The sequence below is a fragment of the Allobosea sp. WAO genome (assembly GCF_001509835.1).
Classification (GTDB): domain Bacteria; phylum Pseudomonadota; class Alphaproteobacteria; order Rhizobiales; family Beijerinckiaceae; genus Allobosea.
Map to the genome: position 1 here is coordinate 565,982 of NZ_JXTJ01000008.1, position 205,729 is coordinate 771,710.

Below are 205,729 nucleotides of genomic sequence, written 5' to 3' on the forward strand. Positions count from 1 at the left end.
GCGCCTCGCCATCGCCCGCGCCATCCTGAAGGACGCGCCGATCCTGCTGCTAGACGAGGCGACGAGCGCGCTCGACACCCACTCCGAGCGAGTCGTCCAGCAGGCGCTGACGCAGCTGATGAAGGGTCGCACCACCCTGGTCATCGCGCACCGGCTCTCGACCGTGCGCGATGCCGACCGGATCGTCGTGCTCGATGAGGGCCGGATCGTCGAAACCGGCGACCATGACGCGCTGATCGCCCGCGAGGGCGCCTATGCCAGGCTCTACCGGCTGCAATTCGCCGAGGGCTGAGGCGTTCGGGGCGTGTCGAGGCCCCGAACGAATACCTGTCAGGGCTGCTCGCGCACCAGCGCATCGGTTGCCGCGGTGAATCCGCGGAACGAAATCGGCAGCGTCACCTCGCGCTTTGCCGCGTCCAGATAGCGCAGCTGGCCGGCTTCGCTCAGCGCGCGCCAGCGCTTGAAGGCATCGTCGCTTAAGTTCGCCTCGCCGAAGCAGCCGGCCGGCGTGCAGCGCTGGAACAGGGCTAGCGCGTCCTCCTTGTCGCCGCCGCTGACCCGCACGCCGGCATTGTTACCGAGCGTGAGATTGGGCGGCACCTGCACGACCAGCTTGTAGGGCTCGCCCTTGACCGGGCGGCCGACGGCGACGAGGGCGACAGGCCCGCGCTGGCCCTGCTGCTCGACAGTCTGGACGATCTCGCAGACGCGATTCGTGCCGACACCCTGCTGGCAGCGCAGCACCCAGTCGCCATAGGTCGCGGTGGTGTTGTCGGGCTGGGAGACCCCGCCCGCGGCGGGAGCGGCAGGCGCCGCCGGGGCCGGCTGCGCCGGGCGCTGCGTCTGTGCAAAGGCCGGTCCTGCCAGCGCCAGCGAGGAGAGCAGCGCGAAGAGCGTCGGTTTGATCAGCATGGCGGGCCCGGTTCGATTGGACGACAATGACGCGAGTTGAATGTCATGTAGGCGCCGGAGGCAAGGGGCGCGGCCATCGCGCTCAAGCCTTGCCATGGTCCTTGATGGCGTCGACCAGCCCCTTCGGCAGCGCGATCTCGTCGACGATGGGCGTGCGGCCAGGGATATGGACGCCGTGGGCGGCGAGCCGCTCGACCTGCAAGGCCAGCCGTGCCGGCAGGTCGGGCGCCAGCAAGGTGGGGCTCAAGGCGATGACGAACAAGCCGACGCCGGGCGAATCGGTGCCATCGGCGAAGGAGGGGGCGTCGAGCGACCAGTTCGCACCGGTCAGCCCGGCGGCAAGGACCTCGACGATCAGCGCGATATTGGCGCCGCGCGCCCCGCCGAAGGCGAGAAGCGCGCCCTTGATCGCCTGGCGGGCGTCGGTCGTCGGCTCGCCGTCGGCATTGACGGCCCAGCCGGCAGGAATCGCCTCCTCCATCTCCGCCGCGCGCCGCACCTTGACGAAGGCGGTCGCGCTCGAAGCCTGATCGATGACCAGCGGCGGTGCGTCGCTCACCGGCGCAGCAAATGCCATGGGGTTGGTGCCATAGACAGGCTTGCGGCCGGATCCTGCCGTCATCAGGGCGGGGCCATTGCTGACCGCCAGCGCGACGAGACCGGCATCGGCGAGCCGCCGCACGTAGTAGCCGAGCTCGCCCGCCGTGTAGCTGTTGTGCTGCATGAAGACGGCCAAACCATGGAGGCCGGCGCGCTGGCGCAGGGCATCGAAGGCCCGGTCGAAGCCGAGCTGGGCGATGCCTCCCCTGCCGTCGACGTGGATGGCCGCTGGGACGGGAAACGCGATCTCGGGCTCGGCCTGGCCTATGATACGGCCGGCCGCGAAACCGTCGAGATAGTCCGGGAGGTGCGCGAAGCCGACGGAGGCGCGGCCGCAAAGCTCGGCAGCGACGGTCGCGTTCGCGAGCGATCTCGCCGCAGCCTCGGCCGCGCCCGCAGCAATGGCAGCCTCGAACGCGAATTCTCGCGCGTCGTCAGGGGTGTAACGCACAATGCTGGAAATCTGGATCACTCCTGCATCGCGCGATTTAAACAGGGGTCGGTGCCCTGGGCGCCGGCGCCTCAGGGGCGCCAGCCGACTTCTTGCGCCGGTGCGTTCTCGCGCTCCTCCTCGGCGCGGGCGGATTCGACCACGGCGAGCACGGCGCGCAGCGCCGCCTCCACCCCCTCGCCGGACGCCGATGAGAGCACGATCGGCGTGCGCTTGCAGGCGCGCTTCAGGCGGGCGAGCTGTTCCTTCAGCATTTCAGGCGTCAGCGCGTCGACCTTGGAGAGCGCCACGATCTCCGGCTTCTCTGCTAGCCCCTCACCATAGGCGGCGAGCTCGTTGCGCACAGTCTTGTAGGCCTTGCCGGCGTGCTCGCTCGTGCCCTCGACAAGGTGCAGCAGTACCCGGCAGCGCTCGACATGCCCGAGGAATCGATCGCCGAGGCCATGGCCTTCATGCGCGCCCTCGATCAGGCCCGGAATATCGGCCAGCACCATTTCGCGTCCGTCGACCCGCACCACGCCGAGGCCGGGATGCAGCGTCGTGAACGGATAATCGGCGATCTTCGGCTTGGCGGCCGTGACCGTCGCCAGGAATGTCGACTTGCCGGCATTGGGCAGGCCGATCAGCCCGGCATCGGCGATCAGCTTCAGCCGGAGCCAGACCCAGCGCTCTTCGCCGTCGAGCCCGGGATTGGCGTGGCGCGGCGCCTGGTTGGTCGAGGTCTTGAAATAGGCATTGCCGAAGCCGCCATTGCCGCCCTTGCAGAGCACGAAGCGCTGGCCCGGCTCGGTCATGTCGGCGATCAGCGTCTCGCCATCTTCATCGAGGATCTGCGTTCCCGGCGGCACTTTCAGCACGATCGGCGCGCCATTGGCACCATGGCGATCCTTGCCCATGCCGTGCTCGCCGATCTTGGCCTTGAAATGCTGCTGGAAGCGGAAGTCGATCAGCGTGTTCAGGCCCTGGACGCATTCGATCACGACGTCGCCGCCGCGTCCGCCATCGCCGCCATTGGGGCCGCCGAACTCGATGAACTTCTCGCGCCGGAACGAGACGCAGCCGGCGCCGCCGTTACCGGCTTTCACATAGATCTTGGCTTGGTCGAGGAATTTCATGCTGGCTTAGGTAGTCTGATGCGCCTGGGAGAGCAATGCACGGGACGAAAAGAGGGCCCACCTTTCGGCGGGCCCCTGGTCGATGTCAGGCGAGGCAGGCTTCCTCGTCCGGGATTCCCTCCGGCGGGGCGGGGGTCCAGCCCGAGGCGCCCCAGCTCTTCAGCGCCGCCCAGGTCGAGCGGTCGAGCCGGAACTGCTCGCAGGGGAAGAGGCCGCCGCGCGCCGGGAGTGCCTTGAGGAAGGAACCCTCCTGACGGAAGCCACTCTTCTCCAGCACTCGACGCGAGGCTGGGTTGATGACACGCGTATCGGCCTCGATCGCCTCGATCTCGACCAGCGAGAACAGCGTATCGATCAGCGCCTGCACCGCCTCGGTCGCCAGCCCCTTGTTCCAGTGCGGCGTGCCGAGCCAGTAGCCGATGAAGGGGCGCCCGCTCGCCTGCGGATGCGCGCCGATCATGCCGATCAACTCATTGGGCCGGTCGCGGGGCGTGACGGCCAGCACGAGGTGCTCGCCGAGCGCATTGCCCTTGCGCATCGCGAAGATGAAGGGCTCGACCGCACCGGACGGATAGGGGTGCGGGATCGAGGCCGTCATTTCCGCCACGGCCTTGGCGCCGGCGAGCCGCAGGATCGCGGAGGCGTCGGCCATACGCGGCCAGCGCAGCCACAGACGCCGCGTCTCGAGCCGGAAGACGTCGTCTCTTGTCAGTTCAGGGAACATCGGGTCTCTCCGTCGGCGCAACGAGAAAGGGGGAGATGGGCTTTGGTCCCATCTCCCCCGGCTTGTTGACCTTCGGGAAACCCGTGACGGGTTTTTGCCCCTTCTCGATCATCCGGTTCGATGGAACCGGCGGATCGAGAAAGTTCCCTATCCGCCGTTTACTCTGCGGCCTCTTGGGCCGGAATTACGTTGACGAAAGCTCGGCCGAGTTTCGTCGTGAATCGCACGCGGCCGTTCGCCGTGGCAAAAAGGGTATGATCCTTGCCAAGGCCAACGTTCACGCCGGGATGCCATTTGGTCCCGCGCTGACGCACGATGATGTTGCCGGCCACGACGGCCTGGTCGCCAAAACGCTTCACGCCGAGACGCTTGCTTTCGGAGTCGCGACCATTGCGCGACGAACCGCCTGCTTTTTTGTGAGCCATAACGCCCTACCTCGAAAACTCTTCAGTCCATGTAACCCGAATCGGCGGCAAAGGCCACCGGTTTCGGAAACGAAGCCCGTGAGAACCTGACAGCGAGGGTCAGTAGTCCTCACCGGAAGCGAGCTCGGCCTGGTCGGCCTTGGCCCGCGGCGGCTTGCCGGCGAGCAGCTCCTTGGCCTGCACGACCCACTCCTCGCGGGTGGCGCGGCCACGCAGCTTCAGCTCTTCGTCCCACTTGGCGACGTCGGCCTCGGCCCACGACGCGATGTCGTTCCACGAGGTGATGCCAGCGGCGCGCAGCTTCTTCTCGATGGTCGGGCCGACGCCCGAGATCAGCGAGAGGTTCGAGGCGTCGAGCGCCTCGGCCTTGGCGGCAGGCTTGGCCTTGCCCTTGACGGCCGGGCTGGCGGCCTTGAGCGCGACGGGGGCGGCTTCGCCCTTCTTCATCTCCGGCTTCTTGCCGCCGGTGAGGATGTCGGTGATGCGCACCACGGTCAGCTCGGCGCGGAAGCCGCGCTTGCGCTTCGAATTCTGGCGGCGGCGCTTCTTGAAGGCGATGACCTTCTCGCCGCGGGTCTGCTCGACGATCTCGCCGGCGACGGTGATGTCGCTCAGGAAGGGCGCGCCGATCGTCGACTTCTCGCCATCCGTCAGCATCAGCACGGAGCCGAAGGCGACGGTATCGCCCGGGTTGCCCTCGAGCTTGGCGATCGTAATGCGGTCATTGGCGGCGACGCGGAATTGCTTGCCGCCGGTCTTGATGACTGCGAACATCATTGTTCTCCATGTTCGGCCCCGCCCTGTCACTGGCCTCGCGGCGCATGCAGGGCGACTTTTTGGCAGTCGTTGCGTTTTGGGTTTGCTCTTCTGGGCTTGCGTTGCCGGCTCCTTGAAGAACCCGGCACCACGCTCGCGCAAAAGAGATCAGGCGCGGGTTTCCCCACGCCGGACGAGGCTCTCTAGGCGGGCAGGGCGCCTGCGTCAAGGAAAACCCTGCCGGCGCGCTCCCTGCCGATGAGTTGAAACTTCTGCTCAAGGAGGCTTGTGCGGCGCGGGGCTGGTGTGTAACAAGCACCCCGCTTCGACATGAGCACCGCGGACAGGTGGCAGAGTGGTTGAATGCACCGCACTCGAAATGCGGCATACCTGCAAGGGTATCGGGGGTTCAAATCCCTCCCTGTCCGCCAGCGCTCCAGGCAAATGATTGATAGCCAGGGGTTGCTTCTATGGCTTTCATCAGCGCCATCATTCCGACCCGCATTCCTTGGCGATATGCTTGAGTGCGCTGCGGAGCATCGATGCGGGTGATTGGACTGCTGCTCTCAGAGAATTGCTCCTGCCTATGAGCGGGCGGCGACATTCGGCCCTTCGATATATGGCAGCTCTCACGTCCGCTCATGGAGTCTTGCCGGGCTAGGGGCTGCCAGTCGATCACCCTCAGGCAGCCCGGCCTTGCGAAGGCCCTGATAGAAGGTGGTCTCCGCGAATCGCAGATACGCAGGTTCGAAGGACCATGCATGCGCATCTAACCAAGCGAACGATACGTTGGGCTCTATCTTGCGCGCATCTGCCAGCGATGCTTCCGCTTGGGCCTTATCTCCCACTTGCGCATAGGCAGCAGCCAAAGCGAGGTGAACAACGATAAGGGTTGGTGCCGTCACGCGGGAACGGAGGCTGTAGTCGATCGATTCCCGCCAGCGACCGAGCAAGAGGTGCGCTCGGCCGAGGGCGCTGTAGAGTATTCCGATATTTGGATCGCGGGGCGATCGGCGGAGACCTTTCTCTAAGTATTCGATGCTGCTCTGTGGATCACCGAGTGCCGTACGGCAGTTTGCAATGTTAATCAGATAAAGTGAGGAGCTGCCGTCCAGCGAATGTGCGAGTTCACACGCGGAGAGAGCCTCGCGCCAACGATGTACCACTGCAAACAGGATGCAGCGGGCCGAATGAGCCATCGCGGCCTGGGGCTTTTGCGAGAGTCCGGCGTCCAGAAGCTTATGAGCTTCATTGACCCGAAGCTTCAACTCCTCAGTCGATAGGGAATAGCGCTCTACATTGAAAAGGCGGCCGGCGATGACGCATCCCAAGCCAATGTTCGCATCCGGGTTGGTGGGCTCGATCGCCAAAGCGGCGCGATAATATGGCTCTGCAGCATCGAATGCCGCTTTAGACCGGTCGCCCAAGAAGGCTTTTCCCCAGCCCTGAAGGACCAAGTCCATGACGCCGGGCTCGCCGCCGCGCGCCTCGACTGCGCGTGAGCGCTCAGCGTAGATGGCTCCAGCTATAGAATTGGCGATCCGGCTGATTACTTCATCTTGAACTCCGAACGGATCGCTTGCATCTCCATCAAAACGTTCCGACCACTGTTGTTCACCATTTGCGCCGTTTACAAGTCGAGCATTTATTCGGAATCGCTGCCCGGAGCGTTGAATGCTGCCCTGTAGAATGTACTGCGTCGAAAGTTCCCTTGAGACCCGCCTCGCATCGACGCTTGCTCCCTTATAGGTAAAGGCTGAACTGCGTCCGACTACGAACAGATTGGGAATATGGAGTGCTATGTCAGTCGTCAGGCTATCAACCAGGCCATCGCAAAAATACTCTTGCGATCGATCTCCCGATAGATTGTCAAATGGCATAATGGCAATCGAGAGCGGGTTGATGTCGCCTTCAAAGCCATGAACATCGTGGGTTCGTTTTGTATAATACGATAATTCTCTGATAGAGAATATTCGTATCGGACTAGAAATATTCTTAAGATTGTGTTCGCCCAGGTCGTTGAAATTAATATTTAATTTTCCTGCCACTTCGGCATGAGCCTTCGAAGACAGGACGATGCCGCATGGCGCTGCAAAAGCCTCAAGGCGAGCCGCAATATTTACGCCGTCTCCAAATATATCTCCGTTTTCCTCCACGAGAACGTCTCCGATATTGATGCCGATGCGCAACTGAAGCGAGTTGCCGACCAGGGCATTCTGAATCGCGACCGCGCACCGGACTGCACCAAGTGGACTGGCAAACTCCGCGAGAAAACCGTCCCCCATTGTCTTGAAGAGCCGCCCTTCGTGCGCGTCGAGGGCCGGTTGTATGATGTCGTGACGAAGGGTCCGAACGGCAGCGAACGCGCCATCTTCGTCTCGGCCCATCATCGCCGAATAACCCACCAGATCGGCGGCCAAGATGGCGGCAAGCCGGCGCGCAACACTGCTCGTCTCAGCTGTCAAAAGAAATACCCCTTGGGTTTCGAGGGGGCGGGGACGCGCGTCGAGCCTGGAGCTTCCTCAAACGTCCAATCTTTGCCTGAGCAAAGCAAGAGACAGGTTGGCTAATTCTACCAGGGTCCGGACTCGCAACCATTGGCCGACGGTCGCAGCGATGTAGGCGGCCGCAAGGAAGTTGATTGAGCGCGGCGACGAGCATTCCCGGTGAGGCCGCGTCAGCTCGCCCTGCGTCGCGACAGGCAGCCAGCAGGCCGAATGCCTGCCTCATCGTCGCCCGGTCCTCGCCCATGATCGCGTCGGTGATCCCGCGTAGGTTTCGCAGGCGCACCTTCCTGGGGGATGCACGCGCGATCTGCGGATGATTGCCTGGGGGGCAGGATCCGTGCGTGTTCCGCGCGTTGGGTGTGGCGCCGCCGGCAAGCATCGGATCTCAAACATCGGCGCTTCATGCGGTAAGAATTAGGTCGATTGCCTGCGCCTGGCTAGCAACCTAGCGTAATGTTCTGATCCGATATCGCGGGAATCAAAGGGCTTATTCAATACAAGCTACGGGAGGGCGCGACATGGCGGCGATGCTGGAAGCGCGAATGCGTGCCGAGAAAGATGTATTTAGTCGGACGGCAATTCACATTAGCGTAGCTCGCAGATCGGCATTTAATAAGATAGCAAAATTGATCTTAAAAAAGAACTATGATTCCGCTAGAGAGAGCATAATTGACGAGTGCAGATCTGAAATATACGGATTCGTGCCACCTTCTGCCCCACCAAAGCGTAGTCATTGCATGGCACGTCTTGGCGGTTGAATCGCGAGGACTCCCTGTCCGCCATAAGCCTCGAAGCCATCGAGATTTTCGGTAATCGCCGGGTTCTCTATAATGGGCCGAGGCTGATTGCGTCCTCTCCCGGCCGCGCGCTGACACCCGGCGAATGCGCCGACTTCGCCGGTTTGCCGAACGATTGAGCGTTTCCCGCTCAACCCGACAACTTGGCGATCATCCAGGCGGCGAGCCGTGGACGCGGCGGCGCCGGCTCGTCCGCGACAAACGGCCCGTGGACCTCGTAGACGTACTCCTCTCGCAAGATTTGCCCGATAGCCAGGCGGTCCAGGACCGATTGCAGAGAGAGCTTGCGGCGCGAAGGCGTCGCGCTCGTCATGCTGGCCTCGTGAAGGGCGTAGTGATCGAGAACGTTCATTCTGCGCTCCCCGTTCGCTCTGCGGCCTTGCTCGGCCGATGGAGCCGCATTGGGAGCGGTTCGAGGGCGCAACGTCTGTGAGACAGGTCACGCAGGAGGAGGGCGGCTCGAGACCGATTCGATATCCCGAATTTGATTTGCCTCAAGGGCGCTTGCGGCCCAGGGTCTAAGCTCTCCTATCGCTTCGGGGGGAGGCCGCTATCCATGACGCTCAAGGAATGGCTGGATCGACTCGCGAAATTGGAGCGTGAGCAACTCGGTCACTATCGCGAGGGGCGCGCAAGAGAGGGGGACGCCGTCGGCGTGGTCATCTGCCAGCTGATCAGCGAGGGGCGTCTGCACGGTTTCTGCGTGCCCGATGGAAGGCCTCCGCTGAACAAGGCTGGCGAATCCGGCAGCTCCCACCTGTAGATCGCCCGTGGGCTGGCTCAGGGCCGACGATGTACCGACCTATTGTCCCCAGGGACAGGTTTCGACCGCGGCCAATGCGTTAGTATCGGTATCGAGCCGGAGCTAGCCCGATTGAGGTCGTGCCGCTCAGCATGCGGAGCGACCGTCGGGGATGCGTTTTGGAGTTCGCGCCATGACCAGCAGAACCGTGACCACAGCGGCAATTCTCGTTCTCGGCAGCATGGTCTGGCTGTGGGCCGCAAGTCACCCGGCTCAGGCCTGCAACAAGACGGCCGGGTGCGTGATGGATACGTTTGAGGAAAACTACGACATGATGCGCGACGGGCGCATGACCGAGGCGATGGCTGCCGGACGCGCCAATGTCGAGGCCTTCCGGAGGTTGCGCGAGGCCGAGGAAGCCATGGCGACCTTGCCGGCCCGGAGAACGGTGACGGCGCCGCGATAGAGCATCGGGCCGAAAGCCGAGGCCGTGCTTCGGGAGAAGCCGGCGCTCTGACAAGGAGATGGATTGCCGCCTTGCGCCTTGATGCGGGGGCGGGCCCCGAAGGCGCCGCGCCAGGGAGAAGCACATGGATCTGCGGATTGCGCTGGCTTGCTTCCTCGCCTGTGGTCTGGTTTCCCGGCCGCTTGCGCAGACCCCGCCGCCTCAGGCCGCGCCCCCGGCGGCCGCGCCGGCTACGCCGTCTGCGGCGCAGGCCGCGCAAACGTTGAGCAGCGCCGAGCTCGAGGCGCTCGTCGCGCCGATCGCGCTCTATCCCGACACGCTGCTGGCGCAGGTTTTGATGGCTTCGACTTATCCGCTCGAGGTCGTGCAGGCCGATCGCTGGGTCACCGGCAACAAGAAGCTCAAGGGGGACGCGCTTAAGGCCGCCGCCGAGCAGCAGCCTTGGGACGCCAGCGTCAAATCATTGGTCGCCACGCCTTCCGTGCTCGAGATGATGAGCAAGAACCTCGATTGGACGCAGAAGCTCGGCGATGCGGTTCTCGCCCAGCAGCCGGACGTGATGGATGGCGTCCAGCGGATGCGGACGCGGGCTTATGATGCCAAGAAGCTGTCCTCCGGCTCTCAGCAGAAGATCACGGTGCGGCAGGACAGCGGCAAGCAGACGATCCTGATCGAGCCGACGCAGCCCGACACGCTCTACGTTCCCTATTACGACCCGGCCGTGGCCTATGGCTCATGGCCCTATCCGGCCTATCCGCCCTACTACTTCCCGGCACCGGGATATATCGCCACCGGCGTGCTCGCGACCGGCCTCGCCTTTGGAACCGCGTACGCGCTCGGGCGCTGGAGCACCGGAAATTACTGGGGCGGCAACGTCAACTGGGGCAACAACAATATCAATATCGACCGCAACCGCGTGACGCACTGGGAGCACAATCCCCAGCATCGCCATGGCGTCCAGTACCGCAACAATGCAGTTCAACAGAAATTCACTGGCGGCAACAACCTCCGGGCCGGTAGCGAAGGCCGGATGGATTTTCGCGGCCGCGGTGGCGATCAGGTGCTGCGCCCCGAAGGCGGCCGCGGCGATCTTGGCGCCGGAGCCCGCCCTGACCAGCGTCCGGGCGATCGCGCCAATGCTGCGAACCGGCCGGACCGCGGTCCCGGCGACCGGGCAGGCGCGGGCAATCGACCGGGCGGGCCCGGCCGTGACGCACGTCCAGGCGGCGATGGCCGAGGGCAGGGCGCGCGCGCCGCGACGCAGCCCCGGCGGCCGGATGCGGGTGCGCGGCGCCCTGCGCCGGGCCGCGACAGTGCTTTCGGCAATGTGCAGCAGGGACGGGCTGCGAATCTGCAGTCGCAGCGCGGGCAGGCGAGTCTGGCGCATGCGCGCGGCGGCGGCGGTCCTCGGGCGATGCATGCCGGCGGACCCGGTATGGGGCGTGGCGCGGCCATGAATCGCGGTGGTGGCATGGGCCGGGGAGCTGCGATGAGCCGGGGCGGCGGGATGAGCCGTGGCGGCATGGGCGGCGGCCGCGGTGGAGGCAGGGGCGGTGGTCGGCGCTCCGACATCCGCCTCAAGCACGACGTCGTGCTGCTCGGCCATCTCGACAATGGACTCGGTCTTTACAGTTTCGCCTATGGCGGCTCGGAGAAGCGCTATGTCGGCGTGATCGCGCAGGAGGTCCTTGGCGTCGCACCCTGGGCGGTGAGCCAAGGCGCCGATGGCTATCTCCGCGTCGACTACCGGCAGATCGGCGTGCCGTTCCAGAGCTTCGCCGCGTGGCGCGCTTCAGCCACGCCCTCGCTCGTGCCGGTCGGCGATGCGGACTGAGAAGGGGTCTCGTCGCCAGCTTCGTTCAACTCCCGGGATCGGTTTCATGACAAAGCCATGGCAAGCGCTGCGTCGGCTCGCTCTCCTGTTCACGGCGGGGGCGGCTCTGCTCGTCTCGCCGGTGACGGCCGCGCATGCCCAGCAGCCTTTCAATACGCCGGCCGAGGCCGCGGCGGCCCTGGTCGAAGCGGTGCGTGCCCGGGACGTCGCGCGCTTGCGGACCATTCTCGGCGCTCCGGCACGCGCGATCCTCAGCTCCGGCGATACAGTCGCCGACGCGGCCGATCGCGAGCGCTTCGTCGTCGCCTATGACAACCGCCATTCGCTGAGCGAGAAGGGCGATACCGCCACCTTGCTGGTCGGGCAGGACGAGTTTCCCTTCCCGATCCCGATCGTTCGCAGCGGCGGCCGCTGGAAGTTCGATTCGGAGGCCGGGAGCAGGGAGATCACCGCCCGCCGCATCGGCCGCAACGAGCTCGCCGCCATGCAGGCCGTTCTCGCCTTCTACGACGCGCAGCAGGATTACGCGGCGAAGGATCGGACCGGGAAGGGGGCGGGTCTCTACGCGAGCCGGATCGTCAGCCGGACGGGCATGCGCGATGGGCTGTACTGGCCGAGCACTGCCGGCGAGGAGCAGAGCCCGTTGGGTGAACTCGCGGCCGAAGCGGCAGGCGAGGGCTACCGCGCCGGCGAGGAACGCCGGCCCTATCACGGCTATTACTTCAAGATCCTGACACGGCAGGGCTCCGCGGCGCCGGGAGGGCGGATCGACTATGTCGCCGGCGGGCGGATGATCGGCGGCTTCGCCATCTTGGCCTATCCGGCGGAGTATGGCAGGTCCGGCGTAATGAGCTTCATGCTCAACCATTCAAGCACGGTCTACCAGAAGGACCTCGGCCCCCGGACCGCCCGCATCGCGGCCCGGATAGGCAGCTTCAATCCCGACAGCGGCTGGGAGAAGGTCTCGCCCGGCCAATAGCAGCAGTGGTGGCCTTTCGGATGCTTCGAGCCCGCATTCATCTCCCTCCGGCTCGTGATGCCCGTTCGGGAGGCAAGACCCGGAAATTGCCGGGGCTGCGGCGATGAGAGTCAGAGATCTGCTTCCTGCCAGCCTTGTGGGCTACCGGCTGGAAAGCTTGCGCTTCGATGTGACAGCCGGCCTCGCCGTCGCCGCCGTCGCCATTCCCAGCGCCATCGCTTATCCCGCCATCGCCGGCCTGCCGGCCGAGGTCGGCCTCTATGCCAGCATCCTGCCGCTGGTCGGCTACGCGCTGTTCGGCCCCTCGCGCAAGCTGATGGTCGGCCCGGATGCCGCGACCATGACCGTGCTGGCCGCGGCGTTGGCGACCCTGCCTCTCGACAATCCGGCCGATCGTGTCGCCGCTGCAGCGGCGCTGGCCCTGATGGTCGGCGTGCTCTGCGTCCTGGCGGGCAGGCTGAGCCTCGGTGTCGTCGCGTCCTTCCTGTCGCGCCCGATCCTGATCGGCTTCATCAGCGGCATCTCGATCTCGATCCTGATCGGCCAGATCGGACGGCTGACCGGTGTCCGCATCGAGGGCGAAGGACTGGTCCAGCCGCTGCTCGAAATCATCCGCAAGGCCGGTCAGATCCATTGGCCGTCGCTCGGCTTCGGTGCCGCGATGTTCGGCCTGCTCGTGCTGCTCGCGCGGCTACGCTTCCCGATTCCTGGGCCGCTCGTCGTGGTCGTGCTGGCGGGCATCGCCTCCGCGCTGTTCGATCTCGAGGGCCGCGGCATGAAGGTGATCGGCAGCCTGCCGAGCACGATGCCGAGCTTGTCCTTGCCCGATGTCTCGCGTTTGCCGGTGAAGGAGCTGCTGCTGGGTGCCGGCGCGGTCTGGCTGGTCAGCGTCAGCTCCGGCCTCGTCGCGGCTCGCAGCTTCGGGGCGCGTGACAAGTTCGACGTCGACGCCGACCGCGAGCTGACCGGACTCGGATACGGGAACATTTTTTCGGGCCTGTTCAGCGGCTTTCCCGTGACGGTCTCGGACTCGCGCACGGCGATCAACATCTCTGCCGGTGCCCGCTCGCAGATCTCGGGGCTCGTTGCCGCCTTCGCGCTGACGGCGCTGTTGCTCTATCTCAACGACGCGCTGCGCCTCCTGCCCAATCCGGCGCTGGGCGCCATCCTCGCCTTCGCCGCCCTGAACCTGATCGATCTCCACGGTCTTCGCGAAATCTGGCGCGTCAGCCGCACCGAGTTCGTCTTCGCCCTGATCAGCATGTGGGGTGCGATCAGCCTCGGCGTGCTCAGCGGTGTCGTCATCGCCATCGCCGGCACTTTGCTGCATGTCCTGCTCAAGGAAATGCGTCCGCGCGTTGCCCTGCTCGGGCGGATCGGCGGGCGGCCCGGCTTCTACAAGCTCCACCGCAGCGAGCGCGCCGCACCGGTGCCCGGCATGGTGATCTTCCTCGTGCAGGGCAGCATCCTGTTCTTCAATACGGACTTCCTGCGCGACCGTTTCGAGAGCGTCGCGCAGGCGGCCCCGCCGGGCACGCACTGGTTCCTGGTCGATGCCAGCGCCGTCGCGCAGATCGATACGACGGCGGTCGCCATGCTGCAGAAGCTGCGGGCCGATCTGTCGCAACTTGGCCTGACGCTGGTTCTCGCCGAACTCCACCGCGAGCCCTGGGAGATCCTGCAGCGTGCAGGCTTCTTCGAGGGGCCGGAGGCCACAATGGTCTTTGACGATGTCGAGGACGCGGTCAGCGCGCTCGCCGGCCGCGAGCCCGGCACTGCGGCGCAACCCGCCCCGGCCGGCATTGGCAGCGAAGGGCCGGCAGGCGAGGGGCGCGCCGGGGCCGTCTAGGCCGGCTCGGTTCGCCTGTATTCGCGGACCAGGATGTCGCCGCTGATGATCAGGACCCAGAGCGGAAAGACCAGGAAGGCCCCGTCGACGACATGGCTGCCGAGCAGGAGGAAGGCGGCTGCGGCGTAGCCGCAGAACGCCGTCCAGCGCGCCGCAATTTCGGTGCGTAGCACGATGGTCGAGGCGGTCAGCAGGAAGACGCCGGCGACTTTCAGCGCGTAGACGCTGACGAGGAAATAGGAGAAGGACCGCGCCAGGGTGAAGGTCACCGACCCCGCGAGTTCGCGCGGCAGCACCGCATGAGTGGTCAGGATCGCGCCGATGGCGGCAGCTGCGGTGAACAGCATGCCGACGAAGAGCAGGCCGCTGCCGAGGAAGACCGTCGCGAATAGGGGATGCTCCTGCGTACCGAGCCGGTCGCGCAGAACGCCCATGAACCAGAGAAAGGCGATGCCGGCGAAGGGGATGAGGTGAAGCGCGAGCTCGACCTTCCAGGCCTGGGCGCCGAGCCAGTCGCCGGGGTCGCGCGGATGCAGGCGCAATGTCTGGAGCACCAGCATGATCGCCGAGAGGAGCAGGACGGAGAACAGGATGCCGGCGACCGCCGCGGCGCGCGGCGCCTTCAGCCCGGCAGGTGCGTGATGGGCGGGCGACACCATGCTCGACCCCGTTTCACTGTGAATGCGGCGGCCGCGCGGGGCTGTCGGGCTAAGGATCGGCGAAGCGCAGCAGCCCAAGCCGCTCGGCGCAGGTTACAAGCTCGACCACCGAACGGATCTGCAGCTTCTCCATCACCTTGTGGCGATGCGCCTTCACCGTCCGCTCGGTGGTGCCGAGCACGAAGGCGACCTGCTTGTTCATCTTCCCGCGGATGACGAGATCGAAGACCTCGCGCTCGCGTCGCGTCAGCAGGAGCAGTCTCTGCCTCGCGGCGCGTACCCGGCCTTCCTGCTCGCTGGCGAGGCGATGCCGGGCGATGGCGCGGTCGATCGCGACGATCAGCTCCTCCGAGGCCACCGGCTTCGTGAAGAAGTCCTCGGCTCCGGCCTTGATCGCTCTGACGCCGGTGCGCACGTCGCTCGGGCCGGAAAGGCAGATCACCGGGAGGTTCGAGCCGGCCCTGTTCAGCCGGTCGAACAGGACGGGTACATCAGTGTCCGGCTTCTCCACGTCGACGACGATGCAGCTTGCGCTGTCGCCGTCCGGTATCTGGCTGAGGATCTCGTCGGTGCTGCCATAGGCCTTGGTACGGTAGCCGCAGGCCCGCAACAGGTCGTCGATCCCTGCCTGGGCGGATAAATCTCCTTCAACGATATGCACGAGATCTGACATGGCTTTCCCCCGATTTCCTGCCAGGCGGGCAGCCGCTCCGCCGGTCACCTCGGAATGCGCGCGGCCTCAGGGTGGCTTCAACGAGTCCTGGCCGCAGCGTTGATACCTAGTTGCTATGCCGCCCTCCGGGCCGAGATAGCGGTTGAGTGTCCCGCCCTCCGCCAGCGCGAACACCGCGCGGGCGCTATCGGATGAGACAGTGGTGCTGCAGCTCAGGTTCAGCACCTGCCGCGCGCCCTGCGCAGTCATGCGGACGATCCGGCAAGTGGCGAGCGGCGTCGCCAGGCGCTGGCCGGCAATGATGAAGGCCGGCGCGAAGGCGGCTGCAGGCCGCCGGAACGCTATTGCCGCGCCCTTCGAGATGAAGACGCTGGAGCAGGTGCCCCCTTCCTCGAGCCAGGCGCCCTGGAAGGCGGCGGCCTGCGCCCGCACCTCCGAGAGAGGCAAGCTGAACGTGGCTGAGGCCACGGACGCGACAAGGAGCGTCAGGCGGCAGATTGGCGCGGTCATCCAGCCTCCATCGCTAGGGCAGGCGCGGTCGAGCAGGGGGCGCCGGAAGCCGGCGCGCTCAGTCGATCCGGGATGGCAGGACGCGTGTCGGTGAATGATCGCCGGCAACTATTGCAACCTGAACGGGTTGCTGCGTCGCGCCGCCGCCATGCTGCTGCGCTTAACTTCTTGCAGCAGTGCAGGCCGCAAAGGCCGTTCCGGGAAGTAGGTTACGGTTGGCTACGTTGGGCTGGGTCGTCAACCGGCCCGGCTGCCGGCGCCGCTGCGTGCTGCTGCGCGTCCCAGGCGGATAGCTGCGTTCGCACCGGGAAGCCGGCCTGGATTGCACCGCGGGTCAGGATCGCGCGATCCCTCGCGTTGAAGTTGCGCCGATCGAGCTCGCCGTCGAAGTCGGCGAAGAAGCCGGGGCGCAACTTGAGGAATTCGGCGCGGGCCTGCGCAGCCTCATGGCCCATGCCGCTCCGGGCGAAGATCAGCGCGGCCACGAAGTGGTAGATCGAAAAGCGCTGCAGATTGGCGCGCTTGATCAGGTCGATGGCGCGCGCATCCTCGCCCTGCATATAGCCGGCAAGGGCGAGAAGCCCGGTATAATAGCTTGAATGGCCGGGATTCTTGGCCATCGCCTCTTCGATCAGGCTGGCGCCGCGCGCCCAGTTGCCGGATTGCGCGACCCAGGCGCCGAACTCGCCGAGCAACTCTGTGTCGTTGGGATTGAGTGCCCGCGCCTGCGTGCCGATGCGCAACGCCTCGGCAGCCTCGCCGCTGAAGTAGAGCACCGTCATCAGCGCCTGCAGCGCCCTGACATTCTCCGGCGCGAGCCTAGCCGCCCGCTCGGCGGCGCCCCGAGCCCGGACCATCGGCGTCGGTTGGCCGCCGCGGCGATTCAGTTTGAAGCGTTCTTCGTCGAGATAGAGATAGGACAGCATCGCCCAGCTGGTCGCATGCTGCGGATAGCGCTCCGTGACCTGTTCGAGGCACTCGCGCGCCTGCGCATGCTCGGTGGCGTCGATCACGGTGCGGTAATGGTAGAAGCGGTAGGAGCAGTCCTGCGGCAGGCTCGCCAGCCCCTGTTTTCCCGGCCGCACAAGCAGCGGATTGGTGAAGATGACCCCGTAGGGCTGCGCGACAGCGGTCGCGACATTCGCGGCGATCGTCGTTTCGATCTCGACGATCGGCTTGTCGCGCGGATCGGCATCATAGGTCCCGGCCCACAGGACGATCGCGCTGTCGCCCTCCAGCACGCGTGCCGATACACGCAGCTTGCCATCGGACAGGCGGATGCCGCCCTCCAGCAAATAGCGACTGCCGGGAAGGCGCGGAGTCTCTCGGGCGGTGGTGTCAGCCGACGGACCTTCTGGCGTTTCGCGCGTGCGGACCGTGAGCTCCTTGAAGCGGGCGAGCTGCGCCAGCAGCTCCTCGGAGAGACCGGCGGCGTAATAGTTGACCTCCGGTTGGCCCGACAGGTTGGCGAAGGGCTTGAGCGTCAAGGAGGGGCCCTCGGGCACGGATGGCGCCCTCGCGGAGGTCACAGGCTGCGGCGGGGTCACAAGCAAGGCGAGGTAACCCGCCGCGAGCATTGCCAGCGCGAGCAGCGAGCCGACGAGCCAGGGCGGGCTCTGCCTGATCAGGGCGGCGGTGGCGCTGCCACGCTGGTCGCTGCGCGGCGGCGCAGCAGGCTGGGCGTCAGCCCCATGCTCTTGCCGCCAGTGGAAGCAAGGAACATATCCGCCCTTCGGGATCTCGATCACGACAGGGGCGGAGCTTCCCGCCAGCAGATAGTAGCGCTCCAGCGCACGCCGCAGCCGCCCGGCTTCGATGCGCACGACCGGGTCGTTCTGGATGTCGAAATTGGAGTCTCGCCCGAAAACCTCGATCGCCACCGAATAGGCTTTGATCCGGTCTGCCCGGCCGGCCAGCGTCTCGTTGACCACATAGATCAGGAACTGGCGCACTCGCGCTGGCACGCTGAATTCCGCACTGGCGAGAATACGGTCGAGCTGCGCGCGGATTTCCTCCTGCGGCGGGGGCGGCCCCGGCGGCGCAGTATTGTCGTCGTCACAGTTCCTGGGCCGTTGCTGCTCCACGGAATAGGCTCCCCCGAGCCGGACATCCGATTAGTAAAGGCAAGGCGAGACGGTATTTCTGTGTAACCTCCCGTTATTTACTCCCAACGCGGCCGGCAGGCCACATAATTATGGCCTTTCACGGGGGCTCGATCCTATGGATACGGGCGTTCTGGCTGCCATCAGGCGTCTGCCGAAACACAAAAAGGTGATCGAGGAGCTGGTGCTCGGCAGCGAGAGCTTCCGCAATATCTGCGGAGACCTCGCCGAGGCGGAGCTGGCGCTGCGGCGCTGGGAGGCCTCGGAAGCGCCCGGGGCCGCTGCCCGACGTGACGAATACAGGCATCTGATCGACGGGCTCGAGGCCGAGCTCCGGCAAGCGATACACGAGCGTCAGGCCCGGCATTCCGGCCGGCATGGCGGCTAGGGCATCGGACCGAAAGAAGGGCTGTGGCTTTCGGATGCATCCGATGCTTCGATGGAGGGGATGAGACGCCACTGCGCCTCGATCGGACGCATGGCGCTCAGGAAGCAGACTGGTGTTCCTCAGGGTGGAGAGTTCCGATGTCGAAGCATGCAAGCTGGATCCTCGCAATCTCGTTGGCCATCGGTGCTGCGGGCTGCGCCACGACCCCCACGGTAACGAGCGAGACCGTGATCGTGGCCGGCGTGGGCGCGGTCGAGGTCGAGCGGATTGATGTCGAGGTCGTCACCATCAATCCGGCGACGCGCATCGTCGTCGTTCGCCAGGGACAATATGCGTGGCGGGTGATGGTCCCCGAGATCTTCGGCGATCTGAATGCAATCCGCCCGGGCGACAGGCTGCAGATCCGGCGCGTCGAAGGCGCGCTGCTCGGCGCCCGGCGCGCGAAGCGGGGCGCCCGGCCCGAGATCGTCTATACCGAGGAGGTCAGCGCGCCGCGCTTCCAGAACCTGCCCGACAGGTTCGTCGAACGCTCGCTCACCCTCACCGCGAAGTTCGAGAGCTTTGATCCGGCCACCGGCATTGTGAACTATGTCGGTCCCGCGGGCCCACGGACCCACAGGGTGGTCGATCCCGATATCGCGAACGACCTGCGGCGCCTGCGGCGCGGCGACATGGTCGATCTGACCTTCGCCGAGGCCATTCACGTCGTCAGGCTCTGAACAGGCCGGAGCTCCTCCGCAGGTCGCCCGCATGGCGATCTGCGGCGGAACCCGACGCAGGAGTTGCGCACCATGTCGACCGCAAGTTCCAAACCACAGACGGCTACGCTCGCCGATGAGAGCTTCATGTCCGCCGACGATCTCCGCTCCTACATGGCGGATCTCGAAATGGCCAAGGCGTCGAAGCTGCTGGGCGCCATGGACAAGGCCGAGGAGGCCCGCAAGAAGCTTGTCGCGACCTTGCAGGAAGAAATCGCCGTCACGCCGGAGAAGATCGCCGAGATCAAGCACAGCCTGGCGAACAAGACCCGAGCCGCCGCCGAGCGTGGCGAGAAGGAGGTGCTCGTCATGCGCTTCCCGAGTGCACTCTGCACGGATCGCGGACGGGCGATCAACAATGCCGAGGCGGATTGGCCGACCACGCTGACCGGGCGGCCGCGCCAGGCCTACGAGTTCTGGAAGGAGCATCTTCAGCCGGCGAAGTACAAGCTGCGCGCCATGATCGTCGAGTGGCCGGGGGGGCTACCGGGCGACGTGGCGTTCTTTCTGAGCTGGTCCTAGCGCTCGGAGCACGACGATGAAGGCGGATTCGACCAAGCCCATGAAGCGCAAGCAGTATGAGCGCGAACTGCGCGAGCTGCACGGCGAACTGGTGAAGCTTCAGGAATGGGCGAAACATGCCGGCGGCAAGGTCTGCATCGTTTTCGAGGGGCGCGATGGCGCCGGCAAGGGCGGCGTGATCAAGGCGATCACCGAGCGGGTCAGTCCGCGCGTCTTCCGCGTCGTCGCGCTGCCGCCCCCGACCGAGCGCGAGCGCTCGCAGATGTATGTCCAGCGCTACCTGCCGCATCTGCCTGCTGCAGGCGAGATCGTTATCTTCGATCGCAGCTGGTACAACAGGGCCGGGGTCGAGCGGGTCATGGGCTTCTGCACAGAGGATCAGGCCAAGGGCTTCCTTCAGATCGTTCCCAGCGTCGAGAAGGCCATCGTCGAGTCCGGCGCCATCCTGCTGAAGTACTGGCTCGAGGTCGGCCAGGAAGAGCAGACGCGCCGCATGGAAGAGCGCATCAACGACCCCAGGAAGATCTGGAAGCTCTCCCCGATGGATCTGAAATCGTACTCGCGCTGGTACGAGTACTCACGCGCCCGTGACGAGATGTTCCATGCCAGCGATACGGCCTGGGCGCCGTGGTACGCCGTCCATTCGGATGACAAGCGCAAGGCGAGGCTGGCCATCATCTCGCACATATTGAGCTCTGTCCCCTACGAGGCGTTGCCGCGGGAGAAGATCAAGCTGCCCAAGCGGCAGAAGCCGCATGGCTATGAGGAGGTCAACTTCGCCCGCAACTGGATAGGCTAGTCGCGGGGCACACCTTCAGAATATGGTCGTGCTGGGCGGCGAGCTGCATCCGGCCGGGGCGACCCGCGAAAACCGCATGCGGCACTGGCTTGCTCTGGAGCGTCTTAATGGCCGATGGCGTTCACCCACTTGCGCCGCATCATTTGCCGGGCTTCATCACGCCGCCCGGCGAAACCGATACACTTCTGGTCGTCACTGGCTTCATCCTGCTCCTGGCGGTGCTGGGGGTCGGCCTGATCTTCCTGCGCCTGCACACGCTGCCGGAACGCATGGCGCATAAATCCCAGAAGCTGCAGTTCGAGATCGTCGCCGTCCTCGGCCTGCTCGCGCTGTTCACCCATGTGCATCTGTTCTGGGTCGCGGGCCTGCTGCTGGCCCTGATCGATCTTCCCGATTTCACCGGGCTGTTCGGCCGAATGGCGCACGCGCTCGAGCGCATCGCCGGAGTGAAGCGGCCGGCGGGTGAGACGGAGTTCGACGAGACTTCGCCGCCGGACACCGCTCATGCCACGAGCGTGAGTCACGCGCCGGCCCGGAAGGAGCCCGGCCATGCTTGAACTGCTGGTCTGCTCGCTCCTCACCATTGTCCCCGATTACCTCTACCGGCGCTTCCGGCAGGGCAAGCGCCTCGGCAAGGAAATCACCTTCTACTCGGTCTGGTTCGAGCTGCGCTGGGGCATCACGACCTGCCTCATGCTGACAATCGCCCTGATCACGGTGATCTTCTACAATCACCCGACGACGACCAGCGCCTCGGTGATGTTCCGGACCGTTCCGATCGTACCGGAGATCAACGGTCGCGTCGCGGAGGTGAACATCGCCATCAGCGGCAATGTCACCAAGGGCGATCCGATCTTCCGGCTCGATAGCAGCCGGCAGGAAGCGGCGGTCGCGACCGCGAGGAACAAGATCGCCGAAGTCGAGGCCGCGATCGTCGTCGCCAGGGCCGACCTGCTCACCGACGAAAGCAAGATTCTCGAGGCGAGGAGCGCTCATCAGCAGGCGCTCGACGAGCTCGAGACCAAGCAGGAACTGCGGCGGCGCAATGACGACATCGTCGCGCGGCGCGAGATCGAGCGGCTCGAGAACCTGGTCGCCGGACGCGAGGCTGCGGTGTCCGCTGCCGTCGCCTCGAAAGGCAGCGCGGAGACGCGGATCTCGACCCTGCTGCCGGCCGAGAAGGCGAGCGCCGAGGCGGCGCTGGTGCAGGCGCAGGCCGATCTCGATCGCACGGTCGTGCGCGCCGGGGTCACCGGCCGCGTCGAGCAGTTCACGCTGCGCGTCGGCGATGTCGTCAATCCGCTGCTGCGGCCGGCCGGCGTGCTGATCCCGCAGGAGGCGGGCAGGACGACCTTGCAGGCCGGCTTCTCGCAGCTCGAAGCGCAGGTCATCAAGGTCGGCATGGTTGCGGAGGCGACCTGCCTCTCCAAGCCCTGGGTGATCATCCCGATGGTCGTCACCAACGTGCAGGACTTCATCGCCGCCGGCCAGTTCCGCAGTGGCGAGGTCCTGCTCGACGTGCAGCAGGTTTCGAAGCCGGGTACGCTTCTGGCCTTCCTCGAACCGCTCTATCCCGGCGGGCTCGACGGCGTCACCCCGGGCAGCACCTGCATCGCCAACGCCTATTCCAGCAACCATGAGCTGATCGCCTCCGGCAAGCTCTCGACCAGTCGCAAGATCATCCTCCACGGCGTCGACGCGGTCGGTCTTGTCCACGCGCTGCTGTTGCGCATCCAGGCGCTGGTCCTGCCGATCCAGACGCTCGTGTTCAGCGGGCATTAGGGCAGGCGCGACACTCGCGCCCGTATCGCGGTCCTGGCCGGTATCGGCAAAGCCGATGCCGGCTCTCGACGCGCCCGGCCGGGGCATGCGAAGCTCGCTTTCAGGGAGCAGCTGGGGTGCTCCTCTCTCATTCTGGCTCGCCGCATGCGTCGTCGCTCCCTTTTGGTTGCCCTGGCAACATGCGGGCTCGCGCTCCGCGGTCGTCCGACTTGGGCGGCGGCGCCTGCCAGACTGGTCTCGGTGATCACCGCATTGCCGCTCGACCATCCGTTGGTGCGTTCAAGGATGGGCGAGCTTCGCGGCTTGCTGGCCGAGCGTGGCTGGGTCGAGGGAGGCAATCTACGCGCGATCTGGCGGTTTTCCGGCGCCAGCGAGGACGATCTGGCGCGCGCCGTCGGGGAGACGCTCCGTGACAGGCCCGACGTGATCATCGTCGGCTCCAGCACCGAGGCTGAGGCGGTTCTTGCCGAAACCCGGCGTACCCCCGTTCTGTTCAGCACGGCTTCCGACCCTATTGGTAGCGGCTTCGTGCGTTCGCTCGAGCGCCCAGAGGGCAACGCCACCGGCTTCAGCAACAACGCCCCCGCAATGTCGGCCAAATGGGTCGAGCTGCTGGTCGAGATTGCCCCTGAAACCCACCGGATCGGCGTCGTCTTCAACCCGCGTACCACGCCGGCCGCCGGCGAGACCTATCTCGCCACCCTGAACGCCAGCATCGTGGAGCAGGAGCTCGAACTTGGGATGCTGCCGGTGGCCGAGCCGGCTGCGATCGAGCGCGCGATTGCCGGCTTCGCCGCACATGGTGCGGGGGGAGGGCTGGTTTTCTTGCCTGACAGCTTCACCTTTCGCCATGCTGGCCGATGTGCGGAGGCCGCCGCCCGCGCACGCCTGCCGGCGATCTATCCGTTCGACACCTTCACGCAACAGGGCGGGCTGATGTCGTACACTGGCGCCCGCGAAGGCACGGCCGAGCTCATGGCATCCTATGTCGACCTGATCCTGCGCGGCGCGAATGTCGCGGAGCTCCCGGTGCAGTTCTCACGCAGCTTCGAGCTGGTCATCAACGAAAAGGCTGCTGCGGCGCTCGGACTCGGCCTGCCGCCTTCGCTGCGGATCCGTGCGCAGCGGATCGTCTCGTGACGCAGCACGACACCGCGCCGCTGAAGACTGCCAAGCCGCCGCATGGCGCACTCGGTCGCAAATATGCGCTCTTCATGGGCGTTGCGATCTGCCTGGCGCTCGGACTCAGCACCGCCGTCTCGACCTTCTTCGCCTTCTCGGACCAGCGGGCGCTCGTCGTCCGCGTGCAGCAGGAGCAGGCCCGGGCGGCGGCGCAAAGGATCGGCGCCTTCGTGGCCGACATCATGCATCAGCTCGACTGGGTCTCGCAAAGCGGAGCCGGCGGCAATTCGGCAGAGGAGCGCCGGCTCGAAGGCTTGCGCCTGCTGCGACAGGTGCCCGCGATTCTCGAACTGCGCCAGATCGATCCGGCCGGGCGCGAGCAGCTCGCGCTTTCACGCATCGAGCGCGACCGGGTCGGCAGCGGTGTCGACTGGTCGGCCGATCCCGGCTTCAAAGCGGCGCTCGCGCAGGGCGGCTTCCATGGCGACATCCAGTTCCGGCGCGGTTCCGAGCCCTATATCGAGCTGTTCAGGCGCGGCGCGGCGCCGCCGCATTGGGTGGCGCGGGCGACGGTCAACCTCGTCTTCATCCGCGAGCTGGTCTCCCGGCTAAAAGTTGGAGAGGCCGGCCGCGCCTATATCGTCACAGAGGCCGGGCAACTGATCGCCCACCCCGATCTGCGCTTCGTGCTCCGCAATACCAACCTCGCCAGCCTGATCGGCGCACATCGGGCGGCGGGTGAGCCTGGGGGCGGCCTCTCGATGACCGACATCGAAGGACGCCGTGTCCTTTCGGTGATGGCAGCAGTCCCGGAACTCGACTGGAATGTCGTGGTCGACCTGCCGGAGAGCGAGGCCTTCGCCCCGATCCACGCCTCGATCCTGCGCTCGCTGATGCTACTGGCCGTGGCGCTTCTCGGCGCTATCCTGGCCGCCATCGCGCTAAGCCGGAAACTGGTGGCGCCGATCAGGGCTCTCGGCGAGGGCGCAGCGCGGATCGGCCGGGGACAGTTGCACGAGCGGATCGACATCCGCACGGGAGACGAGCTGCAGGAGCTCGGCGAACAGTTCAACCAGATGGCCAAGAATCTGGAAGAAGGTCGCGCCATGCTGGAGGACAAGGTCGTCGCCCGCACCGCGGCTCTGAAGACGGCTCTGGAACTGGCTTCAGCCGGCCAGAGGGCTGCCGAGGAGGCCACCCGCGCAAAGTCCCGTTTCCTGGCCGTGGTCGGCCACGATATCCGTACGCCGCTCTCGGGCGTGCTCGGCGTTCTCGAACTCCTCGACCGCAGCCGCCTGAGCCAGCGCGATCGGCGTCTCGTCGCCATGGCCGCGACCTTGGGCGAGGCACTGGTCGATCTCGCCAATGCGACGCTCGACCTGTCGCGGCTGGAGGCCGGCACTGAAGGCCTCGACTTGCGAGATTTCGACCTAGGCGTGCTGCTCGAGGCCGTCGATGCCCTGATGCGTTCCCCGGCGGAGCAGAAGGGGCTCGCGCTGAAGCTGCGGGGCCCACTGCCCGATCCTCCGCGTCTTCACGGCGACCCCGGCAAGATCCAGCGCATTCTGATCAATCTCTTGCGCAACGCGATCAGCTTCACCGAGCACGGCGAAATCGAGTTCGGCGCCGGGCTTGAGCCTGCCTCGGCCGGAGACGGTATCTGGTTGACGCTCATGGTACGCGACACCGGCATCGGCATCGACCGGGCGATGCAGGACCGGATCTTCCGCGACTTCGTGCAGGTCGATCCCGACACGGGCCGGCGCAATGGCGGTGTCGGGTTGGGGCTGGCGATCTGCAGCAAACTGGCGGAGCTGATGGGCGGCGCGATCTCAGTCGCCAGCACCAAGGGGGAGGGCAGCACCTTTTCCGTCAGGCTGCCCTTGGCCGCGGCCAAGGGGGAGACGCGGTCACCCGACCGCGCGCCAGCGCCGCTTCAGCGGGTCCTCGTGGTCGATGACGACCCGGTGACGCGCGAGGTTGCCCGGGTCATGGTCGGCAAGGCCGGTCACAAGGTGCAGGCCGTGGCTTCCGGCGAGGCGGCGCTTGCAAGGTTGCGCAAGAGCGCCTTCGACCTCGTCCTACTCGACATGCACATGGCCGGCATGGACGGCATCGAGACAGCACTGTCGATCCGGGCATTGCCGGCAGCTTCGCAGCCTCGGATCATCGCGCTGACGGCCGATGTTTCCCCGGAGACCATGCGGCGGATGCGCGCCGCAGCGCTGACGACGATCCTGTCGAAGCCGATTACCTCGGCGGCCTTGCTGCAGGCCATCGGGCGGGGAGGCGGCCGCAGCGGCGAGGGGCCGCCCGTGGCGCTTTCGGCCGAGCTGCCCGTCGACATCGCATTTTTCCGCACCCAGAGCAGCCTGATCGGCGAGGAACGCACGCGGCAGCTGGTCCAACTCTTCGCGACCGTGTCGGAGAAGATCATCACCGGTCTGCGCGCGGCCCTGCAGGATTCGGACAGGGGGGAGCTGCGACGACTGGCTCATCAGCTCGCGAGCTCAGCCGGCGCCGTCGGCTTCGGGCGCGTCTTCGTCCTGGCGGGTAGGTTGGAGCGTGAGGCGCTGGTCGCCGAGTTCGAGGCACTTGCACTTGCGGTCGAGCTGCTCGGCCAAGCCACCAGCGACGCCTTCGAAGCCCTTGCTGCTCTCGATGACGATGCGCCTGTCCTGGCGGAGGCTCAGATATCGCGCTCGACCGGCAGCCCGAGCCTGTAGCCGATGCCGCTGACCGTCATGATGATGCCGGGATGTCCGGCATCGCTGAGCTTGCGCCGGAGCCGGGCGACCAGCGCATCGACGCTGCGCGCGTCGACATCGGTGTAGCGGTTGCTGACCACCTCGATCAGATAGTCGCGGGTCAGGGCATGCTCCGTGCTTTCGACAAGAGCGGCGAGCAGGTCGAACTCGCCGCGCGTCAGGCGGATAGGCTCTCCGGTCAGCGTCGCGAGCTCGCGACGCAGCAGATCCATGATGAACGGGCCGAAGGTTGCGGTCGTGCTGCGGCGGGCCGTGTCGCGCTCGATCCTGCGTCGCCGCAGCACCGAGCGGGTCCGGGCGAGAAGGTCGCGCAGGTCGACGGGCTTGCTGACATAGTGATCGCCCGCGAGTTCGAGCCCGACGATCCGGTCGACATCGGCATCGCGCTGCGTCACGAAGATGATGCCGGCATCCGAAAACGTCTGGAGTTCTCTGGCGAGTTCGAAGCCGTCTCCGTCCGGCAGCACGACATCGATGAAGATCAGCTCCGGCTTGAAATTGCGGACCGCCCGCTTGGCCTGGGCGATCGTCTCTGCTTCCTGGATCTGAAAACCCTGATCGCTGAAATAGCCTGCGATGACCGCACGGGTGACGGGGTCGTCCTCGACGATGACCAGCCGTTCTCCCGATGTCGCGTCCATCAGCCCCGCAATCCCCGGCCGGCGACCGCCTCCATGGCAGGTCTCGTGCTCTGGCCCGGCGGACGATTCAACAGGGATCGATCTAATTCAAGCGATTGCAGCGGCAATTGTTGACGGCTGTTCACCAGGCCGCCGCTTCGGTGTCGGTTCTAGCAGGGCGTCTCGACGACCCGCAGCTTTGGCCGGCGTAGGCGCTCCCGCCGGAGCGCGGCGATGGTCGCGGCATTCGCGCAGTACTGCTGATAGGTCAATTCTGCTTCGTCGCGGTCGAGTTTGCGGCGGCAGTGCTGGGTCATCGTGCAGCTCGCGCAGACGACCGCCATGTCGCGCATCACGGCCGGTTGCAGACGGGTCAGGCGCTCGGCGTCGAGCCCTGCGGCGGCGAGAAGCCGTGGCAGGAGCTCGTTCTCGGACGCATCGCGCGAGGCGAGATTGTAGAGATCGGCCTGGGCGACCGCGACGTCGCTGGCCAGCTCGCGCAGGCCGTCGCAGCTGAGCGCATCGAGCTCACGACGGGCGAAATGGCGCTGGCGCCAGCGCTGGGCGAGTTCGGAAAGATGCATGGTTTCCTCCTCTTGGAACCCAGCATCCACCAGCTGACGGTGCGGAACATTGTTCTGGCTCAAATCCAGGAATGATCGCGCCATCGGTTTCCGGGCCGTCGGCGCAGGTGCCACGCGCTTCTTTGCATTTGCACTCGATCAAAGAAGGGCGGCGCCATGCAGGGTAGGACGTGATCGGGAACAGTCAGTTTTTCGGAGCTTTCGATGCAGGGCGCGCACTACGCGGACGAGCGGCTTCCGCGCTACACGAGCTACCCGACCGCCCCGCATTTCAACGCCGGGGTCGACGCCGAAACCTATGCCAGCTGGCTGAAGGCGCTGCCGGCGGGAACGACGACCTCGCTCTATCTGCACGTGCCGTTCTGTCGCTCGATGTGCTGGTATTGCGGCTGCCACACCACGGTCGCGCTGCGCGACGGCCCGATCGTCGACTATCTCGCCGTGCTGCGCAGCGAGATTGCGCTGGTCGCAGCGCAGCGTTCGGCGCCGCTCGACATCCGTCACATCCATTTCGGCGGCGGCACGCCGACGATCATCGAGCCTGAGGAGTTCGTCGGGCTCGTCGCGCTGCTGCGCGAGCATTATGCCGTGCACCCTCAGGCCGAGATCGCCGTCGAGATCGATCCGCGCCGGCTCGGGGCTGGCATGACGGCGGCGCTCGCCGCGGCGGGCGTCAACCGTGCCAGCCTCGGCGTGCAGAGCTTCGATCCGGCCGTGCAGAAGGCGATCAACCGCATCCAGGGCGTCGAGCAGACGGCGAGTGTCGTTACGGGTCTGCGTCGCGCCGGCATCGAGGAGGTCAGCTTCGATCTGATCTACGGGCTGCCGAAGCAGACGCTGCAGTCCTGCCGCGACACCGTCGAGCAATGCCTCGCCATGCGGCCGGACCGGTTCTCGATCTTTGGCTATGCCCATGTCCCGGAGTTCAAGAAGCATCAGCGCCGTATCGCGGTCGAAGACCTGCCGGATGGCCAGGCGCGGCATGAGCAGGCCGAGGCGATGGCGCAGCAGCTCGTCGCCGCCGGCTATGTCCGCATCGGCCTCGACCACTTCGCCCGCCCGACCGATGCGATGGCGCAGGCTCTGGCGCAGGGCCGGCTGCATCGCAATTTCCAGGGCTACACCACCGATCGCTGCGAGGCGCTGATCGGCTTCGGCGCCTCGGCGATCGGGCGCCTGCCGCAGGGCTTCGTCCAGAACGAGGTGGTGATCGGGCGCTATGCCGAGCGCGTCGCCGACGGCACGCTGCCGACCGGCAAGGGCTATCGGCTGACCGCCGAGGACCGACTGCGGGCGGCGTTGATCGAGCGGGTGATGTGCGACCTCGCAGTCGATATCGACGCGGTTTGCGATCGGCACCCGGTCGACCGTGGTGTCCTGGCTCCGTCGCTCGCCAAGCTCGAGGACCTGTCGCGCGATGGCCTGATCCGCTTCGATGGCAGCCATGTGCTGTTGCCCGAGGACGCGCGCCTGTTCGTGCGCAAGGTCGCCTCGGCCTTCGACGCGCATCTCGACCAATCGCAGCGCCAGTTCAGCCGCGCGGTCTGAGCTGCCGGGAGCATGCTGCGCTTGCTCGGAACCACTTCGTCATCCCGGAGCGCCGCCGCTTCGCGGCAGCCGGGATGACGGGGCGTTCCGCACGGAGCGGAAAAGCTATTCGCCAGCTGTGGCGGGCATTTCTCCCTGCCAGGCGAGGGGCGCGATCTGGTCGAGCCCGAGGCCGAGCAGGCCGATGGCGCGCAGGGCGATCTGGTCGATGATCGCGGCGATGTCAGGCGGCCGCAGATAGAAGGCCGGGACCGGCGGCGCGACGATGGCGCCATATTCGGTGACCTGCGCCATGGCGCGCAGATGGCCGAGATGCAGCGGGCTCTCCCTTGCGATCAGGACCAGGCGGCGGCGCTCCTTGAGCTGCACATCGGCGGCGCGCACCAGCAAATTGCCGAGCTGGCCATAGGCGATGGCGCAGAGCGTATGCATCGAGCAGGGCGCGACGATCATCCCCGCCACCGGGAAGGAGCCGCTCGCGATCGAGGCGCCGATATCGCAATGGTCGTGATGGACGTTCGCGCGCGCGAGCGCCCGTGCCAGGGCGTCGGGACCGACCTCGGCGGCGAGCGTCCGCTCGGCCGCGCGCGAGACCACGAGATGGGTCTCGACCCGGCCGGAGGCCGCGAGCCGCTCGAGCACGCGCAGCCCGATCGCCGCGCCGGATGCGCCGCTCAGCCCGACGATGACGCGCAGCGGGCGGCTCGATACGGTGGGGGCCGTCGGCAAGGCGGCGGCGGGTGGAAGCTGATTCATGGTGCGGCTCCGGGAGGAGTTGCGAGGCCGAACGAGGGCCAGAGCGCGTCGATGCGGGCGCTGACCTCAGGATCCATCGCCATCGGGGCGCCCCATTCGCGCTCGGTCTCGGGCGGTAGCTTGTTGGTGGCGTCGATGCCGAGCTTGCCGCCGAGGCCGGGCTTGGGAGAGGCGAAGTCGAGATAGTCGATCGGCGTGTCGGCGATCGTCACGAGGTCGCGGCTGGCGTCCGAGCGGGTCGCGACCGCCCACATCACCTCAGCCCAGTCGCGCGGGTTGATGTCGGCGTCGACCATGATGATCAGTTTGGTGTAGCTGAACTGCGGCAGCATCGACCACAGGCCGAGCATCAGCCGGCGCGCCTGGCCGGGATAGCGCTTGGCCATGGCGACGACCGCGATCCGGTAGGAGCAGGCCTCCGGCGGCAGCCAGAAATCGACCACCTCCGGGAACTGGCGCTGCAGCAAAGGCAGAAACAGTGTGTTCAGCGCCTCGCCGATGCGCGAGGGCTCGTCGGGCGCGCGTCCGGTGAAGGTCGAGAGATAGAGCGGCGCCCGGCGCATCGTCACCGCCGTGACTCGCATCACCGGGAAGGGCTCGACCGCATTGTAGTAGCCGGTATGGTCGCCGAACGGGCCTTCCGGGGCGGTTTCGTCGGGCGAGACCAGCCCCTCGATGACGATCTCGGCTGCAGCCGGCACCGCGAGCGGCACGCTGACGCAATTCGTCAGCGCCGGCCGCTCGCCGCGCAGCAGGCCGGAGAAGCGCATTTCGGAGACCGTCTCCGGCAGCGGCAGCACGGCCGAGAGGATCGTCGCCGGGTCGGCGCCGATCACCACCGCGACCGGCATGTCGCGACCGAGCTTTCGCCATTGCGCATGATGGCGGGCGCCGCCGCGATGGGCGAGCCAGCGCAGGATGGCGCGGTCCTTGCCCAGCACCTGCATGCGATAGACCCCGAGATTGCACTCGTCCTCGGGCGTGGGCTCGGGGGGCGCGGTGATGACCAGCGGCCAGGTGATCAGCGGCGCGGGCTCCCCTGGCCAGCAGGTCTGGACGGGCAGCGCCGTCAGGTCGATGTCGTAGCCGCGAAACACCTGCTCCTGCACGGGCGCCCGGTTCTCGCCGCGCGGGCGCATGGAAAGTGCCGCGCGCGCCAGCGGCAGCGCCTTCCAGGCTTCGGCGAGGCCCCGGGGCGGGCGCGGCTCGCGCAGTTCGGCGAGGGTTCGCCCGAGGGCAGGCAACTGCCCGGGCGTGCGGCCGAGCCCCCAGGCGACGCGCTCGACCGTGCCGAACAGATTGGTCAACAGCGGGATCGGCGAAACCGTGCCGTCCGGCCGTACCGGGCGCTCGAACAGCAGCGCCGGTCCTTCCTGCGCGATGACGCGGCGATGGATCTCGGTGATCTCGTGCACGACGCTGACCGGCTCGGCGATCCGCCGCAGCTGACCGGCATCGTCGAGATGGGCGAGGAAGGCGCTGAGGTCGCGAAAGCGCGGCAGTTCACGGATGGGCAAGGGCAGGGGCTCCGGTTGCCGCACCATGCTCCCGCGCATTCCTCCTCGTCTTTGCGGTGGCGCAACGACCTGACGGGTCTTTGCGGCGATTTTGCGGGCAGGAGGAGATCGATGCCGAACAGCGCGACGCCGAATGCAGCACCACCTGGACCTCTGGTCCTGCCGCCCTGGCTCACCCACGCCATGGCACCGCTGCCGCTTGGGCCGCTGCAGCCGCTGCTGGCCTTGACGCTGTCGCGCATCGGTCGCCTCCACCCCGATCTCTACGGCCGCCTCGGCGAGCACGCCGAGAAGCGCTTCGGCATCGAGCCGACGGATCTGCCCTTCGCCTTCGTGCTGGAGCCGCGGCCGGAACGCCCGCAGGCGCGTGCCGTCCGCCGGCTGCCGGCGGGACTCGACGTGCGGATTCGCGGCCCGCTATCCGGGCTGATCGGCATGGCCGAGGGCCGGCTCGACGGCGATGCGCTGTTCTTCTCGCGGACCCTGTCGATCGAGGGCGACATGGAGGCGACGCTCGCTCTGCGCAACGCGCTCGACGACGCCCGGCTCGATTTCGGCACGCTCCTGCTCGGCTGCCTCGGTCCGCTCGGGACCCGCGCCGCCGCGTTCCTGCGCCGGCAGACCGGACAGGCCCGGCCTGCGCAGGCCGCACCCGGAGGCTCGTCTTGGAACTGATCTGCCCCGCCGGCACGCCGGCGAGCCTCGAGGCTGCCGTGGAGGCCGGCGCCGATGCGGTCTATTGCGGCTTCCGCGACGAGACCAACGCCCGCAACTTCCCCGGCCTGAATTTTTCGCGGGACGAATTGCGAAGGGGCATCGCCTTCGCGCATCGCCATGGCGTCAAGGTGCTGGTCGCGATCAACACTTTCGCGCGCGCCGGGGCCTTCCAGCTCTGGCAGTCCGCGATCGACGATGCCGTTGCCGCCGGCGCGGATGCCCTGATCCTCGCCGATCTCGCGACGCTCGCCTATGCCGCGCGCCGCCATCCCGGCCAGCGCCTGCATGTCTCGGTGCAGGCGGCCGCGGCCAATCCCGACGCGATCCGCTTCTACGTCGAGCGCTTCGGGGCGCAACGCGTGGTCCTGCCGCGCGTGCTCGGCGTGATGGAGATCGCCTCGATCGTACGTGAGACCGCTTGCGAAACCGAGGTCTTCGTCTTCGGCGGCCTTTGCGTAATGGAGGAGGGGCGCTGCTCGCTCTCCTCCTACGCCACCGGAAAATCCCCGAACATGCAGGGTGTCTGCTCGCCGGCTGGCGATGTCGCCTATGCGCAGCAGGGTGGACGCATCGTCTCCAAGCTCGGCGGCTTCACCATCAACGCCTTCGAGAAGGACGAGCCTGCCGGCTACCCGACCCTGTGCAAGGGCCGCTTCGTCACGCCGAAGAGCACCGGCTACATCTTCGAGGAACCGGTCAGCCTCGACGCCGGCGTGCTGCTGCCGGCACTGCGCGATGCCGGCGTGACGGCGTTCAAGATCGAGGGCCGCCAGCGCGGGCGGGCCTATATCGCCGGGGTCGTCCGCTCCTTCCGCGACATTCTCGCGGCCCTCGATCAGGGCCGCAGCGCGCCGGTGACGGGGCTCGCCGCCATGTCGGAAGGTCAGGCCAACACGGTCGGCGCCTATCGCAAGGCCTGGCGCTAGAGCATCCGACCGAAAAGTGGAACGCACTTTTCGGGAAAATCGGATGCTTCGACAAAGAGATAGCCCCTTGGCATATCAAGGAAACTGCCGATGCAACTGACCCTCGGCCCCGTGCTCTACCACTGGTCACCGGAGCGCTGGCGCGACTTCTATTATCGCATCGCCGACGAGGCGCCGGTCGAGACGGTGGTCGTCGGCGAGGTCGTCTGCTCCAAGCGCGCGCCGTTCAAGCAGGATCTTCTCCCCGATGTAATCGAGCGGCTCGAGGCGGCCGGCAAGCAGGTTCTGCCGGCCTCGCTGATCCTGGTCTCGCTGCCGCGCGAGCGCCGCCAGAGCCGTGAGCTGATGCAGGCCGAGGACGCTATGGTCGAGATCAACGACCTGACCTGCCTCGCCTCGCTGAACGGCCAGCCCTTCGCCGTCGGCCCCTTCGTCAATGTCTATAATGAAGGCGCCGCGAGCTTCCTGGCGGAGTGCGGCGCGAGCCGTATCTGCCTGCCGCCGGAGCTGCCGCTGCCGGCCATCGCGACGATCGCCGCCGCCCTGCCACAGCTGGCGATCGAGGTCTTCGCCTTCGGCAAGGTGCCGCTGGCGATCTCGGCACGCTGCTACCATGCCCGCGCCCATAAGCTGACCAAGGATAATTGCCGCTTCGTGTGCGAGGTCGATCCCGACGGGATGCCGGTCAAGACGCTGGACGGCGCCGGCTTCCTCTCGGTGAACGGCGTGCAGACGCTCTCGCATGGCTGCGCCAGCCTGCTGCGCGACATCCCGGCATTGCGCGAGGCCGGCGTCGCCTCGCTGCGGCTTTCGCCGCAGGGCTGCGACATGGTCGCGGTCGCCAGGTTGTTTCGCGATGTCGCCGATGGGCGCCTCGATGCCGGGGAGGGCGAGCAGCGGCTCGGCGAGCTCTATTCCGAGGTGCCGTTCGCCAACGGCTTCCTGCATGCGGTTCCCGGGCATCTTCGGGTCGGGACGGGCGTCTGAATCGCTGGCGGGCGCGGAAAAAGGAGGCGGGCATGAACGGCGGCCAAGGCGGAGTAGCGCGTCCCGGCTTCGAGCCGGCCAGCCGAACGACGCCGGCGAGCGAGCTGATCGGCCGCCTGCGCCGGGTGCTGCGGCCGGAGGACCTCGACTGCGCCTGCCGCGAGCGGCTCGACGGCGCGCTCGAGCGCTTCGACCAGCTCGAACGCCGGCGCGAATCCCGCCGGCAGTTTGCCAAGGCGCGCGATCACAAGGAGCGGATCGCCGCGCTGCTCGGCTTCCTGTCCGATCTCGACTCGCTGACCGAGGCGGAGAGCGACCGCAGCGTCTTCGAGGAGATGGCTCTGCTCTTCGCAGAGATCGGTCGCAGCGCCCAGGCAGGCGCGGCGGCGCTGCGCGAGCTTTAGATCGCGCTTCAGGTTTCTGGCCCAAGCGATTCCACAAATGATGAATTCCCGCTCCTTGCGCGGAATTTGGGCGCGTATGCGCTGTTCCCGATCAGGCCGGGCCGCAATCCGTTCCATCTTTGACTTTTCGCAAAGTCGCGTGCGCTGCCGCAGTTAATGTTGCGGTGCAGCGAGGGGCTGACGAACCCGCTGCGCTGAAGGAGAGAGAAGATGTTCAAGATGATTCTGGCCGGCGCGTTGATGACCCTGGCTGCCGCCGGCGCGAATGCGGCGGAAGTCGAGGTCAAGATGCTCAACAAGGGCGCTGCCGGGGCCATGGTGTTCGAGCCGGCGCTGATCAAGATCGCGCCCGGCGACACGGTGAAATTCCTGCCGACCGACAAGAGCCACAATGCCGAGAGTATCCCCGAGATGATGCCGGCTGGCGCCACGCCCTTCATCGGCAAGCTGAACGAGCAGGTCGACATCACCTTCAAGGAGCCCGGCGTCTACGGCATCAAGTGCAAGCCGCATTACAGCATGGGCATGGTCGCGCTGGTCGTCGTCGGCGAGCCGACCAATCTGGAGCCGGCCGCGGCGGCCAAGCATCCCGGCAAGGCCAAGACGGTCTTCGCCGATCTGGTGGCCAAGGCGAAGTGAGCCGGCCGCGCGAATGCGCTGCCGTCCATCATCGAACGCGTGAACAGAAGGCGCGGCTGGCCGGCCGCGCCTATTGCCGTCGGGAGAACCATCATGGCGCCCATTCCGCGACTGCGCTCCTATGAGGGGCCGGCTCTGCTCTCTTATGGTTTCCGGCCGTTTTTTCTGCTCGCGGCCTTGCAGGCCGGTCTGACGATCCTGGTCTGGCTGCCTTTCGTCACCGGACATCTCGCCATTCCGACGGCCTTCGGGCCGATCGACTGGCACATCCATGAAATGCTGTTCGGCTATCAGGCCGCGGCGATCGGTGGCTTCCTCCTGACCGCGATCCCGAACTGGACCGGCCGGCTCCCGGTCCAGGGCACGCCGCTGCTCGTCCTCGTCCTCGCCTGGCTCGCCGGGCGCATCGCCGTCTCGGCCTCGGCCTTTATCGGCTGGCGCCTCGCCATGGCGGTCGATGCACTCTTCCTGCTGCTGCTGGCCGCCGCCGCGGCGCGCGAGATTCTGGCCGGCCGCAATTGGCGCAATCTCAAGGTCGTCGTGCTGGTCGGGCTACTGCTCGCCGCCAATCTTTCCTTCCATCTCGAAGCCGGGCTAACCGGGGGCGCAGAAATCTCCCGCCGGCTCGCCATCGCGGTCGTGCTGATGCTGGTCGTGCTGATCGCCGGGCGGATCGTGCCGAGCTTCACGCGCAACTGGCTGGCGCCGCGCGGCGCGGGGCGACTGCCTGTGCCTTTCGCAGGCTTCGATAAGCTGGTGCTCGCCGCCAGCGCCATCGCCCTGGCGCTCTGGGTCGCGCTGCCGGACGCTTCGGCGAGCGGTTTTGCGCTCGGGCTCGCGGCCTTGCTCAATCTGGCCCGGCTGGCGCGCTGGGCCGGCGACCGCTGCTGGCGGAACCCGCTGCTGATCATCCTCCATGTCGGCTATCTATTCGTGCCGGTCGGCTTCGCGCTGACCGCCGCCGCGAGCTTCGGCCTCACCGGTACCGGCGCCGGTCTTCACGCCTGGACCGCCGGCGCCTTCGGCACGATGACGCTCGCGGTGATGTCGCGGGCCAGCCTTGGCCATACCGGCCGGCCGCTCGTCGCGACGGCGGCGACCCAGGCCTGCTATGTGCTCGTCGTCATCGGCACGGTCGCGCGGATCTGCTCGGCGCTCGGCCATGGCCCGGCGGCGCTGCTGCATGTTGCGGCGCTGTCCTGGTCACTGGCATTCCTGGTGTTCGCGCTGGCCTATTGGCAGGTGCTGACCGGCGCCCGGCTCGGCCCGAAGGCGCCGTCCGTCGCACAGCAGGCGTGATCCAGATCCCTGCGAATAGCGCGCCGCTCCGGCGGCGCGCTATTCGGCGTTCTCGGCCAGACGGGTCAGGGCAGGTGCATCGCAGACCACCAGCCTCTGGCGTCCGCCCTCGACCAACCCTTGTGTTTCCCAGGCGCTGAGAATGCGCGAGACCGTGTGCAGCGTCGTGCCCGTCATCTCGGCGATGTCGCGGCGTGAGATCGGGAAGTCGACGCGCATGCCAGTCTCGACACGCATGCCGGCCTGCTCGACCAGCCGCAGCACCGCATGGGCGACGCGGCGCTCGACCTCCTCGGTCGACATCTCGCGGATGCGGGTATGGGCCTCGTCGAGGCGCTGGCCGATGGTGCGGATCGCGCTCATCGCGAGCTGCGGATTGTTCTCGACGAAACCGTCCCAGGATTCGGTCGGCCAGCTCGCGACCAGGCTGTCGACCGCTGCCGTTGCGGTGCCGGGATAATCGGGGCGGCCGAGCGCGCGGGTGAAGCCGAACAGATCGCCGGGATGGACGACGCGCACGATGATCTGCTGCCCGTCGCGGGTGACCTGCGTGACCTTCAGCCGGCCGTGCAGCAGGAGATAGAAGGCCTTGGCCGGGTCGCCCTGCTCGAAGACTGCATCGCCCTGTGGGACACGGCGTGCATTCGCCTGCGCCGTCATGCGGTCGAGCTGCTCGTCGCCCATCGCCGCGAACAGCGGAATGCTGCGCAGGACGCTGCGGTCCATTCCCACGATATCGTCTTTCCGTTTGGCGAGGCGGAGGTGCCGCCCGCGAGGAAGCCTCCGGACCCGGTCGGCGGCGCCGGATTTGAGCGCAACCATCGGCGGCATTCAAGCCCGCGCTAAGCCGCCAGCGCGATCCGCAGCCCAGCGAGCGCGCACAATAGCGCCGCATAGCCGATCAGTGCGCCGGCGAGCGCCCGACTCTCCTGCTGCAGCCGCATGAAGCCGATCACGAGGAGCGCCGCCTTGATCAGGCTCAAGACGGCGATGGCCAATCCACGCGGCAGCGGCGCAAGCAGCATGCTGGCGATGAGGCCGAGCCCGGTCGCCAGAAGCAGGGCGCCGAGCACGAGGGGGAGCGGGAGGTCGCGAGGGGAGGACATCTCACCCCAGATAGATGACGGGCAGGATCAGGAGCCAGACGAGGTCGATCGCGTGCCAGATGACGGCAATCGTCCCGGTCCGGCGCGGCGTCGGTCGCCAGGCGATGGCGAGCATGATCACCGCGACGAAGAGCACATGGGCGAGATGGAAGCCGGTGATCAGGAAATAGAGCTCGACGAGACGGCTCTCCACGGCCGCGATGGTGGGGATCTCATGGCTGTAGGCGACGAGCTTGAGCACGACGAAGCCGAAGCCGCCGAGCGCGGCGGCTACGAGGTTCCAGCGCGGCGGCGAGCCCAAGGCGGCGCGGGCGGCGAAGAAGCCGCTGGTCAGCAGCACCGCCGTGGCGGCGCCGGCGAGCGGCAGGTCGAGCGCGCCATGCAGTCTTGCCAGCGCTGGCGGGTCGAGCAGCCCGAGGATCAGGAAGGAGACGAGAAACGCGCCGAAGACGGCAAGCTCGCTCCAGACTAGGATCCAGAGCAAGAGCTCCATGCCGCCTTCGCTGGTCGGCTGGCCCGCGGCGAGGCGGGCCGGCGGAGTATGTGCGTTCATGCCGGCAGCAGCCGGCGCAGTCCGGCGGGAACCCGATCCTGCCAGCGCTGCTCCTTGACCAGCCGGAAGCCGAGATTGTCCGGCGGGGTGCCGACCGAACAGCCACCGCTCTTAGGATTACGGATGAACGAGGTCATCACGGCGCGGTGCTGGCCCTCGACCACATAGGCTCCGCAATTCTTGGTCTCGCCGGTCAGGCGGCCTCCAGCATCGAGCGTGACGCGCCGCAGGCAGCTCTGGGTCCATTCCCAGACATTGCCCGCCATGTCGTGGACACCATGCTCGTTGGCGCCGAAGCTGCCGATCGGCCGCGGCACGGCGTCGCTTGCCGCCTTGCGGGCCGCCTCGCGGTCGTAGTCGGCGAGCCAGCGCCGGGCGGGATTGGTGTTCTCCGGGTCGAAACCGCGCGCATCGTCGATGAAGCGCGTGCCGGCGGCGTGCGCCCATTCCCGGTCGGTCGGCAGGCGCCAAGCCATTCCGGTCTCGTGCGACAGCCAGCTGGCGTAGTCGCTGGCATCGCCATGGCTGACGCCGGTCGCCGGCAAGTCGCCGCGCGCGTTCCTGGCATCGAGCGGCTTGCAGGCGCCGGCCGCGACGCAGCGTGTGTAGTCGGCCACCGTGACCTGATAGCGCATGATCACCAGCGGCTTGTCGATCTGGACGGAGACGCGTGGCGCGTCGACCGGCCGCCCGGCGCGCAGATACTCGCCGTCGAGGCGGTGCGTCATCGTCATCGGCGGCACGATGGCGGTCTGAGGCAGCGGTATCAGCGACGGCGCGGTGCGCGGCTGGGCCGCGAACAGAAGAGCGGCTGCGCCAGCCATGAACAGGAGCCCGAGCGAGGTCGTCAGCGCGGGAAGTCCCATACGCAGCGTCGTGGCCATCTTCGGCTCCTGTCGTGGAAGGCATAGGCCTCCCCGCCGGAGCGGGGAGGCGGTGGCCGGTCAGATGCCGACCGGCGCGACGATCTGCTTCATCAGATCGTCATTCCACTCACCCTCGACCTTGAAATGTCCGGCGGCGCCGAGCTCGAAGGCCTCGATCAGGTTGTGGTTGACGTAGGCGTAGATGCCCGGCTGCAGGAAGGTGTAGAGCGCGGCTCCCGCGCAGCCGCCGGGGATGAACCAGGTCTCGAGGTCCCGCTCCGGCGGGTTGCGGAACTTGCCGGTCGCCCAGACATAGTCGCCATGGCCGCCGATCAGATGCGGGCGGGTGTCGCGATTGGCCTGCGAGTGGACGATCAGCACGGTCTCGCCGACCTTGGCGGTCAGGGCTGCCTTGCCGGTGAGGGCACCGACCTTGCCGTTGAAGACGACATGGGTCGGGGTCAGGGTGCGCATCGCCTTGACGACGTCGTCATGCGACTCGCCGACGCTGGCATAGCGCTTGAAGTTGCCCTTCTCGTCGCGCGGCACATAGAAGTCCTGCTCGCCGACATAGTAGACCTTGTCGTACTTCAGCGCCTTGCCCTGATGGTCCTTCAGCCCGTCGCGCGGCAGCACCATGATGGCGCCGTTCATGCCGGCGGTGACGTGCCAGGGCACCATGCCCGGAGGGGCGCAGTGGTAGACGAAGACGCCCGGCCGGGTGGCCTTCCAGCGCAGCACGACCTTCTCGCCAGGGTTGACCTCGGTCAGCCCACCGCCGCCGAGCGCACCTGTCGACGAATGGAAGTCGATATTGTGCATCAACTCGTTGGTTTCGGCGTTGATCAGCGTCAGCTCGACATAGTCGCCCTCGTGGACGACCATCAGCGGGCCGGGGACGGTGCCGTTGAAGGTGAAGGCGAAGGTCTCGGTGCCGGCGTCGTCGAGGACGATCTTCTTCTCGTGGATCGTCATCTGGAATTCGACGAGCTTCGGACCGCCGGTGGCGATCTGTTCGTGCGCGTGCACGAACGGAGGATCGACCAGCTTCGGCTTGACGCGCGGCAGCTTGGCCACATCGGTGGCGCTCGCCTTGGTCATCACGCCCTGGGCCTGCGCCGGTGCGGAAGTCGCCGCCTGGACGATCGCCCCGGTGGCAGCTGCTCCCGCCAGAATGCTGCGGCGGGTCAGTTTGAGCTCTTCGCCCATGGCTTGTCTCCTTGCAACGACCGGACATCGACCGGTCATGAAGACTTTAGGGCCAGGGCAAAATCGCTCTTTGTTGCAGCACAACATTTTTGACGATCATGCTTGAGCCGCATGATCTCTGCGTCATTCGGCGGCGATCATCGCCGGTTCCCAGGCCGGCTCGTAGGTCAGTGCCACGTCGACAGAGGTGATCCCGTTGATCGCGCCGGCTGCGGCCGCTACGGCCTCCTTGAGGAAGCCGGCCAGCGGGCAGCCGCGGGTGGTCGTCGTCATGGTGATGGCGACGGCGCCTTCGGGTGTCGCTGTGATGTCGTAGATCAGGCCGAGATCGACGACGCTGCGGTCCATTTCAGGGTCGAGCACGTCACGCAGCGCGATCTCGACCAGACGTTCCAGCGGGGCGCTCATCAGTGCGCGCTCCCGCCGCCATGGCGGACGAGCAGGCGATAGGTCGCGCCGGCCTCGTCGAAATTGCCGGCCCATTCATGCTCGCGCTTCGCCAGCTCCGGGAACAGGAAGACCGGCTCGCGCGCCAGCAGGGCGAACAGCACGTCGCCAGCCTGCAGATCCTCCAGCGCTTCCAGAATCCGCACCATCGGCTCCGGCGGATCAAGATCGCGCAGGTCGAGCTCCTCGATCGGAGGGCCCCAGGATATGGCAGAGGGGCTGCTGCCGATGGCGAGGCCCTCGCTGGCGTCCTGCGCGATCGCGACCGGCGAGAAGGTGACCTCCCAGTCGCCGTTGCCGAGGGCGCGGTCGCTCGCGGCGAAGCCGCGATTGGCCATCACGGAGAACAGCGGCACTGGCCGGAACGGCGCGATCAGACGCAGCGACTGGCCGGGCTCCAGCGTGCTGACCGCGTCCATGATCGCCTGAAACGGCTCCTCGCCGGCCCGCAGCACCGGCCTGACGTCAAGCTCGCGGACTTGCAGCGGTTCGGTTGTCGACATGGGGTTGTCTCCTTTCCTCGGCGCGTGCCAGCAGCAGCCGCGGACATTCATGGAAGGGCGGCCGTTGCTCGGCCTTGATTTCGGACAAGCGCCGCACCCTCATCAGCTCGCCGGCGATGCCGGCGGTGCCGAACAGGGCGGGCAGCATGGCATATTGGAAGGCGGTGGCGACACCGGCGGCGAGCGCGACGGTCCCGAGCGCGACGCCGGCATAATAGAGAGTGAACCACAGCCCGGCGCGGGGCATGGCGACGAGGTCGCCGACCCGCGGCGCCGGCCCGCGCCCGAGCCGTGGCGCATAGGTTTCGAGCCAGGTCATGAACGAGACGATCTTCATGAGCTGGGCCAGCGTCAGTCCGCCGAGCCAGCCGAAGGCAAGGAGGAAGGTGAGGGACGCCAGCCAGGCGTCGGGTGCACCGGCGGCGGTAGCGACTGGCAGCAGCGGCAGCCCGATGCCGAGCGCGGCGAAGGCCGGAATACTCGCCAGCATGTTGATCTCAAGCGCTTTCCGCCGGCGCGCGCGGTAGAGGGCAAGGATGTCGCGGCCGTAGAAGGCGCCGGCCAGCGCCAGCGCTGCGAGCGGCGCCACGCTGAAGCCGGCCCCGATTTCGAGCCCAGTGAGCGGAGCGAGCAGCCCGGCGAGCGCAAGGCCGAGCCCGAGACTGCCGAAGATCAGCACGAGTCGAACCTGACCGGCCGGCGGCTCCGGCGCCATCATAAACATGACGAGGAGCCGGTAGCTGACGCCGAAGGCGATCAGGCCGAGCCAGCCGCCGAAGCCGAGCAGGGCATGGAAGGGCAGGCCGTCCGGCAGGAGCGCGATCTCCCCAAGCCAGCCGCCGCTGCCGGAGAGGATCGCGGCGAAGGTCGCGCCGCTCAGCACCGTTGCGAGCAGGCAGGCGAGGCCGACCAGAACGAAGCGCGCGAACAGCGTCACCGGCCTTGCGCTCAGCAGCGTTGCGACCAGCATCAGCCCGAGCAACAGGAAGCCGGCGAGCAGGGTGACGGCGGCGAGCGGCATCAGCGCGACCGGCCAGTCGATCCAGCCGGCGAGGCTGGCGAAACCGGTGCAGAGCAGAAGGAGCCCAGACAGAAGCGCGAGCAGCGCCGGCAGGGCGAGGCCTGGAAAGGCGAGGGGGCGCGCGACCAGCACGGGAACGAACTGGAGCAGCGCGCCCGCCATGGCGAGGCTGAGCCAGCCTATCGCCACGACATGGACGACAATGAGGGTCGCCGGCTCGAGGAGCCCGGCGCCGGGATAGCCGACGCCGGCAATGATGAGAGCCTCGGCCGCCAGCAGGAAAGCGAGCGCGGCCGCGAAATAGCTCATCGTCCAGCGGGACAGAGACGCCATCGGCATGGCCGGGTCTCCCGAGCGAGGCAGGAACATCGGACCGGGCAGGGCCTGCACTTCGGCCGGGCCCGATGCCTAGACAAGGAGAAGGATCGCCAGCCGGCCTCCAGTCGGACGGAGGGCGACCTGGCGGATTTCAGTGGCCGCAGGTGCAGGCATGGCCTTCGTCATGCCCGCCGCAATCGGCGCCATTGGCCTCGCCTCGGCCGATCTCGACCTGCCAGATCTCCGGCCCCTGCACGATGTACGTCCAGCTATAGGTGCCGGGATAGCGCGCCTCGATCTGCCGGCGCAGTGGCGCGGGATCATGGTCGTTGACGATGCTGAAGCTCTCGCCGGGCGGCAGGCGCTCGAGGATCCCGAAGATTGTCGCATGGCGAACGACCGGCGGGATCATGCGGACGTCGAGAGGTTCGAGCGGCATTGTCGTCATGGTGTCGGCTCCGGTAACGCCCCGGAAAATGCGGGGCCCTGACGAGCCTAGCGGCGTTGCGCCTGCGGCAATTTGTCGAATCTCAAAGAGCGCGCAGGCAGCCGCCTCATTGTTCGAGAAACAGCATGGTGGCGATGGCGAGCGACATCAGCACCGCAGCAGTGACGCCACCCTTCTGCAGCACGCCCATGCGGTAGAGCAGCAGCGCCATCACGATGATGGCGGGCGTGGCAACGGCAAGGCCCATCTGGGCATCGGTCATGGCGGGGCTCCTCAGGTTGCCAGCGCGCGGTAGATCGCCGGCAGGGCGGTCGGAAGGCGCTCCAGCTTCGAGACCACGGCATGGCCGTTGCGCCCGAACAGATAGGGGATGTAGGCGCGCGACTCGCGGTCGACCGTGACTGCAAAAACGCAGATGCCGGCGCGGCGCGCCTCGATCACCGCCATGCGGGTGTCCTCCATGGCAAAGCGTCCCTCGTAATGGTCGATGTCGTTAGGCTTGCCGTCGGTCAGCACCAGCAGCAGCTTGCGGCGGTCGGGGCGGGCCTTGAGACCGGCCGCAGCATGGCGGATCGCCGCGCCGATCCTCGTGTAGTAGCCCGGCTTCAGCGCCGCGATGCGTGCCTCGACCGCCGGCCCCATCGCCTCGTCGAAGCGCTTCAGCGTCTCGATCCGCACCCAGTCCCGGCGGCGCGAGGTGAAGGTCAGGATCTCGTGCCTGTCGCCGCAGGCGGCGAGGCCATGTGCGAAGACGGTGAGCGCCTGCTTCTCGACATCGAGCACGCGCAGATCGTCGAACCAGGAATCGGTCGAGAGCGAGACGTCCATCAGCGTCGTGACTGCAAGATCATGCGCCTGCGGCCGGCTCGCGATATGGATGCGGTCGCTCCCGGGGCCGCCGGCGGCGAGGTCGGCCTGGCGGCGCACCACCGCGTCGAGATCGAGGTCGGGGCCGTCGATCTGGCCGCGCTGCGGCTCGCGCAGGGGACGCAACGCCTCGAACTGGCGGCGCACCTGCCGCACCAGCGCCTGCGTCGCGGGATCGGGCGCCGGCGCGGCGACTTCCCGCCCGGCAATGGCCGACAGCACGCGGCAATAGTCCTCGCGATAGCTGCCGCTGCGAAAATCCCATTCCGGATAGGTTACGGGGCCGGCCAACGCCGTCTCGTCCATCGCCTCCGGCGGCAGGTCGAGGTCGAAGCGGAAGCGTGAGGCCGGGCGGCCCTTGCGCTCGCTCAGCACCATGTCGTCGAGCTCGTCGGCCGCCTCGGGATCGTGTTCGTCGCTGTCGTCGGAAGGGCGGTCGACCGCGACCATCTCCGACATCGCCAGGATCTTCTCGAAACGGTTCAGGATGAAGGGGCTGCGCTCGCTCCAGGCTTCCGCGGTCTCGTCGCGGCTGGCGGCATAGGTCTTCATCTCCTCCGCGGCGGCAGGCTGCGCGCCCGGAAGCGGCCTGTCCTCGTCATTGCGACGCGAGCGCGCGAGCTTGCTGGCGCAGGCGAGCGGCCAGAGCGGAACGTCGAGCGCCGGCAGATAGCCGGGCGGCGCCTTCGCTGGCCAGTCACCGGCCCGGATCGGCAGCTCTTCGCCACGCAGTTGCGCCGTTATCAGCGCTTCGACCCTGGCTTCGGTTGCCGGCAAGCCGGCCCGCCTGCGGGTTTCCAGAGTCGCCGTGGCGAGCCGCCGATAGGTCGGAGCGAGTCCCGGGAACGTCGCCAGGACATCGCCGACCAGCCGCTTGGCCGTGGCAATCAGGGCGAGATCGCGATGCAGCGGGTCGGTTTGCGCGATCGGCTGCGGCGTCATCCGCGCCATGCAGGCGGTTAGCCAGACATAGAGGTCGCGGTTGAGGGCGGCTTCGGGGAAGATCGCGATCTCAGCCGGCAATTGCAGGCTGTCGGCGGCGCGCAGCGCCTGCGACAGGCGTTCTTCGCCGAGGCCGACGCGCTGGCGCAGATTGAGCCGGTGGGTCGCGGCGCGCTCGCGGGCGGGGACGATCCTGACGCCGGATTCGCCGCCGAAACCACGGAAGCAGACGGCGAGCGCCGGCGCCATCGCGGCCAGGCTCACCGCCGCCTGCGGGTGATGCGCCAAGCTGCCGGTGTCGCCTACCAGCTTGTGCCAGAAGCGCCCGACGGTTTCCTCGAGCTCGAGGAAGTCCAGCATGGCGCGCTCCTAGCCGAGGACCGCGCGGGCGACCTCGACGAGGCCAGCACGCACTTCGGGCTCGTCGGTCAGCGGCTCGATGATCGCCGCCATCACCGCCTCCTGCCGCGGCAGGCCGGCTGCGATCAGGCTCGCGGCATAGACGATCAAGCGGGTCGAGACGCCTTCCTCGATGTCCTGACCCTTCAGGCCGCGCAGCCGTCGGGCGAGATCGACGAGCGGCGCGACCGCGCTTTCGTCGAGCCCGCTTTCCTGCGCCACCACGCCGATCTCCTTGTTGCGTGGCAGGAAGTCGAAGCTGATCGAGACGAAGCGCTGCCGGGTCGACGGCTTCAGGTTCTTCAGAAGGTTCTGGTAGCCGGGGTTGTAGGAGACCGCGAGCATGAAGGCGGGTGGCGCGCTCAGCAGCTCGCCGGTGCGCTCCAGCGGCAGGATGCGCCGGTCGTCGGTCAACGGGTGCAATACGACGGCGACGTCCTTGCGGGCCTCGACGATCTCGTCGAGATAGCAGAGCCCGCCCTCGCGCACGGCGCGGGTCAGCGGCCCGTCGACCCAGACGGTCTCGCCGCCCTTGAGCAGATGCCGGCCGGTCAGGTCGGCTGCCGACAGATCGTCATGGCAGGCCACGGTGAAGAGCGGCAGGCCGAGGCTCGCCGCCATATGGCCGATGAAGCGGGTCTTGCCGGAGCCGGTCGGCCCCTTGAGCAAGAGCGGCAGCCGCTTCTCCCAGGCCTTCTCGAACAGGGCGCGCTCATTGCCGGAGGCGCTGTAGGCGGGAATGTCGAAGCCGTCGGCGGGTGGAGCGGCGAGGGGCGGGGGCGAGATCATGTTCATCGTCTGAAGTCCCTGGGAAACATGCGGTGGAGGCCCGCCGGCCTGGGCCGGCGGGCCTCAGCGTCATTCCGCCGGCTGGGCGAGGCCCAGCGCCTGCGGCTCGCGCTCGCGGCCGGGCACCAGCACGGCCCAGGCGAACATCAGCGCGGCGATCACCACCAAGACCCCGGAGCCGAGCCGGACCCAGTAGAACAGGCCGAGCTGGTCCTGGACCTCCATGAAGGACTGGCCGAGGACGCGCTGGAGATGGGTCTGCACCACGCCGGCGAAGGTCAGGGCGAAGGTCATCACCATCATCGCCGGCACCATCAGCCAGAAGCTGACGATCGAGAGCCACTGGTTGTACGGCGCCCGGTTCTTCAGCTCGGGAATGGCATAGGCCATCACCGCGAGGTTCAGCATCACATAGGCCCCGAAGAAGGCGAGGTGGCCATGGGCGGCGGTGAGCTGCGTGCCGTGGGTGTAGTAGTTGGTGAAGGACAGCGTGTTCAGGAAGCCCCAGATACCGGCGCCGATGAAGGCCATCACCGAGCAGCCGATCGACCAGAGCAGCGCCGCGCGGTTGGGATGATTGCGGCCGGCCTTCCAGGTCATGTGGACGGTGAACATCACCATCGTGAAGAAGGGGGCGACCTCCAACGTCGAGAACAGCGAGCCGATCCACTGCCAGTATCCGGGCGCGCCGATCCAGTAATAGTGGTGGCCGGTGCCGAGGATGCCGGAGAACAGCGCGAGGCCGACAATGACGTAGAGCCACTTCTCGACGACCTCGCGGTCGACGCCGTTGAGCTTGATCATCAGGAAGGCCAGAACAGAGGCCATGATCAGCTCCCAGACGCCTTCCACCCAGAGATGGATGACGTACCACCAGTACATCTTGTCGAGGGCGAGATTGATCGGGTTGTAGAAGGCGAACAGGAAGAAGATCGCCAGGCCCCACAGGCCGAAGAGCAGGATGTTGGTGACGGTGGTCTTGCGGCCCTTCAGTGAGGTCATGGTGATGTTGAACAGGAAGATCAGCACCACCACGACGATGCCGACCTTGATCGCGAAGGGTTGCTCGAGGAACTCGCGGCCTTCATGGATGCGGAAGAGATAGCCGACCACCGCGACCGCCGCCGCGATGAAGAACAGCCAGAACTGAATGACGGCGAGCTTCGTGCTGTAGAGCTCGGTCTGCGCTTCCTCGGGCAGGAGGTAATAGGTCGCGCCCATGAAGCCGAGCAGCAGCCAGACCACCAGCGCGTTGGTGTGGATCATGCGCACGATGCTGAAGGGCAGGAGCTCGGACAGCGTATTGGGCAGGACATAGATCAGCCCGGCGAGGGTTCCGAACGCCACCTGCGCGACGAACAGCGCCAATGCTCCGTAGAAGTAGAGCATCGCGACGCTTTGGGTCTTGTATCTCGTTGTGTTGTAGCCACTCATGGCTCTCTCCTGTCGCGCTGTCTCAACCGGCATCGTTGGGCGGCCACTTCTGGGTCTTGATCCGGCTCGTCCATTCCAGGAAATCGGCGAGATCGTTCAGCTCCTGATCGGTCAGGTTGAACTGCGGCATCTGGCGCCGGCCCTCGATTCCGGTCGGCTGCGCCGCCATCCAGGCCTTCAGGCTCTCGCGTGCGCCGGCATGGTCCTTGTCGCCGCCATAGCGCTTCCAGACATTGCCGAGCTCCGGCGCGAAATAGGCGCCTTCGCCGAGCAGCGTGTGGCAGTTGATGCAGGAGTTGCGCTCCCAGACATGCTTGCCGCGTGCGACCGCCTGGGTCAGCGTCGATTCATCGGTCGATTGCGTCCGGATGAACCAGTGGCTGTGGGCCGTAAGGCCGACGAAGATGGCGAAGAAGAAGATCGAACCGCCATAGAAGACGTTTCGCGCCCCCGCCTTTGTCAGACGTTCGGCCATGCATTTCCCCTTCCGCTGAATAGCCGTTGCGGCGGCTGACCGGCGATGGCCGGTGCCGCGCTCCCCGTCCCGTCGCGGAAGGGAGCGGCCTAGCGATAGCGGGTCGCTTGCGGGGCTTGTTTGCGCATTGGCAAACAGGAAGCGCACGGCGGCTAGCTGAAGCTCATGCAGCTTCGTCGCCGGGGCACCTGCGCCGGAACCTCGCGCGCGGTGGCCCGTTGGTCCCGAGAGGAGACAAAAGCATGGCCAATCAGAGGACACCTTCGTTGACGGACGCGCCGGCGGCTTACCGGACGGCCCAGCGGCCGGGGCAGTCCGGCGCGCCAGAGCAGAGGCGCAACGGGCCGAGCCCGCTGTCCCAGCATCCGACCGGGCCTCACGCGCCTTTCGAGGAGCATGAAAGCGACGGCGCGGCGGCGATCAAGCACGGGCGGCAGGGCGAGGCACCGCAGCCCGGCGGTTCGAGTAGGCGAGGATAGTCAGGACCGCGCGTCCGGCCGCGTCACGGTTCGTTCAAAAGGTTCGTTCGCACTCGGAACCATCTCGCCTGCCCGGCGTTGACCCAGACCTGCAGCAGCAAGCCAAGGAGGACGACATGGCCGATGTCGGCAATGCGCAGCGGGAGATCCGTAAGATCGCCTACCGGCTCTGGATGGAAGAAGGGCAACCCGAAGGCCGCGACCGCGAGCACTGGGAGAGGGCCAAGGAGATCTGGAATTTCCGCCATCGCAACGATGAGGCAGACGCCTCGGAGCGGCAGATGGAGGCCTCGGGCGGCAGCCGTGCGGCGCCGAACGACGCTACGCCCCGGCGCGCAGCTCACTAACGGGCCGCAAGGGCGGCCCGCTCAGGTGGTCGCAGGTCCTGAGGTTGTGCGCTTTCACGCGCTACATCGACCTCAGGAGGCGTTGGGCATGCGCGGCAGCAGGAACGCCAGCAGGCCGACGGCAGGCAGCCATGAGCAGAGCTTGAAGACCGCGACGATGCCGATCTGGTCGGCCAGCGCGCCTATCCCGGCCGCCGCGATGCCGCCGAGGCCGAAGGCGAGCCCGTAGAACAGCCCGCCGACCAGGCCGACGCGGTGCGGCACGAGATCGATCGCGTAGATCAGGATCGCCGAGAAGGCGCTGGCCATGATCAGGCTGATCAGGATGCTGAGCACGCCCGTCCAGAACAGGTCGGCATAGGGCAGCAGCAGGGCGAAGGGCAGCGAACCCAGGATCGAGATCCAGATCACCCGGTCGCGGCCGATCCGGTCGCCGATCATGCCGCCGACGATCACCCCCACCGCGCCGACGACGAGATAGAGGAACAGCATGATCTGTGAGAGCTGCAGGCTGATCCCGAAACGCTCGATCAGGTAGAAGGTGTAGTAGGAGGTGAAGCCCGCCGTGTAGGCGTTCTTCGAGAACAGGATGATGATCAGCACGGTCATCGCCAGCGCGATATGGGCGCGTGGCAGCCGCTCGGCCGTCGGCTCGGCCGCCTTGTCCTTGCTCGCCGCCGCCTGGTCGCGGCGCATCGCGGCATAGCGCGCGCCCGTCCAGGCCATCAGCACCATGGCGGACAGTGCGACCACCGAAAACCAGGCGAGGCTCTGCTGCCCACGCGGTACGACGATGGCTGCCGCCAGCAGCGGGCCGATGGCGTAGCCGGTGTGGCCGCCGATCTGGAAGACGCCCTGGGCGAAGCCCTGCTGGCCGGCGGCGGCATGGCGGGCCATCCGCGTCGCTTCCGGGTGGAAGACCGCAGATCCCAAGCCGACCAGACCCGCCGAGACCAGTACCATTTCGTAGCTGACCGCGAAGGAGAGCCCGAGCAGGCCGAGCAGGGTCGAGCCCATGCCGGCGACCATCGCATAGGGCCAGGGGCGGCGGTCCGTAACGTACCCGAGCAGCGGTTGGAGAAGCGACGAGGTCACCTGGAAGGCCAGGGTGATCAGGCCGATCCGCGCGAAGTCGAGCTGATACGCCTCCTTGATCAGCGGGTAGAGCGCCGGGATCATCGACTGGATCAGGTCGTTGAGCAGATGCGCCATGCTGAGCGCCGCCAGCATCGGCATCAGCGGGCGGGCGGCGCGGGCGTTCAGCGGGATCGAGGTCATGGCGCAGGCTTGGGCGCAGGCAGTCGCTACGTCAATTGGCGGGCGCTGCACCCGGCGCATGGCGTCCATGGCGCCAAAGCCGAAATCGTGCCGCGAGGTCCATTTTTATCGGCTGGGCTGCGTCGCCGGTGCCAGCTTGGCCTCAGGCTTCGCCTCCTCGTCGGCCTTCAGCCGGCTCTCGCGCAGGGCATTGGCGCTTTCCAGGATCGGATAGCCGATCGACGCCGCATGGCCATGGATGCGCTTGAGGTCGCGGATGATGTCGAGATGGATCGCGCTGGTCTCGATCGATTCCGGCCGGCCGCTGCGCAGGCGCTCGAAATGGCTTTCCGTGGCATGGCGCTCGGCATCGCGCATTGGTGCCTTCTCGGCGAAGAGCTGGCGTGCCAGCGCGACGTCGCGGGTGGCGAAGACGTTGAGCGCGAGGCGCAGACCAGAGGCGACGCGCTGGTGGAAGTCGCGGATCTCGGCGAGGCCTTCGGGCGAGAAGGCGTAGCGCTTGCGGATCTTCTTCTCGCCGAGCTCGCGCAGGTTCTTGTCGATGATGTCGCCGATATGCTCGAGATTGGTGATCAGGGTGATGATCTCGAGCAGCCGGCGGCTCTCGGCCTCGCTGAGCTCGTTGCGCGAAACCTTCACCAGATAGAGCTTGATCGATTCATGGATGGCGTCGACGCCGTCATCCGCCTCGGCGATGGCGCGCGAGAGCTTCAGCTCGTCCTTCTCGATCATCTGCATGGTGTCGTGCAGCATCGCCTCGACGCGATCGCCGAGGCTTAGCGCCTCGCGCATCGCACCGGCGAGGGCCTCGGTCGGGCTGTCGAGCACGCTCGGGTCGAGATGGCGCGGCTTGACGACCGCGTCGACCGACTTCTGGCCCGGCATGAGCTTGCCGACCAGCGCCGAGATCGGTCCGACGAAGGGCAGGAAGATCAGCGCGCCGATCAGGTTGAGGCCGACATGGAACTCGATGGCGAGGCGGGCATCGGGGCCGGGCAGCGCATTCAGCCAGGCCGAGAGCGGCTTGGCGAAGGGCAGCAGCACCGCGACGAGGATCAGCCGCGTCAGGAGATTGCCGATGGCGGCGCGGCGCTGCGCTGCCGGCGCGCCGATCTGGTCGAGCACGGGGATCAGCGCATTGCCGAGATTGGCGCCGAGCACGAGCGCGATCGCCGTCGCCGGCGGGAACAGGCCAGAAGCTGCGAAGGTCGCGATCAGCAGGATGACGGCGATGCTCGAATGGGTCAGCCAGGTCGCAGCGACGGCGACCAGAACGGCGAGCAGCGGCTCTCCGGCGAGCGCGCCGAGGACGGTGCGGAAGGTCGGCGACTGCGCCAGCGGCGCGGCGGCCGCGTTGAGTTCGATCAGCGAGAGCAGGATCAGCCCGATGCCGACCAGCACGCGCCCGATATTGCGGGCGCGGTCCATCGCCTCATGACCGAGATAGAGCGCGACGCCGACCGCAAGGCACAAGCCCCAGACCCAGCCGAGATCCATCGAGATCACGAAGGCGGCGAGCGCCGTGCCGAGATTGGCGCCGAGCAGCACCGCCAGCGCCATGGCGGGCACGATCAGGTCGCGCCCGGCGAAGGAGGAGACGAGCAGGGTCGTCGCCGTCGAGCTCTGCAGCACCATGGTCACCGCGATGCCGCTGCCGAAGGCCGCGAAACGGTTGCGCGTGAAGCTCTGCAGCGCCTGCCGCAGCGAGACGCCGAAGGCGCGCATCGCCCCCGTTCGCACCAGCCGCACCGCCCAGATCAGCAGCGCGACACCGCCGGCAAGGTGGATGAGAATGGTGGTGGCGTTGTCGCTCGCGTTCATCGTGCCGAGGGTCTTTCCGAGGTTCTATCGACTCAAGGCCGCAGCATAGCTCGGATTCCTGAGTTTTTCATTAGCCAGCTTATCGGCTATGCCAGCGAAACATGCTGATATTGCGGCAGAAATCGCCGATTGGAGAAATCTGCTTTTGGCGCCTTTTCGCTCAGGCGGGCGGGATCAGAGTGACCCCCGAATTCGCGAAACCGAGCTGCACTGGGGTGCCCGGCTCGAGCATCGCATGGGCGCCGTAGCGGACGACGAAAAGCTCTCCGAGCTCGGTCGCGACCATGATGTCCTGATGATTGCCGAGATAGGTGCATTTGCGCACCGTACCGGGCAGGGCGGTGCCGGTCGCAGCGCCATCGATCAGCAGGCTCTCGGGGCGGATCGCAATCCTGGCCGGGCCGGCCGCAAGGCCGCGCGCCGGCAGCGAAAGCGTCGCCGGTCCGAGTGTGACCGTCGCCATCTCGCCGGAGACCGAGCCGATCACCGCATCGAGCAGGTTGGCGTCGCCGATGAAATCGGCGACGAAGGCGTCGACGGGCTGCTCGTACAGCTCGCGCGGCGCGCCTTCCTGGGCGATGCGGGCGTTCGACATCACGATGATCCTGTCGGAGACGGCGAGCGCCTCCTCCTGGTCATGGGTGACATAGGCGACGGTCAGGTTGAGGTTCTGCTGCAGCTCGCGGATTTCCTCGCGCACCCGCCGGCGCAGCTTGGCATCGAGATTGGACAGCGGCTCGTCGAAGAGCAGCACCTGCGGCTCCAGCACCAGCGCGCGGGCAACGGCGACGCGCTGCTGCTGGCCGCCGGACAGCTCCGAGGGAAAGCGCTTCTCGAAGCCCTTGAGGCCGACCAGCGCCAGCTTCTCCAGGGCCATGTCGCGCGCGGTCTCCTTGGAGAGACCCTTCACGGTCGGGCCATAGGCGGCGTTCTCCAGCACGCTCATATGGGGAAAGAGCGCATAGGACTGGAACACCATGCTGACGTCGCGGTCGGCGGCCGAAAGCTTGGTGACGTCCTTGCCGCCGATCATGATCTGGCCTTCGCTGGCGATCTCTAGCCCGGCGATCATGCGCAGCGTTGTCGTCTTGCCGCAGCCGGAGGGGCCGAGCAGGGTGACGAGCTTGCCGGCCTCAATCGCGAAGCTGACATTGTCGACGGCCGTCACCGCGCCATAGCGCATGCTGACATTGCGGAACTCGACGGAGGCGGGGCCGGCCTTGGGCATGGCTTATCCTTGTTTGATCGGCTCGGCGGCAGAGGAGGCGAGGGCGGGCGTGCCCCGCCGGCCGAGCTTGCGCTCGCCGACGCCGAGCTGGATCAGGCTGATCCCGATCGCCATCACCACGATCAGGACCGAGGAATAGGCGATGGCGAGGCCGAACTCGCCGGCCTCTACGCGGCCGACGATGTAGGCGGTGGCGAGGTTGTACTCGGCCGAGACCAGGAAGATCACCGCGCTGACTGTCGTCATGCTGCGCACGAAGCTGTAGACCAGCGCCGCGACCAGGGCAGGGCGCAGGAGCGGCAGTACCACCCGCCAGAGCGTGGTGAAGCTGCGCGCGCTGAGCGTTGTCGAGGCCTCGTCCAGGCTCTTGTCGATCTGCGACAGCCCGGCGATGCCCGAGCGCACGCCGACCGGCATGTTGCGGAAGACGAAGGCGATGACGAGGATCAGGCCGGTGCCGGTGATCTCGACCGGCGGCACGTTGAAGGCGAGGATGTAGGCGACGCCAAGCACCGTGCCGGGGATGGCGAAGCTCAGCATGGTCGCGAATTCCAGCGCGCCACGGCCTGCAAAGCGCTGGCGCGTCAGGAGGTAGGCGGTGAGCAGGCCGATCAGCGCGGTCAGCGGCGCCGAGATCGCGGCGAGCTTCAGCGTGGTGAAGAAGGACGGCCAGGCCGAGCCGTCGAAATAGAGGCCGCGGCTGAAATCGATCGAGAAGCCGGTGATGTAGTGCTGCAGCGTCGGGGTGTAGTCGCGCCCCATCGTCTTAACGAAGCCGCCCATCAGGATGACGACGTAGATCACCGCTGTCAGCGCCACCCAGGGTCCGATGACCAGGGCCGAGATCCAGGTGATCCGGCGTGGCAGCGGGGTCGGCAGGCCGGAATCGCCCTTGCCGGTAACCGTCGTATAGGACTTGCTGCCGAGCCAGCGCTGCTGGGCCCAGAAGGCGGCGAGGGTGAAGCCGAGAAGCACGATGGCGAGAACCGCAGCCTGACCCTGGTTATGCGCGGCGCCGACCACGGCGAAGAAGATCTTGGTCGAAAGCACCTCGAAATTGCCGCCGAGCACCAGCGGATTGCCGAAATCGGCCATGCTCTCGACGAAGCCGAGCAGGAAGGCGTTGGCGAGGCCGGGCCGCAGCAGCGGCCAGGTCACGGTCCGGAATGTCGTCCAGCGCTTGGCGCCGAGCGTCTGCGAGGCCTCCTCCAGGCTGGGGCTGATGCCCTGCACGACGCCGATCAGCACCAGGAAGGCGATCGGCGCGAAGGCCAGCACCTGCGCCAGCAGCACGCCCGGCAGGCCGTAGATCCAGCGCGAGCGCGGCACGCCGAACCATTCGAACAGCAGGGTCGAGAACAGGCCGGAGCGGCCGAAGAGCAGGATCAGCGCCAGACCGATTACGAAGGGCGGCGTGATGATCGGCAACACTGTCAGCAGGCGCATGGCGCGCTTGCCGGGCATGCCGGTGCGCAGGATCAGGAGCGCGCAGGCAAGGCCGAGCAGGGTGGTTATCACGCCGGTCAGCACGGCGAGGATCAGCGTGTTCCAGGCGACGCCGCAATTGGTGTTGGCGGTGAGGCAGCCCAGCCCCCAGATCGAGGGGCTGAGGAAGCGCTCGACGAAGTCGCCGAGCGCCAGCCCACCATCGGAATCGACCAGCGCGCTACGCAGGATCGTCGCCACCGGCAGGAAGATGAACAGGCCGATCAGCATGATGACGATGCCGATCGAGGAGGTCGTGAAGACGTCGCCGCGGCAGACGCCGCGATAGGCCAGGCCGTGGCAGAGCAGCAGCAGCAGCGAGAGCACGGTCAGGAAGGCGCCGAAGCCCATGCCGGGCTGCGCCGCGCCGGCACCGCCGAGCAGCGCCGCGAGCCAGGGAATTCCCTGGCCCTTGAGCGTGATGGCGAAGCCTTGTGCGAAGAAGAAGACGAGCCCGGCGAGCCCGGTCCAGATCAGGGTAGAGCCTGTCGCGGTGCCGGGTTGCCGATTGCTCAGCAGCGTCGCCACCACCAGCGCGATGCCGACCGGCAGCAGCCAGGGGGCGCTGCCGGAGAGAGCCAGCGCCAACGCGGTGCCGGCCTTGCCGAAGGGGTAGCCGGCAAGCCAGCCGAACCCGGTCAGGCTCATCCCGTCCGGCAGATACCAGGGGATGAGCGCATAACCGAGCCAGCCGACCAGCAGCGCGAGCCGGGTCGCGGGACGCATCGTCTTGTTCTCGCTTTCGTCAGTACCGGGTCACTTCGGCAGCGCCTTGATTTCCTTATCCCACTTGGTCAGCAGGCGGACGCGCTCGGCCGAGGAGCCGTATTTGACGAAATCGTAGTTGATCAGCTTCATCTCCTCCATCTTCGGGGCCTGGGTCGGCACCGGAGCGTTCTTGTTGGAGGGAACCTGATAGGATTTGGCCGGCGCACCGAGAGCCTGCGCGGCCGGGGTCAGCGCCCAGTCGTAGAACTTCTTGGCGTTGTCGAGATTGCGCGCACCCTTGACGATCGACATCGAGCCGATCTCGTAGCCCGTGCCCTCGCATGGCGCGACCGGCTTGATCGGGTCGCCCTGGACGGCGAACACCACCGCATCGTGGATGAAGACGATGCCGACCGCGGTCTCGCCGAGGCTCGCCGCCTTGGCCGGCGCCGCGCCCGACTTGGTGTACTGGCTGATGTTCTTGTGCAGGGCCTTCAGATAGTCGAAGCCCTTCTCCTCGCCCATCAGCTGCACGACGGTCGCGAGCAGCGTGTAGGCCGTGCCCGAGGAGTTCGGATCGGCGACCTGGACGTCGTCCTTCAGCTTGGCATTCAGCAGGTCGGCCCAGCATTTCGGCTCGGCCAAGCCCTTGGCCTTGATCTGCTGCGTGTTGAACCCGAAGCCCAGCGCGCCGGCATAGATGCCGACCGTGCGCTTCTTGGCGGCGTTCCACTGCGAGAGCGCCCAGGGATGCAGGTCCTTGTTGACCGGTGATTCGTATTCGAGAGTCAGGCCCTCCTCGGCGGCCTGGAGATGCGGGTCGCCCGTGCCGCCCCACCAGATGTCGCCGCGCGGATTCGAGGCCTCCGCCTTGACCTGCGCATAGACCTCGCCGGCCGATTTGCGGGTCATCGCGACCTTGATGCCGGTTTCCTTCTCGAAGGCACCGCTCATCGCGCGGCACCATTCCTCCTGGACGCCGCAATACATCACCAGCGAGCCCTGCGCGCTGGCCGGTGTCGCCGCGAGCAGCGCGCCGCCGGCGAGTGTCGCCAGGAGCCCCGCCCGGAGCCAGTTGGATTTCTGCATGTCGTCCTCCCCGATGGTTGGTTTTTGTTCTTTTGTTCTTGCAGCGATACTGATGGTTCGCCCGAAAAGATCAATGACCCTTGTGTCGGCAAACGATCCCCGTGATCCGTTCCAGCTCGGCTGAGAGGCCGGGCGTGCAGCAGAGGATCGGGTTGCCGGTGCGGATGCCGTCGCCGGCGAAGAAGTCGTTGAGATCGGCACCGGCCTCGGCGGCTATCGCCATGGCGGCCGCGACGTCCCAGGCATTGATGTGGTGCTCGGCATAGCCGTCGGTCCGGCCGACGGCGACATGGCAGATCCCCAGCGTGCCGGAGCCGACGCGCCTGACCGATGCACCCGCGGCCAGCGTCCCCTGCACGGTGGCGAGATAGTCCGCATGTGGAATTCGCGTCGACCAGCCGATCTCGATGCAGGAATGGGCGATGTCGGCCTGGCCGGAGACCTTGATCGGCTCGCCGTTCAGGGTCGCACCGCGGCCGCGCCGGCCGACATAAACCTCGTCCAGCGCCGGGGCGCTGACGATGCCGATCTCGGGCGCGCCGTCCAGCAGGAGGCCGATCGAAATGCACCAGTTGCGGTCGCCATGCGCGAAATTGGCGGTGCCGTCGATCGGATCGATGATCCAGACCGCGTCCGCCGCCTCGCCGCCACCTTCTTCGCCGATCACGGCATCGCTGGGGAAGAGCACCGTCAGCCGTTCGCGCAGGAAGGCCTCGACCGCACCGTCGGCGACGGTGAGCCAGTCCTGCGCGCCCTTCATGGTGATGCCGAGGCTTTCGCGCTTGTTGAAATAATCCAGCGCCAGGCGGCTGGCCTCGGCGACGAGGCCGAGGACGGCGAACTGGCGCAAATCGAGATCGGCAGGCGACATGATCAGATCGCCTCCAGCGAGACGCTGATCGGCTTGCCGGTGCGGCGCGACTCGGTCGCGGCATCTGCCAGGATCTGGGCCTTGAGCCCGTCCTGCCCGGAAGGAGCCGGCTGGCGCCGGTCGCGCACAGCGGCGATGAAGGCGTCGAGCTCGGCGCGGTAGGCGCCGGCATAGCGCTCGAGGAAGAAGTTCTGCACCGGGTCGGCTCGGAAGCCGGCGCCGGTCGCGATCTCGACCGTGGTCTCGTGGATGTTGCCGGCGCGCAGCATGCCTTGCGAGCCATGCACTTCGATGCGCTGGTCGTAGCCGTAAGTTGCCCGGCGCGAGTTCGAGATCTGGGCGATCTTGCCGCTCGCGGTGCGCATCAGCACGGCGGCGGTGTCGACGTCCCCGGCCGCGCCGATAGCGGGGTCCACCAGGGCCGAGCCGAGCGCGAAGACCTCGACCGGTTCCTCGGCCAGCAGGAAGCGCGCCATGTCGAAATCATGGATCATCATGTCGCGGAACAGGCCGCCCGAGCGCTTCACATAGTCCACCGGCGGCGGGGAGGGGTCGCGCGAGATCACGCTGACGATCTCGATCGCGCCGGCCTCACCCATGCGCAGGCGCTTTTCCAGCGCGGCGAAGTTGGGATCGAAGCGACGGTTGAAGCCGATCATCAGCGGCTTGCCGGATTTCGCGACGACGTCGAGGCAGCGGCGGATGCGGGCGGCGTCGAGATCGACCGGCTTCTCGCAGAACACCGCCTTGCCGGCCGAGACCGCTGCCTCGATCAGATCGGCATGGGTGTCGGTCGGCGTGCAGATCAGCACAGCGTCGATCGAGGAATCGGAGAGGATCGCCTCGGCACTGGCGACCTTGGCGCCAGAAGCGGCGCCGAGCGAGGCAGCGGCGTCATGCGAGGCATCGGCCAGCGCGACCAGGGTGGCATCGCCGCGCGCCGCGACATTCAGCCCGTGAATCCGGCCGATCCTGCCGGCGCCCAAAAGACCAAAACGCATCGTGATCCTGTTTCCCGTCGTCGAGTTGCGGCGGCGCTAGTCGTGCGCGCCGAGAATGGTCTGGTCGAAGTCGATATTGGCGCCGGTCATCAGCCCCGACTCCGCCGAGGCGAGATAGGCGACGGCCTTGGCGACCTCGCGCGGATCGATCAGCCGGCCGAAGGGCTGGCCGGCGGCGGCCTTGTCGAGCCAGCCATCCTCAGCGCCATGGCGCAGGCGCATGATCGCGTCCTCGCCCGGCGTCGACATCCAGCCGATATTGAGGCCGTTGACGCGAATCTTGTCGGCGAGCAGCCCGTAGGCGGCGTTTCTCGTCAGCGTCGCGAGCGCGCCCTTCGAGACGCTGTAGGCGGCGAGGAAGGGCTGGCCGCCATGAGCCGACATCGACTGGATGTTGACGATGGCGCCTCGCGTCTTCTCGCGCCGCATCAGCGTCGCCGCGTCCTGGATCAGGAAGAACGGGGCGGTCAGGTTGACCGCCATGATGCGCTCGTAGAGCTCGGGCGTGGTGTCGAGTATCGTGCCGCGGTCGGTGTCGCCTGCGGCGTTGATCAGGATATCGAGCCGCCCGAAGGCCTTGTCGGCCGCCGGAACGATCGTCTGGACGGCGGCGAGATCGGCGAGGTCGACACTGTGGAAGCGGGCATCGCAGCCGCCGGAGCGCAGGCTTTGCGCCACGGCTTCGCCGCGCTCGCGATTGCGGCCGGTGAGGATCAGGCCGGCGGCGCCGCGGTCCGCGAGTTCGCGTGCGATCGCTTCGCCAAGGCCTTGAGTCGCGCCAGTGACGACAGCCACCTTGCCGGCCAGATTGCGGCTGAAATCCCGTGCTTCCGACAACTGGCGCCTGCTCCCCAAATCCGAAATTTCGGCACAGATTTTTTGTTCTGCTTGACTAGTGGAACAAATATTTCAATCTTCGCCCCCGCAAGTCAAGGCCGCCGCAGAGCCGGCCGGACGCGATTGGAGCCCCATGTCCGCAGAGCTTCAGCAGGGAACGCCAAGGCCGGATTTCGAGGGTTTCGTCGCATTGCTGCGCGAGCGCGCCCCGCTCCTGCCACGGCGGCTGCGCCAGGTCGCCGACCATGCTCTGGCGCATCCAGATGACATGGCGTTGAACACCGCTTCGCAGATCGCGCAGAAGGCCGGTGTGCAACCCTCGACCCTGGTCCGCTTCGCACAGGCGCTCGGCTATTCCGGCTTCAGCGAGTTGCAGCAGGTCTTCCGCTCCCGGCTGCGCCAGCAGCTCCCCGACCACCGTGAACGACTCGCCGCCCTCCGCAACGGGGGCGCTGCCGGGGCCGACATGGCTTCGGTCCTGCTCGACGGCTTCATCCATGCCAGCGAGGCCTCGCTGGAGCGGCTGCGCTCCGGCCTGCGCCCCGACGACATAGAGACCGCGACGGACATGCTCGCCGAGGCCCGGACCATCGTCCTCGTCGGCGCTCGCCGCATGTTCCCGGTGGTCGCCTATCTCGCCTATGCCTTCGGCAAGCTCGGTATCCGCGCCGTGCTCGTCGACAACATCGCCTCTCTGGGAGCCGAGCAGGCGGGGATGGCGCGCCCGGGTGATGTGATGGTCGCGGTGAGCTGCGCGCCCTACACGCCGGCGACGATCGAAATGGCGGCGGTGGCCAAGGCTGCCGGCGTCCCGGTGATCGTCCTGACCGACAACGCGCTCAGCCCGCTGGCGGCGCATTGCGACCTCTGCCTCGAAGTCAGCGAGGCCGATTATGGTGCCTTCCGCTCGATGGCCGCGACCTTCGCGCTCGCGATGACGCTCGCCGTCGGCACTGCCGAGAAAGTCCGCGACGATGCCTGAACCCGTGCTCGATCTCATCAGCATCGGCCGTTCCTCGGTCGACCTCTACGGCCAGCAGATCGGCGGCCGGCTCGAGGACATGGCGAGCTTCTCCAAGGCGGTCGGCGGCTGCCCGACCAATATCGCGATCGGCACGGCCAGGCTCGGCCTGAAATCGGCGGTGATCACCCGCGTCGGCGACGAGCAGATGGGCCGTTTCATCCTTGAGCAGCTGCAGCGCGAGGGCGTCGAGACGAAGGGCGTCGTCGTCGATCCCAAGCGGCTGACCTCGCTGGTGATCCTCGGCGTGCGCGACGAGAAGACCTTTCCGCTGATCTTCTACCGCACCGATTGCGCCGATGCGGCGCTCGACGAGAGCGAGATCGACGAGGATTTCATCGCCTCGGCGAAAGCGGTGGTCGTCACCGGCACGCATTTTGCGATCCCCAACGCCGCCAAGGCGCAGAAAAGGGCGATCGCACTCGCCCGCAAGCATGGCCGCAAGGTCGTGTTCGATGTCGACTACCGGCCCAATCTCTGGGGCCTCGCCGGCCATGCCGCGGGCGAGGAGCGCTATATCCGCTCGGACAACGTGACACAGCATCTCCAGGCGATCCTGCCGGACTGCGATTTGATCGTCGGCACGGAGGAAGAACTGCATGCAGCCGGCGGCTCGGAGGATACGCTCGCCGCGATCCGCAATATCCGCGCGCTGAGCGGGGCGACCATCGTCTGCAAGCGCGGCCCGATGGGCTGCGTGGTTTTCCCGGGCGCCATCCCCGCCTCGATCGAGGACGGCATCAAGGGGCCGGGCTTCCCGGTCGAGGTCTACAATGTGCTCGGCGCGGGCGACGCCTTCATGTCCGGCTTCCTGCGCGGCTGGCTCCGCGACGAGCCGGTCGAGACCTGCTGCAAATGGGCCAATGCCTGCGGCGCCTTCGCCGTCTCGCGCCTGCTCTGCTCGCCGGAGAGCCCGACCTTCGCCGAACTGCAGTTCTTTCTGGAGCATGGCTCGCCGCATCGGGCACTGCGCCACGACGTTGCGATCAACCATGTCCATTGGGCGACGACGCGCCGGGCGCAGGCCGAAACGCTGATGGCGCTCGCCATTGACCACCGTGCCCAGATCGAGGCGATGGCGGACGAGGCGGGCGTGCCGCGCGAGCGCATTCCCGCCTTCAAGCGGCTCGCCGTCGATGCCGCCGCGCGGGTCGCGCAGGGCGCTTCGGGCTTCGGCATGCTGCTCGATGGCCGCTATGGCCGCGAGGCGTTGTTCCGCGCCGGCGATCACGGCTTCTGGATCGCCCGGCCGCTCGAAGTCCCGGGCTCGCGGCCGCTGCGCCTGGAGACCGATGCGGACGGCTCGCTCGGGGCGGCGCTGAACGAGTGGCCGGTCGATCACATCGCCAAGGTGCTGGCCTTCTACCATCCCGATGACGATGCGTCGCTTAAAGCTGGGCAGGAGGCGACGCTGAGGCGGGCAGCGCTTGCCTGCCGGCAGGTCGGTCGCGAGCTGCTGGTCGAGATCATCTGCTCGAAGCACGGCCCTGTCGGCGACGACACCATGGCTTCAGTCATGCGCCGGCTCTATGAGATCGGCATCAAGCCGGACTGGTGGAAGCTGGAAGGGCAGCCGACAGCGGCGGCCTGGGCTGCGGTCGATGCCGCGATTGCAGAGAACGATCCCTATTGCCGCGGCGTCGTGCTGCTCGGCCTCGATGCGCCGGCCGCCGAGCTGGAAGCCGCCTTCCGGCTCGCCAAGGGTGCGAGCACGGTGAAGGGCTTCGCCGTCGGCCGGACGATCTTCGGTGATGCAGCGCGCGGCTGGCTCGCCGGCAAGCTCGACGACGAGGCGGCAACCGCGATGATGGCTGAGCGCTTCGGCCAGTTGGTCGGCGCCTGGCAGCGCGGCTGAGGAGAACGGCGATGGCCACGATCAGGCTCACCATGGCGCAGGCGCTCGTCGCTGCGATGGCGGCGCAGAAGACGGTAGTCGGCGACAGGACGCTGCCGCTCTTCGCGGGCGTCTGGGCGATTTTCGGTCATGGCAATGTCGCCGGGCTCGGCGAGGCGCTGCATGGCGCCCGCGACATCCTGCCGACATTGCGGGCCCATAACGAGCAGGCGATGGCGCATGCCGCGATCGCCTTCGCCAAGGCTTCGCGCCGACGCCGGATGATGGCGGTGACGAGCTCGATCGGCCCGGGCGCGACCAATATGGTGACGGCGGCCGCGGTCGCCCATGTCAACCGCCTGCCGCTGCTCCTGCTGCCGGGCGACGTCTTCGCCGGCCGCCGGCCCGATCCTGTTCTGCAGCAGATCGAGGATTTCGGCGACGGCACCGTTTCCGCCAATGACTGCTTCCGGCCGGTCTCGCGCTATTTCGACCGGATCACTCGGCCCGAGCAGCTGATCCCTGCCTTCGAACGGGCGTTGCAGGTGCTGACCGATCCGTCCGACTGCGGCCCGGTGACCTTGGCGCTCTGTCAGGATGTGCAGACCGAGGCCTACGACTATCCCGAAAGCTTCTTCGCCGAGCGGATCTGGCAGCCGCGCCGGGTGCGGCCGGACGAGCAGGAGCTGGCGCAGGCGGTCGCGCTGCTGAAGGGCGCCAGGCGCCCGCTGGTCGTCACCGGCGGCGGCGCGCTCTACAGCGAGGCCGAAGGCGAACTCGCCCGCTTCTGCCTGGCGCACGGCGTCCCGAGCGCGGAGACGCAAGCAGGCAAGAGCGCTTTGCCGCACGACCACCCACTCAATCTCGGCGCGATCGGCGTTACCGGCACCGGTGCGGCCAACGATGCCGCGAAGAACGCAGATGTCGTCCTCGCGGTCGGCACGCGCCTGCAGGATTTCACGACGGGGTCGCGCGCGCTGTTCGCCGATCCAGATTGCAGGATCATCGGCCTGAACACTCAAGGATTCGATGCCGGCAAGCACAGCGCGCAGCCGCTCGTCGCCGATGCCAGGGCCGGGCTTGCCGAGTTGGGGGCGGCACTGGCGGGCTGGCGGGCACCGTCCGACTGGACGACGCAGGTGCAGGCGTCGCGCGATGCGTGGCTCGCCACGGCCGCCCACTACACTGCGGCCGGCAACCAGGCGCTGCCGAGCGACGCGCAGGTGATTGGTGCGGTGCAGCGCCAGAGCCGGGCGAGCGATGTCGTGCTCTGTGCCGCAGGCGGGCTGCCCGGCGAGCTGCACAAGCTCTGGCATGCCGGCGCGCCCGGCGGCTACCATATGGAATACGGCTATTCCTGCATGGGCTACGAGATCGCCGGCGGCCTCGGGGCCAAGCTTGCCGACCCCGCCCGCGAGGTCGTCGTCATGGTCGGCGACGGCTCTTATCTGATGATGAACTCCGAGATCGCGACCTCGGTCATGCTCGGCATCAAGCTCACCATCGTCGTGCTCGACAACCGGGGCTTCGGCTGCATCAACCGCCTGCAGAACGCGACTGGCGGCGCCTCCTTCAACAACCTGCTGCGCGATGCCCGTCATGAGGTGTTGCCGGAGGTCGATTTCGCCGCGCATGCCGGTTCAATGGGGGCGATTTCCCGCAAGGTCGCGAGCCTTGCGGAACTGGAAGCGGCTCTCGCCGAGGCGCGGAGCCATGATCGCACCAGCGTCGTCGTCATCGACACCGACCCGCTGGTCTCGACCGATGCAGGCGGCCACTGGTGGGATGTCGCAGTGCCCGAGGTTTCTGTGCGCGACGAGGTCAAGGTGGCGCGCCAGCGCTACGAGCAGGCGCTCCAGGCAAGAGATTGATTGGCTTTCCTCGGCCTCATCCTGCGAGACGGCTCTGTGGGCCTCCTCAGGATGAGGGCTGAGAATGCGATTTGAGAAGGACGACAGACATGCCCATCCGTATCGGCGCCAACCCCATCGGCTGGTCGAATGACGATCTCCAGGAGGTCGGCGGTGCGACGCCGCTCGAGACCTGCCTGGCCGAGGCCCGGGAGGCCGGCTTCGTCGGCATGGAACTCGGCCACAAGTTTCCGCGCGAGCCGAAGGCGCTGAAGGCTGCGCTCGCGCCCTTCGGCATGGCCTGCATTTCCGGCTGGTACTCGGCGGAACTGCTGAAGCGCGACGCGGACGAGGAGATGAAGCATCTGCGCCCGCATCTCGACCTGCTCAAGGCGATGGGCTCGAATGTGCTGGTCTTCGCCGAGACCTCGAACGCGATCCATGGCGACCGCAGCAAGCCCTTGTCGCAGCGGCCGGTGATGGCGCCCGGCGATTGGGCGCAGTTCGGCAGGCGGATCACCGAGGTTGCCGAGCGCACGCTCGCCGAGGGCATCAGGCTGGTCTACCACCACCATATGGGCACGATCGTCGAGAGCGAGGCCGATATCGACGCCTTCATGGCGGCGACCGGCGAGGCAGCCCATCTGCTGCTCGACACCGGCCATGCCACCTGGGGCGGGGCCGACCCCGTCAGGCTCGCCCGGCGCTATCGCGCACGCATCAGCCATGTTCATGCCAAGGATGTGCGCAAGGCTATGATGGAGCAGGCGAGGGCGGAAGACTGGAGCTTCCTCGACGCGATCCTCGGCAAGGGCGTCGATCTCGGCGTCTACACCGTGCCGGGTGACGGCATGGTCGACTACTCCGCAGTGTTCAAGGCGCTTCCCGGCTATTCCGGCTGGGTCGTCGTCGAGGCCGAGCAGGACCCCGAAAAGGCCCATCCATTGACCTACGCCAAGAAGGGCGTCGCCCATCTCGAGGCGAGCCTGAAGGAGGCCGGGCTCGTTTGAGCCCGGGATCGCCATGTCGAAGCTGCTGGTGAAACCTCGTGCGCCCGATGCCGAGGGCTGTGTCCACGAGATCACGCCGGAATCGGCGGGCTGGGGTCATGTCGGCTTCGCTGTCCACCGCCTTGCCGACGGCCAGACCCTGTCGCGCGAGACCGGCGACCGCGAGCATTGCCTCGTCCTGCTCTCGGGCAAGGTCGCGGCCCGTGCCGATGGCCAGGATTTCGGCGTGATCGGCGGCCGCGCCTCTCCTTTCGAACCCGATCCCTGGTCGCTCTATGTGCCTGCCGGCTCTGCCTGGAGCGTCGCCGCGCGGGGGCCGTGCGAGCTCGCCGTCTGTTCGGCGCCGGGGATCGTCGGGCAGCGCCCGCCGCGCCTGATCGCGCCCGCCGATGTCGGCTGTTTGACGCGCGGGCAGGGCAGCAATGTCCGCCATGTCCGCAACATCCTCCCCGAAACCGAAGCCGCCGACGGGTTGCTGGTCGTCGAGGTGATCACCCCGGCCGGCAACTGGTCGAGCTATCCGCCGCACAAGCATGACCAGGACCGCTTGCCCGACGAATCGCAGCTGGAGGAGACCTATTATCACCGGCTGAACCCGCCGCAGGGTTTCGGCTTCCAGCGCGTCTACACGGATGACCGCTCGCTCGACGAGACCATGAGCTTCGAGAATGGCGACGTCGTCCTGGTGCCGAAGGGTTACCACCCGGTCGGCGCGCCGCATGGCTACGATCTCTATTATCTCAACGTGATGGCCGGGCCGAAGCGGATCTGGAAATTCGCCAATGACCCGGCGCACGACTGGCTGATGTCGCGCTAGGCGCGGCGGGCTATCGGCTGCTTGCGCGGGCGGCTCTTTCCGAAGAATACCAACGTCATCCCGGGCTTGTCCCGGAATCTATCCTAGGCCGCCGGAGCCTTACAATGGATCCCGGAGCTGCGCGGCTGCGCTCCCGGTCCAGGGCGACGGGAGGAAGGCCGCAAGCCTGAATCAAAATCTATAAAAGACGCTTTAGGTATTTGATCTCGAAGGGTCTTTTTACTTCCGCTGCCCGCGGTTTAAAGCCTGCCTCAGAGATCGACAAGCACCCAGAGCACGACGGCGTCTGTCGGTCCCGACGAGGTCCAGGTGTGCTCGGTGCTCGCGTCGTAATAGACCGAATCGCCCTTGTTGAGTTCGAGCGGCTCGTAGAGCGCGCTGTGCACGATCAGCGTGCCTTCCAGCACCATCACGAAGATCTCGGCCTCCGACTTGGCCCAGGCCGGATAGTCCTCGGGCGAGCGGGCCGTCACCGTGGTCAGGATCGGCGTCGCGCGCTTGTTCTTGAGATCGGCGCAGAGCAGCATGTTGTTGCAGGTCACCGTCGTATGGCGGCTTCCGGCTCCGGCCCGCGTCACGCTGCGCCGGCCCCGGAAGGCGCCAGGATCATTGTCCTGGTCGTTGAGCAGGGAGACCAGCTCGATGCCGAGCCCCTGGGCGATCCGCTGCATCGTCGAGATGGTCGGCGAAAGTTCGTTGCGCTCGATCTTCGAGAAGGCCGAGGACGACACGCCGGTCAGCCGGCTCGCATCTTGCAAGGTCAGCCCGCGGCGCTTGCGTACCTTCAATAGGCGCGCGCCGATGTCGAGATGGCCCCGCGCGTCCTCGGAATCGTGATCGACGGGGCGGCCTGCGCCGCGGGCCGTGTCGTCCCGGTCGAGCGACGAGATTTCCGGCATCCTGATCTCCTTGGCGCAGCCGCGAGGCGCAAAGCCTCTCGCCCAGACTCTCATAGCGGGCAGCATAGGGCATGGAAAGCGCCTGATCCATAATGCTCCACAAAATGTCGTATAGTGGATTTTTGTATCTTAGTATTGACATCGGTCGAATGGTGGATGAGCGTTGGCTTGGCTGACGAGCCGGCAAACCGCTGCGCGAAGCTCCGTCCAAGAGCGCGCGCCGGCTTGAATCCGGTTGTCAGCTAGACAAGGGAAACGCTTGATGACGCTCACGAAAGACCAGTTGAACGGCCTCTATACGGCCATCGTCACGCCGCTCGCCGAGGACGGGTCTGTCGACGTCAAGGGCCTGCAGAAGCTGGTGCGCTTCCAGCTCGACGCCGGCGCGGCGGGCATCGTGCCGATCGGCGGCACGGGCGAGTATCCCGCCTTCTCGCGCGACGAGCGCCGCACCATCGTCGCGACCTGCGTCGAGGCTGCCGACGGCAAGCCGGTCATCCCGGGCGTGCTTTCGACCGGCTTCGAGGACGCGCTGGAAGCCGGCCGCGACTTCGCTGCAGTGGGCGCCGCCGCGGTGATGACGGTCACGCCCTATTATGCCCCTGGCACCCAGGATGGCATGCGCGCCTATTTCCGGCGCTACCGGGACTCGCTCGACCTGCCGGTGATGCTCTACCAGATCCCGCGCCGCACCACGGTCGCCGCTTTCGCCGACACGGTCCAGGCCATGGCCGAGGACGGCTCGATCATCGGCATGAAGTACTCGTCCTATGACATGCCGGACTATATCCGCACGGTGAAATACGCCGGCGACAAGATCGCGATCCTCAGCGGCGAGGAGCCCCTGTTCGCGACCCATGTCGCACTCGGCGCCCGCGGCGGCGTGCTGGCCTCGGCGACGATCTATCCGAAGATCTGGATCGAGATCTTCGAACTCGCCAAGCAGGGCAAGCTGAACGAGGCGCTGAAGCTGCAGGACAAGATCGATCCGGTCATCGATTCGATCTATGTCGAGACCAATCCCGGCCCGCTGAAGCGCTATATGGCGCTTGCCGGCATGCCGGTCGGCGGTGTCCGCCTGCCGCTGCAGGGCCCGAGCGCCGAGACGATCGCCAAGCTCGAGACCGCCGCCAAACAGGCGAAATCGGTCAGCCTCGCCTGAACGAAGGGAACCGCATCGTGCTCGATCGGCTGCGCGATATCGTTGGCGACAAGGGGCTCATCGCCGATCCCGGCGAGATGGCCCCCTGGCTGACCGATTGGCGTGAGAGACGTCAGGGCAAGGCGCTCTGCGTCGTTGCCCCGGCCTCCACCGCCGAGGTCGCTGCCGTGATGCGGCTCTGCTCCGAGGAAGGCCAGCCGGTCTTCCCGGTTGGCGGCAATACTGGCCTGTGCTTCGGCGCAGTGCCGGAGAGCGGCCGCACCGAAAAGCCCGGAATTGTCCTGTCGCTGCGCCGGATGAACAAGATCCGCGCCATCGACCGGGCTGGCAATGTCGCGACAGTCGATGCCGGTGTGGTGCTCGGCGACCTGCACACAGCGGCGGCGGATGCGGGGCGCCAGTTCCCGCTGCATCTCGGCAGCGAGGGCAGCGCCCAGATTGGCGGATTGATCTCGACCAATGCCGGAGGGACGGGCGTCGTCCGCTACGGGCCGATGCGCGATCTCGTCGCTGGGCTGGAGGTCGTCCTCGCCGATGGCCGCGTGCTCGATGATCTCGCGGCCCTGCGCAAGGACAATACCGGCTACATGCTGCGGCACCTGTTCATCGGCGCCGAAGGAACGCTCGGCATCATCACCGGCGCGGCGCTACGGCTGCACCCGCAGACCCCGAACACCGCCCATGCCTGGGTCTCGGTGGCCGATCCATCTGCTGCGGTCGCTCTGCTCGCCGCCATGCAGGATCGGGCCGGCAGCGCGATCCAGGCCTTCGAATTGGTTTCCGCCTCGCAGTTCGAGCTTGTGGTTCGCCATGTCGAGCGCATCCGCATTCCCTTCGACGCTATTCCTGCCTGGTCGGTGCTGATCGAGCTTGGCAGCGAGGACGGCTCGACGGGCCTTAGCGCCATTCTCGAAGAGGTCCTCGGCGATGCCCTTGAGAAGGGCACGGTGGTGGATGCTGTCGTCGCCGCCTCGCAGCAGCAGGCCGACGAGTTCTGGCATGTCCGGCACTCGGTCTCCGAGGCCAACAAGAAGGAGGGCATCGGCGTCGTCCACGACGTCGCGGTGCGGACCTCCGATGTCGCGGCCTTCATCGCGGCCGCCGATGTGGTCGCCGCCGCGCGCTATCCGCAGGCCGCGACCCAGGTGGTCTGCCATCTTGGCGACGGCAATGTGCATTACATCCTGATGTTCCAGCACGCTTTCTGGGCAAGCCTGCCGGACACGGAGGCCTTCGCGCTCGAAGTCGAGCAGGCGGTGCATGACGTGGCGGCGCGCTTCCGCGGCACCTTCAGCGCCGAGCACGGCGTCGGCCGCAAGCTGACCGAGGAGCTCGAACGTCTGGCCGACCCGCTGCGCTACGAGCTGATGGGCAAGGTCAAGGCGCTGTTTGACCCGCATGAGCTGATGAATCCCGGTGTCCTCCTTCCGGCCAAGGCCGGGTGAGGGCGCTGCAAGAAAATCCGCCAGCGCTTCCCTGGAGGCGCGGGACGGCCTACCCGCCGACACAAGCGGTATCGCGCTCCATCGACCATGGAGCATGTTTTCAATCGGGAGAGACGACATGACGACACGCAGGGATCTCGCCGGGCTGCTCGGCGCCGGCGCGGTTGCGGCAACGGCGCTGACACTGGCTTCGAAGGAAGCCAGTGCGCAGGCGGCCACGACCAATACCCTCGAGCGCATCCTCAGCTCGAAGAAGCTCCGGATGGGCGCCGTCGCCGCCGGCCAGCCCTGGACCTTCAAGGACCGGGCGACCGGCAAATGGGGCGGGCAGTTCGTCGATATCGGCACGGCGCTCGCTGCCGACATGGATGTGCAGCTCGAGATCGTCGAGACGACCTGGGGCAACGCTGTGCTGGATATCCAGTCCGACAAGATTGACATCATGTTCGGCATGAACCTGACGCCGAAGCGCGCTCTGGTGGTCGACTACACCTCCACGGTCTATGACAGCGCGCTCGTCGTCATCGCCCGTCCCGGCTTCGAGCCGAAGACCTGGGCCGAGCTCAACGATCCCAAGATCAAGATCTCGGTCGATGTCGGCTCGGCGCATGACCATGTCGCCGCCCGGCTCTGCCCGAAGGCGCAGATCGTGCGCTTCAAGTCGCTGGAGGAGGCGACTCTTGCGCTCCGCAGCGGCCGAGTCGACGCCCAGAGCATCTTCTGGATGGGCGGCGTGCGCGCCGTGAAGCGCGACCCCGGGCTCGGCAAGGTCGTGGTGCCGCAGCCGATGTTCGGCTCTACCTCGAACGCCATCGTGCGCCGCGAGACCGACAAGACCTGGCGCGATTTCGCCTCGGCCTGGATCACCTATTCGCGCGGGCTCGGCCTGATCCGCGAGGCGGTGGTGAACAGCCTGGCTCAGGTCGATCTGACGATGGACGACATCCCGCCGGGCGTCACCTTCTGATCATGATGCAAGGTCTCCGGCTTCGTGCCGGAGACCTTCATCCAATTCCAATGGTTCCAGCGGCCTGGTCGCCGGGCGGGCTCCCGAGAGGACAAGCATGTATACGTGGCGCTTCGATGCCGTCTGGGGCTATCGCGAGCTGTTTCTGACCGGTACCGCGGTCACGATCGGTCTCACCATCGCAGTCGTCGTCCTCGGCCTTTTGATAGGCCTGGTCGCAGGCCTGGGCCAATTGTCGCGCTCGCCTGTCCTGCGCTGGCTCTCGTGGCTTTATATCGAGATGTTCCGGCTGACGCCGCTGCTCGTGCTGCTACTCTGGTTCTACTACGCCCTGCCGATGCTGACGGGCATCAAGATCGATGCGCTCACCGCGGCGGTCGTGACGCTCTCGCTCTATGGCGGCTCGTTCTATGCCGAGGTCATTCGTGGCGGCATCGTCTCGATCGAGACCGGGCAGAGCGAGGCCGGGCTGGCGCTCGGCATGACGCCCGGCAAGGTGATGCGCCGCATCGTGCTGCCGCAGGCGATCAAGCGGATGATCCCGCCGCTGATGAACCAGTCGATCATCCAGTTCAAGAACACTTCGCTGGTCTCGGTGCTGGCGGTGCCGGATCTGCTCTATCAGGGCCAGATCGTCGCCATGGACACCTATCGCGCCCTCGAGGTCTATACCGTGATCGCGGCGATCTACTTCGTCGTCCTGCTGCCGGCGACCGTGATCGTCAAGCGCGCCGAGCGGCGCCTGTCGCAGAGCAATTGAGGCAGAGATGACCACCAGCAAGATCGAAATCTCGGGCCTGCGCAAACAGTTCGGCGACCTCGTCGTCCTGCGTGACATCAACCTCAAGGTGGAAGCCGGCGCGGTCATCGCGCTGATCGGGCCTTCGGGCTCCGGCAAGTCCACCTTGCTGCGCTGCATGAACCTGCTCGTCGTCCCGGAAGGCGGGCGCATCCGCATCGGCGACGACGCCTTCGCCTTCGATGGCGGTGCCAAACTGCCGGGTGTGCGGGAACAGGCCCGGTTCCGCTCCAACACCGGCATGGTGTTCCAGCACTTCAACCTGTTCCCGCACATGACGGTGCTCCAGAACGTCATGGAGGGGCCGCGCTCGGTGAAGAACATGCCGAAGGCGGAGGCCGAGGCGCTGGCGCGGCGGCTGCTCGACAAGGTCGGCCTGAGCGATAAGGTCGACGTCTTCCCGAACAAGCTCTCCGGCGGCCAGAAGCAGCGCGTCGCAATCGCCCGCGCGCTCGCCATGGAACCCTCCGTCATGCTCTTCGACGAGGCGACATCGGCACTCGATCCCGAGCTGGTCGGCGAGGTTCTCGGCGTCATGCGCGCGCTTGCCGCCGAGGGCATGACGATGATCATCGTCACCCACGAGATCGGCTTCGCCCGCGAGGTCGCCGACCGCCTCGTCTTCATGCGCGACGGCGTGATCGTCGAGGAAGGGCCGGCGCGTGAGGTTATCGACAGCCCGAAGGAAGAGGCGACCCGCGCCTTCCTCAGCCATTTCCACAATCGCGGCTGAGCCCTGAGGGCAGGACGATGACGGCTTCTTCCGGCTCGCATGTCGCCGTCATCGGGGGCGGCATCGTCGGCCTCGCCGCGGCGCTGGAAATCCAGCGCTCCGGCCATCAGGTGACCCTGATCGAGCCCGGAGAGCCGGGCGGCCGGCAGGCGGCCTCCTATGGCAATGGCTGCTGGCTCAACCCGGGCGCGATCATGCCGATCTCGTTGCCCGGCCTTTGGTGCAAGGTGCCGGGCTTCCTGCTCGATCCGACCGGCCCCTTCGTCATCCGTTGGCGTGATCTGCCCGGTCTTGCCGGCTGGCTGTTCGATTTCGTGCTCGCCGGCCGCAACTGGGATCTGGTCGAGGCCTGTGCGCGCTCGCGTTTCGAGCTCTGCCGGACCGCGGTCGATGAGCATTACGCGCTCGCCGCGGAGGCCGGTGTCCCCGAGCTGATCCGCCGCGAAGGCCTGATGTTCGTCTATCCCGACCGCTCCGGCTTCCTGGCCGAGGAGCGCGTCTGGCGGATGCGGCGCGAATTCGGCGTCGCCTTCAGCGAGGTCGGGGAAGAGGAGCTGCGCCGGATACAGCCGGAGCTCGCACCGCGCTATCGTTTCGGTGCGCGGCTCGATGGCGGCGCCTATGTCGTCGACCCCGGCGCCTATTGCCGCGCGCTGGAGCAACTCCTCCTGCGTCGGGGCGGCAAGCGTATCGTCGCGCGCGCCACCGGCTTCGAATTCGTGGCCGGGCAGCTGAGCGCGGTGCGGACGGAGGCCGGACCCGTCTCCTGCGACAAGGCGGTGATCGCCGCCGGCATCGGCTCCCGCGAGCTGGCCCGGCAGGCAGGCGACCGCGTCAAGCTGATCTCCGAGCGCGGCTACCATGTCGTGCTGCAAGAGCCGGGCTTCGACATCCCTTGCGGCCTGATGCCGTCCGACGGCCTGATGGCCGTGGTCGCGACACGTCAGGGGCTGAGGCTCGCCGGGCAGGTCGAACTCGCATCGGTCTCGGCCGCGCCGGACTGGCGCCGCACTGAGATCCTCCTCGGTTTCGCCCGCAAGATGTTCCCGCAGCTGAAGATCGACGAGGCCAGGCTCGACCGCTGGATGGGCCATCGTCCCTCGACGCCGGACGGTCTGCCCTGCATCGGCGTCTCCACCGGCAGCCCCGATATCTTCCATTGCTTCGGGCATGCCCATACGGGATTGATCCAGGCGCCGACTTCGGCCCGCCTGGTTGCGGCGCTGCTCGACGGCCGTGCGCCGCCCTTCGACCCGGCGCCATTCTCGGCAGGAAGGTTTCGTTGATGAGCGACGATCTGCTCTATCTTTCTCGGCGCGAGGTTCGCGCGCTCGGCATCTCGCCGGGCGAGGTCCGCGAATCCGTGCTCCAGGCTTTTCGCGACCATGCTGCCGGGCTCAACCGCAGCCTGCCGAAGAAATCGCTCGATCTCGGCCCGGGACACGGCTTCCAGGCGATGTCGGCTGCCTCCGAGCCGGAGGCGATCGCCACGGTGAAATGGGTGTCGATGGCGCCGGTCGCGCCGGGCAGCACTGCGCCCGGCATCAGCGCCCTGATCTGCGTCAACGACTATGCGACCGGCCTGCCCCTTGCTGTGCTGGATGGCGACGAGATCACCCTGATCCGTACCGCCGCGATGTCGGCCGCCGCCGCCTCCTATCTCGCCCCGGAAAAGCCGCTCACGATCGGCTTCGTCGGCTGCGGCCTGCAGGCCCACGCCCATCTCGCCGCCTTCCTCGATCTCTATCCCGGCTTGAAGACGGTGCTGGCGCTGAGCCGGAGCCGGGCCTCTGCCGAGCGGCTGGCCGAGGCAGCGGCGGCGCGCGGGCTCAAGACCGAGATCCTCGCGGATGCGGACGAACTGCTCGGCCGTTCCGACATCGTCATCTCGATGGTGCCGGGCGCGCCCGGGCTGAAGCCCTTCCTCGATGCCGGCCGGATGCCGGCCTCGTCTTTCGCCTCGGCGGTCGATATCGGCCGCAGCTGGCTCCCCGAGGCGCTGCCCGTCTTCGACTTCCTCGCCACCGACAGCCTCGCCCAGTCCACGGCGCCCTATGACGTCAATTCGCAGCCGGTCGAGACCGTCCGCTTCCATGACGACCTGATCCAGATCGCTGCGCGCGGCGCCGGACCGGCCGGGCAGGGGCGTCGGATGTTCTGCTTCCGCGGCTTCGCCCTGGCCGACCTCGCTCTGGCCGGACTGGTGGTTTGCAAGGCGCGCGCGGCCGGCGCTGGTACGAGACTGGAACGATGATCCTCACCGGCCTGAACGCCATCCTCAATATCGAGGATGCGCGGCGCGCGGCCCGGCGGCGCCTGCCGCGCGGACTTTTCGAGTATGTCGATCGCGGCGCCGAGGACGAGATCTCGATCGACGGCAACCGGCGCGATCTCGATGCGGTGCGGCTCGCGCCGTCCGTGCTCGTGGATGTCTCCCAGCGCTCGCAGGAGGCGGAGGTGCTCGGCCGCAGGCAGCCGTCCCCGCTGGTCATCGCGCCGACGGCCGTCGCCGGCCTGGTCTGGCGCGACGGCGAGATCGCGCTCGCGCGGGCGGCGGCCGCGGCCGGCATCCCGTTCTGCGTCTCGACCCAGTCTATCACCTCGATCGAGCGGATCGCCGCCGAATCCGGGGCCGAGCTCTGGTTCCAGCTCTATGTCTGGAAGAACCGCGAGCGCACCCTGGCGCTCCTCGACCGCGCCTGGGCGGCGGGCGCGCGCACGCTGGTCCTGACGGTCGACACCGCGGTCGGCCCCAATCGCGAATACAATCTGCGCAACGGCTTCGGCATCCCGCTCAAGCCCTCGTTGCGCGCCGGGATCGATCTCGCGCTCCATCCGCGCTGGACCTTCGACGTGCTGCTGCGCTCGGTCATCGCCTCCGGCGTGCCGACCTATGCGCATTATCCGGACGAGTTCCGCACCCAGCTCGGCCGTGTCTCGCTCTCGGACGAGATGTCTCTTGCGACCGACGTGACCTGGGAGGACGTCGCCCTCCTGCGCCGGCGCTGGCAGGGCAAGCTCGTGCTCAAGGGTGTGCTGCGCGTCGACGATGCCCGCCAGGCGGCCGAGTACGGCGCCGACGCGATCGTCGTCTCGAACCACGGTGCCCGCAATCTCGATTGCGCGCCGGGGCCGGTCGCGGTGCTGCCCGCCATCGTCGATGCGGTCGGGGGGCGCCTGGCCATCCTCGCCGATAGCGGTGTCCGGCGCGGCGCCGACGTCGCCCGTTTCCTGGCCCTTGGCGCCTCCGGTGTGCTGATCGGGCGGGCGACGCTCTATGGCGTGGCGATCGCCGGCGAGGCCGGGGCGAGTCGGGTGCTCGATCTGCTGCGCAACGAGCTTTCGATCACCATGGGCATGCTCGGCGCGCGCAGCCTCGCTGACCTGCCGGACTGCCTTGCCGCGTCGTGTCCACCGGTCGTCCGGGCGGAGGCTTGAGCCAGCGCTTAGGCGACGAGGCCGCCGAGCGGCTCATCTTGCGGCGGGGAGACCGAGCTTCCGACAGAGTTCCGGTTCGCCGTCCCGCATGAAATTGGCGTAGTCGCGCAGATGGACGCCGTCGCTGAAGGCGGCGCTCGGTTCCGTGGCGCTTTCCGCGCCGGCGAAGATGTCGGCATAGACGCAGCGCCGGGGCTCGCAGGACCCGGCGAGCAGGGCAGAGTAGCGGGTCGCCGCCGACCGCGGAAACATGGCGGTCTCCTTGCCGGCGACCGGAGGAATGGCGATCAGGGCGCGCCGATCGCTCCATGAGGCGCTCAGGCGCTGCCTGAGGGCTTCGAGGCCGGCCCTGAAGCCGCTTTCGCCTTTCGCCGTTTCCGGCTCGCGCTTCACCCAGATGTCGTTAGTCCCGACGGAGAGCAGAACCGCTTCCGCCTTGTGGGGCGGGGTTACCTTGCGGGCGAGATCGAGGACATCGCCGAGGACCGCGCCCGACAGGCCGGCATTCACGACCGGCAGGCCGCAGAAGCTGGTCAGGAACAACCGTTCGGCATGGGAGTCGCCCAGAATCACGATATAGGGGCCCCTGACCTGGTCGAGCTGCGTCTGGATCGTCTTCAGGCGGACCTGCCGGAACCCGTCGAAGGGTCGCGGAGCCTCGTCGCTCGCCAGCCAGCCATGGCCGGCCCAGCCGAGCGTGGCTGCGAGCAGCAGCAGGGCGGTGACGAGCATTGTCAGCCCGGCCCGCTTCAACGCGCTGTGCGACGATGCGGCCCGGCGAACGGGTGCGGCAGGCAGGTTCATAGCGGGTTGGTCAACCCTGCGAGCGACCCGACGAAGGCGAACATGCGTGACGTTACGGAAGGGCGCTTCTGTTGCGCGGCAGCGACCTGGGCTACGGCCTGCGGGGTGCCGAGCGAGATCGGGCGCCGCGGCGGCAGCGTCGCGACCACCGGGGAGGCCTTGTGCGGTCGCGCCGGCGTGACGGACGTGATGGCGATCGGCTTGCTGACCGGTGCTGCCGCAGCGATCGCGGTCACTTTCGCCGCTGCGGGGGCGAAGGCCATGGCGCCGCCGGGAAAGGTTGCGGCTTCCCGGTCCGGCCGAGCGATGACGGCTTCGAATTTTGGCGGTGCCGAAGCGTTGCCCGGCAGGCGATCGACGATCTTGCCCGTCGCGCTGCGCTGTGCCGCGACAGGATACGGTTCGGTCGCGGTCGGTGCTTCGGCTTTGGGCGCACCGAGCAGCATGGCGCCGATGAGCGGCGAGGCGAGGGTGGTCAGCCAGCGGTGGTTCTGCGCGATTGCGAACATGTCTGTCCCGTTCGGTTCGAGGGGACAGTCGCGGAGCGGTCGGGCGAAATGCCGGCGCGAATGTTGCTGAGTGTTTCGCCCGTGTTGAAAGTTGTAGGTGCTCAGGCGGCCCTAGGTGGCGGGGGGCTCCGGTGCCGCGGCAGGCTGATGCGGGCAAGCAGGCCGCGCGGCAGGTTGTCGTGCAGTGTCAGGCCGCCGCCATGGGCCGCAGCGATCGAGTGGGCGATGGCAAGACCGAGGCCGAAGCCCTCGGAGTCGATCCGCCCGCGCGCTTCGTCGCCGCGCATGAACGGTTCGAGCAGGCGCGCGCGGTCGCTTTCCGGGATGCCCGGGCCGTCATCGGCCACCTCGATCAGCAAGCTCTCAGGGGCTTCGCGCAGCCGGATGATGGTCTCGGTGCCGTAGCGCACGGCATTCTCGACCAGATTGGTCACGGCACGTTCGATTTGCTGCGTGTCTCCTGTCGCGACAATCCGGTGCGGGCCGTCATAGGCGATCTTGTGCCCGATATCGGCGAATTCGTCGGCGACCGTCTGAAGCAGGCTCGACAGGTCGAAGACGCCGCGCTTCTCGGGGCGATTGGCGTCGCGGAGATAGGAAAGCGCGCCCTGGACCATGGTGTCCATGTGTTCGAGATCGCGGGTGAACTGGCCGCGCAGGACGTCGTCCTCGATGAACTCGACCCGCAGCCGCATGCGCGTGATCGGCGTCCGCAGATCGTGACTGATCGCCGCCAGCATGCGCGTGCGGTCGGCGAACAGCGCGTGGATGCGGTCTCTCAGCCTGTTGAGCGCGCGCGCGGCGGTCCGGACCTCGACCGGGCCTTCCTCCCGGAGCGGCGACGGGTCGCGATCGATCGAGAATTCTTCCGCGGCCGAGGCGAAGCGCGCCAGTGGAGCTGTGATGCCGCGCGAGGCCCAAAGGGTGAGGGCGCCGACATTGAGGCCGACAAGCGCGATGCTGGCGAGCACCAGAACCGAAAGTGGACGGGGAGGCGGTTGCATGACGCCGGCCGCGATCGTGACTTCCAGCCCGGTTCCATCCGGCAATCCTATCGAGAAGCGCCTCGGCGGCCCATGCTCATCCTGCCCTGATGAAGGCGCTACCTGAAAGCCTTGCCCCAGGCGTCCCGCAATACCGGCCGCATCTGGATGCCTCGAAGCGGCCAGCATGCCCGCCGGGGGGCTCGCGCTCAGTATGAAGGCGAAGCGCTGATCCGTGCTGTTCGCCGTCGCGATCACGGCCTGGCGCTGCCCGGCGGGCGTCTGCGCCACGAGCTTGACGATCGTCGCGATGGCCTCGAAGGCCGGCGGCCCCGGCCAGTTGCGCGGGGCTTGCAGGTACAGGGCGATGGCGAGGATCAGGTAGAGGAGGGCGATGACGCCGGCGACCAGGAGCGCGACCTGGCTCCCGATGCGCGCCGGCAGGCGAAACAACCGGCTCATCGCCGCTCGACGGCCGGCGTGAAGAGATAGCCACCCGAGCGGATGGTCTTGATCATTTCCGGCTCACGCGGATCACGTTCGATCTTCTGGCGCAGGCGGCTGATCAGGATATCGATGCTGCGTTCGAAAGGCGTGGCGGAGCGCCCTTGTGTGAGGTCGAGCAGGATGTCGCGCGAGAGCACCCGGCCGGGTCGCTCGCAGAAGGCGCGGAGCAGGTCGAACTCCGCGCCGGTTACCGCGACACGGACATCGTCGGGGTTGCTGAGCTCGCGCTTGCTCGCATCCAGGATCCAGCCGTTGAATGAGAAGGCCCCGGGAGCGGTATCCGGATCGGCCTGCGTGCCTTGTTGCCGACGCATCACCGCCCGGATCCGCGCCAGCAGCTCGCGGGGATTGAAGGGCTTTCCGAGATAGTCGTCGGCCCCCATTTCGAGGCCTATGATCCGATCGATATCCTCGCTGCGGGCGGTCAACATGATGATCGGGATCGATGTGCCTTGCCGAAGGCGGCGGCAGATCGACAACCCGTCCTCGCCGGGCAGATTGAGGTCGAGCACGATCAGGTCGAACCCGCCCTCCCGCAGCGCTCGGTCCATCTCGCGGCCGTCGCGCGCGACCGTGCCGCGCATCCCGTTCTGGGAGAGATAGCGCGCGACGAGCGAGCTGATCTCACTGTCGTCCTCGACGATCAAGATCTGTGCCGTTGTGCTCACGTCCGTAGCCGATGCCTGAAGTACCCCGACCATACCGGGCTCGCTGTTCTCGTGCATTCACTGGATAGGCGTCGATTGTTTCTGCTGTGCCTGGTGCAGATTGCCGGATTGTTTCAGTTCGTTTCCGGCAGAAACAATCCCTTGGCCGCCTGGCTTGATCAGAGCTGCGACTCGATCGGCAGCAGGCCGATGGCGCTTGCCGCGAGGCGCCGGCCGAGACCCGCTCCCGGTTCCGAGCGCAGCTTGCGTGCCTGTGCTGCGGTAGCGTCGTTCCAGACGAGGCTTCTGCCTTCGATCGTGACCCGGTAGCTGCAGTTCGGGGCGGTCTGCGACAGGAAGATCGCACGCATCTGTTCGACCAGCCGAGCGTCGTTGAAGATCACGCCCATCTCGGTGTTGAGCGAGGCCGAGCGCGGGTCGAAGTTGAACGAGCCGACGAAGCCGATCCCGTCATCGACCGTGAACGCCTTGGTGTGAAGACTCGCGCCGCGCGACCCGAACAGCGAGGGCCCCTCGCGAATGATCTCCGGCCGGAGCTCGTAGAGGGCGACGCCGCTTTCGAGCAGGGGCTTGCGGTATCTCGCATAGGCTCCGTGGACGGCGACCACGTCGGTCGCGGCGAGCGAGTTGGTCAGCACCGAGATCTTCACGCCTCGCCGGGCGAGGGCGGCAAACGCCGAAGCGCCCTTCCGGCCGGGAATGAAATAGGGCGAGGTGATGTTGAGTTCGCTGCGCGCGGCGGAGAGCGCGCGCAGCAGGCGTCCTGCCAGCCAGCCGGTCCCGCGCGGATCCCAGGCTTTCGCCGGCGGGTCGGAGACGACCTCGACCTCGGCGCTCCAGAGCAGGGAGCGGCCGGCCTCGGGCAGTACGTTCGCCTCCTTGCGCTCGGCGAGATTGGTCAGGAAGGGCGCAGCGTTGAGCAGGCGACGCGAGGGCCGCCTTGCCTGGCTCGCGAGCTTGCGGCGCAGTTTCGAGCGGCTGAGCGAGCAGAGCGGGATCACTGCCGGACTGTTCCAGAAATCGTCGAAGATGCGCTCGGCCTGCGGCACAGCCTCGCCGACCAGCAGAACGTCGAGATCGTGGAAGTTGGCGGTCCGCGAGGCGTCGAAATAGGCATCGCCGATATTGCGTCCGCCGATGATTGCGATCCGGCCATCGGCGATCCAGGCCTTGTTGTGCATGCGCCGCGTCGCCCGAAAAGCGCGCAGCGCCAGCTCGATCCCGCGCCGCAGGGAACTGGAGCGGTTGCGGCTCGGGTTGAACAGGCGGACCTCGATGTTTGGATGCCGGTCGAGCCCGAGATAGCTCGCGTCGTCGCCTCGCGTGTTGATGTCGTCGATCAGCAGGCGCACGCGCACGCCGCGATCGGCGGCGGCGATCACCTCGCGAGCGAGCAGGCCGCCGGTCAGGTCGTCGAGCCAGTAATAGTATTGAAGGTCGAGGCTGCGTCCGGCATTGCGCGCGGCGAAGGCGCGCACTGCGAAGGCCTGGAGATTGTCTGCGACCAGCAGCAGGCCGCTTTCGCCCGGATGCTCCCGCAGCAGCGGTGCGACTGCTCGATCGAGGGCCGTTTCGGCCTCCTCGACGGGCAATGCCTGGGTCGGCAGACCGCGGGCGCGCCTGCCAAAACGGCCATAGGAATAGATCGCGACCAGCGAGCACAGGACGAAGCAGACGACTCCGATCAGTGCGATCTCGAAAATGTGCATACCCGCCTGCCGCTTTGCCACTTCCATCATAACGAGCTATCGCCGATGTCGTTCATTCTTTCGCGAACGACAGAACCTCGCCATGTTTGACGCATTGATCTCCTGCCGCCCTGCTGCGATTGCGGCACGGCAGTTGCTTGCGACCGGCTGTGGAGATCGATGAAGTCATGCAGGATACGGAGCATCGCGGCCTGGCCCGGATTCGCCGGCTGCGCCCCGTCCGGATATCGACCTGGAGCCGGGATCGAGCGGGCAAGGCCCATGCCGGGAAGCCGCCGCGCAGTACGGACCTTCTGGTCGCTTCCTACAACATCCATAAGGCCGTCGGCCGCGACAGGCGCTTCGACCCGGAGCGCATCGTCGACGTGATCGACGAGATCGGCGCCGACATCATCGCGCTGCAGGAGGCCGACCAGCGCTTCGGCGAACGCGCCGGCCTGCTCGATTTGGAGGCGCTGAAGCGTCGCACGGGCCTGATCGCGGCGCCGGTTCAGGGCCGTGGGCATGGCTGGCACGGCAATGTCGTGCTGTATCGGCCCGGCATAGTCACCGCGACGCGCGAGATCGTGCTGCCCGGCGTCGAGCCGCGCGGCGCCCTGATCGTCGATCTGACGCTGCCGGGAGGCGATGTCCGCATCATCGGCGCGCATCTCGGCCTGCTGCGCCATTCGCGTTCGCGCCAGATCGAGACGCTCATCGCCGCCGCCAAGCCGACCGATGGCCGCCCGGTCTTCCTGATGGGCGATTTCAACGAATGGCGCGTCGGTCGCCGTTCGGCGCTCCAGGGGCTCGCCCCGAAATTCGGGCCGCTCCAGGCTGCGATCCCGAGCTTTCCGGCGCGTTTCCCGTTGCTGGCGCTGGACCGGATCGTCGCCTATCCGGCCGATCTGATCGCCAGCGTCGACCTGCACGATTCACCGTTGGCGCGTGTCGCCTCGGATCACCTGCCGATCAAGGCCTCGGTGCATCTGCTGCCGGAAGATCGCTCACCGCATTGAGGGCAAGGGGGCGGCGGCCGCGTTCCGCCGTTCAGAGTGAGGCCCGTCCGTGGCGCGGGTTCGGTCTGTCCGCGGCACGCTCACCCCGTGTCCAGCGCAGGAAGGCCGACAGGCGCAGCAGGCTCTGCTTGGTCAGGTGCAGGATGACGTACATCGCGGGTCTCCAAACGGCGACGAGCCCACCATAGCATCGTGATGCTCCTGGCGTTGTTGACGTGGCGCAAGCTGCTACGACAAATCCCCGCGCACGCCCGGCTCAGGTCCGAGGCGTTGCCCTGGTCATCCGCGGCCGGCCCCTGCGGGTCAATGAATCCGCGTTTCAAAGATCGGCGTGAAGCCGGGAAACCGTTCTTCCGGGGGGCGCGGCCTCCGGAAGAGAATGCTGACCGCGCCCCTGCGGATGGGGCGCGGCGCTTGGCGGTGAGGCCAGGCGGCCTCGCCTCAGACGGCGGCCTTCTTGATCGCGTCGAGCGTCTCGTTGCCGAACTTCCCGACGAATTCCTTCTCGACCTCGGCGGTCACGATCTTGGCGAAGGAATCGCGGTCGGGGGTCTCGACAGCCTGCATGCCGGCCTTCTTGAGGGCGGCGAGGCTCGAGCCCTCGGTATCCTCGTTCATCTGGCGCTGGATGCCGGCGATCTCGACCGCGATCGTCGGCAGCATCGCCTGGATGTCGGCCGGCATCGCGTCGAACTTCGTCTTGTTCATCACCACCGGGCCGGTGGTGAAGGCATGCCGCGTCAGCGAGAGATGCTTCTGCACCTCGTTGAACTTGGCATTCAGGATCAGCGTCACCGGGTTCTCCTGGCCGTCGACCGCGCCGGTCTCGAGCGCCGTGAACAACTCGGTGAAAGCCATCGGGGTCGGCACCGCGCCGAGCAGCTGGAACGCCTTGATATGGGCCGGGTTCGGCGTGGTGCGGATCTTCAGGCCTTTGATGTCGGCGGCGGTCGCGACCGGACGGCGGTTGTTGGTCAGGTTGCGCCAGCCGATCTCCCAGGTCGCGAGCGCCTTGAGGTTCGAGCCCTCGAGCTCCTTGCGCAGGCCGTCGCCGATCGGGCCGTCCATCACGATAGCCGCATGCTTGCGGCTCTGGATCAGGAAGGGCAGGTCGAGCACGTTCAGCTTGGGCGCCAGCCCGGTGAAGAACGGATTGCCGGTCAGGCAGATGTCGAGCGAGCCGCCGCGCACGGCGCTGATCGTCTGCGCGTCGGAACCGAGCGCGCCATTGGCGAAGACCTGGACTTCGTAACGGCCCTGGCTCTTGGCCTTTACCTGCTCGGCGAAGAGCAGGGCGGCCTTGTGCCAGCTGTCGGCCTCGGGGTGCGGGTGGGCGAAACGCAGCTTCGTGGTCTGCGCCGAGGCCGGGCGGCCGATGGCGAACAGGGCGATACCTGCGCCGGCGCCGGTGAGGGCAGTCCTGCGGGTGATGGTCATGATGGCGTCCTCCTTGTTTGATCTTTGCGTCGTCAGGCAGGGCGGGCGCATCAGCGCCCGTAGAACCACCGCGCCGGCACGGTGACGATCTCCGGCACGAGGATCAGCAGCAGGAGCACGGCGCACTGCGAGAGCAGGAACGGCATGACGCCGCGAACGACCTTGTCCATCGGGATGCGCCCGACGGCGCAGACGACGTTCAGCACCACGCCGACCGGCGGCGTCAGCAGGCCGATGGCGTTGTTCATGATGAACATCACCCCGAAATAGACCGGGTCGATGCCGGCCTGCTTGACGATCGGCATCAGCACCGGCGTCAGGATCAGCACGGTCGGGATGAAGTCGAGCGCCGTGCCGACGACGATGACGAGCAGCATCATCGCCATCATGAGGAGCAGCTTCGATTCGATCAGCGGGCCGAGCATTCCCGCGACCTGACTCGGTATGTCGGCGATGGTGATGAGCCAGGCCGAAACCATCGCCGCGGCGACGAGGAACATCACCGCCGCCGAGGTCTTGAGCGCGGCCAGCAGCGCCGGGCGCAGATGCTCGATCTTCAGCTCGCGATAGATGAAGGCGCCGACGAAGCCGGCATAGACCGCCGCGACGACGGCAGCCTCCGTTGGTGTGAAGGCGCCGGCCTTCATGCCGCCGATGATCAGGAAAGGCAGGCCCAGCGCCCACAGCCCGTCGAGCAGCGCCTTGCCGACCTCTCGCAGGCCTGCACGCTGAACGCGGGCGACCGGCTCGTCGCGGGCGACGATGTACCAGGTGATGAACAGCGCCAGTGCCATCAGCAGGCCGGGCACGATGCCGGCGAGGAACAGGCGCGTGATCGAGACGCCGGCTGCGACGCCGAAGACGACGAAGCCGATCGAGGGCGGGATCACCGGCGCGATGATGCCGCCGGCCGAGATGAGCCCGGCCGCGCGGGGCAGGTTGTATCCGGCGGCCCGCATCATCGGCAGCAGGATCGCCGCGAGCGCCGCCGTATCGGCGACGGCCGAGCCCGAAATGCTCGCCATCACCAGCGCCGCGATGACCGCGACATAACCGAGCCCGCCCCGGACATGGCCGACCAACGTCACCGCCAGCGTGATGATGCGCTTCGACAATCCGCCGGCATTCATCAGCTCGCCGGCGAGCATGAAGAAGGGCACCGCCATCAGCGGGAAGGAGTCGGCGCCGCCGACCAGGTTCTGCGCCAGGATCTGCGCGTCGAAGTTGTCGAGCTGCAGCATCAGCGCGATGCCGCAGACCAGCAAAGCGAGTGCGATCGGCATGCCCAGCGCCATGGCGCCGAGCAGCGAGCCGAGGAAGACGAAGACCGTCACTGCCGCTTCTCCCTGGCCTGGCTGGCTTCGAAGGCGGTGACCTCCTCGGATTCCGCGCCGAAGACGAGTTCCGAATCGGGCATGCGACCGGTCAGCAGCCGGGCCAGCGCGATCAGGTTGAGCGCACCCATGCCGAGCCCGCCGGCGAGTCCGGCGAAATAGACCGCGGCCATCGGTATGCCGGTGATCGGCGCGTGGTTGTCGATATTGATGACCGCCTGCTGCCAGCAGCCGATGATCAGCAGCGCCATGCACAGCAGCGACAGCACCTCGACGGCGAGCCGGCACCACCAGCGACCATTGCGGCCGAGCATGTTGACCACGGTGGTCATGCCGAGGTGCTGACCGTCCTTGGCGACGAGGAACGCGCCGCCGAAGGTCAGCCACACGAAGATCATTCGCGACAGCTCCTCGGAGACGATGATCCCGGAATTGAAACCGTAACGCAGCACGACGTTGCCGAAGACCATCGCGATCATCACGACGAAGCCGGCGATCAGAAGATTCTCCGTGAACCGGAGGAGCGCGGCTCGCAGGGTCATGGGTTCGCTCCGGCCGCTGCCTGCGTCAGCCCGTACCAGCGCGCCGCATTGTCGTGGAACAGCGCCAGCCGCTCCGTCGGCGGCCGGTCCGCCGTCGCCGCTTTGAAGACGCTGAAGATCGTGCCGAAACCGGCGCAGAGGCCGTCCACCGGGAAATTGCTGGCGAAGGCGCAGCGTTCGACACCGAAGGCCGAGATCATGCCCGCGATCACCGGCGCCTGCAGTGCAAGCGTCCATTCGCGGCCGGGCACGCCGATGCCGGAGATCTTGGCGACGACATTGGGTTGCTTCGCCAGGCGCTCCAGTGCGGATTGCCAGGCCGCGAGCGCTTCGGCGCTGCGGTCCGAGGGCAGGCCGGAATGGTTCAGGATGATCGTGGTGCCGGGGAAATCGCGCGCGAGCTCGGCCGCCTCGTCGAGATGCCACCATAGCGTCTGCAGGTCGAAATGCAGGCCGGCCGGGGCGAGCTTCGCATAGCCCTCGCGCCATTTCGGATCGCGCATCGAACCCGGGGCATTGAAGCCCGCATGATGCGCCTCGCGGCTCACCGCCGCCGGCTTGTGGCGGACGCTGCGCACGATCGGCATGTCGCGATAGGCGGCCGCGACCGAGGCTGCGTCCTCGCGGTCGAGCCAGATCTGGCCGATCGCCGCGTCGGGCGCGCCATGCTCGGCTGCGACCTCTGTCGTCCAACGCATCTCGCCGACGGGATCGCGCGGATCCCACTCGCCTTCCATCAGCACGCTGCCGACGACGAGATGGCCGGCGGCCACGCGCCGATAGTCGGCCGGCATGAAGTCGCGCCGGATCGCCGTGTAATCGCCGTAGCGGAAATTCGTCAGGATGTGGTCGCTCAGCCAGGGATGATGGTTCCGGCTAAGATCGAAGAAATGGTGATGCGGATCGATGATCGGCAGGAACGCATCATCGCCGGTGTCGAGGAAGCGGGCGCGTTGTTCGGGGGAGGCGACGGGCATCTGCTCAGTTTCCGGCGGCTGTTCGGGCGCGGCCGGGCGACGAGCCGGGCCGGTCGGAGGCCGGGACTGGGCACATATCGCGGTCTCCCCGATGTTTCCTCGATGGTCTCGTCGCTTGAGCGATCGTTTGGCAGGCTATGCTGTATGCTGCATACAGCATAGCCCTAATTTTGGTCAAACCTTGCCGGTGTTGAACAGGGCGTCCTGTTCACGGCGCAGCTGCACGAGCGTCGTCGACTCATCCAGCGCAATGTCGGCGCAGGTCAGAATCGCGCCACGCGCAACCGGCCGCACCACCGGCCGACCAGCGGTCAGGTAGTACGGCACGGGCTCGTCGGCGCCGAGCGGACGGGCCGGCTGCAACAGAGGCTCGAGGCCGCCGATGACATGGCGATAGCCCATGGTCAGCGTCTCGCCGGGGACGAGATCGCGGCTGGCGCGGGCAACGAGGTCGACGCGCGGCAGCACCTCGGCGCCGCCGGTCGACTGGCCGAGCAGCGCGGCCGAGAGGGCCGACATCGGCGCTTCGGCGCCGAGCAGGTGGACAGGATTGTGCACGAGCACATAGCGGCCATCGGGTGAGCAGGGGATGCCCTTGCCGGCGAACAGCGCGCCGGTCGCGAGATCGGGCGCCTCGGCAATGACGAAAACGCCGCCCGCGAAGGACAGCTCGTCCGGCCGGCGCAGGCAGTTGAACATGTCGACCTTGCCGGAGCCGGAGAGCAGGCCGCCTTCGGAAGCGGGCCGGAACAGGGTCGGCAGTTCGGTGGTACGCGCGATCGGCGCATGCATCTCGGCGATGTCGGGCATCAGCCCTGTGTGGTTCGAGACGATGCCCATCTCGCAGAGGTCGGGCACGGTCGCGCGCGGGAAGGGCAGCTTGGCGCGCTCGGCCAGCAGCGGCAGCGGGTTGCTGCCGAGGCGGCCGAAGGCGGCGGCGAAATCCTTGGCGTCGGCCGGGGTTTCCCAGGCGGTGACCGTGCCGGTCTCCGGATCCCAGACGAAATCCGACTCGCTCGACTTGCCGGCCGCGACGATCGGCAGACCGAGCATGCGCGCCCAGCCGATCAGGCCGATCAGCAGGCTCGGCTGATCGCCATCGACCGGGGTGTGGACGACGCCATTCTGCTTGGCCTTGTGCGCCAGGATCGGGCCGATGATGCACTCGGCCTCCTTGGTCACCATCACGCAGTGGCGGCCGTTCTCGATCGCGGCGAGGGCGACCTTGGCCGCGCCTTCCGGGTCGCCGGTCGCCTCGACCACAAGGTCGACGGCCAGGCTGGCGAGGTGGTCGGAATTGTCGATCAGCGCGACGAGGCCACGCTCGAGCGCAGCCTTTGCCTCGGCCGCATTGCGGCAGTCGGCGAGGTCGCCTTCGCTGAAGCCGCCGGCGAGCGCGGCCTTGCGGGCGCGGGCGAGGTCGAGGTCGCAGACTACGCGCGGCGCGATATGCGCGGTGCGGCGGGCCTGACCGATGAAGCTGGCGCCGAATTCGCCGGCGCCGACGAGCGCAGCCGAAACGACACGCCCAGCGACATCCGGCCGGGAGGCGAAGAAGTTCTCGATGTTCAAGGTCTTGGACTTTCAGTTCGGGATTGAATGGGGCCGTGTCAGACCGGCAGGCCTTCGATGGCGTAGAAGCGCGCCGGCGCGCCATCGGCGTTCGGGATCAGGAGCGGCGCCGCCGAGAACAGGTTCCTGGGCGCGCTGAGGCGGCTGGTGTTGCAGACGTATTCGATCAGCGTGACGCCGTGCGAAAGCAGGACGTGATGCGTCACATGCTCCGGCTTCGGCACCTCCTTGCCTTCGAGCAGCAGGCGGATCGGATAGTCTTGCGGGAAGTCGAAGGCGACGGCCGTCGGCTTGCGCGCCGCCAGCCACTGCGCGGCTTCAAGCGTCAGCCAGGGTGCTTCGGTCCAGAACGTCTTGTCCTGATAGTTACGCCGGTCGCTCCAATGGGCGGCGAGCAGGAGGATTTCGCCCTCCTTGCCGCCGGGATCGGCCGCCGCGAGGTGCTCGGGTTCGATCGGCGCATTCGCCGGGCGGGCGCTGAGGTCGAGCACGCGGCAGGCGCCGACCACTTCGGAAAGCGGCGTCGCCTCGATCGTCGGCGCGCCCGCAACGAAATGGGCGGCAGCGTCGACATGCGAGAAACCATGGCAGGGGCCGGCGATCTTCGAGACGCGGAACTGGTCGCCCGCGGCGATGTCGCCCTTGATCGAAAGCTCGACGGGCCAACGAAAATGCGGCGCGATCGGCATGCTGAGGTCGATGATCTTCATGGCAGCATCCAGCAGAGCTCGGCTCCGCCCTCAAAAAAATGTTGCGGGCGGGCTCTCGGTAGAGGGTCGACATCTTGCATGCAAGAAAATTTGACCGTCAAGTGTGACGGGAGTGTACAACCGGCCATGACCATTTCGGACGATACGACGCCGCTCGCGGCGCTTCTCGCGCAATTGCCGCCGCCCGAGCCGGGCAAGCGCAAGGGCCATCTGCACGGCAACACCGTCGCGCGGCTTCGCAATCTGATCGTCACCGGTGTGCTGGCGCCGGGGACCAAGCTAAACGAGCGCGAACTCTGCGATCAGCTCGCGATCTCGCGCACCCCGGTGCGGGAGGCGATCAAGACGCTGATCCAGGACGGCTTGCTGCGCGCTCTGCCCAATCATTCGGCCGTCGTCTCGGAGCTTGATCTCGACGAGGTCGTGGCGCTGATCGAGGTCGTGACGGTGGTCGAAGGCCTCGCTGGCGAGCTGGCTGCGAAGCACATCAGCGACGAGGCCATCGCCGAGATCGGCATGCTGCATTACCGCATGCTGCTGCATCATGCCCGCGACGAGCTGCCCGGCTATTTCGAAGCCAACAAGGCCTTCCATCGCCGAATCATCGAGCTTTCGGGCAATTCGATCCTGCTCTGGGTCTGGGAGCTATTGGCGCTCAGGGTCGATCGCGCGCGTTTCTCCTCCAATCTCTGGCCGACGCGCTGGCGCACCGCGATCGAGGAGCATCAGCAGATCCTCGATGCGCTGACCGCGCGCGATTCTGGCCGCGCCGGCCAGGCGCTGCGCAGCCATGTCCGCAATGGACTCGAGGGGCTGGTCGCCTCGCTGCGTGCAAAGCAGGCGGCCGCGCAGCCCGAGACCGAACGGGGCAAGAAGCAGGGCGGGGCCACCTCGCGATAGTGCCGCATCTTTCGGCAGAGCGCCGAACGCGGTTGACGGCTCGTATTCTTGCATGCAACTTTTCCGGTGAGGCCGCAGAGACGGCTCGTACGGTTGCCGCGGACAAAGCCGGCGACCGCCTACAATCACCGGGGAAGGAAGAACGCCATGGTCGGGAAGATCACGTGGACGCGTCGCTCGCTGCTGGGGGCCGGCGCGGCGCTCACGGTCGGGCTGCCGGCGATCAGGCCGGCGCGTGCAGCCGTCGAATTGCGGCTGACCCATCCGGCCGACATGAGCCATCCCGTGCATATCGAGGCCGAGGCGATGGTGAAGCGCATCGCCGAGCGCACCAACGGCCAGGTCAAGATCACCATCTTCCCAAACAATGCGCTGGGCTCGCCGGTCGAGGCGGCGCAGCAGACCCGGCTGGGCGCCATCGACATGATGATGCTGAACCCGGCAAACATCGAGGCGCTGTCGAAGACGATCGGCGTCATCAACATCCCCTACCAGTTCGACAGTTATGAGCACGCTCACAAGACGCTCGACGTCACCGCGCGAGACTGGATCGCCGAGCAGCTGAAGATCGCCGGCTTCACCTGGATCTCCAATCTCGAATGGGGCTTCCGGGCCGTCACCAACAGCCGCCGGCCGATCAACCAGCCGGCCGACGTGCAGGGGCTGAAGATCCGCGTCCCGCCCGAGCTCGCGATCAAGGCCGCCTTCGAGGCGCTCGGGGCCAGCACCCAGACCATCGCTTTCCAGGAGGTCTATCTGGCGCTCGCCAACAATGTCGTCGACGGCCAGGACAACCCTGTCGGCACTACATTCGCGGCGAAGTTCTACGAGGCGCAGAAGCACATCGCGCTGACCAAGCACATCTACGCCTCGATCATGTTCTGCGCCAATCCGCGGGTCTGGAGCAGCAAGCTCAACGAGGAGCAGCGCAAGATCGTCATCGAGGAGGGGACCAAGGCCGGTGCCGGGGCCCGCAAGGGCGTGCGCGACAACGAGGATAGCAACCTCGCGGCGATGGAGAAGGCCGGTCTCGCGATCACCCGGCCGGATGTCGCGCCGTTCCGCGACAAGATGGGGCCGGCCTACGAGCAGCTCCGCAAGGCCCTCGGCGACAAGACCTGGGACGAGTGGACCAAGCTCGTCGCCGCTGCGCGCACCGCCTGACCACAGCCTGCAAGAATAAGAAGAAGGACGACGCGCGATGCTGGTCACCGCGGTACTTCTCGGCGTGTGCGTCGTCATCATGCTGGGCATCCCGATCGCGGTAGCCCTCGGGCTGGTCGCGATCGGAACGATGGTCGCGACGGCCGGCCCCGAGCTGCTCGTCATCTTCATCCAGCGCACCTATGCCGGGACGACTTCGTTCCCGCTGCTGGCGATCCCGTTCTTCGTGCTCGCCGGCAATCTGATGAATGTCGGCGGCACGACCGAGCGCATCTTCGGTGTCGCGCAGCTCTGCATCGGGCGCATTCGTGGCGGCCTGGCCCATGTTAACGTTGTCGGCAGTGTGATTTTCGCCGGCATGTCCGGCTCGGCGATCGCCGACGCCGCGGGCATGGGCGTGATCGAGCACCGCGCCATGACCAAGGCCGGCTATACCGGCAGGTTCGCCGCCACCATCACGGCGGTTTCGGCGACGATCGGGCCGATCATTCCACCCAGCATTCCCTTCGTGATCTATGGCAGCCTCGCCAATGTTTCGGTGGGTGCCCTGTTCATGGCCGGTGTCGTGCCGGGCCTGCTGATGGCCGTGTCGCTGATGGCAGTCATCGCGGTTGCCGCGAAATGGATGAACCTGCCCCGCGGCGAGGGCATGCCGCCTTTGCCGGTCGCTGCCCGGATCGTCCGCACGGCGTTGCCCGCGCTAGCCCTGCCGCCGGCGATCCTGCTGGTGATCCTGACCGGCTTCGCCACGCCGACCGAGGCCGCCGTGGTCGCTGCCGCCTACGCCTTCGTGCTCGGCCGGTTCGTCTACGGGGAGCTGAGTTGGAGCGACACTGTCGCCGTGCTCTGGGAGAGCGCGCGCCAGACCGCGCAGGTGATGTTCATCATCGCGCTTGCGGCGCCGTTCGGCTGGGTGCTGGTGCAGCAGCAGATTCCCAATGCCGTGCTGACGGCGCTGCTGACGCTGTCCTCCGAGCCCTGGATGATCTTGCTGATCATCAACGTCGCGCTGCTCGTCCTCGGAATGTTCATCGAGGGCATCGCGCTGATGATCATCGCCTTCCCGGTGCTGCTGCCGATCACGGTTCAGCTTGGCATCGACCCGGTTCATTTCGGCGTGATCCTCGTGCTCAATCTGATGATCGGATTGGTCACGCCGCCGGTCGGACTCTGCCTCTACGTCGTCGCCGGCATCGCCAAGATCTCGATCGGCGAGATCACGCGCGAAATCTGGCCCTACGTGCTGGCGCTCATCGGCGTGCTGATGCTGATCACCTATGTGCCGGGGCTCTCGCTCTGGCTGCCTCACGCGCTGGGCTATGGAGTGACGCGATGATCGCCGCGCTGGAAGCTCTCGACAGGGGCGTCGCCGTCACCTGCAAGGTCGCTGCGATCCTGTGCATGCTGGGCGTGTTCGTGCTGCTCGGCGCCGCGATCGTGCTGCGGATCATGCCGCTGTTCACGATCACGGGCTATGACGAGATCATCGAGTTCCTGTTCATCTGGATGGTCATGCTGACCTCGCTCGCGCTCTGGCGCGAAGGCGTTCTCTACCGCGTCGTGATGCTCGAGAGCCTGCTGCCGCCCAATCTGCGGCGCATGCTCGAAATCCTGATCAACCTCGCCATGTTCGGCTTTGCGCTCGTGCTCGTCTTCTACGGTATCGAGTTCATGCAGATGGCCGGCGAGACGACGCCGTTCCTCCGGCTCGACAAGGGCTGGTGGTATGCCGCGATCCCCGGCTGCGGCGCGCTCATGGCCGTGTACAGCCTCGTCTGGCTTTACCGGGTCGCCTGCGGCAAGGGCGAACTCCATTCGACCACTTCACTCGTCGGCTGACAGCGCCGCTCGGAAAGGCAAGCACTCATGGCCCGTCTTGCAGGCAAGGTCGCGATCCTCACCGGTGGAGCCGGAGGCATCGGCGCGGCGACCGCGGAACTCTTCGCCGAGGAGGGCGCGAAGGTCGTGCTCGTCGACATCGACGCCTCGGCGTTGGCCGAGGTCGGCGCGCGGATTCGTGCAGCAGTGCCGGGCGCCGAGATCCTGGAGATCGTCCGGGATGTCGGGCAGGAGGCGTCCGCCGCGGCGATCGTCGCCGAGACACTCTCCGCCTTCGGCCGGCTCGACATCCTCGTCAACAATGCCGGCATCCGCTCCTATGAGCCGCTCGACGAGGCCAAGGCCGAGACCTGGCAGAAGATCCTCTCGGTGAACCTGCTGAGCTATGCCTATCTCGCCCGCGAGGCGCTGCCGGCGCTGCGGCAGGCGGGGAAGGGGGCGATCGTCAATATCTCCTCGACCCACGCCTTCAACCCGCGGGGCGGCATGGGGCAATACGACGTCGCCAAGGCCGGCATCATCTCGATGACCAAGACGCTGGCCTTCGAGGAGGCCGATCGCGGCGTGCGCGTCAATGCGGTCTGCCCCGGCCTGACGCTGACGCCGTTCCATGTCCGCCGCTTCGCCCCGCAAGGCAAGAGCGAGCAGGATTTGCGTACCGAGAAGGTCGACCACAACATCCAGCGCCGCTGGGCCGATCCGCGCGAAGTCGCCTGGCCGATCCTCTGGCTTGCGTCCGACGAGGCGTCCTTCATGACCGCATCGGTGATCATGGCCGATGGCGGCACCCGCGTCTGACGGCGCGGGTACCGGGCAGCGGCTGATTTTGGTGGGCTACTTGCCCTGCCAGTTCGGCGTGCGCTTGCCGAGGAAGGCTTCCATACCCTCGCGGAAATCGGCGCTGGTGTAGCAGAGCGCGACGAGGTCATCGCCGTCGACGCCAGCGCTGGCCGCTTCGGTGAGCCGGCGCAGCGCCTCCTTGGTGGCGCGCATCGTCAGCGGCGCATGGCCGCGGATGGTCTCGGCGAGTTCCTTCGCCCGCGCCATCAGCGCGGCATGATCGGCGACGAGCTCGTTGTAGAGGCCGACGCGATGGCCTTCATCGGCCTCGACAAGCCGGGCGGTGAAGATGATGTCCTTGACGCGGGCCGGCCCGAGCAGGCTGGCGAGCCTTGCGTAGTTCGCCATCGACAGGCAGTTACCGAGCGTGCGCGCCACCGGGAAGCCGAAGCGGGCCGATTGCGTCGCGATCCGGAGGTCGCAGGCGCAGGCGATCGCCGCGCCGCCACCGGTGACCGCGCCGGAGATCGCCGCGATCGTCGGTACCGAGCAGCTCTCGATCGCCGTGATCACCTTTTCGATGCGGTTCTCGTAGGCGAGCGCATCTTCGGCCGTCTTGAACTCGCGGAACTGCGTGATGTCAGTGCCGGCGGCGAAGGCTTTCTCGCCGGCGCCGGTCATCACGATCACCTTGGGCGCACCGTGGCTCTCGGGATCGCTGCAGATCTTTGCAAGCCCCTCATACATGGCGAAGGTCAAGGCGTTGCGGGCCTGCGGCCGGTTCAGCGTGATCGTGCCGATCCCGTCGGCGACGTCGTAGAGAATCTCGTCAGTCATCGGAAACCTCTTCAGATCGCGCCGTCGGCGCGCAGTTGCGCGATCGCCGCGGCGTCATAGCCGAGCTCGATCAGGATCTCGTCATTATGCTCGCCGGCGTCCGGCGTGGGCGAAACCACGCTCGCCGGAGTGCGCGACAGGCCGACAGGCTCGCCGATGACGCGGATGTCGCCGAGAACCGGGTGGGTAACGGGCTGCGCGATGCCGAGATGCTGCACCTGCGGATCGTCGAACATGGCGTCGACCGAGTAGATCGGCCCCGCCGGCACCGAAGCCTTCTCGCAGGCGTCAAGCCAGTAGGCGCTGTCCTGCGTCGACATGATCTCCTCGAGCAGGATGCGCAGCTCCGGCCGTGCCGCATAGCGCTTCTCGACGCTGTCATAGCGCGGGTCGCTCGCCAGTTCCGGCTGGCCGAGCACGCCGCAGAAGGAGCGCCAATGCCCCTCGGCGCCGACGCCGAGATTGATGTGGCCGTCGCGCGTCGCATAGACGCCCATCGGTGTCGCGTAAGGGTGGTCGTTGCCGGCCTGGGGCGGCACCGTACCTTCGACCAGGAAGCGCGCCGCCTGGAAATCCATCATCGCGATCTGCGCCTCGAGCAGCGAGGTCTGCACCCACTGGCCCTTGCCGGAAACCGCGCGTTCCTGCAGTGCGACCAGCGCGCCGATCGCCCCGTAGAGGCCCGCCGCTGAATCGGCGACGGCAATGCCGGCCCTGACCGGGCCCTGGCCCTGCAGGCCGGTGACCGACATCATCCCACCCATGCCCTGGGCGATCTGGTCGAAGCCGGCACGCAGGCGATAGGGGCCGGTCTGGCCGAAGCCCGAGACCGAGACCAGGATCAGGCGCGGATTGAGCGCATGCAGCGTCTCGAAATCGAGGCCGAGCCGGTCCTTCACGTCCGGGCGGAAGTTCTCGATCAGCAGGTCGGCATCGGCGATCAGCCGGCGCAGCACAGCCTTGCCGGCTTCCTTCTTCAGGTTGAGCGTCAGCGAGCGCTTGTTCCGGTGCAGGTTCTGCATGTCGTAGCCATGCCGCGCCCCGCTCATGTTCTCGTTCGGATCGACCCCCGGCGGGCTTTCGATCTTGAGCACGTCGGCGCCGAAATCGGCGAAGATCCGGGCGCAGGTCGGGCCGGCGCGGACCCGGGAAAGATCGAGGACGCGCAGATTCTCGAGCGCGGAGGACGGTGTCGGACGAGGCATGATGTTCCGGAAGGCTCTATAGGGGGCGCGACTATCCCGTCATCGGCCGGGAGCGTCAACGCTAAAGCCATTTTGTATGCAAGAATCGCGACCTTGCCATGTGCGGCGCGCCCGGGCGGCTGCTTCACGAGACGGCGAGCCGCGCCGCAATGTGCCACCCTGACGTTGCGGCGCATCCTTGCGCCATTATCTTCGAGCCGGCCCGGTGACGGCTCGGCCGCCACTCATCGCGCGCTTCGACGCCGCCCGGGCGTTTTCCTCGAATGGAAAGAGAATGTCATGCGCTATTACACGCTTGGCCAGACCGGCCTGCTCGTCTCCGAACTATGCCTGGGCACCATGACCTTCGGCGGCGGCGACGAGGGTTTTTGGGGGCATATCGGCAGGCTCGAGCAGCAGGAGGCCGACGCGCTGGTCCGGACGGCGCTCGATGCCGGCATCAACTTCATCGACACTGCCAATGTCTATGCCGAAGGGCGCTCGGAGCAGATCACCGGCCAGGCCCTGCGCAATCTCGGCGTGCCGCGCGACGAGGTCGTGGTCGCGACCAAGGTCTTCAGCCGCATGGGGCAGGGGCCGAACGGCAGCGGCGCCAGCCGCTACCACATCATGGAGCAGGTCAAGGCCAGCCTGAAGCGGCTGCAGCTCGACCATGTCGACCTCTACCAGATCCATGCCTTCGACAGCGTGACGCCGATGGAGGAGACGCTGGAGGCGCTCGACACGCTCGTTCGCCAAGGCCATGTCCGCTATGTCGGCGTCTCGAACTGGGCGGCCTGGCAAGTCGCCAAGGCGCTTGGCATCTGTGAGCGGCGGCAACTGTCCCGCATAGCCTCGCTGCAATCCTACTACACGATCGCCGGCCGCGATCTGGAGCGCGAGATCGTGCCGATGCTGCTCTCCGAGAAGGTCGGCCTGATGGTCTGGAGCCCGCTCGCCGGCGGACTGCTTTCTGGCAAGTACGACCGGCGCAACGAGCAGGGTGGCGATGGCCGGCGTGCCAGCTTCGACTTTCCGCCGGTCGATCGCGAGCGCGGCTATGACGTGATCGATGCCATGCGCGGCATCGCCGAGACGCATCGGCGCAGCGTCGCGCAGATCGCGCTCGCCTGGCTGCTGCACCAGCAGGCCGTGACCAGCGTGATCGTCGGCGCCAAGCGCCCGGAACAGCTCGCCGAGAATCTCGCGGCCGTCGAGATCGTGCTTTCGCCGGAGGAGCTGAAGACCCTCGACGCGGTCAGCGCCCTGCCGCGCGAATATCCCGGCTGGATGCTGGAACGCCAGGGCGCCAGCCGCACCAAGCCGGACCCGCGCTGACGCGACGACCGCTGCGAGCCTTTCCGGCGGAATATCAGCAGCTTCCGCCGGAAAGCTGAATCGGTTTCGCGAGGCTTTGAATCGCCATGCCAACGGCCGAAGCCGGCTCTGTAAGGAGCGACCTCGGCGGCTGCCCCAGTTCATGCTAGGTCGGGGCGGGTGGAGCCTGTCCCGGCTGATCGTGCGGCCGGGAGCGCGACCGGCCGGAGGGCGGGATGACGACGAGCGAGAAGCCTGACAGTGAAGTTGCGGACGCGCAGCAGTTGCGCGCCCTGGTCGGCGAGGTCCATCTGCTCGCCGAGCGCAAGGTGCTCGACCGGCTCGACCATTTCTGCCGTGACTTCATCGCGCTGTCGCCCTTCCTGGTGCTGGCGAGCTCCGACAGCGAGGGGCGGGCCGATGCGAGCCCGCGCGGCGACGGACCGGGCTTCGTCCAGGTGCTCGACGAAAAGACCCTGCTGATCCCCGACCGGCGCGGCAACAACCGGGTCGACAGCTTCGGCAATGTGCTGAGCTCGCCGGGTGTCGGGCTGGTCTTCTTCGTGCCCGGGATCAACGAGACGCTCAGGGTCAATGGCCGGGCGCGGCTGACCCGCGACGAGGCGCTGCTCGAACCGACGACCGTGCAGGAGAAGACGCCGAAGCTCGGCCTGCTGGTCGAGGTCGACGAGGCCTATTTCCATTGCGGCAAGGCCTTGATCCGCTCGAAGCTCTGGGCGCAGGAGGCACAGGTCGAGCGCGGCAGCTTCCCGACGCTCGGGCGCATCGTCGCCGAGCAGACGAAGGCGGTCGATGCGGCCGAGGCCGACGCCAATCTGGAGGAGGCTTACAGGACGCGGCTCTACTGAGCCGCGGGGGTCTCATCGAGCCCTGGCCGTAGCTCCGTGCGAGGTGATCGCGCGGTTGCCGGCCTTCGTCCTTGCCGCTAGCCTCCAGAAAAGAAAAGGGCCCGCGCCGGAGCGCAGGCCGAAGTCTAGGGAGGAAACGCCCAAGGAGGGCGCCACAGCATCTCTGCTGCGGTGCACAAGAGATAGGGCGTTCCGCGGTGCGGTACAAGGGGGAAAGGGCAGAATTGCTGTCCTTTTTTTGAGCAGCTTGCTGCCTCTTGCGCCGATCGCGAAAACGGGAGGCCCCGATCATGGTTTTCGGGCAACGGGCAATCGGAATCAGCGCCGTCGGTCTCGCATTTTTGCTGGTGATCCAGGCCGGATTCGGTTCGCGGGCGTTCGCGCAGGTTCCGCCGTCGAAGACGGAGATCGCCGCCTATGCCGGGCTGCATTCTGCCGCTTATCGAGGCGACATGGCGGCGCTGGAGCGAACCCTTGCACAGAAGCCGGAACTCGATGCCCGCGACGGCCATGGCCGAAGCGCGCTGCATGTCGCAGCCCATGCCGGCAACCGGGAGATCATGCGCGCGCTGGTCCGCGCGGGAGCCGATCCGCGTGCGCTCGACGGCCAGCTTTATGACGCGATCACGATTGCAGCGGTCAACGACGATGTCGAGACCATGCGGGTGGCGCTCGCCATCGGTGGCGACGCCCGGGCCGTCACCAGCCCCTATGCCGGCACGGCGCTGATCGCCGCCGCCCATCTCGGTCATGACGATGTCGTCAAGGCGCTGATCGCGGCCGGCGCGCCGCTCGACCATGTCAATAATCTCGGCTGGACCGCGCTGATCGAAGCCGTGATCCTCGGTGATGGCGGGCCGCGCCATGTCGAGACCGCCCGCGCGCTCGTCACCGCCGGCGCCCGCCGTGACCTTGCCGACCGCGGCGGCGCGACGCCGCTCGATCACGCCCGCCGCCGCGGCTACGCGGCGATGATCGCGGTTCTGGAGGTTCCCTAGCTCGGAAACTGCGGGTCGGGCAGGCTGGTTACCAACGCCGTCAGCCCGTCGCTGTAGCGCTGACGCAGATCCGTCCAGTAGGGGTGATTGCTGTCATATTTTGCGAGTGTCCGGGTCGAGAAGCTCCCGGTCTCGTAGTGCAGCATGTCGATAGGCGGCGCGACCGAGAGATTGCTGCGGATCGTCGCGTCGAAAGACAGCAGAGCGAGCTTTGCGGCTTCGTCGAGCCCGCCCGTCGGGCTCAGCGCCCGGTCGAGGATCGGCTTGCCGTATTTGGTCTCGCCGAGCTGCAGGAAGTTCGTGCGGCCGACCGCCTCGACGAAATTGCCGGCCGAATAGATCTGGAACAGCCGGTGCGGCTCCCCGGCGATCTGTCCGGCGACGAGGAAACTGCCATTCGGGTCGCCATAGGGCTCGACGAAGCTGCGGTGGAGGCGCAGCACCTCGCGCAACGTGTTGCCGACGATCTGGGCGGCGTCGAACATGGTGCGCGCCGCGAGGATGTCGCGGTTCTCCAGGCTGCCGGCGCTCTCCTGCTTGTGCTTGGTGTATTGGCGGATCATCGTCACCACGGCCTGCGTGGTCGCAAGGTTGCCCGCCGAAAGGATGGCGATGACGCGCTCGCCCGGAACCTCGAACAGAGCGAGCTTCTCGACCATGGCGATCTGGTCGACGCCGGCGCTGGAGCGGGAATCGGAAGCGAGGATCAGCCCGGCTGGGAGCAGGATTCCAAGGCAGTAGGTCATCGCGCGCCTCCGCAATTTCGCCAGCATGACGCAGGCGGGGCAGCCTTGCCAAGCACGATGGCTTTGCGAGACGGATGCGCTGGCATAGGGCCCCGATTGCCCGGCGCAAGGCGGGATGCAAAGCTGCTTTTGACAGGGCCCGTGGGGCCGGTGGCCGGAGTTGCTGACGGATGCAGGATCTTGCGGAGATCGTCGCCGCCGTCCATGCGGATGTCGCCGGCCATGTCGGCGCGGGCCGTGTCGCCGACTACATCCCCGCGCTGTCGCAGGTCGACCCCAACCGGTTCGGCATCGCGGTCATTACCTGTGATGGCGAGCGCGCCTCCGCCGGCGATGCGGCGGTCCCGTTTTCTATCCAGAGCATCTCCAAGGTCTTTACCCTGACGCTGGCGCTGGAACGCGTCGGGACCAGGCTCTGGCAGCATGTCGGGCGCGAGCCCTCGGGCTCGCCGTTCAACTCGATCGTCCAGCTCGAGCAGGAGCGCGGCGTGCCGCGCAACCCCTTCATCAACGCCGGCGCGATCGTCGTGACCGACGCGCTGCTCGCCGGGCGCAAGCCGCCGGAGACGATCGCGGAGATCCTCGGATTCCTGCGCGCCCGCGCCGATGACGCGACTGTTTCTATGGACGGGGAGGTGGCGCGTTCGGAAGCGCAGACCGGCTTCCGCAATGCCAGCCTCGCCAATTTCATCCGGGCCTTCGGCAACCTGCAGAACCCGGTCGAGGAGGTTCTCAAGGTCTATTTCAATCAGTGCTCATTGCGGCTGAGCTGCCTCCAGCTCGCCCGCGCTGGCTTGTTCCTGGCCGGAGACGGCGTCGATCCGCTGAGCGGCGAGACCGTCTGCCGGCCCGGCCGGGCTCGCCGGGTCAAGGCGCTGATGATGACCTGCGGCCACTACGACGCGTCCGGCGAGTTCGCCTTCAAGGTCGGGCTGCCCGGCAAGAGCGGTGTCGGCGGCGGCATCCTAGCGATCGCGCCCCGCCGCGCCGCCATTGCCGTCTGGTCGCCGGGCCTCAACGCCGCCGGCACCTCGCTCGTCGGCGCGTTGGCGCTGGAGAGCCTGGTCGAGAGGACCGGCTGGTCGGTGTTCTGACGCCCGTGGCAGTGCCTCCGGCCGTGCTTCGGCTCAGAAGCTGACTTTCAGCGTCGCGGCGCCGGCATAGGACTGGTTGTTCTGCGAGAGTTCCGCGTCGAAGCGGGCGCCGAGGCTGACGGCGTTCGAGAGCCGGACGTCGAGTCCGGTGGCGATCAGCGCCGCATTGCGATCGGGCCTCGTGCCCTGGAAGCCGAAGCCGGAGCCGGGAAGGCCGATCAGGCTGGCACTGAACTGGTTGTCGCGGCGGGCGTAATAGCCCCAGCCGAGTTTGCCGAAGGCTGTGGTCGAAAGCCCGAATAGAGTGGTCGTCGCATCGAGCCTGAGGCCGAGTTCGGTGCGGGCGGTGGTGCCGTCACGGCCCTGGACGGCGACGCCGGTCGGCAGGCCTGTGACCCCGTCGCGCTCGACGAAGCTGGGGGTACGCAGATTCTGGGCGGTGAAGGCTGCATAGGGCGAGGCGCTGAGGCCGCCGAACGAGACGAAGCGCCAGGCGGCTTCGGCGCGGCCGCTCCAGATCTCGGTGCGATAGCTGGCACGGATGGCGAGGGCGCCGATCAGCGGTATGGCGCGGTTGGTCTCGACATCGGCCGAGGCGTAGCCGAGCGAGGCGCCTAGCGAGAGTGCGCCGATCCGGGTCATGCCGTAGAGGCCGGCCTGGAGGATGTCGGCTTTGGCGTCACCGAGCGCACCGGACAGGCTGGAGCGTGACTCGCCGGCGGCAATCGCGACGCCGAGGATAGTGTCTGGCAGGACGCGGAAATCGATGCCGAGCGCGAGATGGCCGCTCGAAGTATCGCTGGCCTGGCTGCCGCGCGCGCTGTCGGCGCCCGAGCGGCTCTTGCTGCCGAAGCCCTGGCCCCAAAGATTGTAGAGCCGGTCGGGCACGAATTGCGCTGCGATCCGTGGACCCTTGGCCGAGGGCAGCTCTGCCTGCGAGCCGATCGAGGCATAGGCGCCGGCTGTGGCGAAGGCACCGGCGGCACCCGGCATGGCATTTGGGTCGCGCCCGCTGGCGAAGGGATCGAGCATCGCCCGCAGGAAGCCGCCTGCGGCCTCCCAGCCCATCATGCCGACGGTGGAATGGACCTCGCCGGTCAGGGTGCCGAGGGCGGCGATCAGGGACTGGCGGTCGCCGCGCGCATAGATCTGGTAGAGGAAGGAGGGGTCGGCGCCGCTCGCCACGGCGCGGTCGATCGCGGCGGCGACCGACCAGGTGTTGAGCGAGAGGCCGGAGGCCGTGTTGTAGACCGGATTGGGCGAAGGAGGCGGCGTCGTCGTGCTGCCGGTGTCGGTGGTCACCGTCGAGCTGCTGCCGCTGTTCGTGCCGCTGACTGCTTCGACGAGCGAAGCGGGCTTTAGCGTGACCAGGACGTCGTTCGCGGTGTAGCTGACCTCGCTGGTGACGGCGCCATTATTGGGTTCGCTGGTGGTGGTGACGGTGTCGAATGTGCCGGAGATTCCGCCATGGGCGGTGAGCACCGATTGAGGCCGGTTGAAGTAGTAGAGCAGGCCGCCGATCTCTGCGACCGCGAGGGTGCCGCCGAGGCTAGCCGTGCCGGTCACGGTAATGTGCGTGTTGAGCACGGGCCCACCATAGAACTGGACCCGATAGGTCGCGCCGGGCGCAAAGGCCAGGTTGCCCTGGACCTCGAGCGCGCGGGGCGAGAGGGTGAGCAGGAAGGTGGGGGCGAGCGTGCCGCCGTTGCCGATGGTCGTGCGGCCCACTGTGCCGTTCCCGCCGAGCGTGCCGCCGGAAAGGACCGAGACCGTGCCGACGGTGGCCGTGTGGGCGACGAACAGTTCCCCGCCGGACACCGTTGTCGCGCCGCCCAGAGCTGCGCCGGCCGGTACACCGCCGACAATTAATGTGCCGCCGGAGACGGTGGTCGTGCCGGTGAAGGTCGAGCTGTCGCCACTGAAGCGGGTCGTGCCGGCATGATGCTCGATGCTGCCCTTCCCCTTGATCGAGGATGTGAAGTCGTAAGGGCGGTCGGTGTGGTTGAAGACCAGTTTTCCTGTGCCGGCTCCGAACTGGATGGTCGCCGCATCGACGGTGCCGGCCGCCGCCGCTGCGCTGCCGGCTGCGGCACCGATGTTCAGCGTGCCGCGGCTGCTCGCCTCATGCGCGATCCGGACCGTGCCGCGCAGCGTCGCGCCGTCGGAGACCGTCAGCCTCCCTTCGCCGAACCAGCCGACCATCGTGTAGCTGCTCGCCTCGATCAGGCTGCTGGCGCCGCGTAGGTCGATTCGGCCGATGCCTGTGGTCTCGGCGCCGACCAGGATGGCCGTCGCCTTCAATGTGCCGCCGTCATCGACCGAAATCAGGCCCGAGGATCGCACGCCCAGCCTGATCTGGCCTGCTTCCAGGACGCTGCCGCCCCCCGTCACCGTCAGCCTGCCCGACGAGTTGACGAGGCCTGCCAGGTTGAGCGCACCTGTCTTGGCGGTGGCGCCGCCACTCACGGTGAACTGGCCGCTGCCGCCATTGCCGATCGTGAGTGCGCCGCTCGGTGTCTCCCAGCGCGAACCGCTACCATGCACGGTGACCGTTCCGGAGCCAGTCGCGGCCTGGCCGAGGCTGCCGCTTCGCGTCGTGATCTTGCCGCCAGCCGTAACCGATATCGCACCGATGCCGAGATCGCCGACGAAGATGGTGCCGTTGCTGACCACCTGCGATCCGGTTCCCGAGACCGTCAGCGTGCCATTGCCCGACCTGCCGGTGACGCTGTTATGGTGCACGCCGAGGTGCAGGTTGCTCGTCGCGGTCAGCGTGCTGCCGCCGTTGACGGTCGTTTTACCTGCGCCGTAGGCGCCGATCTGCAGGTTGGTGCTGGTCCAGCTCGAGGCGCCGGTGAGTGTCACCGAGGCGGCCTCGAGTTCCCGCGCATTTCCGGCGTTGTTGGCGCTTTGCTCGCCGACCGTTGCCGAGGTCGTCGTCAGGCTCGCTCCGCCGGTGATCGTCAACCCGGCGCCTCCAAGCGCGTTGTCATAACCGACAAAGACCGTTCCGAGGCTGGTCGTGCCGCCGGACAGGATCGGCATTACCGGCGCTGGGCCTGATACGATCGGGTTGCTGCCGGCGGCCGGGACGAGGCCTGTGCTCCAGTTGTCGCCATTGTTCCAGTCGTTGCTCGAACTGCCGTCCCAGCGCATCTGCGCCTGCGCCAGTCCGGGCAGGGCGAGCGCTGTGGTGCCGAGCAGGAAGGCCAGGGAGCAGTTCCGACGGGAATTCCGGTTGGCCATCGCAGGACAGGCTCTCGCAATGTTGGCGGCAGACGATCCGGACTGGAGGAGCCAGCCGGAGCTACATCAGCTCCACCCTGCCGGGAGAGGCCGTGGCGCAGGGGCGAGAGTCATCGCCACCCATCGCGCCGCGAAGGTTCGGGCTCAAGAGAATCTGAATTGACGTAACGTTATGATGATTTGCATGCACGGCGGTTTGGCGGAAGACCAAAAAAGAGCCGGTTCAACGGGCTGTCACAAAGAAGCCATTATCTGTGGCTCGTGCGCAACAGATGTTGTAGCTGTGCCGGGCGCTCCGTCCGGCACAGCGTTTTATCTTCTAAAGTTCGGAACCTGTCGGTCTCAGGCCTTCGCCGGGCCTGTCGCGATCGGGCGGTCGCTCGCCCCCCATTCGGACCAAGAGCCGTCATAGATCGCCCGGGCGGGCTTGCCGAGCGTCTCCAGCGCGGCCGAGAGGATCGCGGCCGAGACGCCCGAGCCACAGCTCGTCACCATCGGCTTGTCGAGATCGACGCCGGCCTCGCGGAAGGCGGCTGCGAGTGCATCGGGTGCCTTGAGCTTGCCGTTCGCCACCAGCGCCGAGGAGGGCAGGTTGAGCGCGCCCGGCATATGGCCAGAGCGGACGCCGGGCCGCGGTTCCGGCGCTTCGCCGCGGAAGCGATCGGCCGGGCGGGCATCGACGATCTGGGCCGAGCCGGTCTCCAGCGCCTTCGCCACATCGTTCATGTCGGCGACGGAGGAATGGTCGAGACGCGCCGTGAAGCTGCGCGGTTGGCGGGTGCGCGGCGCGCCTTCCTCGACCGGGCGGCCTTCTGCCAGCCATTGCGGCATGCCGCCTTCGAGGATCACCACATCGCGTGCGCCGAACGTGCGGAAGGTCCAGCGCACCCGCGGCGCCGAGAACAGGCCGAGCCCGTCATAGACGACGATGCGCATGCCGTCGCCGATGCCCAGTGCACCGACGGCCGCTGCGAACGCCTCGGGACCCGGCATCATATGCGGCAGCGCCGAACTCGTGTCCTTGACGGCGTCGATGTCGAAGCGCACGGCACCCGGAATCCGACGCTCGGCATATTCCGCGGCAGGGTCGCGGGCCTGAGCCGGCAGGTACCAGGAGCCGTCGACGACGACGATGTCGGGCGCGTCGAGCCGCTCGGCCAGCCATTGGGTGGAGACGAAAACATCGTTGCTGGCCATGGGGGCGTTTCCTCGAAGGAGTCTGTTTTCAGGGACTTGCAGAGAAATCTTCAGGCAAGCGCGATCCGCACGCGGCGGTTCTGCTTGCCCTTCTTCTCGATGTCGGTGACCAGGACCTCACCGATCTCCGCGGTGTTGCGCACATGCGTGCCGCCGCAGGGCTGGAGATCGATCTCGGCGATCTTCACCAGTCGGACGCGGCCGGAGCCGCGCGGCGGCTTGACCGACATGGTCTTGACCAGGCCCGGATTGGCATCGAGCTCCTCGTCGGTGATCCAGCTCTCGGTGACGTCGGCATTGCGCGCCACCAGGGCATTGAGCTTCTCGGCGATCTCCGCCTTGTCGAGGCCGCCTTCCGGAATGTCGAAATCGAGCCTGCCGTCGCCTTCGCCGATGGCGCCGCCGGTGACGGGGTAGGGCAGCACGACGCTGAGCAGGTGCAGCGCGGTATGGATGCGCATCCGCCTTAGCCGCCGCGGCCAGTCGAGCCGGGCGGTGACCTTGTCGCCGATGGCCGGCGCGCCCTGGCCCTCGAGCGGGACGTGCAGGATGCGGCTCTTGTCCTCGGGATTGTAGATCGCGGTGCCGATCGCGATCTCCCGGCCATCGGCCGTTACGAGGAGGCCGGCATCGCCCGGCTGGCCGCCACCCGTGGCATAGAATACCGTCCGGTCGAGCTCGATGCCGCCGCGCTCGTTGATCGCGAGCACGGTCGCCTCCGTTTCGTTCTGATAGGCGTCGGCGCGGAACAGCAATTCGGTCGGCATGGCGATCTCCCTGGGATCGTCAGCTTATCGCAGGCCCGGCGGCCGCGGCAAAGATGCATGCGGTCGCGCGTGCTCGTCGTCGACGGGGCTTCCGTCGCGCCGCCGCTGTGACTAGGTTGCCGGGCTGGATCGCCGGTTCGTCAGCGGCGTGGGGACCCCTCGATGACCATGCCACGCATGCAGCCGAAGGACGGCGTCGCCTGGATCACCGGTGCGAGCTCCGGCATCGGCGCGGCGGTGGCGCTCGAACTGGCGCGGCGGGGTTGGACGGTCGCGATCACGGCGCGGCGCCTCGAACTGCTCGAGGAGGTGGCGCTACAGGGCGCCGGTCTTTCGGGCCGGATCGTGGCCCATGCCGGCGACGTCACCGATCCCGAGGCGATGCGCGCCGTCGTCGAAGGGATCGAGAGCGTCCACGGGCCGATCGTGCTCGCGCTCCTCAATGCCGGCACGGCCCAGGGAAACCGGCCCGACGGGCTGGATGCGACGACCTTCGAGCGCATCTTCGCCGTCAACCTGTTCGGCGTCGTGCGCGGGCTTGCGGCGCTGATCGAGAACATGAGCGACCGCGGCAAGGGCCAGATCGCGGTCAACGCCTCGCTCGTCGGCTATGCCGGCATGCCCGGGAGCGGAGCCTATGGCGCGTCCAAGGCCGCGGCGATCCATCTCTGCGAAAGCCTGCGCTTCGAATGCGACCGGCTGGGCATCCGCCTGCAGCTGGTCAATCCCGGCTTCGTCGACACGCCGATGACCAAACGCAACACCTTTGCGATGCCGCTGCTGATGACGGACCAGGCCGCAGCGATCCGCATCGCCGACGGCTTCGCCCGCGGCGGCTTCGAGATCGTCTTCCCGCGCCGCCTCGCCTGGACCCTGAAGCTCATCAGGCTGTTGCCCTATCCGCTTTATTTCCGGGCGGCGCGTGCGCTCGCCGGGGGCGCGAACCGCGACGGCTGAAGCCGCCGCTGCGATCCGCAGGGGCTCAGCGCTCGACGATGGTGCTGAAACCGCCAAAGATCATGCGCTTGCCGTCGAAGGGCATGTTTTCCATGCCGGGCTTCATCCGCGGGTCGGCCATCACCTTGGCCATCACCTCGTCGCGCTTGGCACGCGATTCATAGGTCACCCAGGCGAAGACGACGATCTCGTCGTCCTTGGCTTGCACCGCTCGCGGAAACGAGGTGAGTTCGCCATAGGGCACGTCATCGGCGATGGCCTCGACATAGGTGAGAGCGCCGTGCTCCATCCAGACCTCGCCGCTGAGCTTTGCCATCTCCTTGTATGCGTCGAGCTTGTCCTTCGGGACGGCAAGCACGAAGCCGTCGACATAATAGGGCATCTGCCTCTCCTGTTTCGCGTGAAGGCCATAGGACGATCGGCGAGCGCGCGATCCGACAGCATGGAACAGACAATTTCGTTCAGGAGCATGCCGGGGGCGCGTAGGCAGCGCCGCCCGGCTCAGTCGGCTTCCGATCCGCTCCCGGCCCTGAGTTGCGCCAGTGCGGAAAGCGCGCGCCTGCGGCCGAAGTCGAGATCGACGATGGCACGGGGATAGTCGCTTCCGAGGCTGATCCCCGCATCCAGCAGCGCGGCCTGCGGAGCGCTCCAGGGCCGGTGGATGAACTTGGCGTCGAGCTTTGCGAGCTCCGGCACGAAGCGCCTGACATAGGCGCCTTCGGGATCGAATTTCTCGCCCTGGGTCACCGGGTTGAAGATGCGGAAATAGGGCGCAGCATCGGCTCCCGAGCCCGCGACCCATTGCCAGCTCGCGGCGTTGTTGGCCGGGTCGGCGTCGACCAGCGTGTCCCAGAACCAGGCTTCGCCCGCGCGCCAGTCGGTCAGGAGATGCTTGATCAGGAAGGAGGCCGCGATCATGCGCACGCGGTTGTGCATCCAGCCCGTCTGCCAGAGCTCGCGCATGCCGGCATCGACGATCGGGTAGCCCGTCAGTCCTTTCTGCCAAGCTGCGAGGCCGGCAGCATCCTGCTCCCAGCCGAACGCGTCGAAGCGTCGGTTGAAGTTGCGCTTCGCGAGTTCTGGGTTGTGGAACAGCAGGTGATAGGAGAATTCGCGCCAGCCGATCTCGGACAGGAATTTTTCGGCGTCGGCGGGGCTTCCCGTCGTCTCGCCCGTCTCGAGCGCCATCTGTACGGCTTGCCAGATCTGGCGCGGACCGATCTCGCCGAAGCGCAGATGCGGCGAGAGCCGCGATGTCGCCGGCATGTCCGGCCGGTCCCGCTCGGTTCGGTAGCCTCCGAGCCCTTCGTCGAGGAAATCGGTCAGGCGGGCCTGGGCTCCATCCTCTCCGGGCGTCCAGCTCGCGCGCAGGCCGCCGGCCCAGTCGGGCTTGCGCGGTTCGAGACTGAGCTCGTCGACTGAGAGCGTCATGCTGCGCAGGGCCGCCGGCAGCTTCGCCTGGCGGATGGCCTCCGGCGCCGGCAGGGGCGCGTGCGGCGTGCCGCGCTCGCGCGCTGCGCGCCAATAGGGCGTGAAGACCTGCATCGGCCCGCCGGCCTTGCTCTTCACCTGCCAGGGCTCGTTGAGCAGCGCCGCGTTGAAGCTCTCGACCGTGACGCCGCTCGCCGCAATTTCGGCTTTCAGGACCTTGTCGAGCGCGATGGCCGGTTCGTCGTAGCGACGGTTCCAGGCGACGAACTCGATGCCGGCCTCGCGGACGATGCGCGGCAGGATCTCCGCCGGGTCGCCGCGCATGACCAGCAGCTCGCCGCCGCGCGCGGCGATTGCCGCCGAAAGCGCCGTGAGCGAGCGCGACAGCCACCAGCGCGCGGCGCCGCCGAGCGCGCGCCGCTCCGGCGACGTGTCGAAGATGTAGAGGCAGAGGCTCGGGCCGTGATCGAGAGCGGCGGTCAGAGCCGGGTTGTCGGACAGGCGCAGATCCTCGCGGAACCAGACCAGGGCTGGGCTTTGCGTCACCTTCCCACCGCTCCCTTCCGCCGCTGCCGGCACCCGGAATGAGGGCGCAGGCCGCTTTGCCGTAACGTCATTGCGTGCTGCCGCCGCCCGGGGCCGTGATACACTTGCCCCGGCTGCGGGTCGAGGACGGGGTCCAGCTCAAGGAGGCGGTCTCATGGCGACACCGGAAGTGGAGGCACTGACGCGCCGCGTGGCCGCGCTCGAAGCCCAGCTCGCGGCCCTTCTCCAGGCGGTCAATGTCGGCCGCGGCGGCTCGGTCGCGATCACCGCGCCGAACGGCCTCAGTATCACGGTGGGCGGCAGCTGCACGATCAGCGCCGGGGCCGAGCTGGCGCTGAACGTCGGCAGCAATTTCAGGACCAGCGTCGGCAGCGCCTACACGCTGCAATCCGGCGCCGGAATCAGGGTCGCGGCCGGCACCGGTATCGGCATCTTTGCCGCGACGGCGCTGAATCTCAACGCCAACCGGCAGATCAGCCTGGCAACGCGCGCCTTCGAGGTCGCGGCCTCGGTCAGCATCGACATCGACAGCAGCAAGGATTTCGCCATCGCCAGCGGCCGGGCGCTGAGCGTCGAGGCAGCCGATGGCATGCTGCTCGATTCAGGCGCGGCCTCCCTCCACCTGAAGAAGGATGGCTCGGTCGATCTCAAGGGCAAGGACGTCAACATCCGGGCCGGCGGCAGGATCAGCGCCGTCGCCAGCTCCGACGTGACGATCAAGGGCTCCAAGATTCTCCAGAACTGAGGTCCTGCAGAACTGAGCGCTGCGCAGCCCGGCGCATCTCGAAACGAAAACCCCGCCCGGGCCGGTGGCCGGGGCGGGGTTGATTTTGGCTGCCTGCGCGTCAGTGCGACTGTGGCGCGGTCTGCTCGGCGGAGACCTTCTTCTTCCGCCCGCCTCCGAGCGAGGCGAGCCAGCGCACGACGACGTAGAACACCGGCGTGAACAGCAGGCCGAACAGGGTGACGCCGATCATGCCGGAGAACACCGCGATGCCGAGGACCTGGCGCATCTCCGCGCCCGCGCCGACCGAGATCGTCAGCGGCAGCACGCCGAGGATGAAGGCGAGCGAGGTCATCAGGATCGGCCGCAGACGGGTCCGGGCGGCGGCGATGGCGGCATCGCGCCGGCTCATGCCTTCGTCCTCGGCCTGCTTGGCGAACTCGACGATCAGGATCGCGTTCTTCGCCGCGAGGCCGACGAGCACGACGAGGCCGATATCCACCAGAACGTTGCGGTCGAAGTCCTTGTAGCCGACGCCGATCATCGCCGCGAGGATACACATCGGCACGATCAGGATGACGGCGAGCGGCAAGGTCCAGCTCTCGTAGAGCGCTGCCAGCAGCAGGAAGACGAAGACCACGGCGAGGCCGAAGGCGATGATCGCGGTGTTGCCGGCGAGCTTCTCCTGCAGCGCGATCTCGGTCCATTCGAAGCCGAAGCCGGCCGGCAGGACCTGACTCGCGATCTTCTCCACCGCCGCGATGCCCTGGCCGGTCGAGTAGCCACGCGCCATCGACAGCTGCACTTCTGCTGCCGGATAGAGGTTGTAGCGCGGCACGCGATAGGCGCCGGTCGTATCCGAGAAGGTCGCGACCGAGCCGATCGGCACCATCTCGCCATCGGTATTGCGGGTCTTCAGATTGGCGACGTCGCGGACGTCGAGCCGGTGCGGGTTGTCGGCCTGGGCCGTGACCCGGAAGGTCCGGCCGAGCAGGTTGAAGTCGTTGACATAGGCCGAGCCCATATAGATCGACAGCGTTTCGAAGATCCGGGTCACCGGCACCCCGAGCATCTCGGCCTTGGTCCGGTCGATGTCCGCATAGATCTGCGGCGTCCGCGTCGAGAACAGGGTGAAGGGCTGTTGGATGCCGGGGGTCTGGCCCGCGGTTCCCGCCACGGCCCAGGTCGCTGCTTCCAGCGCCGTGAGGCCACGGCCGCCGCGATCCTGGACATAGCCCTTGAGGCCGCCGCCGCTGCCGATGCCGGGGACCGCCGGCGGCTCGATGATCAGCGCGAAAGCTTCGCCGATCTGGAAGAGCTGTGTCCTGAGGTCGTTGAGGATGCCCTGCGTCGTCAGCCCGGCCTTGGCCCGCTCGCGGAAGTCCGAGAGCGTGACGAAGGCGACGCCGGCATTGGGGGCGAGCGTGAAGGTCGCCCCGTCGAGGCCGGCGAAGGCGACGGCATGGGCGACGCCGGGCCGCGACAGCAGAATATCGGTCGCCTTGCGGATGACCGCGTCGGTGCGTGGCAGGGAGGAGCCGGGCGGCAGCTGGAAGACGGCGATGAAGTAGCCGCGGTCGAGCTGCGGCACGAGGCCCGTCGGAACCACGGCGAGTTGTCGACCGGCGACCGCGATCAACGCGGCATAGACCAGCAGCATGATCACGCCGAAGCGGATCAGGCGCGAGGTCACCGCGCCATAGGCGTGCGAGAGCCAGTCGAAGGCCTTGTTGAAATACTTGAAGAACCAGCGCACCGGCGCGGTGAGCGTCGCGAGGACGCCTTTCGGCTCCTCATGGCTGTGCGGCTTCAGCAGGATTGCGGCGAGTGCCGGCGACAGCGTCAGCGAGACGAAGCAGGAGATCGCCGTCGAGGCCGCGATGGTCACCGCGAACTGCTGGTAGAACGTGCCCTGCAGGCCGGTGATGAAGGCGGTCGGGATGAACACGGCGCAGAGCACGAGCGCGATCGCGAACAGGGCGCCGCCGACCTCGTCCATGGTCTTGTGCGCAGCGTCGACCGCGCTCATGCCTTGCGCCAGATAGCGCTCGACGTTCTCGACCACGACGATGGCGTCGTCGACCACGATGCCGATCGCCAGCACCAGCGCCAGCAGCGAGATCGTGTTGAAGGAGATGCCAACCGCGCTCATCACCAGGAAGGTACCGACCAGCGAGACCGGGATCGCGATGATCGGGATGATCGCGGCGCGCCAGGTCTGCAGGAACAGGATCACGACGATCACGACGAGCACGATAGCCTCGAGCAGAGTCGTGACGACGGCGGAGACCGATTCCCTGATGAACTCCGTCGGGTTGTAGACGATGGTGTATTCGACGCCGGCCGGGAAGTTCTTCGACAGCTCCTGCATCGTCTTGATGAGGGCGTCGGAGGCTGCGAGCGCGTTGGTGCCCGGGCGCTGGAACACGCCGATCGCGACCGCTTCCTTGTTGTCGAGATAGGAGTTCGAGAGATAGTCCTGCGCGCCGAGCTCGACACGGGCGACGTCGCGTATGCGGATCGTGCCGCCATCCGCGTCGGAGCGGACGACGATGTTGTAGAACTCGTCGACAGTGGTGAGACGGCCGAGCGTGTTGACCGAAAGCTGGAAGGCGCCGTCCGAGGTGGCGGGCGGCTGGTTGATAGCGCCCGCCGCGACCTGGATGTTGGCGGCGCGGATCGCCGCGACGACATCGCCGGCGGTTAGGTTGCGCGAGGCGACCTTGGCGGGGTCGAGCCAGACGCGCATCGAGTAGTCGCGCGCGCCGAAGACCTGCACGTCGCCGACGCCTTCGACGCGAGTCAGCACGTCCTTGACGTTGAGCGTCGTGTAGTTCGAAACGTATTGCTGGTCACGCGAGCCGTCGGGCGACAGCATGTGGATGACCATCAGGAAGTCCGGCGAGGCCTTGCGGACCTGCAGGCCGAGCGTGCGTACCTCCTGCGGCAGGCGCGGCTCGGCCGCCGAGACGCGGTTCTGCACCAGCACCTGGGCCTGGTCGACATCGGTGCCGCCCTTGAAGACGACGTTGATCGAGACGCGGCCGTCACCGGTCGACTGCGACGAGATGTAGAGCATGTCGTCGACGCCGTTGACCTCCTGCTCGATCGGCGCCGCGACCGTGGCTGCGACGACCTCGGCCGAGGCGCCCGGATAGGTCGCGGTGATCGTCACGGTCGGCGGCGCGATCTCGGGATACTCCGCGATCGGCAGGGTGCGCAGGGTGATCGCGCCGGCGATGGTCAGCAGGACCGAAAGCACGGTCGCGAAGATCGGCCGGTCGATGAAGAAATGGGCGAAGCGGAACATGCTTTGGTCCTGGCCAGGAAGGGCAGGCGGACGGGCGATACCGTCCGCTGGCGTCGTGCGGCGTGCGCGCCTACTTGGCGGCGGCCGCCTTGATCTCGGTCTGCTGCGGCGTCACCGTCACGCCGGGCCGGACCATCGGATTGGCGAGCCCGTTGACGATCACCCTGTCGCTGGCGCTCAGCCCCTTGGTGATCACGCGCAGCCCGTCGGCGATCTGGCCGAGGGTGACGGGCTTGGGCACGACCTTGTTGTCGGCGCCGACCGTCAGCACGATCTTGTTGGCCTGGTCCGACACGATCACAGAATCCGGTACGAGCAGGCCGTCGACCTCGCCGGCATCGAGGCGCAGCCGCCCGAAGGCGCCCGGCGTCAGGAAACGGTCGGCATTGGCGAAGATGGCGCGGCCGCGGATCGTGCCCGAGCGCGCATTCAGCGTGTTGTCGACGAAGTCGATCTTGCCCGTGCGGGCCCAGTCGGTCTCGTCGGAGAGGCGCACGCGCGCTGCAGGCGCGACACCGCGCAGGCTCGCGAGGCGGGCATAGCGCAGATAGTCCGACTCGGAGACGTCGAAGACGAACTTGATCGGGTCGAGCGCCACGATGGTCGTCAGCAGGGTCGCCCCCGACTGGCCACCGGCGATCAGGTTGCCGGGGTCGACGCGGCGGTTCGAAATCCGCCCGGCGAGCGGTGCGCGAACCTGCGTCCATTCGAGATTGAGCTCGGCCGTCTTCAGATTGGCCTCGGCCGCCTGGTGCGAGGCGATCGCGCCGTTGAGGTTGGCGCGGCGCTGATCGATGTCGCGGGCGGTGATCGTCCGGTTCTGGGTCAGCGCCTCGGCGCGCTCTACCTCGTTCTGGTTGAGGTCGACCTGGGCCTTGGTGCGGGCGACCTCGGCGCGCGCGGCGTCGACCGCGAGCGTGTACGGGCGCTGGTCGATGGTGAAGAGCAGGTCGCCCGCCTTCACCATGTCACCGTCCTTGAAATGAACCTTGTCGAGGAAGCCCGAGACACGCGCGCGGATCTCGACCTGCTCGTCCGCTTCGAAGCGGCCGGTGAATTCGTCCCAGTTGGTGACGCGCTTGGCGAGCGGCGTCGCGACGGTGACCGGGGGCGCCGGCGGCGCGCCCTGGGCCATAGCTTCGAGCGAAAAGGCCGGAAGCAGGGCCGCCAATGCGAGGAGCGCCCGGCTGGAGCGACGGCGGATCATATGAAACTCCGAAAATGCGTGTCCGGCGCAACCTTGCGCGGTTTCCGGCCAATCCGGCTAAAAGGCCTCGCCGCTGACGATTGTCAAGTTCCATCACTCGACAGTTCAGCGGTCTTGTGCGTTGCGGAAGGGATTGTGACCCTACTGCAACGTGACGGCAACAGATGCTTGCTGGCAGCTTCCCAACGCTCTACCTGAGGTGGTCGTCAATTTCTGGCAGGGCCGGCCGCCCGCCGTTTCCGGATTATCGCCATGAACGCCCATTCACGTCCCGCCGATCCGAAGAAGCTCATCAAGGGCGCCACCGGCGACTGGGAGATCGTGATCGGCCTGGAGATCCATGCCCAGGTCACGTCCAACGCCAAGCTCTTCTCCGGTGCCTCGACCGAATTCGGCGGCGAGCCGAACGCCCATGTCAGCCTGGTCGATGCCGCGATGCCCGGCATGCTTCCGGTGATCAACGAGGAATGCGTTCGGCAGGCCGTGCGCACCGGCCTCGGGCTGAACGCGGCGATCAACCATCGCTCGGTGTTCGACCGCAAGAACTACTTCTATCCCGACCTGCCGCAGGGCTACCAGATCAGCCAGTACAAGCACCCGATCGTCGGCGAAGGCGAGATCGCGGTCGACCTGTCGCCGACCGAGCAGATCAGCGTCGGCATCGAGCGCCTGCATCTCGAGCAGGACGCCGGCAAGTCGATGCACGACCAGCATCCGACCATGAGCTTCGTCGACCTCAACCGCTCGGGCGTCGCGCTGATGGAGATCGTCTCCAAGCCGGACCTGCGCTCGGCCGACGAGGCCAAGGCCTATGTCTCGAAGCTGCGCACCATCCTGCGCTATATTGGCTCCTGCGACGGCGACATGGAGAAGGGCAATCTGCGCGCCGACGTCAACGTCTCGGTGCGCCGCCCCGGCGAGCCCTTCGGCACGCGCTGCGAGATCAAGAACGTCAATTCGATCCGTTTCATCGGCCAGGCGGTCGAGGTCGAGGCCCGGCGCCAGATCGGCATCCTCGAGGATGGCGGCAAGATCGACCAGGAAACCCGCCTCTACGATCCCGGCAAGGGCGAGACCCGCTCGATGCGCTCCAAGGAAGAGGCGCATGACTACCGTTATTTCCCCGATCCCGACCTGCTGCCGCTCGAGTTCGACGACGCTTTCGTCGACGACCTGAAGCAGCATCTGCCCGAGCTGCCGGACGCCAAGAAGGCCCGCTTCATCGCCGATTACGGGCTTTCGCCCTATGACGCCTCGGTGCTCGTCGCCGAGCGCGACCAGGCCGACTATTTCGAGGCGGTGGCGAAGGGCCGCGACGGCAAGGCCGCCGCCAACTGGGTGATCAACGAGCTGTTCGGCCGCCTCAACAAGGAAGGCAAGGACGTCTCGACCTCGCCGGTCTCGGCGGCTCAGCTCGGCGGCCTCGTCGACCTGATCGGCGAAGGTGTGATCTCCGGCAAGATCGCCAAGGACCTGTTCGAGATCCTCTGGACCGAGGGCGGCGATCCTCGCGAGCTCGTTGAGACTCGCGGCATGAAGCAGGTCACCGACACCGGCGCCATCGAGAAGGCGGTCGACGAGATCATCGCCGCCAATCCGGACAAGGTCGAGCAGGTCAAGGCGAAGCCGACCATGCTCGGCTGGTTCGTCGGCCAGGCGATGAAGGCCTCGGGCGGCAAGGCAAACCCGCAGGCTCTGAACGATATCCTGAAGGCGAAACTGGGAATCTAAAGCCTGAAACACGCCGTCATCCCGGACGAGCGGCACAGCCGCGACAATCCGGGGTCCATCGAGGGGCTGGATGCTCTACGATGGATCCCGGGGCTCCGCTTCGTTGCTGCCGGGATGGCATGGAGGCTTGATCGCGGTTTCTTGCTGGGTGGGTGCCCAAGGTGACGCAAGCCGGTCTCATCATCCGCGACGCGACTTCGGCCGATCTGCCGGCCGTGCGCTCGCTGTTGGTCGAGACCTGGCACGCCACCTATGACGGCATCTATGGCTGGCGCCGCGTCGCCGAGATCACCAATGCGTGGCATTCGCTCGACGCGCTCTCCGCGCAGCTCGGGCGCGACAGTGGTGTCTTCCTGATCGCCATGCTCGGCCGGGAGGTCGTCGGCACGGCCTCGGCGCGGAGCGAGCCCGATCACGCAGCGCTGCTCACCCGGCTTTATGTCCTGCCGGCGAGGCAGGGCGAGGGCATCGGCCGGACCCTTCTGCAGGTCGCGCTTGCCTGCTTCCCCGACGCGCCGGTCGCACGGCTCGAAGTCGAGAGCCAGAACGAGCTCGCCATCGCCTTCTACGAGCGCATGGGCTTCTTCCTGCAGCATCAGGCCCGCTTCGACGGCCGCGAGGATACGCCCAACACGCTGATCATGGCCAAGCGGCTGTTCGTGAGCTGAGCGGGTCGGCCAGTGCCACTTCCCCGGAGACGATGATGAACGACGTGCCGAACCCACATGGAATCACCATGCGCGAGGCGACCCGCGACGATGTCGCGCGCGTCGTCGAACTCATCATGCTCGGCGCGGCCAAGCAGACGAGAACGGCCGCCGAAATCGCCGAGGAGGCGCGGCATCCCTCCTATCTGGCGGCGTTCGAGGCGATCAGCGCCAGCGCTTACTCGACGCTTCTGGTCGCGGAGCTTGAAGGCGAGGTGGTCGGTACCCTGCAGGTCACCCTGACGCCGGGGCTCGTGCATCGCGGCCGCACGCGCTCCCGGCTGGAGAGCGTGCATGTCGATCCGGCGCGCCGCAGCGGCGGCATCGGGGCGGTGATGGTCGGATATGCCGTCGCGTTCGCGCGTGAGCGGGGCGCGGGGCTGGTCGAGCTCACCTCGGACAAGGCGCGCGAGGCGGCGCACCGCTTCTATCTGCGCCTCGGCTTCAAGCAGACCCATGAGGGCTTCAAGCTGGAACTCTGAGGCAGCGGGCACGCGCCCTCACGGCATGGCGCGCCCGCCCTGGACGCGCGGCGGATCGGCTTACGCAGCCGCAGGCGGCTTCCTAGATTGATCGGCCAACCTCAATGCAGACGAGGAAGCATCGCATGTCGCAAGTGCAGGCCAAGCCGATTGACCTCTATTACTGGCCGACGCCGAACGGCTGGAAGATCACCATCATGCTCGAGGAAGCCGGGCTGCCCTACAATGTGATCCCGGTGAACATCGGCAAGGGCGATCAGTTCAAGCCGGAATTCCTCGCCTTCTCGCCGAACAACCGCATGCCGGCGATCATCGATCCCGAGGGGCCGGACGGCCAGCCGATCTCCGTCTTCGAGTCCGGCGCGATCCTGCAATATCTCGGCCGCAAGACGGGCAAGTTCTACCCGGCCGATGAGCGCGGCCGCGTCGCGGTCGACGAGTGGCTGTTCTGGCAGATGGGTGGCTTCGGCCCGATGCTCGGCCAGACTCATCATTTCCGCATCTATGCGCCGGAGAAGGTGCCATACGCGATCGACCGCTACACCAATGAGGCGAACCGGCTCTATGGCGTGCTGAACCGGCGCCTCGAAGGTCGCGACTATATCTGCGACACCTACTCGATCGCCGACATGGCCTGCATCGGCTGGGCCCGAGGCTGGGAGCGCCAGGGCCAGGACATCAGGCAGTTCCCCAATGTCGCGCGCTGGATCGAGACGATGCTGGCGCGCCCGGCTGTCCAGCGCGGGCTCAAGGTCGCCGAGGAATTGCGCAACCCGGCCGGGATCTCGACGCCGGAGGAGAAGGCGATCCTCTTCGGCCAGAAGGCGCGCTGAGGCACCGATCGGGCACCGCCGTCATGCTCGCCCTTGTGGCGAGCATCCACGCCTTGAACCCTGTGCTCGATCAGCCAAGCGAAGACCTGGATGGTCGGGACAAGCCCGACCATGACGGCTGGCCGGGCCAAGCGGGTTCAAGTCAGTTGCTCCGCGACCACTTCACCGAGCGGCAGATCAGCCCGCCCATGACGCAGCCGGCTGTGGTCAGCGTGTCGCCGGAAAGGCTCATCGTTCCCGAATAGGTCTTGCCGTCCTCGGGATTGAAGGCGCTGCCCGTCCATTTGCCGGCACCGGACGGCTTCATGTCGTAGAAGATGCGCTGGCCCAGCTTGGCCGGCCCACTGCTGTCCTTGAGCCAGGAGAGCGTGCCGCAGACGGCGTCGCCGCATTTGGCGAGGCGGACCTTGGAAGCGCCGCTGTCGCGCAGCCAGGTGCCGGTGACCTCTTGGGCGAGGCTCGGTGTTGCGAGCATGGCGAGCGTGGCGGCGATCGCGTACGGGCGAAGCCTCATGACGTTCCTCCTCAGGCGATGACCAGCGTTGGTCGCATGGTTCAGATATAAACTATATCTGAGCCCGGACTGGCTTCAAGAGGGCCGGCTGGCGGGCGCCAGGTCTCTGCCGAATGCTCGCGAAGGTGAATCCTCCGTCAATGCATGCCGCTGCGTAATCTTAGAAACGCTTTGAAATCATTCGTCATTTCGAGCTGGAAGGCTGAATCGAACGTTGATTTAACCCCGTGCTTACGAGTCGTTGAACTTCGATTCATCTCGAATTTTAGCGGAGTCTTTTACCGCCGGGCTCGAACCTCCTCCTCATGAAGCGCGGCCCAGGAAGGGCCGGGCCACGATGAAAACAGGGTGGTTTGTCATGGCACGCATGGAGATGAGCGCGATCCCCGCTTCGCTGGCGATCCCGATGGAAGCCTCGGCGGAGGCCTATTACGAACTCGGCCTGATGCACGCCGCCGGCCGCACTGCGCCGGTCGATCTGGTCGCCGCGCAGAAATGGTTCAACGTCGCGCTCGCTAAGGGCTGCAGCCGCGCCGCCGCCCACCGAGCCGAGCTGGCCCAGGAAATGAGCCGCGAGGAGATCGCGGAGGCGCTGCGCGAGGCGCGCCGGTTCCTGACCCGGCACTGAGGATAAAGGGCAGCCGTCCAGCTTGTGGCAAGGGAAGGGCGCCGCTATAAGCGCGCCGCATTCTCCCGATTTTGCCCCAAGGATTACAACGATGGCTGTCCAGCGTACCTTCTCCATTCTCAAGCCCGACGCGACGCGCCGCAACCTCACTGGCGCGGTCAACGCGGTCATCGAGAAGGCCGGCCTGCGCATCGTCGCGCAGAAGCGCATCCAGATGACCAAGGCCCAGGCCGAGACCTTCTACGCCGTTCACAGCGCGCGTCCCTTCTTCGGCGAGCTCGTCGAGTTCATGACCTCCGGCCCCGTCGTCGTGCAGGTCCTCGAGGGCGAGAACGCCATCGCCGCCTATCGTGAGGTGATGGGCGCCACCAACCCGGCGAACGCCGCCGAGGGCACCGTGCGCAAGCTCTTCGCCGAGTCCGTCGGCGAGAACACCGTCCATGGTTCTGACGCCCCGGAGACCGCCGCGATCGAGATCGCCCAGTTCTTCGCCGGCAACGAGATCGTCGGCTGAGCCGACCGCCTCTCTCAGGCATCAAGAACAAAGAAGGGCGGGTCCGCGAGGACCCGCCCTTTCTCTTTCGGCCACCGCCCCGGGCGAGGCGGTGGAATATCTGGCGAGCCGCCTATTTGAAGCCGAGATCGAAGGCGTAGGTCGCGGAGACGCCGACCGTGATCGAGTCGCGCGAGCCATAGGTCTTGACGATCGGCGCCTTGGCGGCGTCGCCCATCAGGTGCTTGTACTCGACATAGGCCGTGGTCTGGAGCTTCTCGCTCCAGGCATAGGTCGCCTGGGCGATCGCGCCGACCGAGTGGACGCCAGTGTTGAAGCGCTGCAGCAGGCCGCCATTGCCGGCCCAGGAGCCGCCGAAATAGGTGCGGACATAGTCGGCGCTCGCGACGGTCATGCGCGGGCCGACGCCGATCGACCAGGCGCCGATGCGCTGGAAGGCCTCGACCTTGATCTCGGCGACCATCCCGTCATGCGCGACGATGCCGCGGCGCAGATCAACGCGGCCGCGCAGCCAGGATGCCGGGTAGAACTCGACGAAGGCGCCGGCCTCGCCGCCGAACTTGGTGTCCGGCACGCCGGTGATGCGCAGCGCCATGTTCGTGCTGGCCTTGCGCTCCCAGAGCAGGTTGCCGGAGAAGCCGACGCGCCAAGCCTTGCCGGAGAAGAAGCCGATGCTGATCGCGTCGTCCTCGGCCGACCACCAAGTGCTACGGGTGCCGCGTCCGAGCGAGATGATGCCACGCGGCCGGAAGATGTAGTCGTTGGAGCCGACATAATCGGGCTGGTAGCGCAGGCCGGCGCCCAGCGTCAGGTGCCAGTTCTGGACCGATTCAGGCGAGGTGTACTGGGTGTATTCCGGAGACTGTGCCTTTGCCGGAGCCGCAAGCACGGAAGCCAGGCCGACAAGGCCCGCAAGGAACGCAACGCAACGCATCATCACAACTCCGGCGCCGAGGCGCCCCAGACCAGACCAACGGCGACAATGTGATTCATTAGTCTTAACCCGAGGTTGATGCGCCGCGCCGGGGCGGGCGGAAAGAGCCTGCCTATCAGAAAAGGTCGATTCGGCGCGAATCCGGCCGTGTGCTGACGCGCTGTCGGCATTGGTGGCAACGACCTTCCGTAGAGCCTGGACCTGTTCTAGGAAGGAGGCATGACAGCACTTCCCCGTGTCGAGCGCCTGCCTTCCGTCTGTCCGCATGATTGTCCTTCGGCCTGTTCGCTGGAGGTCGAGGTCATCGACGGCCGCAGCATTGGCAGGGTCCGGGGAAGCAAGCGCCAGACCTACACCGATGGCGTTATCTGCGCGAAGGTCGCGCGCTACGCCGAGCGCATCCACCATCCCGACCGCCTGCTGTATCCATTGCGCCGCGTCGGCCCGAAGGGCTCGGGTGCCTTCGAGCGCATCTCCTGGGACGAGGCGCTGGACGAGGTCGCCGAGCGCTTCCTTGCGCTGGAGGCGCAGTTCGGCGCCGAGACGATCTGGCCCTATTACTATGCCGGCACGATGGGGCTGGTGATGCGCGACGGCATCAACCGCCTGCGCCATGCCAAGCGCTATTCCGGCCAGTTCTCGACGATCTGCACGACTTCGGCCTGGACCGGCTATATCGCCGGCACCGGGCGGCTCGCCGGGGCCGATCCACGCGAGATGGCGAAGTCCGACTGCGTCGTGATCTGGGGCACCAATCCGGTGCACACCCAGGTCAACGTCATGCACCACGCGGTCAAGGCGCGTAAGGAGCGCGGCGCCAAGATCGTGGCGATCGACATCTACCGCAACGCCACGATCGACCAGGCCGATCTCGGCCTCGTCCTGCGGCCCGGCACCGACGGCGCGCTCGCCTGCGCCGTCATGCATGTCCTGTTCCGTGACGGCCTCGCGGACCGCAATTACCTCGCCCGCTTCGCCGACGGCACCGAGGAGCTGGAGGCCCATCTGGCGACGCGGACGCCCGAATGGGCCGCGGCGATCACCGGCCTTTCGGTCGAAGAGATCGAGGCCTTCGCAGAGCTCGTCGGTACCCGCAAGCGCAGCTACTTCCGGCTCGGCTACGGCTTTGCGCGCCAACGCAACGGCGCCGTCAACATGCATGCGGCCCTCTGCGTGCCGACGGTTACCGGGGCCTGGCAGCATGAGGGTGGCGGCGCCTTCCATTCCAACAGCGGCGTCTACAAATGGCGCAAGGGCCTGATCGAGGGGCTCGACAAGGCCGATCCGAAGGTCCGTCAGCTCGACCAGTCGCAGATCGGCCGCATCCTGACCGGTGACGCCGAGGCCTTGCGGCAGGGCGGGCCGGTGAGGGCGCTGTTCATCCAGAACACCAACCCGGTCTCGGTCGCGCCCGAGCAGGAACTGGTCAAGCGCGGCTTCGCCCGCGATGACCTCTTCACCGTCGTGCATGAGCAGTTCATGACCGAGACCGCCGCCATGGCAGACATCGTGCTGCCGGCGACGCAGTTCATGGAACATGACGACCTCTATCAGGGCGGCGGGCACCAGCACATCATGTGGGGCGGCAAGCTGATCGATCCGCCGGGCGAGTGCCGCTCGAACCATGAGGTGATCTGTGCCCTGGCCCAGCGCCTCGGCGCCGAGCATCGCGGTTTCGGGATGAGCCCACGCGAGCTCGTCGACTGGACCTTGCAGCAGACCGGGCGCGGCACGCTGGAGGAGCTGATCGCCAGCGAATTCCACGACATCCAGCCGGATTTTGAGACGGCGCATTATCTCAAGGGCTTCGGCTGGCCGGGTGGTCGCTTCCGCTTCAAGCCGGACTGGAGCAAGGTTCCCAACAGCAACGCTGGCCTCGCCGGCCCGCATGCCGCGATCCCGGCCATGCCCGACCACTGGAACGTGATCGAGACGGCCGATGCCGAACACCCGTTCCGGCTAGCCACCAGCCCGGCCCGCAATTTCCTGAACTCGTCCTTCACCGAGACGCCGACGGCGCGCAAGAAGGAGGGGGGGCCGACCCTGATGCTGCATCCGGACGACGCGGCGAAGCTGGGTATCGCCCAGGGCGACGCGATCCTGGTCGGCAACCGGCGTGGCGAGGTGCATCTCGACGCTGTGCCATTTGACGGGCTGGTGCGCGGCGTCGTCATCGCCGAGTCGATCTGGCCGAACAGCGCCCATCGCGGCGGGCGCGGCATCAACACCCTGACCGGGGCGGACTCGATCGCGCCTTTCGGCGGCGCCGCCTTCCACGACAACAGGGTCTGGATTCGCAAGGTGTGACCTTTGCGTCATTGATTTTTCGCCGACGCTGTGGACCATCCTCCGCTACGCAGGCGGGTCATTCGAGAGCGGATTCGGGGTTTCGCTCGGGCTGCGCCGCGAAGACGGAACGGTATCGACAATGATCACGCGGCGGGTTGGTGCGGCCTTCTGGGCCGTGGGTTTGTCCATGCTGGCTTCGCAGGGGGCGCTCGCCGCCGCCGGCACCAGCGCCTTGCCGCCGCCGGACCCGACCGCCAAGAATCTGACCCCCTACATGATCCAGCTGCGCGCCTTCGATGCTTGCCTGGTCACGCAGTCGCGCCTGATGAACACCACGCGCGAGGCGGTGCACTCGCCCTGCAGCTGCTACGCCAAGGGCACGGTCAACTCCATGACCAAGGACGAGATCCAGGCCTTCCGCGAGACCGGCTACTTCAACGATTCCGCCCGCGCCAAGGGCTATGAGTTCATCGACCGCTGCAAGCTGCAGCGGCCTTGAGTTTTTCTTCATTGCGATAACAATAGGGGCGCCGGCTGGGGCGCCCCTATGAAACATATTATTTCGATGATCGACGGAACCTCGCGCAACGCGAGAGTCGAGAAGATATATTCAAACATCTACAGGCTAAATCTTGCACTTCGCGAGCGGTGCTGGAACGATAGAACGCACCGGTTCGACGATCAGGTGGTGATCTATTACCCCGGCGTGGGGACGTCGCTCACAAAGGATCGATTGGAGTCTCAGCTTTATGGTTATGGCATCGTCGATCTAGTCAAGGATGCCTATGTCAATATAGCTTCGAATTATTATCGGGGCGACAAGATTTACTTGTTTGGATTTTCCAGAGGGGCGGTCGCTGCTCGGATTCTGTCAAGTTTCATTGGAGAATTTGGCCTTCTTCGCCCGGATCACATCGATCTGCTCGAGTATGCGTGGGAATATTACGAGCTGACGTCATCGACCGCAGGGCCGCCGGTTACGTTCGAGGCGTGGGCTGAAGACAAGTATCGGGGGAAGGTCAAGATTCTGCAGAATGTGCGCCTTGCGGACATCCTGCACGACAACGTTCATATCGAATTTCTTGGACTGTTCGATGCTGTTCCTGGAGGAAGTAATCCTGAAAGGTCGATGGTTAGGGATTTTAGGGTTGGGAACCTAGCACCAGCGCGCGGTGTCAAGGTGGCTGTCCATCTCTTGTCTATAGATGAAACGCGGCCAGTGTTTCGTCCTGTCCTTTGGAACAAAAGGAGCTGGGCGCCTGGCGATTTTGAGCAGACTGTTGAGCAGATATGGATGCCTGGCGTTCACACCGATGTTGGTGGCGGTTATCCAGATAGTTTTTTGTCAAATTTGTCGCTTTTGACTATGATTGATAAGATGATGCAGTATGGACTGAAATTACAATTCTATGATGATTACATCAAAAATATAAAAAATGAAACAATTGATAAGAATTTTTCATATGTTATCAATGATGAATCAAGTATTCCTTATTTTATTAGAGAGAAAATGGTCGGCAACATTTATAAATACAGAGAAATAGGTTTTACAAACAAAAATCTCATGAAAGATTTTGAGAATGACGTAAGCGGATTTTACAATACAGTTCATCCATTTGTGTTTAAAATATATGGAAAATCTATTATATACAAGAATAGAAAAAGGCTTTATATGCCAAAGAACATGGCGGATATCTCTAGAAACGAGTGCTTTTTGACAACTTTTTACGATGATGACTCGATGAATAAATTTTGTGGCATCGCGGCTGCAAAGTAACCGGTTCTTGCTATAGCTAGTTCCTCAGGCCTGCGCGCTCTCTGCGTCGGCCTTGAAGTAGCGCTCGCGTATCCGGCCGGCATAGGCGACGAGGTTGGCGTGCTCGACGAGCGCGCCGCGCAGTGGCGACTCGAAGGTCTCGCACAGGCCGCTGATCATGAAGGCGCCGAGCGTCGCGTCGCCGCCGCACGGCTCCGGGCCGGTCAGATAGCCCTTGTCGCCGAGCAGCCCGGAGAGCGAAGCGAGCGCGCGCTGTGCCAGGACCAGCCGCTCGGCGTCGCTGTGCCGGCCAAGGCCGTGACCATGAAGGTTGCGGCGGACCTCGCGTTTGACCATGGCGATGACCAACGGACGTAGCGGCGCCGGCACGGCGTTGAAGAAATGGCGCGGCCCGCGGTCGAAATTGGCGGCGTCGAGCCAGCGTTCCTGGACGATGTGCCAGTAGAGGTGGTCCTCCAGCATCTTGTCGACCGTCCAGGCGAGGCCGCGCTGCTCGGCGCTCAGTCCCTTGTCGAAGTCGACGCCATGCTTGCGTTCGAGATGCAGGCGGATGAAGGTCGTGTCCGGTACGATTTCGCCGGCGTCGACCAGAACCGGGAATTTGCCTTTCGGCGCCTTGCGCAGATTACCGCGGACCCGGCGATAGGGCAGTCCCGACATTTCCATCAGGATGATGGCCTTGGTGCAGAACGGGCTTGGATCGGGCAGGCCGAAGCCAGGGCCGAAAACATGCAGTTCCAACATGAATCCTCCTCGAAACGGCGCATGGATCGGCTGGCCGGCTGCCTTTCTGCTGCCACGCTCCTGACAATGATTGTCAGGGCGTCTGCGGCAGAGTGACGCTAACCCATCTTTCCCGGAGCGGAAGCCCCGTCATGCAACGCGCTGAACGTTTGCTCGATCTGATCCAGGGGCTGCGCCGTCGCCGCCGCCCCGTCACCGCCGAGACGCTCGCCTCCGAGCTCGATGTCTCCGTGCGCACCGTCTATCGCGATATCGCCGCGCTGCTGCGGCAGGGCGTGCCGGTGCGCGGCGAGGCCGGCATCGGCTATGTCCTCGATGCCGGCTTCGACCTGCCGCCGCTGATGTTCTCGCCAGACGAGATCGAGGCCGTGCTGGTCGGTATGCGCTGGCTCTCCGAGCGCGCCGACCCGACGCTGGCTCGCGCCGCCGAGGATGTCGTCTCCAAGGTCGCGGCCGTTCTGCCGGCGCATTTGCGGCCGATCCTGCTCGATGGCGCGCTGTTCGCACCGGCCTATTGCAAGGACATGGTGGTCGACCAGGTCGACGTCGCGGCGGTGCGCGCTGCGATCCGCAATGGCCGCAAGCTCGAGATCAGCTATCGCGACGAGGCCGGGAAATCCTCGAGCCGGGTGATCTGGCCGATCGGCCTGACCTTCTTCGAGCGCGTACGCATGGTCATCGCCTGGTGCGAGCTCCGGCAGGCCTTCCGCCATTTCCGCACCGACCGCATCGCCGAGCTGACGGCGCGCGAGGAACGCTATCCGGCGCGTCGTGCCGACCTCTTCCGCCGCTGGCAGAAGGAGGAGCAGGAGGTCGCGGCCCGGCGGGCGCTGGAGCAGCAGGCGGCGTTGGCGGCGAGCGTTCAGTAGCCGCGAGGAGCGCGTCATGCTCGGGCTCGACCCGAGCATCTCGGGCCGAAGGGGGCTCTGGCCGGTGCGATCTCGTCTTGAGATTCTCGGATCTGCGCTACGCTTCGCCCGAGAGTAACGGCTGGCTAGTCCCCGAGCGCCGCTCCGTCTTCTAGCCTGGCAGCTCCCGACGCCACGAGCGCCAACGCCTGCGGGTAGAGGATGTGCTCCTGCTCCAGCACGCGGGCCGACAGGCTCGCCTCGTCGTCGCCGGGCAGCACCGGCACCTTCGCCTGGAGGATGGTCGGGCCGGCGTCGAGCTCCGGCACGACGAAGTGGACTGTGCAGCCGTGCTCGCTGACGCCCGCTTCGAGGGCTCGGGCATGGGTGTGCGTGCCGCGGAAATCCGGCAGCAGGGAAGGGTGGATGTTGACCAGCCGGCCCTGCCAGCGTGTCACGAACCAGGGCGTCAGCACCCGCATGAAACCGGCGAGCGCGACGAGCTCGATCTGATTGACGCGCAAGACCTCGTCGAGCTTGCGTTCGAAGGCCTCGCGGTCCTTGCCGAACGGGCGGTGGTCGACGGATGCAGTGGCGATGCCCGCCTGGCTCGCCCGCTCAAGCCCGCCAGCCTCCGGCAGGTTGGCGGCGACCAGCACGATCTCGGCCGGGAAATCGGCGGCCTGCGCCGCCTCGATGAGGGCGACCATGTTCGAGCCGCGGCCCGAGATCAGGATCGCGGTGCGGACCCGCCGCGGCGTCGTGCTCACAGGCTAAGCTTCCCGCGATAGACGACCTGGCCCTCGCTGCCGGCCGGCGTGACCTCGCCGAGCCGGACCGGCGCTTCACCGGCCTCGCACAGCGCGGCGACGACTGCATCGACCTCGGCCGCCGAAGCGACCACGATCATGCCGATGCCGCAGTTGAAGGTGCGCAGCATCTCGCGCTCGGCGACGCCGCCGACCTTGGCGAGCCAGCCGAAGACCGGCGGCACCGGGATCGCGGAAAGATCGAGCGAGACGCCGAGATCGTCGGGCAGGACGCGCGGGATGTTGTCGGGGAAGCCGCCGCCTGTGATGTGCGCCAGCGCCTTGATGCTGGGCGCCGCCTTCAGCGCCTGCAGCAGCGGCTTCACATAGATCCGCGTCGGCGTCAGCAGCGCCTCGGCGAGGCTCTGTTCAAGGGCGAAGGGGGCGGGCGCCTCCCAGGCGAGGCCGGAGAGCGCGACGATGCGCCGGACCAGCGAATAGCCGTTGGAATGGACGCCGGAGGAGGGCAGGCCGAGCACCACGTCGCCCGCGACCAGATCGGCGCGCGGCAGCAGCGAGCCGCGCTCGGCGGCGCCGACGGCAAAGCCGGCGAGGTCGTAATCCTTGTCGGCATACATGCCCGGCATTTCGGCGGTCTCGCCGCCGATCAGGGCGCAGCCGGCCTGGCGGCAGCCTTCGGCGATTCCGCGCACGATCTCGACGCCGGCCTGCGGGTCGAGCTTGCCGGTGGCATAGTAGTCGAGGAACAGCAGCGGCTCGGCGCCCTGCACGACGAGGTCGTTGACGCACATCGCGACGAGGTCGATGCCGATGGTCGAATGCCGGCCGCTCTCGATGGCGATCTTCACCTTGGTGCCGACGCCGTCATTGGCGGCGACCAGGATCGGGTCGCTGAAGCCCGCCGCCTTCAGGTCGAACAGGCCGCCGAACCCGCCGATCTCGGCATCCGCGCCCGGTCGCCGGGTCGAACGCACCAGAGGCTTGATCGCATCGACCATGGCATTGCCGGCATCGATGTCGACGCCCGCCTGCGCATAGGTCAGCCCGTTGCCGCCTGTCTTGGTCATGAAACCGCGCTCCTTGCTGTGCGGGGAGCGATAGGCAAGGGCGGCCCCGCTGGCAAGCCGGCAACGGCCCTTCCGCGAAAGCGTTTCGCAGTTGTCCAGCACATGCATTAGCCTTCAGTCGTAGTTCTCGCGACGAATCCTGGCCACGATCCCGGCGATGACGCTTCCGAACCTGATCACAATCGGCCGTCTGATCCTCGTCCCCCTGGTGATCGTGATGATCATCAACGAACGCTGGCTGGCCGCCTTCCTGCTCTTCGTCGCGGCCGGGATTTCCGACGCGATCGACGGCTTCATCGCCAAGCGCTTCGACATGGGAAGCGAGCTCGGCGCCTATCTCGACCCGCTCGCCGACAAGGCGCTGATCGTCTCGATCTACATCACCCTGGCCATGGTCGGGGCCATCCCGGCCTGGCTCGTCATCCTGGTCGTCTCGCGCGACATCATGATCGTCACGGCAGTGATCCTGTCCTGGCTGATGGAGAAGCCGCTGGAGATCGCGCCCTTCGCCGTCAGCAAGCTCAACACGGCGGCGCAGCTCATCTTCGCCGCGCTGATGCTGGGCTCGCGCGCCTTCGGGCTCGATCTCGGCCCGGCAATCCCGGTCGCGCAGCTCGCCGTGGCGCTCTTGACGGTCGGTTCGATGGCGGCCTACCTCGCCTTCTGGCTGCGCCATATGGCGGCCTGAGCTTGGAACCCGGCCGGCACGCTCCTATTCTCTAGGGCGCCCGCCCGGCTCCGGGCCCTGCGTAACGGCGAGTTCAGGACAGCGGATGAGTCTTCAGCGTCAATTCGCCTTCTGGGCCCTCACACTTGCGGTTTTCGTGTTGGCGCTATTGCTGCTGCGCGACGTGCTGCTGCCCTTCATCGCTGCGCTGGCACTGGCCTATCTGCTGGATCCGCTCGCCGACAGGCTGGAGCGGCTCGGCATGCGCCGCCTGACCGCGACCATCGTCATCCTCTGCGTTTTCTTGCTGCTCTTCGTGCTGGCGCTCGTCCTGCTGCTGCCGCTCCTGAGTCAGCAACTCGCGGGCCTCGTGGCGCGCCTGCCCGAGGTTGCCGCTAAGCTGCAGGCGCTGGTCATGGAGCGCGGCGCGCCTCTGATCGAGCGCTTCGGCGGCGCCAAGCTCGCCGAGGACGCTCAGAGCCAGCTCGGCAATTTCGTCGGCGAGGCGACGAAATGGGTCGGCGGACTCCTGCAATCGCTCTGGTCGGGCGGGACCGCGATCATAGGCGTCTTTTCGCTGCTGGTGCTGACGCCGGTCATCGCCTTCTATCTGCTGGCCGACTGGGACCGCATGGTCGAGACCGTCGATGGCTGGCTGCCGCGCGAGCATCGCGAGACCATCCGCGGCCTGCTGCACGAGATGGACACCGCGATCGCCGGCTTCCTGCGCGGGCAGGCCCTGGTCTGCCTGCTGCTCGGCCTGTTCTACGCGATCGGGCTTTCGCTGCTCGGCGTCAATTTCGGCGCGTTGATCGGCATCATCTCCGGCTTCCTCTCCTTCATCCCCTATGTCGGCTCGCTGACCGGGCTGGTGCTTTCCGTCGGTGTCGCGACCGTGCAGTTCTGGCCGGACTGGACGATGCCGCTGGCGACGCTCGCCGTGTTCGCGGCCGGCCAGTTCTTCGAGGGCAATATCCTGCAGCCGAAGCTCGTCGGCGACTCCATCGGCGTCCATCCGGTCTGGCTGATGTTCGCGCTGCTCGCCTTCGGCTCGCTGTTCGGCTTCGTCGGCTTGCTGCTGGCGGTGCCGCTGGCGGCCGTCATCGGCGTGCTGATGCGCTTTGCGCTGCGCCAATATCTCGCCAGCGATCTTTATCGCGGCCGCCCGGCTACGAAGGCGGTCGCCACCGGTTCGGACAATCATGCCGGGAACTGAGCCGCCGCGCCGGCCGCGCCAGCTCGCTTTCGACCTGCCGGTCGACAGCCGCCATGGCGTCGAGGATTTTCTCGTCGGCCCCTCCAACGAGCAGGCCTATGCGCTGGTCGAGAGCTGGCCGGCCTGGCCGGATGCCTGGCTGCGCCTCGTCGGGCCCGAAGGCTCTGGCAAGACGCATCTCGCCGCGATCTGGGCGGCGCGCGCCCATGCCTGGACGCTGCAGGCCAGCGAGATCGACGAGGGCAAGGTGCCGCATCTCGCCTCCGGCGGGGCGCTGGTCATCGAGGATTGCGATGCCGGCCGGCTCGACGAGCGGGCGCTGTTCCACCTGCTCAACGCCATCAAGGCGCGCGGCGGCTTCGCCCTGCTGACGGCGCGGACGCCGCCGGATCAATGGGGGCTGAGCGTGCCGGATCTGCTCTCGCGTCTGCGGCTAGCACCCGCCGCCGAGATTGCGCCCCCAGACGATGCGCTGCTGCGGGCGCTGCTGGTCAAGCTCTTCGTCGACAGGCAGTTGATCGTCGACACCGGCACGATCGAGGCGCTGGCGTTGCGCATGGAACGCTCCTTCGCCGCGGCGCGCGTCCTCGTCGACGCGATCGACCGGCTTTCGCTCGAGCGCGGCCGGCGCGTCACCCGCGCCATGGCGAACGAAGTCGCGGCCAGCCTGTTCGACGCCGAATAGACCTCAGGTCTTGGCGGTTGCCGGCGCCGCCACCAGCCGGGCGTGGATGGCCTCGAGCAGCATGTCGTGCGCGCGCGCCGCGATGGCGTCGAGCGACGGTGTCTTGACGAACATCGCCGCCGCCTTTTCCGTCAGCTCCTCGCGGGTCGGTAGCGTCGGCAGGTGCCATTGCGCCAGCGCCTCATGGGCCTGGAGCTGTATGGCTTGCAGGCGCTCGCCGGCGCGGCTCTGCATCGTGGCGAGCGCTTCACGCAGCTCCGGCAAGGTCAGCGTCGGCAGGGCTGGCAGATGCATCTCGGGCAGGCCGGGCGCGTTGGCATAGGCATCGCGCAGGCTCTGGACGATCCGGTCGACCGGGACGGAGGCGGCGAGGCGCTCGGCCGAGCGTTCGATGACGCGCGGCGGCAGCGCCTGCGAGCGGTCGATCACGGCCTGCGGCGGCGCCTTCAGGTCCCAGACGAGGCGCAGCTTCGACAGACCGAGGATCAGGTAATAGGTCGGGTCCCATTGCCACCAGCGAAAGCCCTGGCGCACGCTGTACTGATAGGCGTGGTGGTTGTTGTGCCAGCCTTCGCCCATGGTGATGATCGCCAGCCACCAGTTGTTCCGGCTCTCGTCGCCGGTGACGTAGTCCTTGTCGCCGTGCACATGGGCGAGCGAGTTGATGCAGAAGGTGCCGTGATAGACCAGCACGGTCGAGATGAAGAAGCCGACGAACAGGCCGGACCAGCCATCGATGGCGAAGCAGGCGAGGGCGAGCAGGATCGCCGGCGCGAGCTCGAAGCGATGCAGCAGCCGAAGCTCGGGAAAGCGGGTCAGGTCGGTGACCGTCGAAGCGTCGAACTCGTGATGCTGGCGGCTGAAGATCCAGCCGACATGCGAATAGAAGAACGAGCTCTGCACCGGCGAGTGCACATCGTGCTCGGTGTCGGAGAAGCGGTGGTGGTGCCGGTGCTTCGAGGCCCACCAGATCACGCTTTTCTGCGCCGTCGACTGGGCGAGGAAGGCGAGGACGAACTGGCCGACCCGGCTGGTCTTGTAGGTCCGATGCGAGAAATAGCGGTGATAGCCGCCGGTCACTGCGAACATGCGCAGCCAGTAGAGTCCGAAGCAGAGCCAGAGCGAGGTCGCGGTGACGCCGCTCCACAGCGCGCCGAAGCAGGCCAGATGCGCCAGGACGAACGGCACGGCCGAGGGGTAGACGATGTCGTCATGGTCGTGGGCTGAAGAGAGTTCTGACAAGATCGTTCTCTGGAAATGTCTGGCGCGGCATGCGGGATTCGCATGCGACCAAACAGGAGAGCGGGTTTGAGCGCAAGGTTCCCGAGCCCTTCTGGCGACAATTGCGGCAGCGGGACGCACGGCATGCGCAGCCGTCATGGGACGAGAGGTAGAATACGCCCGCCGCGAGGATTGCTCATGGCGCTGGACCTCGAATGTCATCGAAGCGTTACGCTAGGATGCCTTGAGAGTGAGTGGGCCGATGGTCGGCCGACGGCAAACCGACACAGACGACAGCTACAGGATCGGCAGTGACACGAGCGGCAGCGGCGAAGGCGAGACGAATGAACCAGGATCTGGCTGAAGCGGCGGCTTCGAGGGCGGCGACGCCGGCACCGGAGATCACGGTGCTCACCGTCGACCATGAGCTGCGCCAGTCGCCGCAGCGCTTCATGAATCGCGAATTGTCATGGCTGCAGTTCAACCGCCGGGTGATGGAGGAGGCCTCCAATCGCAACCACCCGCTGCTGGAGCAGCTGCGCTTCCTCTCGATCTCGGCGAACAACCTTGACGAGTTCTTCATGGTCCGGGTCTCGGGCCTGCGCGAGCAGCTCAAGGCCGGCGTGGTGACGCCGAGCCAGGACGGCCTGAGCCCCGCCGAGCAGCTCGTCGCGTTGGGGGCGGCGGTGTCCGACCTGACCCGCGATCAGCAGACGCGCTGGGTCGAGCTCAGGCAGGACCTGCAGGACAACCGGATCATCCTGCTCAAGGCGGCAGATATCGGCCCGCAGGAGCGCGTCTGGCTTGAAGACCGCTTCCTGCACTATGTCTTCCCGGTGCTGACGCCGCTGGCGATCGATCCGGCACATCCCTTCCCGTTCATCCCCAATCTCGGCTTCAGCCTGGCGCTCGCCCTGGAGCGCATCAGCGACGGGCGCGCACTCGACGCGCTGATCCGCGTCCCCGGCAAGATCGACCGCTTCATCGAGGTGCCCGATCTCGCCCGCGACGGCGTGCAGCGCTTCATCATGCTCGAGGACCTGGTCTCGCTGTTCATCGGCAAGCTCTTCCCCGGCTACGAGATCAAGGGCACCGGCTCCTTCCGCATCATCCGCGACTCCGATCTCGACATCGAGGAGGAGGCGGAGGATCTGGTCCGCGTCTTCGAAACCATGCTGAAGCAGCGCCGCCGCGGCGTCGTCATCCGCCTCGAGCTGCATGCTGACACGCCGGATCATCTGCGCCAGCTGATCGTGCGCGAGCTTAAGGTCGATCCTGACGAGATCGTGATCGTCGACGGCATGATCGGGCTGAACGAGCTTTCGCAGCTCGTCGGGGTCGACCGGCCGGACCTGAAGTTCAAGCCCTACAATGCCCGCTTTCCCGAGCGGATCCGCGAGCATGGCGGCGACTGCTTCGCCGCGATCCGCCAGAAGGACCTGATCGTCCACCATCCCTATGAGAGCTTCGACGTCGTCGTGCAGTTCCTGCAGCAGGCGGCGCGCGATCCCAATGTCGTCGCGATCAAGCAGACGCTCTACCGGACATCCTCGAACTCGCCGATCGTCCAGGCGTTGGCCGAGGCTGCCGAGGCCGGCAAGTCCGTGACGGCGCTGGTCGAGCTCAAGGCCCGCTTCGACGAGGAAGCCAATATCCGCTGGGCCAAGGATCTCGAGCGCGCCGGCGTGCAGGTGGTCTACGGCTTCATCGAGCTCAAGACGCACGCCAAGCTCTCGATGGTGGTCCGCCGCGAGGCGGGCCAGCTCGTGACCTATTGCCACATCGCGACCGGCAACTATCACCCGATCACGGCGCGCATCTACACCGACGTCTCCTTCTTCACCGCCGATCCGGTGATGGCGCAGGACGTGGCGCGGATCTTCAACTTCATCACCGGCTATGCCGAGCCGGCCGAGCTCGAGCGCATGGCGGTCTCGCCGGTCAACCTGAAGAAGCGCCTGCTCGACGACATCGCGGAGGAGATCGAGCATGTGAAGGCCGGCCGCAAGGGCGCGATCTGGGGCAAGTGCAACTCGCTGGTCGACCCCGAGATCATCGACGCGCTCTATGATGCGAGTCAGGCCGGCGTGCAGATCGATTTCGTCGTTCGCGGCATCTGCTGCCTGCGACCCGGTGTCCCAGGCCTTTCCGACAATATCCGGGTCAAGTCGATCGTCGGGCGCTTCCTCGAGCACACCCGCGTCTATGCCTTCGGTGCCGGGCACGGCATGCCTTCGCCCAAGGCGAAGCTCTACATCTCCTCGGCCGATCTGATGCCGCGCAACCTGGACCGCCGTGTGGAGGCGCTGACGCCGATCCTCAACCCAACCGTGCACCAGCAACTGCTGGAACAGATCATGCTGGCCAATTTTCTCGACAACGAACAGAGCTGGACCATCTTGCCCGATGGCGGCTCGCGACGCATTGTCCCGCCGTCGGCCGAAGAGTCGTTCAACGCCCATAAGTACTTCATGACGAATCCGAGCCTGTCCGGTCGTGGAAAATCACTCTCCAGTTCAAGTCCTCGCAGCCTTTCCCGCCGTTCCGGCAAGAAGGCCTGAGCAGGCGCAAGGGCGTTTGAGCCTGGGTGACACCGTCGCGATCATCGATATCGGTTCGAATTCGGTCCGCCTTGTCGTCTATGAGAATCTGTCCCGCGCGCCGGGGCAGGTCTTCAACGAGAAGGAGATGGCGGGCCTCGGTCGCCAGGTCGCGACGACCGGCATGCTCGCCGCCGACGCCGTCGAGAAGGCGCTGGCGGCGCTCGTTCGTTTCCGCATCCTCTGCGAGGCGATGCATGTCGCGCAATTGCGCGTCATCGCCACGGCCGCGGCGCGCTATGCCTCGAACGGCCCGGATTTCATCGCCCGCGCCGAGGCGGCGGTCGGCCAGCCGATCGAGCTGATCTCCGGCGATCGCGAGGCCTATCTCTCGGCGCTCGGCGTCATCTCCGGCTTCGACCGGCCGAACGGCGTGGTCGGAGACCTCGGCGGCGGCTCGCTGGAGCTGGCGGCCGTCGACGGCAGCAGGGTCGGGGAGGGCGTCAGCCTGGCGCTCGGCGGCCTCGCGCTGATGGACCGCTCGAAGAACTCGATCAAGACGGCCGAGAAGATCGTTCGGGACGATCTCGACAATCACCCTCAGCTCGCCGCGATGCGTGGCCGCGACTTCTTCGCCGTCGGCGGCACTTGGCGCGCGCTGGCGACGCTGCATCAGCGCCAGTCGGGCTATCCGCTCAACGTCATGCACGGCTACACGGTGCCGGCTCGCGAGGCGAGCGAGTTCGTCCGGCTGGTCGAGCGTGCCGATGCTACGATGCTGGAATCAATCGAGGCGATCTCCTCCGCCCGCCGGCCGCTGCTCGCCTATGGCGCGCTGGTGCTCGACCAACTGATCAAACGTGGCCGCCCGCGTCAGGTCGTGATCTCGGCGCACGGTGTCCGCGAGGGGCTGATGCACGAGCAGCTCGCGCCGACGGAGCGGGATGCCGACGCGCTGCTGCGCGGTGCCCAGGACTACAACCAGCTGCGCGCCCGCGATCCGCGCCATGCCGCGGATCTGCTTCCCTGGGCCGAGCGGCTGCTCGACAGTGCCTATCCGAACGACGATCCGGCCTTGAAGCGCCTGCAGATCGCCGCGTGCCTGCTCTCCGATATCGGCTGGCGGGCCCATCCCGACTACCGCGGCGAGCAGACTCTCAACGTCATCGCCCATGCGCCGTTCAGCGGCGTCGACCATGCCGGCCGCGCCTTCCTGTCCCTGACGGCCTTCTATCGCTATGCCGGGCTGAAAGGCGCTGCTCCGGCTGCGGAAGGCCTTCGGCGGCTGCTGACGCCGCGCGTGCTGGAACGTGCGCATGTGGTCGCGGCGATCTTCCGCGTCGCCTATCTGATGTCGGCCGGTATGCCCGGAATCCTGTCGCAGACGACGTTGGCCTGCGACGACCGTCGCCTGATCCTGACCCTGCCGCCGGAATTCCGCTCGCTGGCCAGCCAACGCGTCACGGGGCGGCTGAAGCAGCTCGCCCGCCTGCTCGGCCGCGAGGTCGAGATTCGCTGAGGCGCGAGCTCCCGGCCCACGCTCTCAGAGCACCTCGAACCAGGTCCAGAGACCGAGGTCGAAGCGCTCCAGCACCGTCGAGGAAATCATCCAGCGGCCGGGATTGTCGGCGATGAAGGCGATGTGCAGGCGCTTGCCTTCGGGAATCTGCACCGTGTCCAGGAAATAGGGTTCCCAGCCATCGTCGAGCGGGTGCAGCAGCCGGAAGCTGTGGCCGTGGACATGGAAGGGCTGCAGGAAATCGGTCTTGTTGGTGATGCCGATCACCACCGGCGTGCCGCGCCGGACGCTGAGCAGCGGCTTGCCCTGCGGATCGCCCGTGCCGCCGTTGAGGCGCCATGGCCGGGTCTGGTCGACACCCGAAAGGTTCAGCTTGTTGTCGGCGTCGATCTTGGCGCCGCCTTCGACGGTGATCTCCGCCCGGCTGGCGCTCTGCAGCTTGACGGCGGCCGGCAGCGTCGGATTCGGCGGCAAGGCCGCGACCGGGCCGGTGGCAACACCTTTCGTCCCGGGCTTGGCGGCCTCGCTGACGAAGCGAACCAAGGGCATGCCGGGGCCGATCAACGCTGCGACGCTTGCGCTCGCGCCGATCTCCTCCGGCATGTCGAAGATCACGTCGTAGCGTGTGCCGGGCGCGAAGGGCAGCTGCGCGCGCACCGGCTCGAAGGTCTCGGTCGGCTGACCGTCGACCGCGACGACGAAGGCTTTCAGCCCGTCGAAGCGCAGGCGCATGATTCGGGCATTGCAGGCATTGGCGAGGCGCAGGCGCACGCGTGCGCCCGGCGGCAGTCCGACCCGTTCCGGAGGGGGCTTGCCGTTGACAGTGAGCCAGCTCCCGAGCCGGCCGGCCGCGGCACCCTCCTGACCGGTCGCGGGGAAGGGCAGGAGCTTGTGGTCGTCGCCGAGCAGCCAGTCGCCGACCAGCACCGGTAGATCGAGATCGACTGCCGGCGGTTCTTTCTCCTCCACGACGAGGAGTCCACAGAGTCCGCGCCCGGCCGGCTCGGACGAGCCGCCGAGCAGGAGCGGCCGATAGAGGTAGCTGCCGGAATCACGCGGCGTCAGCCGGTACTCGAAACGGTCCCCCGGCGCGATCGCCTCCTGGCTGAAGCCACCGACGCCGTCCATCGTCTGGTCATGCCGCAGACCGTGCCAGTGCAGCGAGAGCGGCTTTTCCGTGCGGTTGTGCAGGTTGAGCCGCAGCGTCTCGCCGAGCTTCATGCGCAAGGTCGGTCCGGGGCTGCTGCCGTCAAAGGCCCATACCTCGCTTTCCGTCGCCGGTGCCGGCCGTAGGCGCGTCTTGGCGGGTGCAGCGATCAGCTCGCGCGCTGCCGTGGCGGGCGCGGGTTCGCTAGCTTGGCCGGACGCCGGCGCCTGAGCACACAGCGGCGCTGCGGCACCCAGTGCGGCGATTCCTGCGATGCCGGCGAGCGCCTGGCGGCGATTCGGTCCGGCCTGCGGGCCGGTCGCGGGAAGATCGGTTTTCATGACCAAGCGACATAGCGTGGGGCGTCGCCGCTGGCGAGAGTAGGCGCCTGACAGGCTCCTTCGCAGAAACGTCGCATTTTTTTGCTGCATCCTTTGTCGCAAATGCGTATAGCACCGGCGCCCAACGATGGCGGCGCTGCGTTTGCTCGCACGCGGCGTAATCAGTTGGCGGGCGTGGCGGAACTGGTAGACGCAGCGGATTTAGGTTCCGCCGACGCAAGTCGTGGGGGTTCGAGTCCCTTCGCCCGCACCAGGATGCGAATTTCGCGAGCGCGGCGGCGGTCATCCGGCGTCGCGCTTTGGACATTGAAGTAACGAGCTGTTGGCGGATCAGAACGATGAACGTGACCGAAACCCTGTCCCAGGGCCTCAAGCGCGAATTTCAGGTGGTGCTGAACGCCGCCGACCTGAAGACGAGGCTCGATGACGAACTGCAGAACCTGCAGGGCAAGGCCAAGATCAACGGCTTCCGCCCCGGCAAGGTCCCTGTCGGCCATCTGCGCCGTCTCTATGGCCGTTCGGTCATGGCCGACGTCGTCCAGAACGCCGTCAACGAGGCCAACCAGAAGATTGTCGCCGATAACGGCCTGAAGCTCGCCTTCGAGCCGCAGATCAAGTTCCCCGAGAACAAGGACGAGATCGAGGCCGCGATGGAGGCCAAGGGCGATCTCGCCTTCACGGTCGCCCTCGAGGTGCTGCCGAAGATCGAGCTCGCCGACCTGTCGGACGTCTCGCTGGTCAAGCCGGTCACCGAGACCCCCGAGGCCGATGTCGACGCCGCTCTCGAGCGCATGGCCGGCCAGAACCGTCCCTTCGCCAGCAAGGGCGACGACGCCGTGGCGGAGAAGGGCGATCGCCTGCTGATCTCCTTCACCGGCACGCTCGAAGGCCAGCCCTTCGACGGCGGCACCGGCACCGGCATCCCGCTCGACCTCGGCTCCGGCCAGTTCATCCCGGGCTTCGAGGACCAGCTCCAGGGCGCCAAGAAGGGCGAGCAGCGCACCGTCGCGGTGACCTTCCCCGAAAACTACACCGCGACCCACCTCGCCGGTAAGCCGGCCGAGTTCGCCGTCACTGTCGACGACGTGCAGGCCCCGGGCGAACTGACGATCGACGACGAGCTCGCCAAGGGCTTCGGCATGGAGTCGCTCGATGCGCTGAAGGCCGCGATCCGCGAGCAGCTCGGCCGCGAGCTCGGCGCCCAGTCGCGCCGCAAGCTGAAGAAGAGCCTGCTCGATGCGCTCGACACCAAGTACTCCTTCGAGCTGCCCCCGACCCTGGTCGACCAAGAGTTCGGCAGCGTCTGGAGCCAGGTCGAGGCCGACATGAAGGAGGCGAAGAAGAGCTTCGCCGACGAGAACACCACCGAGGAAGAGGCCCGCGCGGAGTACCGCAAGATCGCCGAGCGCCGCGTGCGCCTGGGTCTCGTGCTGGCCGAGATCGGCGAGCAGGCCAAGATTCAGATCGCCGACGACGAGGTGACGCAGGCCCTGATCGAGCGTGCCCGCCAGTTCCCGGGCCAGGAGAAGGAAGTCTGGGAGTTCTATCGCAAGAACCCGCAGGCGCTCGCCGAGATCCGCGCTCCGATCTTCGAGGAGAAGGTCGTCGACCACCTGCTCGGCCAGGTGAAGGTCGAGGACAAGAGCGTCTCCCGCGAGGAGCTCTATGCCGACGACGAGGCGGAAGGCGAGGCGAAGGCCAAGCCGGCCAAGGCCAAGAAGGCCAAGAAGGCTGCCGCCAGCGACGAGGCCTCGGCCTGAGCCCGCTTCGGCGTCAAGGTTATTGATTTTGCGCCGCCCGGCTTCGGCCGGGCGGCGCTTCCCTTTTCAGGCGGGACCGGCATGCTTATGTGGGGCCTTCGCCGATACCGGCTGATTCCCGCCCCCTGCACCTCAAGGACTGGCTGCGATGCGCGATCCAATCGAGACCTACAACAATCTCGTCCCGATGGTGGTCGAGCAGTCGAGCCGCGGTGAACGCGCCTTCGACATCTATTCGCGCCTGCTGCGCGAGCGGATCATCTTCCTGACCGGCCCGGTCGAGGACTACTCGGCGTCACTGATCGTGGCGCAGCTGCTCTTCCTCGAGGCCGAGAACCCGAAGAAGGAAATCTCCTTCTACATCAACTCGCCCGGCGGCGTGGTGACCTCGGGCCTGTCGATCTACGATACCATGCAGTTCATCCGCTGCCCGGTGACGACACTCTGCGTCGGCCAGGCCGCCTCGATGGGCTCGCTGCTGCTCACCGCCGGCGCCAAGGACATGCGCTTTGCCCTGCCGAACGCGCGCATCATGGTTCATCAGCCTTCGGGCGGCTTCCAGGGCCAGGTCACCGACATCCTGATCCACGCCCGCGAGGTCGAGAGTCTGAAGCGGCGCCTGAACGAGATCTACGTCAAGCACACCGGCCGTTCCTACGAGGATATCGAGGGGGCGCTGGAGCGCGACAATTTCATGACCTCCGAGCAGGCCCGCGACTTCGGCCTGATCGATAAGGTCATCGACAAGCGGGCCGAAGAGGCCGCTTGATCGACCTGGGATCCTCCTGCGCGGCGAAGGCTTGGCGTGCCGGGCAGGAGGGCCCATATTGCCTATCACTAGGCCTCATGTTTGCATGAGGGAATCGGAAGGGCGCGTAAGGCGCTCGAGCGGTCCGGTTTTGGGTCAGTTTCGTCGGCGTCTGCGCCACAGCGATGCGTTAACCCAATAATCGTGATCTGAGCGCCTACTATGACGGAGAGACGACATCAGCCCGCCTTTATCGGGTGGCTGGCTTCGTCTTCCGAGATGGAGATCGACAATGAGTAAGGCCAGCGGCGGCGATTCCAAGAGCACGCTCTACTGCTCCTTCTGCGGCAAGAGCCAGCATGAGGTCCGCAAGCTGATCGCGGGGCCGACGGTGTTCATCTGCGATGAATGCGTCGAGCTCTGCATGGACATCATCCGCGAGGAGTCCAAGTCCGCGCTGGTGAAGTCCAAGGACGGCGTGCCGACCCCGAAGGAGATCCGCAAGGTTCTCGACGACTACGTCATCGGCCAGGACCACGCGAAGAAGGTCCTCTCGGTCGCTGTCCACAACCATTACAAGCGGCTCTCGCACGCGACGAAGCACAACGACGTCGAGCTGGCGAAGTCCAACATCCTGCTGATCGGGCCGACCGGCTCGGGCAAGACGCTGCTCGCGCAGACGCTCGCCCGCATCCTCGACGTGCCCTTCACAATGGCGGATGCGACGACGCTGACCGAGGCCGGCTATGTCGGCGAGGATGTCGAGAACATCATCCTGAAGCTGCTCCAGGCCTCCGACTACAATGTCGAGCGGGCTCAGCGCGGCATCGTCTACATCGACGAGATCGACAAGATCAGCCGCAAGTCGGACAATCCCTCGATCACCCGCGATGTTTCGGGCGAGGGCGTCCAGCAGGCGCTGCTCAAGATCATGGAAGGCACCGTCGCCTCCGTGCCGCCGCAGGGCGGGCGCAAGCATCCGCAGCAGGAGTTCCTGCAGGTCGACACCACCAACATCCTGTTCATCTGCGGCGGCGCCTTCGCCGGGCTGGACAAGATCATCTCGGGCCGCGGCAAGGGCACCTCGATCGGCTTCGGCGCGACCGTGAAGGCCCCTGACGACCGCCGCACCGGCGCGATCTTCCGCGAGGTCGAGCCCGAGGACCTGCTGAAGTTCGGCCTGATTCCGGAGTTCGTCGGCCGTCTGCCGGTGCTGGCGACGCTCGAGGATCTCGACGAGGCCGCGCTCAAGACCATCCTGACCGAGCCGAAGAACGCGCTGGTCAAGCAGTACCAGCGCCTGTTCGAGATGGAGGACACCGAGCTGACCTTCACCGACGAGGCAGTCAGCCTGATTGCCCGCAAGGCGATCGAGCGCAAGACCGGCGCCCGTGGCCTGCGCTCGATCATGGAAGGCATCCTGCTCGAGACCATGTACGAGCTGCCGGGGCTGGAAGGCGTCGAGCAGGTCGTCATCGGCCCCGAGGCGGTCGAGACCAAGTCGCGCCCGCTGTTCATCTACTCGGACAGGGAAGAAGAGGCCAAGTCGGCTTCGGCCTGAACAAGTCCGCTTCGGCCTGATCCGGCACTAAGCTGTCCCACTTTCAGACGCGCGCCTCATGGCGCGCGTTTTGCTTTGTGGAGCTTGTGGTCACGACTGCGGGAGAAGGCTTCCGCCATCTGGCGGGGTCGCGCCTTCGTGTCCAGGCATGCAGTGGAAGCTGCGGTGGACTGCGCCGGCGGATCGCTTGAAAGCTGGCCGGGAAGCATCCACTTTAACATCACCTGCGATGCAGCGTGCCTGTTGAGGGCGTGAGTCGCAGGGGCGGTTGGCGCGAATGGTCGCGCCGGCGCGGAACGTCCGGTTCGGTCGCCCAACAGGGGGTCGGTCGGGCGAAAACTTGAAGGACAAGACATGACAGGCTCGACGCCCCGCGCTCCGCTCGTCCCCGGCACCACCGGCACCTATCCGGTTCTGCCCCTGCGCGACATCGTCGTTTTCCCGCACATGATCGTGCCGCTCTTCGTCGGCCGCGAGAAGTCCATTCGCGCGCTCGAAGAGGTGGTCAAGAACGACGGACTGATCCTGCTCGCCACCCAGAAGAACGCTGGGGACGATGATCCGGAGACCAAGGATATCTATGAGATCGGCACGCTCGCCCGCGTGCTGCAGCTGCTGAAGCTCCCCGACTCCACCGTCAAGGTGCTGGTCGAGGGCGTCGGCCGCGCCAAGGCGCTGAGCTACAGTGCCGATGACAGTTTCTACCAGGCCGAAGCGGTCGCGCTCGAAGAAGAGCCCGGCAAGAAGGTCGAGGTCGAGGCGCTTGGCCGTTCGGTCGTCAGCGAGTTCGAGAGCTATGTGAAGCTCAACAAGAAGATCTCGCCCGAGATCGTCGCCGCGGTGTCGCAGATCGACGAGCCGGCCAAGCTCGCCGACACCGTCGCTTCGCATCTGGCCGTCAAGATCGCCGACCGCCAGGCGGTGCTGGAGGTGATGAACGTCGCCCACCGGCTCGAGAAGGTGCTCTCGCTGATGGAAAGCGAGATGTCGGTTCTCCAGGTCGAGAAGCGCATCCGTTCGCGCGTCAAGCGCCAGATGGAGAAGACCCAGCGCGAGTACTATCTCAACGAGCAGATGAAAGCGATCCAGAAGGAACTCGGCGACGGCGAGGAAGGCCGCGACGAGCTCGCCGAGCTGGAAGAGCGCATCGCCAAGACCAAGCTGACCAAGGAAGCGCGCGACAAGGCGCTGGCCGAGGTCAAGAAGCTGCGCCAGATGTCGCCGATGTCCGCCGAGGCGACGGTCGTGCGCAACTATCTCGACTGGCTGCTGGGCATCCCCTGGCAGAAGCGCTCGAAGATCAAGAAGGACCTCGCCTCCGCTCAGCAGGTTCTGGACGACGATCACTTCGGGCTCGACAAGGTCAAGGACCGGATCGTCGAGTACCTCGCCGTGCAGCAGCGCGCCAACAAGCTCGCTGGCCCGATCCTGTGCCTCGTCGGCCCTCCGGGCGTCGGCAAGACCTCGCTCGGCAAGTCGATCGCCAAGGCGACCGGCCGCGAGTTCGTGCGCATGTCGCTCGGCGGCGTGCGTGACGAGGCCGAAATCCGCGGTCACCGCCGCACCTATATCGGCTCGATGCCCGGCAAGATCATCCAGTCGATGAAGAAGGCCAAGACCTCGAATCCGCTCATCCTGCTCGACGAGATCGACAAGATGGGCCAGGACTTCCGCGGCGATCCGTCGGCGGCCCTGCTCGAGGTGCTCGATCCCGAGCAGAACTCGACCTTCAACGACCATTACCTCGAGGTCGACTACGACCTGTCGAACGTGATGTTCGTGACCACGGCGAACACGCTGAACATCCCGCCGGCCCTGCTGGACCGGATGGAGGTGATCCGCATCGCCGGCTACACCGAGGACGAGAAGGCCGAGATCGCGCGTCGCCACCTGATCCCGGGTGCGATCAAGAAGCACGGCCTCGAATCCAAGGAGTGGTCGATCGACGACGAGGCCTTGACGACGCTGGTCCGCCGCTACACCCGCGAGGCCGGCGTGCGTAACCTCGAGCGCGAGATCGCCAACACCGTCCGCAAGGCGGTGAAGGAGATCGTGCTGTCGAAGAAGAAGAAGGTCGCGGTCACCCCTGCGGTGCTGGAGGACTATCTCGGCCCGCCGCGCTATCGCTATGGCATGGCGGAAACCGAGGATCAGGTCGGTGTCGTCACCGGTCTGGCCTGGACCGAGGTCGGCGGCGAGATGCTGACGATCGAAGGCGTGATGATGCCCGGCAAGGGCAAGATGACCGTCACCGGCAACCTGCGCGACGTGATGAAGGAATCGATCTCGGCGGCGGCGTCTTATGTCCGCTCCCGCGCCATCGATTTCGGCATCGAGCCGCCGCTCTTCGACCGGCGCGACATCCACGTCCACCTGCCTGAGGGCGCGACCCCGAAGGACGGTCCGTCCGCTGGCATCGGCATGGCCACGGCGATCGTCTCGATCATGACCGGTATCCCGGTGCGTCGCGACGTCGCCATGACCGGCGAGGTCACGCTGCGGGGCAGGGTGCTGCCGATCGGTGGCTTGAAGGAGAAGCTGCTCGCCGCCCTGCGCGGCGGCATCAAGAAGGTGCTGATCCCCGAGGACAATGCCAAGGATCTCGTCGATCTCCCGCAGTCGGTGAAGAGCGGGCTCGAGATCGTTCCGGTCTCGCGCATGGACCAGGTGCTCCAGCACGCGCTGGTGCGTCAGCCGGCGCCGATCGTCTGGGAAGAGGACCTGAAGGCGACGACGCCGAAGTCCTCCGAGGACGACGCCGCGGCAGGGCTGGTCGCCCACTGAGGCGGGAAGCATCGCAAGCAAAGGAGCCGCCGGCGCGAGCCGGCGGCTTTTTCGTTGCGCGGATGGGCGCTGCGTTGGCGCGCCGGCCCGAGCTTTCCGTTGGTCTCGGGGTTTACCGGGGCAAAAAAAATCAAATCGGGCTGGCCGGCGGCGCCGGGCGATGCACCTAGCTGATTGCGGAAGGCGCCCCCGCGCGCATCATGTGCCGTTGCCGCTGGGACGGGCAGCGGTCATGAACTCCGTAGGGTTCATCCCGGTCGCTTGCCGGAAGGCACGGGTAAAATGAGCGGCATCGCTGAAGCCGCAAGCAAAGCCGATCGAGGCAAGCGATGCGGTTCCGTTCAGCAGCAAAAGGCTCGCATGGCGAATCTGGGAGGCGCGTCGCAGCATTTGCAGCGACAGGCCGTCATTCCCGAGACGCCGCTGCAAGGTGCGTGGCGACTGGCCGAGCCGTCTCGCGAGCAGCGGCAACGACCAGATCACGAGCAGGTCGCTCTCGATCAGCGCGATCGTGTCCCGGCTTGACCGGCCCAAGTGCTGATGCGGCTGGGAGCAGAGCGTGGGTAGCGGCAGCGGTGGCTTGGCTCCCGGTATCCAGCACAGGCGCCAGAGCCCGGTCTGTTCGGCAGGAGCAGGTGGGGTATCGATCACGTGGCCGGCCTCGATGACGACCAAGCCTCCGTCTTCCGGCCCGATCGTGAGGCAAAGATCGACGCAGCCCGCTGCCGCGAGGAGCCCGGCGATCAGGCCCGACAGCAGGTAGTTGACCGCCGGGGGCGGATCTTCTGCGTCTCCGCGATGATCGAGCACGGCGTCGGTTTCGCTGACGCTGCACACGACGATGGGGTGCCGGGTGTGAACATAGCGCTCCAGCCGACGCCAGCGCGCGATCAGGTCCGGCCCGCCATGGGCCGCAAGCAACGCAGCCCCAAGCGGATCGAACGCCAGGCGCGAGACCGACTGGCCGACCTTCAGAAGCGCAGTCGGGCCATGGACCGCCAGCACCGCCTCGGCCAGGGCCGCTTTCTCGGCCAGCGATGCATGGGGCCGGTTGGGCTTTAGCGTTGCGGTACTGACCGGCAGGTCGAGCCCTTGCTCGGCGAAAGACAGCTGCATCAGCCGCACCAGGGCTGCGCCTGTGAGATCGTCCTTCATCCGGCTCACCATTCTTCGGTCGCGGCCGGAGCGCTCAGCCAGCTCGATGGATCTTTCCCTCTTCCTCGACCAGCCTCGAACAGGCTCCGCATCTCGTCGGGCTCGAAGACGAAAGGGTTCGCGGCCTCGGGAATTTCGCTCGGAAGCTGCTGCAGCCGGAACGCCGCGCCCGCCTCCCGCGCCAGGATTGCAGCCCGCTCGACAGCGCTGAAGCTCAGGCTCTTCAGGAGTTGCGATACGCCGCGACGGGCAAGCGCGGCCGCGCCATGCCCGGCGGCCTGTGTCGTGGCAACGGTACCGACATGCCCGTTGGCGATGATCCAGAGGCTAGGCCTGCGCTTGCCGCGCAGCATTGAGGGCTCGACCACGATCGGGCGCATCACTCCGCCATCACCGTGCAGCACCGCGACGCCGCTGGCCGGGTCTGGCAACGGGATCGGCTCGACGAAACCGGGCGGTGCGGCCGAGGCAACCAGGATTTCGATGAACGCCGAACGCGCATCGAAACGACCGGAGGCCGCAAGCCGGCCCATATCCCAGGTAACCGGCTTGCCGTTGGTCAGGTCGGTGGTAGTGACGTAGAGCCGCCGGCCCTCGCGATGGGCATCCGCGATTTCTGCCATCATGCGGTCGGTCACGATGCGATCAAGCTTTCGGCGCAGCGGGTCGGCCTTGCTCATGCCTGCCTTGACGATAACGCCGATGCCGTTGCCCTTGAAGACGTCCTCGGTGCGGGTGGTTGTGTAGACCTGCTCGAGCAGCGGATCATATCGCGGGCCGAGGAAGGCGAACGGTGCTTGCAGGGCCCCCGTCGACACGCCGCTTACCACGGCGAAGGTGGGCCGCGAGCCGCTTTCAGTCCAGCCGACGAGGACGCCGGCGCCGAAGGCGCCATCCGCTCCGCCGCTCGACAGGGCGAGCACATGCCGGGCCTCGCCATGAGGGCGCAACGTTTCCGCTCGCGGAGTGGCCATGCGAAGGGTTTCGGGAGCGAGGGCCTTGCCCGTCGGGGCAAGGCTGCAACCGCCGAGGACCGCCACCGTGCAAAGAAGAGCGAGTCTGATGATCAGGAGCGGCGCCATCACGCCGGTTCGTCAGCGCGCCATGGCAATTGCAGCACCGGCCTGCCGGTCATGGTCGCAATGGCATTGGTGATCGCCGGTGCCGCCGCAACGATGGCAGTCTCGCCGGCCCCCGTCGGCGCGTCGCCTCCATCGATGAGCTCGATGATCATTTCGGGCACGTCGGAGAAGCGCGGCACGGCGTAGTCGGCGAAGCTCGTCTGCGCCACGTTGCCGTTGGCGAGGGAGAGCGCTTCGGACAGCGCCATGCCGATGCCCCAGACGAGATTGCCCTCCACCTGGGCCTTCACCTGGCCTGGATTCAGCATCAGCCCGCAGTCATGCGCGCACCAGAGCTTTGTCACGCGCATCTGCCCGCGTTCGCGCGTCACCTCGGCGATAACCGCGGCATAGGACATCTCCTTGTAGACACCGCAGGCGACGCCATAGCCGCGCTCCTCTGTCGACCGCAGCCCGCGCCAATCGGCCACCGCCGCGACCCGATCGAGCGCCCGAGCCAAGCGGGGCCATCGTCCTGCAAGGATCCGCTCGCGGAAGGCGATCGGATCCTCCTTACGCAAGCGAGCAAGCTGGTCGACCGCCGTCTCAATGGCCCAGATGTTCGGCCCAGCGCCGAGGCCACGGCAGGGGCCAGTGTGAACGGGTAACCGCACATCCTCGAATTCGACGCGTAAGTGCGCTGCCGCATAGGGCGGGATCGCGCCGCGCAGCACGCCGGGATCGCCGACGAAGCTCGTTGCGAACTGCAGAGCGGGCCCCATGGCGGCGGAGGTGAACATCACATGTCCCGAGCGGAACGCGTGATGCCAGGCCTCGAGCGTCCCGTCCGCGGCGAGACGCGCTTTGATCCGGTGCGAGGACGGCGGCCGGTGGAAGGCCTCGCGGAACTCGTCGAGGCGCGTCCACTGTACCTTGACCGGTCGTCCGAACGCTCTCGCGAGCAGCGCGGCCTCCAATTCGGCCGTGCAGAGCGTCTTGCCGCCAAAGCCACCGCCGACGCGGCAGCCGATCACGGTGACATGGTCACGCGGCAACCCGAGCTCCTGGGCGAGTACCGCACGAACGAAAGTGACGTCCTGGGTTCCAGTCCAGACTTCCAGCCTCCTGCCCTCGCTGAAAAGCGCCACCGCGGTGCGCGGCTCCATGCAGGCATGGGCTACCATCGGTAGGTCTAGCCGCAGATCGAGGTCGAACGCCTCTCCCGGCGCGAAGCGCCCATTGCGCGGGACATGCTCCAGTGCCCCATTCGACAGGCCAGAGTCGACATCGACTGCTGCGAGAACATCGGCGTCGTCAGGCAGCCCGCCGGACCATCGCACGATCAGCGAAGCCAGGGCCGCCTCCAGCCCGCCGCGGCTCTCGGCGGCGATGAGGGCGCGCCCGCCGTCATGATGCAGCCCGAGATATCCGGGCAGCGTTCGGGCCTTGGTGTCGTCGACCGATGTCAGCACGGCGCCCAGGCGCGTCGGACGGAGTACGGCCCCGAAAGCCATGCCCGGCAGGCGGACATCATCCGCATAGAGCGGCGCGGTCCCGGTGACGACGGCGTGAATTCCGTCGGTCGGCGGCGACTTGCCGATGAGGCGCTGGTGGTCCCGCATGAGCCAAACGGGCTTGGCTTCCTGAAATGCCGCGGCATCGATCAGGCGTGGGTTCGTCGCCAGCGCGGCAAAACCGGCGGGCGGGGCCTTGCCGTCGACGACGCCGGCGTGCTTCAGGACGATTGCCAAAGCTGCGGCGGCAGAGGCCAGCAGGGGCGCGAAATCCTTCACCGAATCGGAGCCGACCGTCGCCCGGGCGGGCGACAGAAGATCGGTCCGCGGCTGGATCGCCTGGACCCGATCGAGCGGGAAACCGGTCTCCTCCGCCACGAGTTGGCGAAACGACACCGTGATACCTTGGCCGAGCTCCGCGCGCGGCATGACGATCTCGATCAGGCCTTCGGGCGTCAGGCGCAGCCAGGCGGATGCGTCGGCCCGCGTCGGAGCGCCGCGATAGGGGAGCGCCAGGTGCCGCGACACGCCATAGGCGCCGCCGGCCGTGACCACGATCCCCGCACCTAACCAGCCGAGCCCCTTGACGATGGAACGTCGCGAGATCGGCATCACGCGGGTTTCCGCAACATCTGCTGTGCCAGGCTGATCGCAGCGGCGATGCGCGGCTGCGTCCCACAGCGGCAGATGACACCGTCCATCGCTGCTGTGATCTCGGCAGCCGGAGCCGACGCATTCGCGTTGAGGAGCGCAGCGGCAGCCATGATCTGACCGTTCTGGCAATAGCCGCATTGAGGAACTGCCGCTTCGATCCAGGCCTGTTGCACCGGGTGAAGCCCGCCGCCGGGCCCCGAGCCAAGTCCCTCCAGGGTCATCACGCTCCGCCCCGCGACATCGGCGGCCGTCAGGAGACAGGCTCGCTCGGCCAGGCCATCTACATGGACCGTGCAGGCGCCGCAGACCCCCACGCCGCAGCCGTATTTGGGGCCGTTCAGCAGAAAATGATCGCGCAGAACCCAGAGCAGGCGATCCCCCGCCAAGGTTGCGGGGACCTTCGCCGCCTTGCCGTTCAACTCGAAGCGCATGGCTGGCCCGGATGACGTGTTGTTCATTCGCAACCGGATATCATGACGCATACCCGTCGCATTGAACGATCGCGCCAGAATTTCCGCTACCGGGCTCGGTGCGGTCCATCCGGTGCGTATCCGCCCGATTCTGCTTGGACCGCGGGAGAGAGCCTCGGGCAAGCTGTCGCGCCCAGCCGCCCGCAAGCTCGGCCTGCGCCGAAGCTCCGAAACCGAGCAGTATCTCGATAGGAGTGATGCGGATCGCTCTGCTGCGCGCCAGGACTTCCTCGCCGCGCTGGCGACGGCATTCTTTCTGGCTGCGCCCTAAGCCGAAGACGAGGACACGGCCTATCGAAAATGGCTGTTGGAGGAGATCCCGGCTGGCAGGGGCAGGCATCTCGCCGCGCACCGGCGCATAGCGGAACAAATCAAGCGGGAAGGTGCAAGCCACCCGGCCGAGCGAGTGTGACGCTGCGAGGCGATACCGATGTGCGGATCGAATTTAGTGGCGCGGGCGACGGGGCTCGAACCCGCGACCTCCGGCGTGACAGGCCGGCACTCTAACCAACTGAGCTACGCCCGCGCGGGCGGCCGAGGCAACGGCCTCAGCTAAGGTAAAAACCTCAGTCCTCGCTACAAATAGCTGAAGATGGAGGGGAAATCTGGCGCGGGCGACGGGGCTCGAACCCGCGACCTCCGGCGTGACAGGCCGGCACTCTAACCAACTGAGCTACGCCCGCGCGGGCGGCTGAAGGCCTTGGCCTCAGCGAGGTTGGGATTATGGCCCCGGGCGGAAAGTGTCAAGCGGCTCGGGACATCAAATCGACACTTCCACAGCGCGCCGCGGAAAATCACCCAAAATGGCCGATTCTCAGCGGGCTTCCGGCGATGCCAAGGAGCGGGAGAAGCGAGAGGAGCAGTCGCATGCGCCACGAATCTGCGCGTAGTTCGGCGATGGGCGCGATCAGGCGGCGCCAGCTGGCTGCGGGGGCGATCCGGGCTCTGGAAACGGCATCGATCGGAGTGCGGTCCGGCAGGAGGCCGGCTTCACGCAGGAGCTGTTCATCGCGAGCGCTCGGGGTGTCGCTCGCGATGAACGGCGGCGATTCTCTATTGGTGTCGACGAGAACCGCTCCGGCAGAGACGCCCGGGGAGTCAGTATCTCCGGTAGCCGTAGTCCCGCGGCGGGCCGTAGCCGGGACGCGGCCCGTAGCCCGGGCCGTATCCATAACGCGGGCCCGGCCCGTATCCGGGCCCGTAACCATGGCGCGGACCCGGCCCGTAGCCGCGATTGTACCCACGGCCGCCTCGTCCATACTGCTGCTGACGCGTCGCCTCCTGCATCATGTAGAGGCGCCGCTGCTTGGCTGCGGTCATGCTATATTCGAGGGCCTGCTGGTCCAGCTGCCGTGCAAGGGCCTGTGGTAGCGCCTCGGACGCAGATGCCTGAGCAGAAGCGCCGATGCCGATGGCGAAGGCCGCAAGAACAAGTAGTTTACGCATTGCATCTCTCCTTACGGCGTCATTGGACGACAATAAGCCTCAACGTCAGGTGAACGGCGGCGTCGGCCGATATTCATCGGAAGATGTGAAAGCGCGGACGCGCTGGGTCAAGAAGGTCTTTAGTCACGGCGCGGGCCGCCTACCGCTGGTTCCGGCCCGCAGCAGTCCCGCCTAACCAGGCAGTAGGCTTTCGACCGATGGGATTCCGACCGAGCTCGTCGCGGAGGCCTGAATCAGGCAATTCCGGGCCGGCAATCGCGGGCATATCACGGGCGCGAGGAGAACATCCGCGCCGCATCGCGCGTAAGGCGCTCTGAATAACGAAAGAATGTCAGAGGCTTAGGGTCTGGTGGGCGGTGACGGGCTCGAACCGCCGACCCTCTCGGTGTAAACGAGATGCTCTACCAACTGAGCTAACCGCCCCGCAGCAGCCGTTTAAGGCCTCGCCACTCAGCCTTCAAGCCTTAGCCTGTGGGCAAGTGCCGCGACAAGGCCTTCGCGCAGCAGATCAGCTTTCCGCAGCCTCCTTGGCCATGACCGTCTCGATCGCTCGCTCCAGCGCTTCGAACGCATAGGGCTTCTTGAGGACCACCGTGCGCGGTGCATCCTCGAAGCCCGCCACCTCGCTATGGCCGGTGACGAAAACGACCGGTTGCTCCGGGCGCATCTGTCGCGCGCGCCGCGCCAGCTCGTCGCCGCGCAGGTCGGGCAGGCCGACATCGGTCATCAGGATATCGATATTGCCGTTGGTCAGCAGTTCCAGGGCCTGCATGCCGTTCTCGGCCTCGACGGCGATGTGGCCGAGCTCCTGCAGCAGGTCGATCGTGTCGAGTCGGATCAGCGCCTCGTCCTCGCAGACCAGCACGGTGTAGATCGTCCGCTCTGGGGCAGGGGCGGCCTGCGCCTCCGGCTGTTCCGCCGCCGGCTTCGGCATCTTTCCGTCGCGCGCCAGGACCTGCCGGATCTTCCGGGCGAGGGCATCGCGCGTATAGGGCTTCGACAGAAGGTTGACGCCGGCGTCGAGCCGGCCGCCATGCACGATCGAGTTCTCGGTGTAGCCCGATGTGAACAGCACGCTGAGCTGCGGCAGCCTTTCCTTGGCCTTGCGGGCAAGCTCTGCGCTTTTTAGCGAGCCGGGCATCACCACATCGGTGAAAAGCAAGTCGATGGCGACGCCGCTTTCAACGACGACCAGCGCGCTCTGCGCATCCGGTGCCTTCAAAACGCGGTAGCCGAGCCCGTCGAGCAGTCCGATCACGGTATCGCGCACCGCATCGTCGTCCTCGACGACGAGGACGATCTCATTGCCCCCGACGACCGGGCCGGTGTCGACCTCGGCGGGGATGTCCTCGGCCTCGATCGAGCGTGGCAGGTAAAGCCGCATCGTCGTGCCCTGTCCGGGCTCGCTGTAGACCTTCACATGCCCGCCCGACTGCTTGACGAAGCCGTAGACCATGGAGAGCCCAAGACCGGTGCCCTTGCCCTCGGGCTTGGTCGAGAAGAACGGCTCGAACACCTGCTCGATGATCTCGCGGCTCATGCCCGAGCCGGTGTCGCTGACCGCAATCTGGACATATTGGCCGGCCGTGACGTCGGCATGTGCGGCGGCATAGGCATCGTCCAGGAAGGCATTGCCGGCCTCGACGGTCAGTCGGCCGTGCCCGCCCATGGCGTCGCGCGAGTTGATCGCGAGGTTGAGGATCGCATTCTCGAGATTGGCGGGGTCGACGAGCGTGTTCCAGAGGCCACCGGCGATCACCGTCTCGATCTCGACGGCTTCACCGAGCGTGCGCCGCAGCAGGTCGTCCATGCCGCGGATCAGGCGCCCGATGTTGACGACCTTTGGTTCCAGCGGCTGGCGGCGGCCGAAGGCGAGCAGTTGCGAGGCTAGATGCGAGCCGCGTGCGACGCCGGCCATCGCCTTCTCGATCCGGGCCTGCGCCTTGTCGTTGCCGGGAACCTCGCGCGCCAGCAGCTGGAGATTGCCGCCGACGACCTGCAGCAGGTTGTTGAAGTCGTGCGCGACGCCGCCGGTCAGGTTGCCGATCGCCTCCATCTTCTGGGCCTGGACCAGCATGGTCTCGATCCGCGAGCGCTGCTCGATCTCGGCGGCGAGCCTCGCATTGGTCTCTTCCAGCTCGCGCGTGCGCGCAGCGACGCGCTCCTCCAGGGCGGCGCTGTCCGAACGGATCTGTTCCGAGGCGTCCGAAAGGGCATTTCGCAGCGCTGCGAATTCGCGCAGCCGCGTCGGCGCTGCGATTGGCCCCGCCAGCCGGCCGAGCTGGCCGCTGGCTTTGGTCAGGATCGCCAGCGGCCGACCGATCAGTCCCCAAAGCCAGAGTGCGATCAGGGAGGCGACGAGCAGAGCCGCGAGCCCGAAGGCGATCAGGGATTGCAGGGCGGTATTGAGCGGCTGCCTGATGATGCTCTGGTGAACGCTGGCGGCGACGAGCCAATCCGCGAGGTCGGAGCGGACGTAGCCGACCAGGACCGGCTCGCCCTTCGCGCTCTGGCCCTCGAAATTGCCGCTTGCTCCGACCGCCTTCTCCAGGAACGCCGGCACGCCGGGCTTGCCGCTGAAGGCCTCGTGATCCTCCGAGCGGGTGACGTACTGACCGCGCCGATCACCGACGGCGACGACCCAGTTCGCCGGAACCACCGGCTTCAGCACATCGTTCAACCGCTGCGTATTGGCGCTGATATGCAGCAGGAATTCCGGCCTGCCGTCGAATTCCAGCGGGATGATCATCGTGACCAGGGGCTCGCCGGTCATCGCCCCGATGAAGATGTTCGAGACGACCGGCTTGCGCGTGGCGATCGCCTCGCTGTCGACGTCGAACTTGTAGTTCGGTAGTTGCGAGCCGTAGGGGAAGCGCGTGTTGACGATCTGCTCGCCATCGATCCGGCGCAGGCCGATCTCCGCCCCGACGAAGTGCTTGACCAGCGTCGCCTGACGATAGAACGCCTCGAAATTGCGGCTGCGCAGGTTCTCTGACGTCGCGAGCGTCTGCAGCGTGGTCTGCCAGCCGCCGAGATAGCGATCGAGAATCGAGGCGGCGGTGCTGGCGACCTCGCGTGCCTCCTGCCGGTAGCGTTCGTTTTCCGACTGGGCAAAGCGTTGCAGCAACAGGCCGGCGAACACCATGCCGGGCAGAACGAGCACTGCGACCAGGGACAGGATCACCAGCCGGGCCGGAACGCCGCTGGGTTTCGCCGATGACGTCATACCTTCCAGTCCCCAATCGGCGATTCTAAAGCTGTAGCATGCCGCGCGGCGCGTGCTAGTGCGCTGCCGCCCGGATCGTGACGGCATTCACCAGGGTCGCCGCGGTCCCGTGTCGATGTGGATCAACCCGTTCCAGTAGACTTTGTTGCCGCCGACTTCCGGCAGGCTCCTGGCGAATTCGAGGACGGCGCGCGGCCTGACGCCCGGCACGCGGAAATCCATCGCCTCGCAGCGCTTGTGGAAGGAGCCGCGTCGGGCGCGCCAGGGCGGCCGCCAGGTCGAGGTGACCTTCACCGCTCCATACTTGTCGGCGATTTTGCCGAGAATTTTCTTCAGCACCGGTGGCAGGCAGACGATCGAGGTTCCAGGGTCGGTCGAGATGCCTGGACGGTCCGGCTTTTCCTCGGGATCGAAAGCCGGCTCCTCCTCGGGCTGCCCCGGCGTGCGCTGCGGCCATTCTGGCCCTTCGTCATCGTCGGGCTGTGCCAGGGTAGGACCCGGCACGGCAGCGGTCGGTGTCGGTGCTTCGGCGGGCGCGGGCTGGACGGGGACCACGATCGCCGGCTCGGCCGGGCCGGGCTTCAGGTCGAGGTCGAACGGACGCTCCGGCGGCAATTGCATGCGGACGGTCTGGGCAGTCGCCGGTGACGCCGACAGGACGAGGCAGAGGGCCAACGCGCTCGCGCCGCCGCTCAGCCGCGACATGCCGATTCCAGTACGTCCGGAGCCGGTGTCGCCGCGGCTTCAGCCTGCGCGGATGGCGTGATCTTCGCTGACAAAACCGCCTCTTGCGTTGCCTTCGGGCTGTTCGCCGCGCGAATCGTGGAGAATCTCCTGAACGCTGACGCTAGGGCCGATCTGCCACGATCGGGCGCGCCGCGACAACCGCCTGCTTGCGTTTGCGCCAGAGGCAGCCGAGAATCCGGCCGAACCGCGCGGATTTCCCGCTCCCGCCGCCATGACGCCGGCGCATGCGGCGCGGGCATGGCGCTGCCCGCTTTGTGCGACGCGGCAAACCCTTGCGTGATTCTAAAGCAGGGGCTAATCGACTGGCGAGATTGGGGTGCGCAGCCGGCGCACCGGCTTTGCGGGGTGTCACATGCAAGCTCTTCCTGTGCAGTCCCTGCTGACCGACTACCTGCCGCTGGCCATCTTCATCGGCCTGTCGCTGGTGATCGGTCTGGCGCTGCTGATCGCGCCCTTCGCCGTCGCCTATTCCAAGCCGGATGCCGAGAAGCTCTCAGCCTATGAGTGCGGCTTCAACGCCTTCGACGACGCGCGCATGAAGTTCGACGTGCGCTTCTATCTCGTCGCGATCCTCTTCATCATCTTCGACCTCGAGGTCGCCTTCCTCTTCCCCTGGGCGGTCGCCTTCGGCGGGCTCGGCTGGTTCGGATTCTGGTCGATGATGCTCTTCCTCGGCGTGCTGACCGTCGGATTCGTCTATGAGTGGCGCAAGGGCGCCCTCGAGTGGGATTGATCACCGTGTCGCGTAAGCCTGCCTCCGTGCCGTCGGCATTGTTGGATTCGTCGAAACCCGGAAGGTCGAACTGATGGCCATGACTGCGATCGATCGCGGCGATCCGCTCGTCGCACCCGCGCCTAAGGGTCTGCTCGGCCCTGACGGCAAGCCCGTCGGCTCGCGCGATCCCTTCTTCGTCGAGATCAACAACGAGCTCGCCGACAAGGGCTTCCTCGTCACCGCGACCGACGACCTGATCAACTGGTCGCGCACCGGCTCGCTGATGTGGATGACCTTCGGTCTCGCCTGCTGCGCGGTCGAGATGATGCAGCTCTCCATGCCGCGCTATGACGTCGAGCGCTTCGGCTTCGCGCCGCGCGCCTCGCCGCGCCAGTCGGACGTGATGATCGTCGCGGGCACTCTGACCAACAAGATGGCTCCGGCTTTGCGCAAGGTCTACGACCAGATGCCGGAGCCGCGCTACGTCATCTCGATGGGCTCCTGCGCCAATGGCGGCGGCTACTACCACTACAGCTATTCGGTGGTGCGCGGCTGCGACCGCATCGTGCCGATCGACATCTACGTGCCGGGCTGCCCGCCGACTGCGGAGGCTCTGCTCTACGGTGTTCTGCTGCTGCAGAAGAAGATCCGCCGCACGGGTACGATCGAGCGGTAATGTATGCGCGTCATGGTCGGGCTTGTCCCGACCATCTCCTGAGGGAGAGGCGCGGATTGGACAGGGCAAAGCCGAAGTCTGCATGAGATGGCCGGGCCAATCCCGGCCAGGATGCAGGCGGGGCGACCGAAGGTGAGACGATGAGCGAAGCGCTCGTGACATTGGGCGAAGAGATCAAGGCGGCGCTGCCCGGCGCGGTCACGAACGCGCTCGTCGCTTTCGACGAGCTCACCATCGAGGCCGAGGCCAGCGCCATCGTCCAGGTGCTGCGCACGCTCTATGACGATCAGCGCTTTCGCTTCGTCAATTTCACCGACATCGCCGGCGCCGACTATCCCGGCCGCGAGAAGCGCTTCGACGTGGTCTACCACCTGCTTTCGCCGCGTCACAACGTGCGCATCCGGGTGAAGGTCCAGACCGACGAGGCGACCCCGGTTCCCTCGGTGATCGAGGTCTTCCCGGCCGCGAACTGGTACGAGCGCGAGGCTTACGACTTCTACGGCATCCTGTTCTCGGGCCACCCGGACCTGCGCCGCATCCTCACCGATTACGGTTTCGAGGGCTATCCGCTGCGCAAGGACTTCCCGCTGACCGGCTTCGTCGAGGTCCGCTATGACGACGAGCAGAAGCGCGTCGTCTACGAGCCGGTGAAGCTCAACCAGGAGTTCCGCAACTTCGACTTCCTCTCGCCCTGGGAAGGCACGGACTACGTGCTGCCCGGCGACGAGAAGGCGAAGGGGGCCTGAGGCGATGGCTGAAAGCGCGCCCGTATCGGGAGGCTGTCTGTGCGGTGCGGTCCGTTTCCGCGCCACGCCGGCTAAGCTTGAGATGGATGTCTGCCATTGCAGCATGTGCCGGCGCTGGAGCGGCGGCGTGTTCATGGCAGTACCCTGCGGCGAGGTTACGATCGAGGACGAGAGCCGTCTTGGCCGCTACCCGTCCTCCGATTGGGGCGAGCGCCAGTTCTGCTCGGTCTGCGGGTCGAGCCTGTTCTGGCGGCTGCGCGAAGGCGAGGGCCATGTCGCCGTCTCGCTGCAGAGCTTCGACGATCTGACGCCTTTCAACTTCCTCGAAGAGATCTTCATCGACGAGAAGCCAGGCCTCTATGCCTTCGCCGGCGAGCGCCCCCGCCTGACGGGTGCCGAGGTGATGGCGCGGTTCCAGGCTGAGCAGGACGCCCGGACATGAGCGAGCACAATATCCGCAACTTCTCGATCAACTTCGGCCCGCAGCATCCGGCGGCGCACGGCGTGCTGCGCCTCGTGCTGGAGCTCGACGGCGAAATCGTCGAGCGCGTCGACCCGCATATCGGCCTGCTGCATCGCGGCACCGAGAAGCTGATCGAGGCCAAGACCTATCTCCAGGCGCTGCCCTATTTCGACCGGCTCGACTATGTCGCGCCGATGAACCAGGAGCATGCCTATTCGCTCGCGGTCGAGAAGCTGATGGGCGTGACGGTGCCGCGCCGCGGCCAGCTCATCCGCGTGCTCTATTCCGAGATCGGCCGCATCCTCTCGCACATCCTCAACGTCACCACGCAGGCCATGGACGTTGGCGCGCTCACCCCGCCGCTCTGGGGCTTCGAGGAGCGCGAGAAGCTGATGATCTTCTACGAGCGGGCCTGCGGCGCGCGCATGCACGCGGCCTATGTTCGGCCCGGCGGCGTCCACCAGGACCTGCCGCCCTCGCTGATCCACGACATTGCCGAATGGTGCGATCCGTTCCTCAAGGTCTGCGACGACCTGGAGGGCCTGCTCACCGACAACCGCATCTTCAAGCAGCGCAATGTCGACATCGGCGTCGTCGATCTCGAGACCTGCTGGAAATGGGGTTTCTCGGGCGTGATGGTGCGCGGTTCCGGCGCCGCCTGGGACCTGCGCAAGAGCCAGCCCTACGAGTGCTACGAGGAGATGGAATTCGACATCCCCGTCGGCAAGAACGGCGACTGCTACGACCGCTACTGCATCCGCATGGAAGAGATGCGCCAGTCGGTCCGCATCATGAAGCAGTGCTGCGAGAAGCTGCTCGCGGCCGATGGCGGCGGCCCGGTCTCTTCGCTCGACGGCAAGATGGTGCCGCCCAAGCGCGGCGAGATGAAGCGCTCGATGGAAGCGCTGATCCACCACTTCAAGCTCTATACCGAGGGCTACAAGGTGCCCGAGGGCGAGGTCTACGCCGCGGTCGAGGCCCCGAAGGGCGAATTCGGCGTCTATCTCGTCTCCGACGGCACCAACAAGCCCTATCGCTGCAAGATCAAGGCCCCGGGCTTCGCCCATCTCCAGGCCATGGACTTCATGTGCCGCAAGCACATGCTGGCGGACGTCTCCGCCATCCTCGGCTCCCTCGATATCGTCTTTGGTGAGGTGGACCGCTGATGTCCGTCCGTCGTCTCGCGCCCGATCACGTCCAGCCCGCCTCCTTCGCCTTCACCGCGGCGAACGAGAACTGGGCCGACCAGCAGATCGCCAAATATCCAGATGGCCGCCAGGCCTCGGCCGTGATTCCGCTCCTGTGGAAGGCGCAGGAGCAGCATGATGGCTGGGTGCCGCGCGCTGCGATCGAGGCCGTCGCGAAGAAGCTCTCCATGGCGCCGATGCGCGTGCTGGAAGTCGCGACCTTTTACACCATGTTCAACCTGCAGCCGGTCGGACAGCATTTCGTCCAGCTCTGCGGCACCACGCCCTGCGCGCTGCGCGGCGCCGAGGCGCTGAAGAAGGTCTGCGAGGACGTCATCGGCCCGCAATCGACCGTGAGCGACGACGGCAAGCTTTCCTGGCTCGAGGTCGAGTGCCTCGGCGCCTGCTGCAACGCGCCGATGGCGCAGATCAATTTCGACTATTACGAGGATCTGACGCCGGAGAATTTCCGCAAGCTCCTCGACGATCTCCGTCATGGCCGCCCGACCAAGCCCGGCCCGCAGATCGACCGTTCCTGCTCGGAGCCGGTCGGTGGCGGCGAGACGCTGAAGGACGCCGCGCTCTATGACGGCTCGGTGATCGGCGCCGGCAACTGGCAGCAGCGCATCGCCAAGCAGCGCGAAGAGGCCGCGATCAAGATCGCCAGCGAGAAGGCCGCGGCCGAAGCCAAGGCGAAGGCGGAGGCTGAAGCCGCCGCCGCGATCGGTAAGGCCGGCCCGACCGACATCAAGACCGCGCCGGCCCCGGAAGCCGCAGCACCCGGCCGCCCGAAGCCGTCCGAGCCCGGTCAGCCGGCCAGCGCTGCGCAGGACACCCCGTCGGCGACCGGCAAGGCGATCAAGGACGATGCCAAGCCCGAAACCAAGCCGGCTGCGGCCGCGAAGGCCGCCCCGGTTGCCGAAGCTGCGCCGGCCGTAGCCGAAGCCAAGCCCGCGTTGCTCACCGCGGCGCGTGGCGGTAAGGGCGACGACCTCGAGCTGATCTGGGGCGTCGGTCCGAAGCTGGCGACGATGCTCAACGAGATGGGCATCTGGCATTACGATCAGATCGCGGCCTGGACGCCGGCCGAGCTGGCCTGGGTCGATGCGCGTGTGACTGGATTCAAGGGCAGGGCGGTCCGTGACGACTGGATCGGCCAGGCCAAGAAGCTTGCGACCGGCTGGCGGCCGGACAGCAAGCTCGGCGACAAGCCGGTGAAGTGAGGCGAAAACCATGCTCGCAGATCGCGACCGCATTTTCACCAACCTCTACGGCCGGCACGACCTGTCGCTGAAGGGCGCCATGCAGCGCGGTGCCTGGGATGGCACCAAGTTCCTGCTCGAGCAGGGCCGTGACTGGATCATCGACGAGATGAAGAAGTCGGGCCTGCGCGGGCGCGGCGGCGCCGGCTTCCCGACCGGCCTGAAGTGGTCGTTCATGCCCAAGCAGAGCGACGGTCGCCCGCACTATCTCGTCGTCAATGCCGACGAGTCGGAGCCGGGCACCTGCAAGGATCGCGAGATCATGCGCAACGACCCGCATACGCTGGTCGAGGGCTGCCTGATCGCCTCCTTCGCCATGGGCGCGCATGCCGCCTACATCTATATCCGCGGCGAATACGTCCGCGAGCGCGAGGCGCTGCAACGCGCCGTCGATGAGGCCTATGCGGCCAACCTCATCGGCAAGAACAACAAGCATGGCTATCCGTTTGATCTTTATGTGCATCACGGTGCCGGCGCCTATATCTGCGGCGAAGAGACTGCGCTGCTCGAGAGCCTCGAGGGCAAGAAGGGCATGCCGCGGCTGAAGCCGCCTTTCCCGGCCAATGTCGGCCTCTATGGCTGCCCGACCACCGTCAACAACGTCGAGTCGATCGCGGTCGCGCCGACCATCCTGCGCCGGGGCGCGAGCTGGTTCTCCTCGATCGGCACGCCCAACAATGTCGGCACCAAGCTGTTCTGCGTCTCGGGCCATGTGAACAAGCCCTGCAACGTCGAAGAGGCGATGGGCCTGACCTTCCGCGAGCTGATCGAGCGCCATTGCGGCGGCATCCGCGGCGGCTGGGACAACCTCAAGGCGGTCATCCCCGGCGGCTCCTCGGTGCGCATGGTGCCGGCCGAGCAGATCATCGACACGCCGATGGATTTCGACTCGCTCTCCAAGCTGAAGTCGGGCCTCGGCACGGCGGCGGTGATCGTCATGGACAAGTCCACGGACATCATCCGCGCCATCGCCCGCATCAGCTATTTCTACAAGCATGAGAGCTGCGGCCAGTGCACGCCGTGCCGCGAGGGCACGGGCTGGATGTGGCGTGTCGTCAGCCGCATGGCCGAGGGCAGGGCGCAGAAGCGCGAGATCGACATGCTGCTCGACGTTTCCAAGCAGATCGAGGGCCACACCATCTGCGCGCTGGGCGATGCTGCCGCCTGGCCGATCCAGGGCCTGATCAACCATTTCCGCCACGAGATCGAGCAGCGCATCGACGACTATGCCGCCAACCCGCATGGTGAGCCGGTCAGGCTCATGGCGGCGGAGTGAGACCATGACCAAGCTTCTGATCGACGGCATCGAGGTCGACGTTCCCCCGGAGTACACCGTGCTCCAGGCCTGCGAGGCGGCCGGCGCCGAGGTGCCGCGCTTCTGCTTCCACGAGCGGCTCTCCATCGCCGGCAATTGCCGCATGTGCCTGGTCGAGGTGAAGGGTGGTCCGCCAAAGCCGCAGGCCTCCTGCGCTATCGGCGTGCGCGATCTGCGCCCCGGCCCGAACGGCGAGCCGCCGGTCGTCTCGACGAAGTCGCCGATGGTCAAGAAGGCGCGCGAAGGGGTGATGGAGTTCCTGCTCATCAACCACCCGCTCGACTGCCCGATCTGCGACCAGGGCGGCGAGTGCGACCTGCAGGACCAGGCGATGGCCTATGGCGTCGACACCTCGCGCTTCGCCGAGAACAAGCGCGCCGTCGAGGACAAGTATATCGGCCCGTTGGTGAAGACCTCGATGACGCGCTGCATCCAGTGCACGCGCTGCGTCCGCTTCACCACCGAGGTCGCCGGTGCCACGGATCTCGGCGCGATCGGTCGCGGCGAGGACATGGAGATCACCACCTATCTCGAGCAGGCGATGAGCTCCGAGCTGCAGGGCAATGTCGTCGACCTCTGCCCGGTCGGCGCGCTGACCTCGCGGCCCTACCAGAACAAAGCCCGCCCCTGGGAGCTGACCAAGACCGAATCCATCGACGTGATGGACGCGGTCGGCTCGGCGATCCGGGTCGATTCCCGCGGCCGCGAGGTGATGCGCGTCCTGCCGCGCATCAACGAGGCGGTGAACGAGGAGTGGATCTCCGACAAGACCCGCCACATCGCCGATGGGCTGAAGACCCAGCGTCTCGACCGGCCCTATATCCGGCAGAACGGCGCACTTCGTCCGGCGAGCTGGAACGAGGCACTGGCGCTGGTCGCGAGCAAGCTCAAGGCGGCCAAGCCGGAGCGCATCGGCGCGATCGCCGGCGACCTCGCCGCAGTCGAAGAGATGTTCGCGCTGAAAAGCCTGATCGCCGGCCTCGGCTCGAGTAATCTCGACTGCCGCCAGGACGGTGCGAAGCTCGACACGAAGTTCGGCCGCGCTGCTTACATCCTCAACAGCGGCATTGCCGGGATCGAGGACGCGACCTCGCTGCTGATCATCGGCGCCAACCCGCGCAAGGAAGCCGCGATCATCAATGCGCGCATTCGTAAGCGCTGGCTGCGCGGCGACTTCAAGGTCACCGTCATCGGCGAGCCGGTCGACCTGACCTATGCGCATGAGCATCTCGGCGCCGGTCCCGAAACGCTTGCGGACCTCGTCAAGCGCGCCCCGGCCGCCGGCGAGCGTCCGCTGGTGCTGGTCGGGCAGGGCGCTCTCGCCCGTGCCGACGGCGCCGCCGTGCTCTCGCTCGCCGCCAAGGCGGCGCAGGTGCTCGGTGCGGTCAAGGAAGGCTGGAACGGTTTTGGCGTGCTGCACACCGCTGCTGCCCGCGTCGGTGCTCTCGACCTCGGTTTCGTGCCGGGTGAGGGCGGCCTCGACGTCGCCGGCATGACCGCGGCGGGCGCGCTCGACGTGCTCTACTTGCTCGGTGCCGACGAGATCGAGGTGCCGGCCGGCGCCTTCGTGATCTACCAGGGCAGCCATGGCGACAAGGGCGCGCATCGCGCCGACGTGATCCTGCCGGGCGCGACTTACACCGAGAAGTCCGGCACCTACGTCAACACCGAAGGTCGGGTGCAGATGGCGGCTCGCGCCACCTTCCCGCCGGGCGACGCCAAGGAAGACTGGGCGATCCTGCGCGCGCTGTCGGCGGCGCTGGGCAAGGCCCTGCCGTTCGATTCGCTCGGTGCGCTCCGCCAGGCCCTCTATGCCGCGCACCCGCACTTTGCGGCCGTGGACGCTGTCGCGGCGGGCGATGTCGCCGGCCTCTCGCAGCTCGCCGGTATCGGCGGGGCGACCGAGAAGGCGGGCTTCGTCTCGGCCGTGCACGATTTCTATTCGACCAACCCGATCGCGCGCGCTTCGGCCGTGATGGCGGAATGTTCGGCGCTGGCCTCCGGCCGGCTCCGGCAGGCGGCGGAGTAAGCCTCAGATGAACTGGGACCTCGTCCTCGACCTCGCGATCATCGCCGGCAAGAGCCTGCTGCTGCTGGTCTGCCTGCTGGTCTTCATCGCCTATATCCTGCTCGCCGACCGCAAGATCTGGGCAGCGGTGCAGCTGCGCCGCGGCCCGAACGTGGTCGGGCCCTTCGGCCTGTTCCAGAGCTTCGCGGACCTTTTGAAGTTCGTCTTCAAGGAGCCGATCATCCCGGCCGGCGCCAATAAGGGCGTCTTCCTGCTGGCGCCGCTGGTCTCCTGCGTTCTCGCGCTGGCGGCCTGGGCCGTGATCCCGGTCGCCGAGGGCTGGGCGATCGCCGACATCAATGTCGGCGTGCTCTACATCCTGGCGATCTCGTCGCTCGGCATCTACGGCGTGATTATGGGCGGCTGGGCCTCGAACTCGAAGTACCCGTTCATGGGCGCGCTGCGCTCGGCGGCGCAGATGGTCTCCTACGAGGTCTCGATCGGCTTCGTGATCATCACCGTGCTGCTCTGCGTCGGTTCGTTGAACCTCTCGGCGGTGGTCGAGGCGCAGAACTCCAGCGCCGGCATGTTCGGCTGGTACTGGCTGCCGCTTTTCCCGATGTTCGTGATCTTCTTCATCTCGGCGCTGGCCGAGACGAACCGCCCGCCCTTCGACCTGCCCGAGGCGGAATCGGAACTCGTCGCCGGCTTCATGGTCGAATACGCCTCGACCCCGTATCTGCTGTTCATGCTCGGCGAGTACGTAGCGATCATGACCATGTGCTCGATGACCACGATCCTGTTCCTCGGGGGCTGGCTGCCGCCGTTCCCGGTGGCGCCGTTCACCTGGCTGCCGGGCGTGTTCTGGTTCGCGCTCAAGGTCTGCCTGGTCTTCTTCATGTTCGCGATGGTGAAGGCCTTCGTGCCGCGCTACCGCTATGACCAGCTGATGCGGCTGGGCTGGAAGGTGTTCCTGCCGCTGTCGCTCGCTTCGGTGGTCGTGGTCGCGGCGGTGCTGCAGATCACGGGCTGGGGTCCGGTGCGGTAGTGGAAAGCTGGGCCGGCCCGCTCGGAGCCCTGATCGGCTTCGTCCTGGGTTGGCTCGAATACAAGCTGATCGGGGGTACCGTCACGGCGGCTTTGCGTCGGACGAACTCGTCGAAGACGCAGGCCGAGCATGACGACTACGAGCGGCGCATCCGCCTGCTCCAGGCGATCCTGCTGGTGCTGATGGTCGGCGGCATGCCGGTTTTGGGTTACGTCATCGGCCGGACGCTGTTCGGTTGAAGGGAATGAAGAGGAACGTGAGGCGATGTCACTCGCGCAAGCTGCCAAGGGACTGCTCCTCAAGGAGTTCGTCGGCGCGTTCGTCCTGTCGATGCGCTATTTCTTCAAGCCCAAGGCGACGCTGAACTATCCCTTCGAGAAGGGGCAGCTCTCACCGCGCTTCCGTGGCGAGCACGCGCTGCGCCGCTATCCGAACGGCGAGGAACGCTGCATCGCCTGCAAGCTCTGCGAGGCGATCTGCCCGGCGCAGGCCATCACCATCGAGGCCGGCCCGCGGCGCAATGACGGCACGCGCCGCACGACGCGTTACGACATCGACATGACCAAGTGCATCTATTGCGGCTTCTGCCAGGAGGCTTGCCCGGTCGATGCCATCGTCGAGGGACCGAATTTCGAGTTCGCCACCGAGACGCGCGAGGAGCTGTTCTACGACAAGGACCGGCTGCTCGCGAACGGGGCGCGGTGGGAGCGCGAGATCGCGCGCAACATCGCGATGGACGCCCCTTATCGCTGAGGATGCAGACCCGCCGCGCGGTTGTCGCTTCGGGTAGGCCTGACTATAGACGCTCCAAACTGCACCGGGACTCATGAGGCCCGGTGCGCGACGAAAAACGAGGGCCGCCCGGACGGGCGGAAAGGCTGGCAAAGATGAATGCCGCAGCGGCTTTCTTCTATCTGTTCTCCGGGATCACCATCGCCTCCGCGCTGATGGTGGTGGCGGCGCGCAATCCCGTGCATTCGGTGCTGTTCCTGATCCTCGCCTTCGTCAACGCGGCCGGCCTGTTCCTGCTGCTCGGGGCCGAGTTCCTGGCGATGCTGTTGATCGTCGTCTATGTCGGCGCCGTCGCCGTGCTGTTCCTCTTCGTCGTGATGATGCTCGACGTCGATTTCGCCGAGTTCCGCCAGGGCTTCCTGCAGTACCTGCCGATCGGAGGGCTGATCGGCCTGATCTTCGCGGTCGAGCTCTTGCTCGTCGTCGGCACCTGGGCCATCGACCCGCAGATCGTGCGCGCTCCGGTCGCCGCGATCCCGAGCAATATCAGCAACACCGAGGCCATCGGCCGGGTGCTCTACACACAGTACATCTACTACTTCCAGGCGGCGGGGCTCGTCCTGCTCGTCGCCATGATCGGCGCCATCGTGCTGACCCTGCGTGAGCGGCCCGGCGTCAAGCGCCAGAACATCGTCGCGCAGAACGCCCGCACCAAGGCGACCGCTATGGACGTGAAGAAGGTGCCGTCGCGCGCCGGCGTTCCCGAGGAGCTCGCGTAATGATCGGTCTGGGCCACTATCTCGCGGTTGGCGCGATCCTGTTCACGCTGGGCGTGCTCGGCATATTCATCAACCGCAAGAACGTCATCGTCATCCTGATGTCGGTCGAGCTCATCCTGCTCGCGGTGAACATCAACTTCGTCGCGTTCTCGAGCTTCCTCGGCGACATCGTCGGCCAGATCTTCGCGCTGCTGGTGTTGACCGTCGCGGCCGCTGAAGCCGCGATCGGCCTCGCCATTCTCGTCGTCTACTTCCGCAACCGCGGCACGATCGCGGTGGAAGACATCAACATGATGAAAGGCTGAGCGCCCACCAGCGCCCGCATCCTGCCATGTATCACGCGATCGTCTTCCTCCCTCTGATCGGCTTCCTGATCGCCGGCCTCTTCGGCCGGCTGATCGGCGCGCGCGCTTCGGAGATCGTCACCACCGCCCTGTTGCTTGTCGCGGCGCTGCTCTCCTGGGTTGCTCTCTTCCAGGTCGGCTTCGGCTCCGGCACCACCCGCATCCAGGTTGCGACCTGGCTGGCTTCGGCCGACCTGCGCGTCGACTGGGCCTTCCGCATCGACACGCTGACCGTGGTGATGCTGGTCGTCGTCAACTCCGTGTCGTCGCTCGTGCACCTCTACTCGATCGGCTACATGCACGAGGATCCGCATCGGCCGCGCTTCTTCGCCTACCTCTCGCTCTTCACCTTCGCCATGCTGATGCTGGTGACGGCCGACAACCTCGTCCAGATGTTCTTCGGCTGGGAAGGCGTCGGTCTCGCCTCCTATCTGCTGATCGGCTTCTGGTACCAGAAGCCCTCGGCCAACGCCGCGGCGATGAAGGCCTTCATCGTCAACCGCGTCGGCGATTTCGGCTTCCTGCTCGGCATCTTCCTGGTCTTCGTGCTGTTCGGCGCCGTGACCTTCGATGCGATCTTCCCGAAGGCCGGCGAGCTGACCTCGCAGACCTTCCGCTTCATTGGCTATGAGTGGAACGCCCTGACCCTGACCTGCCTGCTGCTCTTCATGGGCGCGATGGGCAAGTCGGCGCAGTTCCTGCTGCACACCTGGCTGCCGGACGCGATGGAGGGCCCGACTCCGGTCTCGGCCCTGATCCACGCGGCGACCATGGTCACCGCCGGCGTCTTCATGGTGGCGCGCCTCTCGCCGATCTTCGAATACGCCCCGGTGGCGCTGACCGTCGTGGTCGTCGTCGGTGCGACGACCGCGTTCTTCGCCGCGACCGTCGGTCTGGTGCAGAACGACATCAAGCGCGTCATCGCCTATTCGACCTGCTCGCAGCTCGGCTACATGTTCGTCGCGCTCGGCGTCGGCGCTTACTCGGCCGGCATCTTCCACCTCTTCACCCACGCCTTCTTCAAGGCGCTGCTGTTCTTGGGCGCCGGCTCGGTCATCCATGCGATGCACCATGAGCAGGACATGCGGAACATGGGCGGCCTCCGGAAGCACATCCCGCTGACCGCGGCGGCGATGACGATCGGCACCCTGGCGCTGACCGGCTTCCCGTACTTCGCCGGCTACTTCTCGAAGGACGCGATCATCGAGAGCGCCTTCGCCTCGGTCGGCCATGGCGGCTTCGCCAGCTCCTATGCCTTCGTGCTGCTCGTCGTCGCTGCCCTGATGACGTCGTTCTACTCCTGGCGGCTCTATTTCATGACCTTCGAGGGCGCCCCGCGCTGGGCCGGCCACGGTCATGACGCCCATGGTCATGACAATCACGGCCACGACGATCACGCGCATGCCGGTCACGGCAAGCATGACGACCATGCCCATGGTCACGACGATCATGGCCACGGCCATCACGACCACACGCCGCATGAGAGCCCGCTCTCGATGCTGATCCCGCTCGCTTTGCTGTCGATCGGCGCGATCGCCGCCGGCTTCGCCTTCAAGGGCGTCTTCATCGGCGATGGCTACGACGCCTTCTGGAAGGGCGCGATCTTCACCGGCAAGGACAACCACATCCTGCACGCCATGCACGAAGTGCCGAAATGGGTGGTCTGGTCGCCGTTCTTCGCGATGCTGATCGGCTTCCTGCTGGCGCTCTACATGTACGTGCTGCGGCCGGACGTGCCGGGCAAGCTGGCGGCTGCCAACCCGGTGCTCTACCGCTTCCTGCTCAACAAGTGGTACTTCGACGAGATCTACGACTTCCTGTTCGTGAAACCCTCCATGTGGCTCGGGAAGTTCCTCTGGAAGAAGGGCGATGGCTTCGTCATCGACGGCATGGGCCCGGATGGCATCTCGGCCCGCGTGGTCGACGTCACCAATCGCGTCGTCCGGCTTCAGACCGGCTATCTCTATCACTATGCCTTCACCATGCTGATCGGCGTCGCCGGGCTGGTGACCTGGTATCTCCTGCGCGGGTGAGATGATGTTCGGTTTCGGTATCCTCACCGGGCTTCTGGTCCTGCCGCTGGTCGGCGCCGCCTTCATCCTGGCGCAGCGCGGCGACGAGGCCTCGGTCAATTCGAACGCGCGCTATGCCGCGCTGATCACCACGATCGCGACCTTCATCCTGGCGCTCGTCGCCTGGGGACGGTTCGACTCGGCCAATCCGGGCTTCCAGATGGTCGAGACCCATGGCTGGGTCTCGGAGGCGATCAAGTTCAAGCTCGGCGTCGACGGCTTCTCCTTCCCCTTCGTGGTGCTGACCGCCTTCCTGATGCCGTTCTGCATCCTGGCGTCCTGGACCTCGGTCGAGAAGCGGGTGCGCGAGTACATGGTCGCGTTCCTGATCCTCGAGACGCTGATGATCGGCGTCTTCGTCGCGCTCGACCTCGTGCTGTTCTACCTGTTCTTCGAAGCCGGCCTGATCCCGATGTTTCTGATCATCGGCATCTGGGGCGGCAAGCGCCGGGTCTACGCCTCCTACAAGTTCTTCCTCTACACGCTGCTCGGCTCGGTGCTGATGCTGCTGGCGCTGATGGCGATGTACTGGAACGCCGGCACCACCGACATTCCGACCCTGCTGAAGCACCATTTCCCGGTCTCGATGCAGCCCTGGCTCTGGCTCGCCTTCTTCGCTTCCTTCGCGGTGAAGATGCCGATGTGGCCGGTGCACACCTGGCTGCCCGACGCGCACGTCGAGGCGCCGACGGCCGGCTCGGTCATCCTGGCGGCGATCCTGCTGAAAATGGGCGGCTACGGCTTCATCCGCTTCTCGATCCCGATGTTCCCGGATGCCTCGGCGATGTTCGCGCCGCTGGTCTTCGCCCTCTCCGTCATCGCCATCGTCTACACCTCGCTGGTGGCGCTGATGCAGGAGGACATCAAGAAGCTGATCGCCTATTCCTCGGTCGCCCATATGGGCTTCGTGACCATGGGCCTGTTCACCCTGACGCCGCAGGGCATCCAGGGCGCGATGTTCCAGATGGTCAGCCACGGCCTGGTCTCGGGCGCGCTCTTCCTCTGCGTCGGCGTGATCTACGACCGCATGCACACCCGCGAGATCGCCGCCTATGGCGGGCTGGTGAACCGCATGCCGCTCTATGCGGTGGTGTTCATGATCTTCACCATGGCCAATGTCGGCCTGCCCGGCACGGCCGGCTTCGTCGGCGAGTTCCTGACGCTGATGGGCGCCTTCAAGGCCAATCCCTGGGTTGCGCTGATCGCGACCTCGGGCGTGATCCTCTCGGCCGCCTATGCGCTCTGGCTCTATCGCCGGGTCGTCTTCGGTGAGCTGGTGAAGCCCGAGTTGAAGGACATCACCGACCTGAACGGGCGTGAGATCGCGATCTTCGTGCCGCTCGTCCTGCTGACGATCTGGTACGGCATCGCGCCCGGCGTGATCCTCGACGCCTTCGCTGCGCCGACCGAAGCCCTCATCAAGAACTATCAAGCCGCTATCGCCGCCGCCAAGACGGCCATGCTGGTCGTACAATAAGGCTGATCGAGATGACCTTGCCCGCTCTCGGCCCTGCGCTGCCGGAAATCGTCCTCGCGATCGGCGCCATCGCCATGGTGCTCTACGGCGCCATCCAGGGCGAGCGCTCGACGCGCACGCTCGAAGTCGCGACGCTCGCTCTGCTCGCCCTCGTGCTCGTGCTGGTCCTGCGCGGCGAAGGCAAGGTCGTGACCTTCAACGGCGCCTTCATCGCCGACGGTTTCGCCCGCTTCATGAAGGTGCTGACGCTGCTCGGCGCTGGTGCGGCCGTGCTGCTCTCGGCCGATTTCCTGCGTCGCGACGGCGCGATGCGCTTCGAGTTCCCGATCCTGATCGTGCTGGCGACCATCGGCATGATGATGATGATCTCGGCCAACGACCTGATCGGCCTCTATGTCGGCCTCGAGCTGCAGTCGCTCGCGCTCTATGTCGTCGCCGCCTTCAATCGCGAGAACGAGAAGTCGACCGAGGCCGGCCTGAAGTACTTCGTGCTCGGTGCGCTCTCCTCCGGCATGCTGCTCTACGGCGCTTCGCTGGTCTACGGCTTCACCGGGACGGTGAGCTATGCCGGCATCGCCGCAGCCGTGCAGGGCGGGCACCCCGGCCTTGGACTGATCTTCGGCCTCGTCTTCATCGCCGCCGGCGTCGCCTTCAAGATCTCGGCCGTGCCGTTCCACATGTGGACGCCCGACGTCTACGAGGGCGCGCCGACCCCGGTCGCCGCCTTCTTCGCCTCGGCGCCCAAGATCGCCGCGATGGCGATGACGATCCGCATCTTCGTCGGCGCCTTCCCGGGCGCGCTGCATGACTGGCAGCAGATCATCATCTTCATCTCGATCGCCTCGATGGCGCTCGGCGCCTTCGCCGCGATCGGCCAGCGCAACATCAAGCGCCTGATGGCCTATTCCTCGATCGCGAACATGGGCTACGCGCTGGTCGGCCTCGCTGCCGGCACGGCGGCCGGCGTCCAGGGCGTGATGACCTATATGGCGATCTACCTTGCCACCACGCTCGGCGCCTTCGCCTGCATCCTGATGATGCGCCGCGACGGCGAGCCGGTCGAGAACATCGACGAGCTCGCCGGCCTGTCGCGGACCAATCCGTGGATGGCCTTCGCCTTCTCGATGATGATGTTCTCGCTGGCCGGCATCCCGCCGCTGGCCGGCTTCTGGGCGAAGTTCTACGTCTTCCTCGCGGCGATCGACGCCAAGCTCTACACGCTCGCCGTGATCGGCGTCGTGACCAGCGTGGTCGGCGCCTACTACTACCTGCGCCTCGTCAAGGTCATGTATTTCGACGATGCCAAGCCGGCCTTCGACAAGGGCGATGCGAGCGTGCGCGGCGTGTTGCTGGTCTCGGCCCTGTTCGTGCTGGCGCTCTCGCTGATGCCGGCGCCGCTGTTCAACTCGGCGGCTCTCGCGGCCAAGTCGCTGTTCTGAGCGTGCTCGGCGAGGCGGCGCGGAGCGCCGGCTATCGCCTGATCGTGCGCGACGAGGTCGCCTCCACCATGGAGGAGGCACGCGTCGCGCTCGGCCAGGGCGACCCCGGCAAGCTCTGGATCGTGGCCCGCAGCCAGAACGCCGGCCGCGGCCGGCATGGCCGGCAATGGGGCTCGCCCCCCGGCAATCTCTACGCCAGCCTGCTCCTGGTCGCGGCCTGCGAGCCCATGCTCGCGCCGCAGCTCGGCTTCGTCGCCGGGCTGGCGCTGCACGATGCCGCTTCGGCGGTGACCGGGCTTTCGGCGCCGCGTCTCGCCCTGAAATGGCCGAACGACCTGCTGATCGAACGCGCCAAATCTGCCGGTCTGCTGCTCGAGGGCGAGAGCCGGGCAGGGCAGTTCAGCGTCATCATCGGCCTCGGCGTCAACATCGCCTCTTCACCGCAGGACACGCCCTATGCGGCGACCCATCTCGCAGCACATGCGCAGGGCGCGAGCGTCGAGCGCCTGCTGACCGCGCTGGCGGAGGCGTGGCATCGCCGCTTTTCCGCCTGGTCTCTTCCCGGCGGCTTTGGCCCGACGCGTGCCGCCTGGCTGGAGCGCGCGGCATTCCTTGGCGAGACCGTCACCCTGCGCTTGCCTGAGGGGCCGGTCTCGGGGCGCTTCCGCGGTCTCGATCCGGCAGGGCGGCTCGAGCTCGAGACGACAGCCGGGTTGCGCATCATCGATGCGGGCGATCTCTATTTCGGACCCCCGACGGCGCCGGACGGTTCAGGCGTTTCATCACCCTAGCTGTCGCAAGTCATCATCGCTGCGGCTGACGCTTCACAGGCCGGTGTACCGCTTTTTCCTGCTATGGAGGCGGCGGCACCGGCATGCTAGGCCTGCCGCTTTCCTAAGGCGTCCCGCGCCATCATCCATATCCAAGTCAGGATTGCCCGTGACCCGTTCCAGTGACCAACTCGTCTTCGTCCCGCTCGGAGGTCTCGGCGAGATCGGCATGAATGCCGCTCTCTACGGCTTCGGGCCGGAGGGCAGGCGCAAATGGATACTGGTCGATTGCGGGCTGTCCTTCGCCGGCCCCGAAGTGCCCGGCGTCGACATCGTCCTCCCCGACCTCAGCTATATCGTCGAGGACAAGGAGAACTTGCTGGGTATCGTCATCACCCATGCCCATGAGGACCATATCGGCGCGCTCGCCGCGCTCTGGCCGGCCTTGCGCGCGCCGGTCTACTGCACCCGCTTCGCTGCCGGCCTGCTGGCGACCCGCCGGCTCTCGGAGCCCGGCGCGCCCAAGGTGCCGATGCATGTCGTGGCGCAGGGCGGCCGCATCACGCTCGGCCCGTTCGACATCGAGTTCGTCCCGGTCGCGCACTCGATTCCCGAATCGAACGCGCTGGCGATCCGCACCCCGGTCGGCCTCGTCGTCCACACCGGCGACTGGAAGATCGACCCGACGCCGCAGGTCGGCCTGCCGACCGACGAGGCGCGGCTGCGCGAGCTCGGCGAGGAGGGCGTGCTGGCGCTGGTCTGCGACTCGACCAACGTCATGCGCGACGGAATCAGCCCGAGCGAGGCAGACGTCGCCGCCAAGCTCAAGGAACTTGTGCATTCAGCGCCGGCGCGTGTCGCGGTCACGACCTTCGCCTCCAACGTGGCGCGGCTGCGCGCCGTGGCGGAGGCGGCGATGGCCGACCAGCGCGAGGTCGTCGTCGTCGGCCGCGCCATGGATCGCGTCATCGATGTCGCCCGCGAGTGCGGCTATCTCGAAGGCATCCCCGCCTTCCGCTCGGTCGACACCTATGGCTACCTGCCGCGCGACAAGGTCGTCGCCCTGCTGACCGGCAGCCAGGGCGAGCCGCGAGCCGCGCTCTCCCGCATCGCCTCCGACGATCATCCCGAGATCACGCTCGCCAAGGGCGACCGGGTAATCTTCTCCTCGCGCACCATTCCGGGCAATGAGAAGGCGGTCGGCAACATCCTGAACGCGCTCGCCCGCGACAATATCGAGATCATCACCGACCGGACCCATCTCGTCCACGTTTCCGGCCACCCGCGGCGCGAGGAGATGGCGCGGCTCTATGGCTGGCTGAAGCCGAAGATCGCGATCCCCGCCCATGGCGAGGACTTGCACCTCTCCGAGCACGCGGCCTTCGCCCGCGGCGTCGGCGTCAAGCATGTGCTGCGTGCAGCCAATGGCGACGTGGTCGGCATCTCGGCCGAGGGCGCCCGCAAGCTGACGGAAGTCCGGCATGGCCGGCTCTATCAGGACGGGATGCTCCTCGTCGCCGCGCAGGAGCGCACCGTCGCCGAGCGCCGCAAACTGTCCTTCGCCGGCATCGTCTCGGTGGCGGTGGCGATGGACGAGAAGGGCGAGCTCGCCGGTGATCCCGAGATCGCGCTGCTCGGACTGCCGGTCCTGGCCAAGGACGGAACCTCGTTCGACGACATCGTCGCCGACGCGGTCGAGGATCTGATCGCTGGCATGCCCAAGGCGAAGCGCCGCGACCCCGAGGCGGTGCGCAGCGCGCTCGAACGCGGCATCCGCAGCGCCGTCAACGAGGAGTGGGGCAAGAAGCCGCTGGTCAACGCCCTCGTGATCGAGGTCTGACGAGTGGCGAGCCGCCGCTCGCCAGTGCTAGGAAGGGCGCGCCCGGCGGGCGCCAGCCCGCACCGTTTCTCGTCGATCCCCTAGCCGCGGAGCCTCGCATGATCGGACGCCTCAACCACGTGGCCATCGCCGTGAAGGATCTCGCCGCTTCGACGGCGCTCTATCGTGACACGCTCGGCGCCCGGGTGTCGCAGCCGCTGCCGCAGCCGGAGCATGGCGTTACGGTCGTGTTCGTCGAATTGCCCAACACCAAGATCGAGCTGCTCGAGCCGATGGGCGAGGATTCGCCAATCGCCAAGTTCCTCGAGCGCAATGCCGATGGCGGCATCCACCACATCTGCTACGAGGTCGACGACATCCTGGCGGCGCGCGACCGGCTGAAGGCGCAGGGCGCCCGCGTCCTCGGCTCAGGCGAGCCGCGCATCGGCGCCCATGGCAAGCCGGTGCTCTTCCTCCACCCCAAGGATTTTTGCGGCACGCTCGTCGAGCTGGAGCAGGCCTGAGCCGTGAGCGATTCTCCGATCGAGTTCTTCGGCGAGCCGGAGGCCGGCTCCTCGCGTCCGTTCAGCCTGGCGACGCGGGCCGGCGGCCTAGTCTTCGTCTCCGGACAGTCGGCGCCGCACGATCCGGCGCGTGGCGTCATCCGTGGCGAGACGCCGGCCCAGCAGGTGCGCGAGGCGCTGGCCTACATCACCCGAATCCTGGAAGAGGCCGGCAGCGGCCTCGACCGGGTCGTCCAGGTGACCATGCTGATTACCGATCCCGCCGACTACGCCGCCTGCAACGCCGAATACGTCAAGCATTTCCCAGGCGGTCTGCCGGCCAGGCACACCGCCCGCTTCGGCGTCCCGACCGAGGCGCGCGTCGCCTTCTCCTGCATCGCGCTGGCGAGCGCAGAGGCAGAAGGGAACCGCAAATGAGCATCACCGGCGGAATTGCAGTCTATTTCGTGATCTGGTGGACGGTGCTCTTCGCCGTGCTGCCCTTCGGCGTGCACAGCCAGTCGGAGGGCGGGGCGGTCAGCGACGGCACCGACCCGGGAGCGCCGCAGGCGCCGCTGCTGCTGAAGAAGGCGCTGGCGACAACCGTGATCGCCGCGATCATCTTTGCCGGCGTCTGGTACATCTGGTCGTTCATCGACCTGTAGGATCGGTTTTGATCGCCCGAATGACCTGGCGCGGAGCGCGCCGGGATAGGGGCGAGAAGGACGAGCGTTGTTGCCCCGGCTGGCCTGATGCCGTGCTAAGGCTGGACATTCAGCGATGGCGAACGGGAAGCCCCAAAAACAAAAGGCAAGGCCTGAGCCTTGCCTTTGAAGTTTGTTTTTTACCGCAGTATCGGCGCGCGGTTGCAGCAAGCGCGGCTCATATACTAGGCGGGCGTTTGTTCCTCCCGAGACCTGGTCCGCGGCGCCCGAAACTTGGTCAGGCGCGCCCAGCAATCGAGAGTTAGCCGATCACGATCACGCTGTCACCCGTTTAGGCAGCTTTGGCTCGAATTATTTGCATAATTATTCCAGCTTGCTCTTGTGCAGTGCAACATTCTTCTCCGCGGCCTGTTCTAGCGCCTTGTTCCGGTCAAAGGATGCCGTTACCTGCCTGTTTCGTAGAGCCGTCGGGCGTGCCGGCGGCCAGGAGACGCTCCATGCTTCGCCCCATCATCGCCGCCCTGGCCTTTTCCGCCTCCATTGCGCTCGCCCAGGCGCAGGCTCCCGATCCGCAGAACACCCTCGTGCTCGAGACCAAGGACGGCAAGGTCACTATCCGCCTGCGTCCGGATCTCGCGCCCAAGCATGTCGAGCAGATCAAGACGCTGACCAAGCGCGGCTTCTATGACGGCATCGTCTTCCACCGCGTCATCGACGGCTTCATGGCCCAGACCGGAGATCCGAAGGGCAATGGCACCGGCGGTTCCGACCTGCCGAACATTCCCGCCGAGTTCACGCCGACGCCCTACAAGGTCGGTTCGGTCGGCATGGCCCGTTCGCAGAGCCCCGACTCCGCCAATTCGCAGTTCTTCATCTGCTTCGAGGGCTGCGGCTCGCTGACCGGCCAGTACACCCTGTTCGGCGAGGTCACCTCCGGCATGGATGTCGTCCGCAAGATCAAGAAGGGCAGCTCGGCTAATAACGGCTCAGTGACCGCTCCGGACAAGATCGTCCGCATGCGCCTGCAGTCCGACGCCAAGTAAGCCGCCGATGCGCGCGCGCCTGCCCGCTCTGGCGCTTCTGCTGCTGGCCTTCGCCGGCAGCGCGCCCGTTCTGGCGCAGGACACGCGCGATCTCGGCCTGCCGCCGCCCTCCGGCTTCCAGAACCCCGTGCTGCCGCCACCCTCGGGCTACCAGAACCCGGTCCTGCCGCCGCAGAGCGGCCAGCGCTATATGCCCGGCATCGGCGGCCCCTTCGGCGAGGGAGACTACCGCCGGACCGTGCCGCCGCAGCCTCCAGGCACCGGTAGCGGCGTCATCGGCACGGTTTCGCCGGAGACGACCGCTCTGGGCGCCGAGACGCTCGACCGGCTCGACCAGATCGCCCCGGCGCTGCGACGCTGTTGGCAGCCGCCGGCGCTCGACGGGCCGACGGCTGCTGCGGCGGCCACTGTCCGCTTCAGCCTGCGCCGCGACGGGACCTTGTTCGGTCAGCCGCGCGTCACCTGGGAGATGCGGCGGGCCTCGCCCGGCCTGCGCGAGCGCTTCAGCAACTCACTGGTCGCCGCAGTCCGCGATTGCACGCCGATGAGGTTGTCGCCCGGCCTCGGAGGGAGTATCGCAGGCCGACCCATCACCATCCGCTTCTACGGCCGCGCGCCGTCCAACCAGAGAGCAGTCTGATGTCGCTCGATCCCGAGAACACCCTCGTCATGGAGACCACCAAGGGCCGCGTGGTCATCAAGCTGCGCCCCGATCTGGCGCCCGGCCATGTCGAGCGCCTGAAGCTGCTCGCTCGCGAGGGCTTCTATGACGGCATCGTCTTCCACCGCGTCATCGACGGCTTCATGGCGCAGGTCGGCTGCCCGCACGGCACCGGCACCGGCGGTTCGAGCTATCCAGACCTGAAGGCCGAGTTCAATGCCGAGCCGCATGTCCGCGGCATCTGCTCGATGGCCCGCGCCCAGAACCCGAACTCGGCCAACAGCCAGTTCTTCATCGTCTTCGACGACGCCCGCTTCCTCGACAAGCAGTACACGGTCTGGGGCCAGGTCGTGGAAGGCATGGAGAACGTCGACAAGATCAAGCGCGGCGAGCCGGTGCGCGATCCCGACACCATCGTCTCGATGAAGGTGATGGCCGACGCCTGAGCCTGAAGGGCTAGGGCGAGCCGCATCGTGGACGTCGGACTTTTCGACTTCGACCTGCCGGAGGAGCGGATCGCTCTGCGGCCCGCGAACCCGCGCGATTCGGCCCGCCTGCTCGTCGTTCGGCCGGATTCCGACCCTGTCCTCGAGGATCGCGGCGTCCGCGGCCTCGTGGATTTGTTGCGGCCGGGCGATGCGCTCGTCCTCAACGACACCCGCGTCATCCCCTCGCGCCTTTATGGCCGCCGCTATCGCGGTGATGCCTCGGCGCGAGTGGAGATCATGCTGCACAAGCGCGAGGCCGGCGACCGCTGGCTCGCCTTCGCCCGCCCGGCCAAGAAGGTCGCCATCGGCGAGACCATCCTCTTCGGCGACGACAGCGCCAGCAATATCTGCGAGCTCGGCCGGCTCCAGGCCGAGGTGGTCGGCAAGGGCGAGGGCGGCGAGGTCGAGCTGCGCTTCGCCTTTTCCGGGACGGCGCTCGACGAGGCGATCGTCAGGCTCGGTGAATTGCCGCTGCCGCCCTATATCGCCGGCAAGCGCCCGACCGATCTTGCCGATACGCGCGACTACCAGACGACCTATGCCCGGGAAGAAGGCGCCGTCGCCGCGCCCACTGCCGGGCTCCATTTCACACCTGAGCTGTTCGCGGCGCTGGAGAAGCGCGGCGTCTCACGCCATTTCGTCACGCTGCATGTTGGCGCCGGAACATTCCTTCCGGTCAAGGCCGACGACACGGACGAACACCGCATGCACGCCGAATGGGGCACGGTTAGCGCGCAGACGGCGCAGGCGCTGAACGCCGCGCGCGCCGCGGGGGGCCGCATCGTGGCCGTCGGTACGACCTCGCTGCGTCTTCTCGAAAGCGCGACCGGGGAGGATGGCGTGATCCAGCCCTTCTCGGGCGATACGGCGATCTTCATCACGCCGGGCTATCGCTTCCGCGCGGTCGACCTCCTGCTCACCAACTTCCATCTGCCGCGCTCGACGCTGTTCATGCTCGTCTCCGCCTTCTGCGGACTCGAGGTGATGAAACGCGCCTATGCGCATGCGATCGCGGAAGAATACCGCTTCTATTCCTACGGGGATTCTTCGCTGCTGGAGCGCGCCGGCTGAAGGCTGCGCTCCGGGAGCAGGGCAGCGCGCCGGCGATCAGCCGACGGTGACGCGCCCGCGCACGACCCGCAGCGCGAGCGAGCCGTTCTTCAGCGCCAGCGCCTTCTCGCCGAAGACCTCGCGCCGCCAGCCCTGCAGGGCCGGCACGTCGGCCTCGTCGTCGAAGGCGATGGCTTCGAGATCGTCGCTGGAGGCGATGATCTTCGGGGCGACGCGCTCGGCATCGGCGGTCGCCTTGAGCAGGACCTTGAGCAGGTCGAGCACGGCGCCGTTCGCCGGCCGGCCGCGCTCGCGCTCGAGCTTCGGGAGCGTGTGCGGGTCGAGGGCCTGGGCGCGTTCGATCGCGGCCAGGACCTCGCCGCCCGCCCGCGAGCGCTCGAAGCCGTTCGGCACCGAGCGCAATTCGCCCAGCGCCTCGGCCGAACGCGGTGCGCGCTGGACGATGTCCATCAGCGCGTCGTCCTTCAGCACCCGCTGGCGCGGCACGTCGCGATGCTGCGCCTCGCGCTCGCGCCAGGCGGCGAGCTCGATCAGCACGGCGAGCTCCTTCGGCTTGCGGATCCGGCCCTTCAGGCGCAACCAGGCGTTCTCCGGCTTGACCTCATAGGTGCCGGGCGAATTCAGCACCGCCATCTCCTCGGCGACCCAGCTCTCGCGGCCGCTCTCGGCGAGATCGGCGGCGAGCGCGAGATAGATGTCGCGCAGATGGGTCACGTCGGATTCGGCATAGGCGAGCTGCGCATCGCTGAGCGGCCGGCGCGACCAGTCGGTGAAGCGCGAGGACTTGTCGATCCGCGCCTTGGCAAGGTCGTTGGCGAGCTGCTCGTAGCCGACGGAATCGCCATAGCCGCAGACCATCGCCGCGACCTGCGTGTCGAAGAGCGGGGCGGGGATCAGCCTGCCGATCATCCAGACGATTTCGAGGTCCTGCCGCGCGGCGTGGAAGACCTTGACCACATTCGGGTCGCTCATCAGCGCCAGGAAGGGCTCGAGGCTGAGATCGGGCGCCAGCGGGTCGACCAGCACGGCTTCGTCGGGCGAGGCGAGCTGGATCAGGCAGAGCTTCGGATAATACGTCGTCTCCCGCAGGAACTCGGTGTCGACCGTGACGAAAGGATGCCGCGCCAGGCGCGTGCACGCCTCGCTCAGTTCCGCGGTAGTGCTGATCAGGTTCATGGGCGGCTCTTAAGGCATGTTCAGCCAAAGTGGAAACCACTTTCATGCGGAAAGCACCGGCAGATCCTTGCTTTTCGCCGGCTCGCCGGTCTGTCGGAGCGCATCTCTGCGTGGTCTGGCCGAGCCGACCAGGACGGCTCAATCGCCTGCGCTTCTTGACAAGCCCGCCGCCTGCGTGTGCTTACGGCTCAGACCGTCGCGCGGCCCCGTCGGGCCCGCCCGAATGCCCGGAAAGCCTGATCCCGTGACCATGCACCGCTATCGTTCCCATACCTGTGGCGCGCTCCGCGAGAGCGATATCGGCTCGACCGTGCGCCTCTCCGGCTGGTGCCACCGCATCCGCGACCATGGTGGCGTGCTCTTCATCGACCTGCGTGACCACTACGGCATGACCCAGGTCGTCATCGACCCGGATTCTCCGGCCTTCCGCGACGCCGAAGAGCTGCGCTCGGAATGGGTCGTGCGCCTCGACGGCAAGGTCAAGGCACGCTTCGCCGGCACCGAGAACGCCAATCTCGCCACCGGCGCTGTCGAGGTCTTCGCGACCGCGATCGAGGTGCTCGGCCCCTCCGCTGAGCTGCCCCTGCCGGTCTTCGGCGATCTCGAATACCCCGAGGATACCAGGCTCAAGTACCGCTTCCTCGATCTGCGCCGCGAGAAGCTGCACAACAACATCATGTTGCGCGGCAAGGTCGTCGACTCGCTGCGCTCGCGTATGAAGAATGCCGGCTTCTCCGAGTTCCAGACGCCGATCCTGACGGCCTCTTCGCCCGAGGGCGCGCGCGACTTCCTGGTGCCGAGCCGGCTGCATCCCGGCCATTTCTATGCCCTGCCGCAGGCGCCGCAGCAGTACAAGCAGCTCCTGATGATGGCGGGCTTCGACCGCTACTTCCAGATCGCGCCCTGCTTCCGCGACGAGGACCCGCGCGCCGACCGGCTGCCGGGCGAGTTCTACCAGCTCGACGTCGAGATGAGCTTCGTCGAGCAGGAGGATGTGTTCCGGACCATGGAGCCGGTCATCGCCGGCGTCTTCGAGGAGTTTGGCGGCGGCAAGTCGGTCACCAAGAACTGGCCGCGCATCCCTTATGCCGAGGCGATCGCCAAATACGGCTCCGACAAGCCGGACCTGCGCAACCCGCTGGTCATGCAGGACGTCTCCGAGCATTTCCGCGGCTCGGGCTTCAAGGTCTTCGCCCGTATCCTCGAGGACGAGAAGAACCGAGTCTGGGCGATCCCTGGTCCCAGCGGTGGTTCGCGCGCCTTCTGCGACCGGATGAACTCCTGGGCGCAGGGCGAAGGTCAACCCGGCCTCGGCTATCTGATGGTCAAGGAGGACGGCGAAGGGCAGGGGCCGATCGCCAACAATATCGGCCCCGAGCGCGTCGCCGCGATCATCGCCCAGATGGGGCTGAAGCCGGGCGATGCCTGCTTCTTCACCGCCGGCAACCCGGACAAGTTCTACAAGTTCGCCGGCTCGGCCCGTAACAAGGTCGGTTCGGAACTCGGCCTGATCGACGAGAATGCCTTCGCCTTCGCCTGGATCGTCGACTTTCCGATGTACGAGTACAACGAGGACGAGAAGAAGGTCGATTTCTCGCACAACCCCTTCTCGATGCCGCAGGGCGGCCTGAAGGCGTTGAAGGAAGAAGACCCGCTCAGCATCAAGGCCTTCCAGTACGACATCGCCTGCAACGGTTTCGAGCTCGCTTCCGGCGGCATCCGCAACCACAGGCCGGAAGCGATGGTGAAGGCCTTCGAGATCGCCGGATATGGCGAGGAGACGGTGGTCGAGCGCTTCGGCGGCATGTACCGCGCCTTCCAGTATGGCGCGCCTCCGCATGGCGGCATGGCGGCCGGCGTCGACCGGATCATCATGCTGCTCGCCGGGGCGACCAATCTGCGCGAGGTCGCTCTGTTCCCGATGAACCAGCAGGCGGTCGATCTGCTGATGGGAGCGCCTTCCAATGTGACGCCGAAGCAACTGCGCGAGTTGCATCTGCGCCTCAACCTGCCCGAGAAGAACGGCTGATCTCCATGCCTACTTTGCCTGCCGTGCGCCTTCTGGCGCCGGCTCTCGCGCTGCTGCCCGTTCTCTCGGCCTGCGTCTCGACGCCGTCCAATCCGAGCGCGGCGCGCGCCACGGTGCTCGCCGGCATCGTCTCGCGCGCCAGCGCCTGCAATGCCGGCTATGCGCGCCGCGACACGCTCGACCGTTTCCTCCAGTCGGAGCGAGCACGCGGCGCGACGCCGGAGCAGATCGCCGGCGCCCGCTCGACCTATGTCACCATCTCCGAGGCGCAGACGATCAACCAGGGCATCCGGCCGGAGCCCTGCACGGCCGAGGAGCGGGCGACGCTGCGGGGGCAGATGAACACCGTCCGCGCCAATCGCTTCGAGACGCTCTGACGCCGATGCCTGCGCTGAAGCCGAGCCTCGCGGCACTCGCCGCCTGTGGCCTCGCCGGCTGCGTCGGGGGCGGCGCCGGTCCTGTCCCCGGCACGCCGGAATTCACCGCTTCACGCGTCTCGCGCGCCTATGATTGCGGCGTCGGCGTCGACCGGGCCCGGATCATCACCGGCCTGCCGAGGGAAGACCGCGCCCGCTTCATCGCGGCCAATGCGAGCTATGCGGTGAAGTCCTACAAGGCGCCGCGTCGCTGCGAGGCGAGCGAGCGCGCCGAACTGCAACGCGAACTGCGAGCAGGGGCGCGGCGCTGATTTCCGCTTGCCCGGGCGCGACTTCCCGCGCACATGCGCTTGCATGAGTTCTTCGCCTGCCGACATCACCGCCGTCGTCGTCGCCTATGACAGTGCCGAGGTCCTGCCTGCGTGCCTTGCGGCGCTGGCTCGGGAGGGCGTCGCGGCGCTGGTCGTCGACAATGCCAGCACCGACGAGTCCGCCGCCATCGCCGAGCGCTGCGGCGCGAAGGTTCTGCGCAACGCCCGCAACGAGGGCTATGGCCGCGCCAATAATCGCGGCGCCGGGGCGGCCGACACGCCCTTCATCCTGATCGTCAATCCCGACCTCGAGATCGGCGAGGGCGCGGTCGCCGCCCTGCTCGCCGCCGCCGACGCCTATCCGGACGCCGCGGCCTTCGCCCCGCGGCTGGTCGAGCCGTCCGGCCGGGTCTTCCTGCAGCCGCGCTCGCTGCTCTCACCCGATCACCTCAACCGCGCCCGCGAGATCGTGCTGCCCGAAGGCGACGCCTGCCTGCCTTTCCTGTCGGGGGCCTGCCTGTTGCTGCGGCGCGAGATCTTCACGGCGCTCGGCGGCTTCGATCCCGAGATCTTCCTGTTCTACGAGGACGACGATCTCTGCCGCCGCCTGCGCGATGCCGGCCACGCCCTGATCCACGTCGACGGCGCCGAGGCTCGTCATGGCCGCGGCCGCTCCAGCAGCCCATCGCCGCAACGCCGCTTTACGGCGCGTTGGCACCTCGCCTGGTCGCACTACCATGTCGCAAGGAAATGGGCTCTGCCGCTCCCCGGTTCGATAGGGCTCGTCGAAAATGCAGCCAAGGCAATCGGTTACGGGATGATCTTGAATCGGGAAAAGATGATGGCCCATGCCGGTTCGGTGGCCGGTGCTCTGGCGGCCCGCGCGGGCCGCAGCGCCCTGGCGCGGCAGGGGCTGGAAGGAACGGAGGCGCGATCTTGAGCTTCGCCTCGATCGCCGATGGCCTTTCCGCCCGGCACAACCATTTCGGCCTGCTGAGGTTGCTGCTGGCGCTCTCCGTCGTCGTCTCGCATGCGGTGAGCGTGACCACGGGCCGCATCGAGGACGAGCCGCTGACGGCGTCGACCGGGTTCACCCTCGGCGAGCACGCGGTCAACGGCTTCTTCGCCATCTCCGGCTTCCTGGTGACGATGAGCTATGAGCAGCGCGGCTGGCGGGACTATGTCATCGCCCGCACCTTGCGCATCGCGCCCGGCCTGATCGCCGCGACGCTGGTCGTCTCGCTCCTGCTCGGCTCGGCGCTGACCAGGCTCGATCTCGGCGCCTACCTTGCCGACCCGCGCCTCTGGCGCTTCATCACCGGCACGCTGACGACCTTCAAGAGCGCTGCGCCGTTGCCGGGGGTCTTCGAGAACAATCCGCTACCCTTTCCGATGGGCACGGTCTGGACGCTGAAATACGAGACGCTCTGCTATCTCGGCGTGCTGGTCGCCGGCCTCGCCGGGCTGCTCATGCAGCGCCGATTGGCGCTGGCGATCTGGCTTGCCCTGGTCCTGGCCACGGTCGCGCGCGAGATCGTCGCTCCCGATGGGGCGAAAGGCGTCGAGACCGCGCTACGCCTGCCGCTGATCTTCATGACCGGCGGGCTGATCTATCTCTGGCGCGAGCGCGTGCCGAACTCGCTGCTCGGCCTTGGCGTCGCTCTCATTATCACCGCGCTGCTTTCGGCAACACCGCTCTACAAGGCCGCGCTCTATCTCGTCACCGCCTGGGGCGTGCTAGTCTTGGCGTTGGCCCCGGTCCTGACTGGCTGGCGCAGTGAGCCGCCGGCCGACCTGTCCTACGGCGTCTATCTCTATGGCTGGCCGGTGCAGCAGGCCTTCGTCGCGCTGTTTCCGGCGGCGAGCGCTTTCCTGCTGTTCTGGCCCGGCCTGGCGGTGACGGTCGCAGTAGCGGCGCTGTCCTGGTATCTCGTCGAGAAGCCGGCGCTCGGGCTCAAGCGCCGGCTGATCGCGCGAGGCTGAGCGCCGCGGTGAGGTCCTCGATCCCATCGGACATCAGCAGGGGCAGCAGCTTCGATACGTCCTGGGGCGGAAGCTCCCACCAGCACGTCGCCAGCAGCGCGGCGACCTGCGCTTCCGGCAGACGCAGCCGCACCACCCGCGCCGGATTGCCGGCTACGATCGCATAGGGCGGGACATCACGCGTCACCACCGAGCGGGCAGCGACGACGGCGCCATGGCCGATCGTCAGGCCCGACAGGATCATCGCCTGCGAGCCGAGCCAGACATCGTGGCCGATCGCGACATCGCCACGCGTCGCGTCATGGCCGGACATGCTGCTTGCCGCCGGCCACAGGCCTTGCAGGGCAGGGAACGGATAGGTCGTCGCCCAGTCGGTGCGGTGATTGCCCCCGAGCAGGATCTCGACCCCATCTGCGATCGAGCCATAGCGCCCGATGGTGAGCCGCGCTCCGCTTTCCGGAAACCGGACCTTGGGCCGGCCATAGGTGAAGGCGCCGACCGCGATCTGGGCAGGCCGGCGTGAGATCAGCTTGGCGAGGTGCAGCCGCGTCTGGTTGTCCGGGTTGACGTACCGGCGCAGCCAGCCGCGTGGCCCGGCCGGCAGGCCGGACCACCAGGCTGCGAGCCGGCTCGGGCGCCAGCTCGCATCCTCGGGCGAGAGAATGATCGGCGGCACGCGGCCGCCTGTCTCATTCGGCATTGGCCTTCACGTCGATCTTCTCGAAGATCTCGGTCGGGTCGGCGAGGGTGATCACATCGGCGAGGCCGAGCCCGTTCGGGGCCTTGGCCGTGGCCGAAACCGAGAGCAAGCCGGGCTTGGCGACGAAGCGCGCTATCGCGCTGGCCAGCGCCTTGGCGCCGTCGGAAGGGCCGAGGATGGCGGCGAGGCCGAGGCTGGCGATGGTGCCGTATTCGCGACGGACATCCTCGACCTTGCGCTTCGACTTGCGCGCCTCATTCTCGATCAGCTTCTCGGCGAGGCCGAGATTCTGCAGCTTGATGTCGAGATTCTTTGCCGTTGCGCCGAGGAGCGCCACCTGCGCCAAAGCGAGATCGGCGGAGAACACCTCCTTGCCGACATTGCCGAGCGTGCCGGTGGCCTCGAGCTTCGCCATGCCGGCGCCGCCGAGCGAGAGCGCGCGGATCGCGAACTCCTTGCTCGCCTCCTGCCAGGCGAGATCGAGCTTGGCCGAGAGGTCGAGAGTGCGGTAGCCCATCGCCAGCAGGTCCTTGGCGGACGGGTTCGAGGCGCTTTCGACGACTGGGATCGTCAGCTTGTCGAGCGTCAGCGCCATATTGGTCGGGATGCCGTTGACCTGCTCGCCATGTCTGAGCTCGAACGTGCCGAGGCCGACCTCGATCGGCGGCAGCGGCGCTGCGCCGCGCTTGCCTTCCTGTGGCGCAGTGATCTGGATGCCGCTCAGCCTGATCGTGCCGAGTTTGGGGATGAAGCGGCGCAGATCGTCGGCGCTCGGGTCGAAATCGGGCTCCGCCAGGGCCTTGCGCAACTCCTTGATCGTGTTCTCCAGCGAGAAGCCGAAATACCCCGCCGAGGCGATCGCGCCCTTGCCGCCGCCGCCCTCGAATTTCAGGCCTTCCATGACGAGGCCCGACTTTTCCGGCGCATCCTCGCCAAAGGCGATGCGCGAGATGCGGAGATCCACCGCCTCCGGCTTGGCGCCGGGCTTCGGCGGCGTCTTGATCGCCATCACGAGATCTCGAATCTCGCCGCTGCCATAGTCGATGGAATCGAACAGGGCGAGCGTGGCCAGCAGCATCTGACGGTCGCGCGCCTCGGTGACGGCGGGCTCTTCCTTGCTGTTCAGGTCTTTCGCAGCCTTCTCGGATTCCTCGCCGAGCGTGACGATGCGCGTCATCAGCTCGCCCATCGGTTCGGCGCCGACGCGGGCCTTGAAGTTGCGCATCGCGGCCTTGCCGCCCGAAACCTTGCCAAGCTCGCCAAGGTCGAGCGTGTAGCCGTCCTGCTCGATCCGGCCGATGACCGTCTGCATCGCAGGCTCGGTGCCCGGGGCCGCCTTCTCGGCGAAGACACGGGCGATCTGGGTGAGGTCGAGGCCCTCGAAGCTCGTGCGCAGGATCTCGCCGTTCATCTGGCCGGTGGTCGAGCCTTCGACCTTGATCGTGCCGGCCTTGGCCTCGCCCCGCGCGATCTTGCCTTCGCGAATCTCGGAAAAGCGGATGTCGCGATAGGTCGTGATCTGCTTCTGGGGGCCGAAGTTCTGCTCCATCACCAGGCTCGGCGCGCTGATCTCGGTGGCCGTGAGGCGGCTCATCCGGGCGACCGGGCTCTCGTTGCTGCCGGGGGCCGCCTGGAAGATCGCCTGGAAGGCTGCGCGGTCGAGCGACGTGCCCTTCACGTCGAGCTTCGGGATCGTCAGCACGAACTGGCCGAGATCGAGCCGGACATTGTCGAGCTGGAAGTCCTCGGCCGAGGCGGTGCCGGCCAGCAGCAGGAGCAGCAACCCCGCGGCCGGGAGCGGGCGCGCGCGCCTGAGGCGCTGGCTGGGCAGAATGGTCATCGATATCTCCTGGAGCATGGTGTCGAAGCCCCACGCGGCAGAGGCGGGGCCAAGCCACCCTTGTCGAGCCGAGAGGCAAAATCGCTTCCGGCCGGGACCAACGTTCCGTTCGGCTTCGAATTGGCGCTGAAACTGCCGCAAGGCAAGGAGGAAGGGAAGATGCAAGACGGGCGGACCGGTGAAAAGCTTGACGGCGCGCCGCCCTTGCCTGCCATTGGCCGCAGATTCGCCATCGCGTCCCGGCAACGCTCTGCGGCATTGGTGGCCTTTTTGGGGAAACGGATCATGCAGGCTTCGGGACGCTGGGTGCGACTGGCCATTTGCGGGGTGCTGGCGCTTGCCTTCGCAGCTCTGGTACCGGAGCGTCCTCAGGCGCAGCAGGCTGCGCCCGCCGCCGGGCTCGAGCTGCTCACGATCGTCAGCGCCAGCGGGCGTCATGAATTCCAGGTCGAGGTGATGCGCACGCCCGAGCAGCGCGCCCGCGGCCTGATGCACCGCCAGTTCATGCCGGCCGATCGCGGCATGCTCTTCGATTTCAAGCGCACCGAGCCGGTCGCGATGTGGATGCAGAACACCTACATCTCGCTCGACATGCTCTTCATCCGTGCCGACGGCACGGTGGCGCGGATCGCCGAGCGCACCGAGCCGCTCTCGACCCGTACCATCCCCTCCGGCGAGCCGGTGCTGTCGGTGCTCGAGATCAATGGCGGCGTCGCCGAGAAGCTCGGCATCAAGGCCGGCGACAGGGTTGAGCACGCGCTCTTCAAGCGCTGACCGGGGTCGTCGTGTTCAGCCCATCTCGGCCGAGATCGCACGACAGGTCGCCAGCAACTCGGCCAGAACCTCGTCGTGCCGGGTGCGGGCGCTACGCCGGTTGAGATAGGGAATGACGATGCTCGCGACGGCGCGTCCTTGCCGGTCGAGGATCGGTGCGCTGATGTCGGTCACTCCAGGCATGTCGTGGCTCTCCGCAACGAGGAAGCCGCGGGCAGCGATTTCGTCGAGCATCGCCCAGAACCCTGGATCTTCCAGGCTGCCGGTCAACTGGGCTGGCTGCAGTTTGCGCTGGCGCGCTTCGCCATCCTGGAAGGCGAGGATTACGCGGCCCGAGGTCGCATCGTGCGCGGGCCGCCGATAGCCGAGCCGCAAGGTGAAGCTGATGTCGCCCGTTCCCGCGGCATTGGCGATCACCACCGTCTCGCCCTCGTTGAGCACGACGAGATGGGCTGACTGGGCCGTCTTCTCGCTCAGCCTTTCCATGGCCGGCGCCGCGACCTCGACCAGCTGCCGCGCTCGCGGCGTGCGCATGCCGAGTTCGAACAGCCGGTTGCTGAGTGTCAGCTCTTCCGTAGCCGGGTCGCGGTTGAGATAGCCGCGCTCGACCAGCACGAACAGCATGCGGAAGATTTCGCCCTTGGAGCGTCCGAGGCTCTCGGCGATGGCGCGGGTCGAGAGCGGCTTCTGGGCTGCGGCCAGCAACTCGATGATCTCTAGGCCCTTCTCCAGCGCCGGGGCGGGATAGGGCCCCGGGCGGCTGTTCGGCTCGGCGTGAAGCTGCTCCATGCAAAGGCTCCCGATCAATTCATTAGTGAAGCTTGACTGCATATACGCAGCTGTTAGCCTTGCCTTGCGTCACCATCAAGCCGAAAGCGTATTTGCGCTCCGCCAGCCGCAGAGGGCCAGTATTTATTCGCGGAAGAGGCGGGCATCGAATGAACTCGCGCATGGTCTGACGAGCGACGAGGTCGAGGCCTACAAGACGAAAGCAATGCTGCATCGCAAGAAGTGATCGGAAAGGGAGAGCGATCATGAAGGCAGGTTTCAGGGCGGTCGTGGCGGCTTTGGGTTTTCTTGCGGCGGGTTTGCTGTCGAGCGTCGAGGCAAAGGCCGACAAACTGGCAGACATCCTGTCCAAGGGCGTGGTGCGCATTACCGTCTTTGCCGATGTGCCACCCTTCGGCATGATGAACGCCAATCGCGAGCTCGAAGGTTTCGACATCGACATGGCGAAGCTGGTCGCCAAGGCGCTCGGCGTGAAGCTCGAGCTGCTGCCGGTGCCGGCCGCCAGCCGCATTCCCTTCCTTCTCACCGACAAGTCGGACATGAACATCGCGGCGATGTCGATCACCGCCGAGCGCGCCCGCCAGGTCATGTACAGCGCGCCCTATGCCGACACCTCGCTGGCGGTCTACGGCGCCAAGGGCCTCGCCCTGAAATCGGCCGCGGATATCGGGCGCAACCGCGTCGCCGTCGCCAAGGGCACGACCGAGGACCTCGTCCTGACCGCGCTCGCGCCAGGCGCCGACATCATGCGCACCGAGGACAATGCCACGGCGGTCCAGGCCTATCTCTCGGGCCACGCCCAGTTGCTGGCGGCCAATAGCGTCGTCGTCGTCGAACTCGCGAAGAAGAACCCGGCGAAGGAGTTCGACTTCAAGTTCGCACTGCGCCGCGCGCCCGCCCATGTCACGGTCAGGCTCGGCGAGCACACCCTGCTGCGCTGGCTCGACACGCTGATCTTCCAGAGCACGCTGAACGGCGATCTCGACGAGCTGCACAAGAAGTGGCTCGGTGGCCCGATGCAGCCTTTGCCGGCGCTCTGAGCCGGCTGGGCAGGGCGGCGCGACCGGAAGGAACCGCATGTCGAAGCATGATTTCTCCCGCGAGGAGTTCGCGGAGCGCCGCGCCGCCGTCAGCCGGGCGATGGCCGAGCGAGGGCTGGACTGGCTCATCCTGTTCCACCCGGTTTCGATCCGCTGGCTGACCGGCTCGGACGCCAAGAGCTATCAGGAATTCCAGTGTCTCTTGGTGCCGGGCTCCGGCCCGCTGACGATCATGGCGCGTGAGGGCGAGCGCAACGAGTTGCTGGACGAGGCGCTGGTCGACCGGATCGAAACCTTTGGCGGCGGCGAGAACGAGGATGCCATCCTGCGCTTCGAGCGCCTTGCCGACGAGCTTGGCCTGCCGACTGCGCGATGCGGCATGGAGGTGCCGGCCTATTACCTGCACCCGCATCACTATGTCCGCCTGTGCGAGCTGCTCGGCTCCAGCCTGGAGGCGGAGACGACAAACTTGGTGCCGGATCTTAGCCTGGTGAAATCGCCGTCCGAGATCGCCTATATCCGGCGCGCGAGCGCCATCGCTGACGAGGCGATGTCAGTGTTCGCGGCGGGCCTGCGCCCCGGCCGCAGCGAGCTTGCCCTGGCTGGCAACGTCTATGGCGCCCTGCTTGCCCGCGGCAGTGGCCTTGCCGCCAGCCCGATCAACCTCGTCGCGGGCGCGCGCTCCGGCTACAGCCACGGCGCGCCGACCGAGCGCCTGCTCGCCGCAGGCGATTACGGCAGCGTCGAATATGGCGCGACCTGGCGTCGCTATACCGCGACCATCGGCCGGCAGTTCAGCCTTGGGCCGCCGACGCCGCGCATGCGCGAGCTCTACGACATCGTCCGGCGCGCCTGCGATGCCTGCATTGCCGAGATTCGCGACGGCGCCCCGGCAACCGCGCCACATGAGGCGGCCAAGTGGGTGATCGGCGCTGCCGGGCTGGAGCAGGGCAGGGTCCACACGTCGGGGTATGGGCTGGCGCCCGGCTTCCCGCCGACATGGGGCGAGCCGGTGCACATGATCGGCGGCAGCGACTATGTGCTGCGGGCCGGCATGGTGCTGAGCGTCGAGCCGCCGGTCTTCCTGGGGGATGAGCGCCTCGGCGCCCGCATCATCGACAATGTGCTGGTGACGCGCGATGGCTGCGAGCTGCTTTCGCGGACCTCGCGGGATCTGATCGTCGCGGCATGAGGCGGAGCAGGAATAGACGGGCCTGTACGCAAAAGGCTGTCTGGCCGCTCTCGTCTCAGGCTGGCTGCGTTGAGATGCAACCCGGCGGATCTCTGCGATTCGTCGAGTCGCAGAGATGCTCTAGGTCTTTGTTTTATCGCGTTTTCTTCACGGGATCCGGTGCCCGCTTCGTTCGAGCATGCTCTACCGGATCGGCATATCCGTCTTCAGGGCGTCGGAAAGTTCACGAAATATGCGGTGCCCTGATATCGCCAGGAGGGCATCGGCGAAGTTGGTCGCCCTCACCGGGCCGTAATCCGGTGTCTTCGAATCGTGCAACCAGTAGGCCGAAATCCCGCCGGGGTTGCGCACCTTCCACATGTATCTTGCCGCCGTCGCGATGCCCGCTCTGATCAAGGGCAGCACAGTCTTGTCGCCTGTCACCGTCCAATACCGATGCAGCGCCAGAACGCTCCCGATATGGCCGTTTATGACGCTCGTCGGGCGCCCCTCGATAGCCGGATATTCCTCAAACCACAGGTACTGCGAGGCATCGATGCGCCACAATTTCTCGGCGGTTCTGGCGTTTGTGAGGCCGGCAACGTAGCTTCGTGCCAAGTTGAGATAGCTCTCGTCGGCGGTTGCTTCGTGCAGGTCGAGCAAGCCGACTACCACGAAAGCGTTCGAGAACGCGCTGCGCCATCCCGCTGGCAGCGTTGAGGAAGCGAGGGCGAGTGGATGCTCGGCGGCGATGAAGGCGCTGGTCCCCTCACGGACGGTCTCACGCTCCCGTGCTGCTTCCAGACCCGCAATGAGAGCGAGGAAGCGCTTGTCCCCGGTCGCACGCCAGCGGCGCATGATGATTGAAGCATTGACTGCGTAGTAGAAGGCGCTGAAGACCGTTTCCCCGTCCCTGGTCGGCCACGGGTAAGGCAGGTCGCTGTCATTCCCTGGCTCCCAGCCGGCCCGGTCTTCGGCAACGGCCAAGGGCACACGTGCGTCGAACGGCCTGATGTCGACACGCAATGTCTTGACGTGGCCGATGTCGAGCGTTTCGGATGCGAGGTCGGGGATCGGCCTGACGCTGTGCCAGCGCCGCAGTTCCTCCAAGGCCTCGACCAGATCGTCGCCGTCGACGGGTTGCGACTTTTCTGCCCGCTTCTGTGCGAGTGCAGCCCGCATCTGCGCCAGTTCTACGGCCAAGGCGTATGAGCGTTCCTTGATCTGAAAGAGGTCGGCCTGAACGGCGACAGCGTGTTTCTCAGCCCGATACAGCGTGACGCCGACGGCGACCAAGACCATGGTGACCAAGACTGCCAGCACTGCAAAGGTGATGGCGCGGGTCATGCCCCCGCCGCTCGCATCTCGGCTGCGATCGATCATGGCTTGACGTGCTCCGTCGCGACCGGGAAGGCACTGCCGGCAGCGGGCAGCAGCCCCAAATGCAGCCGACGCCGGGCCGCCCCGGTGCGCGATCCGGTGAGATATCCTGGAGATAGGTCGCCGATGGTGAAGCGGGGCGCAGCCACGATTGTCGCGACGACAACGGCAAGCTCAAGTCGCCCGAGAGCTTTCGGAAGCAAGTCGACGTCTCCAGTAGCAAACGCCGGCCTCGTCTATCGCACAATCCTGCCGACGGAAACAGGCATTCGCTGACGGGCCGAGGAAGCGCGTCTGCATTTGAGGGCGCAGGGGCGCGCTTCGGCGTTTTCGGCCGTGCGGAGCTTGCCAGGGAGAATCAGGCGATTGCCGCTGATTCAGGGGTCTTCGTAGGCGGTCGGCTCAGGCTGTTCGGGCAGATGGTTGCTCGTATCGGGGCGATTGTTCTTCATCGTGCCGCCGTCCGTCGGTCCGGGAAAGCAGCCGTCGGAGCGGCGCACGGAGTTTCGCGGAACTTTCGGTTTCCATCCGTCTCCCTTGATGCTATTTCGTTCCGCGTCGTGCCGGCTTTGAGAATAGCTGGCGTGCCTGATTTGTGAGTGATAAGATGCACTTACGAGACGGCGGGGTATAGCGCAGCCCGGTAGCGCATCTGCTTTGGGAGCAGAGGGTCCCAGGTTCGAATCCTGGTGCCCCGACCATTCTCACGACTGCCGGCCGCTGGCGGGGAAGACGAGGAAGAGCATGACCGCACGCATCTATTGCCCTGCTCGGACAGCGATGCAGTCGGGTACGGCCAAGACCGGCCGCTGGCTCCTCGAGTATGAGCCCGAGCGCCCGCGCGAGGTCGAGCCGCTGATGGGCTGGACCTCGTCGAGCGATATGAAAAGCCAGCTGAAGCTCTGGTTCGAGAGCGCCGATGAGGCGGTCGCCTATGCCGAGCGCAATGGCATCCCCTATCGCCTCGAGCAACCGCATCAGCCGAAGCGGCGTCCCATGGCATATTCGGACAATTTCAAGTTCAACCGCGTCGGCCAGTGGACGCACTGAAGAACTTCAGGCGAGGGGCGCATGCCCGCCGCACTTCTACGGGCCCGTAGCTCAGCTGGATAGAGCAGCAGCCTTCTAAGCTGCTGGTCACAGGTTCGAATCCTGTCGGGCTCGCCATTGATATCATTGCGGAATCTCTCTTTGTTTCGCGGTGCATTCTGACAAGTGGATTGCAGGTCATTCTGATATCCGAAGGCACGGCGCTTTCCGGTCGGGCTGCAGAGCTGCTCGTCGTCGCGAGCCGCGCTCACGGTCGCCGGCGCGGCAGCGAACGGGCGAGATAGCCGAGCGCGAACCCGACGAGGGCGAGCGAAATGCCGGTGCAGATGACGCCCGCCGGCGTGATCCGGGCGCGGCCCTGCAGCGTGACGTGCCTGCCTACGCGCAGGTCGAACTCCGCTCGCATTTCCTCGGGGTGCGCGGGAAAGGCGTCGGCGATTACCGGCTTGGTCTCGATCTCGGACATCATGCGCTCCCTGTTTCGCGCTTCGCCTGCAGGTAGAGCAGCGGCAGCAGGATGATCTCGGCGATCGTGACCGCCAGCAGCGCCCCGAAATTGTTGGGTGCGAGATTGCCGCCGGCGAATGCGTCGTGAACGTGATTCACTGCTACGCCAAAATAGAAGAGCACCAGGCAGAGGATCACTGCCGCCTTGAAGGCGAGGGGCCGCCAGAACGAGACCATCGCCGTGATCCCCATCGCCATGTCGGCCACGCCGACCTCGTACTCGAACGGACTGGGCTGCCACCCTATCGATCGCGAGGCGATCTCGGGAAAGAAGACATGGAAGGCTCCCGACCAGAGGCTGCCGAAACCGATCGGCAGTAACAGCAGCCAGTTCAGGAGACGCGCGCAATAGGACGGCGGAGCCTTCACGCTGGAGGCGATCACAAAAGCCAGGATAAAAAGCAACGGCGTCAGGTTGCCGAGCACGAGGCGGGTGATCGCTTCAATCATGGCAGCTCCCAGATGAGCCCGACGCTGGTTACAGGCTGAGAATGACTGAAACCAGCGGTCGAGACCATCGCGCAGTCATCGCTTGATGCTTGCTCTATCGGCGCCGCCACTACCCCAGCTGGTTTCGCATTTGATCTAGGTTAAGCACGCGCGCGCCGGAGGTCGGTAGCAAGGAACCGCTGCCACTTGCCGAAGTGGACATAGGCCACTTTTGGTGAGGACGAGGTCGAAGTGCTGGATGCGGTTCTGGTGGGAGGGGGAATGCTCTCCGTGGCGGGCGTCTCGTGGTGGGCCACAGTCCGCTGGAAGTTGTAGAGACTTCTGGTGCTTATGCAGATTTCATAACGTCTCGTAGGAGCGCCGGCCGGCGCCGGGGCGGCTCGGCGTGTCGCCACACCTTGTGCCAAGCGCCTGAAGCGGGGATGCTGCCGGCGAGCCTGCGGCTCCCTGGGTCCGGTTTCTCCCAGAGGCTTGGTGCTTCGTCATCCTGTTCGGGAGGCCCTGAGATGAGAATGCTGACCCGGCGGCGGCTCCTCGCGACTCTCCCCGTTCTGGCTTCGGGCATGGCGAGTCCGCTGCGGGCGCAGCCGGCGGCGCCTGCCGGGGCCGCGACGACGCTGTTCCAGGACGTGCGCATCTTCGATGGCACGGGCGCTGCGCTCTCGGCGCCATCCCATGTCCTCGTCCGCGGCAACCTGATCGAGCGCATCTCGGCGGCGCCGATTCCCGCTGAACCCGGCACGCTCGTGATCGCGGGCGGCGGCCGGATCCTGATGCCGGGCCTGACCGATATGCACTGGCACGCCATGATGGTGCGCTCGACGCCGTCGCAGGCGATCTTCGGCAATCTCGGCTTCAACTACCTGTCGGCGGGTGCCGAGGCTACGGCAACGCTGATGCGCGGCTTCACCACCATTCGCGACATGGGCGGGCCGTCCTTCGGCCTCAAGCAGGCGATCGACGCCGGGGTCCTTCCCGGGCCGCGCATCTACCCCTCGGGCGCGGTCATCACCGTGACCAGCGGCCATGGCGATTTCCGGCAGCAGACCGAGCTGCCGCGCTCGCCGGGGACATTGTCGCGCATGGAGCAGATCGGCGGCAGCATGCTGGCCGACAGCCCGGACGAGGTGCGTCTGCGCGTCCGCGAGCAGCTGATGCAGGGCGCTTCGCAGATCAAGCTGACCGCTGGCGGCGGCGTCGCATCGCCGTTCAGCCCGCTCGACGTCTCGACCTTCACGGCCGAGGAGCTTCGCGCTGCGGTCGAGGCCGCCGAGAACTGGGGGACCTATGTCACCGTGCACGCCTATACGCCGGCGGCGATCAAGCGCGCGATCGCGGCCGGCGTGAAATGCATCGAGCATGGCCATCTGATGGACGAGGCATCGGCCAAGCTGATCGCCGACAACGATATCTGGCTCAGCACGCAGGCCTTTCCCGATGAAATGGCCGAGGCGTTTCCGCCGGGATCGGGCGAGCGCGCCAAGGCTTATTCGGTGTTCGCCGGAACGGAGAAGACCTTCGAGCTGGCGAAAAAGTACAGGCTCAAGCTCGCCTTCGGCACCGACATCCTGTTCTCGGCGCAGCTCGCGACGCGGCATGGCGAATTGCTCGCCAAGTTCGCTCGCTGGTTCACGCCCGCCGAGACCCTCGCCATGGCGACTGGCACGAATGCTCGCCTGCTGGAGCTGTCCGGCCTTCGCAACCCCTATCCGGGCAAGCTCGGCGTCGTCGCAGCCAATGCCCTGGCCGACCTCTTGCTGGTCGATGGCAATCCGCTCGAGAACATCAACCTCGTCGCCGATCCCCACAGGAATTTCGTGGTGATCATGAAGGACGGCCGTATCTTCAAGAATACGCTGGCACGCTGAGTAGAGCGCGGCTCACCCCCGTGCAGGTCGCTTCGGGCGGCCTGACGCTTCCCTGAACCCTGCGCTCGCTCCCCAAACCGCGTTTCCCGAGCCGCGGGAACACGGCTGCCCCGGTTGGGTTGGAGTGCCTTGATGGGCCAGCATTCCAGCATGGAGGCTGGCCAAGTGGCATGTCGGCGGGGGGGCATCATGATCATGATCGGTGAGATGGAGTTGATCGGCAGGCTGCTCATCGGCACTGCCGCCGGCGTCGCAGTCGGTTTCGAGCGGACGCGCAAGCAGAAGAGCGCGGGTATTCGGACCTTCGGCCTGGTCGGGCTGGGGACCGCCGCGGCGGCCTCGATCTTCAGCGATCCCAGCCAGACCGATGCGGCGAGCCGCGTTGTGCAGGGCATCGTCACCGGTATCGGTTTCCTCGGGGCCGGCACCATCGTGCTGCGCGATCGCGAGCTGCATCCGCGCGGCCTGACGACCGCGGCCGCGATCTGGGTCACGGCTGCGCTCGGCTGTGCCGCCGGCCTCGGCGACTGGCCCATTGTCGTGACGGCGGTGTTTGTCGCTCTTCTTTTGCTCGCGGTGGACCATTCCATCGAGCGCTGGGCCGGCGGCGATCGGGATCTGGAAGCGGAGGCTTCAGGTGCCACGCAGGACCGCGAGGGGGCGCCGTCGAAGGCGCCGGAACGCTGATCGGACGGGAAAAGCCGCTGCCGAACTGCGCGGCAGCGGCGCCGGTCTGCTGGCGATCAGTGGATTGCTTCGTCGAGGCGCAGTTCGAAGGCGAGCATGGCCTCGGCCAGAGCCTCCAGTTCGCGGGCCTTCTCGGGGCTGTCGGGCGTGATGCTCAATTCGGCCACGCGTCGCTGGGCCCGCTCGAAGTCCTCGTCAGTGTGAACGGCGATAGGTGTCTTCATGGCCAAGCCCCCTCGCTCCTGCCGCGAAGGTGAGCTTGCGCGCGCAACCATGCCGCTTCAACGGACAAGGAGGGGGATGGTCCGTCCCGGATGGGCGTGCCGCGGGATTCCGCCGTACCGCAAATGCAGTAGGGCGCTACTCCTCCCGTCCCCAATTGCGCAGTTGCCGGATCGACGGTCTCGCCCGCCAGAGGTCAGCCGCGAGTCGCAGACCGAAGAACAGGGCAAAGCTCGGCAGGGCTGCCGCGACCGGCACGGTCACCAGCCCCATGGCGCAGCCGCCTGAGTCGCCCGGTCCACATTTCGCATCGAAGATCATCGCGGCGATCACGATCAGCATGGCGATAGCCGGACCGATTAGAAGGCCAAGAAGGCCGCTCTTGAAGGCGCGCCACAGCATCTTTCGCGGTCCTTCCGGGGCTGCGCCTCACTGGCGCAGGCTCACGATAACGTAGCGGCTACGCAACGTCGCTATCGCCGTATGCGTGCACCGCGACCCGGCCGCCATCTTGCCGCTGGCGGCGCGAGGCCGTAAACGCGCGGAAACCGCACCGCCATGATCACGCCCGAAAGCGGGGCCATGCGCTGCGCCCGATTGCGGGATCTGCCCGCGACCTCCCTGCGGCGTTCGGGTGGTCTGGTTTTGTTGCCCGCATGTTGCGGCTGCAAGGAGTGTCGATGTCCTCGTTCGGCTCTGGGCTCGATCGGCTCGCTGGCTTCGCTTCGGCGAGCCATCTGCGGGCCTGCCTGCTTCTGGTCCTGCTTTCGCTCGGCGCCTTCCTGCCGGGTTTTTCCAGCTTGCAGCCGTTCGACCGCGACGAGCCGCGCTTTGCCCAGGCCAGCAAGCAGATGCTGGAGACCCGCGACTTCGTCGACATCCGTTTCCAGGACGAGGCCCGGCACAAGAAGCCCGTCGGCATCTACTGGCTGCAATCGGCCACCGTCAGTGCCGGTGAGGCGCTGGGCGTGCCGGCAGCGCGCACGACGATCTGGCTCTATCGCCTGCCATCCCTGATCGGCGCGATCGCGACCGTGCTTCTGACCTATTGGGCGCTCCTCGCCTTCGTCGGCGCACGCCTTGCCTTGCTCGGTGGCGCGCTGATGGCTGCTGCCGTGCTGCTCGGCGTTGAGGCGCGGATCGCCAAGACCGATGCTGTGCTGGCCGCCTGCGCCGTCGCGACCATGGGTGCGCTCGCCAGGACCTGGCTCGACTGGACGCGCTCGCTCGCCTTCGTGCCGAGCCGCCACAACTGGCTGGTGTTCTGGGGGGCGACGGCGCTCGCCTTGCTGATCAAGGGGCCGATCGTGCCGATGGTCTGGGGGCTGGCGGTGTTGGTGCTGAGCATCAGGGAGCGCTCCCTGCGCTGGTTCGCGCCGCTGCGGCCCAGGGCCGGCCTGCTGCTCTGCCTCGTCGTTGTCCTGCCCTGGTTCATCGCCATCGCCTTGAAGAGCGGCGGCGAGTTCTTCACCGAGAGCGTCGGCAAGGACATGCTCGGCAAGGTCGGGGAGGGGCAGGAGAAGCATTGGGGGCCGCCGGGTCTCTATCTCCTGCTGTTCTTCGGGACCTATTGGCCGTCGGCCGCGATCGCCGCCATGGCCGTCCCCTTCGTCTGGGTCCGGCGCCGCGAGCCGCAGATCCTCTTCCTGATCGCCTGGATCGTGCCGTCCTGGCTGGTCTTCGAGGCGGTGCCGACCAAGCTGCCCCATTACGTGCTGCCGCTCTATCCGGCGATCACGGCGCTGTTGCTGCTGGCGATGATCAATGGCGGTATCGACCGCTTCCGGCGCGGCGCGAGCCTCACCGCCGCGCTGGTCGTGCTGGTGCCGGCGGCTCTGGTCGGCGTCATCCTCTACGGCAACTGGACGCTCGACCGCACGCTGCCCTGGCTTGCCTTGCCGGTCCTGGCGCTGGCGCTGTTCTTCGCCTTCCTCGGCTTCCTCGCCTTCCGGCGCGGCGAGACCGAGGGCGCGCTCTGGCGCGGCGTTGTCGCGAGCCTGCTGCTCAGCGCCGGTGTCTTCGGCCTTGCCGCGCCGAGCCTGCGCTCGCTGCAATTGTCGCCGCGACTGGCGGAGGCGGTGCGCTCGGTCGGCTGCGCGGCGCCCAAGGTCATGACCGTCGGCTACCGCGAGCCCAGCCTCGTCTTCCTCGTCGGCACCGATCTGGCGATGGGCTATGACGGCGCCGCTGCCGCCGCCTTCCTGCGCGAGCCCGGCTGCCGTGTCGCTCTCATCGAGCAGCGCGTCTCGCAGGGCTTCGTCGAGGGCATCGCCGGATTGACGCCGGCGCCGCGCCTCGCCACCACGATCCAGGGCTTCAACCTCAATGGCGGCAAGCGCCTGTCGATCAGCGTCTATGTCCGCGACTGATCGGCGCTTGCCCCATCGCGTCGCTTGACGCAGTTTGCGCCCGCAACCGCAGAAAGACCCGTTTCCGTGACCGAACCCGTGCCTTCCGCCGGCCCGCCGCGCCTCAGCATCGTCGTTCCCGTGCGCAACGAGGCGGGCAACATCGCTCCGCTGGTCGGCGACATCGAGAGCGCCTGCAGTGCGATCGCGCCGTTCGAGGTGATCTATGTCGATGACGGCTCGAGCGACGGAACGGCGGCGGCGCTCGCCGGGCTCGCCGCGACCCGGCCCTGGCTGCGCGTCGTCCGCCATGCCCAGTCCTGTGGCCAGTCGGCCGCCGTCCGCAGCGGCGTGCGCGCGGCCCGTGCGGACATCGTCGCAACGCTCGACGGCGACGGCCAGAACGACCCGTCCTTCCTGCCGGCGATGCTGACGCAGCTCGAAGCTGCCGGGCCCGGCGTCGGTCTGATCCAGGGTCAGCGCGTCGGCCGCAAGGACACCGGCTTCAAGCGCTTCCAGTCGCGCATCGCCAACAAGGTCCGCGGCGCCGTGCTGAAGGATGCCACGCGCGACACCGGCTGCGGGCTGAAATGCTTCCGCCGCGAAGCCTATCTCGCTCTGCCCTATTTCGATGCGCTGCATCGCTTCATGCCCGCGCTCATCGTGCGCGAGGGCTATGAGGTCGCGCATCATGACGTGCGCGACCGGCAGCGCATCAGCGGGGTCTCGAATTACGGCTTCTTCGACCGGCTCTGGGTCGGCATGCTCGACCTGATGGGCGTATGGTGGCTGATCAGGCGCCGCAAGAGGGTGCCGCAGATCGTAGCGGAGGCGCGCTGATGCTCGTCGACCTGCAGAACATGATCGGAGACTATTTCCACGACGTCTTCGTCAACAATGTCGACTGGTGGGTGCTGCTCGGCGTCGTCGCGCAGGGCCTCTTCACCATGCGCTTCGTGGTGCAGTGGATCGCCAGCGAGAAGGCGCAGCGCTCGGTCGTGCCGATGACCTTCTGGTGGTTCTCGATCGGCGGCGGCGCGCTGCTGCTGGTCTATGCGCTCTACCGGCGCGACCCGGTCTTCATCCTCGGCCAGGGTTTTGGCCTGTTCGTCTACCTGCGCAACCTGCAATTCGTCCTGCGCGCCAAGGCGCGCGGCGAGGATACGAACTCCGGACCGGGCTGAGCGGCATCGTCCGGGCGCCGCGTTCGACGAGGCGCCCGGAGCGGACTTGGTCCGGCCCGAGATCGGTCCACTTCAGCCTGCTGCCCTCAGCCGCGCAAAGCCGGCATCGAGGTCTTCCTTGAGGTCCTCGAGATCCTCCAGCCCGATATGCAGGCGGATCGTCGGCCCGGCGAAGCCCGGCTTGGTCGCCGTGCGGTAGGCCGTGCAGTCGAAGGGCAGGACGAGGCTTTCATAGCCGCCCCAGGACGCGCCCATGCCGAACAGGGAGAGCCCGTCGAGCATGGCCGCGACCGCCTTGGTCGCGACCGGCTTCAATTCGATCGCGAACAGCGAGGAGGCGCCGGTGAAGTCGCGCTTCCAGATCGCATGGCCGGGGTCGCTCGGCAGGGCAGGGTGCAGCACGCGCGCGACTTCCGGGCGCGCGGCGAGCCAGTTCGCCATCTCGATGCCGGCCGGCATCTGCTCCTTCAGGCGGACATGCATGGTGCGGATGCCGCGCAGCGTCAGGAAGGCGTCCTCGGGCGCAATGATCACGCCGAGGGTCTCCCAGGCCTCGCGCAGGCGCTTGTAGAGCTCGGGCGTGCGGGCCGAGACCGTTCCGATCAGCACGTCGGAATGGCCGGCATAGTACTTCGTGCCAGCCTGGACCGAGAGGTCGACGCCGAATTTGTGGGCATCGAAGAAGAGCGGCGTCGCCCAGGTGTTGTCCATCAGGACCAGCACGTCGCGGGCATGGGCCGCCTCGATGATCGCCGGGATGTCCTGCATCTCGAAGGTCTGCGAGCCCGGCGCCTCGGTCCAGACCGCCTTGGTGTTCGGTTTGAACAGGCCGGCAATTCCGGCGCCGATGGCGGGGTCGTAATAGGTGACCTCGACCCCCATCCGCTTCAGCATCTTGTCGCAGAATATGCGGGTCGGTCGGTAGACGCTGTCCGTCACCAGAAGGTGATCGCCGGAGGAGAGCACGGCCAGCATCGGCAAGGTGCAGGCGAGAAGCCCGGACGGGCAGACCACGGTACCGGCGCCGCCTTCCATGGTGTTCAGCGCCGCCAGCAGGGCGTCGATCGTCGGGTTGCCCTGGGTGCCATAGGTGTAGCGCGCCTTGCGGACCATGAAGTCTTCCATGTTCGGATAGACGACGGTCGACCCCCGGACGATAGGCGGATTGACGAAGCCATAGGAATCGGCCGGATCGCGGCCGGCAAGGACAAGGCGGGTCTTCTCGCGCAGGCGCGAGAATTCGGGCGATGACAGCTTTTTCATGGGATCTCGGCCGGGCCGCGGGGCAGGAATCGGGGTCGGTCACACTTGACCACCCCCCGAAACTCGCATGTGATGTTTGAGGTGAAAAGAGGCAGGCGCGCAGGGGAGCCGTTGCTTGACGCTCATGGGTCGCTCTGGCAATCGACCGACGCCGGACACCACTCAGGAGTTGTGCATCAAACGGGACAACCAAGTCGCGACGATGCCAGGTTACCGGCACGTTCCCATCGGCAGTTGCCGGTGGGGAAACCAATGGGAGAGAGTACTATGAAAAAGATCATGGCAGCCGCGGTCGCCGGGCTGGGCTTGGCGTTCGCCGCGACGACGGCGCAGGCGCAGGCGCCACAGACCCTGGCCCAGGTGAAGAGCCGCAATACCTTGAACTGCGGCTCCAACACCGGCCTTGCCGGTTTCGGCCTGCCGGATGCGCAGGGCAACTGGGTCGGTCTCGACGTCGATCTCTGCCGCGCGATCTCGGCGACGATCTTCAACGATCCGACCAAGATCAAGTTCATCCCGCTTTCGGCCAAGGACCGCTTCACCGCGCTGCAGTCCGGCGAAGTCGACGTGCTCGTTCGCAATTCGACCTGGACGATGTCGCGCGACACCGCTCTCGGCCTGCTCTTCACCGGCGTGAACTACTATGACGGCCAGGGCTTCATGGTCCGCAAGAAGCTCGGCGTCACCTCGGCGCTGCAGCTCTCCGGCGCCTCGGTCTGCACCCAGCAGGGCACCACGACCGAGCTCAACCTCGCCGACTTCTTCCGCGCCAACAACCTGAAGTACGAGGTCGTCGCCTTCGCCACCTCGGACGAGACGGTCAAGGCCTATGACTCCGGCCGCTGCGACGCCTTCACCACCGACGCCTCCGGCCTCTATGCCGAGCGCCTGAAGCTGACCGCGCCGGACGACCACATGGTCCTGCCCGAGATCATCTCGAAGGAGCCGCTCGGACCGGCGACGCGCAACACCGACGCGCAGTGGTTCAACCTGGTGAAGTGGGTGCACTTCGCCATGGTGAATGCCGAGGAACTCGGCGTGACCAAGGCCAATGTCGACGAGATGCTGAAGTCGCCGAACCCGGAGATCAAGCGCCTGCTCGGCACCGAGGGCAAGTTCGGCGAGGCCATCGGCCTGACGCCCGACTGGGCCTACCGGATCATCAAGCATGTCGGCAATTACGGCGAGAGCTTCGACAAGAACGTCGGCCAGGGCTCGCTCTTGAAGATCGCCCGCGGCCAGAACGCGCTCTGGACCAAGGGCGGCCTGCAATACGCCCCGCCGGTGCGTTGATCTGATCGGGGCGGCTGCTTCCGGCAGCCGCCCCTTTCTGCCTCCGGAAATGCTGAGAAAGCTGGTTTGCGCGGGCCGGGTGGGCCGGCCTTTGCCAGTCGACAGAGAGCGGGCCGAACCCGTTCCACGAGACAGGGGAAAGGCATGATCAGAATTATCAGCGCGGCGCTGCTCGTCGTCGCCAGCGTATTCGGCACCGCGCATGCGCAGGCACCCCGGACTCTCGAACAGGTCAAGAGCCGCGGCGCGCTGAACTGCGGCGCCAATCCCGGCCTCATCGGCTTCGGCGCGCCCGACGCGCAGGGCAACTGGAGTGGGCTCGACGTCGAGTACTGCCGCGCCATCGCCGCTGCGATCTTCGGTGATGCCTCCAAGGTCAAGTTCATCCCGCTCTCGGCCAATGACCGCTTCAAGGCGCTGCTGGCCGGAGAGGTCGACGTGCTGATCCGCAATTCGACCTGGACGATCTCGAACGACACGCCGCCCGGCCTGCTCTTCGTCGGCGTCAACTACTATGACGGCCAGGGGATCATGGTTCGCCGCAAGCTCGGCGCGACGTCGGTTATGCAGCTCTCCGGCGCCTCGATCTGCGCCCAGCGCGGCACCACCACCGAGCTCAACCTCGCCGACTACTTCCGCGTCAACAAGCTGAAGTACAAGCTGGTTTCCTTCGATACCGGCGCCGAGACGATCAAGGCCTATGACGCCGGCCGCTGCGACGCCTTCACCACCGACGCATCGTCCCTCTATGCCGAGCGCCTGAAGCTGACGGCGCCGGACGATCACATGGTGCTGCTGGAGATCATCTCGAAGGAGCCTCTCGGTCCTTTGACGCGCGACAACGACTCGCAATGGTTCAAGCTGGTGAGGTGGGTGCACTTCGCCATGCTGAATGCCGAGGAGCTCGGCGTCACCAAGGCGAATGTCGACCAGATGCTGAAGTCGGAAAATCCCGAGATCAAGCGCCTGCTCGGCGTCGACGGCGCGTTCGGCGAGGGGCTCGGCTTGACCAAGGACTGGGCCTACCGGATCATCAAGCATGTCGGGAATTACGGCGAGAGCTTCGAGCGCACCGTCGGCAACCGCTCGGTCCTGAAGATGATGCGCGGCCAGAACGCGCTTTGGACAAGCGGCGGCCTGCAATATGCGCCGCCGATCCGGTGAACTGAGACGGGAGCGGACGCCCCAGTTCCGTACGCTCCAAAGGCCTTTCTCGTTGCTGTCAGGAAAGGAGACCGAGCGGACCGGGGGCTGGTCCGGGACTTGCTAGCTAACCGAGAACGGGCAGGAACCCGTTCCGAAAAACAGGGGAAAGCAAGATGAAGAAGCTCATGGGCGCGGCGCTGATCGCCGCCGCCGGCGTGATTGGAGTCTCTGCTGCGCAGGCGCAGGGCGGCGGCATGCTGGCTCAGGTCAAGAGCAAGGGAGTGCTCACCTGTGGTGTCGGCCCCGGCCTCGCCGGTTTCGGAATGCCCGACGCGCAAGGCAACTGGAGCGGCCTCGACGTCGATCTCTGCCGGGCGATCTCCGCGGCGATCTTCAACGACCCGTCCAAGGTCAAGTTCATCCCGCTCTCGTCGAAGGACCGCTTCACCGCGTTGCAATCGGGCGAGGTCGACCTGCTCTCGCGCAACACGACCTGGACGATGTCGCGCGACACCTCGCTCGGCCTGAACTTCGCGGGCGTCAACTACTATGACGGCCAGGGCTTCATGGTCCGCAAGAAGCTCGGCGTCGACTCGGCGATGAAGCTCGAAGGCGCTTCGGTGTGCACCCAGCAGGGCACCACGACCGAGCTCAACCTCGCCGACTTCTTCCGCACCAACAAGATGAAGTACGAGGTCGTCGCCTTCGCCAGCAATGACGAGACCGTCAAGGCCTATGAATCCGGACGCTGCGACGCCTTCACCACCGATGCGTCGGGCCTCTACGCCGAGCGGCTGAAGCTCAGCGTCCCCACCGATCACATCGTGCTGCCGGAGATCATCTCGAAGGAGCCGCTCGGGCCGGTCGTCCGCCATGGCGACGATCTCTGGCTCGACGTCGTCAAATGGACTTACAACGCCATGCTGAATGCCGAGGAACTCGGCATCACCAAAGCCAATGTCGACGAGATGCTGAAATCCGAGAATCCCGAGATCAAGCGCTTGGTCGGCACCGAGGGCAAGTTCGGCGAAGCGATCGGCCTGACCAATGACTGGGCCTACCGGATCGTCAAGCATGTCGGCAATTACGGCGAGAGCTTTGAGCGCAATGTCGGCATGGGCTCGCTTCTGAAGATCGCGCGCGGCCAGAACGCGCTCTGGACCAAGGGAGGCCTGCAATACGCGCCGCCGATCCGGTGAGCTGAATTACCGCGGCGCGCTGCCTTCGGGCCGTGCGCCGTCCACCTTGTCTCCACTTGGGTGAGCCGGATAAAAATGGCCGCGATCGGTCCCTGCAGGGAGCGATTTCGGACCTCGGCCGCCAGATCAAAAAAGGGCGTCAGACGTGTCCACAACCTCCACGGAGCCGGTCCGACCGGGCAGAGCATCGCTCCTCTACGACCCCAAGATAAGGGGTTATGTCTATCAGCTGGCCTTGCTCGCCATTGTTGGTTTCCTGATCTACTCGGCCGCGTCCAACGCCATCGAGAACCTGCGGGCGCAGAAGATCGCCTCGGGCTTCGGCTTCTGGCACAATGCCTCGGGCTTCGACGTCAATCAGAAGCTGATCCCCTACGACGCCTCGACCGGCACCTACGGCCGGGCCTTCTATGTCGGCCTGCTCAACACGCTGCTCGTCGCCGCGATCGGCATCGTGCTCTCGACCTTCCTCGGCTTCTTCGTCGGCGTTGCACGGCTCTCGACCAACTGGGTCGTGGCGAAGATCGCGATGGTCTATGTCGAGGTCATCCGCAACCTGCCGCTGCTGCTGCAATTGTTCTTCTGGTACAATGCGGTGCTGAAGCCGCTGCCCAATCCGCGCCAGTCGATCCAGCTGCCGGCGGGTTTCCTGCTCAACAATCGCGGCCTCTATATTCCCGATCCGCATCTCGGCCCCGGCGGCAGCCTGATCGTCTGGGCCTTCCTGCTCGGCATCGTCGCGACGCTGGTTTTCCGGCACTGGGCCCGCAAGCAGCAGGCTGCGACGGGCAAGCAATATCCGATCGGGCTCGTCGCCCTCGGCCTGATCGTGGTCCTGCCCCTGCTGATCTATTTCGTCACCGGGCGCCCGGTCTCCTTCGTCTATCCGGAGCTCGCCGGCTTCAATCTGCGCGGCGGCATCCAGATCTTCCCGGAGTTCGTGGCGCTGCTGCTCGGCCTGACCACCTATACGGCCGGCTTCATCGCCGAGGTTGTGCGAGCCGGCATCCTCGCGGTCTCAAAGGGCCAGACCGAGGCCGCCAACGCGCTCGGGCTGAGGGCTGGGCCAACGCTCAAGCTGGTGGTGATCCCGCAGGCGATGCGCGTCATCATCCCGCCGCTGACCTCGAACTACCTCAACCTGACCAAGAATTCCTCGCTCGCGGTTGCGATCGGCTATCCCGACCTGGTCCAGGTCTTCACCGGCACGGTGTTGAACCAGACCGGCCAGGCGGTCGAGGTCGTCGCCATCACCATGGCGGTCTACCTGACGATCTCGCTGGTAACGTCGCTGTTCATGAATATCTACAACCGGCGCATGGCGCTGGTCGAACGGTGAGGGCGCCCCGATGACCGATGCAACCACCGAACTCGCCCCCTACGCCTTCGTCCGCAAGGAAACGCTCGAGCAGCAGGCGGCGCCACTTTCCGTCGCCGGGCCGCTGGCCTGGGTCCGCAACAACTTGTTCTCCGGGCCGGTGAACACGCTGCTGACGCTGCTTTGCGTCTACATCGTCGCGACGACCCTGCCCGAGCTCATCCGCTTCTATTTCATCGATGCTGTCTGGACCGGCGCGAACCGGGATGCCTGCCTCGCCGACAAGGTCGGCCGGCCGGTCGGCGCCTGCTGGGCCTATGTCGGCGACCGCCTGCAGTACTTCATCTACGGCTCCTATCCGATCAGCGAGCGCTGGCGGGTCAACATCGTCTTCGCCCTGTTCGCGATCGGCGTGGTCTGGATGCTCTGGAATCAGGCGCCGAAGAAGAAGCTCGGCCTGTTCTACTTCTTCGTGCTGATGCCGATCGCCGCCTATGTGCTGCTGCTCGGCGGCGCCGGTGCCGAGCGCCTGCTGCGCAACGGCATGATCGTGTCGCTGGTGCTCGCGGCGATCTACGCCGTGCTCTCCTTCGCGCCGCAGCTGGTCGGCTTCTATCTCGGCTCGGCCAACCTCGCTGTGGTCCAGGAAGCTTCGCCGCTGAAGCGCTTCTCCGGTCCCAAGCAGTTGGTTCTGTTCGCGCTGGTCGTCTTCGTGCTGCTCGGCCTGCTGGCAAGTTCCATCGGCCTGCCGCGCGTCGATACCGGTCTCTGGGGCGGCATGACGGTGACCTTCCTGATCGCGGCGGTCGGCATCGTCTTCTCGCTGCCCTTCGGCGTGGTGCTCGCCTTGGGCCGACGCTCGAAGCTGCCGATCATCCAGCTGCTCTCGGTAATCTTCATCGAATTCGTGCGCGGCGTGCCGCTGATCACCGTGCTGTTCATGGCCAACACCATGCTGCCGCTGTTCGTGCCGCAGGAATGGTCGCCGGACCGGTTGCTGCGGCCGTTGGTCGGCGTCGCCATGTTCGCCGCCGCCTATATGGCGGAGGTGATCCGCGGCGGCCTGCAGGCGATGCCCAAGGGCCAGTACGAAGGCGCGATGTCGCTCGGCCTCGGCTACTGGAGCATGATGCGGCTGATCATCCTGCCGCAGGCACTGCGCATCGTGATCCCGGGCATCGTCAACACCTTCATCGGGCTGTTCAAGGATACGACGCTGGTCACCATCGTCGGCATCTTCGACTTCCTGCGCACCATCGAGGCGACCCTGGTCGATCCGACCTGGGCGACACCGACCACCCGCGCGACAGGCTATGCCTTCGCTGCGATCTTTTATTTCCTGTGCTGTTGGGGCATGTCTCGCTATTCGATCTCGGTCGAGAAGCGGCTCGCCGCCGGCCAGAAGCGTTGAGGAGGACCACAATCATGGCCATGGCAGAGACCAA

General features: G+C 66.7%; 195 protein-coding genes and 7 tRNA genes (1 of these 202 only partly in view). 114 read left to right on the forward strand and 88 right to left on the reverse strand.

Annotated features, from left to right (window positions below; all coding sequences use genetic code 11):
* Positions 1-292, forward strand: the 3' portion of a protein-coding gene (locus DK26_RS17465; RefSeq protein ID WP_066475126.1) for an ATP-binding cassette domain-containing protein. The gene continues 1,529 nt to the left of window position 1, outside the view; the window shows 292 of its 1,821 coding nt (coding positions 1,530-1,821); its start codon lies beyond the left edge, outside the window; the stop codon is at positions 290-292.
* Positions 293-330: 38 nt separating this feature from the next.
* Here DK26_RS17465 and DK26_RS17470 read toward each other — a convergent pair whose 3' ends face one another.
* The 6 genes from DK26_RS17470 to rplU form a co-directional block, all read right to left on the reverse strand.
* Positions 331-912, reverse strand: coding sequence for an invasion associated locus B family protein (locus DK26_RS17470; protein WP_066475129.1), 582 nt, complete (start codon positions 910-912; stop codon positions 331-333).
* A gap of 82 nt (positions 913-994) precedes the next feature.
* Positions 995-1,984, reverse strand: a complete 990-nt coding sequence (locus DK26_RS17475) for an Ldh family oxidoreductase (protein WP_248310007.1) — start codon at positions 1,982-1,984, stop codon at positions 995-997.
* A 50-nt stretch (positions 1,985-2,034) separates the two neighbouring features.
* Positions 2,035-3,078, reverse strand: a complete 1,044-nt coding sequence (gene obgE / locus DK26_RS17480) for a GTPase ObgE (RefSeq protein ID WP_066475132.1) — start codon at positions 3,076-3,078, stop codon at positions 2,035-2,037.
* Between the two features lie 85 nt (positions 3,079-3,163).
* Complete coding sequence (locus DK26_RS17485) at positions 3,164-3,802, reverse strand: GNAT family N-acetyltransferase (protein ID WP_066475135.1); 639 nt, start codon at positions 3,800-3,802, stop codon at positions 3,164-3,166.
* Between the two features lie 158 nt (positions 3,803-3,960).
* Positions 3,961-4,227 (reverse strand): 50S ribosomal protein L27, encoded by a 267-nt coding sequence (rpmA, locus tag DK26_RS17490; protein ID WP_066475137.1) that lies wholly within the window; start codon positions 4,225-4,227, stop codon positions 3,961-3,963.
* 99 nt (positions 4,228-4,326) lie between these two features.
* Positions 4,327-5,001, reverse strand: coding sequence for a 50S ribosomal protein L21 (gene rplU / locus DK26_RS17495; RefSeq protein ID WP_066475142.1), 675 nt, complete (start codon positions 4,999-5,001; stop codon positions 4,327-4,329).
* A 323-nt stretch (positions 5,002-5,324) separates the two neighbouring features.
* Here rplU and DK26_RS17500 point away from each other — a divergent pair.
* Positions 5,325-5,414: transfer RNA gene (locus DK26_RS17500), tRNA-Ser, on the forward strand.
* A 198-nt stretch (positions 5,415-5,612) separates the two neighbouring features.
* Here DK26_RS17500 and DK26_RS28600 read toward each other — a convergent pair.
* Together DK26_RS28600 and DK26_RS17510 are read right to left on the reverse strand one after the other, a co-directional pair.
* Positions 5,613-7,403, reverse strand: a complete 1,791-nt coding sequence (locus DK26_RS28600) for an adenylate/guanylate cyclase domain-containing protein (RefSeq protein WP_157089699.1) — start codon at positions 7,401-7,403, stop codon at positions 5,613-5,615.
* A 1,014-nt stretch (positions 7,404-8,417) separates the two neighbouring features.
* Positions 8,418-8,639 (reverse strand): hypothetical protein, encoded by a 222-nt coding sequence (locus tag DK26_RS17510; RefSeq protein WP_066475153.1) that lies wholly within the window; start codon positions 8,637-8,639, stop codon positions 8,418-8,420.
* A gap of 204 nt (positions 8,640-8,843) precedes the next feature.
* Here DK26_RS17510 and DK26_RS17515 point away from each other — a divergent pair, with 204 nt between their 5' ends.
* From DK26_RS17515 to DK26_RS17535, 5 genes are all read left to right on the forward strand, one after another.
* A complete protein-coding gene (locus DK26_RS17515) occupies positions 8,844-9,050 on the forward strand; it encodes a hypothetical protein (RefSeq protein WP_066475156.1) in 207 nt (68 codons plus the stop codon).
* A 172-nt stretch (positions 9,051-9,222) separates the two neighbouring features.
* Entirely contained in the window at positions 9,223-9,495 is a 273-nt protein-coding gene (locus DK26_RS17520; RefSeq protein WP_066475159.1) for a hypothetical protein, read from the forward strand.
* Between the two features lie 124 nt (positions 9,496-9,619).
* On the forward strand, positions 9,620-11,329 hold the full coding sequence (locus tag DK26_RS17525) for a DUF3300 domain-containing protein (RefSeq protein WP_066475162.1): 1,710 nt from the start codon (positions 9,620-9,622) through the stop codon (positions 11,327-11,329).
* Positions 11,330-11,375: 46 nt separating this feature from the next.
* Positions 11,376-12,308 (forward strand): DUF2950 domain-containing protein, encoded by a 933-nt coding sequence (locus DK26_RS17530; protein ID WP_066475163.1) that lies wholly within the window; start codon positions 11,376-11,378, stop codon positions 12,306-12,308.
* A 103-nt stretch (positions 12,309-12,411) separates the two neighbouring features.
* Positions 12,412-14,157, forward strand: a complete 1,746-nt coding sequence (locus DK26_RS17535) for a SulP family inorganic anion transporter (protein WP_083533300.1) — start codon at positions 12,412-12,414, stop codon at positions 14,155-14,157.
* Here the strand turns inward: DK26_RS17535 and DK26_RS17540 are convergent.
* The 4 genes from DK26_RS17540 to DK26_RS17555 form a co-directional block, all read right to left on the reverse strand.
* Positions 14,154-14,816, reverse strand: coding sequence for a hypothetical protein (locus DK26_RS17540; protein WP_066475166.1), 663 nt, complete (start codon positions 14,814-14,816; stop codon positions 14,154-14,156). The genes DK26_RS17535 and DK26_RS17540 overlap by 4 nt on opposite strands.
* A 49-nt stretch (positions 14,817-14,865) precedes the next feature.
* Positions 14,866-15,489 (reverse strand): LuxR C-terminal-related transcriptional regulator, encoded by a 624-nt coding sequence (locus DK26_RS17545; RefSeq protein WP_066475170.1) that lies wholly within the window; start codon positions 15,487-15,489, stop codon positions 14,866-14,868.
* Between the two features lie 66 nt (positions 15,490-15,555).
* The gene (locus DK26_RS17550; protein WP_066475172.1) at positions 15,556-15,999 is read right to left on the reverse strand and encodes a hypothetical protein; all 444 of its coding nucleotides are present in this window, start codon (positions 15,997-15,999) and stop codon (positions 15,556-15,558) included.
* 209 nt (positions 16,000-16,208) lie between these two features.
* On the reverse strand, positions 16,209-18,083 hold the full coding sequence (locus DK26_RS17555) for an adenylate cyclase (RefSeq protein ID WP_210179283.1): 1,875 nt from the start codon (positions 18,081-18,083) through the stop codon (positions 16,209-16,211).
* A gap of 187 nt (positions 18,084-18,270) precedes the next feature.
* Here DK26_RS17555 and DK26_RS17560 point away from each other — a divergent pair, with 187 nt between their 5' ends.
* From DK26_RS17560 to DK26_RS17595, 8 genes are all read left to right on the forward strand, one after another.
* Entirely contained in the window at positions 18,271-18,489 is a 219-nt protein-coding gene (locus DK26_RS17560; protein ID WP_248310008.1) for a hypothetical protein, read from the forward strand.
* 173 nt (positions 18,490-18,662) lie between these two features.
* Positions 18,663-19,208, forward strand: coding sequence for a hypothetical protein (locus DK26_RS17565; RefSeq protein ID WP_210179284.1), 546 nt, complete (start codon positions 18,663-18,665; stop codon positions 19,206-19,208).
* Between the two features lie 126 nt (positions 19,209-19,334).
* Complete coding sequence (locus tag DK26_RS17570) at positions 19,335-19,769, forward strand: hypothetical protein (protein WP_248310009.1); 435 nt, start codon at positions 19,335-19,337, stop codon at positions 19,767-19,769.
* Positions 19,770-19,785: 16 nt separating this feature from the next.
* Positions 19,786-20,568, forward strand: a complete 783-nt coding sequence (gene ppk2, locus DK26_RS17575) for a polyphosphate kinase 2 (RefSeq protein WP_066475182.1) — start codon at positions 19,786-19,788, stop codon at positions 20,566-20,568.
* Between the two features lie 107 nt (positions 20,569-20,675).
* Positions 20,676-21,125: a hypothetical protein gene (locus DK26_RS17580; protein WP_066475184.1), complete on the forward strand. Its 450-nt coding sequence runs from the start codon at positions 20,676-20,678 to the stop codon at positions 21,123-21,125.
* Positions 21,118-22,350 (forward strand): biotin/lipoyl-binding protein, encoded by a 1,233-nt coding sequence (locus tag DK26_RS17585; RefSeq protein ID WP_066475186.1) that lies wholly within the window; start codon positions 21,118-21,120, stop codon positions 22,348-22,350. Before DK26_RS17580 ends, DK26_RS17585 begins: the two co-directional genes overlap by 8 nt.
* 144 nt (positions 22,351-22,494) lie before the next feature.
* Complete coding sequence (locus DK26_RS17590; protein ID WP_083533301.1) at positions 22,495-23,490, forward strand: ABC transporter substrate-binding protein; 996 nt, start codon at positions 22,495-22,497, stop codon at positions 23,488-23,490.
* The gene (locus DK26_RS17595; protein WP_066475191.1) at positions 23,487-26,198 is read left to right on the forward strand and encodes an ATP-binding protein; all 2,712 of its coding nucleotides are present in this window, start codon (positions 23,487-23,489) and stop codon (positions 26,196-26,198) included. The genes DK26_RS17590 and DK26_RS17595 overlap by 4 nt, the downstream gene beginning before the upstream one ends.
* Here the strand turns inward: DK26_RS17595 and DK26_RS17600 are convergent.
* Positions 26,162-26,881: a response regulator gene (locus tag DK26_RS17600; RefSeq protein ID WP_066475192.1), complete on the reverse strand. Its 720-nt coding sequence runs from the start codon at positions 26,879-26,881 to the stop codon at positions 26,162-26,164. The genes DK26_RS17595 and DK26_RS17600 overlap by 37 nt on opposite strands.
* Positions 26,882-27,030: 149 nt before the next feature.
* Positions 27,031-27,444 (reverse strand): DUF6455 family protein, encoded by a 414-nt coding sequence (locus DK26_RS17605; protein ID WP_066475195.1) that lies wholly within the window; start codon positions 27,442-27,444, stop codon positions 27,031-27,033.
* A gap of 204 nt (positions 27,445-27,648) precedes the next feature.
* On the opposite strand from DK26_RS17605, the gene hemN reads away from it, so the two are divergent.
* Entirely contained in the window at positions 27,649-28,992 is a 1,344-nt protein-coding gene (gene hemN, locus DK26_RS17610; RefSeq protein WP_066475197.1) for an oxygen-independent coproporphyrinogen III oxidase, read from the forward strand.
* 105 nt (positions 28,993-29,097) lie between these two features.
* Here hemN and DK26_RS17615 read toward each other — a convergent pair whose 3' ends face one another.
* A complete protein-coding gene (locus DK26_RS17615) occupies positions 29,098-29,748 on the reverse strand; it encodes a UbiX family flavin prenyltransferase (protein WP_066475199.1) in 651 nt (216 codons plus the stop codon).
* Complete coding sequence (locus DK26_RS17620) at positions 29,745-31,265, reverse strand: UbiD family decarboxylase (protein ID WP_248310010.1); 1,521 nt, start codon at positions 31,263-31,265, stop codon at positions 29,745-29,747. The genes DK26_RS17615 and DK26_RS17620 overlap by 4 nt, the downstream gene beginning before the upstream one ends.
* A gap of 111 nt (positions 31,266-31,376) precedes the next feature.
* Between DK26_RS17620 and DK26_RS17625 the strand changes: the two genes are divergently transcribed.
* The 6 genes from DK26_RS17625 to DK26_RS17650 all read left to right on the forward strand — a co-directional run bounded on the left by DK26_RS17625 (position 31,377) and on the right by DK26_RS17650 (position 36,237).
* Positions 31,377-31,940, forward strand: coding sequence for an SCP2 sterol-binding domain-containing protein (locus DK26_RS17625; RefSeq protein ID WP_066475207.1), 564 nt, complete (start codon positions 31,377-31,379; stop codon positions 31,938-31,940).
* Positions 31,931-32,908, forward strand: a complete 978-nt coding sequence (locus DK26_RS17630) for a peptidase U32 family protein (RefSeq protein WP_066475209.1) — start codon at positions 31,931-31,933, stop codon at positions 32,906-32,908. The genes DK26_RS17625 and DK26_RS17630 overlap by 10 nt, the downstream gene beginning before the upstream one ends.
* Positions 32,909-32,998: 90 nt before the next feature.
* Entirely contained in the window at positions 32,999-33,895 is an 897-nt protein-coding gene (locus tag DK26_RS17635; protein ID WP_066475215.1) for a U32 family peptidase, read from the forward strand.
* Between the two features lie 32 nt (positions 33,896-33,927).
* Complete coding sequence (locus DK26_RS17640; RefSeq protein ID WP_248310011.1) at positions 33,928-34,299, forward strand: hypothetical protein; 372 nt, start codon at positions 33,928-33,930, stop codon at positions 34,297-34,299.
* Positions 34,300-34,509: 210 nt separating this feature from the next.
* Positions 34,510-34,938, forward strand: coding sequence for a pseudoazurin (locus DK26_RS17645; RefSeq protein ID WP_066475218.1), 429 nt, complete (start codon positions 34,510-34,512; stop codon positions 34,936-34,938).
* A gap of 93 nt (positions 34,939-35,031) precedes the next feature.
* On the forward strand, positions 35,032-36,237 hold the full coding sequence (locus DK26_RS17650; protein WP_066475220.1) for an NnrS family protein: 1,206 nt from the start codon (positions 35,032-35,034) through the stop codon (positions 36,235-36,237).
* A gap of 39 nt (positions 36,238-36,276) precedes the next feature.
* Here DK26_RS17650 and DK26_RS17655 read toward each other — a convergent pair whose 3' ends face one another.
* The 14 genes from DK26_RS17655 to DK26_RS17715 all read right to left on the reverse strand — a co-directional run bounded on the left by DK26_RS17655 (position 36,277) and on the right by DK26_RS17715 (position 47,614).
* A complete protein-coding gene (locus DK26_RS17655; RefSeq protein WP_066475599.1) occupies positions 36,277-36,969 on the reverse strand; it encodes a Crp/Fnr family transcriptional regulator in 693 nt (230 codons plus the stop codon).
* 110 nt (positions 36,970-37,079) lie between these two features.
* The gene (locus DK26_RS17660) at positions 37,080-37,343 is read right to left on the reverse strand and encodes a hypothetical protein (RefSeq protein ID WP_066475222.1); all 264 of its coding nucleotides are present in this window, start codon (positions 37,341-37,343) and stop codon (positions 37,080-37,082) included.
* A 1-nt stretch (position 37,344) separates the two neighbouring features.
* Positions 37,345-37,896, reverse strand: a complete 552-nt coding sequence (locus tag DK26_RS17665; RefSeq protein ID WP_066475229.1) for a hypothetical protein — start codon at positions 37,894-37,896, stop codon at positions 37,345-37,347.
* Entirely contained in the window at positions 37,893-38,780 is an 888-nt protein-coding gene (locus DK26_RS17670; RefSeq protein ID WP_066475230.1) for an SUMF1/EgtB/PvdO family nonheme iron enzyme, read from the reverse strand. The genes DK26_RS17665 and DK26_RS17670 overlap by 4 nt, the downstream gene beginning before the upstream one ends.
* Before the next feature lie 60 nt (positions 38,781-38,840).
* A complete protein-coding gene (nirK, locus tag DK26_RS17675; protein ID WP_066475233.1) occupies positions 38,841-39,971 on the reverse strand; it encodes a copper-containing nitrite reductase in 1,131 nt (376 codons plus the stop codon).
* A gap of 123 nt (positions 39,972-40,094) precedes the next feature.
* Entirely contained in the window at positions 40,095-40,379 is a 285-nt protein-coding gene (locus DK26_RS17680; protein WP_066475234.1) for a metal-sulfur cluster assembly factor, read from the reverse strand.
* The gene (locus DK26_RS17685; RefSeq protein WP_066475236.1) at positions 40,379-40,921 is read right to left on the reverse strand and encodes a DUF2249 domain-containing protein; all 543 of its coding nucleotides are present in this window, start codon (positions 40,919-40,921) and stop codon (positions 40,379-40,381) included. The genes DK26_RS17680 and DK26_RS17685 overlap by 1 nt, the downstream gene beginning before the upstream one ends.
* The gene (locus tag DK26_RS17690; protein ID WP_066475238.1) at positions 40,884-42,281 is read right to left on the reverse strand and encodes a hypothetical protein; all 1,398 of its coding nucleotides are present in this window, start codon (positions 42,279-42,281) and stop codon (positions 40,884-40,886) included. Before DK26_RS17690 ends, DK26_RS17685 begins: the two co-directional genes overlap by 38 nt.
* Before the next feature lie 130 nt (positions 42,282-42,411).
* A complete protein-coding gene (locus DK26_RS17695) occupies positions 42,412-42,708 on the reverse strand; it encodes a DUF2249 domain-containing protein (RefSeq protein ID WP_066475240.1) in 297 nt (98 codons plus the stop codon).
* A gap of 106 nt (positions 42,709-42,814) precedes the next feature.
* On the reverse strand, positions 42,815-42,970 hold the full coding sequence (locus tag DK26_RS29395) for a hypothetical protein (RefSeq protein ID WP_184231634.1): 156 nt from the start codon (positions 42,968-42,970) through the stop codon (positions 42,815-42,817).
* Between the two features lie 11 nt (positions 42,971-42,981).
* Positions 42,982-44,877, reverse strand: a complete 1,896-nt coding sequence (locus DK26_RS17700) for a VWA domain-containing protein (protein WP_066475241.1) — start codon at positions 44,875-44,877, stop codon at positions 42,982-42,984.
* A 9-nt stretch (positions 44,878-44,886) separates the two neighbouring features.
* Entirely contained in the window at positions 44,887-45,711 is an 825-nt protein-coding gene (locus DK26_RS17705; protein ID WP_066475245.1) for a CbbQ/NirQ/NorQ/GpvN family protein, read from the reverse strand.
* Between the two features lie 63 nt (positions 45,712-45,774).
* Positions 45,775-47,139 carry a cbb3-type cytochrome c oxidase subunit I gene (locus tag DK26_RS17710; protein ID WP_066475247.1) on the reverse strand — a complete coding sequence of 455 codons (1,365 nt, stop codon included), beginning with the start codon at positions 47,137-47,139 and terminating at the stop codon, positions 45,775-45,777.
* Positions 47,140-47,161: 22 nt separating this feature from the next.
* Entirely contained in the window at positions 47,162-47,614 is a 453-nt protein-coding gene (locus tag DK26_RS17715) for a cytochrome c (RefSeq protein ID WP_066475248.1), read from the reverse strand.
* Between the two features lie 595 nt (positions 47,615-48,209).
* Between DK26_RS17715 and DK26_RS17720 the strand changes: the two genes are divergently transcribed.
* Positions 48,210-48,440 carry a DUF2934 domain-containing protein gene (locus DK26_RS17720; RefSeq protein ID WP_066475250.1) on the forward strand — a complete coding sequence of 77 codons (231 nt, stop codon included), beginning with the start codon at positions 48,210-48,212 and terminating at the stop codon, positions 48,438-48,440.
* Between the two features lie 72 nt (positions 48,441-48,512).
* On the opposite strand, the gene DK26_RS17725 is transcribed toward DK26_RS17720, so the two are convergent.
* From DK26_RS17725 to DK26_RS17760, 8 genes are all read right to left on the reverse strand, one after another.
* Entirely contained in the window at positions 48,513-49,718 is a 1,206-nt protein-coding gene (locus DK26_RS17725) for an MFS transporter (RefSeq protein WP_066475252.1), read from the reverse strand.
* A 105-nt stretch (positions 49,719-49,823) separates the two neighbouring features.
* Positions 49,824-51,539: a Na/Pi cotransporter family protein gene (locus tag DK26_RS17730; RefSeq protein WP_066475254.1), complete on the reverse strand. Its 1,716-nt coding sequence runs from the start codon at positions 51,537-51,539 to the stop codon at positions 49,824-49,826.
* 160 nt (positions 51,540-51,699) lie between these two features.
* Positions 51,700-52,767: an ABC transporter ATP-binding protein gene (locus DK26_RS17735; RefSeq protein ID WP_066475255.1), complete on the reverse strand. Its 1,068-nt coding sequence runs from the start codon at positions 52,765-52,767 to the stop codon at positions 51,700-51,702.
* Between the two features lie 3 nt (positions 52,768-52,770).
* Complete coding sequence (locus DK26_RS17740; RefSeq protein WP_066475256.1) at positions 52,771-54,978, reverse strand: iron ABC transporter permease; 2,208 nt, start codon at positions 54,976-54,978, stop codon at positions 52,771-52,773.
* A 30-nt stretch (positions 54,979-55,008) separates the two neighbouring features.
* Complete coding sequence (locus tag DK26_RS17745) at positions 55,009-55,950, reverse strand: ABC transporter substrate-binding protein (RefSeq protein ID WP_248310022.1); 942 nt, start codon at positions 55,948-55,950, stop codon at positions 55,009-55,011.
* A 169-nt stretch (positions 55,951-56,119) separates the two neighbouring features.
* Complete coding sequence (locus DK26_RS17750; protein WP_066475259.1) at positions 56,120-56,920, reverse strand: inositol monophosphatase family protein; 801 nt, start codon at positions 56,918-56,920, stop codon at positions 56,120-56,122.
* Positions 56,921-56,922: 2 nt separating this feature from the next.
* The gene (gene iolG / locus DK26_RS17755) at positions 56,923-57,921 is read right to left on the reverse strand and encodes an inositol 2-dehydrogenase (protein WP_066475260.1); all 999 of its coding nucleotides are present in this window, start codon (positions 57,919-57,921) and stop codon (positions 56,923-56,925) included.
* 36 nt (positions 57,922-57,957) lie between these two features.
* Entirely contained in the window at positions 57,958-58,758 is an 801-nt protein-coding gene (locus DK26_RS17760) for an SDR family oxidoreductase (protein WP_066475262.1), read from the reverse strand.
* 133 nt (positions 58,759-58,891) lie between these two features.
* Between DK26_RS17760 and DK26_RS17765 the strand changes: the two genes are divergently transcribed.
* The 5 genes from DK26_RS17765 to iolB all read left to right on the forward strand — a co-directional run bounded on the left by DK26_RS17765 (position 58,892) and on the right by iolB (position 65,290).
* Entirely contained in the window at positions 58,892-59,740 is an 849-nt protein-coding gene (locus tag DK26_RS17765; protein WP_066475264.1) for a MurR/RpiR family transcriptional regulator, read from the forward strand.
* Positions 59,733-61,634 (forward strand): 5-dehydro-2-deoxygluconokinase, encoded by a 1,902-nt coding sequence (iolC, locus tag DK26_RS17770; protein WP_066475266.1) that lies wholly within the window; start codon positions 59,733-59,735, stop codon positions 61,632-61,634. The genes DK26_RS17765 and iolC overlap by 8 nt, the downstream gene beginning before the upstream one ends.
* Before the next feature lie 11 nt (positions 61,635-61,645).
* Positions 61,646-63,484 carry a 3D-(3,5/4)-trihydroxycyclohexane-1,2-dione acylhydrolase (decyclizing) gene (iolD, locus tag DK26_RS17775; RefSeq protein ID WP_066475269.1) on the forward strand — a complete coding sequence of 613 codons (1,839 nt, stop codon included), beginning with the start codon at positions 61,646-61,648 and terminating at the stop codon, positions 63,482-63,484.
* A gap of 89 nt (positions 63,485-63,573) precedes the next feature.
* Positions 63,574-64,473: a myo-inosose-2 dehydratase gene (gene iolE, locus DK26_RS17780; RefSeq protein ID WP_066475271.1), complete on the forward strand. Its 900-nt coding sequence runs from the start codon at positions 63,574-63,576 to the stop codon at positions 64,471-64,473.
* Positions 64,474-64,486: 13 nt separating this feature from the next.
* Complete coding sequence (gene iolB, locus DK26_RS17785; RefSeq protein ID WP_066475273.1) at positions 64,487-65,290, forward strand: 5-deoxy-glucuronate isomerase; 804 nt, start codon at positions 64,487-64,489, stop codon at positions 65,288-65,290.
* Positions 65,291-65,541: 251 nt separating this feature from the next.
* Here the strand turns inward: iolB and DK26_RS17790 are convergent, their stop codons facing one another.
* Positions 65,542-66,189, reverse strand: a complete 648-nt coding sequence (locus DK26_RS17790; protein ID WP_066475274.1) for an XRE family transcriptional regulator — start codon at positions 66,187-66,189, stop codon at positions 65,542-65,544.
* A 262-nt stretch (positions 66,190-66,451) separates the two neighbouring features.
* Here DK26_RS17790 and dapA point away from each other — a divergent pair, with 262 nt between their 5' ends.
* The 8 genes from dapA to DK26_RS17830 all read left to right on the forward strand — a co-directional run bounded on the left by dapA (position 66,452) and on the right by DK26_RS17830 (position 74,733).
* Positions 66,452-67,351: a 4-hydroxy-tetrahydrodipicolinate synthase gene (dapA, locus tag DK26_RS17795; RefSeq protein WP_066475276.1), complete on the forward strand. Its 900-nt coding sequence runs from the start codon at positions 66,452-66,454 to the stop codon at positions 67,349-67,351.
* 17 nt (positions 67,352-67,368) lie between these two features.
* On the forward strand, positions 67,369-68,796 hold the full coding sequence (locus tag DK26_RS17800; protein WP_066475277.1) for an FAD-binding oxidoreductase: 1,428 nt from the start codon (positions 67,369-67,371) through the stop codon (positions 68,794-68,796).
* Positions 68,797-68,914: 118 nt separating this feature from the next.
* Complete coding sequence (locus DK26_RS17805) at positions 68,915-69,763, forward strand: transporter substrate-binding domain-containing protein (RefSeq protein ID WP_066475280.1); 849 nt, start codon at positions 68,915-68,917, stop codon at positions 69,761-69,763.
* Between the two features lie 97 nt (positions 69,764-69,860).
* Complete coding sequence (locus DK26_RS17810; RefSeq protein ID WP_066475281.1) at positions 69,861-70,523, forward strand: amino acid ABC transporter permease; 663 nt, start codon at positions 69,861-69,863, stop codon at positions 70,521-70,523.
* 7 nt (positions 70,524-70,530) lie between these two features.
* Complete coding sequence (locus DK26_RS17815; RefSeq protein ID WP_066475282.1) at positions 70,531-71,295, forward strand: amino acid ABC transporter ATP-binding protein; 765 nt, start codon at positions 70,531-70,533, stop codon at positions 71,293-71,295.
* 17 nt (positions 71,296-71,312) lie between these two features.
* Positions 71,313-72,581, forward strand: a complete 1,269-nt coding sequence (locus tag DK26_RS17820; protein WP_066475285.1) for an FAD-binding oxidoreductase — start codon at positions 71,313-71,315, stop codon at positions 72,579-72,581.
* Positions 72,581-73,549, forward strand: coding sequence for a hypothetical protein (locus DK26_RS17825; RefSeq protein WP_066475286.1), 969 nt, complete (start codon positions 72,581-72,583; stop codon positions 73,547-73,549). Before DK26_RS17820 ends, DK26_RS17825 begins: the two co-directional genes overlap by 1 nt.
* Complete coding sequence (locus DK26_RS17830; protein WP_066475288.1) at positions 73,546-74,733, forward strand: alpha-hydroxy acid oxidase; 1,188 nt, start codon at positions 73,546-73,548, stop codon at positions 74,731-74,733. The genes DK26_RS17825 and DK26_RS17830 overlap by 4 nt, the downstream gene beginning before the upstream one ends.
* A 33-nt stretch (positions 74,734-74,766) precedes the next feature.
* Here DK26_RS17830 and DK26_RS17835 read toward each other — a convergent pair whose 3' ends face one another.
* From DK26_RS17835 to DK26_RS17855, 5 genes are all read right to left on the reverse strand, one after another.
* Positions 74,767-75,537 carry an SGNH/GDSL hydrolase family protein gene (locus DK26_RS17835; RefSeq protein WP_083533302.1) on the reverse strand — a complete coding sequence of 257 codons (771 nt, stop codon included), beginning with the start codon at positions 75,535-75,537 and terminating at the stop codon, positions 74,767-74,769.
* On the reverse strand, positions 75,534-76,046 hold the full coding sequence (locus DK26_RS17840; protein ID WP_066475291.1) for a hypothetical protein: 513 nt from the start codon (positions 76,044-76,046) through the stop codon (positions 75,534-75,536). Before DK26_RS17840 ends, DK26_RS17835 begins: the two co-directional genes overlap by 4 nt.
* Before the next feature lie 101 nt (positions 76,047-76,147).
* The gene (locus DK26_RS17845) at positions 76,148-77,491 is read right to left on the reverse strand and encodes an ATP-binding protein (RefSeq protein WP_066475292.1); all 1,344 of its coding nucleotides are present in this window, start codon (positions 77,489-77,491) and stop codon (positions 76,148-76,150) included.
* Positions 77,488-78,204 carry a response regulator gene (locus tag DK26_RS17850; RefSeq protein WP_248310012.1) on the reverse strand — a complete coding sequence of 239 codons (717 nt, stop codon included), beginning with the start codon at positions 78,202-78,204 and terminating at the stop codon, positions 77,488-77,490. Before DK26_RS17850 ends, DK26_RS17845 begins: the two co-directional genes overlap by 4 nt.
* 158 nt (positions 78,205-78,362) lie before the next feature.
* Positions 78,363-79,913, reverse strand: a complete 1,551-nt coding sequence (locus DK26_RS17855) for a phospholipase D family protein (RefSeq protein WP_066475294.1) — start codon at positions 79,911-79,913, stop codon at positions 78,363-78,365.
* Positions 79,914-80,080: 167 nt separating this feature from the next.
* On the opposite strand from DK26_RS17855, the gene DK26_RS17860 reads away from it, so the two are divergent.
* Positions 80,081-80,911, forward strand: coding sequence for an endonuclease/exonuclease/phosphatase family protein (locus tag DK26_RS17860; RefSeq protein WP_083533325.1), 831 nt, complete (start codon positions 80,081-80,083; stop codon positions 80,909-80,911).
* Between the two features lie 31 nt (positions 80,912-80,942).
* Here the strand turns inward: DK26_RS17860 and DK26_RS29895 are convergent, their stop codons facing one another.
* From DK26_RS29895 to DK26_RS17890, 7 genes are all read right to left on the reverse strand, one after another.
* A complete protein-coding gene (locus tag DK26_RS29895; RefSeq protein WP_282568042.1) occupies positions 80,943-81,065 on the reverse strand; it encodes a hypothetical protein in 123 nt (40 codons plus the stop codon).
* A 287-nt stretch (positions 81,066-81,352) separates the two neighbouring features.
* Positions 81,353-82,348, reverse strand: a complete 996-nt coding sequence (locus DK26_RS17865; RefSeq protein WP_066475297.1) for a TRAP transporter substrate-binding protein — start codon at positions 82,346-82,348, stop codon at positions 81,353-81,355.
* Positions 82,349-82,398: 50 nt separating this feature from the next.
* Complete coding sequence (locus DK26_RS17870; protein ID WP_066475298.1) at positions 82,399-83,682, reverse strand: TRAP transporter large permease subunit; 1,284 nt, start codon at positions 83,680-83,682, stop codon at positions 82,399-82,401.
* Positions 83,679-84,224, reverse strand: a complete 546-nt coding sequence (locus DK26_RS17875; protein WP_066475300.1) for a TRAP transporter small permease — start codon at positions 84,222-84,224, stop codon at positions 83,679-83,681. Before DK26_RS17875 ends, DK26_RS17870 begins: the two co-directional genes overlap by 4 nt.
* Complete coding sequence (locus DK26_RS17880; protein WP_066475301.1) at positions 84,221-85,201, reverse strand: amidohydrolase family protein; 981 nt, start codon at positions 85,199-85,201, stop codon at positions 84,221-84,223. The genes DK26_RS17875 and DK26_RS17880 overlap by 4 nt, the downstream gene beginning before the upstream one ends.
* Before the next feature lie 174 nt (positions 85,202-85,375).
* A complete protein-coding gene (locus DK26_RS17885; protein WP_066475303.1) occupies positions 85,376-86,773 on the reverse strand; it encodes a hypothetical protein in 1,398 nt (465 codons plus the stop codon).
* Positions 86,774-86,811: 38 nt separating this feature from the next.
* On the reverse strand, positions 86,812-87,483 hold the full coding sequence (locus DK26_RS17890) for a cyclase family protein (RefSeq protein ID WP_066475308.1): 672 nt from the start codon (positions 87,481-87,483) through the stop codon (positions 86,812-86,814).
* A 126-nt stretch (positions 87,484-87,609) separates the two neighbouring features.
* Here DK26_RS17890 and DK26_RS17895 point away from each other — a divergent pair, with 126 nt between their 5' ends.
* The 5 genes from DK26_RS17895 (at position 87,610) to DK26_RS17915 (ending at position 92,184) form a co-directional block, all read left to right on the forward strand.
* On the forward strand, positions 87,610-88,383 hold the full coding sequence (locus tag DK26_RS17895; protein WP_066475309.1) for a GntR family transcriptional regulator: 774 nt from the start codon (positions 87,610-87,612) through the stop codon (positions 88,381-88,383).
* Between the two features lie 147 nt (positions 88,384-88,530).
* Positions 88,531-89,547 (forward strand): TRAP transporter substrate-binding protein, encoded by a 1,017-nt coding sequence (locus DK26_RS17900; protein WP_066475311.1) that lies wholly within the window; start codon positions 88,531-88,533, stop codon positions 89,545-89,547.
* A gap of 37 nt (positions 89,548-89,584) precedes the next feature.
* Positions 89,585-90,883, forward strand: coding sequence for a TRAP transporter large permease (locus DK26_RS17905; protein ID WP_066475313.1), 1,299 nt, complete (start codon positions 89,585-89,587; stop codon positions 90,881-90,883).
* Entirely contained in the window at positions 90,880-91,386 is a 507-nt protein-coding gene (locus tag DK26_RS17910) for a TRAP transporter small permease subunit (protein ID WP_066475314.1), read from the forward strand. Before DK26_RS17905 ends, DK26_RS17910 begins: the two co-directional genes overlap by 4 nt.
* Before the next feature lie 27 nt (positions 91,387-91,413).
* The gene (locus DK26_RS17915; RefSeq protein ID WP_066475315.1) at positions 91,414-92,184 is read left to right on the forward strand and encodes an SDR family oxidoreductase; all 771 of its coding nucleotides are present in this window, start codon (positions 91,414-91,416) and stop codon (positions 92,182-92,184) included.
* Positions 92,185-92,220: 36 nt separating this feature from the next.
* On the opposite strand, the gene DK26_RS17920 is transcribed toward DK26_RS17915, so the two are convergent.
* Both DK26_RS17920 and DK26_RS17925 read right to left on the reverse strand, forming a co-directional pair.
* Entirely contained in the window at positions 92,221-93,003 is a 783-nt protein-coding gene (locus DK26_RS17920) for an enoyl-CoA hydratase/isomerase family protein (protein ID WP_066475316.1), read from the reverse strand.
* 11 nt (positions 93,004-93,014) lie between these two features.
* Positions 93,015-94,208: a CoA transferase gene (locus DK26_RS17925; RefSeq protein WP_066475317.1), complete on the reverse strand. Its 1,194-nt coding sequence runs from the start codon at positions 94,206-94,208 to the stop codon at positions 93,015-93,017.
* Between the two features lie 279 nt (positions 94,209-94,487).
* Here DK26_RS17925 and DK26_RS17930 point away from each other — a divergent pair, with 279 nt between their 5' ends.
* From DK26_RS17930 to DK26_RS17940, 3 genes are all read left to right on the forward strand, one after another.
* Entirely contained in the window at positions 94,488-95,525 is a 1,038-nt protein-coding gene (locus DK26_RS17930) for an aldo/keto reductase (RefSeq protein ID WP_066475319.1), read from the forward strand.
* Positions 95,526-95,740: 215 nt separating this feature from the next.
* On the forward strand, positions 95,741-96,373 hold the full coding sequence (locus DK26_RS17935; RefSeq protein WP_066475320.1) for a pyridoxamine 5'-phosphate oxidase family protein: 633 nt from the start codon (positions 95,741-95,743) through the stop codon (positions 96,371-96,373).
* Between the two features lie 290 nt (positions 96,374-96,663).
* Positions 96,664-97,371 carry an ankyrin repeat domain-containing protein gene (locus DK26_RS17940; RefSeq protein ID WP_066475321.1) on the forward strand — a complete coding sequence of 236 codons (708 nt, stop codon included), beginning with the start codon at positions 96,664-96,666 and terminating at the stop codon, positions 97,369-97,371.
* Here DK26_RS17940 and DK26_RS17945 read toward each other — a convergent pair.
* Positions 97,368-98,117, reverse strand: coding sequence for a peptidase (locus DK26_RS17945; protein ID WP_066475325.1), 750 nt, complete (start codon positions 98,115-98,117; stop codon positions 97,368-97,370). The two genes, DK26_RS17940 and DK26_RS17945, sit on opposite strands and share 4 nt — an antisense overlap.
* A 170-nt stretch (positions 98,118-98,287) precedes the next feature.
* Here DK26_RS17945 and DK26_RS17950 point away from each other — a divergent pair, with 170 nt between their 5' ends.
* Positions 98,288-99,211: a glutaminase gene (locus DK26_RS17950; RefSeq protein ID WP_066475326.1), complete on the forward strand. Its 924-nt coding sequence runs from the start codon at positions 98,288-98,290 to the stop codon at positions 99,209-99,211.
* Between the two features lie 33 nt (positions 99,212-99,244).
* On the opposite strand, the gene DK26_RS17955 is transcribed toward DK26_RS17950, so the two are convergent.
* From DK26_RS17955 to DK26_RS17965, 3 genes are all read right to left on the reverse strand, one after another.
* Positions 99,245-102,457, reverse strand: coding sequence for an autotransporter outer membrane beta-barrel domain-containing protein (locus DK26_RS17955; protein ID WP_066475327.1), 3,213 nt, complete (start codon positions 102,455-102,457; stop codon positions 99,245-99,247).
* Positions 102,458-102,799: 342 nt separating this feature from the next.
* Positions 102,800-103,654, reverse strand: a complete 855-nt coding sequence (gene sseA, locus DK26_RS17960) for a 3-mercaptopyruvate sulfurtransferase (RefSeq protein WP_066475328.1) — start codon at positions 103,652-103,654, stop codon at positions 102,800-102,802.
* A gap of 50 nt (positions 103,655-103,704) precedes the next feature.
* Positions 103,705-104,421, reverse strand: a complete 717-nt coding sequence (locus tag DK26_RS17965) for an alanyl-tRNA editing protein (protein ID WP_066475330.1) — start codon at positions 104,419-104,421, stop codon at positions 103,705-103,707.
* Between the two features lie 162 nt (positions 104,422-104,583).
* Between DK26_RS17965 and DK26_RS17970 the strand changes: the two genes are divergently transcribed.
* Positions 104,584-105,378, forward strand: coding sequence for an SDR family NAD(P)-dependent oxidoreductase (locus DK26_RS17970; protein ID WP_066475333.1), 795 nt, complete (start codon positions 104,584-104,586; stop codon positions 105,376-105,378).
* A 25-nt stretch (positions 105,379-105,403) separates the two neighbouring features.
* Here the strand turns inward: DK26_RS17970 and DK26_RS17975 are convergent, their stop codons facing one another.
* On the reverse strand, positions 105,404-105,760 hold the full coding sequence (locus DK26_RS17975) for a DUF1428 family protein (protein WP_066475335.1): 357 nt from the start codon (positions 105,758-105,760) through the stop codon (positions 105,404-105,406).
* A 119-nt stretch (positions 105,761-105,879) separates the two neighbouring features.
* Entirely contained in the window at positions 105,880-107,355 is a 1,476-nt protein-coding gene (locus DK26_RS17980) for a deoxyribodipyrimidine photo-lyase (RefSeq protein WP_198162358.1), read from the reverse strand.
* A 154-nt stretch (positions 107,356-107,509) separates the two neighbouring features.
* Here DK26_RS17980 and DK26_RS17985 point away from each other — a divergent pair, with 154 nt between their 5' ends.
* A complete protein-coding gene (locus DK26_RS17985; protein ID WP_066475339.1) occupies positions 107,510-108,100 on the forward strand; it encodes a DUF2345 domain-containing protein in 591 nt (196 codons plus the stop codon).
* A 100-nt stretch (positions 108,101-108,200) separates the two neighbouring features.
* Here the strand turns inward: DK26_RS17985 and DK26_RS17990 are convergent, their stop codons facing one another.
* Both DK26_RS17990 and DK26_RS17995 read right to left on the reverse strand, forming a co-directional pair.
* On the reverse strand, positions 108,201-111,389 hold the full coding sequence (locus DK26_RS17990; RefSeq protein ID WP_066475341.1) for a multidrug efflux RND transporter permease subunit: 3,189 nt from the start codon (positions 111,387-111,389) through the stop codon (positions 108,201-108,203).
* 70 nt (positions 111,390-111,459) lie between these two features.
* Positions 111,460-112,596 carry an efflux RND transporter periplasmic adaptor subunit gene (locus DK26_RS17995; protein WP_066475343.1) on the reverse strand — a complete coding sequence of 379 codons (1,137 nt, stop codon included), beginning with the start codon at positions 112,594-112,596 and terminating at the stop codon, positions 111,460-111,462.
* A gap of 252 nt (positions 112,597-112,848) precedes the next feature.
* Between DK26_RS17995 and gatB the strand changes: the two genes are divergently transcribed.
* From gatB to DK26_RS18015, 4 genes are all read left to right on the forward strand, one after another.
* Entirely contained in the window at positions 112,849-114,327 is a 1,479-nt protein-coding gene (gene gatB, locus DK26_RS18000) for an Asp-tRNA(Asn)/Glu-tRNA(Gln) amidotransferase subunit GatB (protein WP_066475346.1), read from the forward strand.
* Positions 114,328-114,488: 161 nt separating this feature from the next.
* Entirely contained in the window at positions 114,489-114,995 is a 507-nt protein-coding gene (locus tag DK26_RS18005) for a GNAT family N-acetyltransferase (protein ID WP_184231635.1), read from the forward strand.
* A 35-nt stretch (positions 114,996-115,030) separates the two neighbouring features.
* Positions 115,031-115,516, forward strand: coding sequence for a GNAT family N-acetyltransferase (locus DK26_RS18010; RefSeq protein ID WP_083533304.1), 486 nt, complete (start codon positions 115,031-115,033; stop codon positions 115,514-115,516).
* 125 nt (positions 115,517-115,641) lie between these two features.
* Positions 115,642-116,349 carry a glutathione S-transferase N-terminal domain-containing protein gene (locus tag DK26_RS18015; protein WP_066475350.1) on the forward strand — a complete coding sequence of 236 codons (708 nt, stop codon included), beginning with the start codon at positions 115,642-115,644 and terminating at the stop codon, positions 116,347-116,349.
* A gap of 142 nt (positions 116,350-116,491) precedes the next feature.
* Here the strand turns inward: DK26_RS18015 and DK26_RS18020 are convergent, their stop codons facing one another.
* Entirely contained in the window at positions 116,492-116,863 is a 372-nt protein-coding gene (locus DK26_RS18020; protein ID WP_066475351.1) for a DUF2147 domain-containing protein, read from the reverse strand.
* A 358-nt stretch (positions 116,864-117,221) separates the two neighbouring features.
* Here DK26_RS18020 and DK26_RS18025 point away from each other — a divergent pair, with 358 nt between their 5' ends.
* Both DK26_RS18025 and ndk read left to right on the forward strand, forming a co-directional pair.
* The gene (locus tag DK26_RS18025) at positions 117,222-117,491 is read left to right on the forward strand and encodes a sel1 repeat family protein (RefSeq protein ID WP_248310013.1); all 270 of its coding nucleotides are present in this window, start codon (positions 117,222-117,224) and stop codon (positions 117,489-117,491) included.
* A 91-nt stretch (positions 117,492-117,582) separates the two neighbouring features.
* Positions 117,583-118,005, forward strand: coding sequence for a nucleoside-diphosphate kinase (ndk, locus tag DK26_RS18030; RefSeq protein ID WP_066475354.1), 423 nt, complete (start codon positions 117,583-117,585; stop codon positions 118,003-118,005).
* A 112-nt stretch (positions 118,006-118,117) separates the two neighbouring features.
* Here ndk and DK26_RS18035 read toward each other — a convergent pair whose 3' ends face one another.
* Positions 118,118-118,942, reverse strand: a complete 825-nt coding sequence (locus DK26_RS18035; protein WP_066475355.1) for a MipA/OmpV family protein — start codon at positions 118,940-118,942, stop codon at positions 118,118-118,120.
* Positions 118,943-119,158: 216 nt separating this feature from the next.
* Between DK26_RS18035 and DK26_RS18040 the strand changes: the two genes are divergently transcribed.
* The 3 genes from DK26_RS18040 (at position 119,159) to DK26_RS28605 (ending at position 123,005) form a co-directional block, all read left to right on the forward strand.
* A complete protein-coding gene (locus DK26_RS18040) occupies positions 119,159-121,246 on the forward strand; it encodes a molybdopterin oxidoreductase family protein (protein WP_066475357.1) in 2,088 nt (695 codons plus the stop codon).
* Positions 121,247-121,415: 169 nt separating this feature from the next.
* Positions 121,416-121,727 carry a hypothetical protein gene (locus DK26_RS18045; protein ID WP_157089700.1) on the forward strand — a complete coding sequence of 104 codons (312 nt, stop codon included), beginning with the start codon at positions 121,416-121,418 and terminating at the stop codon, positions 121,725-121,727.
* Positions 121,728-121,775: 48 nt separating this feature from the next.
* Positions 121,776-123,005: a DUF2235 domain-containing protein gene (locus DK26_RS28605; protein ID WP_083533305.1), complete on the forward strand. Its 1,230-nt coding sequence runs from the start codon at positions 121,776-121,778 to the stop codon at positions 123,003-123,005.
* Positions 123,006-123,029: 24 nt separating this feature from the next.
* Here the strand turns inward: DK26_RS28605 and DK26_RS18050 are convergent, their stop codons facing one another.
* Complete coding sequence (locus DK26_RS18050) at positions 123,030-123,749, reverse strand: glutathione S-transferase family protein (protein ID WP_066475361.1); 720 nt, start codon at positions 123,747-123,749, stop codon at positions 123,030-123,032.
* A gap of 131 nt (positions 123,750-123,880) precedes the next feature.
* On the opposite strand from DK26_RS18050, the gene DK26_RS18055 reads away from it, so the two are divergent.
* Positions 123,881-124,618 carry a YafY family protein gene (locus tag DK26_RS18055; protein WP_066475362.1) on the forward strand — a complete coding sequence of 246 codons (738 nt, stop codon included), beginning with the start codon at positions 123,881-123,883 and terminating at the stop codon, positions 124,616-124,618.
* Positions 124,619-124,743: 125 nt separating this feature from the next.
* Here DK26_RS18055 and purN read toward each other — a convergent pair whose 3' ends face one another.
* Both purN and purM read right to left on the reverse strand, forming a co-directional pair.
* The gene (purN, locus tag DK26_RS18060) at positions 124,744-125,367 is read right to left on the reverse strand and encodes a phosphoribosylglycinamide formyltransferase (protein ID WP_083533306.1); all 624 of its coding nucleotides are present in this window, start codon (positions 125,365-125,367) and stop codon (positions 124,744-124,746) included.
* Entirely contained in the window at positions 125,364-126,434 is a 1,071-nt protein-coding gene (gene purM, locus DK26_RS18065) for a phosphoribosylformylglycinamidine cyclo-ligase (RefSeq protein WP_066475604.1), read from the reverse strand. The genes purN and purM overlap by 4 nt, the downstream gene beginning before the upstream one ends.
* A 157-nt stretch (positions 126,435-126,591) precedes the next feature.
* On the opposite strand from purM, the gene DK26_RS18070 reads away from it, so the two are divergent.
* The 3 genes from DK26_RS18070 to DK26_RS18080 all read left to right on the forward strand — a co-directional run bounded on the left by DK26_RS18070 (position 126,592) and on the right by DK26_RS18080 (position 129,002).
* Entirely contained in the window at positions 126,592-127,122 is a 531-nt protein-coding gene (locus DK26_RS18070; protein ID WP_066475364.1) for a CDP-alcohol phosphatidyltransferase family protein, read from the forward strand.
* 85 nt (positions 127,123-127,207) lie between these two features.
* A complete protein-coding gene (locus DK26_RS18075; RefSeq protein WP_066475365.1) occupies positions 127,208-128,317 on the forward strand; it encodes an AI-2E family transporter in 1,110 nt (369 codons plus the stop codon).
* Positions 128,304-129,002, forward strand: coding sequence for a hypothetical protein (locus tag DK26_RS18080; protein WP_066475366.1), 699 nt, complete (start codon positions 128,304-128,306; stop codon positions 129,000-129,002). The genes DK26_RS18075 and DK26_RS18080 overlap by 14 nt, the downstream gene beginning before the upstream one ends.
* Positions 129,003-129,005: 3 nt before the next feature.
* Here DK26_RS18080 and DK26_RS18085 read toward each other — a convergent pair whose 3' ends face one another.
* Complete coding sequence (locus DK26_RS18085) at positions 129,006-130,244, reverse strand: acyl-CoA desaturase (RefSeq protein WP_066475368.1); 1,239 nt, start codon at positions 130,242-130,244, stop codon at positions 129,006-129,008.
* Between the two features lie 323 nt (positions 130,245-130,567).
* On the opposite strand from DK26_RS18085, the gene DK26_RS18090 reads away from it, so the two are divergent.
* Both DK26_RS18090 and ppx read left to right on the forward strand, forming a co-directional pair.
* Positions 130,568-132,784 carry an RNA degradosome polyphosphate kinase gene (locus tag DK26_RS18090; RefSeq protein WP_066475370.1) on the forward strand — a complete coding sequence of 739 codons (2,217 nt, stop codon included), beginning with the start codon at positions 130,568-130,570 and terminating at the stop codon, positions 132,782-132,784.
* Between the two features lie 16 nt (positions 132,785-132,800).
* Entirely contained in the window at positions 132,801-134,282 is a 1,482-nt protein-coding gene (gene ppx, locus DK26_RS18095) for an exopolyphosphatase (RefSeq protein ID WP_066475372.1), read from the forward strand.
* Positions 134,283-134,306: 24 nt separating this feature from the next.
* Here ppx and DK26_RS18100 read toward each other — a convergent pair whose 3' ends face one another.
* On the reverse strand, positions 134,307-135,770 hold the full coding sequence (locus DK26_RS18100; RefSeq protein WP_066475373.1) for a multicopper oxidase family protein: 1,464 nt from the start codon (positions 135,768-135,770) through the stop codon (positions 134,307-134,309).
* A 168-nt stretch (positions 135,771-135,938) separates the two neighbouring features.
* On the opposite strand from DK26_RS18100, the gene DK26_RS18105 reads away from it, so the two are divergent.
* From DK26_RS18105 to lon, 5 genes are all read left to right on the forward strand, one after another.
* A tRNA-Leu gene (locus DK26_RS18105) sits at positions 135,939-136,023 on the forward strand.
* 85 nt (positions 136,024-136,108) lie between these two features.
* Entirely contained in the window at positions 136,109-137,530 is a 1,422-nt protein-coding gene (gene tig / locus DK26_RS18110; protein ID WP_066475374.1) for a trigger factor, read from the forward strand.
* Between the two features lie 148 nt (positions 137,531-137,678).
* Positions 137,679-138,299: an ATP-dependent Clp protease proteolytic subunit gene (locus DK26_RS18115; protein ID WP_066475375.1), complete on the forward strand. Its 621-nt coding sequence runs from the start codon at positions 137,679-137,681 to the stop codon at positions 138,297-138,299.
* A 271-nt stretch (positions 138,300-138,570) separates the two neighbouring features.
* Positions 138,571-139,839: an ATP-dependent Clp protease ATP-binding subunit ClpX gene (clpX, locus tag DK26_RS18120; protein WP_066475376.1), complete on the forward strand. Its 1,269-nt coding sequence runs from the start codon at positions 138,571-138,573 to the stop codon at positions 139,837-139,839.
* Positions 139,840-140,193: 354 nt separating this feature from the next.
* Positions 140,194-142,623, forward strand: coding sequence for an endopeptidase La (gene lon / locus DK26_RS18125; RefSeq protein ID WP_066475382.1), 2,430 nt, complete (start codon positions 140,194-140,196; stop codon positions 142,621-142,623).
* A 198-nt stretch (positions 142,624-142,821) separates the two neighbouring features.
* Here lon and DK26_RS18130 read toward each other — a convergent pair whose 3' ends face one another.
* The 10 genes from DK26_RS18130 to DK26_RS18180 form a co-directional block, all read right to left on the reverse strand.
* A complete protein-coding gene (locus tag DK26_RS18130) occupies positions 142,822-143,778 on the reverse strand; it encodes an AraC family transcriptional regulator (protein ID WP_066475384.1) in 957 nt (318 codons plus the stop codon).
* Between the two features lie 5 nt (positions 143,779-143,783).
* A complete protein-coding gene (locus DK26_RS18135; RefSeq protein ID WP_066475386.1) occupies positions 143,784-144,860 on the reverse strand; it encodes a patatin-like phospholipase family protein in 1,077 nt (358 codons plus the stop codon).
* A complete protein-coding gene (locus DK26_RS18140) occupies positions 144,860-146,965 on the reverse strand; it encodes a molybdopterin cofactor-binding domain-containing protein (RefSeq protein WP_066475395.1) in 2,106 nt (701 codons plus the stop codon). The genes DK26_RS18135 and DK26_RS18140 overlap by 1 nt, the downstream gene beginning before the upstream one ends.
* Entirely contained in the window at positions 146,965-147,438 is a 474-nt protein-coding gene (locus tag DK26_RS18145) for a 2Fe-2S iron-sulfur cluster-binding protein (RefSeq protein ID WP_066475397.1), read from the reverse strand. Before DK26_RS18145 ends, DK26_RS18140 begins: the two co-directional genes overlap by 1 nt.
* 488 nt (positions 147,439-147,926) lie before the next feature.
* A tRNA-Asp gene (locus DK26_RS18155) sits at positions 147,927-148,003 on the reverse strand.
* Between the two features lie 80 nt (positions 148,004-148,083).
* Positions 148,084-148,160: transfer RNA gene (locus DK26_RS18160), tRNA-Asp, on the reverse strand.
* 415 nt (positions 148,161-148,575) lie between these two features.
* The gene (locus tag DK26_RS28610) at positions 148,576-148,923 is read right to left on the reverse strand and encodes a hypothetical protein (protein ID WP_083533309.1); all 348 of its coding nucleotides are present in this window, start codon (positions 148,921-148,923) and stop codon (positions 148,576-148,578) included.
* 347 nt (positions 148,924-149,270) lie between these two features.
* A tRNA-Val gene (locus tag DK26_RS18170) sits at positions 149,271-149,346 on the reverse strand.
* Positions 149,347-149,431: 85 nt separating this feature from the next.
* Entirely contained in the window at positions 149,432-152,149 is a 2,718-nt protein-coding gene (locus tag DK26_RS18175; RefSeq protein WP_066475407.1) for a response regulator, read from the reverse strand.
* 87 nt (positions 152,150-152,236) lie between these two features.
* Complete coding sequence (locus DK26_RS18180) at positions 152,237-152,854, reverse strand: D-Ala-D-Ala carboxypeptidase family metallohydrolase (RefSeq protein WP_066475409.1); 618 nt, start codon at positions 152,852-152,854, stop codon at positions 152,237-152,239.
* Between the two features lie 409 nt (positions 152,855-153,263).
* On the opposite strand from DK26_RS18180, the gene DK26_RS18185 reads away from it, so the two are divergent.
* The 25 genes from DK26_RS18185 to queA all read left to right on the forward strand — a co-directional run bounded on the left by DK26_RS18185 (position 153,264) and on the right by queA (position 176,179).
* On the forward strand, positions 153,264-153,629 hold the full coding sequence (locus tag DK26_RS18185) for an NADH-quinone oxidoreductase subunit A (protein ID WP_157089717.1): 366 nt from the start codon (positions 153,264-153,266) through the stop codon (positions 153,627-153,629).
* 79 nt (positions 153,630-153,708) lie between these two features.
* Complete coding sequence (locus DK26_RS18190; RefSeq protein ID WP_157089718.1) at positions 153,709-154,287, forward strand: NADH-quinone oxidoreductase subunit B; 579 nt, start codon at positions 153,709-153,711, stop codon at positions 154,285-154,287.
* 140 nt (positions 154,288-154,427) lie between these two features.
* A complete protein-coding gene (locus DK26_RS18195; RefSeq protein ID WP_066475413.1) occupies positions 154,428-155,033 on the forward strand; it encodes an NADH-quinone oxidoreductase subunit C in 606 nt (201 codons plus the stop codon).
* 82 nt (positions 155,034-155,115) lie between these two features.
* A complete protein-coding gene (locus DK26_RS18200) occupies positions 155,116-155,475 on the forward strand; it encodes a GFA family protein (protein WP_282568043.1) in 360 nt (119 codons plus the stop codon).
* Positions 155,472-156,662 (forward strand): NADH-quinone oxidoreductase subunit D, encoded by a 1,191-nt coding sequence (locus DK26_RS18205; RefSeq protein WP_066475416.1) that lies wholly within the window; start codon positions 155,472-155,474, stop codon positions 156,660-156,662. Before DK26_RS18200 ends, DK26_RS18205 begins: the two co-directional genes overlap by 4 nt.
* Complete coding sequence (gene nuoE, locus DK26_RS18210; RefSeq protein ID WP_066475418.1) at positions 156,662-157,906, forward strand: NADH-quinone oxidoreductase subunit NuoE; 1,245 nt, start codon at positions 156,662-156,664, stop codon at positions 157,904-157,906. Before DK26_RS18205 ends, nuoE begins: the two co-directional genes overlap by 1 nt.
* A 10-nt stretch (positions 157,907-157,916) precedes the next feature.
* Positions 157,917-159,221, forward strand: a complete 1,305-nt coding sequence (gene nuoF / locus DK26_RS18215; protein WP_066475419.1) for an NADH-quinone oxidoreductase subunit NuoF — start codon at positions 157,917-157,919, stop codon at positions 159,219-159,221.
* A gap of 4 nt (positions 159,222-159,225) precedes the next feature.
* Positions 159,226-161,289 carry an NADH-quinone oxidoreductase subunit NuoG gene (gene nuoG, locus DK26_RS18220; protein ID WP_066475420.1) on the forward strand — a complete coding sequence of 688 codons (2,064 nt, stop codon included), beginning with the start codon at positions 159,226-159,228 and terminating at the stop codon, positions 161,287-161,289.
* 7 nt (positions 161,290-161,296) lie between these two features.
* Positions 161,297-162,316, forward strand: coding sequence for an NADH-quinone oxidoreductase subunit NuoH (nuoH, locus tag DK26_RS18225; protein ID WP_066475422.1), 1,020 nt, complete (start codon positions 161,297-161,299; stop codon positions 162,314-162,316).
* The gene (locus tag DK26_RS18230; RefSeq protein WP_066475424.1) at positions 162,316-162,555 is read left to right on the forward strand and encodes a hypothetical protein; all 240 of its coding nucleotides are present in this window, start codon (positions 162,316-162,318) and stop codon (positions 162,553-162,555) included. The genes nuoH and DK26_RS18230 overlap by 1 nt, the downstream gene beginning before the upstream one ends.
* A gap of 25 nt (positions 162,556-162,580) precedes the next feature.
* On the forward strand, positions 162,581-163,069 hold the full coding sequence (gene nuoI / locus DK26_RS18235) for an NADH-quinone oxidoreductase subunit NuoI (RefSeq protein ID WP_066475429.1): 489 nt from the start codon (positions 162,581-162,583) through the stop codon (positions 163,067-163,069).
* 134 nt (positions 163,070-163,203) lie between these two features.
* Positions 163,204-163,827: an NADH-quinone oxidoreductase subunit J gene (locus tag DK26_RS18240; protein WP_066475430.1), complete on the forward strand. Its 624-nt coding sequence runs from the start codon at positions 163,204-163,206 to the stop codon at positions 163,825-163,827.
* On the forward strand, positions 163,827-164,132 hold the full coding sequence (gene nuoK / locus DK26_RS18245) for an NADH-quinone oxidoreductase subunit NuoK (RefSeq protein WP_066475432.1): 306 nt from the start codon (positions 163,827-163,829) through the stop codon (positions 164,130-164,132). The genes DK26_RS18240 and nuoK overlap by 1 nt, the downstream gene beginning before the upstream one ends.
* A gap of 26 nt (positions 164,133-164,158) precedes the next feature.
* Complete coding sequence (gene nuoL / locus DK26_RS18250) at positions 164,159-166,204, forward strand: NADH-quinone oxidoreductase subunit L (RefSeq protein ID WP_066475434.1); 2,046 nt, start codon at positions 164,159-164,161, stop codon at positions 166,202-166,204.
* Positions 166,205-166,208: 4 nt separating this feature from the next.
* Positions 166,209-167,720: an NADH-quinone oxidoreductase subunit M gene (locus DK26_RS18255; protein ID WP_066475605.1), complete on the forward strand. Its 1,512-nt coding sequence runs from the start codon at positions 166,209-166,211 to the stop codon at positions 167,718-167,720.
* Entirely contained in the window at positions 167,717-169,159 is a 1,443-nt protein-coding gene (gene nuoN, locus DK26_RS18260) for an NADH-quinone oxidoreductase subunit NuoN (RefSeq protein ID WP_157089702.1), read from the forward strand. The genes DK26_RS18255 and nuoN overlap by 4 nt, the downstream gene beginning before the upstream one ends.
* Before the next feature lie 2 nt (positions 169,160-169,161).
* On the forward strand, positions 169,162-169,950 hold the full coding sequence (locus tag DK26_RS18265; RefSeq protein WP_066475440.1) for a biotin--[acetyl-CoA-carboxylase] ligase: 789 nt from the start codon (positions 169,162-169,164) through the stop codon (positions 169,948-169,950).
* Positions 169,951-170,098: 148 nt separating this feature from the next.
* On the forward strand, positions 170,099-171,769 hold the full coding sequence (locus tag DK26_RS18270) for a ribonuclease J (protein WP_066475441.1): 1,671 nt from the start codon (positions 170,099-170,101) through the stop codon (positions 171,767-171,769).
* Between the two features lie 98 nt (positions 171,770-171,867).
* Complete coding sequence (mce, locus tag DK26_RS18275; RefSeq protein ID WP_066475443.1) at positions 171,868-172,272, forward strand: methylmalonyl-CoA epimerase; 405 nt, start codon at positions 171,868-171,870, stop codon at positions 172,270-172,272.
* Between the two features lie 3 nt (positions 172,273-172,275).
* On the forward strand, positions 172,276-172,689 hold the full coding sequence (locus DK26_RS18280) for a RidA family protein (protein ID WP_066475445.1): 414 nt from the start codon (positions 172,276-172,278) through the stop codon (positions 172,687-172,689).
* On the forward strand, positions 172,686-172,916 hold the full coding sequence (locus tag DK26_RS18285; RefSeq protein WP_066475448.1) for a DUF1467 family protein: 231 nt from the start codon (positions 172,686-172,688) through the stop codon (positions 172,914-172,916). The genes DK26_RS18280 and DK26_RS18285 overlap by 4 nt, the downstream gene beginning before the upstream one ends.
* Positions 172,917-173,413: 497 nt before the next feature.
* The gene (locus DK26_RS18290; protein ID WP_066475449.1) at positions 173,414-173,959 is read left to right on the forward strand and encodes a peptidylprolyl isomerase; all 546 of its coding nucleotides are present in this window, start codon (positions 173,414-173,416) and stop codon (positions 173,957-173,959) included.
* A 7-nt stretch (positions 173,960-173,966) separates the two neighbouring features.
* The gene (locus DK26_RS18295; RefSeq protein ID WP_066475450.1) at positions 173,967-174,599 is read left to right on the forward strand and encodes a hypothetical protein; all 633 of its coding nucleotides are present in this window, start codon (positions 173,967-173,969) and stop codon (positions 174,597-174,599) included.
* On the forward strand, positions 174,599-175,066 hold the full coding sequence (locus DK26_RS18300; RefSeq protein WP_066475452.1) for a peptidylprolyl isomerase: 468 nt from the start codon (positions 174,599-174,601) through the stop codon (positions 175,064-175,066). Before DK26_RS18295 ends, DK26_RS18300 begins: the two co-directional genes overlap by 1 nt.
* A 27-nt stretch (positions 175,067-175,093) precedes the next feature.
* Positions 175,094-176,179 (forward strand): tRNA preQ1(34) S-adenosylmethionine ribosyltransferase-isomerase QueA, encoded by a 1,086-nt coding sequence (gene queA / locus DK26_RS18305; RefSeq protein ID WP_066475454.1) that lies wholly within the window; start codon positions 175,094-175,096, stop codon positions 176,177-176,179.
* A 36-nt stretch (positions 176,180-176,215) separates the two neighbouring features.
* Here the strand turns inward: queA and rnd are convergent, their stop codons facing one another.
* Positions 176,216-177,355: a ribonuclease D gene (rnd, locus tag DK26_RS18310; protein ID WP_066475456.1), complete on the reverse strand. Its 1,140-nt coding sequence runs from the start codon at positions 177,353-177,355 to the stop codon at positions 176,216-176,218.
* A 250-nt stretch (positions 177,356-177,605) separates the two neighbouring features.
* Between rnd and aspS the strand changes: the two genes are divergently transcribed.
* The 5 genes from aspS to DK26_RS18335 are packed head-to-tail and all read left to right on the forward strand — an operon-like array spanning position 177,606 to position 182,055.
* Positions 177,606-179,384, forward strand: coding sequence for an aspartate--tRNA ligase (gene aspS / locus DK26_RS18315; RefSeq protein ID WP_066475459.1), 1,779 nt, complete (start codon positions 177,606-177,608; stop codon positions 179,382-179,384).
* Between the two features lie 5 nt (positions 179,385-179,389).
* Complete coding sequence (locus tag DK26_RS18320; RefSeq protein ID WP_157089703.1) at positions 179,390-179,761, forward strand: hypothetical protein; 372 nt, start codon at positions 179,390-179,392, stop codon at positions 179,759-179,761.
* Positions 179,762-179,766: 5 nt separating this feature from the next.
* A complete protein-coding gene (locus DK26_RS18325) occupies positions 179,767-180,072 on the forward strand; it encodes a hypothetical protein (RefSeq protein WP_066475462.1) in 306 nt (101 codons plus the stop codon).
* A 43-nt stretch (positions 180,073-180,115) separates the two neighbouring features.
* Positions 180,116-181,012, forward strand: a complete 897-nt coding sequence (locus DK26_RS18330; protein ID WP_066475464.1) for a glycosyltransferase family 2 protein — start codon at positions 180,116-180,118, stop codon at positions 181,010-181,012.
* Positions 181,009-182,055, forward strand: coding sequence for an acyltransferase (locus tag DK26_RS18335; protein WP_066475466.1), 1,047 nt, complete (start codon positions 181,009-181,011; stop codon positions 182,053-182,055). Before DK26_RS18330 ends, DK26_RS18335 begins: the two co-directional genes overlap by 4 nt.
* Here DK26_RS18335 and DK26_RS18340 read toward each other — a convergent pair.
* Together DK26_RS18340 and DK26_RS18345 are read right to left on the reverse strand one after the other, a co-directional pair.
* Complete coding sequence (locus DK26_RS18340) at positions 182,027-182,755, reverse strand: CatB-related O-acetyltransferase (RefSeq protein WP_083533310.1); 729 nt, start codon at positions 182,753-182,755, stop codon at positions 182,027-182,029. The genes DK26_RS18335 and DK26_RS18340 overlap by 29 nt on opposite strands.
* Positions 182,745-184,595 (reverse strand): hypothetical protein, encoded by a 1,851-nt coding sequence (locus DK26_RS18345; RefSeq protein WP_066475467.1) that lies wholly within the window; start codon positions 184,593-184,595, stop codon positions 182,745-182,747. Before DK26_RS18345 ends, DK26_RS18340 begins: the two co-directional genes overlap by 11 nt.
* Positions 184,596-184,880: 285 nt before the next feature.
* Between DK26_RS18345 and DK26_RS18350 the strand changes: the two genes are divergently transcribed.
* The gene (locus DK26_RS18350) at positions 184,881-185,369 is read left to right on the forward strand and encodes a DUF192 domain-containing protein (protein ID WP_066475469.1); all 489 of its coding nucleotides are present in this window, start codon (positions 184,881-184,883) and stop codon (positions 185,367-185,369) included.
* Positions 185,370-185,384: 15 nt separating this feature from the next.
* Here the strand turns inward: DK26_RS18350 and DK26_RS18355 are convergent, their stop codons facing one another.
* Entirely contained in the window at positions 185,385-186,158 is a 774-nt protein-coding gene (locus tag DK26_RS18355; RefSeq protein ID WP_066475470.1) for an IclR family transcriptional regulator, read from the reverse strand.
* Positions 186,159-186,403: 245 nt separating this feature from the next.
* Between DK26_RS18355 and DK26_RS18360 the strand changes: the two genes are divergently transcribed.
* Positions 186,404-187,198 (forward strand): transporter substrate-binding domain-containing protein, encoded by a 795-nt coding sequence (locus DK26_RS18360; protein WP_066475472.1) that lies wholly within the window; start codon positions 186,404-186,406, stop codon positions 187,196-187,198.
* Between the two features lie 37 nt (positions 187,199-187,235).
* Entirely contained in the window at positions 187,236-188,390 is a 1,155-nt protein-coding gene (locus tag DK26_RS18365) for a Xaa-Pro peptidase family protein (RefSeq protein WP_066475473.1), read from the forward strand.
* A 183-nt stretch (positions 188,391-188,573) separates the two neighbouring features.
* Here the strand turns inward: DK26_RS18365 and DK26_RS18370 are convergent, their stop codons facing one another.
* Positions 188,574-189,752, reverse strand: coding sequence for a D-glucuronyl C5-epimerase family protein (locus tag DK26_RS18370; protein WP_066475474.1), 1,179 nt, complete (start codon positions 189,750-189,752; stop codon positions 188,574-188,576).
* 621 nt (positions 189,753-190,373) lie between these two features.
* On the opposite strand from DK26_RS18370, the gene DK26_RS18375 reads away from it, so the two are divergent.
* The 3 genes from DK26_RS18375 (at position 190,374) to DK26_RS18385 (ending at position 190,916) form a co-directional block, all read left to right on the forward strand.
* Positions 190,374-190,450: transfer RNA gene (locus DK26_RS18375), tRNA-Pro, on the forward strand.
* Between the two features lie 43 nt (positions 190,451-190,493).
* The gene (locus DK26_RS18380; RefSeq protein WP_066475478.1) at positions 190,494-190,799 is read left to right on the forward strand and encodes an ETC complex I subunit; all 306 of its coding nucleotides are present in this window, start codon (positions 190,494-190,496) and stop codon (positions 190,797-190,799) included.
* A gap of 40 nt (positions 190,800-190,839) precedes the next feature.
* Positions 190,840-190,916, forward strand: a tRNA-Arg gene (locus DK26_RS18385).
* 130 nt (positions 190,917-191,046) lie between these two features.
* Here the strand turns inward: DK26_RS18385 and DK26_RS18390 are convergent.
* Complete coding sequence (locus DK26_RS18390; protein WP_066475480.1) at positions 191,047-191,265, reverse strand: hypothetical protein; 219 nt, start codon at positions 191,263-191,265, stop codon at positions 191,047-191,049.
* A complete protein-coding gene (locus DK26_RS18395; RefSeq protein WP_066475482.1) occupies positions 191,265-191,756 on the reverse strand; it encodes a DUF6790 family protein in 492 nt (163 codons plus the stop codon). Before DK26_RS18395 ends, DK26_RS18390 begins: the two co-directional genes overlap by 1 nt.
* A gap of 506 nt (positions 191,757-192,262) precedes the next feature.
* On the opposite strand from DK26_RS18395, the gene DK26_RS18400 reads away from it, so the two are divergent.
* Together DK26_RS18400 and DK26_RS18405 are read left to right on the forward strand one after the other, a co-directional pair.
* Positions 192,263-193,624, forward strand: a complete 1,362-nt coding sequence (locus tag DK26_RS18400) for an amidohydrolase family protein (RefSeq protein WP_066475483.1) — start codon at positions 192,263-192,265, stop codon at positions 193,622-193,624.
* A 132-nt stretch (positions 193,625-193,756) separates the two neighbouring features.
* The gene (locus tag DK26_RS18405) at positions 193,757-194,311 is read left to right on the forward strand and encodes an MgtC/SapB family protein (RefSeq protein ID WP_248310015.1); all 555 of its coding nucleotides are present in this window, start codon (positions 193,757-193,759) and stop codon (positions 194,309-194,311) included.
* Between the two features lie 56 nt (positions 194,312-194,367).
* Here the strand turns inward: DK26_RS18405 and DK26_RS29085 are convergent, their stop codons facing one another.
* Both DK26_RS29085 and DK26_RS18410 read right to left on the reverse strand, forming a co-directional pair.
* Complete coding sequence (locus DK26_RS29085; protein ID WP_157089704.1) at positions 194,368-194,541, reverse strand: hypothetical protein; 174 nt, start codon at positions 194,539-194,541, stop codon at positions 194,368-194,370.
* Between the two features lie 130 nt (positions 194,542-194,671).
* Positions 194,672-194,935, reverse strand: a complete 264-nt coding sequence (locus DK26_RS18410; protein ID WP_066475486.1) for a hypothetical protein — start codon at positions 194,933-194,935, stop codon at positions 194,672-194,674.
* A gap of 278 nt (positions 194,936-195,213) precedes the next feature.
* On the opposite strand from DK26_RS18410, the gene DK26_RS18415 reads away from it, so the two are divergent.
* The 3 genes from DK26_RS18415 to DK26_RS18425 all read left to right on the forward strand — a co-directional run bounded on the left by DK26_RS18415 (position 195,214) and on the right by DK26_RS18425 (position 198,065).
* The gene (locus DK26_RS18415; protein WP_248310016.1) at positions 195,214-196,902 is read left to right on the forward strand and encodes a glycosyltransferase family 39 protein; all 1,689 of its coding nucleotides are present in this window, start codon (positions 195,214-195,216) and stop codon (positions 196,900-196,902) included.
* Between the two features lie 66 nt (positions 196,903-196,968).
* A complete protein-coding gene (locus DK26_RS18420; protein ID WP_066475489.1) occupies positions 196,969-197,721 on the forward strand; it encodes a glycosyltransferase family 2 protein in 753 nt (250 codons plus the stop codon).
* Positions 197,721-198,065 (forward strand): lipid-A-disaccharide synthase N-terminal domain-containing protein, encoded by a 345-nt coding sequence (locus DK26_RS18425; protein ID WP_066475494.1) that lies wholly within the window; start codon positions 197,721-197,723, stop codon positions 198,063-198,065. The genes DK26_RS18420 and DK26_RS18425 overlap by 1 nt, the downstream gene beginning before the upstream one ends.
* 72 nt (positions 198,066-198,137) lie before the next feature.
* Here the strand turns inward: DK26_RS18425 and metC are convergent, their stop codons facing one another.
* Positions 198,138-199,328, reverse strand: coding sequence for a cystathionine beta-lyase (gene metC / locus DK26_RS18430; RefSeq protein WP_066475495.1), 1,191 nt, complete (start codon positions 199,326-199,328; stop codon positions 198,138-198,140).
* 267 nt (positions 199,329-199,595) lie between these two features.
* On the opposite strand from metC, the gene DK26_RS18435 reads away from it, so the two are divergent.
* The 5 genes from DK26_RS18435 (at position 199,596) to DK26_RS18455 (ending at position 205,695) form a co-directional block, all read left to right on the forward strand.
* The gene (locus DK26_RS18435) at positions 199,596-200,621 is read left to right on the forward strand and encodes an amino acid ABC transporter substrate-binding protein (protein WP_066475497.1); all 1,026 of its coding nucleotides are present in this window, start codon (positions 199,596-199,598) and stop codon (positions 200,619-200,621) included.
* A 144-nt stretch (positions 200,622-200,765) separates the two neighbouring features.
* A complete protein-coding gene (locus tag DK26_RS18440; RefSeq protein ID WP_066475499.1) occupies positions 200,766-201,785 on the forward strand; it encodes an amino acid ABC transporter substrate-binding protein in 1,020 nt (339 codons plus the stop codon).
* 155 nt (positions 201,786-201,940) lie between these two features.
* A complete protein-coding gene (locus DK26_RS18445; protein ID WP_066475502.1) occupies positions 201,941-202,966 on the forward strand; it encodes an amino acid ABC transporter substrate-binding protein in 1,026 nt (341 codons plus the stop codon).
* Between the two features lie 145 nt (positions 202,967-203,111).
* The gene (locus DK26_RS18450; protein ID WP_066475504.1) at positions 203,112-204,305 is read left to right on the forward strand and encodes an amino acid ABC transporter permease; all 1,194 of its coding nucleotides are present in this window, start codon (positions 203,112-203,114) and stop codon (positions 204,303-204,305) included.
* 10 nt (positions 204,306-204,315) lie between these two features.
* Positions 204,316-205,695: an amino acid ABC transporter permease gene (locus DK26_RS18455; protein ID WP_066475506.1), complete on the forward strand. Its 1,380-nt coding sequence runs from the start codon at positions 204,316-204,318 to the stop codon at positions 205,693-205,695.
* Positions 205,696-205,729 lie beyond the last annotated feature (34 nt).

Bases quoted from the DNA above. Each gene is read 5' to 3' on its own strand.
- DK26_RS17920 (WP_066475316.1), bottom strand. From the start codon at position 93,003: ATGACTGACGAGATTCTCTACGACGTCGCCGACGGGATCGGCACGATC.
- DK26_RS28610 (WP_083533309.1), bottom strand. From the start codon at position 148,923: ATGCGTAAACTACTTGTTCTTGCGGCCTTCGCCATCGGCATCGGCGCT.
- DK26_RS18425 (WP_066475494.1), top strand. From the start codon at position 197,721: ATGCTCGTCGACCTGCAGAACATGATCGGAGACTATTTCCACGACGTC.
- DK26_RS18380 (WP_066475478.1), top strand. From the start codon at position 190,494: ATGACCGCACGCATCTATTGCCCTGCTCGGACAGCGATGCAGTCGGGT.
- DK26_RS17615 (WP_066475199.1), bottom strand. From the start codon at position 29,748: ATGAATCAGCTTCCACCCGCCGCCGCCTTGCCGACGGCCCCCACCGTA.
- iolG (WP_066475260.1), bottom strand. From the start codon at position 57,921: ATGCGTTTTGGTCTTTTGGGCGCCGGCAGGATCGGCCGGATTCACGGG.
- DK26_RS17890 (WP_066475308.1), bottom strand. From the start codon at position 87,483: ATGAAGATCATCGACCTCAGCATGCCGATCGCGCCGCATTTTCGTTGG.
- metC (WP_066475495.1), bottom strand. From the start codon at position 199,328: ATGAAAAAGCTGTCATCGCCCGAATTCTCGCGCCTGCGCGAGAAGACC.
- DK26_RS17470 (WP_066475129.1), bottom strand. From the start codon at position 912: ATGCTGATCAAACCGACGCTCTTCGCGCTGCTCTCCTCGCTGGCGCTG.
- DK26_RS18055 (WP_066475362.1), top strand. From the start codon at position 123,881: ATGCAACGCGCTGAACGTTTGCTCGATCTGATCCAGGGGCTGCGCCGT.
- DK26_RS18410 (WP_066475486.1), bottom strand. From the start codon at position 194,935: ATGCTGTGGCGCGCCTTCAAGAGCGGCCTTCTTGGCCTTCTAATCGGT.
- DK26_RS18370 (WP_066475474.1), bottom strand. From the start codon at position 189,752: ATGATCGATCGCAGCCGAGATGCGAGCGGCGGGGGCATGACCCGCGCC.
- DK26_RS18325 (WP_066475462.1), top strand. From the start codon at position 179,767: ATGCCTGCGCTGAAGCCGAGCCTCGCGGCACTCGCCGCCTGTGGCCTC.
- DK26_RS18045 (WP_157089700.1), top strand. From the start codon at position 121,416: ATGCTGGCTTCGCAGGGGGCGCTCGCCGCCGCCGGCACCAGCGCCTTG.
- DK26_RS18290 (WP_066475449.1), top strand. From the start codon at position 173,414: ATGCTTCGCCCCATCATCGCCGCCCTGGCCTTTTCCGCCTCCATTGCG.
- DK26_RS18015 (WP_066475350.1), top strand. From the start codon at position 115,642: ATGTCGCAAGTGCAGGCCAAGCCGATTGACCTCTATTACTGGCCGACG.
- DK26_RS18340 (WP_083533310.1), bottom strand. From the start codon at position 182,755: ATGCCGAATGAGACAGGCGGCCGCGTGCCGCCGATCATTCTCTCGCCC.
- DK26_RS17680 (WP_066475234.1), bottom strand. From the start codon at position 40,379: ATGAGCGCCCCGCTGGAACGTCTGGTCGAGATCGCGCTGCGTGACGTG.
- DK26_RS17905 (WP_066475313.1), top strand. From the start codon at position 89,585: ATGCTGGTCACCGCGGTACTTCTCGGCGTGTGCGTCGTCATCATGCTG.
- DK26_RS17975 (WP_066475335.1), bottom strand. From the start codon at position 105,760: ATGCCCTATTATGTCGACGGCTTCGTGCTTGCCGTCCCGAAGGACAAG.
- DK26_RS17625 (WP_066475207.1), top strand. From the start codon at position 31,377: ATGCCGAACAGCGCGACGCCGAATGCAGCACCACCTGGACCTCTGGTC.
- DK26_RS18140 (WP_066475395.1), bottom strand. From the start codon at position 146,965: ATGCCGATCTCGCGACGTTCCATCGTCAAGGGGCTCGGCTGGTTAGGT.
- gatB (WP_066475346.1), top strand. From the start codon at position 112,849: ATGAACGCCCATTCACGTCCCGCCGATCCGAAGAAGCTCATCAAGGGC.
- DK26_RS17705 (WP_066475245.1), bottom strand. From the start codon at position 45,711: ATGAACATGATCTCGCCCCCGCCCCTCGCCGCTCCACCCGCCGACGGC.
- DK26_RS29895 (WP_282568042.1), bottom strand. From the start codon at position 81,065: ATGTACGTCATCCTGCACCTGACCAAGCAGAGCCTGCTGCGCCTGTCG.
- rpmA (WP_066475137.1), bottom strand. From the start codon at position 4,227: ATGGCTCACAAAAAAGCAGGCGGTTCGTCGCGCAATGGTCGCGACTCC.
- DK26_RS17845 (WP_066475292.1), bottom strand. From the start codon at position 77,491: ATGAGCCGGTTGTTTCGCCTGCCGGCGCGCATCGGGAGCCAGGTCGCG.
- nirK (WP_066475233.1), bottom strand. From the start codon at position 39,971: ATGGGCGAAGAGCTCAAACTGACCCGCCGCAGCATTCTGGCGGGAGCA.
- DK26_RS17585 (WP_066475186.1), top strand. From the start codon at position 21,118: ATGCTTGAACTGCTGGTCTGCTCGCTCCTCACCATTGTCCCCGATTAC.
- DK26_RS18145 (WP_066475397.1), bottom strand. From the start codon at position 147,438: ATGCGCTTCGAGTTGAACGGCAAGGCGGCGAAGGTCCCCGCAACCTTG.
- DK26_RS18285 (WP_066475448.1), top strand. From the start codon at position 172,686: ATGAGCATCACCGGCGGAATTGCAGTCTATTTCGTGATCTGGTGGACG.
- DK26_RS17825 (WP_066475286.1), top strand. From the start codon at position 72,581: ATGAGCGACGATCTGCTCTATCTTTCTCGGCGCGAGGTTCGCGCGCTC.
- DK26_RS18190 (WP_157089718.1), top strand. From the start codon at position 153,709: ATGACTGCGATCGATCGCGGCGATCCGCTCGTCGCACCCGCGCCTAAG.
- obgE (WP_066475132.1), bottom strand. From the start codon at position 3,078: ATGAAATTCCTCGACCAAGCCAAGATCTATGTGAAAGCCGGTAACGGC.
- DK26_RS17985 (WP_066475339.1), top strand. From the start codon at position 107,510: ATGGCGACACCGGAAGTGGAGGCACTGACGCGCCGCGTGGCCGCGCTC.
- DK26_RS17690 (WP_066475238.1), bottom strand. From the start codon at position 42,281: ATGCCGATGGCGTCTCTGTCCCGCTGGACGATGAGCTATTTCGCGGCC.
- DK26_RS17545 (WP_066475170.1), bottom strand. From the start codon at position 15,489: ATGTCAGATCTCGTGCATATCGTTGAAGGAGATTTATCCGCCCAGGCA.
- DK26_RS18415 (WP_248310016.1), top strand. From the start codon at position 195,214: ATGTCCTCGTTCGGCTCTGGGCTCGATCGGCTCGCTGGCTTCGCTTCG.
- DK26_RS18175 (WP_066475407.1), bottom strand. From the start codon at position 152,149: ATGACGTCATCGGCGAAACCCAGCGGCGTTCCGGCCCGGCTGGTGATC.
- nuoE (WP_066475418.1), top strand. From the start codon at position 156,662: ATGTCCGTCCGTCGTCTCGCGCCCGATCACGTCCAGCCCGCCTCCTTC.
- DK26_RS18390 (WP_066475480.1), bottom strand. From the start codon at position 191,265: ATGTCCGAGATCGAGACCAAGCCGGTAATCGCCGACGCCTTTCCCGCG.
- DK26_RS17725 (WP_066475252.1), bottom strand. From the start codon at position 49,718: ATGACCTCGATCCCGCTGAACGCCCGCGCCGCCCGCCCGCTGATGCCG.
- DK26_RS17570 (WP_248310009.1), top strand. From the start codon at position 19,335: ATGTCCGCCGACGATCTCCGCTCCTACATGGCGGATCTCGAAATGGCC.
- DK26_RS18445 (WP_066475502.1), top strand. From the start codon at position 201,941: ATGAAGAAGCTCATGGGCGCGGCGCTGATCGCCGCCGCCGGCGTGATT.
- DK26_RS17935 (WP_066475320.1), top strand. From the start codon at position 95,741: ATGACGACGAGCGAGAAGCCTGACAGTGAAGTTGCGGACGCGCAGCAG.
- iolC (WP_066475266.1), top strand. From the start codon at position 59,733: ATGCCTGAACCCGTGCTCGATCTCATCAGCATCGGCCGTTCCTCGGTC.
- DK26_RS17810 (WP_066475281.1), top strand. From the start codon at position 69,861: ATGTATACGTGGCGCTTCGATGCCGTCTGGGGCTATCGCGAGCTGTTT.
- DK26_RS18070 (WP_066475364.1), top strand. From the start codon at position 126,592: ATGACGCTTCCGAACCTGATCACAATCGGCCGTCTGATCCTCGTCCCC.
- DK26_RS18365 (WP_066475473.1), top strand. From the start codon at position 187,236: ATGTCGAAGCATGATTTCTCCCGCGAGGAGTTCGCGGAGCGCCGCGCC.
- DK26_RS17840 (WP_066475291.1), bottom strand. From the start codon at position 76,046: ATGTTCGCAATCGCGCAGAACCACCGCTGGCTGACCACCCTCGCCTCG.
- DK26_RS18255 (WP_066475605.1), top strand. From the start codon at position 166,209: ATGTTCGGTTTCGGTATCCTCACCGGGCTTCTGGTCCTGCCGCTGGTC.
- DK26_RS17945 (WP_066475325.1), bottom strand. From the start codon at position 98,117: ATGACCTACTGCCTTGGAATCCTGCTCCCAGCCGGGCTGATCCTCGCT.
- DK26_RS18020 (WP_066475351.1), bottom strand. From the start codon at position 116,863: ATGAGGCTTCGCCCGTACGCGATCGCCGCCACGCTCGCCATGCTCGCA.
- iolD (WP_066475269.1), top strand. From the start codon at position 61,646: ATGGCCACGATCAGGCTCACCATGGCGCAGGCGCTCGTCGCTGCGATG.
- DK26_RS18295 (WP_066475450.1), top strand. From the start codon at position 173,967: ATGCGCGCGCGCCTGCCCGCTCTGGCGCTTCTGCTGCTGGCCTTCGCC.
- DK26_RS18075 (WP_066475365.1), top strand. From the start codon at position 127,208: ATGAGTCTTCAGCGTCAATTCGCCTTCTGGGCCCTCACACTTGCGGTT.
- DK26_RS18050 (WP_066475361.1), bottom strand. From the start codon at position 123,749: ATGTTGGAACTGCATGTTTTCGGCCCTGGCTTCGGCCTGCCCGATCCA.
- DK26_RS17895 (WP_066475309.1), top strand. From the start codon at position 87,610: ATGACCATTTCGGACGATACGACGCCGCTCGCGGCGCTTCTCGCGCAA.
- DK26_RS17750 (WP_066475259.1), bottom strand. From the start codon at position 56,920: ATGTCGCCTGCCGATCTCGATTTGCGCCAGTTCGCCGTCCTCGGCCTC.
- DK26_RS18320 (WP_157089703.1), top strand. From the start codon at position 179,390: ATGCCTACTTTGCCTGCCGTGCGCCTTCTGGCGCCGGCTCTCGCGCTG.
- nuoH (WP_066475422.1), top strand. From the start codon at position 161,297: ATGAACTGGGACCTCGTCCTCGACCTCGCGATCATCGCCGGCAAGAGC.
- DK26_RS18405 (WP_248310015.1), top strand. From the start codon at position 193,757: ATGGGCCAGCATTCCAGCATGGAGGCTGGCCAAGTGGCATGTCGGCGG.
- DK26_RS18350 (WP_066475469.1), top strand. From the start codon at position 184,881: ATGCAGGCTTCGGGACGCTGGGTGCGACTGGCCATTTGCGGGGTGCTG.
- DK26_RS17995 (WP_066475343.1), bottom strand. From the start codon at position 112,596: ATGATCCGCCGTCGCTCCAGCCGGGCGCTCCTCGCATTGGCGGCCCTG.
- DK26_RS17730 (WP_066475254.1), bottom strand. From the start codon at position 51,539: ATGAACGCGAGCGACAACGCCACCACCATTCTCATCCACCTTGCCGGC.
- DK26_RS17520 (WP_066475159.1), top strand. From the start codon at position 9,223: ATGACCAGCAGAACCGTGACCACAGCGGCAATTCTCGTTCTCGGCAGC.
- DK26_RS17665 (WP_066475229.1), bottom strand. From the start codon at position 37,896: ATGAACGCACATACTCCGCCGGCCCGCCTCGCCGCGGGCCAGCCGACC.
- DK26_RS18130 (WP_066475384.1), bottom strand. From the start codon at position 143,778: ATGAAGGACGATCTCACAGGCGCAGCCCTGGTGCGGCTGATGCAGCTG.
- DK26_RS17485 (WP_066475135.1), bottom strand. From the start codon at position 3,802: ATGTTCCCTGAACTGACAAGAGACGACGTCTTCCGGCTCGAGACGCGG.
- DK26_RS17765 (WP_066475264.1), top strand. From the start codon at position 58,892: ATGTCCGCAGAGCTTCAGCAGGGAACGCCAAGGCCGGATTTCGAGGGT.
- ndk (WP_066475354.1), top strand. From the start codon at position 117,583: ATGGCTGTCCAGCGTACCTTCTCCATTCTCAAGCCCGACGCGACGCGC.
- nuoF (WP_066475419.1), top strand. From the start codon at position 157,917: ATGCTCGCAGATCGCGACCGCATTTTCACCAACCTCTACGGCCGGCAC.
- nuoG (WP_066475420.1), top strand. From the start codon at position 159,226: ATGACCAAGCTTCTGATCGACGGCATCGAGGTCGACGTTCCCCCGGAG.
- sseA (WP_066475328.1), bottom strand. From the start codon at position 103,654: ATGGCCAGCAACGATGTTTTCGTCTCCACCCAATGGCTGGCCGAGCGG.
- DK26_RS17525 (WP_066475162.1), top strand. From the start codon at position 9,620: ATGGATCTGCGGATTGCGCTGGCTTGCTTCCTCGCCTGTGGTCTGGTT.
- DK26_RS17815 (WP_066475282.1), top strand. From the start codon at position 70,531: ATGACCACCAGCAAGATCGAAATCTCGGGCCTGCGCAAACAGTTCGGC.
- DK26_RS17925 (WP_066475317.1), bottom strand. From the start codon at position 94,208: ATGCCTCGTCCGACACCGTCCTCCGCGCTCGAGAATCTGCGCGTCCTC.
- DK26_RS17540 (WP_066475166.1), bottom strand. From the start codon at position 14,816: ATGGTGTCGCCCGCCCATCACGCACCTGCCGGGCTGAAGGCGCCGCGC.
- lon (WP_066475382.1), top strand. From the start codon at position 140,194: ATGACAGGCTCGACGCCCCGCGCTCCGCTCGTCCCCGGCACCACCGGC.
- DK26_RS17535 (WP_083533300.1), top strand. From the start codon at position 12,412: ATGAGAGTCAGAGATCTGCTTCCTGCCAGCCTTGTGGGCTACCGGCTG.
- DK26_RS17955 (WP_066475327.1), bottom strand. From the start codon at position 102,457: ATGGCCAACCGGAATTCCCGTCGGAACTGCTCCCTGGCCTTCCTGCTC.
- DK26_RS18355 (WP_066475470.1), bottom strand. From the start codon at position 186,158: ATGGAGCAGCTTCACGCCGAGCCGAACAGCCGCCCGGGGCCCTATCCC.
- iolB (WP_066475273.1), top strand. From the start codon at position 64,487: ATGTCGAAGCTGCTGGTGAAACCTCGTGCGCCCGATGCCGAGGGCTGT.
- DK26_RS17990 (WP_066475341.1), bottom strand. From the start codon at position 111,389: ATGTTCCGCTTCGCCCATTTCTTCATCGACCGGCCGATCTTCGCGACC.
- DK26_RS17640 (WP_248310011.1), top strand. From the start codon at position 33,928: ATGAACGGCGGCCAAGGCGGAGTAGCGCGTCCCGGCTTCGAGCCGGCC.
- DK26_RS17950 (WP_066475326.1), top strand. From the start codon at position 98,288: ATGCAGGATCTTGCGGAGATCGTCGCCGCCGTCCATGCGGATGTCGCC.
- DK26_RS17660 (WP_066475222.1), bottom strand. From the start codon at position 37,343: ATGTCCTCCCCTCGCGACCTCCCGCTCCCCCTCGTGCTCGGCGCCCTG.
- DK26_RS29395 (WP_184231634.1), bottom strand. From the start codon at position 42,970: ATGACCGATGCCCAGATGGGCCTTGCCGTTGCCACGCCCGCCATCATC.
- DK26_RS17710 (WP_066475247.1), bottom strand. From the start codon at position 47,139: ATGAGTGGCTACAACACAACGAGATACAAGACCCAAAGCGTCGCGATG.
- DK26_RS17605 (WP_066475195.1), bottom strand. From the start codon at position 27,444: ATGCATCTTTCCGAACTCGCCCAGCGCTGGCGCCAGCGCCATTTCGCC.
- DK26_RS18040 (WP_066475357.1), top strand. From the start codon at position 119,159: ATGACAGCACTTCCCCGTGTCGAGCGCCTGCCTTCCGTCTGTCCGCAT.
- DK26_RS17915 (WP_066475315.1), top strand. From the start codon at position 91,414: ATGGCCCGTCTTGCAGGCAAGGTCGCGATCCTCACCGGTGGAGCCGGA.
- DK26_RS18345 (WP_066475467.1), bottom strand. From the start codon at position 184,595: ATGACCATTCTGCCCAGCCAGCGCCTCAGGCGCGCGCGCCCGCTCCCG.
- DK26_RS17650 (WP_066475220.1), top strand. From the start codon at position 35,032: ATGGCGCCCATTCCGCGACTGCGCTCCTATGAGGGGCCGGCTCTGCTC.
- DK26_RS18200 (WP_282568043.1), top strand. From the start codon at position 155,116: ATGGATGTCTGCCATTGCAGCATGTGCCGGCGCTGGAGCGGCGGCGTG.
- DK26_RS17735 (WP_066475255.1), bottom strand. From the start codon at position 52,767: ATGCCCAAGGCCGGCCCCGCCTCCGTCGAGTTCCGCAATGTCAGCATG.
- DK26_RS17835 (WP_083533302.1), bottom strand. From the start codon at position 75,537: ATGAACCTGCCTGCCGCACCCGTTCGCCGGGCCGCATCGTCGCACAGC.
- purM (WP_066475604.1), bottom strand. From the start codon at position 126,434: ATGACCAAGACAGGCGGCAACGGGCTGACCTATGCGCAGGCGGGCGTC.
- DK26_RS18360 (WP_066475472.1), top strand. From the start codon at position 186,404: ATGAAGGCAGGTTTCAGGGCGGTCGTGGCGGCTTTGGGTTTTCTTGCG.
- DK26_RS18135 (WP_066475386.1), bottom strand. From the start codon at position 144,860: ATGGCGCCGCTCCTGATCATCAGACTCGCTCTTCTTTGCACGGTGGCG.
- DK26_RS17970 (WP_066475333.1), top strand. From the start codon at position 104,584: ATGACCATGCCACGCATGCAGCCGAAGGACGGCGTCGCCTGGATCACC.
- DK26_RS17805 (WP_066475280.1), top strand. From the start codon at position 68,915: ATGACGACACGCAGGGATCTCGCCGGGCTGCTCGGCGCCGGCGCGGTT.
- DK26_RS17830 (WP_066475288.1), top strand. From the start codon at position 73,546: ATGATCCTCACCGGCCTGAACGCCATCCTCAATATCGAGGATGCGCGG.
- DK26_RS18180 (WP_066475409.1), bottom strand. From the start codon at position 152,854: ATGTCGCGGCTGAGCGGCGGCGCGAGCGCGTTGGCCCTCTGCCTCGTC.
- DK26_RS18205 (WP_066475416.1), top strand. From the start codon at position 155,472: ATGAGCGAGCACAATATCCGCAACTTCTCGATCAACTTCGGCCCGCAG.
- DK26_RS18240 (WP_066475430.1), top strand. From the start codon at position 163,204: ATGAATGCCGCAGCGGCTTTCTTCTATCTGTTCTCCGGGATCACCATC.
- nuoK (WP_066475432.1), top strand. From the start codon at position 163,827: ATGATCGGTCTGGGCCACTATCTCGCGGTTGGCGCGATCCTGTTCACG.
- DK26_RS28605 (WP_083533305.1), top strand. From the start codon at position 121,776: ATGAAACATATTATTTCGATGATCGACGGAACCTCGCGCAACGCGAGA.
- iolE (WP_066475271.1), top strand. From the start codon at position 63,574: ATGCCCATCCGTATCGGCGCCAACCCCATCGGCTGGTCGAATGACGAT.
- DK26_RS17910 (WP_066475314.1), top strand. From the start codon at position 90,880: ATGATCGCCGCGCTGGAAGCTCTCGACAGGGGCGTCGCCGTCACCTGC.
- DK26_RS17820 (WP_066475285.1), top strand. From the start codon at position 71,313: ATGACGGCTTCTTCCGGCTCGCATGTCGCCGTCATCGGGGGCGGCATC.
- DK26_RS17600 (WP_066475192.1), bottom strand. From the start codon at position 26,881: ATGGACGCGACATCGGGAGAACGGCTGGTCATCGTCGAGGACGACCCC.
- DK26_RS17550 (WP_066475172.1), bottom strand. From the start codon at position 15,999: ATGACCGCGCCAATCTGCCGCCTGACGCTCCTTGTCGCGTCCGTGGCC.
- mce (WP_066475443.1), top strand. From the start codon at position 171,868: ATGATCGGACGCCTCAACCACGTGGCCATCGCCGTGAAGGATCTCGCC.
- DK26_RS17930 (WP_066475319.1), top strand. From the start codon at position 94,488: ATGCGCTATTACACGCTTGGCCAGACCGGCCTGCTCGTCTCCGAACTA.
- DK26_RS17855 (WP_066475294.1), bottom strand. From the start codon at position 79,913: ATGCACATTTTCGAGATCGCACTGATCGGAGTCGTCTGCTTCGTCCTG.
- DK26_RS18300 (WP_066475452.1), top strand. From the start codon at position 174,599: ATGTCGCTCGATCCCGAGAACACCCTCGTCATGGAGACCACCAAGGGC.
- DK26_RS18010 (WP_083533304.1), top strand. From the start codon at position 115,031: ATGAACGACGTGCCGAACCCACATGGAATCACCATGCGCGAGGCGACC.
- DK26_RS17900 (WP_066475311.1), top strand. From the start codon at position 88,531: ATGGTCGGGAAGATCACGTGGACGCGTCGCTCGCTGCTGGGGGCCGGC.
- DK26_RS17860 (WP_083533325.1), top strand. From the start codon at position 80,081: ATGCAGGATACGGAGCATCGCGGCCTGGCCCGGATTCGCCGGCTGCGC.
- DK26_RS18080 (WP_066475366.1), top strand. From the start codon at position 128,304: ATGCCGGGAACTGAGCCGCCGCGCCGGCCGCGCCAGCTCGCTTTCGAC.
- DK26_RS17635 (WP_066475215.1), top strand. From the start codon at position 32,999: ATGCAACTGACCCTCGGCCCCGTGCTCTACCACTGGTCACCGGAGCGC.
- DK26_RS17580 (WP_066475184.1), top strand. From the start codon at position 20,676: ATGGCCGATGGCGTTCACCCACTTGCGCCGCATCATTTGCCGGGCTTC.
- DK26_RS17865 (WP_066475297.1), bottom strand. From the start codon at position 82,348: ATGACCATCACCCGCAGGACTGCCCTCACCGGCGCCGGCGCAGGTATC.
- DK26_RS17670 (WP_066475230.1), bottom strand. From the start codon at position 38,780: ATGGCCACGACGCTGCGTATGGGACTTCCCGCGCTGACGACCTCGCTC.
- DK26_RS17695 (WP_066475240.1), bottom strand. From the start codon at position 42,708: ATGACGACAATGCCGCTCGAACCTCTCGACGTCCGCATGATCCCGCCG.
- DK26_RS17875 (WP_066475300.1), bottom strand. From the start codon at position 84,224: ATGACCCTGCGAGCCGCGCTCCTCCGGTTCACGGAGAATCTTCTGATC.
- DK26_RS18025 (WP_248310013.1), top strand. From the start codon at position 117,222: ATGGCACGCATGGAGATGAGCGCGATCCCCGCTTCGCTGGCGATCCCG.
- DK26_RS17745 (WP_248310022.1), bottom strand. From the start codon at position 55,950: ATGTATTGCGGCGTCCAGGAGGAATGGTGCCGCGCGATGAGCGGTGCC.
- DK26_RS17590 (WP_083533301.1), top strand. From the start codon at position 22,495: ATGCGTCGTCGCTCCCTTTTGGTTGCCCTGGCAACATGCGGGCTCGCG.
- DK26_RS17965 (WP_066475330.1), bottom strand. From the start codon at position 104,421: ATGCCGACCGAATTGCTGTTCCGCGCCGACGCCTATCAGAACGAAACG.
- DK26_RS17645 (WP_066475218.1), top strand. From the start codon at position 34,510: ATGTTCAAGATGATTCTGGCCGGCGCGTTGATGACCCTGGCTGCCGCC.
- clpX (WP_066475376.1), top strand. From the start codon at position 138,571: ATGAGTAAGGCCAGCGGCGGCGATTCCAAGAGCACGCTCTACTGCTCC.
- hemN (WP_066475197.1), top strand. From the start codon at position 27,649: ATGCAGGGCGCGCACTACGCGGACGAGCGGCTTCCGCGCTACACGAGC.
- nuoL (WP_066475434.1), top strand. From the start codon at position 164,159: ATGTATCACGCGATCGTCTTCCTCCCTCTGATCGGCTTCCTGATCGCC.
- DK26_RS18090 (WP_066475370.1), top strand. From the start codon at position 130,568: ATGAACCAGGATCTGGCTGAAGCGGCGGCTTCGAGGGCGGCGACGCCG.
- DK26_RS17720 (WP_066475250.1), top strand. From the start codon at position 48,210: ATGGCCGATGTCGGCAATGCGCAGCGGGAGATCCGTAAGATCGCCTAC.
- tig (WP_066475374.1), top strand. From the start codon at position 136,109: ATGAACGTGACCGAAACCCTGTCCCAGGGCCTCAAGCGCGAATTTCAG.
- DK26_RS17880 (WP_066475301.1), bottom strand. From the start codon at position 85,201: ATGCCCGTCGCCTCCCCCGAACAACGCGCCCGCTTCCTCGACACCGGC.
- DK26_RS17510 (WP_066475153.1), bottom strand. From the start codon at position 8,639: ATGAACGTTCTCGATCACTACGCCCTTCACGAGGCCAGCATGACGAGC.
- aspS (WP_066475459.1), top strand. From the start codon at position 177,606: ATGCACCGCTATCGTTCCCATACCTGTGGCGCGCTCCGCGAGAGCGAT.
- DK26_RS18100 (WP_066475373.1), bottom strand. From the start codon at position 135,770: ATGAAAACCGATCTTCCCGCGACCGGCCCGCAGGCCGGACCGAATCGC.
- DK26_RS18115 (WP_066475375.1), top strand. From the start codon at position 137,679: ATGCGCGATCCAATCGAGACCTACAACAATCTCGTCCCGATGGTGGTC.
- DK26_RS18395 (WP_066475482.1), bottom strand. From the start codon at position 191,756: ATGATTGAAGCGATCACCCGCCTCGTGCTCGGCAACCTGACGCCGTTG.
- DK26_RS18330 (WP_066475464.1), top strand. From the start codon at position 180,116: ATGAGTTCTTCGCCTGCCGACATCACCGCCGTCGTCGTCGCCTATGAC.
- nuoI (WP_066475429.1), top strand. From the start codon at position 162,581: ATGTCACTCGCGCAAGCTGCCAAGGGACTGCTCCTCAAGGAGTTCGTC.
- rnd (WP_066475456.1), bottom strand. From the start codon at position 177,355: ATGAACCTGATCAGCACTACCGCGGAACTGAGCGAGGCGTGCACGCGC.
- DK26_RS18435 (WP_066475497.1), top strand. From the start codon at position 199,596: ATGAAAAAGATCATGGCAGCCGCGGTCGCCGGGCTGGGCTTGGCGTTC.
- DK26_RS17530 (WP_066475163.1), top strand. From the start codon at position 11,376: ATGACAAAGCCATGGCAAGCGCTGCGTCGGCTCGCTCTCCTGTTCACG.
- DK26_RS18195 (WP_066475413.1), top strand. From the start codon at position 154,428: ATGAGCGAAGCGCTCGTGACATTGGGCGAAGAGATCAAGGCGGCGCTG.
- ppk2 (WP_066475182.1), top strand. From the start codon at position 19,786: ATGAAGGCGGATTCGACCAAGCCCATGAAGCGCAAGCAGTATGAGCGC.
- DK26_RS17715 (WP_066475248.1), bottom strand. From the start codon at position 47,614: ATGGCCGAACGTCTGACAAAGGCGGGGGCGCGAAACGTCTTCTATGGC.
- DK26_RS18400 (WP_066475483.1), top strand. From the start codon at position 192,263: ATGAGAATGCTGACCCGGCGGCGGCTCCTCGCGACTCTCCCCGTTCTG.
- DK26_RS18035 (WP_066475355.1), bottom strand. From the start codon at position 118,942: ATGATGCGTTGCGTTGCGTTCCTTGCGGGCCTTGTCGGCCTGGCTTCC.
- DK26_RS17790 (WP_066475274.1), bottom strand. From the start codon at position 66,189: ATGCCGGAAATCTCGTCGCTCGACCGGGACGACACGGCCCGCGGCGCA.
- DK26_RS17685 (WP_066475236.1), bottom strand. From the start codon at position 40,921: ATGTCGACAACCGAACCGCTGCAAGTCCGCGAGCTTGACGTCAGGCCG.
- DK26_RS17740 (WP_066475256.1), bottom strand. From the start codon at position 54,978: ATGCGTCCCGCGACCCGGCTCGCGCTGCTGGTCGGCTGGCTCGGTTAT.
- dapA (WP_066475276.1), top strand. From the start codon at position 66,452: ATGACGCTCACGAAAGACCAGTTGAACGGCCTCTATACGGCCATCGTC.
- rplU (WP_066475142.1), bottom strand. From the start codon at position 5,001: ATGTTCGCAGTCATCAAGACCGGCGGCAAGCAATTCCGCGTCGCCGCC.
- DK26_RS18440 (WP_066475499.1), top strand. From the start codon at position 200,766: ATGATCAGAATTATCAGCGCGGCGCTGCTCGTCGTCGCCAGCGTATTC.
- DK26_RS17515 (WP_066475156.1), top strand. From the start codon at position 8,844: ATGACGCTCAAGGAATGGCTGGATCGACTCGCGAAATTGGAGCGTGAG.
- DK26_RS17700 (WP_066475241.1), bottom strand. From the start codon at position 44,877: ATGCTGGACTTCCTCGAGCTCGAGGAAACCGTCGGGCGCTTCTGGCAC.
- DK26_RS17940 (WP_066475321.1), top strand. From the start codon at position 96,664: ATGGTTTTCGGGCAACGGGCAATCGGAATCAGCGCCGTCGGTCTCGCA.
- DK26_RS18455 (WP_066475506.1), top strand. From the start codon at position 204,316: ATGACCGATGCAACCACCGAACTCGCCCCCTACGCCTTCGTCCGCAAG.